At 73.0% G+C, this 230686-nt stretch carries 187 protein-coding genes and 1 pseudogene (1 of these 188 cut by a window edge); 97 read left to right on the top strand and 91 right to left on the bottom strand.

The genetic code is table 11. The features are described 5' to 3' along the window. From ABEE00_RS21570 to ABEE00_RS21550, 5 genes are all read left to right on the top strand, one after another. On the top strand, positions 1–4780 hold the 3' portion of the coding sequence (locus tag ABEE00_RS21570; protein ID WP_345747246.1) for an amino acid adenylation domain-containing protein. Its footprint begins 1160 nt before the window's first position; 4780 of the gene's 5940 nt are visible here — the last part of the coding sequence; its start codon lies off the left edge, out of view; it ends in the stop codon at positions 4778–4780. A 473-nt stretch (positions 4781–5253) separates the two neighbouring features. Beyond that, positions 5254–7143 (top strand): AfsR/SARP family transcriptional regulator, encoded by a 1890-nt coding sequence (locus tag ABEE00_RS21565; protein ID WP_345747245.1) that lies wholly within the window; start codon positions 5254–5256, stop codon positions 7141–7143. A gap of 336 nt (positions 7144–7479) precedes the next feature. Next, positions 7480–8157 (top strand): TetR/AcrR family transcriptional regulator, encoded by a 678-nt coding sequence (locus tag ABEE00_RS21560; RefSeq protein ID WP_345747244.1) that lies wholly within the window; start codon positions 7480–7482, stop codon positions 8155–8157. Beyond that, on the top strand, positions 8154–8825 hold the full coding sequence (locus ABEE00_RS21555; RefSeq protein ID WP_345747243.1) for a VC0807 family protein: 672 nt from the start codon (positions 8154–8156) through the stop codon (positions 8823–8825). Before ABEE00_RS21560 ends, ABEE00_RS21555 begins: the two co-directional genes overlap by 4 nt. A gap of 278 nt (positions 8826–9103) precedes the next feature. Continuing rightward, positions 9104–11122, top strand: coding sequence for a hypothetical protein (locus ABEE00_RS21550; RefSeq protein WP_345747242.1), 2019 nt, complete (start codon positions 9104–9106; stop codon positions 11120–11122). 392 nt (positions 11123–11514) lie between these two features. On the opposite strand, the gene ABEE00_RS21545 is transcribed toward ABEE00_RS21550, so the two are convergent. Further along, the gene (locus tag ABEE00_RS21545; protein WP_345747241.1) at positions 11515–13194 is read right to left on the bottom strand and encodes a translation initiation factor 2; all 1680 of its coding nucleotides are present in this window, start codon (positions 13192–13194) and stop codon (positions 11515–11517) included. Positions 13195–13970: 776 nt separating this feature from the next. Here ABEE00_RS21545 and ABEE00_RS21540 point away from each other — a divergent pair. Then, a complete protein-coding gene (locus tag ABEE00_RS21540; RefSeq protein WP_345747240.1) occupies positions 13971–14411 on the top strand; it encodes a hypothetical protein in 441 nt (146 codons plus the stop codon). Positions 14412–14439: 28 nt separating this feature from the next. Here ABEE00_RS21540 and ABEE00_RS21535 read toward each other — a convergent pair whose 3' ends face one another. Beyond that, complete coding sequence (locus tag ABEE00_RS21535) at positions 14440–14667, bottom strand: MbtH family protein (RefSeq protein WP_345747239.1); 228 nt, start codon at positions 14665–14667, stop codon at positions 14440–14442. Between the two features lie 426 nt (positions 14668–15093). Here ABEE00_RS21535 and ABEE00_RS21530 point away from each other — a divergent pair, with 426 nt between their 5' ends. From ABEE00_RS21530 to ABEE00_RS21500, 7 genes are all read left to right on the top strand, one after another. Continuing rightward, positions 15094–27558, top strand: a complete 12465-nt coding sequence (locus ABEE00_RS21530; RefSeq protein ID WP_345747238.1) for an amino acid adenylation domain-containing protein — start codon at positions 15094–15096, stop codon at positions 27556–27558. Further along, positions 27555–29525, top strand: a complete 1971-nt coding sequence (locus ABEE00_RS21525) for a class I adenylate-forming enzyme family protein (RefSeq protein WP_345747237.1) — start codon at positions 27555–27557, stop codon at positions 29523–29525. The genes ABEE00_RS21530 and ABEE00_RS21525 overlap by 4 nt, the downstream gene beginning before the upstream one ends. Beyond that, positions 29522–30289, top strand: a complete 768-nt coding sequence (locus ABEE00_RS21520) for a hypothetical protein (protein WP_345747236.1) — start codon at positions 29522–29524, stop codon at positions 30287–30289. Before ABEE00_RS21525 ends, ABEE00_RS21520 begins: the two co-directional genes overlap by 4 nt. A gap of 196 nt (positions 30290–30485) precedes the next feature. Further along, positions 30486–30704, top strand: a complete 219-nt coding sequence (locus ABEE00_RS21515) for an EF-hand domain-containing protein (RefSeq protein WP_345747235.1) — start codon at positions 30486–30488, stop codon at positions 30702–30704. Between the two features lie 112 nt (positions 30705–30816). Next, the gene (locus tag ABEE00_RS21510) at positions 30817–31473 is read left to right on the top strand and encodes a C39 family peptidase (RefSeq protein ID WP_345747234.1); all 657 of its coding nucleotides are present in this window, start codon (positions 30817–30819) and stop codon (positions 31471–31473) included. Positions 31474–31805: 332 nt separating this feature from the next. Then, on the top strand, positions 31806–31994 hold the full coding sequence (locus ABEE00_RS21505) for a hypothetical protein (protein ID WP_345747233.1): 189 nt from the start codon (positions 31806–31808) through the stop codon (positions 31992–31994). A gap of 97 nt (positions 31995–32091) precedes the next feature. Next, positions 32092–32493, top strand: a complete 402-nt coding sequence (locus ABEE00_RS21500) for a RidA family protein (protein WP_345747232.1) — start codon at positions 32092–32094, stop codon at positions 32491–32493. Between the two features lie 220 nt (positions 32494–32713). On the opposite strand, the gene ABEE00_RS21495 is transcribed toward ABEE00_RS21500, so the two are convergent. Beyond that, positions 32714–33271, bottom strand: coding sequence for a COG4315 family predicted lipoprotein (locus ABEE00_RS21495; RefSeq protein WP_345747231.1), 558 nt, complete (start codon positions 33269–33271; stop codon positions 32714–32716). A gap of 245 nt (positions 33272–33516) precedes the next feature. Between ABEE00_RS21495 and ABEE00_RS21490 the strand changes: the two genes are divergently transcribed. Continuing rightward, a complete protein-coding gene (locus tag ABEE00_RS21490) occupies positions 33517–34899 on the top strand; it encodes an alkaline phosphatase (protein WP_345747230.1) in 1383 nt (460 codons plus the stop codon). Between the two features lie 236 nt (positions 34900–35135). Then, positions 35136–35462: a sensor histidine kinase gene (locus ABEE00_RS21485; protein WP_451918634.1), complete on the top strand. Its 327-nt coding sequence runs from the start codon at positions 35136–35138 to the stop codon at positions 35460–35462. 1 nt (position 35463) lies between these two features. Here ABEE00_RS21485 and ABEE00_RS21480 read toward each other — a convergent pair whose 3' ends face one another. Beyond that, on the bottom strand, positions 35464–36420 hold the full coding sequence (locus ABEE00_RS21480) for an abortive phage infection protein (protein ID WP_451918633.1): 957 nt from the start codon (positions 36418–36420) through the stop codon (positions 35464–35466). Between the two features lie 486 nt (positions 36421–36906). Continuing rightward, positions 36907–37755: an NsdA family TPR-like regulatory protein gene (locus ABEE00_RS21475; protein WP_345747227.1), complete on the bottom strand. Its 849-nt coding sequence runs from the start codon at positions 37753–37755 to the stop codon at positions 36907–36909. A 1254-nt stretch (positions 37756–39009) separates the two neighbouring features. Here ABEE00_RS21475 and ABEE00_RS21470 point away from each other — a divergent pair. The 8 genes from ABEE00_RS21470 to gdhA all read left to right on the top strand — a co-directional run bounded on the left by ABEE00_RS21470 (position 39010) and on the right by gdhA (position 48693). Then, entirely contained in the window at positions 39010–40266 is a 1257-nt protein-coding gene (locus tag ABEE00_RS21470) for an ACP S-malonyltransferase (RefSeq protein WP_345747226.1), read from the top strand. 8 nt (positions 40267–40274) lie between these two features. Next, positions 40275–42308: an acyl-CoA dehydrogenase family protein gene (locus ABEE00_RS21465; protein ID WP_345747225.1), complete on the top strand. Its 2034-nt coding sequence runs from the start codon at positions 40275–40277 to the stop codon at positions 42306–42308. Next, on the top strand, positions 42308–43519 hold the full coding sequence (locus ABEE00_RS21460; RefSeq protein ID WP_345747224.1) for a 3-oxoacyl-ACP synthase III family protein: 1212 nt from the start codon (positions 42308–42310) through the stop codon (positions 43517–43519). The genes ABEE00_RS21465 and ABEE00_RS21460 overlap by 1 nt, the downstream gene beginning before the upstream one ends. Beyond that, positions 43516–44361, top strand: coding sequence for an SDR family NAD(P)-dependent oxidoreductase (locus tag ABEE00_RS21455; RefSeq protein ID WP_345747223.1), 846 nt, complete (start codon positions 43516–43518; stop codon positions 44359–44361). The genes ABEE00_RS21460 and ABEE00_RS21455 overlap by 4 nt, the downstream gene beginning before the upstream one ends. A 233-nt stretch (positions 44362–44594) precedes the next feature. Next, entirely contained in the window at positions 44595–45767 is a 1173-nt protein-coding gene (locus tag ABEE00_RS21450) for a beta-ketoacyl-ACP synthase III (protein ID WP_345747222.1), read from the top strand. Further along, positions 45731–46012: an acyl carrier protein gene (locus ABEE00_RS21445; RefSeq protein ID WP_345747221.1), complete on the top strand. Its 282-nt coding sequence runs from the start codon at positions 45731–45733 to the stop codon at positions 46010–46012. The genes ABEE00_RS21450 and ABEE00_RS21445 overlap by 37 nt, the downstream gene beginning before the upstream one ends. Next, positions 46009–47259, top strand: coding sequence for a beta-ketoacyl-[acyl-carrier-protein] synthase family protein (locus ABEE00_RS21440; RefSeq protein WP_345747220.1), 1251 nt, complete (start codon positions 46009–46011; stop codon positions 47257–47259). Before ABEE00_RS21445 ends, ABEE00_RS21440 begins: the two co-directional genes overlap by 4 nt. Before the next feature lie 84 nt (positions 47260–47343). Next, on the top strand, positions 47344–48693 hold the full coding sequence (gdhA, locus tag ABEE00_RS21435; RefSeq protein WP_345747219.1) for an NADP-specific glutamate dehydrogenase: 1350 nt from the start codon (positions 47344–47346) through the stop codon (positions 48691–48693). A gap of 9 nt (positions 48694–48702) precedes the next feature. Here the strand turns inward: gdhA and ABEE00_RS21430 are convergent, their stop codons facing one another. Continuing rightward, positions 48703–49197: a DUF1707 SHOCT-like domain-containing protein gene (locus tag ABEE00_RS21430; protein WP_345747218.1), complete on the bottom strand. Its 495-nt coding sequence runs from the start codon at positions 49195–49197 to the stop codon at positions 48703–48705. Positions 49198–49325: 128 nt separating this feature from the next. On the opposite strand from ABEE00_RS21430, the gene ABEE00_RS21425 reads away from it, so the two are divergent. Then, the gene (locus tag ABEE00_RS21425) at positions 49326–49913 is read left to right on the top strand and encodes a TetR/AcrR family transcriptional regulator (RefSeq protein ID WP_345747217.1); all 588 of its coding nucleotides are present in this window, start codon (positions 49326–49328) and stop codon (positions 49911–49913) included. Positions 49914–49944: 31 nt separating this feature from the next. Here ABEE00_RS21425 and ABEE00_RS21420 read toward each other — a convergent pair whose 3' ends face one another. Then, positions 49945–50790, bottom strand: a complete 846-nt coding sequence (locus ABEE00_RS21420) for an SDR family NAD(P)-dependent oxidoreductase (protein WP_345747216.1) — start codon at positions 50788–50790, stop codon at positions 49945–49947. 184 nt (positions 50791–50974) lie between these two features. After that, positions 50975–53164, bottom strand: a complete 2190-nt coding sequence (gene kdpB / locus ABEE00_RS21415; RefSeq protein WP_345747215.1) for a potassium-transporting ATPase subunit KdpB — start codon at positions 53162–53164, stop codon at positions 50975–50977. 390 nt (positions 53165–53554) lie between these two features. On the opposite strand from kdpB (ABEE00_RS21415), the gene ABEE00_RS21410 reads away from it, so the two are divergent. Then, complete coding sequence (locus ABEE00_RS21410) at positions 53555–53644, top strand: K(+)-transporting ATPase subunit F (RefSeq protein ID WP_345747214.1); 90 nt, start codon at positions 53555–53557, stop codon at positions 53642–53644. A gap of 265 nt (positions 53645–53909) precedes the next feature. Continuing rightward, positions 53910–55826 (top strand): APC family permease, encoded by a 1917-nt coding sequence (locus tag ABEE00_RS21405; protein ID WP_345747213.1) that lies wholly within the window; start codon positions 53910–53912, stop codon positions 55824–55826. A 106-nt stretch (positions 55827–55932) separates the two neighbouring features. Here ABEE00_RS21405 and ABEE00_RS21400 read toward each other — a convergent pair whose 3' ends face one another. Beyond that, complete coding sequence (locus ABEE00_RS21400) at positions 55933–56868, bottom strand: RNA polymerase sigma-70 factor (RefSeq protein ID WP_451918632.1); 936 nt, start codon at positions 56866–56868, stop codon at positions 55933–55935. A gap of 232 nt (positions 56869–57100) precedes the next feature. Between ABEE00_RS21400 and ABEE00_RS21395 the strand changes: the two genes are divergently transcribed. From ABEE00_RS21395 to ABEE00_RS21365, 7 genes are all read left to right on the top strand, one after another. Further along, a complete protein-coding gene (locus ABEE00_RS21395; RefSeq protein WP_345747212.1) occupies positions 57101–57580 on the top strand; it encodes a carboxymuconolactone decarboxylase family protein in 480 nt (159 codons plus the stop codon). Between the two features lie 261 nt (positions 57581–57841). Further along, positions 57842–57931, top strand: coding sequence for a K(+)-transporting ATPase subunit F (gene kdpF, locus ABEE00_RS21390; RefSeq protein ID WP_345747211.1), 90 nt, complete (start codon positions 57842–57844; stop codon positions 57929–57931). A gap of 7 nt (positions 57932–57938) precedes the next feature. Further along, on the top strand, positions 57939–59603 hold the full coding sequence (kdpA, locus tag ABEE00_RS21385; protein ID WP_345747210.1) for a potassium-transporting ATPase subunit KdpA: 1665 nt from the start codon (positions 57939–57941) through the stop codon (positions 59601–59603). Further along, a complete protein-coding gene (gene kdpB, locus ABEE00_RS21380) occupies positions 59600–61738 on the top strand; it encodes a potassium-transporting ATPase subunit KdpB (protein WP_345747209.1) in 2139 nt (712 codons plus the stop codon). The genes kdpA and kdpB (ABEE00_RS21380) overlap by 4 nt, the downstream gene beginning before the upstream one ends. A gap of 5 nt (positions 61739–61743) precedes the next feature. Continuing rightward, complete coding sequence (locus ABEE00_RS21375; RefSeq protein ID WP_345747208.1) at positions 61744–62427, top strand: potassium-transporting ATPase subunit C; 684 nt, start codon at positions 61744–61746, stop codon at positions 62425–62427. Positions 62428–62608: 181 nt separating this feature from the next. Further along, complete coding sequence (locus ABEE00_RS21370) at positions 62609–63289, top strand: winged helix-turn-helix domain-containing protein (protein WP_345747207.1); 681 nt, start codon at positions 62609–62611, stop codon at positions 63287–63289. Between the two features lie 184 nt (positions 63290–63473). Beyond that, a complete protein-coding gene (locus tag ABEE00_RS21365) occupies positions 63474–64277 on the top strand; it encodes a GNAT family N-acetyltransferase (protein WP_345747206.1) in 804 nt (267 codons plus the stop codon). Between the two features lie 106 nt (positions 64278–64383). On the opposite strand, the gene ABEE00_RS21360 is transcribed toward ABEE00_RS21365, so the two are convergent. The 3 genes from ABEE00_RS21360 to ABEE00_RS21350 form a co-directional block, all read right to left on the bottom strand. Beyond that, positions 64384–64968: an Rv1733c family protein gene (locus ABEE00_RS21360; protein ID WP_345747205.1), complete on the bottom strand. Its 585-nt coding sequence runs from the start codon at positions 64966–64968 to the stop codon at positions 64384–64386. Between the two features lie 181 nt (positions 64969–65149). Then, positions 65150–65356 carry a hypothetical protein gene (locus tag ABEE00_RS21355; protein WP_345747204.1) on the bottom strand — a complete coding sequence of 69 codons (207 nt, stop codon included), beginning with the start codon at positions 65354–65356 and terminating at the stop codon, positions 65150–65152. A 217-nt stretch (positions 65357–65573) separates the two neighbouring features. Continuing rightward, positions 65574–67424: a chloride channel protein gene (locus tag ABEE00_RS21350; RefSeq protein WP_345747203.1), complete on the bottom strand. Its 1851-nt coding sequence runs from the start codon at positions 67422–67424 to the stop codon at positions 65574–65576. A 75-nt stretch (positions 67425–67499) separates the two neighbouring features. Here ABEE00_RS21350 and ABEE00_RS21345 point away from each other — a divergent pair, with 75 nt between their 5' ends. Beyond that, on the top strand, positions 67500–68120 hold the full coding sequence (locus ABEE00_RS21345) for a MarR family winged helix-turn-helix transcriptional regulator (RefSeq protein ID WP_345747202.1): 621 nt from the start codon (positions 67500–67502) through the stop codon (positions 68118–68120). Positions 68121–68143: 23 nt separating this feature from the next. Here ABEE00_RS21345 and ABEE00_RS21340 read toward each other — a convergent pair whose 3' ends face one another. Then, entirely contained in the window at positions 68144–68563 is a 420-nt protein-coding gene (locus ABEE00_RS21340) for a hypothetical protein (protein WP_345747201.1), read from the bottom strand. 280 nt (positions 68564–68843) lie between these two features. After that, positions 68844–70016, bottom strand: coding sequence for an epoxide hydrolase family protein (locus tag ABEE00_RS21335; RefSeq protein WP_345747200.1), 1173 nt, complete (start codon positions 70014–70016; stop codon positions 68844–68846). A 103-nt stretch (positions 70017–70119) separates the two neighbouring features. Between ABEE00_RS21335 and ABEE00_RS21330 the strand changes: the two genes are divergently transcribed. Both ABEE00_RS21330 and ABEE00_RS21325 read left to right on the top strand, forming a co-directional pair. After that, the gene (locus tag ABEE00_RS21330; protein ID WP_345747199.1) at positions 70120–70695 is read left to right on the top strand and encodes a CGNR zinc finger domain-containing protein; all 576 of its coding nucleotides are present in this window, start codon (positions 70120–70122) and stop codon (positions 70693–70695) included. A 118-nt stretch (positions 70696–70813) separates the two neighbouring features. Continuing rightward, the gene (locus ABEE00_RS21325; protein WP_345747198.1) at positions 70814–71383 is read left to right on the top strand and encodes a GNAT family N-acetyltransferase; all 570 of its coding nucleotides are present in this window, start codon (positions 70814–70816) and stop codon (positions 71381–71383) included. Between the two features lie 62 nt (positions 71384–71445). On the opposite strand, the gene ABEE00_RS21320 is transcribed toward ABEE00_RS21325, so the two are convergent. The 7 genes from ABEE00_RS21320 to ABEE00_RS21290 all read right to left on the bottom strand — a co-directional run bounded on the left by ABEE00_RS21320 (position 71446) and on the right by ABEE00_RS21290 (position 76486). Further along, complete coding sequence (locus ABEE00_RS21320) at positions 71446–71949, bottom strand: hypothetical protein (protein WP_345747197.1); 504 nt, start codon at positions 71947–71949, stop codon at positions 71446–71448. A 342-nt stretch (positions 71950–72291) separates the two neighbouring features. Continuing rightward, positions 72292–72948: a CBS domain-containing protein gene (locus tag ABEE00_RS21315; RefSeq protein ID WP_345747196.1), complete on the bottom strand. Its 657-nt coding sequence runs from the start codon at positions 72946–72948 to the stop codon at positions 72292–72294. 47 nt (positions 72949–72995) lie between these two features. Further along, positions 72996–73544 carry a ferredoxin reductase domain-containing protein gene (locus ABEE00_RS21310; RefSeq protein ID WP_345747195.1) on the bottom strand — a complete coding sequence of 183 codons (549 nt, stop codon included), beginning with the start codon at positions 73542–73544 and terminating at the stop codon, positions 72996–72998. Then, complete coding sequence (locus tag ABEE00_RS21305) at positions 73541–73999, bottom strand: cyclic nucleotide-binding domain-containing protein (RefSeq protein ID WP_345747194.1); 459 nt, start codon at positions 73997–73999, stop codon at positions 73541–73543. Before ABEE00_RS21305 ends, ABEE00_RS21310 begins: the two co-directional genes overlap by 4 nt. After that, positions 73996–74430 (bottom strand): hypothetical protein, encoded by a 435-nt coding sequence (locus ABEE00_RS21300; RefSeq protein ID WP_345747193.1) that lies wholly within the window; start codon positions 74428–74430, stop codon positions 73996–73998. Before ABEE00_RS21300 ends, ABEE00_RS21305 begins: the two co-directional genes overlap by 4 nt. Positions 74431–74751: 321 nt before the next feature. Further along, positions 74752–75525: a CBS domain-containing protein gene (locus tag ABEE00_RS21295; protein ID WP_345747192.1), complete on the bottom strand. Its 774-nt coding sequence runs from the start codon at positions 75523–75525 to the stop codon at positions 74752–74754. 445 nt (positions 75526–75970) lie between these two features. Continuing rightward, positions 75971–76486, bottom strand: a complete 516-nt coding sequence (locus ABEE00_RS21290; RefSeq protein WP_345747191.1) for a hydrogenase maturation protease — start codon at positions 76484–76486, stop codon at positions 75971–75973. Between the two features lie 430 nt (positions 76487–76916). Between ABEE00_RS21290 and ABEE00_RS21285 the strand changes: the two genes are divergently transcribed. From ABEE00_RS21285 to ABEE00_RS21270, 4 genes are all read left to right on the top strand, one after another. Then, on the top strand, positions 76917–77837 hold the full coding sequence (locus ABEE00_RS21285) for a universal stress protein (RefSeq protein ID WP_345747190.1): 921 nt from the start codon (positions 76917–76919) through the stop codon (positions 77835–77837). A 38-nt stretch (positions 77838–77875) separates the two neighbouring features. Then, positions 77876–78742, top strand: a complete 867-nt coding sequence (locus tag ABEE00_RS21280) for a universal stress protein (protein ID WP_345747189.1) — start codon at positions 77876–77878, stop codon at positions 78740–78742. Between the two features lie 189 nt (positions 78743–78931). Beyond that, on the top strand, positions 78932–79222 hold the full coding sequence (locus ABEE00_RS21275) for a hypothetical protein (protein WP_345747188.1): 291 nt from the start codon (positions 78932–78934) through the stop codon (positions 79220–79222). A 208-nt stretch (positions 79223–79430) separates the two neighbouring features. Continuing rightward, the gene (locus ABEE00_RS21270; RefSeq protein ID WP_345747187.1) at positions 79431–80141 is read left to right on the top strand and encodes an alpha/beta fold hydrolase; all 711 of its coding nucleotides are present in this window, start codon (positions 79431–79433) and stop codon (positions 80139–80141) included. 9 nt (positions 80142–80150) lie between these two features. On the opposite strand, the gene ABEE00_RS21265 is transcribed toward ABEE00_RS21270, so the two are convergent. Then, positions 80151–80504, bottom strand: coding sequence for a flavodoxin domain-containing protein (locus ABEE00_RS21265; protein WP_345747186.1), 354 nt, complete (start codon positions 80502–80504; stop codon positions 80151–80153). 292 nt (positions 80505–80796) lie between these two features. Here ABEE00_RS21265 and ABEE00_RS21260 point away from each other — a divergent pair, with 292 nt between their 5' ends. Further along, positions 80797–81216: a PLAT/LH2 domain-containing protein gene (locus ABEE00_RS21260; protein WP_345747185.1), complete on the top strand. Its 420-nt coding sequence runs from the start codon at positions 80797–80799 to the stop codon at positions 81214–81216. Between the two features lie 470 nt (positions 81217–81686). Here ABEE00_RS21260 and ABEE00_RS21255 read toward each other — a convergent pair whose 3' ends face one another. The 4 genes from ABEE00_RS21255 to aac(3) form a co-directional block, all read right to left on the bottom strand. Then, the gene (locus tag ABEE00_RS21255) at positions 81687–82190 is read right to left on the bottom strand and encodes an FhaA domain-containing protein (RefSeq protein ID WP_345747184.1); all 504 of its coding nucleotides are present in this window, start codon (positions 82188–82190) and stop codon (positions 81687–81689) included. 32 nt (positions 82191–82222) lie between these two features. Continuing rightward, entirely contained in the window at positions 82223–83065 is an 843-nt protein-coding gene (locus ABEE00_RS21250; RefSeq protein WP_345747183.1) for an IclR family transcriptional regulator, read from the bottom strand. Between the two features lie 91 nt (positions 83066–83156). After that, a complete protein-coding gene (locus ABEE00_RS21245) occupies positions 83157–85040 on the bottom strand; it encodes a carboxypeptidase regulatory-like domain-containing protein (protein ID WP_345747182.1) in 1884 nt (627 codons plus the stop codon). Between the two features lie 190 nt (positions 85041–85230). Continuing rightward, positions 85231–86100 (bottom strand): aminoglycoside 3-N-acetyltransferase, encoded by an 870-nt coding sequence (gene aac(3) / locus ABEE00_RS21240; protein ID WP_345747291.1) that lies wholly within the window; start codon positions 86098–86100, stop codon positions 85231–85233. A gap of 223 nt (positions 86101–86323) precedes the next feature. Between aac(3) and ABEE00_RS21235 the strand changes: the two genes are divergently transcribed. Next, positions 86324–86953 carry a DUF1345 domain-containing protein gene (locus ABEE00_RS21235; RefSeq protein ID WP_345747181.1) on the top strand — a complete coding sequence of 210 codons (630 nt, stop codon included), beginning with the start codon at positions 86324–86326 and terminating at the stop codon, positions 86951–86953. A 63-nt stretch (positions 86954–87016) separates the two neighbouring features. On the opposite strand, the gene ABEE00_RS21230 is transcribed toward ABEE00_RS21235, so the two are convergent. After that, positions 87017–87679 carry a response regulator transcription factor gene (locus tag ABEE00_RS21230; protein WP_345747180.1) on the bottom strand — a complete coding sequence of 221 codons (663 nt, stop codon included), beginning with the start codon at positions 87677–87679 and terminating at the stop codon, positions 87017–87019. Next, positions 87676–89010 carry a sensor histidine kinase gene (locus tag ABEE00_RS21225; protein WP_345747179.1) on the bottom strand — a complete coding sequence of 445 codons (1335 nt, stop codon included), beginning with the start codon at positions 89008–89010 and terminating at the stop codon, positions 87676–87678. Before ABEE00_RS21225 ends, ABEE00_RS21230 begins: the two co-directional genes overlap by 4 nt. 132 nt (positions 89011–89142) lie before the next feature. Between ABEE00_RS21225 and ABEE00_RS21220 the strand changes: the two genes are divergently transcribed. From ABEE00_RS21220 to ABEE00_RS21205, 4 genes are all read left to right on the top strand, one after another. Then, positions 89143–90051 (top strand): ATP-binding cassette domain-containing protein, encoded by a 909-nt coding sequence (locus ABEE00_RS21220; RefSeq protein WP_345747178.1) that lies wholly within the window; start codon positions 89143–89145, stop codon positions 90049–90051. Beyond that, entirely contained in the window at positions 90048–90857 is an 810-nt protein-coding gene (locus ABEE00_RS21215) for an ABC transporter permease (RefSeq protein ID WP_345747177.1), read from the top strand. The genes ABEE00_RS21220 and ABEE00_RS21215 overlap by 4 nt, the downstream gene beginning before the upstream one ends. Before the next feature lie 159 nt (positions 90858–91016). Continuing rightward, the gene (locus ABEE00_RS21210) at positions 91017–92576 is read left to right on the top strand and encodes a GMC family oxidoreductase (protein ID WP_345747176.1); all 1560 of its coding nucleotides are present in this window, start codon (positions 91017–91019) and stop codon (positions 92574–92576) included. 110 nt (positions 92577–92686) lie between these two features. Further along, entirely contained in the window at positions 92687–93496 is an 810-nt protein-coding gene (locus tag ABEE00_RS21205) for a 2OG-Fe(II) oxygenase (RefSeq protein ID WP_345747175.1), read from the top strand. Here ABEE00_RS21205 and ABEE00_RS21200 read toward each other — a convergent pair. The 4 genes from ABEE00_RS21200 to ABEE00_RS21185 form a co-directional block, all read right to left on the bottom strand. Further along, positions 93486–94109 (bottom strand): HutD/Ves family protein, encoded by a 624-nt coding sequence (locus tag ABEE00_RS21200; protein ID WP_345747174.1) that lies wholly within the window; start codon positions 94107–94109, stop codon positions 93486–93488. The genes ABEE00_RS21205 and ABEE00_RS21200 overlap by 11 nt on opposite strands. A 252-nt stretch (positions 94110–94361) precedes the next feature. After that, positions 94362–95840: an FG-GAP and VCBS repeat-containing protein gene (locus tag ABEE00_RS21195; protein WP_345747173.1), complete on the bottom strand. Its 1479-nt coding sequence runs from the start codon at positions 95838–95840 to the stop codon at positions 94362–94364. A gap of 185 nt (positions 95841–96025) precedes the next feature. Beyond that, a complete protein-coding gene (locus tag ABEE00_RS21190) occupies positions 96026–97984 on the bottom strand; it encodes a protein kinase domain-containing protein (protein ID WP_345747172.1) in 1959 nt (652 codons plus the stop codon). Between the two features lie 425 nt (positions 97985–98409). Continuing rightward, complete coding sequence (locus ABEE00_RS21185; protein ID WP_345747171.1) at positions 98410–98988, bottom strand: hypothetical protein; 579 nt, start codon at positions 98986–98988, stop codon at positions 98410–98412. A gap of 300 nt (positions 98989–99288) precedes the next feature. On the opposite strand from ABEE00_RS21185, the gene ABEE00_RS21180 reads away from it, so the two are divergent. Beyond that, positions 99289–99648 (top strand): ArsR/SmtB family transcription factor, encoded by a 360-nt coding sequence (locus ABEE00_RS21180; protein ID WP_345747170.1) that lies wholly within the window; start codon positions 99289–99291, stop codon positions 99646–99648. Positions 99649–99688: 40 nt separating this feature from the next. Here ABEE00_RS21180 and ABEE00_RS21175 read toward each other — a convergent pair whose 3' ends face one another. The 4 genes from ABEE00_RS21175 to ABEE00_RS21160 all read right to left on the bottom strand — a co-directional run bounded on the left by ABEE00_RS21175 (position 99689) and on the right by ABEE00_RS21160 (position 102609). Continuing rightward, entirely contained in the window at positions 99689–100774 is a 1086-nt protein-coding gene (locus tag ABEE00_RS21175) for an ArsO family NAD(P)H-dependent flavin-containing monooxygenase (RefSeq protein WP_345747169.1), read from the bottom strand. 130 nt (positions 100775–100904) lie between these two features. Further along, complete coding sequence (gene arsB, locus ABEE00_RS21170; protein ID WP_345747168.1) at positions 100905–102053, bottom strand: ACR3 family arsenite efflux transporter; 1149 nt, start codon at positions 102051–102053, stop codon at positions 100905–100907. Next, entirely contained in the window at positions 102053–102385 is a 333-nt protein-coding gene (locus tag ABEE00_RS21165; protein WP_345747167.1) for an ArsR/SmtB family transcription factor, read from the bottom strand. The genes arsB and ABEE00_RS21165 overlap by 1 nt, the downstream gene beginning before the upstream one ends. A gap of 17 nt (positions 102386–102402) precedes the next feature. Continuing rightward, positions 102403–102609 (bottom strand): nuclear transport factor 2-like protein, encoded by a 207-nt coding sequence (locus ABEE00_RS21160; protein WP_345747166.1) that lies wholly within the window; start codon positions 102607–102609, stop codon positions 102403–102405. A gap of 340 nt (positions 102610–102949) precedes the next feature. On the opposite strand from ABEE00_RS21160, the gene rho reads away from it, so the two are divergent. Beyond that, positions 102950–104272, top strand: coding sequence for a transcription termination factor Rho (rho, locus tag ABEE00_RS21155; RefSeq protein WP_451918638.1), 1323 nt, complete (start codon positions 102950–102952; stop codon positions 104270–104272). 8 nt (positions 104273–104280) lie between these two features. Here rho and ABEE00_RS21150 read toward each other — a convergent pair whose 3' ends face one another. From ABEE00_RS21150 to ABEE00_RS21095, 12 genes are all read right to left on the bottom strand, one after another. Then, on the bottom strand, positions 104281–106191 hold the full coding sequence (locus ABEE00_RS21150; protein WP_345747290.1) for an ABC transporter ATP-binding protein: 1911 nt from the start codon (positions 106189–106191) through the stop codon (positions 104281–104283). A gap of 92 nt (positions 106192–106283) precedes the next feature. Beyond that, entirely contained in the window at positions 106284–107432 is a 1149-nt protein-coding gene (locus ABEE00_RS21145; protein ID WP_345747164.1) for an NUDIX hydrolase, read from the bottom strand. A gap of 43 nt (positions 107433–107475) precedes the next feature. Further along, the gene (locus ABEE00_RS21140; protein WP_345747163.1) at positions 107476–107928 is read right to left on the bottom strand and encodes an NUDIX domain-containing protein; all 453 of its coding nucleotides are present in this window, start codon (positions 107926–107928) and stop codon (positions 107476–107478) included. Then, positions 107925–108398, bottom strand: coding sequence for an NUDIX hydrolase (locus ABEE00_RS21135; RefSeq protein ID WP_345747162.1), 474 nt, complete (start codon positions 108396–108398; stop codon positions 107925–107927). The genes ABEE00_RS21140 and ABEE00_RS21135 overlap by 4 nt, the downstream gene beginning before the upstream one ends. Positions 108399–108675: 277 nt before the next feature. Continuing rightward, positions 108676–109551, bottom strand: a complete 876-nt coding sequence (locus ABEE00_RS21130) for a LysR family transcriptional regulator (RefSeq protein WP_345747161.1) — start codon at positions 109549–109551, stop codon at positions 108676–108678. A gap of 171 nt (positions 109552–109722) precedes the next feature. Continuing rightward, a complete protein-coding gene (locus ABEE00_RS21125; RefSeq protein ID WP_345747160.1) occupies positions 109723–110472 on the bottom strand; it encodes an SDR family oxidoreductase in 750 nt (249 codons plus the stop codon). A gap of 122 nt (positions 110473–110594) precedes the next feature. Next, complete coding sequence (locus ABEE00_RS21120; RefSeq protein ID WP_345747159.1) at positions 110595–111158, bottom strand: cysteine hydrolase family protein; 564 nt, start codon at positions 111156–111158, stop codon at positions 110595–110597. Positions 111159–111234: 76 nt separating this feature from the next. Continuing rightward, complete coding sequence (locus ABEE00_RS21115; protein ID WP_345747158.1) at positions 111235–112686, bottom strand: MFS transporter; 1452 nt, start codon at positions 112684–112686, stop codon at positions 111235–111237. Positions 112687–112732: 46 nt separating this feature from the next. Further along, positions 112733–113197, bottom strand: a complete 465-nt coding sequence (locus ABEE00_RS21110) for a MarR family winged helix-turn-helix transcriptional regulator (RefSeq protein ID WP_345747157.1) — start codon at positions 113195–113197, stop codon at positions 112733–112735. A 189-nt stretch (positions 113198–113386) separates the two neighbouring features. Then, positions 113387–114604, bottom strand: coding sequence for a GDSL-type esterase/lipase family protein (locus ABEE00_RS21105; RefSeq protein ID WP_345747156.1), 1218 nt, complete (start codon positions 114602–114604; stop codon positions 113387–113389). Between the two features lie 45 nt (positions 114605–114649). Then, positions 114650–115219: a TetR/AcrR family transcriptional regulator gene (locus ABEE00_RS21100; RefSeq protein WP_345747155.1), complete on the bottom strand. Its 570-nt coding sequence runs from the start codon at positions 115217–115219 to the stop codon at positions 114650–114652. Between the two features lie 282 nt (positions 115220–115501). After that, positions 115502–116314, bottom strand: coding sequence for a thioesterase family protein (locus tag ABEE00_RS21095; protein WP_345747154.1), 813 nt, complete (start codon positions 116312–116314; stop codon positions 115502–115504). 84 nt (positions 116315–116398) lie between these two features. Between ABEE00_RS21095 and ABEE00_RS21090 the strand changes: the two are divergent. Both ABEE00_RS21090 and ABEE00_RS21085 read left to right on the top strand, forming a co-directional pair. Then, positions 116399–116827 (top strand): annotated as a pseudogene (locus ABEE00_RS21090) (alcohol dehydrogenase catalytic domain-containing protein); the annotation flags it as partial. Positions 116828–117140: 313 nt separating this feature from the next. Beyond that, positions 117141–117476, top strand: a complete 336-nt coding sequence (locus ABEE00_RS21085; RefSeq protein ID WP_345747153.1) for a hypothetical protein — start codon at positions 117141–117143, stop codon at positions 117474–117476. A gap of 25 nt (positions 117477–117501) precedes the next feature. Here the strand turns inward: ABEE00_RS21085 and ABEE00_RS21080 are convergent, their stop codons facing one another. Continuing rightward, positions 117502–118404, bottom strand: a complete 903-nt coding sequence (locus tag ABEE00_RS21080) for a LysR family transcriptional regulator (protein ID WP_345747152.1) — start codon at positions 118402–118404, stop codon at positions 117502–117504. A gap of 74 nt (positions 118405–118478) precedes the next feature. Between ABEE00_RS21080 and ABEE00_RS21075 the strand changes: the two genes are divergently transcribed. After that, complete coding sequence (locus ABEE00_RS21075; RefSeq protein WP_345747151.1) at positions 118479–119915, top strand: MFS transporter; 1437 nt, start codon at positions 118479–118481, stop codon at positions 119913–119915. Between the two features lie 11 nt (positions 119916–119926). Here the strand turns inward: ABEE00_RS21075 and ABEE00_RS21070 are convergent, their stop codons facing one another. The 8 genes from ABEE00_RS21070 to ABEE00_RS21035 form a co-directional block, all read right to left on the bottom strand. Beyond that, positions 119927–120952, bottom strand: coding sequence for a TIGR03842 family LLM class F420-dependent oxidoreductase (locus tag ABEE00_RS21070; RefSeq protein ID WP_345747150.1), 1026 nt, complete (start codon positions 120950–120952; stop codon positions 119927–119929). 46 nt (positions 120953–120998) lie between these two features. Then, positions 120999–122405, bottom strand: a complete 1407-nt coding sequence (gene hydA, locus ABEE00_RS21065; RefSeq protein WP_345747149.1) for a dihydropyrimidinase — start codon at positions 122403–122405, stop codon at positions 120999–121001. Positions 122406–122427: 22 nt separating this feature from the next. Continuing rightward, positions 122428–123270, bottom strand: a complete 843-nt coding sequence (locus tag ABEE00_RS21060) for a nitrilase-related carbon-nitrogen hydrolase (RefSeq protein WP_345747148.1) — start codon at positions 123268–123270, stop codon at positions 122428–122430. A 170-nt stretch (positions 123271–123440) separates the two neighbouring features. Next, positions 123441–124994: a PucR family transcriptional regulator gene (locus ABEE00_RS21055; RefSeq protein WP_345747147.1), complete on the bottom strand. Its 1554-nt coding sequence runs from the start codon at positions 124992–124994 to the stop codon at positions 123441–123443. Between the two features lie 665 nt (positions 124995–125659). After that, positions 125660–126430, bottom strand: coding sequence for a respiratory nitrate reductase subunit gamma (narI, locus tag ABEE00_RS21050; RefSeq protein WP_345747146.1), 771 nt, complete (start codon positions 126428–126430; stop codon positions 125660–125662). Continuing rightward, a complete protein-coding gene (narJ, locus tag ABEE00_RS21045; protein ID WP_345747145.1) occupies positions 126427–127074 on the bottom strand; it encodes a nitrate reductase molybdenum cofactor assembly chaperone in 648 nt (215 codons plus the stop codon). The genes narI and narJ overlap by 4 nt, the downstream gene beginning before the upstream one ends. Next, entirely contained in the window at positions 127071–128699 is a 1629-nt protein-coding gene (narH, locus tag ABEE00_RS21040; protein WP_345747144.1) for a nitrate reductase subunit beta, read from the bottom strand. Before narH ends, narJ begins: the two co-directional genes overlap by 4 nt. Further along, a complete protein-coding gene (locus ABEE00_RS21035) occupies positions 128699–132415 on the bottom strand; it encodes a nitrate reductase subunit alpha (RefSeq protein WP_345747143.1) in 3717 nt (1238 codons plus the stop codon). The genes narH and ABEE00_RS21035 overlap by 1 nt, the downstream gene beginning before the upstream one ends. Before the next feature lie 656 nt (positions 132416–133071). Here ABEE00_RS21035 and ABEE00_RS21030 point away from each other — a divergent pair. Together ABEE00_RS21030 and ABEE00_RS21025 are read left to right on the top strand one after the other, a co-directional pair. After that, positions 133072–134289, top strand: a complete 1218-nt coding sequence (locus ABEE00_RS21030; RefSeq protein ID WP_345747142.1) for an HD domain-containing protein — start codon at positions 133072–133074, stop codon at positions 134287–134289. Next, positions 134274–134990 carry a GNAT family N-acetyltransferase gene (locus ABEE00_RS21025; RefSeq protein WP_345747141.1) on the top strand — a complete coding sequence of 239 codons (717 nt, stop codon included), beginning with the start codon at positions 134274–134276 and terminating at the stop codon, positions 134988–134990. Before ABEE00_RS21030 ends, ABEE00_RS21025 begins: the two co-directional genes overlap by 16 nt. 66 nt (positions 134991–135056) lie before the next feature. On the opposite strand, the gene ABEE00_RS21020 is transcribed toward ABEE00_RS21025, so the two are convergent. After that, positions 135057–135593, bottom strand: coding sequence for a DUF1648 domain-containing protein (locus ABEE00_RS21020; RefSeq protein WP_345747140.1), 537 nt, complete (start codon positions 135591–135593; stop codon positions 135057–135059). 17 nt (positions 135594–135610) lie between these two features. Beyond that, positions 135611–136186 carry a TetR/AcrR family transcriptional regulator gene (locus ABEE00_RS21015; protein WP_345747139.1) on the bottom strand — a complete coding sequence of 192 codons (576 nt, stop codon included), beginning with the start codon at positions 136184–136186 and terminating at the stop codon, positions 135611–135613. A 102-nt stretch (positions 136187–136288) separates the two neighbouring features. On the opposite strand from ABEE00_RS21015, the gene ABEE00_RS21010 reads away from it, so the two are divergent. After that, positions 136289–136693: a nuclear transport factor 2 family protein gene (locus ABEE00_RS21010; RefSeq protein WP_345747138.1), complete on the top strand. Its 405-nt coding sequence runs from the start codon at positions 136289–136291 to the stop codon at positions 136691–136693. 37 nt (positions 136694–136730) lie between these two features. Continuing rightward, positions 136731–137192 carry a PPOX class F420-dependent oxidoreductase gene (locus ABEE00_RS21005; protein WP_345747137.1) on the top strand — a complete coding sequence of 154 codons (462 nt, stop codon included), beginning with the start codon at positions 136731–136733 and terminating at the stop codon, positions 137190–137192. Positions 137193–137202: 10 nt separating this feature from the next. Here the strand turns inward: ABEE00_RS21005 and ABEE00_RS21000 are convergent, their stop codons facing one another. The 5 genes from ABEE00_RS21000 to ABEE00_RS20980 all read right to left on the bottom strand — a co-directional run bounded on the left by ABEE00_RS21000 (position 137203) and on the right by ABEE00_RS20980 (position 142556). Next, complete coding sequence (locus tag ABEE00_RS21000; protein ID WP_345747136.1) at positions 137203–138012, bottom strand: SDR family NAD(P)-dependent oxidoreductase; 810 nt, start codon at positions 138010–138012, stop codon at positions 137203–137205. Positions 138013–138088: 76 nt separating this feature from the next. Then, on the bottom strand, positions 138089–139300 hold the full coding sequence (locus tag ABEE00_RS20995; RefSeq protein WP_345747135.1) for an exo-alpha-sialidase: 1212 nt from the start codon (positions 139298–139300) through the stop codon (positions 138089–138091). Between the two features lie 71 nt (positions 139301–139371). Continuing rightward, positions 139372–140289 carry a carbohydrate ABC transporter permease gene (locus tag ABEE00_RS20990; protein ID WP_345747134.1) on the bottom strand — a complete coding sequence of 306 codons (918 nt, stop codon included), beginning with the start codon at positions 140287–140289 and terminating at the stop codon, positions 139372–139374. A 2-nt stretch (positions 140290–140291) separates the two neighbouring features. Next, positions 140292–141206, bottom strand: coding sequence for a carbohydrate ABC transporter permease (locus ABEE00_RS20985; protein WP_345747133.1), 915 nt, complete (start codon positions 141204–141206; stop codon positions 140292–140294). A gap of 102 nt (positions 141207–141308) precedes the next feature. Beyond that, on the bottom strand, positions 141309–142556 hold the full coding sequence (locus ABEE00_RS20980; protein ID WP_345747132.1) for an extracellular solute-binding protein: 1248 nt from the start codon (positions 142554–142556) through the stop codon (positions 141309–141311). A 632-nt stretch (positions 142557–143188) separates the two neighbouring features. Between ABEE00_RS20980 and ABEE00_RS20975 the strand changes: the two genes are divergently transcribed. Together ABEE00_RS20975 and ABEE00_RS20970 are read left to right on the top strand one after the other, a co-directional pair. After that, a complete protein-coding gene (locus ABEE00_RS20975; RefSeq protein WP_345747289.1) occupies positions 143189–144487 on the top strand; it encodes a radical SAM protein in 1299 nt (432 codons plus the stop codon). 125 nt (positions 144488–144612) lie between these two features. Then, a complete protein-coding gene (locus tag ABEE00_RS20970) occupies positions 144613–146238 on the top strand; it encodes a PucR family transcriptional regulator (protein WP_345747131.1) in 1626 nt (541 codons plus the stop codon). 60 nt (positions 146239–146298) lie between these two features. Here the strand turns inward: ABEE00_RS20970 and ABEE00_RS20965 are convergent, their stop codons facing one another. Continuing rightward, positions 146299–147552, bottom strand: a complete 1254-nt coding sequence (locus tag ABEE00_RS20965; protein ID WP_345747130.1) for a serine hydrolase domain-containing protein — start codon at positions 147550–147552, stop codon at positions 146299–146301. Between the two features lie 434 nt (positions 147553–147986). Here ABEE00_RS20965 and ABEE00_RS35840 point away from each other — a divergent pair, with 434 nt between their 5' ends. The 5 genes from ABEE00_RS35840 (at position 147987) to ABEE00_RS20940 (ending at position 153161) form a co-directional block, all read left to right on the top strand. Next, a complete protein-coding gene (locus tag ABEE00_RS35840) occupies positions 147987–148145 on the top strand; it encodes a hypothetical protein (RefSeq protein WP_451918631.1) in 159 nt (52 codons plus the stop codon). Between the two features lie 163 nt (positions 148146–148308). After that, on the top strand, positions 148309–149034 hold the full coding sequence (locus ABEE00_RS20955) for a GntR family transcriptional regulator (RefSeq protein ID WP_345747129.1): 726 nt from the start codon (positions 148309–148311) through the stop codon (positions 149032–149034). Positions 149035–149094: 60 nt separating this feature from the next. Further along, positions 149095–150345 carry an N-methyl-L-tryptophan oxidase gene (gene solA, locus ABEE00_RS20950; RefSeq protein WP_345747128.1) on the top strand — a complete coding sequence of 417 codons (1251 nt, stop codon included), beginning with the start codon at positions 149095–149097 and terminating at the stop codon, positions 150343–150345. Between the two features lie 66 nt (positions 150346–150411). Then, a complete protein-coding gene (locus ABEE00_RS20945) occupies positions 150412–151953 on the top strand; it encodes a sodium:solute symporter family protein (protein WP_345747127.1) in 1542 nt (513 codons plus the stop codon). Then, the gene (locus tag ABEE00_RS20940; protein WP_345747126.1) at positions 151950–153161 is read left to right on the top strand and encodes an NAD(P)/FAD-dependent oxidoreductase; all 1212 of its coding nucleotides are present in this window, start codon (positions 151950–151952) and stop codon (positions 153159–153161) included. Before ABEE00_RS20945 ends, ABEE00_RS20940 begins: the two co-directional genes overlap by 4 nt. Positions 153162–153463: 302 nt before the next feature. Here the strand turns inward: ABEE00_RS20940 and ABEE00_RS20935 are convergent, their stop codons facing one another. Further along, a complete protein-coding gene (locus tag ABEE00_RS20935) occupies positions 153464–155563 on the bottom strand; it encodes an ATP-binding protein (RefSeq protein WP_345747125.1) in 2100 nt (699 codons plus the stop codon). Positions 155564–155814: 251 nt separating this feature from the next. On the opposite strand from ABEE00_RS20935, the gene ABEE00_RS20930 reads away from it, so the two are divergent. Continuing rightward, positions 155815–157122 carry a PP2C family protein-serine/threonine phosphatase gene (locus ABEE00_RS20930; RefSeq protein WP_345747124.1) on the top strand — a complete coding sequence of 436 codons (1308 nt, stop codon included), beginning with the start codon at positions 155815–155817 and terminating at the stop codon, positions 157120–157122. A gap of 48 nt (positions 157123–157170) precedes the next feature. Here the strand turns inward: ABEE00_RS20930 and ABEE00_RS20925 are convergent, their stop codons facing one another. After that, a complete protein-coding gene (locus ABEE00_RS20925; RefSeq protein ID WP_345747123.1) occupies positions 157171–158556 on the bottom strand; it encodes a sugar porter family MFS transporter in 1386 nt (461 codons plus the stop codon). A 315-nt stretch (positions 158557–158871) separates the two neighbouring features. Between ABEE00_RS20925 and ABEE00_RS20920 the strand changes: the two genes are divergently transcribed. The 5 genes from ABEE00_RS20920 to ABEE00_RS20900 all read left to right on the top strand — a co-directional run bounded on the left by ABEE00_RS20920 (position 158872) and on the right by ABEE00_RS20900 (position 163064). Continuing rightward, entirely contained in the window at positions 158872–159579 is a 708-nt protein-coding gene (locus ABEE00_RS20920) for a GntR family transcriptional regulator (protein ID WP_345747122.1), read from the top strand. Further along, positions 159576–160577, top strand: coding sequence for an ROK family protein (locus tag ABEE00_RS20915; protein WP_345747121.1), 1002 nt, complete (start codon positions 159576–159578; stop codon positions 160575–160577). The genes ABEE00_RS20920 and ABEE00_RS20915 overlap by 4 nt, the downstream gene beginning before the upstream one ends. Positions 160578–160644: 67 nt before the next feature. Continuing rightward, the gene (locus ABEE00_RS20910; RefSeq protein WP_345747120.1) at positions 160645–161325 is read left to right on the top strand and encodes an N-acetylmannosamine-6-phosphate 2-epimerase; all 681 of its coding nucleotides are present in this window, start codon (positions 160645–160647) and stop codon (positions 161323–161325) included. A 104-nt stretch (positions 161326–161429) separates the two neighbouring features. Beyond that, on the top strand, positions 161430–161996 hold the full coding sequence (locus tag ABEE00_RS20905; RefSeq protein WP_345747119.1) for a hypothetical protein: 567 nt from the start codon (positions 161430–161432) through the stop codon (positions 161994–161996). Positions 161997–162263: 267 nt separating this feature from the next. Further along, a complete protein-coding gene (locus tag ABEE00_RS20900) occupies positions 162264–163064 on the top strand; it encodes a hypothetical protein (RefSeq protein ID WP_345747118.1) in 801 nt (266 codons plus the stop codon). A 59-nt stretch (positions 163065–163123) separates the two neighbouring features. Here ABEE00_RS20900 and ABEE00_RS20895 read toward each other — a convergent pair whose 3' ends face one another. The 5 genes from ABEE00_RS20895 to ABEE00_RS20875 all read right to left on the bottom strand — a co-directional run bounded on the left by ABEE00_RS20895 (position 163124) and on the right by ABEE00_RS20875 (position 170323). Beyond that, on the bottom strand, positions 163124–164512 hold the full coding sequence (locus ABEE00_RS20895) for a UbiD family decarboxylase (protein ID WP_345747117.1): 1389 nt from the start codon (positions 164510–164512) through the stop codon (positions 163124–163126). A gap of 137 nt (positions 164513–164649) precedes the next feature. Beyond that, positions 164650–165549 (bottom strand): amidohydrolase family protein, encoded by a 900-nt coding sequence (locus ABEE00_RS20890; RefSeq protein ID WP_345747116.1) that lies wholly within the window; start codon positions 165547–165549, stop codon positions 164650–164652. 84 nt (positions 165550–165633) lie between these two features. Next, positions 165634–167943: a molybdopterin cofactor-binding domain-containing protein gene (locus ABEE00_RS20885; protein WP_451918630.1), complete on the bottom strand. Its 2310-nt coding sequence runs from the start codon at positions 167941–167943 to the stop codon at positions 165634–165636. 81 nt (positions 167944–168024) lie between these two features. Beyond that, the gene (locus tag ABEE00_RS20880) at positions 168025–168744 is read right to left on the bottom strand and encodes a GntR family transcriptional regulator (RefSeq protein ID WP_345747115.1); all 720 of its coding nucleotides are present in this window, start codon (positions 168742–168744) and stop codon (positions 168025–168027) included. Positions 168745–168853: 109 nt separating this feature from the next. Further along, the gene (locus ABEE00_RS20875) at positions 168854–170323 is read right to left on the bottom strand and encodes a nucleobase:cation symporter-2 family protein (protein ID WP_345747114.1); all 1470 of its coding nucleotides are present in this window, start codon (positions 170321–170323) and stop codon (positions 168854–168856) included. Between the two features lie 300 nt (positions 170324–170623). Between ABEE00_RS20875 and ABEE00_RS20870 the strand changes: the two genes are divergently transcribed. Continuing rightward, entirely contained in the window at positions 170624–172159 is a 1536-nt protein-coding gene (locus ABEE00_RS20870; protein WP_345747113.1) for an amidohydrolase family protein, read from the top strand. Beyond that, positions 172156–173208, top strand: a complete 1053-nt coding sequence (locus tag ABEE00_RS20865; RefSeq protein WP_345747112.1) for a CobW family GTP-binding protein — start codon at positions 172156–172158, stop codon at positions 173206–173208. The genes ABEE00_RS20870 and ABEE00_RS20865 overlap by 4 nt, the downstream gene beginning before the upstream one ends. 39 nt (positions 173209–173247) lie before the next feature. Here ABEE00_RS20865 and ABEE00_RS20860 read toward each other — a convergent pair whose 3' ends face one another. Together ABEE00_RS20860 and ABEE00_RS20855 are read right to left on the bottom strand one after the other, a co-directional pair. Next, positions 173248–174006: a DUF1707 SHOCT-like domain-containing protein gene (locus tag ABEE00_RS20860; protein WP_345747111.1), complete on the bottom strand. Its 759-nt coding sequence runs from the start codon at positions 174004–174006 to the stop codon at positions 173248–173250. 104 nt (positions 174007–174110) lie between these two features. After that, complete coding sequence (locus tag ABEE00_RS20855; protein WP_345747110.1) at positions 174111–175019, bottom strand: AMP-binding protein; 909 nt, start codon at positions 175017–175019, stop codon at positions 174111–174113. Between the two features lie 317 nt (positions 175020–175336). Here ABEE00_RS20855 and ABEE00_RS20850 point away from each other — a divergent pair, with 317 nt between their 5' ends. The 4 genes from ABEE00_RS20850 to ABEE00_RS20835 all read left to right on the top strand — a co-directional run bounded on the left by ABEE00_RS20850 (position 175337) and on the right by ABEE00_RS20835 (position 183667). After that, positions 175337–176572 (top strand): PucR family transcriptional regulator, encoded by a 1236-nt coding sequence (locus ABEE00_RS20850; RefSeq protein WP_345747109.1) that lies wholly within the window; start codon positions 175337–175339, stop codon positions 176570–176572. A gap of 83 nt (positions 176573–176655) precedes the next feature. Beyond that, positions 176656–177591 carry an amidohydrolase family protein gene (locus tag ABEE00_RS20845; protein ID WP_345747108.1) on the top strand — a complete coding sequence of 312 codons (936 nt, stop codon included), beginning with the start codon at positions 176656–176658 and terminating at the stop codon, positions 177589–177591. A gap of 125 nt (positions 177592–177716) precedes the next feature. After that, positions 177717–178730: an ABC transporter substrate-binding protein gene (locus tag ABEE00_RS20840; RefSeq protein ID WP_345747107.1), complete on the top strand. Its 1014-nt coding sequence runs from the start codon at positions 177717–177719 to the stop codon at positions 178728–178730. A 233-nt stretch (positions 178731–178963) separates the two neighbouring features. Next, positions 178964–183667: a DUF7927 domain-containing protein gene (locus ABEE00_RS20835; RefSeq protein WP_345747106.1), complete on the top strand. Its 4704-nt coding sequence runs from the start codon at positions 178964–178966 to the stop codon at positions 183665–183667. 45 nt (positions 183668–183712) lie between these two features. Here ABEE00_RS20835 and ABEE00_RS20830 read toward each other — a convergent pair whose 3' ends face one another. After that, positions 183713–184081 (bottom strand): DUF6463 family protein, encoded by a 369-nt coding sequence (locus ABEE00_RS20830; protein WP_345747105.1) that lies wholly within the window; start codon positions 184079–184081, stop codon positions 183713–183715. 51 nt (positions 184082–184132) lie between these two features. Then, positions 184133–185047 (bottom strand): alpha/beta fold hydrolase, encoded by a 915-nt coding sequence (locus ABEE00_RS20825; RefSeq protein WP_345747104.1) that lies wholly within the window; start codon positions 185045–185047, stop codon positions 184133–184135. Positions 185048–185211: 164 nt separating this feature from the next. Between ABEE00_RS20825 and ABEE00_RS20820 the strand changes: the two genes are divergently transcribed. The 8 genes from ABEE00_RS20820 to ABEE00_RS20785 all read left to right on the top strand — a co-directional run bounded on the left by ABEE00_RS20820 (position 185212) and on the right by ABEE00_RS20785 (position 194956). Beyond that, positions 185212–187494: a hypothetical protein gene (locus ABEE00_RS20820; protein WP_345747103.1), complete on the top strand. Its 2283-nt coding sequence runs from the start codon at positions 185212–185214 to the stop codon at positions 187492–187494. 5 nt (positions 187495–187499) lie between these two features. After that, positions 187500–189107 carry an ABC transporter substrate-binding protein gene (locus ABEE00_RS20815; protein WP_345747102.1) on the top strand — a complete coding sequence of 536 codons (1608 nt, stop codon included), beginning with the start codon at positions 187500–187502 and terminating at the stop codon, positions 189105–189107. A 17-nt stretch (positions 189108–189124) separates the two neighbouring features. Further along, positions 189125–190726, top strand: a complete 1602-nt coding sequence (locus ABEE00_RS20810) for an ABC transporter substrate-binding protein (protein WP_345747101.1) — start codon at positions 189125–189127, stop codon at positions 190724–190726. Next, positions 190701–191819 carry an ABC transporter permease gene (locus ABEE00_RS20805; protein ID WP_345747100.1) on the top strand — a complete coding sequence of 373 codons (1119 nt, stop codon included), beginning with the start codon at positions 190701–190703 and terminating at the stop codon, positions 191817–191819. Before ABEE00_RS20810 ends, ABEE00_RS20805 begins: the two co-directional genes overlap by 26 nt. Before the next feature lie 49 nt (positions 191820–191868). Next, on the top strand, positions 191869–192744 hold the full coding sequence (locus tag ABEE00_RS20800; RefSeq protein ID WP_345747099.1) for an ABC transporter permease: 876 nt from the start codon (positions 191869–191871) through the stop codon (positions 192742–192744). After that, positions 192741–193595, top strand: a complete 855-nt coding sequence (locus ABEE00_RS20795) for an ABC transporter ATP-binding protein (protein WP_345747098.1) — start codon at positions 192741–192743, stop codon at positions 193593–193595. The genes ABEE00_RS20800 and ABEE00_RS20795 overlap by 4 nt, the downstream gene beginning before the upstream one ends. After that, complete coding sequence (locus tag ABEE00_RS20790; RefSeq protein WP_345747097.1) at positions 193592–194545, top strand: ABC transporter ATP-binding protein; 954 nt, start codon at positions 193592–193594, stop codon at positions 194543–194545. Before ABEE00_RS20795 ends, ABEE00_RS20790 begins: the two co-directional genes overlap by 4 nt. Before the next feature lie 219 nt (positions 194546–194764). Next, on the top strand, positions 194765–194956 hold the full coding sequence (locus ABEE00_RS20785) for a hypothetical protein (RefSeq protein WP_345747096.1): 192 nt from the start codon (positions 194765–194767) through the stop codon (positions 194954–194956). Between the two features lie 106 nt (positions 194957–195062). Here ABEE00_RS20785 and ABEE00_RS20780 read toward each other — a convergent pair whose 3' ends face one another. Then, the gene (locus tag ABEE00_RS20780; protein ID WP_345747095.1) at positions 195063–196436 is read right to left on the bottom strand and encodes an MFS transporter; all 1374 of its coding nucleotides are present in this window, start codon (positions 196434–196436) and stop codon (positions 195063–195065) included. A gap of 40 nt (positions 196437–196476) precedes the next feature. Next, complete coding sequence (hisD, locus tag ABEE00_RS20775; RefSeq protein ID WP_345747094.1) at positions 196477–197814, bottom strand: histidinol dehydrogenase; 1338 nt, start codon at positions 197812–197814, stop codon at positions 196477–196479. A gap of 146 nt (positions 197815–197960) precedes the next feature. On the opposite strand from hisD, the gene ABEE00_RS20770 reads away from it, so the two are divergent. Then, positions 197961–198956, top strand: a complete 996-nt coding sequence (locus ABEE00_RS20770; RefSeq protein WP_345747093.1) for a LacI family DNA-binding transcriptional regulator — start codon at positions 197961–197963, stop codon at positions 198954–198956. A gap of 89 nt (positions 198957–199045) precedes the next feature. Here the strand turns inward: ABEE00_RS20770 and ABEE00_RS20765 are convergent, their stop codons facing one another. Both ABEE00_RS20765 and ABEE00_RS20760 read right to left on the bottom strand, forming a co-directional pair. Next, the gene (locus ABEE00_RS20765; RefSeq protein WP_345747092.1) at positions 199046–199930 is read right to left on the bottom strand and encodes a geranyl diphosphate 2-C-methyltransferase; all 885 of its coding nucleotides are present in this window, start codon (positions 199928–199930) and stop codon (positions 199046–199048) included. 15 nt (positions 199931–199945) lie between these two features. Continuing rightward, on the bottom strand, positions 199946–201280 hold the full coding sequence (locus ABEE00_RS20760; protein WP_345747091.1) for a family 2 encapsulin nanocompartment cargo protein terpene cyclase: 1335 nt from the start codon (positions 201278–201280) through the stop codon (positions 199946–199948). Positions 201281–201877: 597 nt separating this feature from the next. On the opposite strand from ABEE00_RS20760, the gene ABEE00_RS20755 reads away from it, so the two are divergent. The 6 genes from ABEE00_RS20755 (at position 201878) to gad (ending at position 208134) form a co-directional block, all read left to right on the top strand. Next, positions 201878–202831 carry a hypothetical protein gene (locus ABEE00_RS20755; RefSeq protein ID WP_345747090.1) on the top strand — a complete coding sequence of 318 codons (954 nt, stop codon included), beginning with the start codon at positions 201878–201880 and terminating at the stop codon, positions 202829–202831. Positions 202832–203085: 254 nt separating this feature from the next. Further along, on the top strand, positions 203086–203802 hold the full coding sequence (locus ABEE00_RS20750) for a M24 family metallopeptidase (RefSeq protein WP_345747287.1): 717 nt from the start codon (positions 203086–203088) through the stop codon (positions 203800–203802). A gap of 123 nt (positions 203803–203925) precedes the next feature. Further along, on the top strand, positions 203926–204930 hold the full coding sequence (locus tag ABEE00_RS20745; protein WP_345747089.1) for an LLM class flavin-dependent oxidoreductase: 1005 nt from the start codon (positions 203926–203928) through the stop codon (positions 204928–204930). 84 nt (positions 204931–205014) lie between these two features. Continuing rightward, a complete protein-coding gene (locus tag ABEE00_RS20740; protein ID WP_345747088.1) occupies positions 205015–206040 on the top strand; it encodes a helix-turn-helix domain-containing protein in 1026 nt (341 codons plus the stop codon). Between the two features lie 134 nt (positions 206041–206174). Further along, entirely contained in the window at positions 206175–206582 is a 408-nt protein-coding gene (locus ABEE00_RS20735; protein WP_345747286.1) for a hypothetical protein, read from the top strand. A gap of 166 nt (positions 206583–206748) precedes the next feature. After that, a complete protein-coding gene (gad, locus tag ABEE00_RS20730) occupies positions 206749–208134 on the top strand; it encodes a glutamate decarboxylase (protein ID WP_345747087.1) in 1386 nt (461 codons plus the stop codon). Positions 208135–208191: 57 nt separating this feature from the next. Here the strand turns inward: gad and ABEE00_RS20725 are convergent, their stop codons facing one another. From ABEE00_RS20725 to ABEE00_RS20715, 3 genes are all read right to left on the bottom strand, one after another. Then, positions 208192–208623 carry a hypothetical protein gene (locus ABEE00_RS20725; protein ID WP_345747086.1) on the bottom strand — a complete coding sequence of 144 codons (432 nt, stop codon included), beginning with the start codon at positions 208621–208623 and terminating at the stop codon, positions 208192–208194. Positions 208624–208892: 269 nt separating this feature from the next. After that, positions 208893–209693 carry an AraC family transcriptional regulator gene (locus ABEE00_RS20720; protein WP_345747085.1) on the bottom strand — a complete coding sequence of 267 codons (801 nt, stop codon included), beginning with the start codon at positions 209691–209693 and terminating at the stop codon, positions 208893–208895. 245 nt (positions 209694–209938) lie between these two features. Next, a complete protein-coding gene (locus ABEE00_RS20715; protein ID WP_345747084.1) occupies positions 209939–211759 on the bottom strand; it encodes a glycoside hydrolase family 2 TIM barrel-domain containing protein in 1821 nt (606 codons plus the stop codon). A 195-nt stretch (positions 211760–211954) separates the two neighbouring features. On the opposite strand from ABEE00_RS20715, the gene ABEE00_RS20710 reads away from it, so the two are divergent. Further along, positions 211955–213010 carry a LacI family DNA-binding transcriptional regulator gene (locus tag ABEE00_RS20710; protein ID WP_345747083.1) on the top strand — a complete coding sequence of 352 codons (1056 nt, stop codon included), beginning with the start codon at positions 211955–211957 and terminating at the stop codon, positions 213008–213010. Positions 213011–213078: 68 nt separating this feature from the next. On the opposite strand, the gene ABEE00_RS20705 is transcribed toward ABEE00_RS20710, so the two are convergent. After that, positions 213079–213519, bottom strand: coding sequence for a GNAT family N-acetyltransferase (locus tag ABEE00_RS20705; protein ID WP_474775252.1), 441 nt, complete (start codon positions 213517–213519; stop codon positions 213079–213081). 178 nt (positions 213520–213697) lie between these two features. Between ABEE00_RS20705 and ABEE00_RS20700 the strand changes: the two genes are divergently transcribed. Together ABEE00_RS20700 and ABEE00_RS20695 are read left to right on the top strand one after the other, a co-directional pair. Continuing rightward, on the top strand, positions 213698–214186 hold the full coding sequence (locus ABEE00_RS20700) for an SRPBCC family protein (RefSeq protein ID WP_345747081.1): 489 nt from the start codon (positions 213698–213700) through the stop codon (positions 214184–214186). A gap of 315 nt (positions 214187–214501) precedes the next feature. Beyond that, on the top strand, positions 214502–216775 hold the full coding sequence (locus ABEE00_RS20695; protein WP_345747080.1) for a penicillin acylase family protein: 2274 nt from the start codon (positions 214502–214504) through the stop codon (positions 216773–216775). Positions 216776–217142: 367 nt separating this feature from the next. Here ABEE00_RS20695 and ABEE00_RS20690 read toward each other — a convergent pair whose 3' ends face one another. From ABEE00_RS20690 to ABEE00_RS20675, 4 genes are all read right to left on the bottom strand, one after another. Then, on the bottom strand, positions 217143–218099 hold the full coding sequence (locus ABEE00_RS20690; protein WP_345747079.1) for an alpha/beta hydrolase: 957 nt from the start codon (positions 218097–218099) through the stop codon (positions 217143–217145). Between the two features lie 54 nt (positions 218100–218153). Then, complete coding sequence (locus tag ABEE00_RS20685; protein WP_345747078.1) at positions 218154–218900, bottom strand: class I SAM-dependent methyltransferase; 747 nt, start codon at positions 218898–218900, stop codon at positions 218154–218156. Positions 218901–218937: 37 nt separating this feature from the next. Then, complete coding sequence (locus tag ABEE00_RS20680; RefSeq protein WP_345747077.1) at positions 218938–219522, bottom strand: Rv1733c family protein; 585 nt, start codon at positions 219520–219522, stop codon at positions 218938–218940. 280 nt (positions 219523–219802) lie between these two features. Continuing rightward, a complete protein-coding gene (locus ABEE00_RS20675) occupies positions 219803–221167 on the bottom strand; it encodes a hypothetical protein (RefSeq protein ID WP_345747076.1) in 1365 nt (454 codons plus the stop codon). Between the two features lie 561 nt (positions 221168–221728). On the opposite strand from ABEE00_RS20675, the gene ABEE00_RS20670 reads away from it, so the two are divergent. The 3 genes from ABEE00_RS20670 to ABEE00_RS20660 all read left to right on the top strand — a co-directional run bounded on the left by ABEE00_RS20670 (position 221729) and on the right by ABEE00_RS20660 (position 224868). Next, positions 221729–222853, top strand: a complete 1125-nt coding sequence (locus tag ABEE00_RS20670) for a terpene synthase family protein (protein ID WP_345747075.1) — start codon at positions 221729–221731, stop codon at positions 222851–222853. Next, a complete protein-coding gene (locus ABEE00_RS20665) occupies positions 222850–224283 on the top strand; it encodes a cytochrome P450 (RefSeq protein ID WP_345747074.1) in 1434 nt (477 codons plus the stop codon). Before ABEE00_RS20670 ends, ABEE00_RS20665 begins: the two co-directional genes overlap by 4 nt. Before the next feature lie 168 nt (positions 224284–224451). After that, positions 224452–224868 (top strand): nuclear transport factor 2 family protein, encoded by a 417-nt coding sequence (locus ABEE00_RS20660; protein WP_345747073.1) that lies wholly within the window; start codon positions 224452–224454, stop codon positions 224866–224868. Between the two features lie 33 nt (positions 224869–224901). Here ABEE00_RS20660 and ABEE00_RS20655 read toward each other — a convergent pair whose 3' ends face one another. After that, positions 224902–225507 (bottom strand): GPP34 family phosphoprotein, encoded by a 606-nt coding sequence (locus ABEE00_RS20655; RefSeq protein WP_345747072.1) that lies wholly within the window; start codon positions 225505–225507, stop codon positions 224902–224904. A gap of 386 nt (positions 225508–225893) precedes the next feature. Between ABEE00_RS20655 and ABEE00_RS20650 the strand changes: the two genes are divergently transcribed. Continuing rightward, the gene (locus ABEE00_RS20650) at positions 225894–226925 is read left to right on the top strand and encodes an NAD(P)H-dependent flavin oxidoreductase (protein WP_345747071.1); all 1032 of its coding nucleotides are present in this window, start codon (positions 225894–225896) and stop codon (positions 226923–226925) included. Here the strand turns inward: ABEE00_RS20650 and ABEE00_RS20645 are convergent. Continuing rightward, positions 226920–228452 (bottom strand): CoA transferase, encoded by a 1533-nt coding sequence (locus ABEE00_RS20645; protein WP_345747070.1) that lies wholly within the window; start codon positions 228450–228452, stop codon positions 226920–226922. The two genes, ABEE00_RS20650 and ABEE00_RS20645, sit on opposite strands and share 6 nt — an antisense overlap. A 51-nt stretch (positions 228453–228503) precedes the next feature. After that, positions 228504–229316, bottom strand: coding sequence for an acrylyl-CoA reductase family protein (locus ABEE00_RS20640; RefSeq protein WP_345747069.1), 813 nt, complete (start codon positions 229314–229316; stop codon positions 228504–228506). 382 nt (positions 229317–229698) lie between these two features. Between ABEE00_RS20640 and ABEE00_RS20635 the strand changes: the two genes are divergently transcribed. Further along, positions 229699–230544 (top strand): LysR family transcriptional regulator, encoded by an 846-nt coding sequence (locus ABEE00_RS20635; protein ID WP_345747068.1) that lies wholly within the window; start codon positions 229699–229701, stop codon positions 230542–230544. Positions 230545–230686 lie beyond the last annotated feature (142 nt).

Raw genomic sequence — 230686 nt, 5'->3', positions numbered from 1 at the left:
CGAGGACCTGTCCTTCGCGGTCTACGACCGCAACGACGGCAGCGGCCTGCGCTTCGACCTCGACGGCAACCCCGCGCACTACACCCGCGCCGACCTGGGCCGCTACCAGGAGCGCTTCACCCGCTTCCTGCGCGCGGCCGTCGCCGGGCCCGACCGCCCGCTGCGCGAGTTCGCGCTGCCCTCGCCCGAGGAGCTGCACCGCGTCCTGGTCGAGTGGAACCGCACGCAGTACCCGGCCGACACCCTCGCCGCCCGCTTCGAGGCGCAGGCTGCGGCCACCCCGGACGCCGTCGCCGTCGTCGAGGGCGAACGCGAGCTGACCTACCGTCAGCTCAACGCCGGGGCCAACCGCCTCGCGCACCGCCTCGCACGCCGCATGGAAGCGGCCGGCGTGACCGGCGAGAGCGCGGTCGGCGTCCTGCTGGAGCGCTCCAGCGCCGTGCTGGTGGCCACCCTCGCCATCCTCAAGGCCGGCGGACACTACGTACCCCTGCACGCGGGCTATCCGGCGGAGCGCATGAAGTGGGTGCTCGGCGACGCCGGAGCCGCCCTCCTGATCACCGACCGCCCGGACGACGAGCTGCACTTCCTCGACCCCGAGGACGTCGTACGGGTCCCCGCACCCGGCGAGGAGAGCGACCCCGGAAACCTCCGACGGGAGGTGTACGGAGAGCAGTTGGCGTACGTCATCTACACCTCGGGATCCACCGGCACCCCCAAGGGCGTGGCCGTGGCACAGCGCGACGTGGTCGCCTTCGCCGCCGACCGGCGCTGGCGCGACGGCGCGCACGAGCGGCTGCTCATGCACTCCCCGCACGCCTTCGACGCCTCCGTCTACGAGATGTGGGTGCCGCTGCTCAACGGCGGCCGGGTGGTCGTCGCCCCGCCGTCGGCGCTCGACGCGGCGTCCCTGCGCGACCTGGTCCGCCGCCACGGGGTGACCAGCACCTTCCTGACCGCGGCCCTGTTCAACCTGATCGCCGCCGAGGACCCGGCCGCCTACCGCGGCATGCGGGCCGTCATCGCCGGCGGCGAGGCGCTCTCCCCGGCCGTGCTGCGCCGGGTGCGCGCCGCCTGCCCGCGGCTGACGCTGCTCAACGGCTACGGGCCCACCGAGACGACCACCTTCGCCGCGCTGTTCTCCTTCGAGGAACAGATCGACGACCTGCCGCCCATCGGCTCCCCGATGGACAACTCGCGGGTGTACGTGCTCGACGACCAGCTCCAGCCGGTCCCCGCGGGCACCGAGGGCGAGCTGTACGTCGCGGGTGACGGGCTCGCACGGGGCTATGCGGGCCGCGGCGGGCTGACCGCCGAGCGCTTCGTGCCCTGCCCCTTCTGGCCGGGGCGGCGCATGTACCGCACCGGCGACACGGCGCGCTGGCGTGCCGACGGCGTGCTGGAGTACCTGGGGCGCGCCGACGACCAGGTGAAGGTACGCGGCTTCCGCATCGAGCCCGGCGAGGTGGAGTCGGCGCTGACCGGCTGCGCCGGGGTCTCGCAGGCCGTCGTCGTGGCCCGCGAGGACCGTCCCGGCGTCAAGCGCCTGGTGGGCTATGTGGTCCCGGAGGCGGGCGCGTCCCTGGACATGGCCGCCGTACGCGAAGAACTCGCCGCCGCCGTGCCGGAGTTCATGGTCCCGGCCGTCCTCGTGCCGCTGGAGGCGGTGCCGCTGACGCCGAACGGCAAGGTGGACCGCGCGGCCCTGCCCGAGCCCGACGTGGCGGCCGGCGAGGGGCGCGAGGCGGCGACCGCCGTGGAGGAGGTCTTCGTCTCCGCCATCGCGCGGGTGCTCGGCCTGGAGCACGTCAGCGCCGACGAGAGCTTCTTCGACCTGGGCGGCGACAGCATCCTGGCGCTGCGCGTGGTCGCCCTGGCCCGCGACGAGGGCTGGGCGATCGGCGCGCGGGACGTGTTCCGGCAGCGCACCGCCGAGGGCCTGGCCCGGGTGGCGCGCCCGCTGGACGGCAAGGACGCCGCCGAGGACCGCACCGAGGCGCTGGGCGTCGCCCCGCTCACCCCGGTCGCCCTCGGACTGGCCGAACGCGCGCGGGAGTTCGGCGCCTTCCACCAGACGGTGCTGGTCGAACTCCCCGTACACCTCGACGACGAGGCACTGCGCACCGCGCTCCAGGCCGTACTCGACCAGCACGACCTCCTCAGGGCCCGCCTCGCGCGGGACGAAGAGGGCACCCCGTGGTTCGACACCCCGCCGCCCGGCGCCGTCGACGCCGGCCCGCTGCTGCGCGACGTCGACCTGGGCGGACTGCTCCAGCCGGAGTGGCCCGTCGCGCTGGCCGAGGCCGGCACGGCGGCCGCCGGCAGGCTCGACCCGGAGCGCGGCATCAACGTGCAGGCCGTACGCGTCACCGGCCGGCACCGGCAGCCCGACCAACTCCTGCTGTGCATCCACCACCTGGTGGTCGACGGAGTGTCGTGGCGGGTGCTGCTGCCCGAGCTGTCGGCCGCCGCGCACGCAGCGGTCGAGGGACGCAGGCCCCACCTCGCCCCCGTACCCGTCTCGTACCGCACCTGGGCCAAGGCCGAGGCCGAGCGGGCCGCCTCCGGCGCCTACCGGCACGAGCTGGAGCACTGGACCCGCATCCTGGACGTGGCCGAACCCCTGCTGGGCGGGCGCCCGTTGGACCCCGCGCGCGACCTGTACAGCACGGCCAGGCACACCCGCGTGGCGGTGCCGGGGCAGCTCACCGAGGCGCTGCTGCGCCTGTCGGCCGCCTTCCACGCCGGGGTGGACGACCTGATGCTGACCGCACTGGCCCGCGCCGTCGCCACCTGGCGTACGCGGCACGGGCAGCAGGACGCGCCGGTGCTGGTCGACCTGGAGGGACACGGCCGCGACACCGCCACGGACCTCGACCTCTCGCGCACCGTGGGGTGGTTCACCAGCATCCACCCCGTACGGCTGACGGGGACCGGCGAAAGCGTGTCCTCCGCCGTCAAGCAGGTCAAGGAGGAGCTGCGGGAGGCGCCGCACGACGGCACCGGCTTCGGCATGCTGCGCCGCTACGACCCGGTGGGCCGGGACCGGCTGACCGGGGCGCCGCGCCCGCAGGTGCTGTTCAACTACCTGGGCCGGGTCACCGGCGGCGTGGGCGAGGGCTGGCTGCAGGTGCGCGCCACCGACGTGCTGCCGCACGGCGCCGACCCGCGGATGCCGCTCACGCACGCGCTGGAGATCAACGCCGAGCAGCGGCGCACCGCGGCAGGCCCCGAACTCCAGGCGCTGTGGACCACCCCCGAGGGCGTGTTCACCGAGGACGAGGTCGAGGAGCTCAAGCAGCTCTGGCTGCGTGAACTGGAGCAGGTCGCCGACCTGGACCGGCGGCCGGACGCCGGCGGGCGCACCCCGTCCGACCTGCCCCTGGTCGCCCTCGGGCAGGCGGAGATCGAGCGCCTGGAGGCCCGGGTGCCCGGCTTGCAGGACATCCTCCCGGTCACCGCGCTCCAGGAGGGCTTCCTCTTCCACGCGCTGGAAGCGGGGGAGGACGGGGTGGACGTCTACACCTGCCAGGTCCGCATGGACTTCGCAGGACCGCTGGACGTCGCGGCCCTGCGCACCGCGGGCGAGCACCTCCTCGCCCGCCACACCGGACTGCGTACGGGATTCCACACCGACTCGGGACGCGCTGTGCAAGTGGTGCACGGCGCGGTCGAGTTGCCGTTCTCGCTGGTCGACGTCTCGGACCTGGAAGGGGAGCGGGCCGAGGAGCAGGCCGAGCGCACCGCCCAGCAGGAGCGGGTACGACGCTTCGACCTGAGCAGCCCGCCGCTGCTGCGCATGACCCTGGTGCGCTTCGGGCCCGACCGCCACCGGCTGCTGCTGACGGCGCATCACATCGTGTGGGACGGCTGGTCCACGCCGATCGTGGTCGGCGAGCTGTTCACGCTCTGGTCGGACGCCAGCGGGAGCCAGCTGCCCCGCCCCGTACCGCACAGGAACCACCTGGAGTGGCTGGCGGAGTACGACGTGAGCGCGGCCGAGGCGGCCTGGGGCCGCGAACTGCGCGGCCTGGAGGGGCCCCTGCTCATCGCCCCCGAGGCGCGGAACCTGCCCGCGGTGCTGCACGTCCGCATCCCGGGCGAGCTCCAGGCGTCGGAGATGCGCGCGCTGAACGAGCGCATACGCCCGCACGGCATCACCTTCAACACGGCGCTGGCGTTCGTGTGGGGCCTGGTGCTCAGCCGCGCGACGGGGCGCGAGGACATCGTGTTCGGCACCAGCGTCTCCGGGCGCCCGGCCGAACTGCCCAGCATGGAGCGCATGGTGGGGCTGTTCACCAACACGGTGCCGGTCCGCGTGCGCCTCGGGGCCGGGGACTCGCTGCTGGACACCCTGCGCGCCCTCCAGAGCGCCCAGTCGGAACTGCTGGACCATCAGCACCTGGGCCTGGGCCGCATCCAGCGGCTGGCCGGCACAGACCAGCTCTTCGACACCACCACGATGCTGGTGAACTACCCGCTCGACCTGGAGGCGCTCTCCGGCGGCCTGGCGGAGACCCGCCTCACGGGAATCGACGTGCTCGACGCGACGCACTATCCGCTGCGCCTGGTGGCGGTGCCGCAGACCGACGGGTCGCTGGAACTCCGGCTCGGATACCGCCCCGACGTCCTCGGCCGCGAAGAGGCGCAGAAGTACCTCGACCGCAGCCTCACCGTCCTGCGCGCCCTCACCGGCGATCTCGAAGTGCCGGTGCACAGCATCGATTTGATGGAGCAGGAGGAGAAGGCGACTCTGCTCAGCCAGTGGGGCGGATACTGACGCTGCGTACGCGGTTGATTCCGGAATGCACCCGGGGTGGAGCGATTCCGCTCCACCCCGCACGGAAAGATCATAGAAAACTCGGTTCTGTGAAGTTTGCATGAGTTTTCTGCTAGGGTGACCGGCGCATCGGGTGTACCGGTGCGCTGAGAAATCTTTCCGCGGCAGCGACCGCGCCCCACGGGGATCGAGGGCGGGTGCGCAGGGTCCGCGGCAGCACAAAAGTTCATAACTAGGGGGCGAACCATGTCATGTGCACTGATTCCTCTGAGGTCGACGCGACCACTCTTCCGCTGTTCCGCGTCCACCTGAATGCGGCCGCACCGTTCCGTTTTCCGGCCCCGTCTTCCTCAGTTTCCCGTTCCCGCCGGGCATTCGACTTTCACCGTCGTCCGGCTCCAGTGCTTGGTACGCCAGAACCTTCCGTCATGAATATTGAAACAGCTGCCATAGAATTCCGTCTTCTCGGACCCGTGACGGCGCAGCGACGGGAATCGGAAGTCCCGCTTTCCGGTTCGAAGATCCGCACCGTGCTGGCCCAGCTCCTGCTCGCGCGCGGCCGGGTGGTCTCCGACTCCCGCCTCAGCGAGATGCTGTGGGGCCACACCCCGCCGTCCACCCTCAACTCCCAGATCTACACGTACGTATCCCGGCTCAGGAAACACCTGGGCCCCGAGGTGGACATCGCCCGCCAAGGCCCCGGGTACGTGCTCGACGCGCCCTCCAGCCGCGTCGACGTCTTCGAATTCGAGCGCCTCACCGCGCTCGGCCAGCGGGCCCTGGGCCAGTGCGACTACGCCTCGGCCAGCCGCTATCTCGGCGAGGGCATCGCGCTGTGGCAGGGCGAGCCGCTGGAGTACGCCACCGAGCACCTCCAGGACGTCGAGGTGCCGCGCCTGGAGGCCGCCCGCCTCACGGCGCTGGAGCACCGCATCGAGGCCGACCTCGCGCTCGGCCGCCACCACCAGATCTGCGCCGAACTCGTCGGCCTGGTCGCCCGCTTCCCGCTGCACGAGAGGCTGCGCGCGCAGCTCATCACCACGCTGTACCGGTGCGGCCGGCAGTCGGAGGCGGTGCGGGCCTACCACGACGGCCGCACCGCGCTCGCCGAGCAGATGGGCGTCGACCCGGGACCCGAACTCCGCGCAGCGTACGAGGCGATGCTGCGCGGCGAGATGGGCGAGGAGGCCGGTGCCAGGGAGCCCGCCATGGCTCCCAACACCCTCCCGCCGGACACCGTCCCCTTCACCGGCCGCACCCGCGAACTCACCGCCCTGACGGCCATGCTGCTTCCGCGGCGCGCGCGGGACGAGCGAGGCGAGCAGGACGGACGGGGCGAGCGGGACGGACGGGGCGACGCGGCCTGGGAGGACGCCCCGGAGCACGCTTCGGAGTCCGCGTCGGGGCCCGCCTTCGCGCAGCCCGCCCGCGCCCTGGTCACCGGCATGACAGGGAGCGGCAAGTCCTGCCTTGCCGTCCACGCCGCGCACATCGTCGCGCCGCACTATGCGGACGGCCAGTTGCACGCCGACCTGACGCACCCCGACGGGCGCGCCAAGACCCCCAGCGAGGTCCTGGTCCGACTGCTGCGCACCCTGGGTGAGCCCAGAGTCTCCACGGACCACGCCGGATTCTCCGCGCTGGCCGAGGACACGGAGGAGCTGGTGCGCCTGTACCGCACCCGTACGGCCGGCAAGCGCCTGTTCCTCCTGCTGGACAACGCCGTCGGCGACGCGCAGCTCGGCCCGCTGCTGCCCAGCGGCCGCGGCTCGGCCGTCCTGATCACCAGCCGTACGCGGCTCACCTCCGTCACCCTCGCGCACACCCTCGTGCTGGAGCCGATGTCCGAGGAGGAGTCCCTCCGGTTACTCGAGGCCACAGCGGGCCCTCAGCGGGTGCGCGCCGAGCACGAGATGGCCAGGACCGTGGTGCGCCAGTGCGCCGGACTGCCGCTGGCCCTGCGGATCGCCGGCGCCCGGCTGGCCTCGCGCCCGCACTGGCCCGTCGCCGAGCTCGCCCACCGCCTCGCCGACCCCGGCCGCCGCCTGGAGGAGCTGCGCCTCGGCGACCTGGACGTGATCGAAGCGCTGAACGCCGCGCTGGCGCACCTCCCGCTCCGTACCCGCAAGGTCTTCCCCTGGTTATCCATGCTGGGCGGCGACCCCTTCACCGCGTCGGCGGCCGGCGCGGCGCTGGGCCTTCCCGAGCTCCAGGCGGAACGGGCGCTGGAGGATCTGGTCGACGCCTCCTTCATGACCACGACACCCACACTCTGCGGCACGCCGAAGTACCAGTTCCCGCCGCTGATCCTCCTGTTCGCCGAGGCACTGCCGAACGGGGGCAAGCAGCTCCAGGCGGCGTGAGAGGGCGTCACGGCTCTGGGTCGCTCCACCACCGGTTCCAGCGAGGCCTGCATGCTCGCCGGGCCCGCCCTCAAGCGCCGCTGGGAGCAGCGGCGCGGGTCGGCGGGCCGGGGTGTCGGGCGCGCTCATCGCGCCGTTCGTCGACCCCGACCTGCCTCGCGCCGTACGGCCCGGCGCGGGGAGCGCTTCCACCGGTACACGGAGCACCCCCTCGACGCCGGCGTCGGCGACTTCCGCGACCGCGGGGGCTGCTCGCCCGGGCCGTGCCGGCCTGGCGGGCAACTGGCGTGCGGGCGGGCGGGTTTGGGGATTACTCGACCGAGGAATGAATTACTCATGCGAGTAACAGGGGGAGCGAACACGGCCGGCGGGGCCTCCGGCGGAACTCCAGGAGGGGCCTCCGGTGGCGGCCCGCGCCGGTCGCTCGCCGCCAGTGCGCGGCGGGCGCAGATCGTGGAGGCGGCCATCGAGACCCTGGCCGAGAGCGGCCACGGGCAGACGACGTTCGCGCGGATCAGGAAGCGGGCGGAGATCTCCAGCACCCGGCTGATCTCCTACCACTTCGGCACCAAGGGGGAGTTGATGGACGCCGTAATGGAAGAGGTGGGGCTGCGCGCGTACCGCGCGATCTCGCAGCGCGTCGCGGGCGAGACGTCGTCGCTCGGGGCGCTCACGGCCCGGCTCGGGGCGCAGTTGGAGTGGGCCGCCCGCAACCCGTCCTCGGTGCGGGCGATGACCGAGATCTGCCTGAACGAGCGGGACGCGGACGGCGTACTGCGCTACGGCGCGGAGGCCACGGCGCACGCGAACGTCGAGGGCCTGGAACCGATCCTGCGGGCCGGCCAGGAGAGCGGCGAATTCCGCGCGTTCGACACGCGGCTGATGGCGCTGACGCTGAAGTCCGCTGTCGACGCGGCGATCGTCCGCATGGCGCGCCCGCCGCGTCTGACCCTGGAGCAGGGCGTCAGCGAACTGACGGAACTGGCCCGGCTCGCCACACGGAGGGAGCCGTGACCGCCCGCGCCCGCCGCCCCCGCCGCCCGCTGCTCCAGTTGATATGGGACGTGGGTGCGCCGATCGCCCTCTTCTACGTGCTGCGCGGGCTCGGCGCGAGTGCGTTCGCCGCGCTGCTGGCCGGTGCGGTGCTGCCCGTGCTGACCGCGGGCGCGTGCTGGCTGCGCGACCGCCGGCTGGAGGGGATGGCGGCGTTCATGGCGGGCGTGATGCTGCTGGGGATGCTGGTCTCGCTGATCGGCGGAGGAGCCAGGTTCATGCTGGCCAGGGACGGTTGGGTGACGGCCGTGGCCGGGTTGTGCTTCCTGGGCTCGGTGTGGACGGCGCGCCCGTTGGCGTACCTGGGCGCGCGCCCGCTGCTGGAGGGCCGCTTCCGCTCCGACGGCACGCCGTGGGAGACCCTGTGGGAGAACGAACCGTCCTTCCGCCGCATATGGCGCGTCTCCACGGCGATCTGGGGCGCCGCCTTACTGGCCGACGCCGCGGCGCGCATCGTGATCGCCTACACGCTCCCGATCGACGCGGCCCCCGCCGTCGCCGGCCTGCTCTGGCCGGTCACGCTGCTTCTGCTCCAGTTCGTGAACGGGGTCTACTACCGGGTGGCGGGTCTGTGGGGGATCACGTCGGGGTGTGGGCGGAGGGCGGGGGCGGTTTCTTCGGCTGCGTAGGGGTGCGGGTGCCGGGGTCGGAGTGGGCGCGGGTGTGGGGGACTGCGCTCGCGTTCCGTCGCGAACGGGGTGGCTTCATGGGGCGCAGGAGTACGTAGGCCGACGTACCGGCGACGAAGGCGAGCCGGTCCCACCACGGCTGACCGCGTTGTCGCGTTGTCGCCGCCCAGCCAACGCAGCGGTGCGCTCTCGGTCGGACACGGGGCGGGCCGAGGCCCTAGAGTGCATGATCGTCTGGCAGGGTGTTCAGGGCGCTGCCGAGGGTCGAGGGGGCTGTTGTGAGGGTCGAACTTCCGCCGGAGCCGGTGCACTTCGTCAACCGCGACGACGAGCAGGAGCGCGCCTTCAGTGCCGTGACGGGCTGGCGGAACCGTTCCCGCCCGCTGATCCTCGCGCTGAGCGGCCCGGGAGGCCTGGGCAAGACGGAACTGGCCGTGCTGCTCGCCCGCACCCTGGGCGAAAACCACCCCTTCTCCGACGGCGTACTCAGCGTCGACCTCGACGACTTCCGCGCCGACGGCGTGCTCGACCCCGGCGACGTACTCTCCCACCTGCTGACCTCCCTCGACGTGGAGCCGGACCAGGTGCAGGCCCAATACGCGGCCCGCTGCGGCCAGTTCTGGAACCGCACCCGCGACGCCAAGCTCATCCTCCTGCTGGACAACGCGCGCTACGGCTCGGAGATCGTTCCCCTGCTCCCGGCCTCGGGCGCCGGCGTGGTGATCGTCACGAGCCACGGCCCGCTCCGCGACCTCGAGGCCGGCGCCGCGGTGGACCTGCCCCTTCCGCCCCTGGACGAGCAGGCCGCGACCGAGCTGCTGGAACTGATCGTCCGCGACCGCCGGCTGGCCGCAGACCCCGAGGCGGCGCGGGCGGTGATCCGCTTGTGCGACGGATTGCCCGCAGCGCTGCACGTGGCCGGGCGGTGGGTGCGCACGCACCGGCTGCGCCCGCTGTCCCGCCTCCTCGCCGACCTCACAGCGGAGTTGGAGGAGCAGGGCGTGCCCGACGTGGAGCACCTGTGGGACACGGTCTACGCCGATATGTCCCCCACGGCCGCGTTCCTGTACCGGCTGCTGGCGCACCACCCCGGCGAGTCCTTCACGGTCGACTCCGCCGTCGCGCTGTCCGGGCTGACCCCGGAGGACTGCCAGGACGCCCTGGACGAACTGGACCGCGCCGGCTTCCTCGACCTGCGCCGGATGGCGCGGACGGAGGCCGGGCAGATGCGGCTGCTCGGGCCGCTGCGGGCCCACGCGCTGCGCCGGTCGCGCCGGGAGACGGCGGAGGAGGAGGTGGGCGAGGCGCAGGAGAGGGTGGTGCGGTGGTTCGTGCGGCAGGCGCAGTTGGCCGACCGGTACGCGGCGGGGCGCCGGCTCACCGTCGTGGACCTCTTCGACCCCGTACCCGAGGTGCCGGACGTTGCGCTGCAGGCCCCGGAGGCGGCCGCCGGCGACGCGGACCGCGCCGAACGTGCCGTCCGCGCCGCGCGCTGGCTGGATGAGGAACGGCATGTGCTGTTCGCGTGCTCGCGCCTCGCGCACGGCCGCGGGATGGACGCCGCGACCGTGGCCCTGTCCGAGGCGGTGTGGACGCACGCCCTGGACCACCCCCACCAGTCCGAAGCCGTCGAGGTCTTCCGGCGCGCCGTGGACGCGGCGGTCCGGCACGGAGGGAACGCCGGCTGGCTCGTACGTACGCGATGCCAACTGGCGCGTCCGCTCTGGGAGTCGGGCGACCTGGCGGGCGCTCAGGAGCAGATCGACGCCGCGCTCTCGGCCCTCGACCTGCTCGGGGATTCCGAACGGGACCGCAAACTCGCCGCGTCCGCGCTCGAACACCGCGGCATGCTCCGCGGTGTACGGGGCGAATGGGACGCCGCACTGGCCGACTTCGCCGCGTCCCGCGACAAGCACCGGCAGATCCCGAATCCGTACGGCGTCCTGCTCCAGACCTACCGCATGGGCGAGGCGACCGCGAAGACCGGCGACCTCGAGGGCGCGCGATGCTTGCTGGCCGAGGCCCACGCCGGTTTCGCCGCCCAGCAGCGCGAGAGGCTGACGGGCCGCTCGGCGTTCCTCCTGGCCGGGGTCCTGCACCGCCTGGGCCGCGCTGGCGAGGCCCGCGAGCTGTATGAACAGTCCCTCAGCCGGGCCGAGACCCGCCGCGCGGGCTCCGAAATCGCCCGGGTCCACGAGGCGTTGGCCGAACTGGACGCGGCTGAGGGGTACGCGGAGGCAGCGGAGGGGCACCGGGCGGCGGCCCGCGCGTTTCGGGAGCGGAACGGGCTGGCCTAGGCGGGACGCGCGGCCCCAAGTCCGTCGCGCTTTGCTTCTGCTGGCGTCCCGTCCCGCCTCCGGCGGGTGGGTGATGCTCGGGGGCTGAGCCAGCCCGCGTTTTCCGGGAGCGGCACGGGCTGTTCCAGGTGTGCTGCGCCAGATGGTTTGCGCGGCCTCTGGCACAGCGATCTTTCTTCTGGCCGGCCACGTGGGCCGTCCCGGGCGGGCGAAGTTGGGGACTGAGCTCGCCGGGGCGCACGCGTGCTCGCCGATCCGGATGCGGCGGCGGAGCACCGTGCGGGGGCCCGTGAATTCTGCGGTCGTCGGCGTTCCTGGTTGGTGTCCCGTCCCGGGTGGGTGCGCGGGTCGGGAACTGTGCTTGTCCGGCGGTGGCCGTTTTGGGCGCGGAGCTAGATGGTCTGTGCGGCCTCCGTGGCCGTGGCTGGGCGGAGCTCGACGCGGAAGCGGCGGGCTCCTACGAGGCAGTGGAGGGTCGTTTCGCCGGGCGGTATGGGTAGTTGGGCGTGTATCGCGGACAGGGCAATCGCGGGGTCGATGTGGAGCGTCTGGCCTGCCTCGTACAGGGGCTCGGGCTCGGCTGCGTACGGCTGGTCGTGGGCGCGTAGTCGGACCAGGCAGCGGCCGTCCGGCAGCAGGGCCGCTGCTGTGCCGCAGGCGGGGTAGGCGGCCAGGGCGTGGCGGGTCCAGGCGTCGGCGGTCCAGGACGCGTTCACGGGGGCGGTGGATGGCGGGAGCGGGCGGCGGTACAACAGGCCCGCGGAACGGGCCAGTTGCTCGGCCGCTGCCCCGTGTTCCACCGCCAGGTGATGGCCGGGCGGGCCGAGGCCGGCCGGACGCCGGGTGACCCGGAGGCCGTTCGCGTCGGCCGATACCTCGACGTCGAACGCGGCGGGCACGCGAGGAGCGGGGGCGGGCGAGGGCAGCGGCCGGGGCGTGGCGCTGGTCGCGGGCGGCGTGAGGTCGAGCAGCGCGTACACCTCCGCGCGCAGCCGTTCCACCGCATCGCCCGCGGGCGCGAACGCGGCCCGCGCCGCGGTGTGCGCGGGGCCGCGCCGGTACGCCCCCAGCGCGTCGAGGATGTCCTCGGCGCGCTCCAACCGCGGTACGTGGTCGAGGAGTACGCCCATCGGGCTGCCGGGGATCAGTTCGTCGCCGCCCTCGTAGACGCTCACGACGGGGCGGTCGCCGTCGGCGGCGCAGTAGTACAGGGCGGCCGAACCATGGTCCGTGACCAGCGCGTCCGCGGCGACCAGAACGGAGGCCCACTCCTCGTACGCGTCCGGCAGGACCATGCCCGCGTCGAGGGCCGGCGCCAGGCGTTCGTTCAGCTCGTGCGTACCCAGCAGGCTGCGCTCGTTGGGGTGGATGACCAGGGCCAACTGATATTCCTCGGAGGGGAGGCGCGCGGCGAGTCGGGCCGGGAGTCCGGGGCGGCGGCGGATGAGGGACTCGGGGCCCCAGGTGGAGGCCAGGACCAGCAGCTTGCGGGCGCCGGTGCCCAGCGCGGCACGGTAGCGGTCGCGCAGGGAGGCGGAGGCCAGGACGCGTTCCAGGGTGAGGTCGCCCACGACCTGTGCGCGCCGGGCGGCCCGCGGGTCCGCGGCGGCGAGCCTGGCGATCTGCTCGGGGTGGGCGAGGGCGTGCAGCGCTGCGGGGGCTGCGCGGGCTCGGGGCTGGTCTTGCCGCAGGTACGCGGGGTCCAGCCCGGAGGCCGAGTCCGCCGAACCTTCGCTGGGGATCGCCTTGTTGAACCCCGCGCCGTGCGGGATGAGGACGCGCGGGCCGCGCAGCAGATGCAGGTCGCCCTTCGGGCTTGCGGTGATGACCAGGTCATGCGAGCGCGCGCACGCCTCGTCCCATGGCACCGTACGGCCGCCGAGCGCGTCGATCGCGGCGAAGGCGTCGACCCCGAAGTCCGAGCCGGGTACGAGCGTGAAGCGCCGACTGATCCTGGCGTCCCCGGCGAAGACGGGGAGAACGTCGAGCAGCCGGTACAGCGCAACAGCGGACCGCGCCGCGAACAGGACAGTTCGGTGGGCGCGGGCTTCTTGGGGCTGGGCGCGGGTCACCGGGGGCTCGCCGCTGGGTGGTGACGGTGGTTGCCTGTCGCTGCGGGGTGCTCGCCGCGGGGCGTCGGCTGCTGGTTGCCCGTCGGTGGCCGCCGGTCGCTGGCCGCTGGCTGATTCCGCCGGTCACCGCCGACTGCTGGCTGCGGGCCGCCGCTGGTCGTCGGTGCGCTGTTCGCCGGTCGCTCGCCGGCGGCCGTTCGGCGCTGGTCGCCGACTGCTGGTTGCTCGCTGCCAGTAGGTGCCGCTGGCCATTCGTCGCTGGTCGCCGGCCGGCCGCTGCCGAACGTCGCCTTCTCAGAGCTTGCTGCTGCCTGCCGGCTGCCGGTCGCTCGATGCTGCTGGCCGCTGGCGGTTCGCCGCTGCTGGTTGCTGGAAGCTGGCTGCCGCTTGCCGCTTGCCGCTTGCCGCTTGCCGCTTGCCGCTTGCCGCTTGCCGCTTGCCGCTTGCCGCTTGCCGCTTGCCGCTTGCCGCTTGCCGCTTGCCGCTTGCCGCTCGCCGCTCGCCGCTCGCCGCTCGCCGCTCGCCGCTCGCCGCTCGCCGCTCGCCGCTCGCCGCTCGCCGCTCGCCGCTCGCCGCTCGCCGCTCGTAAGGGTCCAGTTTACTGGGTGGCGGTGGGCCGGGGTGGTGTTTTCGCAGGTCGGGGGTGGGGTATCCGCGGCGTCGGGCGACATGGGGCGATCGTATCGCGCGCCCCGTGAGGGGACCGCAGAGTGATCCGTGACGCATGTACGGAAAAGAAGGCGCGGCGTACCGGGCGTGATCGCGAGGATGGCCGCATGAATGACTGGGCAACCGCTCTGATCGCGGCGGGATCGGCGATCGCGGGCAGCGTCGTGACCGGCTGGTACACCCGCAGCGCGGGCTTCCGGCAGGCCGCAGCCGCACGTCACGCGGGCGACCGCCAGGCGGATGCCGTACTCGAATCGGTGCGCATGACCCTGCGCGCGGAAGCGGACCAGCGCGCGCTCGCCCTTCGCCGGCAGACGTACGCGGACTTCCTCGCCGCTGCGGAGGCGAAGATCCGCCGTGGGCAGGCCGACGACGACGTGGCGCTTCAACGCGCGCTCGGCGGCGTACTCCTGGAGGGCCCGGCGGAGGCCACCGCCGCGGCGCAGCACCTCGTCGACTGCCTGCGGCGGCACAAGAAGCCGGACGAGCTCAAGGACGCCAAGCTGGCGTTCGTCGAGGTGGCGCAGGAGTGCTGCCGGGCCGAGTGACCACCGGAGCAAGCGCCAGCCGCGCAGGTCAGACCTTGTCCGCAGCCCCCTCCATGGCCGCGATGAGGCTCGTGGGGCGCATGTCGGTCCAGTTGGCCTCGATGTAGGCGAGTGCCGCTTCGCGGTCGGTCGCGGCGAGGGCCGTGTGCCAGCCGTCCGGTATCTCGGCGAACGCGGGCCACAGGGCGTGCTGCCCCTCGTCGTTGGTGAGGACCAGATAGGTGCCGTCAGGGTCCTCGAAGGGGTTGGTGCTCATCCGGTCGCTCCTTCTCGGAGGGCTGGGCGAAGGTGCCGTACGTGGTGTCCTGCGTGCCGTACGTGCCGTACGCGGTGAAGTCCCGCACTCCGGGCGCGCGTCGGCGGACGCAGGCGGGCCTGCCGAGGCTCCGGCTGTGACAGAACGGGCTGCCCCGTACACCACCCCGTACATGGCTGCCGCTTTACCTTAGAGCAGACCCCCAGTCGCTGTCACCGGCGCATTTGCGCAGGTGTGCGCCGTGGTGAGCTAGCTCATATTGCCGTATCTTTACTTCGTCATTGCCTACCGTGTTTCGATGGGGCGGTCCGCTTCCCGATCAACCCGGTCACCTCAGAACCGTCGACGGCAGTCGTCGGCCGCGCGCCGACACGACCTGTGGGGATGCTCATTCTCGTGCCCGAACTGCCCGAAAACTCCCCCCAATTGCCCCTTTCCGATGCGCAGCTCGGTGTGTGGCTCGCCGAGCGTTCCGGGCTCGCCGCCCCCGGCGCCTACCAGTGGGCCGAGTACCTCGTGCTGGAAGGCGACATCGACACCGCCCTCCTGGCCGACGCCGTCACCAGAGCCGCGGCCGACTGCGAAGCGATCAATGTCCGCGTAACGGAACCGATGAAGACCACGGAGTCGACGGGCCCAACGGAGTCGACGGGCCCAACGGAACCGACGGGCCCAACGGAACCGACGGGCCCGACGGAACCGACGGGAGCAACGGAGTCAGCAGGATCGGCGGAAACCGACTCCGACCGGGCCACGGCGGCAGCCCATTCCGCGCCGGTGCAGCGCCCCGCCCCGGACCTCGCGCACACCGCCCAAGTGATCGACCTGCGGCACACATCGGACCCCGAAGCGGCCGCCATGCGGTGGATGCACGACAGCATGGCCGAGGCCAGGGGCGACGGCGCGGGATCGCTGTTCCTGGGGGCCGTGCTCCGCGTCGCCGACGAGCGCGCGATGGTCTTCCACCGCGCGCATCACCTCGCGCTCGACGGCGCGGGAATGGCGCTGTTCGCGGAGCGCGTCGCGGAGGTCTACAGCAGCCTGTACGAGGGGCGTGCCGTGCCCGCCAGTGGCTGGAGCGGCCTGCGTACGCTGATCGACGCCGAGGCCGCGTACCGGGAAGGCGGCGAGCGGGCGGAAGACCGCGACTGGTGGCGTGAACGCATGGCCGGGCGGCCCGACTTCCTCAGCCTCGGGAGCCGGCCGGCGCCGGCGGCGGCCCGTTCGCTGCGCCTGACCAGGGTGCTGGACTCCGAGGATTTCGCCGTGCTGCGGGACGGCGCGCGGCGGCTCGGGCACCGGTGGACCCGGCTGCTCACGGCGGCGACGGCGGTCTGCCTGCACGCGGTGACCGGCCACCGCGACGTCGTACTCAGCCTGCCGGTGGCGGGGCGCGCGCCCGAACTCGCCCGTACGGTGCCCGCGATGTCGGCCAACGTCGTCCCGCTGCGGCTGCGCGCCGACCCGGCGTCCACCGCCGGCGAGCTGCTCGACCAGGTCGCGGAGGAGCTGCGCGAGGTGCGCGGCCACCAGCGCTATCGCGGCGAGCAGCTGCGGCGCGACCTCGGATATCCCGAGGACGGCCGGAAGTTCTTCGGCCCCGTGCTCAACATCCAGCGCTTCGACCGGCCGCTGCGCTTCGGCCCGGCGACCGCGACCGTGCACAACCTCCAGGCGCCGCCGTCGGAGGACCTGTCGATCGTCGCGTACGACAGGGGCGACGGCGTCCTCCGCCTCGACTTCGACGCCAACCCGGCGAATTACGACGAGGACGTGCTGCGGGACATCGCCGACCGCTTCCTCCATGTGCTGTGGCAGGTGGCGGAGGCCGACCGGGACACGCCCCTGGCGCGGATCGCGGCGACCACCGCCGAGGAGCGCGCGGCCAACTGCGCGCAGGGCACCGGCGGCGAGACTGCGGCCGCACCCACCGATACGGCGGTGGGCCGCTTCGCCGCCCAAGTGCGCCGCGTACCCGACGCGTTCGCGGTGCGCTCGGCCGAGACGGGCGAGCGGCTGACCTACCGCGAACTGGACGCGCGCAGCGCGGCGCTGGCCGCCGAGCTGGCCGCGGCCGGGGCGGGGCCCGAGCGGACGGTCGCGCTGCTGCTGGAGCGGTCGGTGGACCTCGTCGTCGCGGCGCTCGCGGTGGTCAGGGCGGGCGCCGCGTACGTCCCGCTGCAGCGCGACGACGCGCTCGCACGGCAATTGACGGTGCTCTCCGACGCCGGGGCGCGGCTGCTGGTGACCGAGCCGCGTACGGAAGAGGACGAGATCGTCGCGCGGGCGGGCGAGAGCGGCGTGCGGCGGTTGGACGTACGGGGGAGGGGAGCGGGCGTACGGGCGGGGGATGGTGGGGAGCCGCGGGTCGGGCCTGGCGCGCTGGCGTGCGTGATGTTCACCTCGGGCTCCACTGGCGGGCCCAAGGGCGTCGCGATCACCCAGGGCGATCTCGCCGCGCTGGCGGCCGACCGGTGGTGGGGCGAAGGGGGCGCGGAGCGGGTGCTGCTGCACTCGCCGCACGCCTTCGACGCGTTCAACCTGGAAGTGTGGGTGCCCCTGCTCACCGGCGGCGAGGTCGTCGTCGCCGCGCCGGGACACCTGGAGCCGGCTGCGCTGTCCCGGGTCGTCGCCGCCACCGGCATCACCGGACTGTGGCTGACCGCGGGGCTGTTCAACGTGATCGCAGCGGAGGAGCCGGGGTGCCTGGCCGGGGTGCGGCAGGTGTGGACCGGCGGCGATGTGGTGTCGCCCGGGGCGGTGCGTGCGGTGCGCGCCGCGCTGCCCGACCTCACGGTGGTCAACGGGTACGGGCCCACGGAGACGACCGTTTTCGCGACGCGTTCGGCGGTGCGGGACGCGGGTGCCGGGGCCGCTTCGGTCCCGATCGGCGGGCCGTTGGACGGCAAGCGTGTGCTGGTCCTCGACGACGCGCTGCGGCCGGTGCCGCCGGGTGTGGTGGGGGAGGTGTACGTCGGCGGCGTGGGCGTCGCGCGCGGTTACCTCGGGCGGCCGGTGGCGACCGCCGAACGTTTCGTGCCCGACCCCTGGGGGCCGCCGGGTTCCCGCGCGTACCGCACGGGCGACCTGGCCCGCTGGAACGCCGACGGGGAGCTGGAGTTCGCCGGCCGCGCCGACGGCCAGGTCAAGCTGCGCGGCTTCCGCATCGAAACGGGCGAGATCGACGCCGCGCTGCTGGCCGAGCCCGGTGTACGGCAGGCCGCGACCGTATTGCGCGAGGACGGGAGCCGCCCCGGCGTGCGGCAGTTGGTCTCGTACGTGGCCGTGGCGGGCGGCGACACGGCGCGGCTGCTGGACGCCGTGGCGGAGCGGCTGCCCCCGTACATGGTGCCGTCGGCCGTGGTCGCGGTGGAGCGGCTGCCCCTGACACGCAACGGGAAGCTGGACCGGGCGGCGTTGCCCTCGGCGGAAGCCGGGGCGGAGGCCGCGGTACCCGCGGAGGGTGCCGCGTCGCCCCGTACGTCTACCGAGGAACGGTTGGCCGAGCTGTTCCGTGACGTGCTCGGGCTGCCGCAAGTTCCCTTTGACCAGGACTTCTTCCGGCTCGGTGGGGACAGCATCAAGGCGATCCAGTTGGCCGGGGCGGCGCAGCGGGCCGGGCTGGGGGTCAGCACGTTGGACGTGTTCCGCACCCCGACTGTTTCCGGGCTCGCGGAGGGGGTGGCGTCGGGGTCTGCGTCAGGGTCCGTGTCGGGGGCCGCCTCAGGGGCCGCTCAGGGGCAGCGGATCGTGCTGGGCGACGGCGGGCCCGGTGCCGGCGCCGGTGCCGGCGGCCTGGGCTCGGACGATGGGGACCCCACCGCCCCCCTGACGCCGATCATGCACTGGCTGCGCGAACGCGGCGGCCCCCTCGACGACTTCGTGCAGTCCCTGACCGTTCGTACCCCCGTCGGCATGACCGAGGCGCAGGTGCGCGCGGTCGTGCAGGCGTTGGTCGATCACCACGAGATGCTGCGGCTGTGCGTGACGACCGTGGGCACCCTGTGGAGCCTGGAAGTGCTGCCCAGCGTGACGGTCGAGCTGAACCCCGCGGACACGGCGCTCGCCCCCGAGCGCGGGCGCATGGTGCACGCCGCCTGGGCGGATCACGGGCCCGGGGAGCCGGGCGAGTTGACGCTCACGGTGCACCACCTCAGCGTGGACGGCGTCTCCTGGCGGATCCTGCACGACGATCTCCGCGCGGCCTGGGAGGCCGTACGCCGGGGTGAGGTCCCGCGGTTGCAGCCGACCGGGACCTCCTTCCGGCAGTGGGCGAAGGCGCTGGTGCAGTACGCGCACCACCCGTCCGTGCTCGCCGACTTCCCCCGGTGGCGGGAGACGCCCGAGGACCCGCCCGTCGCGGACCGCGCCCTCGACGGCGCGGTGGACACCGAGGAGACCCGGGCCCGGCATTCCGTCGAGCTGCCCAGCGAACTGACCTCGCGCCTGGTCACCGACGCGACGGCGGCCTTCGACTGTTCTGTGCAGGACCTGCTGACCACCGCGTTCGCGCTGGCGGCGGCCGACTGGCGGGAGGGCCCCGAGGCGCTGCTGGTGGACCTGGAGGGGCACGGGCGCGAGGAGTTCGCCGCGGGCGTGGACCTGTCCCGCACGGTGGGCTGGTTCACCACGCTGTGCCCGGCGGTGCTGGACCCCGGCTGTTCCTGGGCGGAGGCGCGTACGGATCCGACGGCACTGGACGGCGCGGTGGCCACGGTGCGCGCGCGCCTGCGGGGCGCGGCACGCGAGGGCCTTTCTTATGGCCTGCTGCGCCACCTCAACCCACAGACCGCCCCGGCTCTGGCGGGCCGCCCCGCACCGCAGTTCGCCTTCAACTACCTGGGGCGCTTCGAGGTCGGGGGTGGGGGTGCGTGGGCGGTGTGCGCGGATGGAGGTGCGGGGGCTGCGGGGGTCGGGGCGTCCGCCGGTGACGGTTCTGCGGAGTCTGGTGGTTCTGCGACCGCCGGCGGCCACGCGGCTGCGGGCGGCTTCGCGTCTGGTGACGAATCCGCGCCCGCCGGCGGCTCCGCGACCAGCGACGGATCCGCGACCGACGGCGGCCCCGCGGCCAACGACGGCATGGCGATGAGCCACGTCGTGGAGCTGGACGCGGTGGTCGCTGAGCACCCCGACGGCCCCCGGCTGGTGGCGCACTGGTCCTGGGCTGGGCGGCTCCTGGAGGAGGAACGGGTCGTTGAGTTGGGGCGCAGGTGGTTCGAGGTGTTGGAGGCGCTGGTGCGGCGGGCGCGCGGCCGTACGCGGGGTGAGCTGCCGCTGCCGCCCCTGGCGCAGGGGCTGCTGTTCCACTCCCTGTACGACCACGACGGCGCCGACCCGTACCTCGTCCAGTTCGTCTTCGAGCTCGACGGCGCGCTGGACACGGCCGCGCTGCGCGAGGCGCTCCAGCGCCTGCTGCGGCGCCACCCCCACCTCTCGGCCGCCGTACGGCACGGCCCCTCGGGGCGGCCCGTGCAGACGGTCGTCCCGGACGCGCCCGTGGAGTGGCGGGAGATGCCGGCGCCCGACGACCTGGAGCGCTTCCTCGACGCCGACCGCGGGCGGCGCTTCGACCTCGCCGATCCGCCGCTCGTACGCGCCGCCGTGCTGCACCGCGGCGCGGACCGGCACCTCTTCGTACTGACGACGCATCACCTGCTGCTGGACGGCTGGTCCATGCCGATCCTGATCAGGGAGCTGTTCTCGCTCTACGCGGGGCGGGCGCTGCCGCCGGCCACGCCGTACCGCGACTTCCTGGACTGGCTCGCCACCCGTGACGCGCGCGCGGACGAGGCCGCCTGGCGCGCGCTGCTGTCCTCGGTGGACGGACCGACGCTGGTCGGCGGAGCAGGCGGCGGCGGTCCCGGCGCGGGAGGCGCGGCCCGCAACCGGCTGACCGGCGAGCTGGACGAGGCGGTCAGCGCGCGGGTGGAGGCCGTGGCGCGCGAGTACGGACTGACCGCGAACGTGATCGTGCAACTGGCCTGGGCCGCCCTGCTCGGCGCGCAGACCGGGCGCGAGGACGTGGTGTTCGGCACGACGGTCTCCGGCAGGCCGGCCGAGCTGCCCGGCGCCGAGGACATCGTCGGGCTGTTGATCAACACCATTCCGGTGCGGGTACGCCTGGACCCCCGCCGCACGGTCGCCGACACCCTCGCCGACCTGCGGGCCCAGCAGCTCTCCATGCTCGGCCACCAGCACGCCGACCTGTCCCGGCTGCGGGCCGTCGCCGGGCACGCCGAACTGTTCGACACGGTCGTGGTGTTCGAGAACTACCCGATCGACGAGGACGCCCTGCGCGACCTCGTACCCGGCCTCGAACTGCGGGACGTGCAGGGGCGCGACGGCACGCACTACCCGCTCACGCTGATCGCCGTGCCCGGCGGCCGGATGCGGTTCCGCCTCGACCACAGCACCGACCTCTTCGAGGAGGCGGAGGCGCGGCGCCTCCTCGACCGGCTGGGCGCGCTGCTGGAACGGATCACCGCCGATCCGGAAGCGATCCTGGGACGGCTCGACCTGCTGCTGAACGATGAGCGGGAGGAGCCGACGGAGGAGCTGGCGGAGGCCGTGGCGGGCCTCGAACGGGCCCCCGAACCGGCCGCGCCGCCTGCGGTGACCGCGCCGCTCACGCTGCCCGCGCTCTTCGAGGACCAGGTGCGGCAGCACCCGACCGCACTGGCCCTGACCTGCGGAGACGTCACCCTCTCGTACGGGGAGCTCAACGCGCGCGCCAACCGCCTCGCGCGGCTCCTCGTCGCCCGCGGGGCCGGACCCGAACGCCTGGTGGCGCTGGTCCTGGAGCGCTCAACGGACCTCGTGGTGGCGGTGCTGGCCGTGCTGAAGTCGGGGGCCGGCTACCTGCCGCTGGACCCGGGCCACCCCGAGGAGCGGATACGGCAGGTGCTGGAGGCCGCCGATCCGGCGCTCGTCGTGACGGGCGCTCGGCTCGCGGCGCCCCTGCCGCAGATCGTGCTCGCGGACGCCGAATCCGGAGTGGGGACCGGTCAGGCCACCGATCCGGCCGCCGCGTACGCCTTCGACGACGCCGCCGCGTACGCCTCCGACGATCTCGGCGTGCAGGTGCACCCCGACGGTCTCGCGTACGTCATCTACACCTCGGGTTCCACCGGCGAGCCCAAGGGCGTCATGGTCTCCCACCGCAACGTCGTACGGCTGCTGGCGACGACCGACGCGCACTTCGGCTTCGGCGGGGACGACGTGCACACGCTGTTCCACTCGTACGCCTTCGACGTCTCGGTGTGGGAGCTGTGGGCGGCGCTGGGGCGCGGGGGACGGCTGGTCGTGGTGCCGGACGACGTCGCCAGGTCGCCGCGTGACTTCCTGCGGCTGCTCGCGCGGGAGCGGGTCACCACGCTGAGCCAGACCCCCTCGGCGTTCTACCAACTCCTCGGCGCCGAGGCGGAGTTGGCGGAAGCGGCGGAAACGGCCGGGCAGGGTGCGGAGGTGCTGCCCGCGCTGCGGCGCGTGGTGTTCGCCGGCGAGGCGCTGGAGCTCTCCCGCGTCCGCTCCTGGCACGGCCCGGGCCGGCCGCTGCTGGTCAACATGTACGGCATCACCGAGACCACCGTGCACTCCACCCACGCCGAGCTGCGCGATCCGGGGGAGACCGCGGGCGTGATCGGCCGCGCGCTGCCCGACCTGCGGATTCACGTGCTGGATCACGCGCTGCGGCCGGTTCCGCCCGGCTGCCCCGGCGAGATCTACGTGAGCGGCCCCGGCGTCACCCGCGGCTATCTGGGCCGCCCCGGCCTCACCGCGAGCCGCTACGTCCCCGACCCGTTCGGTCCGCCGGGCACCCGCATGTACCGCTCGGGCGACCTGGCACGGCGGCGCCCCGACGGCACGCTGGAGTACCTGGGGCGCGCCGATCAGCAGGTGAAGATCCGCGGATATCGGATCGAGCCGGGGGAGATCGAGCGCGTACTGGAGCGGCATCCGGCCGTGCGGCGCGCGGTGGTCCTCGCGGACCGCGACGCGGACGGCGACGGCGGACGGCTGCTCTGTTACGTCGTGGGCGCGGGGGAGTCGGGGGAGTTGGGGGATTCGGGGGAGTCCGGAGAGCCCCGCGAGTCCGGTGAGTCCGAAGAGGTCCGCGAGTCCGAAGAGGCCCGCGAGTCCGGTGAGTCCGGCGCAGGGGAGGCCGGGGAGCCCGCCGCGCCGTCCCCCTCCACCCTGCGCGAGTACGCCCGCTCCGTGCTGCCCGCGCACATGGTGCCCGCCTTCATCCTGCCGGTCGGGGAGATCCCGTTGACCGGCAACGGGAAGCTGGACCGTGCGGCGCTGCCGCCGCCCGAGGCGGCGCTGCCGGCCGGCCGGGCGCCCGCGAACGCGCGCGAGAGCCTGCTGTGCGCGCTGTTCGCCGAGACGCTCGGGATACCCGAAGTCGGCGCCGAGGACAGCTTCTTCGACCTGGGCGGGCACTCGCTGCTGGCCACCCGCCTGATCAACCGGGTACGGACGGAATGGGGCTGCGAGCTCAGCATCCGCACCCTCTTCGACACCCCCGTCGTCGCCGATCTGGCGCGGCACCTGCCGGAACCCGAAGGCGGCGCATCGCGCGCCGCCGCACCCGCGGAGACCGCTCAACTCACGGCCTGCGCACGGCGGCCGGAGCGCATCCCGCTGTCTCCCGCGCAGCGCAGGTTGTGGTTCTTCAGCCGCCTCGCCGGGCCGAACTCGGTCTACAACATGTCCTTCGCCACCCGGTTCAGCGGGCCCCTGTCGGCGGGGGCGCTGCGCGCGGCTCTCGGCGACGTGATGCACCGGCACGAGAGCCTGCGTACCACCGTCACCGACATCGACGGCGAGCCCCACCAGGACATCCACGACACGCGAGAGGTGCCCTTCGAGGTGGTGGCCACCTCGGAGACCGAGCTGCCGGGGCTGCTCGCCGACGCCGGGACGCACGTCTTCGACCTGAGCGCCGAACCGCCCGTGCGCGCCGTGCTGTACGAGACCGCGCCGGAGCGCCACGTCCTGCTCGTCCTGCTGCACCACATCGCCGCCGACGGCTGGTCGCTGTCGCCGCTGGCCCGCGACCTGTCCACCGCCTACCGGGCGCGCTGCGAGGGCGCGGCGCCGGAGTGGGAACGGCACCCCGTGCAGTACGCGGACTACGCGCTCTGGCAGGGGCGTCTCGATCTGGACGCCGAGCTCTCGTACTGGACCAGGACGCTGCGCGGGGCACCGGAGTCGCTGCCGCTGCCCTTCGACCGCGCCAGGCCGCCGGTGTCGGCGCACCGCGGGGAGACCGTCGACTTCACCCTCGACGCCGAACTGCACGCGCGGCTGGGTGAGGTGGCGCGTTCGTCCCGCACCAGCGTGTTCATGGTGGTGCACGCCGCGATCGCGGTGCTGCTCTCGCGGCTCGGCGCCGGAGAGGACGTCCCCATCGGTACGCCGGTGGCCGGGCGGCACGACGAGGCGCTGCACGAGACGGTCGGCTGCTTCGTCAACACGGTGGTGCTGCGTACGGATGTGAGCGGGGCGCCCACGTTCAGCGAGGTGCTGGAGCGGGTGCGCGCGACCGACCTGGACGCGTTCGCTCATCAGCACGTGCCGTTCGAGCAGGTCGTCGAGGCGGTGAACCCGCCGCGCTCGCTCTCGGCGCACCCTCTGTTCCAGGTGATGCTGGCCTTTCAGGACACGCCGCCGGCACGGTTCGACCTGCCAGGGCTGCACGCCGAACCGGTCACCGCGCACAGCGGCGCCTCCCGCATGGACCTGCTGTGGAGCCTGCGCCCGCACCACACGGAGCAGGGCGCCGAGGCCGGCATCGAGGGCGAACTGGAATACGACACCGAACTGTTCACCCCCGCCTCGGCCCGCCTCCTGATCACCCGCCTCCACAAGCTGTTGGACGCCGCGACGACCGCCCCGGACCGCCCCGTCACCGACCTGCCGCTCCTCGTACGAGGCGAGAGGGAACGGCTCACGCAGCGCTGGAACGCGACCGCGCGTCGGGTGGGTGGGGTGCCCGGGGTTACCGGGGGCGCGTTCTCCGCGGCGGCGCAGGTGGAGCGCACGTCGGATACGCCTGCTCTCCAGCACGGGACCGCCGGGACCGCCGCGACGGCTGGGGCTGTTGACGCCACGGGGCACGCCGCGGCTGCCGGGACGGCTGGGGCTGTTGACGCCACGGGGCACGCCGCGGCTGCCGGGACGGCTGGAGCTGTTGACGCCGCGGGGCAGGGCGTGCCCGCCGGGACGGCTGGAGTTGTTGACGCCGCCGGGCACGCAGGGACGTCCGGGCTCGCCGACACCGCCGACCCTGCCGCGACCACCGCGTACGGACTCTTCGCGGCACAGGCGGAGCGCACGCCGGACGCACCGGCGCTCTACTGCGGGATCGCCGAGACCGCCGCGACACCCGCGCCCCCCAACACCCCCGCCCCCACCACCCTCACCTACCGCGCCCTCTCAGCCCGAGCCGCCCACATCGCCGCCCAGCTCAGCGCGCGCGGCGCCGGACCCGGAAGCCTCGTCGCGGTGCAACTGGCGCGTGACGCCGACCTCCCTGCCACCCTGCTCGCCGTCCAGGCGGTCGGTGCCGCCTATCTGCCCCTCGACCCCGCGCTGCCGCCGGAGCGGACCGCCGCGCTGCTCGCCGACGCGCGGCCGCAGTTGGTCGTGCGGCATGACGGCGGGCTCACCGTCGGCGCCGGTGCGGACGAACCCGCGCGGGTGCCGGAGGACACGGCGTACGTGACCTACACCTCGGGCTCCACCGGGCGGCCCAAGGGCGTGATCGTGCCGCACAGCGCGCTGGTCAACCTCCTCCTCGCCCTGCGCGAGCAGGTGGACGTCGGCGCGCGGGACCGGGTGCTGGCCGCCGCGCCTGCGGGCTTCGACATGTCGCAGCCGGAGCTGTATCTGCCGCTGATCACCGGCGGCGCGATGGTCCTCGCCGACCGCGACACGCTCCGTGACCCCGAGGAGCTCTCGGCGCTGCTCGAGGACCGCCGGGTCACCGTCATGCAGGCGACCCCCTCGCTCTGGCAGGCGCTCACCAGGCGCGACCCGCAGCAACTGCGCCGCATCCGCGCCGTCATCGGCGGCGAGGCGGTCCCCACCGACCTGGCCGCCCAGCTCAGCGCCCGCACCCGTTCGCTGCTGGCCTGCTACGGACCGACCGAGACGACGGTCTGGTCCACCACGCACCCGGTCGCCCAGGAGACCCCGGTCGCCCCGGGCACCCCGCCCGACCGCGCCGAGAGCGCCACCGTGCCCCTCGGCCGCCCCCTGTGGAACACCCGCTGCTACGTACTCGACGCCCGGCTGCAGCCGGTGCCGCCGGGCGTGCGGGGCGAGTTGTACGTGGCAGGAGCGGGCGTGGCCACGGGCTACCTCCACCAACCGGGGCTGACCGCGACCCGTTTCGTCCCCGACCCCTTCGGCCCGGCGGGGCAGCGGATGTACCGCACGGGCGACCTCGCGTCGTGGAGCGCGGACGGGGAGCTGCGCTTCCACGGCCGTACCGACGACCAGGTCAAGATCCGCGGCCACCGCATCGAACTCGGCGAGATCGAGGCCGCGTTGACGCGGCACGAGGGCGTCCAGGCGGCCGCCGTAGCCGTGCACGAGCGCGGCCCCGACGACCGGCGCCTGGTCGGCTACGTCACCCCGGAGGACGCCGACCTGGCCTCGGTGAGCGCGCACCTGACCAGGCAACTCCCGGACTACATGGTGCCCGTACGGCTGCTGGCCCTCGACCGCCTGCCGCTCAGCGTCAACGGGAAGCTGCTGCGTGACCGGCTGCCCGAGCCCGACTGGGCCGCGCCGGGGTCCCCGGACGCGGCGGGTTCCCCGTACGACGCGCCGCCGCCGGAGAGCGTCCGCGAGCAGGTGATGTGCGAGCTGTTCGCCGAGGTGCTGGACCTGCCCCGGGTCGGCCCCCGCGACAACTTCTTCGAACGGGGCGGCCACTCCCTCCTCGCCGCGCGCCTGACCGAGCGGGTCCGCACGGTCCTCGGCGGCGAACCGGCCCTCCGAAACGTCTTCGAAGCGGCCACGCCCGCGGCCCTCACCCGCCTGCTGGACGAGGCCGCGCGGACCCCCGCGCCGACGACGTCCACGCCGATGACCGCGGAGGCACACCTCGTACCCCTCCGCCCCGGCGGACCGGCCGACCCCGTCTTCTGCGTCCACTCGCTCAGCGGCCTGAGCTGGGTGTACGCGGGCCTGCTGCGGCACATCGACCCCGAGCACCCCGTCCACGGCATCCAGGCGGCGGACCCCGGGGGAGCGGCGGATCCGCCCCAGTCGGTGGAGGCCATGGCCGAGCACTACATCGGCCTGCTCCGCTCGGTGCGCCCGCACGGCCCGTACCACCTGGTCGGCTGGTCCTTCGGCGGACTCGTCGCGCACGCCATGGCGGTACGCCTCCACGAACTCGGCGAGCCCGCCGGAGCCCTGCTCCTGGCGGACACGGTGACCGCCGCCGACGCCGGACCCGCGCAGCCCCTCGTGGACGAACGCGTCTTCCGGCTGCTGCTCACGGCGGCCGGCATCGACGACAGCCGGTTCGGCGCGGACGAGCTCGACTTCGCGACCGTGTCCGCGCTGCTGCACCGCGAGGGAAGCGTGTTCGCGCACTTCACCAAGGACGACGTCGAACGCGTCATCCAGGTCTCGCGCCACAACGACCGCCTCCTGCGCGCCTACAGCCCACCCCGCTACCCGGGCGACGTCACCTTCATCGAGGCCGCGGACGCCCCCGTCGGGCCCCCGCACCACGAGCTGTGGCGCCCCCACGTCGGCGGCCAACTGACCGTCGGCCACAGCACGGCCGCGCACCTGCGCATGATGCAGCCGCAGTACGTGGACGACGTCGGAGTCCAGCTCCGCGACCTGCTCAGGAGGCGGCGTTGAACAGCCCCGGCACCGACACCCGCCGCACGGGGACGACCCCCGAGGCCGGCGCCCTCGCCCAACTGCCGTCCCGCTCACGGGTGATGATCCGGCTGCCCAACGGGCAGGCCCTGGCCGACGTCCTGCTCACCTGCTTCGACCTGGGCCTCGTCGCCGTACCCCTGCCACCGCGTACCAGCGAGTCCTCGGTCGCCCCGCTCGCCGAACGCGTCTCGGCCGCGGCCGTGGTGGACGCCGGGGGACTGCGCCGTACGGGGCTGCCCGACCGCCACACGGCGCCGGACGACCTCGCGTTCATCATGTTCACCTCCGGCTCCACCGGGCCGCAGAAGGGCGTGATGCTCGGGCGCCGGGCCGCGGTGGGCAACGCGGCCAAGACCGCCGAGCTGCACGGCATGGCGCCGGACCGCCCGCACGGCACGTGCCTGCCGCTCTACCACTGCAACGCGCTGATGATGTCGCTGCTCGGCACGCATCTCACCGGTACGCCGCTGGTATTGCGGGACACCTTCGACCCGAACGGGTACTTCGCCGCGCTGGACGCGGCGGGAGCCAGGACGGCCTCCATCGTTCCCGCGCTGCTCGCCGACCTGGTGGAGGCGGGACCCGCGTGGCCGGAGGGCCTGGAGTATCTGATCACCGCCGCCGCGCCGCTGACCAGCGATCTCGCCCGCCGCTTCCACCGCCGCTACGGCCCGCGCCTGCGGCAGGGCTACGGGCTGACCGAGGCCGTCAACTTCAGCTTCACCATGCCGCGGCTCGACGACGCGGAGTTCCGCAGCCACTACCTGGACCGGACACCGCCCGTCGGCGCACCGCTGCCCGGCACCGAACTGCGGCTGGAATCCGGGGAGGTGTGGATCAGGACCCCGGACATGATGGCCGGCTACTGGCAGGACGGCGACACCACCGCCGCCACGCTCACCGAGGACGGCTGGCTGCGCACCGGCGACCTCGGCGAGCTGCGGGACGGCCTGCTGGTGCTGCGCGGGCGCGCCGGTGAGCGCATCAACCGGGGCGGCGAGAAGCACTATCCGCTCGACATCGAGGGCGGGTGGCGCGACGCGGGCCTCACCGGCCGCTTCGCCGCGGTCGCGGTGGACGAGCCCGCGCTGGGCCAGGACGTCGGGCTCATCGCCACGGACCAGCACCTCGACGACGTACGGGAGCTGCACCGGCGGGCCCAACTGCGGCCCGCGGCCATCCAGTTCGGCGGCTTCCGGGCGACCTCCACCGGGAAACCCCAGCGCAAGGCGATGAGCCGGGACCTCGCCGCGCGCCGGGTGGCGCCCGCGCGCTACGAACGGCTGCTGCGCCACGCCGCGGCCACCGCGCACGACCTGCTGCGCGCGGGAGCCGAGGACGGCCGCCTGCACGCACTGGCCGCGCAGGCCGGTGACCAGCCACAACGGCCGCAGGGGCGGTACGAGGCGCAGGGGACCGATGACGAACCTGTGCTCGGCGCCCTCGACTTCCTGCGGGAGCACTGGCACAGCGAGGGCCGTGCGGAGGCGGCGTACGGCGTGGACGAGGAGGCCCAGGCGGAGCTTGCCCGGGCCAAGGCGCGCTGGCGCAGCACGCTGCTGGCCTCGTGGCCCCTGTCCGTGCACGCGGAACTCGCAGCGGAGGTGGCGGCCCGGCATGGATACGAGGGCCCGCCCCTGCCGTTCGGCGCAGAGACCCGCTTCGGTGACGGCGCGTTCCTCGTACTCCCGCACGGGCCCGCCGCCGACGGCCCCGCCTGGCCGCTGGGGCTGCTCCTGGACTTCCTCGGCAGCTCGACTCCCGACGAACCCACCGCCGTTGGTGCGACCGACCGCTGGCGGTGGCTGGCGCGGCCGCGCGGGCGCGGATTCTCCGCCACGGGCTGCTCGGTGCTGCGCGCCGGGCGCCACGACCTGGGCGGAGTGCTGTGGGCACGACAGCAGGATGCCGGACCGAACACGCACACAGGAGCGACTGCATGACCCGAAGCACCGCGGCGGCCGAGCGGATGAAGCAGACCCCGGACCACGAGGACGAGATCCTCGACGTCCGGGGGCACCGCGACCCGGACCGCAACCGGCTGACCCCGGTGGTGAAGCTGCCTCCCGAGGCCGCGCTCGCCGTGGTCGAGGCGCTGGCCGGGCTGGTACGCGCACAGCACCGCGAGGAGGAGGCGCGCCCGACCCCCGACGGCCACCTCAAGCAGGCCCAGGAGTTCGAGGAGGGGGACGTGTTCATGCTGGAACCGCCCTTCGAGGGCTTCTTCGCCGACCGCTATCTGATGGACTTCTACGACACGACCGAGCGCGACATCTGCTCGCGGATGCACCTGCACACCGGGCTGCGGTTCGTACGGATGATGACCGGGCCAGGCACCACCATCCGGGTCTCCAGCCTGTCGCCGATCACCGTGCGGCCCGCTGTCGGTTGGGCGGGGCCGCTCAGGGCGTTCACCGACGCGCTGCCGGGCACCCCCACGGGTGTCGACCGCGACCGGCACAACGTGATCGTGCCGCCCAACTCCTGGGTGGACATGCAGATACCGCGCGGTGTGTCCCACCAGTTCAACGCGGTGGGGCCGAACGCGGTGATCGACTCCGTGCACCCCGAGGAGTCCATCGAGACCCTGCGCGAGGGGATGTCGGGGTACCGGATGATGGCCCAGACGATCTTCCTGGCCAAGGACAAGAGCCCGGCGGCGACCTGCGCCGATCCGGTGGCCGCTGAGTACGGGTCGGGCCGTTGACGCGGTGCCTTTCGGGCATGGGTCGGGCCGTTGACCGGGCTGCCTCCGGACCGTGCCGCCGTGCTGCCTCGCAGGGGTTCCCGGTGTGCCCGACTGCGCGTGGGGCGGCTTCACTTGGGCCCCGGTGGCCGTCGGTGCGCCGTGTGGCGGCGGATAGCCTGGGGGCGCAAGGTACGGACGCAGAAGGGCAGAGCACATGGCGGACATCATGGAGACTGCGGCGCGCAAGGTCTTCGACAGCTACGACCTCGACGGCGACGGCCTGGTCACCGCGGACGAGTACCGCCAGGTGGTCGCGGAGCTGGAGGGCTCCGAGATCACCCAGTCGGCCGCCCAGGAGCTGATCGACTCGCTCGACGCCGACGGCGACCGCCGGATGTCCTTCGAGGAGTTCTGGACGGCCATGAACCGTTGACGGCGCGGTCCCGCACCGCACCCCGCAGGGCCCGCACCTACGCGTTGAGTGCGGGCCCTGCGGCATGTGCACTGGCGGGCCCTGCTGTGCCGCCGCGTTAGGCTTCGCGCCCATGGGCAACGCGAACTCCGCTGTGCAATCCGTGCATTCGGTCCCCTATTACGCCCAGTGGGCTTCCGCCCCTCTCGTGGAGGACATTGTGACCGGCCGCATTTCGGCCGGCGATGATCCTGCCTGGGCCGATTACGGTGCCGCCGACCCGCAGGAATACGCGTGGTGGTCATGGCGGCTGTGCGGCGTCGCCTGCCTCCGCATGGCCCTGGAACACTTCGGGCACACGGCCCCCGCACCCATGGAACTCGCGGCCGAATGCGTCGACGCCGGCGCGTACGTACGGGACGGCGACGGGCTCCGGGGGCTGATCTACGCGCCGTTCGCCTCCTGGGTCGAGGCTCGCTTCGGCCTGGCCGCCGAGGTCAGGACCCACCTCCCCGCCGAGGAGATCCCCGGCATCCTCGCCGGGGGCAGGCTCGCGATGCTGTCGGTCCATCCGTCGATTCGACACCCGGAATCCGAACCTCCGCGGACCGGCGGGCATTTGGTGCTCGCCGTAGGTGCCACAGAGGATGTTCTGGTGCTGCACAACCCTTCCGGTTACCACGGTGTCTCCCAGGAATACGCGCGTGTTCCATGGGACCGCTTCGGCAAGTTCTCCGCGGAGAGGGGAGTCGTCCTCGGGGCCGACCGGACCGGGTCGAACGCACTGTGACGATCAAGAACGGCGGCCGTCGTGCGAGGCGAAAACTGTAGCCTGCCGCCATTTTCAGGCTTGACATGGTGGAGTTCCGCGCTGTTCTATGACTTTCCGCAAGGGGGCAGGATGGCAAACGGGGGACGGTTGGCCATGTCCGCCGTCGGACGGAATTCACCATTCCGTCGAGGGGTGGATGGCATGCTCGGATCCACGCTTCACGGAGAGGCAACTCCCGTATCCGGCCACGCAATTCCCCGAAATCGCCGAGTCTGCTGACGCATTCCGCCGGAGTCTTCGCTTCCTGAGCGAGGAGTGGACTGCCGACATGTCCGAGGGGTGGAGAAGCCTTGAACGTCACCTCGCCGGCGTTATCGCGCTTCCCTGTCGTACGGGTCCCGGCACGGGTCGAGCAGGTCCGCGATGCGCCGGCGGCCCGCCCGCCGCTCGTGGGAACGGAGCCGCTGAACAGCATGGAGCAGGCGCCCCACCTGACCACCTGGCCGGACGTCCACCGCCCCGAACTCCGCCTCGGCTGACGGCCTTTCCGCTCAGGTCGGCACTCGTCACCGACGGCGGTCGCCGCCGGCCGATTCGGCGGCACAGCAATGTCCGATTCACAAGAGAGGTCACTCCGTGGCACACACGATCGTCAATCCGGACGGTTTGCACGACCCGGGCCCGTTCGGCTACAGCCACACCGCCAGCGTCCCCGCCGGTACGGAGCTGGTGTTCGTCTCCGGCCAGTACGGCTCGGGCCCTGACGGCATGGTCGTCTCGAAGGACTTCAACGAGCAGGTGCAGCAGGCGTTCAGGAATCTGGCCACGGCTCTCGAGGCACACGGCCTCGGTCTCGCCGACGTCGTCCAATTACGGACGTACGTGGTCGACCCCGACTTCGACAAGCTCGGGGCGATCGGGCAGGCCGTGGCGAGCGGCGGAGCGGAGAAGCCGCCGACGCAGACCGTCATAGGGGTCGCCGGGCTGGCCATGCCCGACATCCTCTTCGAGGTCGAAGCGGTCGCCACGCGGTCCTGACGCCTGCCGCACGTCTAGCCGCCGCGCATGGCGCCGCCGCCCGCGTACGAGGGGGTTCCTCCCGGACGCGGGCGGCGACGCCGGCCCCCAATGCGGCGGCCCGCGATGACAGACACCACCGAACCGCGCCGCCAGCACCGCGAGATCGTCGCGGGCCGCCCGTCGCCGGCGCCGGTCACCAGCCCCCTCCCGCCAACCACCCATCACGCGCCATCCCTCCTCAGTCCCCCGCCTTCGCGCCCGTCGCGTTGAGGACGTACCACTCGGCGCCGAACTGGTTCAGTTCCTGGCCGTTGGTGTCGCCGGGCTTTGTGTCGCCCGCGTAGAGGTAGAGCGGGTGCTTGTTGTAGGTGACCTCGGTTGAGCCGTCGGAGCGTTTGGACGTGCCGAGCAGTGCGGTGTTCACGCCCTTGCCCGCCACGGGCTTGCCGGTGGTGGTCAGCGGGGGCCAGGCGCTCGCGCAACTGCCCGCGCAGGTGGACTTCGCCGTCTTGTCGGCCTCGAAGAGGTAGAGCGTGCGGCCCTTGGCGTCCACGAGGATCTTGCCGAACTTGCTGGAGCCGAGCGCGACGGTCGTCGCCCCCACCTCGCCGTTGCCGCCGGTACCCCCGGTGCCGTACGAGCCCCCCGTACCGTACGAGCCTGTCGTGCTCTGACTCGCCGAAGAGGGCGTCGAGGACGGCTTCTTGCTGCCGCCGTCGGTGCCGGAACAGCCGCTGAGGCCGATGGCCAGCAGGGTGGCGATGACCCCCGCGGTCACCGTGGCTGAGCGCTTCATCGGGTGCCTCCGATGTGTCGATCGGGCTGTGGGCCGTGCTGCAAGGCAATACGGAAACAGTCGCTCCGCCGCTCAGCCGGGGGCCGCGGGCCGGTTTCCCGCGCCGGCTCGACATGTTCAGGACGTAAGGGAAGGTACCGGGCGTCACCTCTGGTTCAGATGGCGATGATGTGGTCGGCCAGTCCGGGCCGCCTGCCACCGCGTGTACGCCGCCCGGCATCCGTTGTCGCAGCGAGGAGAACCACATGTCACCCAGACCCTTACGCCGTACCCGCATGGCGGTGGCCGTCGTGGCTGCCGCCGGTGCCGCGGCCGTCGCGGTCCCGTACGCAGCCGGCGCGTTCGCCCAGGGCGCGCAGCAGACGCGGGAGCAGGCGCGGCAGGCGGTGCAGGGCGGGAGGGCGAAGAACGTCATCCTGCTCATCGGCGACGGCATGGGGGACTCCGAGATCACCCTGGCCCGCAACTACACCGTGGGCGCCGCGGGGCGGCTGAACATGGACAGGTTCCCGATGACCGGCGCGTACACGACGTACGCGGTGCACGCCGACGGCACCCCCGACTACGTCACCGACTCGGCCGCCAGCGGCACCGGGTGGGCGACGGGCCACAAGACCGTGAACGGCCGGATCTCCAAGAGCCCGGACACCGACAGGGCGCTGCCCACGATGCTGGAGCTGGCCCGCAAGAAGGGGTACGCGACCGGCAACGTCACCACCGCCGAACTCACCGACGCCACGCCCGCCGTGCAGGCCGCGCACGTCACCGACCGCAGTTGCCAGGGCCCGGCCGACATGGCGAAGTGCCCGGCCGACACGATCGGCAAGGGCGGCCCCGGGTCCATCGCCGAACAGAGCGTCAACCACAAGGTGGACGTCATGCTGGGCGGAGGCAGGCAGCGCTTCGACCAGAAGATCGGCGAAGGCCCGTACAAGGGGCTGACGGTGACCGAGCAAGCGCGGAAGCTGGGCTATCAACTCGCCACCGACGACGCGGGGTTGAAGGCCGTCAAGGACGTGAGGGGCAAGCCGCTGCTCGGGCTGTTCGCGCCCGGCAACGTGCCCACCGAGTGGACCGGCAAGACGGCGGCGGTCGGCGGCACGGACCCGCAGCGCTGCGTCACCTCCAACCCGAAGCGGCCCGCCGGCACGCCCGCGCTCGCCGGGCAGGCGGAGAAGGCGATCAAGCTGCTGGAGCGCAAGCAGGCCGGCAAGAAGCGGGGCTTCTTCCTGCAGATCGAGGGCGCCTCGATCGACAAGCAGGACCACGCGGCCGACCCGTGCGGCCAGATCGGCGAGACCGCGGCCTTCGACCGCGCGGTGCGGGTGGCCCGCTCGTACGCGGCCAAGCACCCCGACACCCTCGTCGTCACCACCGCCGACCACGGGCACACCAGTCAGATCGTGCCGCTGGAGGCCAAGCCCCCGGGCCAGTCCTCGACGCTGGTCACGGACGAGGGCCAGCAGATGAAGGTCAACTACTCGACCAACACGCCGGGCCAGTCCCAGGAGCACACCGGGACCGAGGTACGCATCGCGGCCCAGGGCCCGCAGGCGTACCGCGTCCTGGGCGTCACGGACCAGACGGACCTCTTCACGACGGTCAGCGAGGCCTTGCGCCTGCGCTGAGTCCGAGGCCGAGCCTGAGGCTGAGTCGGCTGAGCTGGGCGGGGCGGCCGTCGCGCCGTCCCGCCCGCGTCGGCGCGCGCTCGGGGCTGTTGCTGGGCGGGGTGATCTGCGCGGTGTGCGCGGGCGTCGGATGGGTGGCCACCGCGCCGGGACGCCGTACGCCGGTGCCGGAGCCCGCCGCCGCCCCGGAGCCGCGCGCCACCGCGGGACGGACGTGAAGGGGCGGCGGTGAACGGGTGGCCGGGAGCGGGAGCCGGGCGGGGGCGTTCGGCGGCCGCGTCCATGTCGAACTCCACGTGAGGGACCAGGGCCCCGGCATGAGCGAGGCCCAGCGCCGGAACGCCTGCGACCGCTTCTGGCGCGCCCCCGGCGCCCCCGCGGGCGGCAGCGGCCTCGGCCTGGCGATCGCCCAGCAGCTCGCCCGGGCCGGCACCGGGGACATCGGGCTGCGGCCCGCGCCGGGTGGCGGGCTCGACGCGGTGGTCAGCCTGGGGTACGCGCGTACGAGTGCCGTTGCCGTGTCGGTGGGTGGTGGTGGGGCCGGGGCCCCTTGCCAGCTCTGACTCAGCGGATGGCTCGGCCCTCTGGTGTGCGGGCGGCCGCGTGCGCGTATCGGCTGGCCAGAGCGTGGAACGCCTGCTTCGGCTCCCAGCGCCAGGGGGATGCGGGGTCTCCCGGGGTGTCCTGGACTGTCTTCACGAGGCCGTAGTTGACCATGTCGAGGTCGTGCAGGGGATCGCCGGGCCAGTGCGGCGCCTCGGGGGTGATGAACTCGAAGGCGTACGCCGCGTGCAGCCCCGTCGCTTCGAAGGCGTCGTACACGGCGGTGAGGTAGTCGGCCTGTGTCCGCTCGCTGCGGACCAGCCGCTCGGTGATTTCGGGCGGCTGCTTGGTGTAGTCGACCGTACGCCAGCCCATTCCGCCCTTCGCGGGGGCGCCCTTGAACGTGCACGTGCCGAATTCCGCTATGGTCACGGGCTTTTGGAAACGGAGATAGCGGCGGAGTTCGCGTACGTAATCCCGGCGGCGGGAATGCGCGGAGTAATAGTCGATGCCGACGATGTCGAACAGGTCCCAGTCGACGTCCTCGTCCTGGGCCGCGGCGTAGCTCAGCGGCCCGCGGAAGACCGACCTTCCGACCTTCGCGGAGCGCGCGGTGAAGGCAGCGAGCTCGCGCGCCATGTGCGCGGCGTCGAAGTGCCCGCTGGTGAGGTTGTCCACGCGTTCCACGGCGTCGTCCCCGGGCACGATGCCCGGCACGAAGAGGAAGAACTCGCATCCGACGGCGAGTTCGACCCGCGCGCCCTGGCGGCGCAGTTCCTCGGCGTGCCGGCCGGTCTCCGCGAGGTGGTCGAGGATCTCGTGCGGCGGGCGGTCGCCGAGGGTCGGCTCGATGCGCAGCGTCAGCCCGTGTTCCGCGGCCTCGTCGGCGGTGGCGGTCAGCCGCTCGACACCGTCGCCGGTGACCTTGAGGGCGTTGGCGTGCAGGCCCTTCTTGATCGCCCGGACGTGCTCGCGCATGCGGGCCGCGTTCCACGCGGTGGCGGGGGTTTCCCCGGCGCCTACCGTGTAGCACGCGCCTCGGTACCGCACTCCGGGCCGGGCCGTACCTTTCGCCGCGGCGGGGTGGTGTGTGCTGAGCGCACCCGTGAGCCCGAGGGCCGCTGCTCCGGCCGCCCCGGCCAGGAACGACTTCCGGCTGATGCCTCCGACGGGGGATTCCTTGCTGTGCATGGCGCGCCTCCTGTGGTCTCGCGGCCGGCGGGCCGCCCCGGACGGTCCCGTGGAGCGAACGTACGAGCGCCGCGCTGCTCCCCGCGTCCGACCAAGGGCTGTCCTCCGTCATCCGCGAGTCGGCGATTCGCCCCGCGCCTCGATCCCGAAGTCGAGCGGACGGGTACGGCCGGACGCCGGACCGAAGTGTCGCGCTGGGCGTCCGCGAGCCCTTACCTAACGTGCCGGGGAGAAAGTCCGTGTGTCCGGCCCGGCGGTGACTAGGGGTGTGCGTCATGTTCCGTTGCCCGTCGGGCCGTTGCGGGTTCTTCTGCGGTAGGTGCGGGTGCGGTGTTGGAGGTCTCGGATCATGTGGTGGGCCGTGAGGGAGTCCAGGCCGGAGAGCAGGGGGCGGGCCTTGTGGAGGTGGGCGGTGGCCTCCTCCGCGCGGCCGGCGTTGAGGAGTACGGCGGCGATGCGGCCGTGGGTGAGGGCGCGGCCCCTTCGGTCGGCGTACGCGCGGGCGTCCAGCGAACGTTGCCAGGCCCGCAGCGCCGCCGTTTCGTCGCCGAGCGCGTGCAGTACCTCGCCGGTCTGGAAGTCCAGCGCCGCGCGCGGGTAGGAGCCGAAGGGGCCCTCGCCCTCCTCCGCGCTCTCGACGGTGTGCTCCGCCGCCGAGAGCGCCCGTAGCGCGCCCCGCCGTTCCGCGCAGGACGCGCGTGCCACCGCGAGTTGGGCGAGGACGAAGGCCCGTTCGGGGCCAGCGGAGTCGGGGACGGTACGGGTGGCCGTCTCGGCGGTACGGAGTGCCTGGCGGTGCCGCCCGAGCCGCCCGGCGTGGGTGCTCAGCATCCGTAGTACCACCGCCTGCGCCGCCGCTTCTCCGGACTCCTCGGCCAGGCGTTCCGCGAGGGCGAAGTGGTCCTGGGCGCAGGCGTGTTCGCGGCCGTCGGCGTCCATGCGGGCCAGCAGCAGGGCCAGCCGCGACGCCTCCACCAGCAGGGCCGTGCGCTCGGCCGGAGTGGAGGCGCGCCGGAGCCAGGCGACGGTGTCGTCCGCCAGGTAGCGGGTGAGGGCGCCGGAGGCGCGTCCGCCACCGTGCGCGTCCAGGGAGGCCGCGAAGAAGGCCGTCGCGCTTTGCATGGTGGCGCGCTCCACGCTTCCGGCGGAGGCCGGTTCGGGGGAGGGCGGTTGAGGGGAGGCCGGTTGCGCGGAGGGTGGTCGTGCGGAGGTCGGTTGTGCGGCGGGCGGTCCCGGGGTTGCCGTCCCCGGGTGCGCCGGTCTCGTGGGCGCCGCTCCCGCCGCTGACGCGGGTCCCGCCGCCTCCCTCCCTGCGCCTGCGTCCGCGTCCGCGACCGCGCCGCCCGGCCCCGCGGACGAGGGCCCGCGCTGCTCGGGCACTTTCGGCGGCGGCACAGGGTCCGATGCGATGCCGGGCGCGGCGTCTGCCGTCGCGCCCGGTGCGGTGCCTGACCCGGCGTCTGCCGCCACGTCCGCCGCGCTGTCCGACGCAGTGCCGCACCCGGCACCCGACGCCGTGTCCGGCGCGGCGTCCGACCCGCTCCCCACCCCCCTCCCCGAACCGAGCAACGCATGCAACTGCCGCAACGGATCCGCATGTTCGCCCGCCCCTTCCTCCGCCGTCAGACCCGTCATGGCGGGCGTGACCAGGCGCCCCAGGCGGCGGGACAGTACCTCGGACACGAGCTGCGGCACCGGGGGCCTCGGTCGCGTACCGCTCAGCCAGTGGGCCACCGCGGTGCGGTCGTAATGGAGGCGGATGCCGGACTGCGCGCCGAGGCGGTTCACGGCGTGCGCGAGCGCGGCCTGGGTGAGGCCGGCCTCCACCAGGAGCCTGCGCAGTCGCTGGTTGTCAGAACGCGTCGGCGCCACGGGCAGCACCTCCGGATTCCCGGGGCCGGCGGAGGAAAACGCGGGGGAGCTGGAGCCGTACGTGAGCCGGGAAGGGCAGCCGCATAGCTAGTGAATGCGGTCCTGGAGCGTTATCCAAACGCTTTCCCGGCGCTGTGCGCGTGAAGTCCGTGAAAAAGGCGAAACCGCCTGCGCACCCGTGCGCCCGCCGGTACGCCGTCGTGAGCCGGTGCGCGCGGCATTGGAGACCGGAAACCGTCTGCCCCGTAAGCCTATTACGGGTTGCGGGCCAGACGGCCAGACGGTTTCCCCTGACCGCATGCCGTGCGCCGCACGTCGCATGCCACACGCCGCATGCCGTATAGCGCATACCCCGCGACTTTCACGGGTTTCAACAGGGCGTTGCCGTCAGCGCTTTCCAGCGCTCGGTTCCTGTTGCTTGTCTGGATTTCCGGAGACGGCTCCGGACGGTTCCCTTACGCCCTGCGACGTGCGGCAACGCTGCCGTACCCGAGGAGTTCCCCCATGAGTGTGCTGTTGAATTCGCTTTCCCCGCCCGGGGACAAGCATGGCGCCACGACCGTCCACGTCTTTCCGGGGCAGGGCGACTTCGCGCTCAGCCCGCTGGTACGCGGCGTACGGACGCAGCCGCTGGTGCGCGCGGCGGTGGAGGAGGTCTTCGACGAGATCGACGCGGCGGGCGCGGAGTACGGGGTGCCGCCGCTGGGGCGCGCGCTGCTCAGCCCGTACCCGCCCAGCGGCCGCGACCTGGCCGAAGGTCCCGTCGGCCGGCCCCAACTCGCCCTGTTCGGCGCGTCGGTCGCGGTGCACCGTGCGCTGAGCGCGGCGGGGCGCGCGCCGCACCGCGTACTGGGCGTGAGCTTCGGCGAGATCGCGGCGTGCACCGCGGGCGGGATCCTGCGGATCGCGGACGGCGCGCGTGCGGCCTGCGAACTCGCCCGCTGCCTTGCCCCCTGCGCCGGCGGTATGACCCTGCTGGGTGCGGGTGAGGCGGAGGCGCGTGCGCTGCTGCGTGGGTGCGGCCCCCACGGACTGGCCCTGGCCTGCGTGAACGCCCCGGACGAGACGGTGCTGAGCGGTCCGCTCGCCGATCTGGAACGGGTCGAGGCGCTGGCACGGGGGCAGGACCTGGCGACGCAGCGCCTGCGGCTGCCGTTCCTCTCCCACCACCCCTCGCTGACGCGGGAGGCGGACCGCTTCGCCGCCGCGCTGCGCGGGCTGCCGGTCGAGCCGGCCGCGCTGCCCGTGCACTCCGCCGTGCTGGGGCGGGCGTACGAGCCGGATGAGGACGTACCGCGCCGGCTCGCCGCCTGCCTGACCCATCCCGTACATCTGCCTCGTGCGCTGCGCGGCGTCGTACGCGCGCCGTACACGCAACTGCTGGAGGCCGGCACGGGCTGGTCCCTCACCCGCTGCGCCCGCCGCTCCCTCCCCACCGAACCCGCCGCGGCCCACGCCCCCTTGTCCGACCCGGACTTCCCGTGGAACAGGCCACGCCGAGGCAAACACGCCGCGCGGCCGCGCAGCGGGAGCGTGCGCGATGCGGGGCCGTACGAGGCGAACACGTCCGAGGCGGACCGGCCCGCCGCGGGCCCTCGCACCGCGAGCGCGTGCGATGCGAGCCCGTACGAAGCGAACAGGCTCGACGCGGAAGGGACCACCGCGGACCGGCCCACCACGGACCGCCCCGCCGCCACCCCACGTACCGCGACCCCCACAGCCCCGCCCACCCCCACCACCCGCCCGGACGGTGCCGCGTGAGCGGCGCGGTGGCCGCTCCCTGTGCCGAGGCGCGGCGGGAGTTCGACGGGATCCTGCATGATCCGCACACCCGTGACGCGCGGCGGCGGCTGCTGGCCGTGCTCGGTGAGATGGGCGAGCGGCCCGTACCCGCGTCGGGGCACAACGCCCGCGCGCACCGCGACCTGCGCAGGCTCGCCCAAGTCGTCGGCCCCGTACGGCGGATGGCCCGCGGTCCGCGCCTGCTGGCAGCCATGAGCGAGGGTCTGGCGGTCGCTGACCCGCCGCTCTACATGACCGCGCTCAACCACTACGTACTGTGCCTGGGCTCGGTGCTCGCCCTCTGCCCCGACCCGGCGCGACTGGCCGGCGAGCTGGAGGCGCTGGAGTCGGCGCGGGTGAAGGGCTCGTACCTGGTGACCGAGGTGGGCGAGGCGGGCAGCCACCTCCAGCCGCGTACGACGGCCGAATTCGACGCGGAGCGCGGCGAGTTCGTGCTGCGGACGCCGGACAACGGGGCGGCGAAGTTCTCCAGCGTGGGCGCGCCGGGCATCGCGCAGGCGGGTGTGGTGTGCGCACGGCTGCGGCACGCGGGCGCCGACTGCGGCGTCTTCTCCTTCCTGGTCGACCTCAGCGACGCGCACGGGCCGGCGCCCGGCGTGCACATCTCCGGGCCGCTGACGGCGCCCGACCTCCCGCTGGAGTACGCGCTGGTGCGCTTCTCCGGGGTGCGTCTGCCGTACGAGCGGTGGCTGAGCGACGGCGCGGAGTTCGACGCTGACGGCGAGTTCCACGATCCGCTCGGCTCGGCCCAGGCGCGGTTGCAGCGCACCCTCTGCGCTGGTCAGGCCCTGTGGGGCACGCTGCCCTCGGCGCTGGCGGCCATGGCGCGCGGCTGCGCTTCCCAGGCGCTGCGGCACTCCGCGCACCGGTGCAGCGGCGGCGGCCCCTCGCCCGGTGCGGCGGTGCTCGCGCACAGGCCGCAGCAGCACGCGCTGTTGGGGGCGCTGGCCGAGGCGTTCGCGCTGACCTGCGCGGGCAACGCGGCGCGTGAGGGGTGGCTGCGCGCGGTGCGCACGCGGGCCCCGTACGCGCCCGCAGAGGAGAGTGCCGCGCCGCGTGCGGCCTTCGCGCCGTGGTCGGCGGTGGACGGCGCGCTGCCCGTCTACAAGGCGCTCGCGGCGGAGGGCACCGCGCGCGTGGCGGCCGAGTGCCAGCAGCGCAGCGGCCTGGGTGGCTACCTCGGGGTGAACCGGCTGCCCGGTTACCGGGGCTTCGCGCACGCCTTCCGCACCGCGGGCGGCGACGACCGGCTGATCCTGCTGGACGCGGGGCGCGCGCTGGCCGAGCACGACGGGGGCCCGGGGCCGGGGGCCTCGGGGTACGGCGCTTCCGGGCACGGGGCTTCGGGGTACGGCGCTTCCGGGCACGGCGTGTACTCGGGCGCTCCGGGGCCGCTCGGCACCCCGCAGTGGTGGCCGGCCGTGGCGGCGCTGCGCGAGCGGACGCTGACCGCGCGGCTGCGCGAGGCGCTGCGCGAACGCGAGGAGTGCGGCACCCGCGGCCTCGACCTGTGGAACCCGCTGCTGGAGCAGGCGCGCGAACTCGGCGAGGCACACGCCGAACGCCTGGCGGCCGACGCCGTGCACCACACCCTCGCCGCCGTACGCGCGCCCGAACTGCGCACCGCGCTGGAGCCGTTGGCCGCGCTGTACGGGGTCGCGCGGGCACGGGCGCTCGCCGGCGGGCTGCAGACGGCCGGCGTCCTCACGCCCGGTACGGCGCGTTCGCTGCCCACGGTCATGGACGGCCTGTGCGATCTGGTGCTGCCGCACCTGCCCTGGCTGGAGGAGGCCATGGCCGCGCCGCCGCAGCTCGGACGCCCGCCGCTGGGCGACGCCCCGTACGGGGACGCCCTCGCCGACTCCCTCGACTGGCCGGGCGGCGGCGATCGGCCGGGCGGCGGCGACCAGTCAGGCAGCGGCGACCGGCCGGGCATCGATGATCAGCCGCGCAGCGGCGAGCGGCCGTCCGTCAGCAATCGGCAGCACAGGAGCACCTGATGAGCACATCGCACACCGCGCCGCGTACGCCTCGTACGCAGCGTTCGCCTCGTACGCCCCGCCGCATCGGCGTGCTGGGCATGGGCACCTACGTGCCCGCGCGCCGCCGTGGGAACGCGGAGGTCGCCAGCGCCCTGGACGTCAGCCCCGAGTGGATCGCGGAGCGCACCGGCGTACGCGGCCGGCACGTGGCCGCCGCGGACGAGGCCGCCTCCGATCTGGCCGCGGCGGCGGTACGTTCGGCCGCTGCGGCCGCCGGCGTGGACCCGGACCACCTGGACGTACTGGTGCTGGCCACGTCCACGCCCGACGAACTCGGGCCCTCCACAGCCTGCCGCGTACAGGCGCTGGTCGGCGCGCGCAACGCCACCGCGCTGGATGTGAGCGCGGCGTGCTCGGGCTGGCTGTTCGCGGCGCGGGTGGCGTGCGACTGGCTGCGCGCGGATGTGCGGGCGCGGTACGCCGCGGTGGTGGGGGTGGAGGCGTACTCCAAGTTCCTCGACCCGCATGACCGGGGCACCGCGACGCTGTTCGCCGACGGGGCGGCCGCGGCCGTGCTCGGTCCGGTGCGGGAGGGCGAAGGATTCGGGGACTTCCATCTCGGCTCCGACGGGACGATGGCGCACCACGTGCTCATCCCGGCGGGCGGCAGCCGCGCCCCCGCCTGCGCCGGAACGCTGCGGGACGGGCGGCACCGCATCCACATGGACGGCCGCGCGGTACGGGACTTCATCGCCGAGGTCTTCCCGCGGATGCTCCAGCAGGCCCTCGTACGCGAGGACTTGGCACTCTCGGACATCGACGCCTTCGTCACCCACCAGCCCAACCCGGTCCTGCTGCGCGGCATCGGCCGCGACCTGGGCATCCCCGCCGAGCGCCAGATCATCATCGGCGACGAGGTAGGCAACATCGGCGCGGCCTCGGCCCCCTACGCCCTGGCCACAGCAGCAGCCCGCGGCGTCCTGCACCCCGGCGCCCGCGTCTTCCTCGCCACCTTCGGCGCGGGCGTGACCTGGGGGAACACGCTTCTGACGTGGACGGGGGCGCCGGCGATCCGGGTGAGGCCGGCCGACACCCGGGCCGAGCCCGCCGATGAGCGTGACGGTCACAGTCCCGCGTGCCCAGACCGCGCCGGACCGCAACAGGGCTCAGCCGCGCCCTCCCTGTCTCCCGCAACCATCAAGGCCGTTCAGAACAGGAGCACCCCATGAACACTCTCGAACCCTTTCGGCTCGATGGCGCCAAGGCCCTTGTCACCGGGGCCTCCCGTGGGATCGGGCGGGCCGTTGCCGTGGCTCTTGCCGAGGCGGGGGCCGATCTTGCGCTCAGTGCCCGCAGCAACGAGGCGCTCAAGTCGACGGCCGATCTGGTGGCCAGGGCCGGGCGGCGGGCCGTGTTGTTGGCTGCCGACTTCAGCGAACCAGAGGCCGCCGGTACTGCGGTGGACCGGGCCGGCGAGGCGTTGGGTGGGCTGGACATCGTGGTGCACAACGCGGGGGTGCTTCCCGTGCGGCCGGACGGTACGCCTGACTTGGCGCCGTTGCAGGACTCCGCGCAGGAGGACTGGGACGCGGTGGTGACCGTCAACCTCAACGCCAGTGCGGCGCTGTGCCGGCGCGCTCACGCCCACCTGCGTTCCTCGCCGCGCGCCTCGTTGCTGCTGATGTCCTCGGCCTCGGCGGTGATGGGTACGCCCAGGATGGAGGCGTACGCGGCCTCCAAGGCGGGGCAGCTCTCCCTCGCGCGCAGCCTCGCGGTGGGCTGGGCGCGCGAGGGCATCCGCGTCAACGCCCTGTGCGCGGGCTGGACCCGCACCGACATGACCGAGTACGCCCACCGCACCGCCCCGCTCTCGGACTGGCTCATGGCGCATGTGCCGATGGGCCGCTGGGCGGAACCGGAAGAGGTCGCGCACACGGCGCTCTTCCTCTCCTCAACCGCCGCCGCGTACCTGACGGGCCAGCAAGTGCTGCTGGACGGCGGCCTGTCGGTGCCGGACGGGGGACTGGCCGGGATCCCGAAGCCCGCGCCCCCGTTCGCGGCGGGCGGATGAGGGCCGGGGGCGGACGGGCGTGCCCGAGCACCCGGCGCCTGCATGCCGGAGCAACCCGGCGTCTGCGTGCCCGAGCGCCCGGCCGCCCGCGTGCGCGAGCGACCCGACCGCCGGCCCCAACTCCCGTACGCCGCAGCCCTATCCCGTACGACACACCCCGCCCCCACACCCCCGTACGCCACACCCACCCGCCGTACCCCGTACGCCCCCACCCCGAAGCGAGGAAAGCGCGCATGAGTGAGAGCACGCCCGCGGCCGTCATCTGCGGCATCGGTGCCTGTCTGCCGCCGAGGGTGGTGAGCAACGAGGAGGTCGTGCGGCGCGGGGTGCTGGAGACCACGGACGCGTGGATCCGCACCCGTACCGGCGTGGCCGAGCGGCGGCGGGCCGCGGCGGGCGTCAGCACCGGCGATCTGGCGGCGGCCGCCGGACGGGCGGCGCTGGCCTCGGCCGGCACGGAGCACGCCGACCTGCTGCTGCTCGCCACGACCACGCCCGACCGGCGCTGTCCGGCGACGGCGCCCGAGGTCGCGTACCGGCTCGGGCTCGGCCATGTACCCGCGTTCGACCTGGCGGCGGTGTGCTCGGGCTTCCTGTACGGGCTGGCCACCGCCGACGCACTGCTGCGCGCCGGGGTGTGCAGCCGGCCGCTGGTGATCGGGGCCGAGACGTACTCGACCATCGTCGACCCGCTCGACCGGGACACCGCCGCGGTCTTCGGCGACGGCGCGGGCGCCACGCTGCTGCGCCCGGGGAGGAGCGGCGAACCCGGCGCCGTACGCGCCGCGCACCTCGGCTCGGACGGTTCGGGCGGCGACCTCATCTCCATCGCGGCGGGCGGTTCCCGCAGGCCGGACACCACGCCCAGGCTCTGCCGCGAGGTGCGCTACTTCCGGATGCGGGGGAGGGAGGTGTACCGGCACGCGGTGCGGCGCATGACGGAGTCCTCGGCGACCGTGCTCGGGCACGCCGGCTGGTCCTCCGACAGCGTGCGCGCCTTCATCGGGCACCAGGCCAACCAGCGCATCCTCGACGCGGTCGCGCAGCGGCTGGCCATCGCGCCGCAGCACTGCTTCGGCAACATCCGGGACGTCGGCAACACCGCTGCCGCCTCCATCCCGCTGGCCCTCGCCGGTACGGCCGCGCGCGGAGCCGTACGGCCGGGCGCGCGCACCCTGCTGACCGCCTTCGGCGGCGGCCTCACCTGGGCCTCGGTCGCCGCGAACTGGCCCGGGGCCGCACCGCATCACCGCCCGCCCGAGCCCCGCGAAGCCTCGGCGGACACCGACCGCCGCACGGCCGACTCCACCTCTCGTACGACCGACCGCTCCGCACCTCGTCACAGCACCCGCAACAGGAAGGCACCCCCATGGAATCCGTCCGCGACCACCTGGCCGGCGTCCTGACCGAGAAGTTCGAGGTCGCTCCGGAACGCCTGACCCCCGACGCGACCCTCGCCGGCCTCGAACTGGACTCGCTCGCCGTCGTCGAGCTCTTCCTCACGCTCCAGGAGCACTGGCGCGTACCCCTGGACGAGAACGAGGAGGGCGCATCCGAGCTGTCCCTGCGGGAGATCGCGGCGCTCGTGGAGGCGCGGTGCGACGGCTCCCGCACGGGCGGTCCCGCACCGGGAGCGGAGGGCCCGCGATGACGGCCCCCGCACCCCGGGGCGCCGGCCCCCTCGCTGTCACCGGCATCGGCCTGGTCACCCCCGGCGGGGTCGGCGCGAAGGAGACCTGGGCGCGGGTGTGTTCGGGCACGCCGACGGCCGCAGGCGACCCCGAACTGGCCGAGCTCCCCGTGGACTTCTCCTGCCGCGTACCGGGCTTCGACCCGCGCGTCCACGCGGGCGGCGCGCAGCCCTGGCGGAACGACCGCTTCACACAGCTCGCCCTGGCCGCTGCCCACGAGGCGGTGTCAGGCGCCGGTCTGGACCCGGCGGCGTGGGACGCGAGCCGGGTGGCGGTGGTACTCGGATCCGCTGCGGGCGGCGTGGGGACGTACGAGGCCCAGCACCGCACCCTGCTGTCCTCGGGGCCGGGCGCGGTGTCCCCGCTCACGCTGCCCGGCTTCCTGCCCAACATGGCCGCCGGGCGGCTGGCGATCGACCTGCGCGCACAGGGCCCCGTCGCGCACACCGCGACCGCCTGCGCCTCGGGGGCCACGGCCGTGATCACCGCCGCGCTCCTGCTGGACAGCGGCGCCTGCGACATCGCCGTCGCGGGCGGGGCGGACGCCATGGTGACCCGCACCTGCGCGACGGCCTTCGCGCGCATGGGGGCGCTGTCGCGCGGCACCGGCGACCCGGCGTGCGCTTCCCGGCCCTTCGACGCCGGCCGCGACGGCTTCGTACTCGCCGAGGGCGCGGGCGTCCTGGTGCTGGAGCGCGCCGCGCACGCGGCGGCACGCGGGGCCCGCGCGCACGCGGTGCTCGCCGGGCACGGTTCCTCGGCCGACGCCTACCACCCCGTCGCGCCGCACCCGCGCGGCGAGGGGCTGCGCCGGGCGCTGCACCAGGCGCTGGCCTCGGCGGACGCCGCGCCGCACGAGGTGGACCACGTCAATGCGCACGGCACGGGCACCCCGCTCAACGACAAGGCCGAAGCGGCCGTGCTGCGCGAGGAACTGGGCGCCGGGCCGCCCTCGGTGACCTCGGCCAAGGGCGTGCTGGGGCACACCATGGGCGCGGCCGGAGCCGTGGAGGCCGCGCTCACCGCCCTCAGCGCAGCACACCAACTGGCCCCGCCCACCGCCAACTTCCGCACCCCGGACGCCGACACGGCCGGCATCGACGTGGTACGCGGCGAGCCCCGCGACCACGGCATCCGCCTCGCCCTCAGCAACTCCTGCGGTTTCGGCGGCCACAACACGGTGCTGGCTTTCCGGCCGGCGGGCTGAACGCCCAACCGGCCCGCGGGCCGCGCCGTTCGCCCCACTTCCACGCCCCGCGCCCTCACCCCACGCAACGACAAGGAGACCGGTATGCCTCCCTCCCGCCTGAACGCGCTGTACGAGGAGACCGTGCGGCGCAATCCCGGCGAGCCCGAGTTCCACCAGGCCGTACGCGAAGTGCTCGGTTCCCTGGCGCCGCTGCTCGCCGCCCGGCCCGAACTCGCCGAACCCGGGCTGCTGGAGCGACTCGCCGAGCCCGAGCGGCAGATCGTCTTCCGGGTGCCCTGGCAGGACGACACGGGTGCCGTCCGCGTCGGCCGGGGCTTCCGGGTGGAGTTCAACGGCGCGCTCGGCCCGTACAAGGGCGGTCTGCGCTTCCACCCCTCGGTGGGTCTGGGGACCGTCAAGTTCCTCGGCTTCGAGCAGACCTTCAAGAACGCGCTGACAGGGCTCGCGCTCGGCGGCGCCAAGGGCGGCAGCGACTTCGACCCGCGCGGGCGCTCCGCGGGCGAGGTCATGCGCTTCTGCCAGTCCTTCATGACCGAACTGCACCGGCACGTGGGCGAGCACACCGACGTGCCCGCGGGCGACACCGGCGTGGGCGAGCGCGAGATCGGCTACCTCTTCGGCCACTACCGCCGCATCACCAACCGCTGGGAGCCGGGCGTGCTGACCGGCAAGGGCCGCGGCTGGGGCGGTTCGGCGGTACGGGCCGAGGCCACCGGGTACGGCACGGTGCTCTTCACCGCGGAGATGCTGCGCCGGCGCGGCCGCGACCTGGAGGGACGTCGGGTGGCGGTCTCGGGGTCGGGGAACGTGGCCCTGTACGCGATCGAGAAGGCCCAGGCCCTGGGCGCGCACGCGGTGACGGCCTCCGACTCGGGAGGCTACGTGGTCGACGAGAAGGGCATCGACCTCTCCCTCCTCCAGCAGGTCAAGCAGGTGGAGCGGGGGCGGGTCGCCGACTACGCCCGGCGGCGCGGCAGTTCGTCCCGGTACGTGGCCGGGGGTGAGGGGCGCGTGTGGGAGGTGCCGGCCGACGTGGCCCTGCCGTGCGCCACGCAGAACGAGGTGACGGCCGACGACGCTGCCACCCTCGTGCGCAACGGCGTCCAAGCGGTGGCCGAGGGCGCCAACATGCCCGTCACGCCGCAGGCCGTACGCCTCTTCCGCGAGGCCGACGTCGCCTTCGGTCCCGGAAAGGCGGCGAACGCCGGGGGAGTGGCCACCAGCGCCCTGGAGATGCAGCAGAACGCGGCCCGCACGTCATGGCCCTTTCCGTACGTGGAACGGAAACTCACCGAGATCATGCACGCCGTCCACGAAACGTGCCTGAGCACGGCCGAACTCCACGGCGCCCCGGGCGACTACGCCACCGGCGCGAACATCGCCGGCGTCGAGAGGGTCGCCGACGCGGTGCTGGAGCAGGGGGTGGTGTGAGGCGGCGCCTCACTTCTCCGTGTCCCGCTTCTCCGTTTCCCGTGTCTCCGTGCCCCCTTTCTCCGTGTCCTCCTTCTCCGTACCCCGTGGCCACACCGCGATCGCGACGAGCACCGCGGCCCAGACGGCGAGGGGAGTCAGGGGCCAGTAGAAGGTGAGCTCTCCCTTGGCGACGCAGCGCGCGCCCCAGATCGCGGAGAGGACGACGACTCCTCCGAGCCAGTACCGCCACTCGTCGAGCCACTCCCGCAGGTCCTTGCGGTCCTGCTCGCGGGCGCTGGGCCGGGGAGCGGGCAGGTCGGCGGTGAGCTCCTCCAGCTTTCCTCGCGTACGGGCCTCCAGCGTCCCGCGGGAACGCTCCGCGTGCTCCTGGGAGTCGAGTCGCCCCTGGCTCAGGGCGGCGGACAGCACCGCGAGGGCGGCGTCCCTGTCCTGGTCGGATACGCGCTGGGTGGATATGCGCTGGTCGGGCCTGCGCTGGCCGGGGTCGTGACGAGCGTCCACGACGGGCTCCTCCTGGTGCGGCGCCCGCGGCGCGAGCCCCGGGCGGCGAGCAATGGGAATACGACTGTATCCTAAAACCGAGGGCGGGGGAGACTGGACATTCGACGCAGACGGAAGCGGGAGCGCCCATGCCCAAGACGGTGGACCGGGACGAGCAGCGCCGGCAGATCGGCGCGGCGCTGCTGGACCTGGCGGCCGAGCACGGCCTGGACGAGGTGAGCGTCCGCACGGTGGCCGCGCGCAGCGGACGCTCCCTCGGGGCGGTCCAGAAGTACTTCCGCTCCAAGGACGACATGCTCACCTTCGCCGCCGAGCTGGCGGGCGAGCGCGCCGAGGAGCGGATGGCGGCCGTGGACCCGGAGCTGCCGCTGCGCGGCGCCCTGCGCGACCTGGTCCTCGCCACGCTGCCGGTGGACGCCGCGCGCCGCGCCGAGGCCGCGGCCCAACTCGCCTTCGCCACCCGCGCGGCGCACCACCCGGCGCTCGCCGCCGTGCGGCGCCGCGTCGACCAGGAGGTGAGGACCGCGCTCGCCGACTGGCTGTCCGCCGCGGGCCACACCGGCGCCGCGCACTCCCGCACCCGCGGCCTGGCCCTCGCCGACGCCGTGATCGCGCTCGCCGACGGCTTCGCGCTGCGGTTGCTGTACGCCCCCGACGAGCAGGAGGACCTGCTGCGCGCCCTGGACCACGCGCTGGACTCCCTGGTCGGCGACTGAACCGCCGCCGGCCCAGGCGGCGGGCGGCGGTTCAGGCTGCGGGTGCCACGAGGGTGTCGGCGAGTTTCGTGAGGCGCTTGACCATGCGCGCCGCCGTTGCGCCCTGCGCCGGCTCCACGCAGCGGTCGCACTCGTAGTAGGCGCCGTTGACGATCTCGGTGGCCGGGTCGCACAGCCGTGCCACATGCGCGGCGCCCTGCGCGGGGGTGCTGCCCCGGTGCGCGTACAGCGGCAGCAGCGCGGTGTCGCACACGCCCGGGTGCACCGAGACGGCGGTCACCCGCGGGTCGGCTGCGAAGACCGTGAGGGCGAGCTGGGACTGGGCGTACGAGGCGATGCGCGAGTAGCGGCGCGCGCGGTTCGGGTCGTCCCACTGGATCGAGGCGGTGCGGTGCAGCGAGGAGGAGACGTTGACGACGCGCCCGCCCGGTTCGCTGGTCAGGGCCTCCTCCAGCAGGCAGGTGAGCAGGTAGTGGGCGAGGAAGTTGACCTGGAAGGTCACCTCGTTGCCGTCGTCGGTCACGGTGTGCCGCTCCGGCGCGGCCATCGCCGCGTTGTTCACCAGCACGTCCAGGTGCGGGTGTTCGGTCCGTACGCGGTGTGCCAGCAGCTCCACCTCCTCGAACCGGGTGAAGTCGGCGGAGAACGCGCACAGCCGCTCGCCCTGGATGCCGTCAGGGCCGCTCCTGAGCGTGGAGACGGCGGCCCGCGCGTCCTCGGGGGTGCGGCCGTGCACCAGCACCGTGGCGCCGCGCTGGGCGAGTTGGCGCGCGGTCTGGTACCCGATGCCGGTGGTGGCGCCGGTCACCAGCACGGTGCGGCCCGAGAGCGAGGCGGGGGAGGGGGACGGGGCGGCGGACAGGGGCGAAGTGGACATGATTCCTTCCGGTGTTCCGGTGGTGGAGTGATACGGGAGAGACGCCGCGTACGTCTGGTGCGCGTCATATGCCCTGTACGTTTCGTACGCTGCGTGCGCGCCGGAGCCAAGACGCGCGGGCCGTTCTTGCCGGGCCCCTGACGGCACCTTGGCGCGGCCCTGACGGCCTTGCAGGAACGGCGGCTCACCCCAACCCCGGCACCCCGCTCACCACCAGGTCGATGAGCTTGATGCCGAGGAAGGGGAGGACCAGTCCGCCCAGGCCGAAGACGGCGAGGTTGCGGCGCAGGAGGGCGTGCGCCGACGAGGGCGCGTAGCGCACGCCGCGCAGGGCGAGCGGGATCAGGCACACGATGATCAGCGCGTTGAAGATGATCGCTGAGGTGATCGCCGACGTGGGGCTGTGCAGGCCCATCACGTTCAGGGAGCGCAGGCCCGGATAGGCGCCGGCGAACATCGCCGGGATGATCGCGAAGTACTTCGCCACGTCGTTGGTGATGGAGAAGGTCGTCAACGCGCCGCGCGTGATCAGGAGTTGCTTGCCGATCTCCACGATCTCGATGAGCTTGGTGGGGTTGGAGTCGAGGTCCACCATGTTCCCGGCCTCCTTGGCGGCCGAGGTGCCGGTGTTCATCGCGACGCCGACGTCGGCCTGGGCGAGGGCCGGGGCGTCGTTCGTACCGTCGCCCGTCATGGCCACCAGCCTTCCGCCCGCCTGTTCCCGCTGGAGCAGGGCGAGTTTGTCCTCGGGGGTGGCCTCGGCGAGGAAGTCGTCCACGCCCGCCTCCTCCGCGATGGCCTTCGCCGTCAGCGGGTTGTCACCGGTGATCATCACGGTGCGGATGCCCATCGCCCGCAGCTCGGCGAAGCGTTCGGCGATGCCCTCCTTGACCACGTCCTTGAGGTGCACGAGACCCAGCGCGCGCGGCCCCTCGGCGTCGTGCACCGCCACCAGCAGGGGAGTGCCGCCCGACGCGGCGACGGCGTTCGCGTACAGCCGTGCCTCGGGCGGTACGCGGCCGTGCCGGTCCTCCACCCAGGCGATCACCTGCGCCGCCGCACCCTTGCGCACCTGGATCCCGCTGCCGTCGCTCCAGCGCAGGTTCACCCCGCTCATCCGCGTACGGGCGCTGAACTCCACGAACTGCGCGTGCTCCAGCTCCCCGGGCGCCGGCTCGCGCAGCCCGAAGCGCTCCTTGGCCAGCACCACCACGGACCGGCCCTCGGGGGTCTCGTCGGACAGCGAGGCGAGCTGCGCGGCGTCGGCGAGGGGCAGTTCGCCGACGCCGGGCAGCGGTACGAAGGCGGAGGCGAGGCGGTTGCCGAGGGTGATGGTGCCGGTCTTGTCGAGCAGCAGGGTGTCGACGTTGCCCGCAGCCTCCACCGCACGGCCCGACAGCGCGATCACGTTGCGCTGCACGAGGCGGTCCATGCCCGCGATGCCGATCGCCGAGAGCAACGCGCCGATGGTCGTGGGGATCAGCGTCACCAGCAGGGCGACCAGCACGGTGGTGGACTGCGGCGCGCCCGCGTACTCAGCGAAGGGCTGCACGCTCACGACCACCAGCACGAAGACGAGAGTGAGCGCGGCGAGCAGGATGTTCAGGGCGATCTCGTTCGGGGTCTTCTGCCGGGCCGCGCCCTCCACCAGCGCGATCATCCGGTCCAGGAAGCTGCCGCCGGGGCGCGAGGTCACCCGCACCACGAGGTGGTCGGAGAGCACCGTCGTACCGCCGACCACGCCGCTGCGGTCGTCGCCCGACTCGCGGACGACGGGCGCCGATTCGCCGGTGACGGCCGACTCGTCCACCGCCGCCACGCCGTCCACGACCTCGCCGTCCGCGGGGATCACCTCGCCGGGGCCGACCAGCACCACGTCGAACGGCTGGAGTTCGGCTGCCCGGGCGCGCTCGGTCTCGGCGGTGCGCGGCTCGGTCCCCACGTGCCAGTGCTTCAGGCGCCGCGCGACGGTGCCCTTGCGCGTGCGGCGCAGCGACTCGGCCTGAGCGCGCCCGCGCCCCTCGGCGACCGCCTCCGCGAGGTTGGCGAAGATCACCGTCAGCCACAGCCACACGCCGACCACCCAGGTGAACACGGTCGGGTGCAGGAGCGCCGAGAGCGTCGTGAGCGCCGCTCCCACCGCCACCACGAACAGCACGGGGGTGCGCACCAGCGCCCGCGGCCGCAGCTTGTGCAGCGCCTCGGGGAAGGACCGTACGAGCTGTACGGGGTCGAAGAAGCCTCCCGGTGCGCGGCGCCGGTGACTGCCGCGGGGCGGTTTGCCGCCGGCACGTCGGTCGGTGGCAGGCCGGCCGGTGGCCGGGGAGCCGGTACGGGGGTCGCGTGGGGAGGCGCCTGGGGCTTGGGTGAGCATCAGCAGACCTTCTGGAGGGCCGGCTCCGCCGCGGGACGTCGGGGCGGCGGGCGGCGGGGAGCGGAATGTGACGCAAGCTTCCGCCGCCGCGCTCCGCCAGGCGGCCGCCTCAACGCGGCTCTGTCGCGGCTCTGACAGTTCCTTGGCGTGGCGGCTTCGGGGCACCGTGACGAGCGGGCGTACGGAGGCGCCGGCCCCCGCGCCAACGCCGCGTCAGCGATCCGGCGTTCCGCGTCAGGGAGGCGTCAGAAGTGGGTGCCGTCGGCGGTACACGGCCGCAAGCGGCGGCAGATTGAGCGGGAAGGCGGTGGCGCGATGCCTCCTCACCGCCGTCGCCACCGCCTTCACCGCCACCGTCTCGTCGTCGCTGCCTGAGGGAGCTGACCGCACATGACCGTCGAGCGCATCGTCGGGATCGTCATCGCCGCCTGCCTGATCGGCTACCTCGTACTGGCCCGCCGCTACCCCGAGAAGTTCTGAGCGCCGCCGGGAGCGGTACACCGCACGCGAAGGGCCCGGAGACAGCACGGCTGGCTCCGGGCCCTTCGCGTGGTGGTGCGGCCGTCGACGGCGCACGCAACAGGTCCGTGCGTCGGGCCGGGCATCAGCGTCGCGTGAAGAACGCCCCGCTCCGCGCGAAGAAGGCGCAAGGGCCGTACGGGAAGGGCGAGGGACTGGCGCAACGTGTGGCTGCCGCACCACATCCGTTCCCGGTGCGGAAGGCACCGCGAAGGAGTCCCGTTCCATGTCCGTTCCGACCACCCGGGCCGCCACCGACTCCGCCTCCGGGGCCGGAGAACCGCCCGATTCCCGGGAGTCCGGCACCCGCGAACCCGGCGCCACGCGGCCCGACGCCCCCGGCACCCCGGACCCCGGCGACCGCCACCGCCTCACCGCCCTCACCGGGCTCGCCGCGCTCTCGCTCGACGCGATGGCCTCCGTCGCGTACGGGCCCGAGGCGATCGTGCTGGTGCTGGCCGCCGCCGGGGCGCGCGGGCTCGGCTTCACGCTGCCCGTCACGCTCGCGATCGCCGCGCTGCTGGCCGTGCTGGTCGCCTCGTACCGCCAGGTCATCGCCGCCTTCCCGGACGGCGGCGGCAGTTACGCCGTCGCCAAGGCGCACCTCGGCCGCCGTACGAGCCTGGTGGCCGCCGCATCCCTGGTGCTGGACTACGTGCTCAACGTGGCCGTGGCGGTCACCGCCGGAGTCGCCGCGCTGACCTCCGCCGTCCCCGAGCTGTACGGGCAGCGGCTGTGGCTCTGCCTCGCGGTGCTCGTGCTGATCACCGGCGTGAACCTGCGCGGCATCGCCGACTCGGCGCGGCTCTTCGTCCTCCCCACCGCCGTCTTCGTCGCCTCGATCCTCGCGCTGATCGTGGCGGGGCTGCTGCGGGACGGCCCTGCCAGCACCGAGGCCGCCGCGGGGCACGCCTCCGTACTCGCCGGAAACGCCACGACCGTGGGCGCCCTGCTGCTGCTCAGGGCCTTCGCCTCGGGATGCTCGGCGCTCACCGGGGTCGAGGCGATCGCGAACGCGGTGCCCGCCTTCCGCGCACCGCGTGCCCGCCGCGCGCAGCGCGCCGAGGTCGCGCTCGGCGCCGTACTGGCCGTGATGCTGACCGGGCTCGCCGTGCTGATCTCCCGCTTCGGCCTCCAGCCGGTGGAGGGCGTCACCGTCCTCGCGCAGCTCGCGGATGCCTCCCTCGGGCACGGACTGGGCTTCTACGTGGTCCAGTTCGCGACCATGGTGCTGCTGGCGCTCTCCGCGAACACCTCGTTCGGCGGGCTCCCGGTCCTGCTCAAGCTGCTGGCCGGGGACAACTGCCTGCCGCACGTCTTCGCCCTCAAGGCCGACCGCCAGGTGCACCGGCACGGCGTCCTGGCCCTGGCCGCCGTCTCGGCGGCGCTGCTGGTCTTCTCCGGCGGCGACACCAACACGCTGGTGCCGCTCTTCGCCATCGGCGTCTTCGTCGGCTTCACGCTCGCGCAGGCCGGCATGGTCGTGCACTGGTACGGGGTACGCGGACCCAAGTGGCGCGGCAAGGCGGCGCTGAACGGGCTGGGAGCCGTGCTCACCGGTGTGGCGGCGATCGTGGTGACGGCCACCAAGTTCCACGACGGCGCCTGGCTGATCGTCATCGCGCTGCCGGTGATCGTGCTCGTCTTCGAGACCGTGCGCCGCGCCTACACGCGCATCGGCGAGGGCCTCGGCCTGGGCCGGATACCCGAACTCCCGCGCCGCGAGCGCTCCCTGGTCATCGTGCCCGTCGCCGCGCTCTCGCGGCTCACCAGCGAGGCGCTGACGGCCGCCGCCTCGCTGGGCGGCGAGGTGCGCGCGGTGACCGTCTGCCCGCCGGACGCCGAGGACCGTACGCGGACCGAGGCACTGGAACGGGACTGGGCCCTGTGGAACCCGGGCGTCCCCCTCACCCGCATCCCTGCCGGCCACCGCGCGTTGGGCAGGACCGTAGCGGCCCACGTACGCGAACTGGCGGCGGCCGACCCCGGCGTACGCGTGACAGTCCTGATCCCCGAGATCGACCCGCCCCGGGTATGGCAACGCATCTTGCAGAACCAGCGCGGCGCCTTGGTGGCCCACGCAGTACGCCGAGACACATCTGCCGCAATCTGCCGCTTCCGCCTCCCCCTCCCGCCCACCTAGGTGTGGGCGTGCGTTCCGCTAGGGGCGGAACGGGCGGGCACACCGGAACCGCCAGCCGCGAGGCCCACCCCACCCCGCACCCAACGCATGCGCTCGCAGCGGTCGTTCACGACACTGCACCCCGCACCCCGCCCCACACACCCCGCCGCTTCACCCCCGCAAGCTTCGCCGGATTCCGCACCGCATAGAGCCCCGTGACAACCCCACCCTCGACCCGCACAGCCAACACCGCATCGACCTCCCCACCCACCCGAAGAATCAACGCCGGCCCCCCGTTCACCTGCGCAGCCTCCACCGCCATCACATCCCCGATCCGCCCCAGCACACCGACCACCTGAGCAGCCCCCACAACAGGCTTCAGCGCAGCCCGTACAACCCCGCCCCCATCCGTCAGCAGCACGACATCCGGCGCGAGGATCTCGAGGAGCCGCTGCACATCCCCCGTCTCGACCGCCCGTTGAAAGGCCGCGACGGCTTGCCGCGTCTCGGCGGCCGAGGCGGCGATCCGCGGCCGCCGGGCCGCGACATGGGCCCGCGCCCGGTGCGCGATCTGCCGCGCGGCGGCCGGGCTCTTGCCGACGGCCTCGGCGATCTCGTCGTACCCGAGCGCGAACACCTCGCGCAGCACGAACACAGCGCGCTCGGCCGGCGCAAGGGTCTCCAGCACCAGCAGCATCGCCATCGAGACGCTGTCCGCCAGCTCGACGTCCTCGGCCACGTCGGGCGCGGTCAACAGCGGTTCGGGCAGCCAGGGGCCGACGTAGGACTCCCTGCGCCGGCCGAGCGCGCGAAGCTGCGTCAGCGCCTGCCGCGTGGTGATCCTGACCAGGTAGGCGCGCTGGTCACGCACGGTGCCGGGGTCCACGCGAGCCCACCGCAGCCAGGTCTCCTGCAGCACGTCCTCGGCGTCGGCGGCCGAGCCGAGCATCTCGTAGGCGACGCTGAACAGCAGGTTGCGGTGGGCGACGAACGCCCGGGTGACGCCGTCCATGACGTCGCCCTTCCCCTCGCTCGTCCCCTCGCCCGTGGTGCGGTCGTCCATCGTCGGCTCCTGTCCGCTCGCCCGTACGGCGCCTCGTACGTCCCGTACCGCGCCGTACAACGGACGCCGCGTACGGCCGCTTTGTGACACCGACGGTGGTGACGCACGCCACATCGCCGTGCCGTCACACGGAGCGGCCCGTCGGCATCTTGTGTTCGTCCGGCGCGGCTGCACGCAGCACTCACCCTCGCGAGCCGCGCGACATACACGAATCACGAGTGAGGACGACGTCATGGAACCTCGGTTCAACCTCTTCGAGAGCCCGACCGCCGCGAAGGTCGCCAAGCGCTTCTACAACACCTCGCTGGCGCTGGAGGGTTCGGCGCTGCCGAAGTCCGTGCAGGAACTGGTCTCGCTGCGGGTCGGCCAGCTCAACGGCTGCGGCCTCTGCGTCGACGCGCACACCAAGGAGGCCGCGGCCGCCGGCGAATCCGCGCTCCGCCTCCACCTGGTGGCCGCCTGGCGGCACACCACCGTGTTCACCGAGGCGGAGCGCGCCGCGCTGGCGCTCACCGAGGAGGGCACCAGGCTCGGCGACCACGGCGTGTCCGACGAGACCTGGGCGCGGGTGCGCGAGCACTTCGACGACGACCAGGTCGGCGCGCTGGTCTGCCTGGTCGCCCTCGTCAACGCGGCCACCAGGATGAACGTGATCGTGCACAACCTCGGGGGCGCGTACGAGCCCGGGATGTTCGCCGCGGCGACGAACTGACCGGCACACGGGGGCCGGCGACCGGGTGCTGTGGCCGAAGGGCGCAACGGACGCAACGGACGTCAGGGAGTCGTCAAGGCCGCACCCCGGGGCATCAGGGACGTATCAAGGGCGCGTTCGGGAGCGTCGGCCGGCTGTTTCCTCAAGGAGTCAACCGACCTACGTCTCCCGGGGGTTCGCGATGGCCGATCTGGCCTTCGTCGTCGCCACCATCGCCGTGTTCGCGCTGGTGGCTCTCGTCGCCAAGGGGGTCACGAAGCTGTGACCGCCGAGAACGTCATCGGCCTCGTGGTGGCCCTGGCCCTGCTGGGGTACCTGATCGCCGCCCTCGTGTTCCCCGAGAGGTTCTGATCCCGACATGAGTCCGTTCCTTGCCGGGGTCCTGCAACTCCTCGCCCTGATCGGAGCCCTGGCGCTGTGCCACCGTCCCCTCGGCGACTACATGGCGCGGGTGTACGGCTCGGCCAGACACCTGCGCGCCGAGAAGTGGATCTACAAGGCCGTCGGCGCCGACCCCGACGCGCAGATGCGCTGGCCCGCCTACCTGCGCGGGGTGCTCGCCTTCTCCTTCGCCTGCGTGCTGCTGCTGTACGCGATGCAGCGCCTGCAGGGCAGCCTGCCCGGGTCGCTGGGCTTCTCCTCCATCGACCCGGACCAGGCGTTCAACACCGCCGCCTCCTTCGTCTCCAACACCAACTGGCAGTCGTACTCCGGCGAACAGGCCATGGGCCACGTCGTGCAGACGGCCGGCCTGGCGGTGCAGAACTTCGTGTCCGCCGCCGTCGGCATGGCCGTCGCCATCGCCCTCGTACGGGGCTTCGCGCGCTCGCGCTCCGGCGAACTGGGCAACTTCTGGGCCGACCTGGTGCGCGGCACCTTCCGCATCCTCCTGCCCATCGCGGTGATCGGCGCGATCGTCCTGGTGGCCTGCGGCGCCCTCCAGAACTTCGCCGGCATCCACGAGGTCGGGCGGTTCATGGGCGGCACGCAGCAGACCAACGGCGGCGCCGTGGCCTCGCAGGAGGTCATCAAGGAGCTGGGCACCAACGGCGGCGGTTACTTCAACGCCAACTCGGCCCACCCCTTCGAGAACCCGAACGCCTTCACCAACCTCTTCGAGATCTTCCTGATCCTGCTCATTCCCTTCTCGCTGACCCGCACCTTCGGCGTACTGGTCGGCAGCGTGAAGCAGGGCTACGCGATCCTCGCCACGATGGTCACCATCTGGCTGGGCTTCGTCCTGCTGATGTGGGCCACCGAATTCGCCCACCACGGGCCCGCGCTGGAGCTCGCGGGCGGCTCGATGGAAGGCAAGGAGACCCGCTTCGGCGTCGGCGCCTCCTCGATCTTCGCGGTGTCCACCACCCTCACCTCGACCGGCGCGGTGGACTCCTTCCACTCCTCCTATACGGGGCTGGGCGGCGGCATCACCCTGCTCGGCATGATGCTCGGCGAGATCGCGCCGGGCGGCGTGGGCTCGGGCCTGTACGGGATGCTGGTGATGGCGATCATCGCGGTGTTCATCGCGGGCCTGATGGTGGGCCGCACGCCCGAGTACCTGGGCAAGAAGATCGGCACCCGCGAGATCAAGCTCGCGGCCTGCTACATCCTCATCACCCCCGCGCTGGTGCTGTGCTTCACCGCGGCCGCCATGGCGCTGCCCACACCGGCCCACTCGATGACCAACTCCGGCGCGCACGGTTTCTCCGAGGTGCTGTACGCCTATACCTCGGGCTCCAACAACAACGGCTCCGCCTTCGCCGGACTCAACGCCGACACCCAGTGGTTCAACACCACGATCGGGCTCGCCATGCTGCTGGGCCGCTTCCTGCCCATGGTGTTCCTGCTCGCGCTGGCCGGTTCCCTCGCCGAGCAGAAGCCGGTCCCCGCGACCGCGGGCACGCTGCGTACGGAGAAACCGCTGTTCGCCGGGATGCTCGTCGGCACGATCGTGATCATCACCGGGCTGACGTTCTTCCCCGCGCTCGCGCTGGGGCCGCTCGCCGAGGGGCTGGCCTCATGACCACCGACACACGGAAACACGAGGAACACGAGGGCGCCATGTCCACCGTCACTCCGACCCGGGCGCCCCACCAGGACGCACCGAGCGGCAACCACCCCGAGGGACGCGTCGGCGCGGGGATCTTCCAACCCCGCCAGTTGCTCCAGTCCCTGCCGGACGCGTTCCGCAAGCTGCATCCGCGCACCATGGCGAAGTCGCCGGTCATGTTCGTGGTCGAGATCGGCTCCGTCCTCACCACGGCCTTCGCCTGCGCCGACCCGGGCGACTGGTTCGGCTGGGTGATCACCGCGTGGCTGTGGCTGACGGTGCTGTTCGCCAACCTGGCGGAGGCCGTCGCGGAGGGCCGTGGGAAGGCGCAGGCGGACACGCTGCGCAAGGCGAAGACCGACAGCGTGGCCCGCAAGCTGGTGGACGGCGAGGAACACCGCGTACCCGGCACCGAGTTGTCCATCGGAGATCTGGTGGTCTGCGAGGCCGGCGATGTCATCCCCGGCGACGGCGACGTCGTCGAGGGCGTGGCCTCGGTGGACGAGTCGGCGATCACGGGCGAATCGGCGCCGGTGATCCGGGAGTCGGGCGGTGACCGCTCGGCGGTGACCGGCGGCACCAAGGTCCTCTCTGACCGGATCGTCGTGCGGATCACGACCAGGCCGGGCGAGACCTTCATCGACCGCATGATCGGCCTGGTGGAGGGTGCAGCGCGCCAGAAGACGCCCAACGAGGTGGCGCTGAACATCCTGCTCGCCTCGCTCACCATCATCTTCCTGATGGCGGTCGTCACGCTCCAGCCCTTCGCGGTGTACGCGGGCGCCCGCCAGACGATGGTCGTGCTGGTGGCCCTGCTGGTCTGCCTCATTCCGACCACCATCGGCGCCCTGCTGTCCGCGATCGGCATCGCGGGCATGGACCGCCTCGTGCAGCGCAACGTGCTCGCGATGTCCGGCCGCGCGGTGGAAGCGGCGGGCGATGTGTCCACGCTCCTGCTGGACAAGACCGGCACGATCACGCTGGGCAACCGCCAGGCCGCCGAGTTCGTGTCCGTACGAGGTGTCACGGCCGCCGAGGTCGCGGACGCCGCGCAGCTCTCCTCCCTGGCCGACGAGACCCCCGAGGGGCGGTCCGTCGTCGTCCTGGCCAAGGAGGAGTACGGCCTCCGGGAGCGGAACGAGGGCGAGCTGGAGGGCGCCGAGTGGGTGCCCTTCACCGCGCAGACCCGCATGTCCGGTGTGGACGTGGACGGGGTCAAGGTCCGCAAGGGCGCGGCCGGTTCGGTGATCACCTGGGTGCGGGAGCAGGGCGGCGAGGTCGCCGAGGACGCCGACGGGCTGGCCAACGCGATCTCCGAGGCGGGCGGTACGCCGTTGCTGGTGGCCCGCGAGGACGACCGGGGAGCCCGCGTCCTGGGCGTCATCCACCTCAAGGACGTGGTCAAGGAGGGCATGCGCGAACGCTTCGCCGAGCTGCGCAAGATGGGCATCAAGACCGTGATGATCACCGGCGACAACCCGCTGACGGCGCGCGCCATCGCCGATGAGGCGGGCGTGGACGACTTCCTCGCCGAGGCCACGCCCGAGGACAAGATGGCCCTCATCCGCAGCGAACAGGCGGGCGGAAAGCTCGTGGCCATGACCGGCGACGGCACCAACGACGCCCCGGCCCTCGCGCAGGCGGATGTGGGTGTCGCGATGAACACCGGGACCTCGGCCGCCAAGGAGGCCGGGAACATGGTGGACCTGGACTCCAACCCCACCAAGCTGATCGAGATCGTGGAGATCGGCAAGCAACTGCTCATCACCCGCGGCGCGTTGACGACCTTCTCCATCGCCAATGACGTGGCGAAGTACTTCGCGATCATCCCGGCGATGTTCGCGGTGGCCTACCCGGGGCTGGACAAGCTCAACATCATGCACCTGGCCTCGCCGCAGTCCGCGATCCTCGCGGCCGTCATCTTCAACGCGCTGATCATCGTGGCCCTGGTGCCGCTCGCCCTGCGCGGGGTGCGCTACCGGCCGCTGAGCGCCGACAAGATGCTGCGCCGGAATCTCGGGCTGTACGGATTCGGCGGGCTGATCGCGCCGTTCCTCGGCATCAAGCTCATCGACCTGCTCCTGTCCCTCGTCCCTGGCATCGGGTGACCCTCATGAACACATCCATGGCCAACGCCGCCCGGCTGCTGGGCGCCGGCTTCCGGGCCATCCTCGTCCTCACCGTGCTGACCGGGGTCCTCTACCCGCTGCTGGTCACCGGCGTCGCCCAGGGCCTCTTCTCCCATCAGGCGAACGGTTCCGAGATCAAGGCCGACGGCAGGAGCGCCGGCTCCGAACTCATCGGCCAGCGCTACGACCTGCCGCTGAAGAGGGGGCAGAAGACGGCGGAACCCGACCTGCGGTGGTTCCAGCCGCGCCCGTCGGACGGCCTGGGCAGCAACCGGGAGAACGGCGTCAACACCCGGTACGACCTGCAGGTCTCCGGAGCCACCAACCTCTCGGCCGACAACAGGGAGCTGATCAGGGCGGTCAGGGAGGCCAAGGCCGCGGTGATCGAGGACAACTCCACGCCCGGCCACAAGGTCAGGCCGCAGGACGTGCCGCCCGACGCCGTCACCTCCTCGGGGTCGGGGCTCGACCCGCACATCTCCCCGCAGTACGCGCGCTTGCAGGCCCACCGCGTCGCCGAGCGCAACCACCTGAGCACCGCCGTGGTGGACAGGCTGATCGCGCGGCACACCGACGGACGGCTGCTGGGCTTCATGGGCGAGCCGCGGGTCAACGTCCTCCAACTCAACCTGGCCCTCAGGGAGGTCAGGGCAGGGGACCGGGGCTGACCGTGCGGACAGGGCTCCTCGACGGCGGACCGGGGCGCGGCGCGCGAGCTCCGGTCCACCGGTGTGCGTACGTCGCGGGCCGCCTTCGCGCGCACCGGAGCCCGCGGGCGCCGGCCCGCCTCAGCCGCGTACCCCCTCCGTACCGGCTCGTCCGCACCCCTCACCGCAGGAAGGCGTTCCGATGACCCGCGTGCTCGTGGTCGCGCACGAACCGCAGCTCGTCCGCTCCCTGGAGGCGGGCCTGACCTCCCGCAACTACGGGGTCGACACGGCGCACGAGGAGGACGCGGCGCTGCGGCTCGTGGCGGCGCGCGACCCGGACGCCGTCCTGCTGGACCTGTGCCTCGGCGGCGTACACGAACTCGCCCTGCTGCGGGCCCTGCGCGGCCGCACCCCCGCGCCGCTCCTCGCCATCTCCGCGCGCCACGAGCCGGAGGAGCTGGCCGAGGTGCTGGACGCGGGCGCCGACGACCACCTGGCCCGCAGCTTCAGCATGGTCGAACTCCTCGCCAGGCTGCGGGCCGCGATGCGGCGCTGCGCGCCCGTGGTGGCCGGGCGCCCGGCCACGGTCACGACCGACGCGTTCACGGTCGACCTGGCCGCCCGCAAGATCCACCGCGGCGGCCGCCCCGTACGCCTCACCCCGACCGAATGGCATGTGCTGGAGGCCCTGCTGCGCACCCCAGGACTGCTGGTCAGCAGGCAGCAGCTTCTGGAGGAGGTGTGGGGGAGCGGCCACCACGACAAGACCAACTACCTGCGCGTCTACATGGCCCAACTCCGCCACAAACTGGAGCGGGACCCCGCACATCCCCGCCATCTGATCACCGAGCCGGGGATGGGGTATCGGTTCGAGTTGTGAGTGGTGGGGTGTGACCGGCGGACCGCGGGCGTCATGCGTACGTCTCGCGTGGCCGGATCCGGCGGCGCTGTGCGCAGGGCCTGGGACAGTGGCCCTGGGAACTGAGGCTCTGGGGCAGGGCGTGTGCATAAGGCGTGATCGGTGCAACGGGGCCTGCCTCACCGACCGTTGAGAGGGTGCGGCTATGGGACATGCGGATTCCGTCGAGTCGATGGAGCAGCTTGCCGTGGCGTGGCGGGCCATGGTGCTCGACCGTGACCCGGACGCGGATGTGCGGGAGCTTCCGGGGATCGCCATGCGCTGGGCCGACGTACGGTTCGCCTTCTGGAACTGCCTCACGCTGACCGAGGACGGCGCGGACGCGGCGCTCCTGGAGCAGCGACTGCATCAGGCGGCGGACATCATGCGCGCGAAGAAGTACCCGGGGTTCCTCTGGCTCTTCGAAGACCTCCTCGACGAGGAGGCCCGCGCCGCGCTGGGCCCGGCGGCCGAACGGGCGGGGCTCGCCCACGCCTTCTCCGGCGCCGGAATGGCGGGCGACCTGCTGCCCCTGCCCGAACCCTCCCACCCCGAGCTGACGTTCGCGCGCGTGACCACGGACGAACAGCTCCAGGCGTTCGCGGACATCAACTCGCGCGCGTACGGGTTCGCGTTGGAGGACGGCCGGGACGGGCTCGTGGGCTCCGCCCTGTGGAAAGGCGGGCAGGTGCATGCCTATCTGGGCGTGCGGGACGACGGTACGCCGGTGACCTGCGCCGCGACGGTGGAGGCCGTGGGCCGCCTGTTCGCGATGTTCGTCGCCACGGACCCGGAGTGGGAACGCAGGGGGTACGCGGAGGCGGTCACGCGCAAGGCGTTGTACGAGGGCGCCCACGCCACGGGCCTGACCCGCGCGACTCTGCACGCGACCGCCGCCGGAGCCCCGGTCTACCCGCGCATCGGCTTCGTACCGAACACCCCGATCCACTTCTACGGCCTGCCGGACTGAGGCCGGCCGCGGCGCAGTTGCACGTCACGTGCGCGGAGTGGTCCTCCGTGCGCTGGGCGCGTGCGGCGGGCCGTTGCTGACCGCTTCGGCGATTCGCGGCCCGGCGTCAGATGTGCCGATGCCCCCACCGCGGACCGACCACGGCCCACTCCCGTTCCCACGCCTCCAGCCTTACGCGATCGAGGGAACGGCGCAGTGCCCAGCGCACCGTCGACAGCAGGACCGCGGCCGCGGTGGTGCCGATCAGGCCGCCTGTGATGGCGGCGTCCCGTACGTCCTGCGGCGACAGCGGGGGTGCCGCCGGGCGGTCCTCGCGGGTGAGCCACACCGGTACCGAGGTGCCCTTGGTGTGGTCGGGCGCGACCTGTACGTCGCCCGTGTGGGGCCGACCGTCGGCGCCCCTCCACCGCGCGCGGGCCGTCATGGCGTCGACCGTCCCGTCGCCCTGCCCCAGCGAGGACTTGGGGGAGTCCTCGAGCAGTACGCCGGTCACGCGGTGGCGTTCGTGCAGCTCGACGTGCCGGGTACCGTTCCGTACCTCGTACGCGAGGAGGCCCGTGGCCGCGCCCGCCGCCGGAGCGCCGAGTACGAGGGCGAGCCCCATCAGCAGCCCCAGCCAGGCGTCCCGCACATCCACGCGCCGCCGCAACGGACTCCGCCGCCACCGCCACCTCCACCCGGTCCCGCGCATGAGGCCCCTCCCTTCTCCCTTCTCCAAGTTCCTCGCGCGAAGCGCCTGGCAGCAGGGGCCGGGCGGCCGTCGCGGAGGGGCGGTACGGGGCAGCGGCGGGGCTGTTGGGCCTCGTAGGCACCCGTACGTTCGTCCCCGCGCGGGTCGTACGGGGAATCGCGCGGTGCCTGGCGTGGCCGCATCACCCAACGCTCGTCGCCCTCGTGCTGATCGCGCTGGCCGTGGCGCAACTGCTGCCGCACAGGCCGGGCCGCAGGACCCGGCGCGCGGCGGTCACGCTGACGCGGAACGCGCGCACCATGCTGACCACGTGGATCCTGGTGGTCGTGCCGCTGGTGGTGGTGAACCTGGCGTACGGGCTGTGGAAGCTCCCCCTGTTCCTCGCCACGGATGTCCGCTCCCTCACGACCCAGGCGCAGTCCCTCGTACGCGGAGTCGAGGCGGGCGCCGTAGGGACCTCGGCCGTCGGCCTCCTCGGCCTGGTCCTGCTCGTCTTCCCGCTGGTCGGGCTGGGCTTCCTGGTGTTGAGGTCGTGCCGCGCGCTGTTGCGGCGGGTGCGGCCCAGGGATGCGGAAGAGCGTCCCGGGCCGCGGCAGGGCGTCGGGTCATGCCGCTGTTCCGGTCGCGGGCACCGGGGGTGCGTGCAGGAGGTGCAGCACGCCCCGGTGGGTGATCCAGCCGACGATGCGCGCCCGGTCGTGGTCGAGTACCGGAACCCCGGCGCCGGGGGCGGTGACCAGCGCGTGCAGGGCTCCCGACAGGGGCATGTCGGCGGTGACGTGCGGGGGCGGGGCCGCCAAGTCGCCCGCGCTCGTGGGCGGTTGGCCGTCGGGGCCCGGGGCGTCGGCGAGGGCCTGGGCCACGGTGCGGGAGGTGAGCGTGCCCAGGTAGCGGTCGTCGGCGTCCAGGACGGGCAGCACGCCGTGCGGGGACAGGCTCAGCCGCCGGGCGGCCTCGGCCAACGGGGCCCGCGCGCGCAGGGGTTCGGGCGGCTCCTCCATGGTGTCGCCCACCGTGCGGCCGCCGAGCTTCGCGGCGGAAGCGGAAGCAGGGGCGGGCGCGCGCAGGTCGATGCCGCGGCGGCGCAGCTTGAGCGTGTAGATGGTGTCGCGGGAGAGCAGGCGGCTGGTGAGGGTGGCGGTCACGATCGCCAGCATCATGGGCAGGATGATCGAGTACTGCCCGGTGAGCTCGAAGAGGATCACCACGGCCGTGATCGGCGCGCGGGACGAGCCGGCGAAGACCGCACCCATGCCGACCAGCGCGTACGCACCGGCCGCCCCGGCGCTGCCCGGCAGCAGCGCGTGCGTGCCGATCCCGTACGCGGCCCCCAGCATCGCGCCGATGAACAGGCTCGGCGCGAACACGCCGCCCGAACCGCCGATCCCGATCGTCAGGCTGGTCGCGAGGATCTTGCCCGCGATGAGCAGGAGGAGGAAGAGGGCGGTGTAGTCGCCCTCGGTGGCCTTCTCCAGTACGGGGTAGCCGACGCCGTACATCTGCGGCAGCGCGAGCAGCAGCAGCCCCAGCAGGATTCCGCCGGCGGCGGGGCGCAGCCATTCGGGGCCGCGCCAGGCCCAGTCGCAGGCGTCCTCGATCCAGTACAGGACGCGGGTGAAGCCGACGCCGAGCGCGCCGGCGGCGATGCCGAGCAGCGCGAACAGCGGGTACTGCACGAGGTGGTCGACGTGGAAGGGCGGCAGGGTGAGGAAGGCGGTGTCGCCGAAGGCGGCCCGGCCGATCACGCTGGCGGCGACGCTCGCGAGCACCACGGCGCCGAACGCCTCGACGGCGAAGCTGTCGAGGATGAGCTCCATGGCGAAGAACACCCCGGCCAGCGGGGCGTTGAAGGTCGCGGCGATCCCGCCGGCCGCGCCGCAGGCCACCAGCAGCCGCATGCGTCCCTCGGCCACCTTGGCCACCCGGCCCAGGGACGAGCCGAGCGCGGAACCGATCTGCACGATCGGCCCCTCGCGGCCCACGGAACCGCCCGAGCCGATGCACAGCGCCGAGGCCAGCGCCTTGACGACGGACACGCTGGGCTTGATCCGCCCGCCGCGCTGGGCGACCGCGAGCATCACCTCGGGTACGCCGTGTCCGCGCGCCTCCTTGGCGAAGCGGTCCACCAGCGGGCCGTAGAGCAGTCCGCCGACGACGGGTGCGAGGACGACGAAGGAGATGCCCAGCCAGGGCAGGTGGGGGTGCGGCGCGTGTCCGGCCCCCGCGTAGTCGGCGTGCCCGGAGAAGAGCCGCGTACAGGTCTCGATCAGCCAGCGGAAGGCGATCGAACCGAGGCCGGCACCGGCCCCGATGAGGAGCGCCAGTACGGCCAGGCCCCACCAGTCCTCGCGCAGTCCGGCGAGCAGTCTCCCCGGCCCTGGCCGGGGCGGCAGTGCGCGGTCCGGCGGGTCGGCGGCGGGTTGTGCGGCGGTACTGGCGGGCTCCGTACGGGGCATGGGAACTTCCTTTCGCGCTCCCTTGCATTATGCAAAGATTGTCAAGGGGGTGCGGGGGCGGGGTACAAAGGAGCGATGAGCGAGCATGCGGGGCCCGGGCGGGACACGGAGCGCGTCGGCGCAGGTGACGTCGACGCGAGCGCCGTCGATGCGGACGCCGTGGCCGGGAAAGATGTCGATGCGGAGGACGTCGATGCGGAGGACGTCGACGCGGTGACCGGCGCCGTCCTCACCGCGTCCCGGCTGCTGGTCGCGGTCTCCGCCCGTTCGCTCGCCGCGGTGCAGGACCGGGTGACGCTGCCCCAGTTCCGGCTGCTGGTGGTGCTCTCGCAGCGTGAGCACGCCAAGCTCACCGAGCTGGCCGGGCTGCTCGGGGTCAACCCCTCGACCGCGATGCGGATGATGTCCAGGCTCACCGCGGCCGGCCTCACCGACCAGCAGGTCAACCCCGGCAACCGGCGCGAGCGGCTGCTGCGCCTCACCGACGCGGGCCGCCGCATCGTGGAGGAGGTCACCGCCCGGCGCCGGGCGGAGATCGCCGCGGTGGTCGAGCGCATGCCGGCGGCGCAGCGCGGCGCGCTCGTCGGGGCGCTGACCGCCTTCTCCGAGGCGGGCGGCGAGATGCCGGCGCCGGGCGACGGGCGCGATCTGTATCCGCTGGGGTGGGACGACCCGGCCACGCAGCAGGCCGACTGAGACGCTTGCCGTACGTGGGGCTCCTACTGCTCCTTGAGGTACACCGTGCGGCCGCTGTCGTCCGCGAGCCACAGGCGCTTGTCGCCGCCCAGCAGGGGCACGTTGCCGTAACCGAGGTCGCCCGAACCGGGGTTGACGGCCACGGTGACGTTCTCCAGGCACCAGGTGTCCCGGGGGTCGCGCGGGCCGAAGCGTACGTAGACGGGGAAGTGCGCCAGGTCGCCGGTGCTCAGCGGCGGCGTGCGGGGGTCGTTGCCCGCCGGGTTGAGCGCGTTGGAGCCCGCGCCGAGGACGAAGGTGCGGGTCATGCCGCGCGCGAAGTCGTCCACCCCGCTCTCCAGCGTGAACTCGCGCCCGCAGATGCCCAGATGCACGCCGCCGTGCGTGTCGGCGCCCTCTCTGTCCGCCGTGGACACGGTGGCCGTGATGGTGGTGATGCGCACGGCGCGCCCCCTTCCCGGCTGCGGTGTTACGCCGCCTCGATCCGTGGCCCGTGGCCCGTGGTCCCTGCTCCGTGGTCCGTGGGGGAGAGCGAAGGTGCCGTCCCGTCTCCAGTACAGCGCGCCGGGGGTGCGGGCAGGTGGGTCGACCGGCCGTATCGTGGGGCCGTTCGGGCACTCCGCGGTGCGCCTCATGCGCGGGTGCGTCTGCGGTGGAGCAGTACGGCGGCGAGGCGGGGCAGGAGGCGACCGGGTGCGGGCGCCCGACGGTGCCCGGCGGTGTTCACCGATGCGCGGCCAGCACTGCCGCGAGGCCCTCCCGCAGATCGCTGACGAAGAACTCGGGGACCTCCAGCGAGGGGAAGTGCCCTCCGGCTTCGGGCTCGCGCCATCGGACGATCTGCCGGTACCGCTCCCGCGCCCAGGGGCGCGGGCACTTCTCGACGTCGCGGGGATACATGGTGAGCGCCGACGGGACGTCGACCCGGAGCTCGGGGTCGAGCGCGTTGTGGCTCTCGTAGTAGATGCGGGCCGCCGACGCGCCGGTCCGCGTCAGCCAGTACAGGGTGACGTTGTCCAGGACGCGGTCCATGGACATCCTCTCGAACGGGCTGTCCTCGGTGTCCGACCACTCGGCGAACTTGTCGAGGATCCAGGCGAGAAGGCCGACCGGCGAGTCGACCAGCGCATAGCCGGTGGTCTGCGGCCGGGACGCCTGCTGTTTCGCGTACGCGGCACGGCGTGCCCAGAAGTCGCGGGTGTCCTCGGCCCACCGGCGCTCCTCCGCGGTCAGCCCGTCGGTCGTCAGCCCGGGCGGCCCCTCAGCGAACGTCGTGTGGATGCCGAGGACGTGCGCCGGGAACCTGCCGCCGAGAACGGTGGTGATGTTGCCGCCCCAGTCGCCGCCGTGGGCCGCGAACCTGTCGTAGCCGAGCCGTCCCATCAGCTCCACCCATGCGGCCGCGGTCTTCTCGGTGCCCCAGCCGGTGGTGGCCGGCCTGTCGCTGTAGCCGAAGCCCGGCAGCGAGGGGACGACGACGTGGAACGCGGGTGCCTCCTCATCCGCCGGATCCGCCAACTCGTCCACCGCGTCGATGAACCGGACGACGCTGTCCGGCCAGCCGTGCGTCAGGAGCAGGGGAGTGGCGTCCTCGCGCGGGGACCGGCGGTGCAGGAAGTGGATCCCCAGGCCGTCGATGGCGGTGCGGAACTGGCCGGTTCGGTTGAGGCGCTCTTCGAAGGGGCGCCAGTCGTAGCCGGTGCGCCAGTGGTCCACGACCTCGACGAGGTCGGCGAGGGGTACGCCCTGATCCCACCGGCGAGGGCCGGGCCCGGCGCCACGGACCGTCTCGGCCTCCGGCAGCCGCGCGGCGGCCAGTCGTACGCGCAGGTCGTCGAGGTCGGCGTCCGTCGCGCGGGCTTCAAAGGCTTGCACGTCGCTGAACTGACGGGGCATGAGGCCTCCTGGCCGTCGTGGTACCGGCCACGACCCATCGCGAACCGGCTAAGACGGTTCTAGCAGTTCTCCGGGTCACCCGGCAACCGGCTAAGGTGGTTCCATGCGTGCTGGATTCCCCGAGTTCCGCCTCGGCAACGTGCTGGCGACGAGCTTCACGGCGACCCTGACGGAGCGTCATGGCGAGCCGGTGGAGCGCATTCCCACGCCGGGCCGGCTCGCCGACTGGCTGGAGGTGCAGGGCCTCGCCGTGGACTCCTGCACCGCGGCCCAGCTCGACCTCGCCCGGGAGCTGCGGGAGTCGATCCACGCCGCCGCGACGGCGGCCGCGGTCCGGGACGCTCTTCCCGCGTCCGCCGTCCGCGTCATCAACGACCGCAGCGTCGAGGGGCGGGCGGCGGCGGTCCTGACGCCCGAGGGCGAGCGGCGCTGGCGGCTCGGGCCGACGTCGTGCGTGGAGGACGCCCTCAGCGTGATCGCGGCGGACGCCGTCAGCATCATCGCGGGCGAGAGGGCCGGAAAGCTGGCCCTGTGCGCGTCACCTACCTGCCGGGCCGCCTTCTTCGACACCAGCCAGAGCCACACCCGCAAGTGGTGCGACATGAACACCTGCGGAAACCGCCAGAAGAAGGCCCGCTTCCAGGCCAACCACCGCAAGAGTCCCGGGTCGGCGAAGTGAGGCCGCACACCCGAACGCGTCACGTGGTGCGCCCGGGCCTCCACCGCGTACGCGAGCCCGACGCTCCCGCGGCAACCACGCGACCGTGACCGCACCTTGAGCCGCTGGGGGAGGCTGCATGACTGTCGTGCTGACGGAGGCCGGGGCGGAGGGCGGCCTCGCGCTGCGGCTGAGACCGTGGCGGGCGGAGGACGCGCCGTCCCTCGCCGCCGCGCACCGGGACCCGCTCCTGCGGCGGTGGCTGACCGCTCCCCTCGATAGCGAGGCGGCCGCGCGGCGCTGGGTGGCGGAGCAGGCCGAGGCGTGGGCCACCGGCTCGCGCTTCAGTTTCGCGGTGGTGGAGTGGCAGGAGGGCGGTGGCTGCGGCAGCCCCGTGGGGCATGTCGTGGTCAAGCGGGCCGGCCCCGCGTCACGCTGCGCGGAGGTCGGGTACTGGACCTCCTCCCACGTCCGGGGCCGCGGCATCGCTCCCCGCGCCCTCGACGCCGTGGCGCGCTGGGCCTTGACGGCGCGTCGGGCGCAGGAGGGTCAGGCGCCGCTGGAACGCCTGGAGCTCCTGCACGCGGTGGACAACCGCGCCTCGTGCCGCGTAGCGCACAAGAGCGGATTCGCCCTCGACCGCGAAGTGCCGCCCCAGCCACCGGAGTTCCCCACGAGCGGGCACCTGCACGTGAGGAGCCGCGCCTGAGCGCCTTGGCGTACGGGGCCGGGCTCGGGGCGCACGAGCCGAGGCGAACGCCGACGCCCCCTTCACGGCTCCGGCCACGCCACCCGGCAGTCCAGCCGCGTATGCCCGTCCGGCGAACGGTGCAGGAGCAGGGCGTCGTGGATGTCGGCCGCTCCCGGGTCGTCGCCGCGTAACGGGGACGTACGGGGCAGGAGTTGGCGGCGGTGGGCGCCGGCGGGTGGGGCGACGGGGAGCCAGTCGGGTACGGGGTCGGTCGGCCGGCCCTGGTAGTCGGTGATCGTCACCTGCACCCCGTACGGCGTGGACCTCACCAGCAGGCGGTAGGCGTCCATGCTGCTGTGCCCGCCCATGAAGTGCGCCGCGGTGCGGGCCGCGTCCGCCAGGTGCCGCACCATCGGCTCGGGCAGCCCGCAGCAGGACAGGACGGCGTGGGTCATCTCGCCCGCCCAGTTGTGGGCGCCGGGGGCACGGGTGACGTGCAGGGTCAGGGACAGGTGCGGCCGCGCCGCGGCACCGGCGCGCGGCGCGCCGCGCACGGGGGCGTTCACTTCGATGGCATGTCCCATGCGGGCCTCCACCCCCGTTGCTGCCGTGCGGGTGCCGGGGTCTGGGGCGCGCCGCCTCCGTACGAACTGCTGCGCACAGTAGCCGCGCGCCTCCGCGCCGTCCCGGGGTGCGCGGCAACACCCGCTCAGAATGCGCATGTTGGAGGAGGAATCGGGGTCTGCGGCGTCGCTTGTCGGCAGGTGCGGGGGAGGAGTGCGCCGAGGCCGCCCCCGGTGAGGGCGTGCAGCGTGTGCGGGTCGCCGCCCAGCCGCCCGCAGCGCCGGCAGGTCGCGCTCCGAACCGGGCCCTTGCGCCATGCGGACGCCCGTCGGATCGCCTGCTTGGCGAGGTGCTTCACGCGCTCACGTGCCCTCCCCCTGGGTGTCGGTCAGGCGGCAGTCCACCGCGACGACGCCCTCGATGCCGCGTATCAGCCGCTCGGCGAGCGGGATGAAGGAGGCGTCGCGTACGGCGCCGGTGACGGTGACCACGCCCTCGGCGACGGTGATGCCCAGCGGGTCGAGGGTGCCGGGGAAGAGGAGGTGGAGGTGTTCCTGCACCTCGTGGGCGAGTTCGTCGTCGCCGCGCAGGAAGACCTTGAGCAGGTCGCTGCGGCTCACGATGCCCTCCAGCGCCCCCACGTCGTTGACGACCGGCAGCCGCTTGACCCCCTGGCGGGCCATGATCCGGGCGGCCTCGGGCAGCGGCGAGTCGGCGTGTACGCAGATGGCGGGCGCCGTCATCAGTTCCCCCGCGGTCATGCCGCCCGCCTTGCCCAGGGCGGCGAGGCGGCGTCCTGCCTCTGTCCGGTCCGGTTCGCGGTCGTGGAACTCCTCCTTGTGCAGGAGGTCGGCCTCGGAGACGACGCCGATGACGCGGCCGTCACCCGCCAGTACGGGGAGAGCGCTGGTCCTCCACTGCTCCATGGTCCGCACGATCTCCTTGAAGGCGGCGTGCCGGCCCACGGCGATGACGGTGTGCGTCATGACATCGCTGACGGTGTGCGGAGTGTGTTCCATCGGGCCCTCCTCGGGCGGCACTTCTCGTCTGCGGGTGGTCTCGGCTCTCACGTGCGCTCGACCGTGAGGGTGGGGGAGTGGGTGGTGGAGCAGGAGATGCGGGTCGCCCGCTCGGCGGACATGGCTGGCAACGTCGCGTCGGTGGACCGGTGTTGGGCGTCGAGTGCCGACTGCCCGGTGTCGGTACGGGTCCTCAGGCTGATGCCGCCGGCGAGGGCCAGCAGGACGCGGCCCGCTGCTCCGTTCAGCCCCCAGTCGGTGCCGAAGGGGCCGCGCAGCCCCACGACATCCCCGCCGCGCACCCCGCACAGCACGCGGGAGACGGCGCCCGCGCCGCGCGCCGTGTGGAACCCGCCGAGGCCCGCGATGCCGGACACGGGCACCGGGGTCTCGCCGATGCCGAACGCGTACGCCATGGCGAACTGCCCCGGCGTGAAGGGCGGAAGCGCCTCGGCCACGGGCTCCAGGTGGAAGGCGACGGTGTCGGCGCGCTCCTGGCGTGACCTCAGGAGGCAGTACGGGAGGAGGGGTAACGCGGCACCGGCCACCGGGTGTTGGGCGGCGGGCCCTGTAGCCGGGGCCGCGGCGCGGGTCATGTCGCCGGTCCGCTGCCGTACGGCCCGTACAGGTCGAGCAGTCGCATGCGGGTGGCCTTCAGACGCTGGGCGACGACCTCGGCCACGTACCGCGTGACCGCCGCGTCCAGCCCCGGGTCCTCGCGCATGAGCGCCCGTACGACCGTCGCGTCGAACTCGTACGCGCGCACCTCCGTGACCGCCCTCGCGCCCAAGTGCCAGGTGTACGGCGGGAAGAGCCAGGACCAGCCGAGCAGGTCGCCGTGGCTGAGCGTCTCGACCACGGGGGCGCGGCGGCCCGGTACGTGGGAGTCGAGGGCGACCGTGCCGCTGCGCAGGACCCAGAAGCGCTGGGCCCGGTGGCTCTCGGCGAAGATGCGGGTGCCCGCGGGGAAGGTCACCTCGCGGGCGGCCCGCATCAACTGCTGGGCCCGGTGGGACGGGAGTTCGGACAGCAACGCCGAGGTGTGGCTCATGGGGGCTCCTCGCTGTGTGGGTTCTCCGAGTTCTGTGGGCACTCCGTGTGCAGGGCCCACGTCTGCTTGGTGATGTCGCTGTGCAGATACGAGAAGGCCCGGTCGAAGCAGGAGTTCCAGCGCCGTCGGCGCTCGGCGTGGTCCCCGGTCGGGTTCCAGCGTTCGGCCTCCGGGCTCGCGCCCCTCAGTGCGCGTGGGCTCACCGGCGGCACGGAGTGGCCCATGTGCGCGGCGGCCTCGGCGACGGTTGCCTCGGCGGCGCGCGAGGTGCCGGTGTCGGTGGGCCGTTGGGGGAGGGCGGTGAGTACGTCTGCGCCTTTCGCGCTTCCGCTGCGTACGAGGAGGCGGTGCTCGGTGAGTGCGAGGCCGAATTCGGAGCCCGGGCCGGCGTCCGTACCGGCTCCCGCACCGGGCCCCGTGCCCATCGACACGCAGAAGCACGTGGCCCCGGGCGCGCTGCACTCCACGGCTGCCGGGAACGCCCCCCCTCCGGCGTTCCCGGCAGCCGTCGTCCGCGTACCGGCCCCCTCCCGGCACCCGGTCCTGCTCCACGCCCCAGCCGTAGGGCAGTCGGTCCGCCGACTCCAGGTCGGCCAGTACGACGGCGCCGTCCCGGTCGGTCTCGGTACGGCCGCGCGCCGCGGGCTCCCGCACGAGGGCTTCGATGCCGCTCGTTTCGAGTACGGCCTGATGGGCCGCGGCGTCCGCCATCGCTGTCCCTCCCGGGATGGCGCCTCGTCCACGTCCTGCGCTCACATCTTGCGGAGCCAGTCCTCGGCGAGGCCGCGCATGGCCTGTTCGGTGGGCTGGAGGTGGCTGTCGTCGAGGCGGTAGGTGAGCTTGTCGACCACGGAGACGACGCCGTCGATGCGTTCGCACATGCGCACCGCGATGGGGATCTCGCTGCGCCGCTCCACCTGCCCCTCCAGGGTCACCACGCCCTCGTGGACGGTGACGGCGAGTGAGGTGCGGGTGAGCCACAGGGTGCGGATCAATACCTCGTTGACGACCTCGGCGCGGATCTCCGCGTCCCGCCGCAGGAACACCCGCAGCAGGTCGTGGCGGGTCACGATGCCGACCAGTCGGCCCTCGTCGTCGACCACCGGCAGCCGCTCCACGCTGTGTTCGGCCATCACGCGCGCCGCCTCCGTCACGCTCTGCGAGGGGCGAACGGTTACCGGCGGAGCGGACATCAGCTGACCGGCCGTGGTCGCGCGGGACTTGGCGCTCTCGCGGCGGCGGGCCCGGCGGGAGAGACGCCGGCGTACCGTGCGCCCACGCCAGAACGTCCTCGTGACGCCCCGTGTGGCCTTCCGCTCCCGCTCCTGCCGCTTCTCCTGCGCCGCCTGCCGCTCCATCAGGTCGGTCTCGGAGATCACGCCGACCACGCGCCGCGCGTCGTCGACCACGGGCAGGCCGCTGATGCGGTTGACCGCGAGCAGCTCCGCGACCTGCTTGAAGGGTGCTTCGCGGCCGACGTGCACCACATCGGCGGTCATGACGTTCTGGATCGTGCGGTGCTTCATGGCCTGTCCCTCCTCGACGGAGCGTGCGCGGGCGGGCCTGGCCGTCCGCCCCTTCGGCCTCGACGTCAGCGTGCGGCGCGGGGGCGGCGTACAGCAGGGGCCGTACGGTGCCCGCCACCGGCCCGTCCGGCTCTCAACGGGCCCGAAGGTCCCGCGCAGCCCCTCGCCGGCTCCCCGTCGCCCGGCCGCCAGCACACCGCGCGTCGCAGCCTGCCGAAGTCGGCGGTGTCCATACGCAGTTCGTGCACCTCGTGCACCTCGGCGACGGCCGCTGACGCCCGGGCACATGGCTGCTCGCCTCTCCTCTGCACCGCGTCGGCGATGTCGATGCGTACGGCCTCGCGGGCGTCGGTTCCGGTGCGTGCGCGCTCTCGGCCGTCGGCTTCGGCGCGTACGCCCTCACGGTCGTCGCGGGTGGTGGTATGCGGCGAACCGTCCGGGGTGGTCAGCCGTCGGTGCCGGGCGAGGGCTGGCGGGGTGCGCGTTCGCGGTGGCGGGTGATCTCCTCCTCCACGCGGTGCGCCAGGAGTGGAACCGTGGCGGCGACGGGGGCGGAGAGGCCGGGGCCCATGGTGTTGTCGGCGACCTCGACGGCGTACACGATCAGCCGGTCGGGCAACCGGCCCAGCGCGCGGGAGAGTTCGACGGCCTCGCCGAGACCGTGGGCGTTGGCCTCGTGCGGCAGGTGGAGTTGAGCGCTGTCGGCCTCCAGGCGGTGGAGGCGTCCGGGTACGCCGGGGTGCGCGTGGGCGGCGTCGATCACCACCGCCAGTTCGGCCGCCTCCCAGAGCGAGATGAGGCACGCGGGGTCGCCGTCGCACACCGCGAGGGTGGTCCCCGGCGGGTACGGCCGCTGCCTGGCCCGCTCCTCCAGCCGCCCGATCACGGCCCAGCCGACCCCGTCGTCGTGCCGGAACTCGTTGCCGACACCGATCACAGCGATGCGCGAGGGATACCCCATGCCCCCTCCTTCCCCAGGGCGTGTCTTGCGGGTCGGTCCGGATGAGGCCGCGGCGTCCGGTGCGGGGCCCCGCGAGGCGGGGCATCGCCCCCGTACTGGTTCCGCCCGGATGGTCCGACGACGCCGCGAGCCGCCCGCACCAGAGACCGCGCCCCGGGCCGACCCGCATGACACACCCCGGCCCTGCGCCCACCCTCCCGAACACCGCCGACCGCCGAGCAGGGCCGAACGGTCCCGCGCCGGGGGCCGATTGCCTCTGGCGGAGGAGTGCCGCCGAGCACCCGCGGTGCCGCGGGGCGAAGGCCGCATGGCCCCCAGCCAGGGCCGGTCGCCTCTCGCGGGTGGTGCGGCCGCGGTGTGACGGTGCGGGAAGGCGAGTAGGCCAGTCGTGGCCGGGCGAAGTCGGCCCGGGTGAGATGGGGTGGGGATCATGGAGGGGCTGCCGGTCGTCGTGGGCGTGGACGGTTCGGACTCCGCGCTGCTCGCGGTGGATTGGGCGGTGGACGAGTCCATCCGGCGCTCCGTCCCGCTGCGGCTGGTGTTCGCCTCGTTGTGGGAGCGGTACGAGGGCCTGCTGCCCTCCTTGAGCACCGCCCGCCCCACAGGTCAGGCCCTGGCCGAGCACATCGTGGCCACCGCCGCCGAACGCGCGCGCCGCCGCGCCCCGGAGGCAGATGCGGAGGCCAAGGTCGGTACGGAGATCGTCCACGAGGAGCCGGCCGCCGCCCTGCGCGCCGCGGGCCGCAACGCCTCGGTCCTGGTCACCGGGGCCCGGGGCCGTGGCCAGATCGCCGGCCTGCTGCTCGGTTCGGTGAGCCTCGCGCTGGCGGCCACGGCCGACTGCCCGGTCGTCGTCGTACGGGGCGAAGAGGCGGCGGTCAGGGGCGAGTTCCGCCGCGTGACCCTCGCCGTGGGGGAGGCCGCCGCCGTGGGGGAGCCCGCGGTGGGGGAGTTGGAGGAGGGCGCGCCCGTACGGTTCGCCTTCGCGGAGGCGGCGGCGCGCGGCGCCGAGCTGCACGCCGTACGGGCCTGGCGCTGCCCCGCTCACGAGATGGTCGACCACCCGCTGCTGGCCGGCGAACCCGCCGCCGCGCACCGGGAACGGGCGCGGAACACGGTGGACAACGCTCTGCGGGCGCCCGCCGCGCGCCACCCCGAAGTCGCCGTACGCCGCGAAGCGTTGGAGGGTCCGGCGCGCAAGGTCCTCCTCGACGCCGCCGCCGAGGCCGACCTGCTGGTGGTCGGAGCACACCGCCGGCAGGGCCACCTCGGACTCCAGCTCGGCACCGTCACCCACACGCTGCTGCACCACGCGCCCTGCCCGGTCGCGGTCGTACCGGAACACATCTGAGCCGAGCCCGCCCCCCCCAACTCTCACTGGAGCGCGACATGAACCGAAGCGTCGTCGCAGGTGTCAACGGCTCTCCCGAAAGCCTCGCCGCGGCCGAGTGGGCCGCGGGGGAGGCGGCGCGGCGCCGTGCGCGGCTGTGGCTGCTGTACGCAGAGGAGTCGCTGTCCGAGGGCGCGCGGATGGCCCTGCTGCCGGAGATCGACGCGCCCAGGCGCCGTGCGCGCGGCGCCCTGCGGGAGGTACGCCGCACCATCGCCGAACGGCACCGGGACCTGATCGTCGAGGCCCACGAGATCACCCAGGACCCGCGCGACGCGCTCCAAGCGGCCTCCAAGGAGGCCGAGGTGGTGGTGCTGGGCTCCTCGGGGATGGGCGCCGTGGCCGGTTACCTGATGGGCTCCGTCGGCCTGGCCACCGTGGCCCACGCGCACTGTCCGGTGGTCCTCGTACGCGCCGGTGAATCCGCGAGGGAGGCGGGCGCCGCCGTCGTACTCGGCATCGACGTGCGCACCTCCTGCGACCCGGTCATCGACTTCGCCTTCGACGCAGCGTCCCGCCGCGCGGCCCCGCTGCACGTGGTATACGCCTGGAAGCTCCCGGAATGGTACGGATACGCCCCCGGCCTCCCACCCCAAGGCGAACTCCCCAACCCGGCAGAGGAGTCGATGCGCGCACTCGCCTCCACCCTCGCGCCGTGGCGCACCAAGTGGCCGTCGGTACAGGTCACCGAGGCGGTGGTGACGGGGAGGGCGGGGCACGAGGTGGTGCAGGCCGCGCAGGACGCCGCACTGCTGGTCGTGGGCCGCCGGGTCCGCCATCCCTCTGTGGGGGCGGCTGTGGGGGCGGTTGCGCATGCGGTGTTGCATCATGCGCGGTGTCCGGTGGGGGTTGTGCCGCATGAGTGAGGGGGCGCCCCGCACGCCCCGATGCTCCTCTCCGTACGCTCAGGCGCACCACCACGGCGGTGACGCCGACTCGGCCCCCGCGTACGCAGCACCCGCGTAGCCCCGGCGTCGAACGGGCCGACCGGCCCCTCGGCTGCCGGCAGTGCGCGGCGCACCATGCTGAAGAAGGTGCGTGGAGGGGGAGTTGGCATGACGACGGTTCCCTGGCGCCGGTCGCGCAGGCCGGTGTCCGCTCCCTTGGAAGTGTGGTGCGCGCGGCGGAGCGTGGGCGTGGAGGCGGTGCTGCGGCTGCCGAGCGTACGGGTACTGGTGGTCGAGGACGCGTGCGCCCGCATCGCGTACCAGGCCTGGCGCAGGCGCCGGCCGCCCCGCTGGCGCGCGGTGGCCCACCGCCGCTGGGCCGCGGAGGCGCAGCAGATGGCGGCGAAGGCGGCGAGGGTACGCGCGCTCGCCGAGGAGTGCCTCGACGGCGCCGACTGAGCGGTTGCGGCGCGTGTGGCGGTTACGCGTACGGCGTACGGCCGGGCGAGCGCAGCCCCGTCGTCCCTGCTCACACCCATGATCCGGCGCCGGCGGCGCAGGGGCCTCCGCCGTACCCCGTACCGGACGACCTCCCCACGAAGGCGACTGCCGCTACCGTGGCCCGAACGGCAGCCGGCAGCCGGTGGGCGGCGGAGGGGGAGTGTTGATGAGGGTCGTGTTCGTGCACGGGGCGTGCGTACGGGACGGTTCGTGGTGGTGGCACCGCACCGCCGAACTGCTCCGCGAACGCGGGGTGTCGAGCGTCGCGCCCGCGCTGCCGAGCTGCGGCGAGACGGGCCTGACCGTGGACGCGAGCGGCCCCGGGCTGCCCGAGGACGTCGCGGCGGTGCGCGAGACGCTGCTGGCGGGCGACGGGCCGACCGTCGTGGTCGCCCACAGTTACGGGGGCATCGTGACGGCGGAGGCGGCCGCGGGCACCGGTTCCGTACGCCACCTGGTCCTGATCAGCAGCTATCTGCCCGAAGTGGGGCAGAGCCTGTCGGAGTTCGGGGCGGAGGGGCCCGCCCCGTTCCTCGACGTCGACGCGGAGGCCGGAACCATCGGAGTGCGGCCCGAACTGCTCGCCGACACCTTCCTGCACGACTGCGAGCCGGAGATCCAGGCACAGGCGCGGAACCACTTGGCCCGGCAGAGCGTGTCCGTGACCGGCCGGCCCGTGCGGGCCGCCGCGTGGCAGCAGGTGCCCTCGACGTACGTGGTCTGCGCCCGGGACCGCGGCACCCCGCCGCACCTCCAACGCGAGTACGCCCGCCGAGCCGACGACGTCATAGAACTCGACACCGGCCACCACCCGTTCCTGTCCCGGCCCGGGCTGGTCGCGGACGTGCTCCTGCGCCTGGACGGCTTCGCGGCATGACGTACGAGGTCAAGCCGGGTCTCCACGCCGCGCGGGGAGGAACTCGGGGATCTGGCGCGGCTCGGTGGCCAGCCGTCCGAAGCGGTCCGCGACGATACGGCTCAGCCCGACGCTGAAGAGCCACACCGGGTGCTGGGCCAGTACCGCGCCGTTGCTCCGTACGAAGTCGGCCGCCTCTGGCAGCCACGCGCCGTTGTGCACCGCGCTGCCCAGAACGAAGGCGCGGTATCCCGATGGCTCCAACTCCACGTTGAGCGGGCGTGCTTCCACGCTCAGCCCGCTGGCGGCGAGGCGCGCGGCGATGCGTTCGGCGACCCCGCGCGTGGAACCGTGCGCGCTGGCGAATCCGACCAGAACCTCCATGCGGCCCCCCTTCCTGAGCCCCGCCCCGGGCCGTTCCAGCTCGCCGGAATGTTCAGAATCGGCACACCCCGTACCCCCGGCAAGGACGTAAAGCTGCCAACGCCAGAAAGCCACGGAAAGGGCCGGTCGGCCTTTCTCTTTGCCCCGCCGGGCCCCTGCTGCGGCCGCGCCGGGCCGTCAAAGCTGAGGCACCTGAGTACGCGCCGCGGAGGGACGGGGCGGGGACGGGGACGGCTCAGGCACGGGGGCGGGGCGAGGGCCCGCCCCCATCCGAGAGAGGGGGAAAGGCAGCATGCACATCGACACCATCAAGGTCGCCGTCACCACGGCCGACCGCGCCGGCGCCAGCACCGACGGGAACGTCAGCATCGGCATCTGCGGACGCGAATTCCGGCTGGACACCAGCGGGGACGACTTCCGTCAGGGGCAGGCGCAGACGTTCGTGCTGGGCGACGGTTCGAACAACCTCAACCCTCCGGGCAACGACCCGCGCAAGCCGCAGCTCGACACCGGGGAACTCGCTGCGTTCCCCGTCTACGTGCACTTCAGCCCGGTCGACGCGAAGGACAACTGGTGCCTGGAGGACATCTCCATCACCGTCAATCCCGGCGCCCAGGAGATCAAGTACGGGAACCCGCAGATCCTCGGCGGTGACAAGTACCTGTGGCTGGCCCTGGACGGCGGCCAGACGCTGTATCTGAAGAAGCAGTAGCGGTAGCAACAACGGTAGTCGCCGACCGCCGACCGCCGACCGCCGACCGCCGACCGCCGACCGCCGACCGCCGAGTGCCGAGGGGAGTTGCCGCGCTTCCCTCTCCGCCCCGTCCCGTGCCCCCGAGGCGCGGGACGGGGCTCTTCCGGCGGCGTACGCGTACGAGGCGGGCACCGCACCGGGGCGGGCCATGACCTCCACTGCACCCCCTGCACCGGTGACGCCGGATCACGCGGCCACCTACCTGGTGCGTTCCGCACGCACCGCACCGTCGCTGCACAACAGCCAGCCGTGGCGGTTCGTCTACCGCGCCGGAACGCTGGAGCTGTACGCCGACGCCGCGCGCCACCCGCGGCGCGCCGACCCGAGGGGCGGGAGCTGCTCCTGGGGGTGGTGCCGCGCTGTTCAACGTACGGCTGGCCATGCGGCACCTGGGCTTCGCGCCGAAGGTACGGATGTGCCGGGCCCGTTCAGGCTTCTCCCTTCGCCTCGTACGGGCCGCCCGTGCCGCTCAGTTGGGGCATGGCGCGGGTGAGGTCGTCGTTGCAGGTGACGGGTGGGGCGGCGGCGATGTGGCTGCGGATGCGGTAGCGCGGGTGGTCCTCGCCGGCGGGCGTGTGCAGGTCGACGGTGACCGGGCCGGCGAAGATGTAGTGCTGCTCGGCGGCGTACCGCCGTACCTCGCGCGCCAATCGCGCCGTCAACTCGGCCTCATGCCGCAGGAGTTGGTCCCTGCTGCCGTCGGGCAGCTCCAGGACGAAGTGGTTGGGCACCAGGATGCGGCCCCGTCCCAGGATCATGGCGTGCTGCTCGCATTCGCGGTGCAGCACCGTCAGGAGCTCCATGGGGCGCGCCCGGGGGCGGCGCACCAGGGCCCATACGGCGGCGGTCCAGCGTTCCATGGTGTGTTCGATCGTGCCGATCATTCGCATCACGGGCGACTGCCCGGGCTCGCGGGGGCCATGTTCGCCCATTGGGGTTGTGTAGGGGGCTGGGTGACGCCCCCTCAACTCCCGCCGCGCGTGCCGCCGGACGCGCCGCCGGAAGCGTTGCCCGACGCGCCACCGGACGCCCCGCCCGAGGCGTTGCCCGGCGCCCCGCCCGCCAGGCCGAAGCGCCGCCCCGCCGCCTCCAGCAAGGACACGTACTCCGACTCCTTCGCGCGGTGCAGCGGCGCCGTGACGGACAGGGCCGCGATGACGGTGCCCGTCGCTCCGTACAGCGGCACGGCGACGCTCACGAAGCCCACCCGCGCCTGCTCGCGCTCCACGACGTACCCCTGTTCCCGCGCGCGGGACACCTCGGCGCGCAAGGCGCTGGGCGTACTCACCGTGTACGGGGTGATGCGCTCCAGGGGTTCCGCCAGGACCTCCTCCAGCAGCGCCTCCGGCCCGAAGGCGAGGAACACCTTTCCGGTCGCCGGTCCGTGCAGCGGCATGCGGCCGGCGAACCGCGAGGGCCAGGCGACCTGCCCGTGGCCGAACACCTTCTCCAGATACAGGACTTCGCGGCCGTCGGGGATGGAGAGGTGGATGGTCTCGCGCGTCGCCTGGTAGAGGTCCTGCATGTACGGGCGTGCGGCGTCCCGCAGGATGCGCTGGCGCGGTACGCGCTGCCCCAGCTCGAACAGCCGGAGCCCGAGCCCGTACTCCGTACCCCGGCGCTCCAGCACGCCCCATTCCAGCAGCTCATGGGCCAGCCGGTGGACGGTCGTCTTCGCGAGGCCCGAGCGGCGGGCGATCTCCGAGAGGCTCAGGTGTTCGTCGTCGGGCGCGAAGGACTCGAGGAGCGCCTGCACCTTGTTCAGGACGCTGCCCGCGTCGGGGCGCCGCGCTTCCGTACGCTCCACCTGTCCGCCTCGCCTCCGTGCCGCCGCGTGCCGTCCCCGCGTCATGCTCCCGCACACGCCGCGTCCCGGTCGCGGCCCCGCGCCGCGGGGGTCAGTCCGCGTACCGCAAGTCCGCGTACCGCAAGTCCGCGTACCGCAGTACGAGGTCGACGTCGCCGCACGTCCCGTCGGCCGTGAACCGTGCCGTCGCCGGCGGATAGCCGCTCGCCACCAGGGTGTAGTCCGCCGCTGCCAGGCCGGTGAAGGCGTACGCGCCGTCGCTGCCGGTGGTGTGCGCGGCGACGATGTCGCCCGCGCGGTCCAGCAGCGAGACCCGGGCACCGGCCAGGGGCGTGCCGCCCTGGGCGCGTATCACGCCGCGCACGCGGGCGGCGGGCCGCAGCCGCGTGTCCTGGCGGGTGACGTCGCCGCCGACGGTGATGCGTACGGCGGCGGGCCGGCAGCCCTCCGCGCTGGTCGTCAGCGTGCAGTCGCCGGGCGGCAGCGGAACGAGCCGATACCCGCCGTCTTCACCGGTGGTGGCCGAGCCGACGACCTCCCCGCGCCGATCCGTGGCGACGACGAGCGCGCCGGTGAGAGGCGCTTCACCGCAGCGCACGGTCCCGGACACCCCGCCGGGGTGGGGCAGTACGAGATCGACAACACGTGATCCCCCGGATGCGGCGACGCTCCGGGGCTGATACCCGCTAGCGGCCCCGACCAGGATCAGGCGCGCCTGCTCGCCAGCCGGCACGCCGAGAACGTACGCTCCGTCGCCGCCGACGACGGCCCGCCCCAACTGACGCCCCGAGGAGCCGACGAGCGTGACCACGGCCCCTGCGACGGGCGCCCCGCCGGGGTCCAGTACCCGCCCGCGAATGTCGGCCGCGGAGGGGACTGCGCCGCTGCCGACGGCACCATCCCGTACGACCGCATCCCGTACGACAGCCCCCACCGCCCCAGGCCCGCCACCCCGCCGCACTCCTGCCGCCACACGCAACACCAGCAGCGACACGAGGACGCCCACCGCCGTCTCCACCACGCGGTCGGTGAGCAGTGGGCGCAGGGGCTGGGGTGCTGCCAGGTAGCTGGTCAGGAGAGCTGTGGGGGTGATGCCTATGACGGCTATGCCGTAGTGGCGGGCTATGAAGAGTTCCGCCAGGAGCATGGCGGCTACGGAGGCGAGCCACAGGACCCACGCGGACGGTTCGCCGACGAGCACCAGGTACGTCACCGTGATCCCCACCAGCGTGCCCGCGAAGCGCAGCGCCCCGCGGGCCGCCTGCGCCGCCGCGGTCGCTCCCGCCAGCGGGATCGTCGCCGCCACCCCCGCCCACGACGGATGGCCGAAGCCCGCCCAGCCGGCCAGCGCGGTCGCCAGGAACGGGCCCGCCGTGTAGCAGACGGTCTCGCGGACCGCGCCAGGTGTACGCCACAGCGCCCGGTACGTAGTGGGCACCCGCTCCCCACGCTCCCGCGGATCCTCGGGCAGCAGGCGCCCCGCCTGCCCGACGGCCACGCCCAGCGCGGCCGAACCGGCGGTCACCCCCAGCGCGGGCACCAGATCGGCCGCGGTCACCGGCATCGAGGAGGTCGCCCCGGCCGCGAAGACCAGGAAGACCGAGGGTGCCGGAGCCCAGCCGTGCCGCTTGGCCAGCAGCAGCCCCGTACCGGAGACGAAGAGCAGCAGTGCCGCGGTCGCCAGGGCGCCGGGCCGGGCGATGCCGACCGCCGTGCCGAGCACGGCGGTCACGATCAGCGCGGCACCGACGCCGGCCTGCGTATCCAGGCGGGCGCGCCAGGTGGAGTGCCGGCCGTAGACGGCCACGAAGCACCCGAAGCACGCGTAACCGATCCACTCCGGCCGCCCGGCCGCGAGAAGCCACGCCACGGGGAGCGCGATGCCGGCCGCGGCCCGCAACGCACCCCAGTGCGCCGTGGCGTGCGGGCGCACGGTGACCAACTCCCGCCAGAAGTGGGCAGGTTGCGACGTCATGGGTCCTTCCGGTGGGGCGGCGGGGCATCCGCGTACGTACGGGATGCGGGCCCTTGGTACCACCGGGCGACGGCCCACCGGGGCATCCGCCGTTCCGCTCAGCGGAACGCCATGACGCACATCACCCCAGGCCGGAGGCCGTACGGCCGCTCAGCGGGCAGCGCTTGACGAGGCGCGCCGGATGTCCAGGTCATTGCCCCGCTTCTGCTCCCGGCGCGCCCAGCTTCTCCTCGATCCACCGGACCCCGAACCGTACGACGTCCGCCGCGTCGAACAGGTGGCTCTCCGCCGCGCCCACCGTGCCCCGCGTGCCGATGCCGGCGGCCAGCGCCGCCTCGGCGATGACGGTGAACGGCCATGCGTGCGCGGGTACGGCGGGGGAGTAGTCGAAGGCCGCGTCCTCGGTGTCGATGTCGCGGAAGCGCCGCCACACCCGCCGGCCCGCGACGGTGATGGGCTGCTCGTACGCGACGAACCGCTTCCCCGGCGCCTGTGCCAGCGCCTCGGCGTGGTGGAGGAGCGTGAGCGAGTCGAGGGGCGCCCCGAGCAGCAGCACGCGCCCGCCCGCCTGCACCAGCCGGGCCAGTGGGCTGCCCGGACCGTGCGGGTGGTCCCAGGGGTGGTCTTCCATCAGCTCCCCGGCCCGAGCGCCGAGTGCGGCGAAGCTGGCGTCGGGATGCCTGCTGCGTACGGCGCCCGGCCAGCGGCGCAGTGCCTCGGGGAGGCGGCCGTTGTTGTGGTCGGCCTCGCTCAGCAGGGGGTCGAAGGCGGGGTGGTGGGCGCGGAGTTCGTCCTGCCACGCCTGGGGCCAGGAGGTGAAGTCGTACGGGGGCGCGTCGTTCCAGCCGCAGGTCACCATCAGGGTGCCGCCGTCGCCCACGGCGTCCCGCAGCCCCTCGATGACGGTCTGCGGCCCGCCCGCGACGTAGCCGAGCGCCGACATCCGCGTGTGGAACATGACCACATCGCCCTCACCTACCCCCAACGCCCGCACGCCCCGCGCCACCCGCTCCCGCGTGACCGGCCCTCCGGAGCGCTCCAGCAGCTTCTGCTCGTCCAGGTCCATGGGGTGAACGTAGTGGGGTGGGGCGGGGATTGGCCTGGGGATTTCCGGTGGGTTCGGTGGGTGCGGCGGTTTCGGCGGTTGGGGGCGCGCCGGGGCCGGTGTCGCGGCGCGGGGGCGCGGCGCTCCTACGATCAGTCGGGCCCGGGCCCTCCATGGGCCCCGCCCCCAAGAGAGGTTCGCCTTGCACCGCTGGCTTTCCGAACGACGGCGAGGAGCCGTGAGTCTGACCGTCGCGGCGTGCGCGGCGGTGGTACTGGCTCCCGACAGCGTGGTGCGGATCTCGGCGGCCGACGTGGGCGTGCTGGTGCTCTCCGCCTACCTGCTGCCCTACCTCGTCCTCACCCTGGCGGCCTTCCTGACCACCACGCCCGAGCGCGTCCGCACCTGGGCGCGCCGCGAGGCGCGCGGCACGCTCATGCAGCGCTACGTGTTCGGGACGGCCCCCGGCCCGGGGGCCTCGCTCTTCATCGCGGCCGCCGCGCTGGTCGTGGCCGTGGTGTGGCTCCCCGGCCACCTCGGCAGCGCCTTCTCCCCGCTTCCCCGCACGCTGCTGGCGCTCGCGCTGGTCGTGCTGGCGTGGATCTGCGTGGCGGTGGCGTTCGCGGTGACCTTCCAGGCGGACAACCTCGTCGAGGACGAAGGAGCGCTCGACTTCCCGGGAGCCGCGCGCGCGGCCTGGGCGGACTACGTCTACTTCGCCCTGTCCGTGATGACGACGTTCGGCGTCACCGACGTGACGGTCACCTCCCGCGCCATGCGCCGCACCGTGGCCGCCAACACGATCATCGCCTTCGTCTTCAACACGGTCACGGTGGCGAGCTTGGTGACGGCGCTGGGAGGGGCGTAGTCCTTCCCAGCACCGCGCTCAGGCCAAGTGCCGGGCCGCGACGACGCGTTCGGCCGCCCCGCGCTACCCCCGCCCCACACCCACCAGCCCGGCCTCGTACGCGAGGATCACGAGCTGCACTCGGTCGCGGGCGTCGAGCTTGGTGAGGAGGCGGGTCACGTATGTCTTCGCGGTGGCGGCGCTGATGCACAGGGATCCGGCGATCTCGGTGTTGGTCCGGCCGGTGGCGATGAGGGTGAGGACCTCACGTTCGCGGGCGGTGATGCCCTCGATGCGGCGCGGTGGTGCCGGAGCGGAGGGCGGTCGCGCGGCGAACTCGGAGATCAGGCGGCGGGTCACCCCGGGCGCGATGAGGCCGTCGCCCGCGGCGACGACGCGGACGGCGGCGAGGATGTCGTCCAGGGCCATGTCCTTGACGAGGAAGCCCGAGGCACCGGCGCGCAGGGCGCCGTAGACGTACTCGTCGTCGTCGAAGGTGGTGAGCATCAGTACGCGGGCACCGCTCGGGCCTGCGGTGATGCGCCTGGTGGCCTCGATGCCGTCGGTGCCGGGCATGCGGATGTCCATGACGACCACGTCGGGGGCCAGTCGCTCGGCGAGCGCGGCGGCCTCGGCGCCGTCGCCCGCCTCGCCTACGAGGTCCAGGTCGGGGGCGTCGGCGAGGACCATCTGCAGGGCGGCGCGTACCAGCGGCTGGTCGTCGGCGACCACCACGCGGACGGTCACGGCGCCGCCACCTCCCGCAGATCACGGTGCGCGGGTCGCGGCAGCGGGAGCCGGGCCGCCACGCGGAAGCCCCCTCCGGGCCGCGGCCCCGCGCTGAACTCGCCGTGCAGCAGCGCGACTCGCTCCCGCATACCGGCGAGGCCGTAGCCGTAGTCGGTGGCAGAGGGCGCCGACCCCGTACCGCGGCCGTCGTCGGTGATGTCCAGCGCGAGTTCCCGCTCGCGGTAGTCGACGCGCACCAGGCAGGAGCGCGCCTCGGCGTGCCGGAGCACGTTGGTGACCGACTCCTGGACGATGCGGTACGCGGCGAGGTCCAGGTCCGGTGGGAGGGACCGGCGTTCGCCCTTCCACTCCACGGCCACCCGTACACCCGCGGCCGTGGTGGCAGCGGCCAGCCGGTCGAGCTGCCCGAGCCCGGGCGCCTCATGCAGCGGCGCCTCCACCGAACCCGCGCCGACCGAACCCGCGCCGACCGAACCCGCGCCGACCGAACCCGCGCCGACCGAGCCCGCCCCCGCCGAACCCGAGCCCGCCTCCGCCTCCCGCAACGCCCCCAGCATCCGCCGCAGGCCCGACAGCGTCTCCCGGCTCGCGTTCTCCACCTCGCCGAGTGCTTCGCGTGCCTGCTGCGGCCGGCTGTCGATGACGCGGCGCGCCGCACCGGCCTGCAACGCGACGATGCCGAGGGTGTGCGCGACGACGTCGTGCAGCTCGCGCGCGATGCGCAGCCGCTCGTCCGTCACGGCCTGTACGGCGGCCTGGGCACTTGCCCGCCGGGCGTGGAGCCGTGACTGGCGCGCGGAGTTGCCGAGCAGCCAGGCGACCAACACCGTGAGCGCGACGGCCAGTTGACCCGCGGTGTTGATGGTTCCGCCGCCCGCGAGCCGTACCGCCAGGGGGATCGCCAGCACCCCGTACGCCATCCCCGCGGCGCAGACCGACACGCGGCGGCTCGCGGCGGCCGCGATGAAGTACAGGGCGACGTCCGGCGCGAGGAACTGCACCAGCGGGAACTGCGACGCCTGCCCGAGCAGCGAAGCCCCGGCGGCCGAGCCGAGCAGCAGCAGGGCGTACGCCGGCAGCGGCCGCCGCTCCAGCAGCCGGCACGCCGCCAGCACCAGGGCGGCGGCGCCCAGCAGAAGCGCCCAGCTCAGGAACGTCATGTCGAAGACGGGGACGATCTGGTCGTCGCGGACGGTGTCGCCCGGCAGGACGAAGAACTCGTCGAGGTACGCGAAGACCATCGCCCCGGCCCACACGAGCCCCGTCCAGCGGCCGGGTGAGAGGCGCTGGAGCAGCGGCGGCCGGCCTGCGTGCGCTGACGCTGACATGCCGCGAGCCTAGGGCGGCGGCGCCCCGGGGACATCGGCCCGCGGGCGTACAACCACGGCTGACAGCGGCGGCGCGCGGCTGTCCCCGGCGGGCCGATGTCCCGCGCGAGCCCGGCCGCCATCGTTGACGGCATGATCGAAGCCCGCGAACTCACCAAGAGGTACGGCGGGAAGACCGCCGTGGACACCCTGACCTTCACCGTCCGGCCCGGCCGCGTGACCGGGTTCCTCGGTCCGAACGGCGCCGGCAAGTCGACCACCCTGCGGCTCGCCCTGGGCCTGCACGAGCCGAGCTCCGGCACCGTCACCGTCGACGGCGTACGGTTCCGCGACCGCCCGCGCGGCCTGCGCCACGTCGGCGCCCTGCTCGACGCCCACGACGTGCACGGCGGCCGCACGGGCCGCGCCCACCTCGCCGCCCTGGCGCGCAGCAACCGCATCCCGCGCACCCGGGTCGACCAGGTGCTGGCCGAGGTCGGCCTCGCCGACTCCGCCCGGCGCCGCGTCGGCGGCTACTCGCTCGGCATGAAGCAGCGCCTCGGCATCGCGGGCGCCCTGCTCGGCGACCCGCCGGTGCTGCTCTTCGACGAGCCGCTGAACGGGCTCGACCCCGAGGGCGTGCAGTGGGTGCGCGTCCTGTTCCGGCGGCTGGCGGCCGAGGGCCGGACGGTGTTCGTCTCCAGCCACTTGATGTCGGAAATGGAGCACACCGCGGACGAACTCGTCGTCATCGGCCGCGGCACGCTCATCGCAGCCGAGAGCCTGGCGGACTTCGCCGCACGCGCCGGCGCCCCAGCCGTCACCCTGCGCACCCCCGAGGCCGCAGTGCTGACCCCGCTGCTGACGGCCGAGGGAGCGACCGTACGCGCCGAAGCGGGGCTGCTCACCGTCACCGGCCTGCCCGCCGCGCGGATCAGCGAGCTCGCCTTCCAGTACAAGGTGCGGCTGCACGAACTGACCACCCACCGGCCCTCGTTGGAGGAGGCGTTCATGGAACTCACCGCGGACAGCGTCGAGTACGTCGCGGGAGAAGCCCGGTGAACGCCGTGCGCTTCCGCGATCTGCTCGCCGCCGAGTGGCTGAAGACGTGGTCGCTGCGCTCGACCCCGTGGGCGTATCTGCTGACGGCGCTGGCCGTGATCGGCTTCAACGCGGGCGAGGCGTACGACACCTACCACTACTGGAACGAGGGGGAAGGCGGCAGCTCGGCGCGGCAGTTCGTCCGCGACGGCCTGCCGGTGCAGAACGCCTTCACCGGCAACGCGAGCCTGGTGTTCGCGCTCGCGACCGTCGCCATGGGGGTCGTCGCGGTCTCGGGCGAATACAGCACGGGCCAGATCCGCACGACCTTCACCGCGGTGCCCGCGCGCCGGCCGGTGCTCGCGGCGAAGCTCGCGGTGACGGCCGCGTCCATGACCGTGTTCGGCGCCGTGGTCGCGCTCGTCTCCTTCTACGTCACCCAGGCGTTCCTGGGCCTGCGGAACGTCGGCGTCCCCCTCGACCACCCCGGCGCCCTCCGCGCGGTGTGCGCCTCCGCGCTGCTCGCGCCCGTCTGCGCGCTGGTCGGCATGGGGATCGGCGCGGTGCTGCGGCACGCCGGGACCTCGATGGTCGCGGGCGTGGTGCTCCTGCTGCTGGGACCGCTCCTCTTCAGCGAGGACCACCACTGGTCGGCGCTGTTCAACCACACGTTCCCGATGAGCGCATGGGACCGCCTGACGCAGATCCCGTTCACCTCGGACACGCCTTTCCCGTGGACGACCGCCGGTGCCTGGATCGTGTACGCCGCGTGGGCGCTGGGCGCGGCGGTGGTGGCCGGAGCCGTCGTACAGCGCCGGGATCAGTAGCAGGGGGACGGGAGTCGGGGCGTGCGTGCCGTTGCGTACGAGGCCGCCCCCTATCGCCGGGCACCCGGCGTGCCCGATGCTGCTCGCGGTCGGCGCGCACACCTCTCGTTCGGCCATCTCCCGTTCGGCGCAGCGCTCTCTTCAACCAAAGGGGACGGAATGAGCAGCACGTACGACTACGTCATCGTCGGCGCCGGATCGGCGGGCTGCGTCCTGGCGGCACGGCTCTCGGAGGATCCCGACGTCAGGGTGGCGCTGATCGAGGCGGGCGGGCCCGACACCGCGCAGGAGATCCATGTGCCCGCGGCCTTCCCGCAGTTGTTCAAGTCCGGCCTCGACTGGGACCTGGACTCCGAGCCGGAACCGGGTCTGGGCGGGCGGCGCGCGTACCTCCCCCGGGGCAGGATGTTCGGCGGCTGCAGCTCCATGAACGCGATGATCTACATACGGGGCAACCGCGCCGACTACGACGGCTGGGCCGCCTCCGGGGCCACGGGCTGGTCGTACGCGGAGGTGCTGCCGTACTTCCGGCGCGCGGAGGACAACGAGCGAGGCGAGGACGCATTCCACGGCGCGGGCGGCCCGTTGACCGTCAGCGAGGGCAGGTCGGCGCATCCGCTCGCCGCGGCCTTCGTGCAGGCGGCTGAGCAGGCGGGACACAAGACGAACCCCGACTTCAACGGAGAGACGCAGTTCGGCGTCGGCCCCTACCAGCTCACCCAGCGCGACGGCATGCGCTGCAGCACGGCCGTCGCCTACCTGCACCCGGCCCTCGAACGCCCCAACCTCACCGTGCTGCCGGAGGTCCGCGCGCACCGCGTGGTCATCGAGGGCGGCGCGGCCAGGGGCGTGGAGGTGGAGCGGGCCGGCGCGGTCGAAGTCGTGCGCGCCGAACGCGAGGTGATCCTCTCCGCGGGCGCCTACGCGTCACCGAAGCTGCTCATGCTCTCCGGGATCGGCCCCGCCGCCGCGCTGTCCGCGCTCGGCATCGACGTCGTACGCGATCTGCCGGTCGGCCAGGGGCTGCAGGACCACTACATGACGCTGCTGAACTTCCGTACCGACGCCGAATCGCTGATGACCGCGGCGAGCCCGGACAACGCCGCGCTGCTCCAGAGCGAGGGGCGCGGCCCGCTGACCTCCAACATCGGGGAGACCGGCGGCTTCTTCGCCAGTCGCGAGGGGCTGGCAGCGCCGGACATCCAGTTCCACGCGGCGCCGGTTCTCTTCCACCAGGAGGGGCTCGGCCTCCCCACCGAGCACGGTTTCGCGTTCGGGCCGTGCGTGCTCGCTCCCACGAGCCGGGGCGCGGTGACGCTGCGTTCCCCGCGGCCCGACGCCGCGCCGCGCATCCTGCACAACTACCTGACGACGGACGAGGACCGGGAGTGCGCGATCGCCGGCGCCCGTCTCGCGCTGGAGATCGCGGAGCAGCGGGCGGTGGCCGACATCGCCACGGGCCCGTACGGCGACGCGCCCGCCTCCCGCTCCGACGCCGACCTGCTCGCGTGGGTGCGGCGCGCAGGGCAGACGCTCTACCACCCGACGTCGACCTGCGCGATGGGCGAGGTCGTGGACCCCGAGCTGCGCGTGTTCGACGTGCCGGGCCTGCGGGTCGTGGACGCCTCGGTGTTCCCGACGGTGCCGCGCGGCAACACCAACGCGCCCACGATCATGGCCGCGGAGAGGGCGGCGGAGTTTGTGGCCGGAGCGGCGTGAGGGGGCCGCGTAACGGGCCGTGTGAGGGGAGCCGTGTGATCCGCCGTTCCGGTTCCGGACGGCTGGAAGCGTGCTCTGTCTCCGGAGCCGTGGCCAACTAGCTTGCTGGCATGGCTGGTTACCTGAGAGACCCCGTGGAACAGGTGGAGATCAGTGATTTCTCGCCGCTCGTGAGGCGGCAGCCGGCGGAGGCGGTGGTGCCGGTTCCCGTCTGCCGTTTCGAGAACGCCCTGGGCGACCGGGCCGCCGAGGTGCTGCTGTCGTTCTGCTCGGAGGAACGGGACCGCTTCGGGCCGGCTCGGCTGAGGGACGGGGCGGGCGGCGGGCCCTCGGACGACTGCCGTTTCCGCATGCTGCCCGTACGCGGCGAAGCGCTCGGCCGCCACCTCGCCGGCTGCCTGCCCCGGGTACGGGAGGCACTCGGACTGTCGGCGGCCCTCACCCACGCGGACATGGCGCTGAACGCGTACGGGAACGGCGGGTACATCGGCCTGCACACCGACGCCTCGAAGGTGCCGGACCCGGCGCACTCGGTGTCGGCGGTCTACTTCCTGCACCGTCGCCCGCGCGCCTTCACGGGAGGGGAACTGCGGCTCTACGACACGGTGGTGAGCGACGGCCGCGCGCGGCGAGGCGGCACGTACCAGGTGGTGGAGCCGGTCCACGACACCCTGGTCTTCTTCCCCGCGACGGCGTTCCACGAGGTGATGCCCACCGCGTGCGCGTCGGGGGAGTTCGCCGACTCGCGCTTCACCTTGAACATGTGGGTGCTGGGCGGGCCGCCGCCCCGGGACGCCGACGCCGTGGCGCGCGATTCCAGTCGCGCCGTCCGGTGGATGGCGGAGGCGGCCGCGGGCGCGCGGCCCGCGGAGGCGAAGGGGGAGGCGGTGCCGCTGCCGCAGCTCGCGTTCACGGGGTGAGGGCGGGGGCCTCGGAGTCCGCCGGGGTCCCGACGTGCGCCCGGGCCACGGTCGCTTCGCGCAGGTCGAGTGCGCGCAGGTCGGGAGGGATGTCCGCGTCCGCTCGGTGCGGCGCCCTGGTCAGTACGGTGTCGAAGCGTTCGAGGCGCTGACCCTCGTACGAGACGTGGCCGTCGAGCACCACCAGGGCGACGGTACCGGCCGGGACCGACGGGCGCCCGTCTCCCCGTACGACGTCGAGGCCGCCCGGAGTGCCGCCGCGCACCATGAGGTTGAGGGCACGCGCCCGGCCTTCGAGGGCGCTCGTGGCCACCTCGGCGTCCCCGGCGAAGGACAGCACCTGGGTGTGCCGCAGGTCGTGCGCGGTCCCCTCCACGGTCAGGCGGAGTGGGCCCTCCGAGGCCAGCATCAGGTGGCGGTCCAGCCCGGGGAACGAGGAGAACGGCCCCGTCTCCTCGATGTCCGCGAGGCTCAGCCGCCACGCGGTCAGCTCCGGCGCGTCCGCTTCCGGCTCCCGGTGGATCTCCCGCGTCCAGCCGGCCCCGTTGGCCCAGCGCCGCGGCGCGAGAGCGGCCATCCGTACGACGGTCGGCTTCGGTGTCGGCGTGGGCATGTCGCGTGCGTCTCCTCTGGATCGGGCGTCCCGGCAGCGGCCGGGAACCGTAGCCACGGTACGCGTGCGCGCTTTCCCGAATTCCCCGGAGGGCATCGCCGCCGCACGCGAGCGGAATCCGGCACGGGAGTCCGCCCGCAAGGATGCCGGGAAAACCGGCTTCGAGCGGGCGGACATCACGCACCTCACCCTCGCGCCGGGGACGTACGGCGGTCTTCCTCAGGGAGAAGCGGCCCGGGAGCCGCACCCGCCTCAGCGGTCCTGGATCCCCCACAGCGGCGAAGGCGTCGAGTTCGCGAACTCCGCGCCGAAGGTGGCCCCCTGCGCCGGCGCTCCCACGTCGCCCGGCGCGAAGGAGATGCCCTTGGCGGTGTCGAGCCCGGACCCCGTACCGGGGAAGGCCCACACCGCGCCGGCGAAGTCGTTCTCGCCCGCGGCGGAGACGGCGAGGTCGGCGCGGCCGTTCTTGTCGAAGTCGAGCAGCCTGGTGTTGGTGCCGAACTCGTCGTTCGCCTCCGCCACTCCGGGCACGCCGGCGGTGTCCTGGCTGAACGCCTGCGCCCCCGTGCCGGTCAGCCCCTTAGCCGAGCCCTTGAGCAGCACGGTCGAACCGGCCTTCTTCTTGCTGCCGATGGCCTCGCCGGGTACGCCGACGGCCAGGTCGTCGCGGCCGTCGCCGGTCACGTCGCCCGCCGCGAGCGAGGCGCCGAACAGGTCGCCCTTCTCGTGCGCGCCCGGCACGCCCGGCGTGGCCTGCGTGAAGGTGGCGGTGCGCTTGCCGAGCCCGGAGGCGGTGCCGTACCGGACCTTCACCGTTCCCGCGTCGTCCCACGGGCCCTCGACGACGCCGCCGGGGGCGACGCGGTAGGCCAGGTCGCCGTGGCCGTCGCCGTCGAAGTCGCCGACGGTCGCGCCCAGTGCCTCGGGGGCGTCGTCGTTCTTCTTCGTCAGGCCCTTCTTGCCGCCGACGAAGAGCGCGCCGGGCCGCGAGCTCTCCTCCATCGCCCGCAGCACGACGACGTCGTCGGCCCCGTCGCCGGTGATGTCGCCCGCCGCGAGGCCGTACGTCTCCGAGTCGCCGTCGGAGAGGTCGACGGCCTGCCGGGAAGCGGGCTTGCCGTCGCGAGTGAACGGCCCGCGCAGGAGCTCGCCCTTGCCGGTGAAGCTGCCCTGGGCGACGAACAGGTCCTGCTTGCCGTCGCCGTCGAAGTCGCCGCCCACCGCGTCGCTGGCGTCCACGGTCCGCACCGCGCCCTTGCCGCTGAGGCCGCCGCCCTTGGCGCCCCACAGGATCACGTGCGCGCCGGCCGACTGCACCGCGAGGTCGGTCACGCCGTCGCCGTCGAGGTCGCGCGCGACCAGGCCGTCGCCGAACCGGTTGCCCGCCTTCGCCTCGCCGGGGACGCCGGGCGTGTTCTGGCTGATGACGGTACGGGTTGAGCGGTCCAGACCCTTGGCCGAGCCGTACACCACCGTGACGTAACCGGCCTTGCCCGAGCCCTCCGGCGCGGCTATGACGAGGTCGTTGTAGCCGTCGCCGTTGAAGTCCTCGCGGAGCCGCTGCTTCTTCGCCGGCTTCGCCGACGCGCCCGTGGCGGAGTGCGCGCTCTGCGCCTGCGCCGCGTCTCTCTCGTCCGGGGCGAGCGGCCCGGCGCCCGCCGTGGTCACGACGGCCCCGGCGATCACCGCGCCGACCCCCGCCGCGAGCGCACCCTTGGTGGCCTTACGCACACAACCTCCCATGATGGAACGTCAAGGAACGGAGCGTTGAACTCCGTACAACAAGATCGGACGCGCGAGGATCGCGATTGGTTGCTACACCGGTGTCGCAGTTGCGGGTCCCGGGCCCCCGACGACAGGTGCGGGCCCCGCGACAAGGCGGAGCCCGCACCGGCCCGGAAGGGGTGACCGCTCGCTCAGGCGGCCGCCGCCCTGATGCGCGCGTGCTGGTGGCGTGTGAGCCGCAGGACGACGAACATCGCGAGGAAGGCCGTGAGCAGCCCTGCCCCATGCGTGAGCAGCTCGCCCACCGCGTACGACTGTGCCGTGCTCGCCTCGGTCGCCTTGGCCCAGCGGATGCCGGCGGTGAACAAGAAGAGGTAGACGAGCCACACCAGCCACCACACGGTGTGCAGCGTCCGCGGCACCCGCGGCGTGCCGGGGCGCCGCTTCCCGCTCGGCGTGGTGGCGCTCGCCCGCCAGACGTCGTTGAGGATCTGCTTCGGCAGGACCAGGTTGGCGAACGGGATGAACCACGCCACCACCGCCATCATCGCCGGATACCGCATGCCGTTGGGCGCGAACGCCTCCGCGTTGAGCCGCATGCGCCGGAACCACGTGAGCCAGAGCAGTGCGACGGCGAAGAGCACCGGCCAGCCGCCGAGGTACAGCATCCCCACGACGCTGCGGAGCCCGCCGAAGCCGTGATCCTCCAGCTCCTCGTCCGGTTCGTAGTAGGTGATCAGGTGGTCCAGCTTCGTCAGCACGATGGCGTCGACCACCAGGAACGCGAGCAGCCACAGCATGAACACGACCAGCGCCGTGTTCAGCCCGATGGTGAGCCCCAGCGCGTTGCGCGCTTCCCGTACGGGGCCGCCTCTCTCCTTCTGCGCGGGAGCGCCGGTCGCCCGCTCTTCGTACGGGCCCGTCCCCGGCGGAGGGGTGCCGGACGGGCCGGTGGGTGGCGGGGTGCCGCCGGGGCCCGCCGGTCCGCCCGCGTACGGGGGGCCGTACGGGGGTGAGGCGAGCGGGCCGTACGGGCCGGGGCCGGGGGAGTGGTGCGGCGTGCTCTGCGGGGCGCCAGGCGGGGTCCCGTACGCCGGGCCCGTCAGCGACGGTGCCGGGCCGAACACGCCGCCGGCGCCGGGCTGTTCGCTCGCCCCGGGCTTTTCAGCGGGCGGGGCTTCGCGATGCGGGCCGCCGTCCGGGTCCTCCTTGTCCAGGAGCTGTACGGCGTGCCGCCCCAGCTCGGCGAACACCTCGCCGGGCAGCCACGCGCGGTTGTCGAGCGCGCCGTCCGTACGGGCCGCGAGGTCGTCCAGCGACGGCCGCGCCGCGGGCTCCTTGGCCAGGCAGGCGGTGACGATGTCCAGCAACTCGCCGTCCAGGCCGCCGAGATCCGGCTCCTCCTCGGCGATGCGGAAGAGCAGCGCGTGCATGCCGCTGTCGGCCGAGCCGAAGGGCATGCGCCCGGTCGCCGCGTACGCCAGGACGGCGCCGAGGCAGAACACGTCGCTCGCCCCGGTGACCCGCTCGCCCCGCACCTGCTCGGGCGACATGAAGCCGGGCGAGCCGACCAGGCCGCCGGTGCGGGTCAGCCCGCCGCCCGACTGCACCGTGGTGTCGAGCGCGCGGGCGATCCCGAAGTCGATGACGCGGGGGCCGTCGATGGTGATCAGTACGTTGGACGGCTTGAGGTCGCGGTGTACGAGGCCCGCGCCGTGCACCGCGCGCAGGGCCTGCGTGAGGCCGGATGCGAGGCCGAGCACGGAGGCGCGGGGGAGCGGGCCGTACTGCTTGTCGACCACCTCGGAGAGCGCGGGCCCCGCCACGTACCCGGTGGCCACCCAGGGCGTCGCCGCCTCGGTGTCGGCGTCCAGGACCGGGGCGGTCCACTCGGTGCGGGTGCCGGCTCCCTGCGGACCGTCGGAGGCGTGATCGGGGGAGCCGACGCGCCGGGCCGCGTTGATCTCCAGCGCGAACCGCTTGCGGAAGTCGTCCTGTTGGGCCAGCTCGGCGCGTACGACCTTCACCGCGACGGTGCGGCCGCGCTCCGAACGGGCCAGGTACACCCGGCCCATGCCTCCCTCGCCGAGGCGGCCCAGCAGGCGGTATCCGCCTATCCGGTCGGGATCCTCGGCGTTCAGCGGCTGCACGTGCGCATCTCTCCCCGTGTCGGTTCCGGGCCCTCGCCCTGCGGGTCTGTGGCTTGGCGGTCTGCGGTCTGCGGTCTGCGGTCGTTGGTCTTCTGTGTCTGCGTCTGCGGTTGGTCGGATCTACGGGTCCTGTGGGGCGGGCGTGGTGGCCCGCATCTCCTGGGACTACGGACGCGCGGGTCGCGGTTCTGCGTTGAGCGGGTTCGGCCTCTACAAGTTTGTCGACGCTGCCGCGCACGGCGGCGGCCGCGCCCCGCGACCTCGTGGATCTTCACACCGAGGATAGGGGGCGAGTACGGCGGTGTGGGCCGGGGGAGGCGGGCGCGGCGCCGCACTCGGCGAGTGTTAACGGCGCGCGGAGCCCGCTTTAACCCGCGGGCGGGGTGGGGTGGTTCGCCGGGGCCTCCGCGGTGGCGCGCGCGGGGTCAGCCCCTGCGGATGTAGTGGGCCAGGCGTGCGCGTGCGTCCTCCGCCGGGAGTCCGAGGGCGCGGCCGACCGCTTCCCATGAGGGCTGGTCGGCCTGTGCGTCGTGGGCCGCTTCCCTGGCGATGTGTCCTGTCGTACGTTCCAGCGCCGCCACTGCCTTCAGCGCGGCAAGGGGAGCCTGCCCGGCCAAGGTGCCGAGCTGCTGCTCCAGTTGGTCCAGGAGCTCTTGCAGGGGAGAGGGCAACGGGACGGTCTGCGCCTCGACTTCCTCGATGTGCCCTTCCCAGTCGCGCTCAGGGCCCGAGGTGTCGTGGTCGTACGCCCGGCGCCTGTCGATCCGGGACCAGTCGAGGGGGTGGGTCGGCGTGCCGCGCCAGCCGCAGGAGCACGCGCCGCGGAGGGCGGCGGCGCGCGGGGCGCCCAGCGTGCCGTCGTACACCCACCATTCGTCGGTCTCGTGGAAGTCGCTGCCGCTGCCCATGTCGAAGCACATCGGCTTGGGTTCGCTCCCGTCCCGCAGGACCGCCGCGGCCCTGCCGTCGTGAAACGCCCCGAACTCCTCGCTCTGCCACCCCATGTCGTCTCCTCGCCTACGGTCGGAACCCATGGTCGGAATCGGACAGGCGGCGCTGTCGGAGCACGCGCGGTCCCGGTTCCGAGAGTGCACGACGGGGAGCGCCGCGGGCGGCCGAATACGCGAAATGGCCCCGGAACGGCCCGTCCCGCATCCCGCGCCCTCCCTGCGTGACCACGGGGCAGGCCCGCGCGCCAAGGGTGGCGCCGGCCGCGAGGCCACTCGCGCAGGGGCGGCCTCCAACACCAGCGAGGGGTCACGGCGTTCAAAGCCCCCTGCTTCGACGCATGTCAACATAGGCGCATGTCGAACGAGGAGACAGTGCAGGTCGCGGGGCTGGGGAACGTGGAGCCCCGCTGGCCGCCGTTGGGCGAGGGGCCGTTGAGTGTCGAGGAGGCGGAAGGCGCGGCGGCCATGTTCAAGGCGTTGGGGGAACCGGTGCGGCTGCGGCTGTTCTCCCTCGTCGCCTCGCACCCCGGCGGTGAGGCGTGCGTGTGCGACATCTCCGACGTCGGCGTCTCGCAGCCCACCGTCAGCCACCACCTGAAGAAGCTGCGCGAGGCGGGCCTGCTGACCTCCGAACGGCGCGGCACGTGGGTGTACTACCGCGTCGCCCCCAGCGTCATGGCCACCATGGCGCAGCGCCTCTCCGCCCTGGGCTGAGCGCCGTCCGCCGAGCGCGTCCGCTGAGCGCCGTCCGCCCTCAGCCGAGCAGCCGCGCGATCTCCCGTACCGCCTCCTTCGCCGGACGGCCGACGCCGACGAGCGTGGCGGAAGCGAGGCCCGTCCAGTCGCCGTAGCCCAGCAGATGCAGGCGCGGCTCCCCGACGGCGCGCGTGCCCCGGGTGCGGATGCGGCCGCGAACATCGCGGAGCCGGAGCGGCGCGAGGTGGTCGAGCGCGGGCCGGAAGCCGGTGGCCCAGATGACGGCGTCGGCGTCCTGGCGTGAACCGTCAGGCCACACCGCCCCGTTGGCGTCCAGCCGCTCGAACATGTCCCTGCGCACGAGAAGCCCCCGGTCGCGCGCCTCGCGCACGGGCGGAACGGCGACGATGTCCCCGAGCGCGGCCACCCCGCCGGTGTCCGGGCGTCCGGCCTCCAGCGCGCGGCGGCGCGCGGCGGCCGCGTCGAACAGCGCCCGCCCGTCGATGTCGTCGGGCAGGTAGCGCGGCGGCCGGCGCGTGACCCAGGTGTGGCCGACGCCGTCGTACGAGGCGAGGTCGGCGGCGATCTGCGCGCCGGAGTTGCCGCCCCCGACCACCAGCACGTGCCGGCCGGCGAAGTCCTTGGGGGAGCGGTAGCCCACGGTGTGCAAGTGGCTCCCCGCGAAGGCGCGTTGGCCCGGCACGGCGGGAACGAACGGCCGCCACCACGTACCGGTCGCGCTCACCACCGTACGGGCGCGCCAGGCACCGGCGTCCGTCTCCACCCGCAGGCGCTCACCGTCGCGGTGCACGCCCCGCACGCGTACGGGACAGCGTACGGGCAGGTCGTAGCGCTGCTCGTAGTCCGCCAGGTAGTCGACGACGTGCGCGGCCCGCGGGTACGGCGCACCGCGCTGGGGCGGCATCGAGCGGCCCGGCAGCGAGGAGAATTCGGCCGGGGAGAACAGGTGCAGCGAGTCCCACATGTGCCGCCAGGCCCCGCCCGGCGAGTCCTGCGCGTCCAGCACGACGAAGTCGAGCTTGCGGCCGCGCGTGCGCTCCAGGCGGCGCAGGTGGTACGCGGCGGCGAGCCCGGCCTGCCCGCCGCCGATCACCACCACGTCCGCCGCGTTTGCACTGGTCATGCGCGCATCCCGGTGGCGCGGGGCGGAGGGTTGAACCGTACGCGTCGCACGTGGAGCACGTGCCGCACACCGGCAGCGGGCCCGTACGTCGTCCGGGCGCGGCGGTCCGGGCGGTGCATGGTCTCTCCGCTCAGCCGACGCCGTGTGCGCCCGCGCGCGACCGCGGCTGACCGGCGAACTTCCGCCGCCAGGCGAGCGATACGTACACCAGGCCCACCAGCACCGGGACCTCGATCAGCGGGCCGACGACGCCGGAGAGCGCCTGGCCGCTGGTGGCGCCGAAGGTGGCGATGGCGACGGCGATGGCGAGCTCGAAGTTGTTGCCGGCCGCGGTGAAGGCGAGGGTGGCGGTGCGGTCGTACGGGAGGCCGATGCCCTTGCCGAGGGCGAAGGTGCCCGCCCACATGACGGCGAAGTACACCAGCAGCGGCAGCGCGATGCGGGCCACGTCGAGCGGCTGCGAGGTGATCGTCTTCCCCTGCAGCGCGAAGAGGATCACGATCGTGAACAGCAGCCCGTACAGCCCGAAGGGGCCGATGCGGGGCAGGAAGCGGCTCTCGTAGCGCTCCCGTCCCATCGTCCGCTCGCCGAGGCGGCGGGTGAGGAAGCCGGCGAGGAGCGGTACGCCGAGGAAGACGATCACGTTGAGGGCGATGTGCCACACGGGCACGTCCAGGCCCTGTCCGTCGCCGAGGCCGAGCCACTGCGGCAGCAGGTCCAGGTAGAACCAGCCCAGCGCGCCGAAGGCGATGACCTGGAAGACCGAGTTGAGTGCGACGAGGACGGCGGCGGCCTCGCGGTCGCCGCAGGCCAGGTCGTTCCAGATGATCACCATGGCGATGCAGCGGGCGAGGCCGACGATGATGAGGCCGGTGCGGTACTCGGGCAGGTCCGGCAGGAAGATCCACGCCAGCGCGAACATCACGGCAGGGCCGACCAGCCAGTTGATCACCAGCGAGGAGGCCATCAGCCTCCTGTCGCCGGTGACGGTGTCGAGCTTGTCGTAGCGGACCTTGGCCAGGACCGGATACATCATGACCAGCAGGCCGAGCGCGATGGGCAGCGAGATGCCGCCGATCTCGACCTTGCTCAGCGCGCTGCCGAGGCCCGGTACGACGCGCCCCAGACCGAGGCCGAGGGCCATGGCGAGCAGGATCCACACGGCCAGGAAGCGGTCGAGGGTGGAGAGCTTGCCGACGACTCCGGACTCGGCCGCTGTCCCGGTTTCGGGCCCGGCCGCTGCGGTTCCGGGCGTGGGGTCGGTTTCGGTACGCGGCACTAGCAGGGCCTCTTCCGGTCGTTCTCGTACGTGGTGCGGGCGGCCTCGGCCAGCTCGGCGAAGGCGCCGGCCATCCCCTCGAGGACGTCGGGCCGCAGCGTGTAGTACGTGAACCGCCCGCACGGCGCGGTCTCCACCACCCCGGCCTCGCGCAGCACCCGCAGGTGGTTGGAGAGGTTGGTCTGCCGCGCGCCGGTCTCCTCCACCAGGTGCGTGGTGCACAGCGTCTCGCGCGCGAGCAGCGCCACGATCCGGAGCCGGAGCGGGTCGGCGAGCACCCGGAGCAGGTCGGCGTCGGGCGGGGACACCTCAGCTTTGGCTGACGTCAGCATGGGCTGATGCTTTCATGTCAGTGTCGGCCGATGCCAGCCGGGGGGGGGCAGCTCTTGTAGGCCTCCGAGACCGCGTACGTGTTCTCGAACATGCGGTAGCGGGGGATCAGACCGTTCTCGACCCGGATGTCGAAGGCGAAGTCGGTGACGATGTCGCGGCCGGTGGCTGCCTGATCGACTGCGTCGTTGGCCGCTTCGGTGTCGTGTCGCGTCATGACGATCACAACTGCGGCTGTGTGCTGGGCATGCCGGGAGCGAGGCCGCTCCACCGCCGCGTGTCGCCAGCGGGGTGCGCGTGGCTCGATCCGGCCGCGACCCGGCTGTGGGGCGGGCGAGGGTGTTACCGTTCCCATAGGCGCCTGCTTACGCCCGTCTCGGGCCGTGGCGCCGAGACCGCCTTCCTGGGCCTTCGTTCCGCCCCTTCTGAGGCAGCGGTCATCGATCATCCGTCATCGGCCCCGCGTGGCCGCGCATGACGCCGATCCCGTACGAGATCACGTACGACACCTCGTACGGACTCCCGTACGGCATCCCGTACGGAGCTGTCGCCGTCGCACCCGTCCCATGGACCGGCTGCCCGGCGATTCAGCGGTTCTCTCCGGCCGCGGGCGTTCGCCCGCCGCGCGGGGCGCTCGGACGAGACGCCCCGACGCCCCGGATTCCCTTCTCTCACCTGCACGTTCACTCTCCGAAAGGTCCTCCATGACCGACATCCTTGAGGCACCCGCCTCACCCGCCACCCCGGACCAGGCGCCGACGCGCGCCGCCCTCAGCGGCGTACTCGACATCGCCCGCGACGGACATGGACTGCTGCGCGGTGCCGGGCTGCTGCCGCACACCGGCGATGCGCGGGTGGCCGCGCCCCTGATCCGGCAACTCGGCCTGCGTACGGGCGACTTCGTCGAGGGAACCGGCGAGCGGCCCCGCGCGTTGACCCGTGCGGAACGGGTCAACGGCCGCGCGCCGCGGGAGCTGCGCCACCGCCCCCGCTTCCACGACCTCACGCCGCTGCATCCGCGGCAGCGCCTCCGGCTGGACGGCCCGGCGGGCGGCGCTGCGGGCGGAGTGGCGGCGCGCGTCGTGGAGTTGCTCGCGCCCGTCGGCAAGGGGCAGCGCGGGCTGATCGTCGCGCCGCCCAAGACCGGCAAGACGGTGCTGCTCCAGCAGCTCGCCGCCGCCGTCGCAGGCAACCACCCGGAGTGCCACCTGATGGTGGTGCTGTTGGACGAACGGCCCGAAGAGGTCACCGACATGCGGCGTTCGGTGCGCGGCGAGGTGTACGCCTCGACCTTCGACCGCACGCCGCAGGACCACACCGCCCTCGCCGCACTCGCGGTCGAGCGGGCGAAGCGGCTGGTCGAAGGGGGTGAGGACGTCGTGATCCTGCTGGACTCGCTCACCCGGCTGTGCCGTGCGCACAACAACGCCGCGTCCGGGAGCGGCCGTACGCTCAGCGGCGGGGTGGACGCCGCCGCGCTGCACGGGCCGAAGCGGCTGTTCGGGGCCGCGCGGCGCACCGAGGAGGCAGGCTCGCTGACCATCCTGGCCACCGCGCTGGTGGACACCGGTTCGCGCGCCGACGACTTCTACTTCGAGGAGCTGAAGAGCACCGGCAACATGGAGCTCCGCCTCGACCGCGCGCTCGCCGCCGAGCGGATCCACCCGGCGGTGGACATCGCCGGATCCGGCACCCGGCGCGAGGAACTCCTCACGCCGGCCGCCGAGTTGGCGACGCTGCGGGCGGTGCGGCGCGCGCTGCACGCGCGGGACGCCCGTACGGGGCTGACGACCCTGCTGGAGAAGGTCCGCGGGACGCCGGACAACGCGTCCTTCCTGCGCGCGATGCGCTCCACGGTGCCCGGCGTGCCCGGCGTGCCCGAGGCGTGAGGTCAGGCTCACGCTGGCTCTCCCTCCGCGTCCCCTTCGGCGCAGGTGGTGGTGGCGCCCGCCGCCGTGTGCGCCGGCCCCCGCGCGGTCTCCCGCGTGTGCTGGTACGTCCACAACTCGCGGAAGAGGCCGGGCGCTTGGGTCAGCTCCGCGAAGGTGCCCTGCTGCACCACGCGGCCCTTGTCCAGCACCACGATGCGGTCCGCGACGGCGACGTTGGTGAGCCGGTGGGTGATCAGCAGCACCGCGCGGTCGCCTGCCATCCTGCGCAGCCCCTGGAAGATCCTGTACTCGCCCAGCGGGTCCAGGTTGGCCGTCGGCTCGTCCAGCACCAGCAGCCCAGCGCTCCGGTGGAACGCCCTGGTGAGCGCGATGCGCTGCCACTGTCCCCCGGAGAGCTCCTGCCCGCCGAGCCAGTCCCGGGCCAGCACCGTGTCGAGCCCCGAACGCAGCCCCGCCACCACCTCGTCGGCCCCGCTGTCCGCGCAGGCCGCGCGCACCGCGTCGTCTCCGCGCTCGGCGGGCTGGCCCAGCGTGATGTTCTCGCGTGCGGTGAGCGGCCATCGCGCGTAGTCCTGCGGTACGAGCGCGACCTGCGACCACATCGCGCCCGGGTCCATCTCGCCCGTCGGCACGCCGTCCCAGGCCACCTTGCCCGCCGTGGGCAGATACAGGCCGCTGACCAGCTTGCCGAGGGTGGTCTTGCCCGAGCCGTTGTAGCCGACGAGCGCGACGACCTCGCCGCGGCGCACGGTGAAGGACACCCCGCGCAGGGCGTCGGCTGCGGCCTCCTCGTACCGGTACACCACATCGTCGACCGCGATCTCGCGCGGCGGCTCGGGGCGGTGCTCGCCGCGGCGCATGCGGTGGCCGCCCGCGTGCGCGAGGAAGTCGGACCAGTCGTCCATGTAGAGCCCGGTGCGCATGGTGCGTGCGCCGCCGGACACCAGGCCGCGCAGCGCCGTGCCCACCGCCTGGAGCGCGAACACCGCGGTGCCCGCGTGCCCCACCGAGATCCGCCCGGTGGCCAGCAGCCACACCACGGCCGCCCATACGAGCGCCGAGGCCAGGCCGCCGCAGGCCGAGCCGAGCAGCGACATGCGCGCGCCGGTGTCGGCCGCAGCGCGGTCGGCCGCGTTGATGCGGGCGGTCACGTGGCGGTAGCGCCCGACGAGGAAGCCCGCCATGGTGCCCGCGCGGATCTGGTCGGCCGCATAACGGTCGGAGACGTGCCAGCGCAGGATGTTCAGCAGCGTCTCGTCGCCGATGGTGCGGAGCTGCGCGAGATAGCGCACGCGCGCTGCGGCGATCTGCGCGAGCGCCTGCGGCAGGCTGGCAAGCGCCAGCAGCGGCAGGAGCACGGGGTGCACGCCGACCAGCACGGCGGCGCCGGCGACGAAGGACGCGGCCGAAGCGATCAGGTCCTGGCCCTGGTTGACCAGGTCCTGGACGGACTGGGCGCCGCGGTCGGCGGCCTCCCTGCGGTGGTTGAAGCCCGGCTCGTCGTACGCGGCGAGCTCCACCTCCGTCGCCACCCGCAACAGCCGCTGCTCGGCCTCGCGGGACATCTGCGGGCCCAGCCGCGAGGAGAGCCAGGCGACGGTGATGCCGAGCAACGCGCGTACCGCGGCGGCCGATCCGAGCATCAGCAGCGAGGGCCAGGCGGCGAGCATCCGCTGTGCGATGTCGCCGCCCGACAGCAGCGCGGTGAGCGTCCCGCTGACCGCCACCAGCCCCATCGCCTGCATGGCGCCCGCCGCGACCTGGCAGGTCAACAGCCCCACCGCGGCCCAGCGGTCCACCTGCCAGGCCAGCGCGACCGACCGGCGCACCAGCGAGGGCAGCCGCTTGGCCATGTCCACGAGCCGGATGCTCCGCCCCGCGGCGGCCTTGCGCCCCGTGGGGTCCGAAAACCGCAACTCCTCGCGCACGGGAGCCTCTTCGCCGGCGGAGGTGTCTTCCGGCCGCACTACTCTGCTGCCCGCTTCTTTCGTACGAGGACTTCGCCCCCTCACCACGTCATCCCCTCCCGCGGAACCTCCGCGACCGGGCCGTGCGGGGGCGTCGGGATGCCCCATTGGGTCCGGGCCAAATGGGCCGCCCGGGTCACCTGCCGGCCGGCGGAGTCTTCTGTGCGGAGGAGCTCGGCAGCCTGTGTGGGGGTGGCTAGCAGGCGTACGAAGGTGTCGCCCGTGGCGGGATCGGGGCGGGCGGGGCCGATGCGGGTGACGGCGGCGGTCAGGCGCATCCGGGCGCGGCCGTCGACCTCCTGCGCCCTGCCGGTCGGGTCGTGCAGCCAGCCCAACGGGAGGACGTCGGGGCCGAGTTCGGCGTTGGCCTCCTCGGCGACCTCGCGGCGCAGCGTGGCCTCCGGGCCCGCGTCCTCGTCCTCGACCGTGCCGCCCGGCAGCATCACCAGCCGCATGCGCGCCTCCGGGTGCCTCTGGAAGACCAGCAGCACCCGGCCGTCCGGCACGAACAGCCAGCCCCACGCCTGCGTGACCGGCAGTCCCTCCGGCACGGGCTCGCCGGGATGCCAGGACCACGCGGGGCCGGAATGCGGCCGTACGTGTACGTCGTGCAGGTCCAGCGGCGGCGGCGTACCCACGTGGCGCCCGGACTCCAGATAGACCGGGCCCGTGCCGCCCAGCCGCGCGCGCAGCGCCGCCAGCATCACGCGCGCGCTCAGCGGGGTGAGCAGTTCGGCGGCGCGCAGCGAGTCGCAGAAGGCGTACTCGGCGATCTCCCCGTCCGCGCAGCGCAGTCGGGCCGCGCGCCCGTCGCTCACGGTGCCGCCGTCGAAGACGGTCATCACGTCTCCGGGGAACCCCAGGTCGCGCAGGGGTTCGCGGTCCTCCACCGCGAACCAGCAGGTGACGAGCAACGCGGCGCGTTCAGGCGCCAGATGCAGTCCGGTCTCCTCATGCACCTCGCGGCGGCAGCCCTGCCAGGGGCTCTCGCCGGCCTCCACGCCGCCGCCCGGCAGCAGCCAGCGTCCGTCGGCGCGGTCGCCGGGCCGCACGATCAGCACGCGCCCCGCCGCGTCGGTGAGCAGCGCGGCGCTGCTCATCCAGACGGTGTGGCGCGATCGCACGTAGGCGGCGGGCGAGAGCGGGGGAGTGGTGGTGGGGGTCGGGGGCGGTACGGAGGGTGTGTCCACGGTGCGTCCTTCCCTGGGGCAGAGGTGTCTGGGGCGCGGCCGTCTACGGGGCCGCGTAGCCGTCGGTGGAGAGCAGTGCGCCGCGCACGAACTGGCCCAGCAGCGCCGCCGTGTAGGGCACGCAGTCCGCCGGCGGGTGCGCCGGGTCGGCCCACACCAGCGCGGCGTGCTTGTGCGGCTCGCGGTTGTAGGGCTCGCCGCGCCACCGCTGGGCGGTGAAGGCGACGCCGAGCCGCTGGCCGCCTTCGGGGCCGCGGTGGTCGATGAGGTGGCAGAACTCCAGGTCACGCGCGCGGATGCGGACCCCGGTCTCCTCGTACGCCTCGCGCAGCGCCCCCTCCTCGACGGTCTCCCCGGCCTCCAGGTGGCCGGAGGGCGGGGCCAGCAGGCCGCTCGCATACACCGCTCCGGCGCGGCGCAGCAGGAGCACCCGCCCGTCGTCCCGGTGCAGGAGCACGAAGAGGTCCACCACACGCGTATGCCGCCCGGTCGTCATGCGGGGCCCTCCCCGGTCTCCGGCCAGCCCATCTCGGTGTAGGACCAGCCCTGCGCGATGCCCTCCAGCGCGGCGCGCGCGTATCCGACGAGCGGGGAGGGCAGCGCGGTGCGCGGGTGCCAGCCCAACTCCCGGCACTTGTCCGGCTCGTTGTTGCGCGGCACGCCCTGCCACCCGTGGACGCGGAAGAAGAGCTGGAGGAGCGGGACCGGCTCCCCTGACGCCCCGGGCTCCAGGAGGTGCACCGTGTGCACCAGCTCCAGCGCGGGCGGGTCCAGGGTGAGCGCCAGCTCCTCGGCGGCCTCGCGTACGGCGCAGGCGCGGGCGCTCTCCGCGTGCTCCACGCGCCCTGCGGGCAGGTGCCAGGTGTCGGGGGCGAACACGGCGCGCGGACCGCGCCGTCCCAGCAGTACGTGCTGGTCGCGTTCGAATAGCAGATGGGCGCCGATGGCGGCGGCGGGCGATCGCACAACTCCTCCTCGTTGACCGGCAGTTCGGACGACTGCTCGGAAAACGACCCCCGTGGGAGGGACGACACGGGTGGAGAGGAGTGGATTATCGCGCGAAAGTTCGAGAGAAGGGTCAAGGCGGCGGCACCGCGCGGCCGCGCCCCGGCCGGCCGCTGTGCGAATCACCCGCCGGTGTCCCGCCACCCGATCCGGGGATTGCCCCCGCGGAGCCCGGGCGCCCCAACGGGTCTACTCCGTAAGGGAGTTGGTGTCGGAGGTCGGCCCCGCGCCGGTATGCCTATTCCGCTGCGGCGGCCAGGAACGCGTCGCGGCCCGGCGAGGTGGTGTGGGGTGCGTAGAGGGCGTGCAGGGGCGCCTGGAGGGGCGGGTCGAGGGCGAGTACGCGTACCCGGCCATCGGCTGCCGGCCCCTGCGGCGCGGTCACGAAGGCCGCGCGGCCCGTGCCGATGACCGCCGTGACGGGCGGCGTGCCCTGCAACGGGGTGCGCTCCACGCGGGGTTCGAAGCCCGCCGCGCGGCAGTGCTCGATGAGCAGGTCGGTGTAGCCCGAGCGCCCGGGCCGCCCCCACACCGTGAACTCCTCGTCGGCCAGCTCCGCAAGGGCCACCGACTCCCGCGCGGCCAGCGGGTGTCCGGCGTCCACCGCGACGCGCAGGGGCTGATGGCGTACGAGGGTGCGGACCAGCCCGTGCGGGGGTGCCATGCCCCGGCACAGGCCGATGTCCAGGTCACCGGCGAGCAGCGCCTCGGTCAGCTCGGCCGGATAGCGCTGGTTGACGTCGGTGGCCAGTCCGGGGTGCGCGGCGCTGGTCTCCCGCAGCAGCGCGATGACCTCCTCGCCGGTGACGGCCGGGGTGTGGCCGAGGCGCAGCACCTCGCTCTCGCCGCGCCCGATGCGCCGGGCGCGCCGCACCGCCGAGCGCGCGATGCCGTGCAGCACCCGCGCGTCCTCGACCAGCGCCTCGCCGGCCGGCAGCGGCCTGACCGCGCCGCCGCCGCGGTCCAGGAGCGGGACGCCGACCTCGCGTTCCAGCACCCGCAGGGAGGTGGAGAGCGCCTGCTGCGACAGGTGCAGCCGGGCGGCGGCGCGGGTCACGCTGCCCTCCTCGGCCACGGCCACGAGGTGCTCCAGCTTGTGCAGGTCGAGTCCCACCTCGGTGCTCCCTGGGGTGTGCTGTGGGGGTGTACGGGGGTGTGGGTGCGCGGTCGCTTCGTACGGGGGCGGTGGTCGGCCGGCGACGGCCATGGCTATGACGACGGTAAGGGGCCGCGCGGGGTGCGGTCCCGCGCGGCCCCTCACCGCCGTGCCGTTGCCGTGCCCCGCTCAGCGGGTGGTGTAGCCGCCGTTCGGGAACATGGTCTGCCCGGTGAACCACCAGCCGTCGGTGGCCAGGAAGGTGATCACCGGCACGATGTCCTCGATCTGCGTGAGCTGGTTGCCCAGCGCCTGCGACTTGTGGAACTCCACGCGCTCCGGCGTCTCCTGCGGGTAGAAGAACGGGGTGTCCATCGGCCCGGGCGCCACCACGTTCACCGAGATCCCGCGGTCGGCGAACTCCTTCGCCGCGGCCCGCGTGAAGTGCTCCAGCGGCGCCTTGCCGCCGGCGTACGTGGAGTAGCCGTCGGTGAAGGCCGCCAGCAGCGAGGTGCCCAGGCTGATGATGCGGCCGTTGTCGTTGAGCCGCCGCCCGGCCTCCTGGATGAAGAAGTACGCCGCCTTCGCGTTGATGCCGAACATGGCGTCGTACTCGTCCTCCGTGGTCTCCAGGATCGGCTTGCGCAGCACCATCCCGGTGGTGTTCACCGCGATGTCGGCGCCGCCGAAGGTGTCCACCGCGGTGTCGAAGAGCCGCCGCACGTCGGCCACCTTCGTGAGGTCGCCCTGTACGGAGACGGCCTGGCCGCCGGCTTCCTTGATCGCCTTCACCGTCTGCTCGGCCTCGTCGCCCGAGCTGTGGTGGTGCACCACGACCTTGGCCCCGGCCTCGGCCAGCGTACGGCTGAGGAGTCCGCCGAGGTTCTTCGCGCCGCCGCCGACGACGGCGACCTTGTCGCGCAGTGCGTTCTCGGTCATGTCACTCGCTCCTTGTCAGTGCTGGTGAGCGTCTTGATCACTTCCACTGACGAGGCTAAGCGGGCATTACGGACGGCGGCCAACAGAGAGTTTGGGTGTCACCACAAGCCCCGTGGATACCCTCAGATGGCCGGGGTCTCCAGGGCCTTCGCCCACTCGTCGATCGTGGTGACCTCGGCCCGCGCGGCGAAGGGCCTCCCCATGAGGACGCGGTGCACCTCGGGGTCCGGGTCGGCGCAGGCGTCCTCCAGGACGGTGATCCGGAAGTCCATGTCGGAGGCCTCGCACAGGGTGGACAGCACGACGCCGCTGGTCGCGATGCCCGTGAGCACCAGGTGGTCGATGCCCTTCGCGGCGAGCACCTGCCGCAGGTCGTTCCCGGCGAAGGCGCTGATCCGGTTCTTGCTGATCACCGGCTCACCGGGAAGCGGGGCCGCGTCGGCGTGGATGGCCGCCATGGGGTCGGAGTCGGTGAAGGCGTCGTCCGGGATCGCCGAGAACATCTTGTTGTTGGGGTGCACCTCCGGGTGCCCGGCGCGGAAGCCCACGGTGATGTGCACGACCGGGATGTCCGCCGCGCGGGCGGCGGCGAGCGCACCCGCGACGCGCTGCATGTAGGAGGGCCCGGCGATGCGCGACACCATGCTCTGCTGGAGGTCCATGGCGAGAAGAGCGGTGCTGGACATGGGGGTTGGATCCTTTCATGAGGGGGAGGGAAGGCCGGGCGCGCTCGTGGGGGAGGCGCGCCCTCGGTGAGGGTGGTCAGGTCGTATTCGGTGCCGCGTCCTCGGCGCCCACCCGGCGCAGCCCCCGGTCGAACACGGTCATCAGCAGGAACAGCACTCCGGCGCCGAGCATCACCCAGGCCAGCTCGTGCATGCCCGCCGTGTCGGCGCGCTCGGGGTACGCATAGGCGGTCGCGGCGGAGACGATCATCGAGCCCATGTAGGCGAAGGTGCGGAGCAGCCCGGAGGAGGAGCCCATGCGCGCGGGGTCGGCCTGGCGGTAGACCGAGTTCTGGAGCGCGAGGCTGTTGAGCCCCTGCGGCAGGCCGAAGAGCAGCGCGGTCGCCAGGAGCAGCCACACCGGGCTGTCGCCGTCCAGCAGGAAGAGCAGTACGCAGGCCACGACCTGGAACACCGCGCCGGCCACGAGCTTCCCGTACACGCCGGGCCGCCGCCCCGTGTAGGCGGAGACCCCGATCGCCGTGAGGAACAGCGGCACTTGGACCAGCCCCGCGCCGGAGGCGGAGAGCCCGCGCCCCTGCTGCACCCACTGGGTGAATCCGTACAGGACCGCGTACGAGACGACGTACGCCACCAGGCCGCGGGCGTAGGTGGCCAGCAGGGGGCGGTTGCCGCCGAGGAGGCGCAGGTCGAGGAAGGGTTCGGCGGCCCGCAGCTCGCGGCGTGCGAAGAGGGCTCCGGCGACGGCGGAGAGCGCGAGCAGGGCGAACGCGCCCGCGCCGGGATGCCGCAGGTCCATCAGGAACAGCAGCAGCGCGACCAGCATCACCGCGAACAGCGCCATGCCGGGCAGGTCGAGGCGGGCCGCGAGCCTGCCGCGTACGGACGGCATGCGCTCGGGCTTCGGCAGCCGGAGCGCGCCGAGCAGGAGCGCGACGGCGGCGAGCGGGATGTTCAGCGCGAAGGTCGTGCGCCAGCCGCCGAGGCCGATGAGCAGTCCGCCCAGCGAGGGGCCGATGACGGCGACGGTCTGGTTGGCGATGGCCAGCACGGTGAGGACGCCGCCGGGGTTCTTGGTCCCGGTCCTGTCGGCCTCGCCGCGCAGCAGGGCCATCGCGGCCGGATACCCCGCGCAGGTGCCGAAGCCGAGCACCACCCGCGCCGCCACCAGCACGCCGAGGCTCGGCGCGACCATGCCGAGCACGCCGGCGAGACCGACCAGCGAGGTGCCGATCAGGAAGAGGCGGCGCGGGCCGAAGAGGTCGATGAGCCGCCCGACGACGGGCTGCCCGAGCGCCGTCGCCAGATACAGTGCCGAGACGAGCCAGGCGGTCTGCGAGGGCGGGGCGCCGAACGCGGCGCCGATCGGTACGAGGGCGACGGCGATGACCGAGGAGTTCACCGGGTTGAGGACGGACCCCAGGATCATGGGCGGGACGAGCCGCCGGTCGAAGCGGGCCGCGCCGCCGCGCGGTATGCCGTCCTCCGCGGTGTCCGCGCCGCCGTCCTCGGAAGTGCTGCGGCTCATGTCAGGTGACCACCGCTCATCGCGTGACCGGCCCCTGTGCGCGTGCTCATCGCTCGACCAGCCGGTCCAGCACGGCCATCGCGTCCGCGACGCTCTGCCGCTCGTCCTCGGTGCAGTGCTCCTCCAGGGCGTGCGCCAGCCACGCGTACCGGGCCTGGCGGTCGCCCTCGGCGCGCTCGCGGCCCGCCTCGGTCAGGCTGACGAGCTGCCGCCGCCCGTCCTCCGGATCGGGGCTGCGCTCGACCAGCCCGAGGTCCTTGAGGCCGCGGACCGTGGTGGCCATCGACTGCGGCCGTACGCCTTCGAGCCCGGCGAGATCGCTGGCCGAGGAGGGGCCGTTCTTGGAGAGCCTGGCCAGCACGGACGCCTGCGAGAGCGTGATGTCCCCGGTCTGGTTCACGCTGCGCACGCGGCGGCGCAGGCGGCCGACGGTCACCTGGATCGCGCGCGCCGCGCGGACGGCGGAGGGGGAGACGTCCACGGGAGTCGCGGGCTCGGGAGCGCTGGGCATGCCCCCACGCTAAATTCGACAGTTTTGACTGTCCAGTTTGAACTGAACAGTTTTACTTGCGTTTGGCGGGCGCTTGGTGTGCTGGGTGCGCTTGGTGCGCTGGGCAGTCCTCGCCGGGACCCCGCCGAAGCTCCGCCGGTACGTGTGCGGGCTGACCCCGGCCAGGACCGCGACGGTGTGCACGGGGGCTCACGCCCCCGGCGCGGCAGCCGGCGCGAAGGGGCCGTCCTCGGCGAAGGCGAGGTCGGCGAAGCGTTCGCCGATGCGGTGGTGCGCGGCGGCGTCCGGGTGCAGGCCGTCGGGGAGCGGCAGTTCGGCGAAGTCGGCCTCGCCGTAGAGCGCGCGGCCGTCGAGGTAGTGGAGGTTCGGGTCCTCGGCCGCCCGCTTGCCGACGATGCGTTCCAGCTCGTCCCTGATGACGTTCAGGGTCAGCTTTCCCGCCGCCCGCTCGGCCGGATCTCCCATGGCCCGGAAGCGCAGTCGGCCCTCCGCCATGCCGCTGAAGTCCGGGGCGCAGGGGCCCGGGGTGTCCTCGTGGATGGGGCACAGGATGGGCGAGACCACCAGCAGGGGCGTGTCGGGGTGGCCCTCGCGGAGGGTGTCGAGGAAGCCGTGCACGGCGGGGGCGAACGCGCGCAGCCGCATCAGGTCGGCGTTCACGATGTTGATGCCGAGCTTGACGCTGATCAGGTCCGCCGGGGTGTCCCGCATCGCGCGGGCGGTGAACGGGTCGAGCAGCGCGCTGCCGCCGAAGCCGAGGTTGACCAGCTCCACGCCGCCGCGCCGCGCCGCGAGCGCGGGCCAGATCGTGGTCGGTCCCGCCGCGTCCGAACCGTGGCTGATCGAACTCCCGTGATGCAGCCACACCTTGCGCTCGGGCGCGGGGGAGGGCGTGACCGGCGCGTCCGTGCGCAGGGCGACGAGCTCGGTCGTCTCGTTGTGCGGGAGCCAGAGTTCGAGGTCCTTCACGCCCTCGGGCAGGCCGTCGAAGCGGAGGCCGCCCACGGGCCCCTGGGCGAGCTCGGCCGTGCCGGCCGTCATGTCGATCGTGAGGGTGCGGCCCCCTTCGACGGTGGCCTCGCCGAACGGGCTGCCGTCCACGAGCAGCACGTACACGCCGTCCGGGCGGGGCGGCGCGCCCACGTAGTCCCGCTTGGTGGGCAGCGTGTCCAGTTCGAGGACGGTGGCCTCGGTACGGAGGGCGAGCCGCACGCCCGAGGGCTGCGACTCGGCCATCGCCAGCTGCCCGTCCTCGCACTGGGCCCGCGCCCACGCGGGAAGCCGGTGCGGCAGCACGCCGTGCGCGGTGCGTTCCAGGTCGAGCGCGCCGCGGAAGAGGTCCGCCGTGAGGGGAGTGGTGGTCAACTCGCGGGTGTGTGCGGCGTGTTGGGTGTTCTCGCTGGTCATCGGGGAGTGCCTGTCTGTCGTTCGGGGGTGTGGGCGTACGGGGGCTCAGTGCGCGGGCCAGTTGCGCAGCAGCGCGTCGAGGGAGTCGAGGATGCGGGGCCAGGTCTCCTCGGAGTCCGGGGCGCTGTGACTGAACCCGCCCGCGAGCTCCAGGCTCACGTAGCCGTGGAAGGTGCTGCCGAGCAGGCGTACCGCGTGCGTCTGGTCCGGCTCCTCCAGGTCGTAGCCGCGCAGGATCGCGCGCGACATCTGGGCGTGCCGGACGCCTGCGCTGCGCGCGGCGGTCTCCGGGTCGAGCGGGAGGCGGGCGGCCGCGTACCGGCCTGGGTGCTCGCGCGCGTAGTCGCGGTAGACGTTCGCGAAGGCGGTCAGCGCGTCCTTGCCCGCGCGGCCTGCGACGGCCTCGGCGGCGCGCTCTGCCATCTCCTCCAGGGCGAGCAGCGCGATCCGGGTCTTGAGGTCGTGGGAGCTCTTGACGTGCGAATACAGGCTCGCGACCTTCACGTCGAACCGCCGGGCCAGCGCGGAGACGGTCACCTGCTCGAAGCCGACCTCGTCCGCGAGCTCGGCGCCGGCGCGGGTCAGCCGCTCCGCGCTGAGGCCTTTGGGTGCCATGTCGCCGCCTTGGGGGGCGTGTGGTTGCGTGCTCCTAAAGCGATTGTGCATCTGCCTAATACCTGTAGGCAAATGTGGGCATGGCTTAGCTGTGCTTCGACCGCCGGTCCATTGGGTGCGTGGTTGCTTTCCGCTGCGGCGGGATGTGGGTGTCTCCCCCTCCCACGAGCTGTGGGCAGTCGTTCCGCAGGGGCGGAACGGGTGGGCACAGCGGGCTTGCGCCCCGGGCTCCTGCGCAACCACGTACGCAACGGGGTCCGGGGCGCAGCCCCGACATTGGCGCTACCGCTGCTGCGGCCGCACCGTGAGCTGCTGCTCCGCGTAGCCCACCGGGCCGTGGACGTCGTGCAGGACCGTGCTCGTCACGCCCTGGCCCGTGGGGCCGAAGACCACCGTGGTGTCGAGGCCCGTCCACCCCGCCACCGGCTGCCGGTGGAAGTGCACGGTCAGGTCGACGTTCGGGAACATCCACTCCTGCGGCGAACGCCGCACCGCGATCCCGTTGGCGGTGTCCACGAGCGCGACGAACTCGGCGACAGGCCCGCTGACTTCGCCCTGCACGACGGACAGCGGGCTGGAGATCCACGCGGTCGTGCGCCCCGGCTGCGGCTCGCCGACGGGCCGTACGTCGATGGAGGCGATGTAGCCCCCGGACCACCGCTCGGAGAGATCCCAGCGCGGCAGCGACTCCGGCGCGGGCAGCGGCTCGGGCCCGCCGCCCGCCACCTCCGCCGTGTCCTGCGGCGCCAGCAGCCAGACGCGGGCGCGGACCACGGCGCGCCCGCCGATGTACGCGGTGGCCTCCAGCAGTTCGATCGTGCGCCCGGGCCGCAGGGTCTCCACGACGATGCGGGTCTCGTCCAGCGCGATCTGCCCCAGGATGTCGAAGCTCACGCGGCTGACCAGCAGCCGGGGGCCGTCCTGTGCGGCGAGGTGCCGGTCCACGGCGTGCAGGATCAGTCCGCCGAGCGGGCTGAAGTGCTGCTCGTCCGTGCGCCATGCGCCGCCGGCGTGGGCGGTCGGCTTGTAGACGCCCTCGTCCACGCGCTCGAAGTAGCCGGGAGCGGCCGCGTCCCGCGCTGCTGCCTCAGTCAAGGAAGATCCTTCCGTCCGGGGTGGTGGCCGGGTGTCTCCGGGTACGTCTTGCCACCATCATGCGGATGGTCTCAGCATCATCGGATGGTCTCGGCCGCGGTCCCCCACGGAGGCATGCGCATGATCGGTACCTGGCCCGGCGGCGCGATGCGGGCCGCCCGTTTCGCCGAGCCCGGCAGGGTGGAGTGCACACGGCTCCCCGTACCGGAGCCCGAGCCCGGCACTTTGCTGGTGCGCACGCGACAAGTGGGCATCTGCGGCACGGACTTGGAGATCCTGGAGGGCGCCTCGGCCCACGTACGGGAGGGCAGGACCCGCTTTCCGCACGTGTTCGGGCACGAGTGGTACGGGGAGGTCGTCGCGCTCGCGGAGGAGAACGGCACCGAGGCGCCCGCCGTCCCGGTCGGCACTCTCGTCGCGGGGCGGACCATGGTGCCCTGCGAGCGCTGCGCCGCATGTCAGCGCGGTCGGCGACGGCAGTGCGGCGCGATGCGCGAGACCGGCCTGTACGGGCTGCAAGGCGCGGCGGCCGACTACGTACGCGTGCCCGCCGGCGCCGTCACCGCGCTCCCTCCCGGACTGCCCGAACCTGCGGGCGCGTTGATCGAACCGGCCGTCACCGTGGTCGAGGCGTACGAGCGCGCCGGCCTCTCCTTCGACGACCGTGTCGCGGTCGTGGGCACAGGGACGATCGGGCTGCTCGCCGTGCAGTTCGCGCGTGCGTACGCCGCCGAGGTGCATGCCGCGGGAGTGGACGAGGCGGGGCTCGACCTGGCTCTGGAGTGCGGGGCGGCTGGGGCGTACCAGACCGAAGAGGCACCGAGTGGTGCCTACGACGTGGTTGTCGAGGCGTCCGGCGCCGCCTCCGCCGTCCCGCTCGCCGCCCGAATCGCCGCGCGCGGCGGCAAGGTCGCTGGTCGGCATCCCCGCCGAGCACGCCCCGCTGGACGCGGGCGACCTGGTCCTGCGCGGCGTGGACCTGCTCGGGATCCAGCACGGCCTGGACCACTACGCGCGCACCGCGGGGCTCTTCGGCGCGGGAGTCCTGGACGCGGCGCCGCTGGTGGCCGCGCGGTTCGGCCCGGACGCGGCGGCCGACGCCTTCGCGCTGCTCGGGGCGGGGCGGAAGGGGCCGCCGAAGATCCTGCTCGACTTCCGCTGAGCGGCGCCCCCTTCGCGAACGCGGTTCAGGAACACGACGGTTCCGGCGGCGCGTCCGGCGTGCGCTCGCGCAGCAGACGCAGAAACGCGCGGGCCGCCGGCGACGGCGTGGAGGCGCGCCACAGCGCCCGTACCGTACGCGCCGGAATCCCCGTCGTCGGCACGCTGCTCACCGTGGTCATCCGCGCGGCCGTCGCGGCGGAGACCAGACCGAGGCCGAGGCCGCGCGCGACGAGCTGTTCCAGGAGCGCCATGGTGTCCGCCTCGAAGGTCACCGTGCGGGTGGCACCGGCGGCGGCGAAGGCGGCGTCGTTGTGGCCGCGGATCCCGGAGCGCTGCGGCATGTCCACCATGTCCTCCTCGGCGAGGGTCGCGGGATCGACCCGTTCGGCCCCGGCCAGCCTGTGCCCGTGCGGAACGATCGCGACCAGCTCGTCGTGCGCCAGCACCTGCCCCTCCAGGCCGCGCGGCGGCGGCCCAGGACGGGAGTCGACGAACGCGATGTCGCAGGCGTGCTCCCGCACTTGCTGGAGGAGATCGCGTACGAGCCAGGCGCGCAGGGCCACGCGCACGGCCGGGTGCCGCTCGCGGTAGGCGGCGAGGAGGTCCGGCAGGTCCACGGCGGTGAGCGGCGTGATGGTGCCGATGACGAGGCTGCCGCGCACCTCGTCACTGCTGGCCAGGGCCTCGTCACGGGCCCGTTCCGCGGCGTCCAGCGCCTCGCGGGCCGGACCGAGGAACGCCTCGCCGGCCGCCGTCACCCGTACCCGGCGGCTGGTGCGCTCGAAGAGCCGGGTGCCCAACTCCTTCTCCAGCCGGGCGATCTGCTCGCTGAGCGCGGACTGCACGACGAAGCAGCGGTGCGCGGCGCGGGTGAAGCTGCCGGTCTCGGCGACGGCTATGGCGTAGGTGAGCTGGCGCAGTTCCATGGATCGATCGTGAACACCGATCGCTCGCATGGCAACAACCTGTTGGACCGATGGGAGAGGGCGGGAGCAGCATCGTGACGGGCCAAGTCCGGCGCGTACGGGCGCCGTCGACCGCCGTGCGCGGCTGGCCCGTTCCCTGCGCCTGGAAGGAAACCGCCGTGGACTCCTCCTCACCGAACGGCTCTCTGGCCACCTCCTCGACCGGCTCACCACCCGGCCCTGCGACCGCCTCTCCCTCAGGACCCGGCCGCGCCACCGTGCTGCTCATGTCCGTCGCCGTCGGCCTGTGCGTGGCGAGCAACTACTACGCGCAGCCCCTCCTCGACACCATCGCGCGCGACCTCCGTCTCTCCTCGGCAGCCGCCTCGCTGGTGGTGACGGTCGCGCAGGTCGGGTACGCGGTCGGGCTCGTGTTCGTGCTGCCGCTCGGCGACCTGCTGGAGCGCCGGCGCCTGATCTGCGGGCTCACCCTGGCCACCGCCGGGTCGTTGGCCCTCACGGCGTTCGCCTCGAACACGCCGCTGCTGCTGACCGGCACCGCGCTGACCGGCCTCCTGTCGGTGACCGCCCAGGTGCTGGTGCCCTTCGCCGCCGACCTGGCGGCCCCGGAGCGGCGCGGCCAGATCGTGGGAACGGTCATGAGCGGACTGGTCCTCGGCATGCTGCTGGCCCGCACCGCCTCGGGAGCCCTGGCCACGCTGGGCGGCTGGCGCACGGTGTACGGGGTCGCCGCGGTGGCCATGGTGGTGCTCACGCTGGCGCTGCGCCGCGCGCTGCCCCAGCACCGGGGCGCGGCCGCGCTGCGGTACCCGGGCCTGCTGCGTTCCACCGCCCGGCTGCTCGTGGAGGAACCGGTGCTGCGGGCCCGCGCGGCGCTCGGGCTCCTGGCCTTCGCCTGCTTCAGCGTGCTGTGGACCTCGCTGGCCTTCCTGCTGTCGGGGCCCGGTTACGGCTGGTCGGAGGGGGAGATCGGGCTGCTCGGCCTGGCCGGTGCGGCGGGAGCGGTCGCGGCGCAGGCGGGCGGCCGTCTCGCGGACCGCGGCCGCACCACGCTGACCACGGTCGTCAGCGCGGTGCTGCTGCTCGGCTCCTGGGCCCTGCTCCTGGCGGGCGCGCACCACCTGGCCGCGCTGCTCGCGGGGATCGTGCTGCTGGACCTCGCGCACCAGGGCGTGCACATCAGCAACCAGTCGCTGATCTACGCGCTGCGCCCCGAGGCACGGGGTCGGCTCACCTCCGCCTACATGACCTGCTACTTCACCGGCGGTGCCGTCGGTTCGGCGCTGGCCGGCGCGGTGTACGCGCGCGCCGGGTGGAGCGGGGTGTGCGCGCTGGGCGCCGTGCTGTCCGTCGCGCTGTGCCTGGTGTGGGCCGCCACCACGCCCGGGGTGCGCGCGTGGTGGCGGCGTCGCGTGGCGAGCAGCGAACTGTGGCCGGTCGCCGCTGCCGCGGTCACGGCCGGTGCGGTGCTCGCCGTCATCGCCGTCGCGCTGCGCGTGGCGATGAGCTGAGGAGCCCGGTGTCAGGACCCGTCCACCAGGGGGATGACCTCGCGCCCGTACGACTCGATCACGCTCTCCTTGGCGTCGTGCATCGCGTACACGGCGACCTGGTCCACGCCCAGCTCCCGCAGCGCGCGCAGCTTCTCGGCGTGCGCGGCGGGCGTGCCGATCAGGCAGAAGCGGTCCACGATCTCGTCGGGCACGAACGCGGTGTCGGGGTTTCCCGAGCGGCCGTGGTGCGCGTAGTCGTAGCCCTCGCGTGCCTTGATGTAGTCGGTCAGGTCCTGCGGGACCAGCGAGGTGTCCTGGCCGTACTTCTCCACCAGGTCCGCGACGTGGTTGCCGACCATCCCGCCGAACCAGCGGCACTGCTCGCGCGCGTGGGCCAGCGCCTCGGGGGAGTCGTCCTCGGTCACGTACGCCGGTGCCGCCACGCAGATCTTAACCTCGGAGGGGTCGCGGCCGGCGGCGGTGGCCGCGTCCCGTACGGCCTTGACCATCCACTCGGTCAGGAACGGGTCGGCGAGCTGGAGGATGAATCCGTCCGCCTCCTCGCCGGTCATCTTCAGCGCCTTCGGGCCGTAGGCGCCCATCCACACGGGGAGTTCGGCGCCCTCGCGGACCCACGGGAAGCGGACGACCGAGCCGCCGCCGAGGTCGGCCTCCTCGCCGCGGCCGAGCGCGCGGATGACCTTCATCGCCTCGCTGATCCGCGCGAGGGTGTTCGGCTTGCGCCCGGCCACGCGCATCGCGGAGTCGCCGCGGCCGATGCCGCACACGGTGCGGTTGCCGTACATGTCGTTCAGCGTCGCGAAGGTGGAGGCGGTGACCTCCCACGTACGTGTCGAGGGGTTGGTGACCATCGGGCCGACGACCAGGCGTTCCGTCTCCGCGAGGATGCGGCTGTAGATGACGAACGGCTCCTGCCACAGCACGCACGAGTCGAATGTCCACCCGTAGGTGAACCCGGCGTCCTCCGCGCGCTTCATCAGCTCCACCACGGCGGAGGCCGGCGGGTCGGTCTGCAGGACGAGTCCGAAGTCCATACATGGCTCCTTCATTGGGCTTGCGGCACTGTTCGGCGGGTGATGCTCAGCCGAGGTACTGACAGGTGTCGCGCGGCACGTAACTGCCGTGACCTGCGCGTCCCGTGAACTCGCGGCGGTCGATGACGGTTTCGCCACGCGAGAGGACGGTCTCGACCCGTCCGGTGATCCGCTTGCCCTCGTACGCGGAGTAGTCGACGTTCATGTGGTGGGTCTCGGCCGAGATGGTCTGCTCGGCGTGCGGGTCGTACAGGACCAGATCGGCGTCGGCGCCCGGCGCGATGGTGCCCTTCTTCGGGTAGAGGCCGAACATGCGGGCCGGGGTGGCGCAGGCGATCTCGATCCAGCGGCGGCGCGAGATGTGCCCGTCCACGACGCCCTGGTGGAGGAGGTCCATGCGGTTCTCCACGCCGGGCATGCCGTTGGGGATCTTGGAGAAGTCGTCCCGGCCGAGCTCCTTCTGGCCCGAGAAGCAGAACGGGCAGTGGTCGGTGGAGACCACCTGGAGATCGTTGGTACGCAGGCCGCGCCACAGCGCCGCCTGGTGCTCCTCGGGCCTGAGCGGCGTACTGCACACGTACTTCGCGCCCTCGAAGTCCGGCTCGGCGAGGTTGTCGGTGGAGAGGAAGAGGTACTGCGGGCAGGTCTCGCCGTACACCGGCAGCCCGTCGGCGCGCGCCCGCGTCAGCTCGGCCACCGCCTCCTGCGCCGACACGTGCACGACGTACAGCGGCGCGCCCGCCACCTGCGCGAGCTTGATCGCGCGATGCGTGGCCTCCGCTTCGAGGAGGGCCTTGCGCACCTGGCCGTGGTGCCGGGGGTCCGTTTCTCCTCGACTCAGGGCCTGTTCGACCAGCACGTCGATGGCGATGCCGTTCTCCGCGTGCATCATGATCAGGCCGCCGTTGTCGCCGGCCCGCTGCATCGCGCGCAGGATCTGCCCGTCGTCGCTGTAGAAGACGCCGGGGTACGCCATGAACTGCTTGAAGGACGTGACCCCCTCGTTGACCAGGAGGTCCATCTCCTTGAGCGTCTCCTCCCGCACATCGGAGACGATCATGTGGAACCCGTAGTCCACGGCGCAGTTGCCCTCGGCCTTCGCGTGCCAGGCGTCCAGGCCCTCGCGCAGCGTGTGTCCCTTGGACTGGATGGCGAAGTCCACGATCGTGGTCGTCCCGCCCCAGGCCGCGGCGCGGGTGCCGGTCTCGAAGGTGTCGGCCGCGAAGGTGCCGCCGAAGGGCATCTCCATGTGGGTGTGCGCGTCGATGCCGCCCGGGATGACGTACTTGCCGCGCGCGTCGATCACCTGTGCGTCGGCCCAGGAGGCGGCGACATCACTCCCGCTCGCGGCGAGCGCGGCGACGCGTCCGCCCTCCACCAGGACGTCGGCGTGCATCTCCTCGGCGGCGGTGACGACCAGGCCGCCGCGGACGACGGTACGGACGGAGCTCATGTCTCCTCCAGGGGACGGCGGTTCACGGGCGGGTCAGGGGGGTGTACGTGTGCGGGGCGCGGTCCCGGTAGAACTGCCACCGGTCGCGGACCTCGCGCAGCTTCGCCATGTCCAGGTCGCGCACGACCAGTTCGGGCTTCTGGTCGTCGGCGGTCCCGCCCACGTACTGCCCCTCCGGGTCCACGAAGTACGAGGTCCCGTAGAAGTCGTTGGGGCCGTGCTCCTCCACGCCGACGCGGTTGATGGCGCCCACGAAGTACTCGTTCGCGACGGCCGCGGCGGGCTGCTCCAGCTCCCACAGATAGCGCGAGAGGCCGCGGCTGGTCGCCGAGGGGTTGAAGACGATCTGCGCCCCTTCGAGGCCGAGCGCGCGCCAGCCCTCGGGGAAGTGGCGGTCGTAGCAGATGTACACGCCGATCTTGCCGACGGCGGTGTCGAAGACGGGCCAGCCGCCGTTCCCGGGGCGGAAGTAGAACTTCTCCCAGAAGCCCTCCACCTGCGGAAGGTGCGTCTTGCGGTACTTCCCCAGATAGCTGCCGTCCGCGTCGATCACCGCGGCGGTGTTGTAGAGGACGCCGGGCTGCTCCTCCTCGTACATGGGCAGGACGAGCACGATGCCGTGCTCGCGCGCGAGCTCCTGGAAGCGCCGCACGGTCGGCCCGTCCGGGATCGCCTCGGCGTACTCGTAGAACTTCGCGTCCTGCACCTGGCAGAAGTACGGGCCGTAGAACAGCTCCTGGAAGCACAGCACTTGGGCGCCGTCCGCGGCCGCGTCTCGCACGGCCTGCTCGTGCACCTTGATCATGGACTCCTTGTCCCCGGTCCAGGCGGTCTGGAACACGGCGGCGCGGATCACGGGACTCATCGGGACCTCCAGCGGTGCGGGGTGCTCGGTAGGCCCACGACCCTAGGAATCCGTGCGGGGGCGGCCGAGGTGCACGGTGTCACGGACGGGGCGGGGTGGCGTTGCACCGTGTCATGCGGGCGGCTGTGATGCGCGCCGGCCGTCATGCGTGCGGCAGGGTCGGAGGGGCCTCATGCGTGCTGGGCGTCGTGGGCGAGGAGCGCGATGTGGACGGACGCCGCCTGTTCGAAGTCGTCCAGGTCCACGCCGAGGAGCGATTCGATGGACTCCAGGCGGCGGTAGAGGGCCGGGCGGCTCATGTGGTGGAGCTGGGCCGTGCGGGACTTGTTGCGGCCGGTGGAGAGGTAGGTGCGCAGGGTCGGGAGCAGCCCCTCCGCCTCCGCCGAGTGCAGCAGCCCGTCCAACTCGCCCTCCGCGAAGGCCTGTACGCGCGGGTCGTCGCGCAGCAGCCGTACGAGGCCGCGCAGCCGTACGTCGCGGAGGCGGACCACCGCGGCATGGCCCGGCGGCGCGCCCGCGGTGGCGTCGGCGACGTGCAGGGCCTCGCGCAGCCCCTCGGGGACCTCGCGCCAGCCCGTACAGACGGGGCCTGCCGCGAGCACGGCGCGCTCGCCGGTCTCGGCGCGCAGGCGCTCGGCGAGGTGTCTGACCAGGGGGTCTGCCGCCTGGTCCCGGGGGAGGCTGAGGAGCAGGGCCGTGCGGCGGTCGGCGAGGTCGGCGACCAGTCCTGGCAGGTCCAGCAGGCGCAGTACGCGGTCGAGCCGGTCCGGGTCGCCGTCCCGCACGGCGAGCGGTACGAAGGTGCGGCGGTTGACGGGGAGGCCGGCGGCCCGGGCGCGGGGCAGCAGTTGGGCCGCCGGCACCGAGCCGGAGACCAGGTCGGCGAGCAGGCTGTGCGCCGACTGCTCCTCCCAGCTCGCGGCAGGGCCCGACAGGAGCCGGTGCAGCACGAGGGACTCGGCCGTGCGCTCGGCGAGCAGCCGCCCGGACTCCTCGTCGCCGCGGTAGCCGCACAGCACGACGGAGCCCCAGCGCTCACCGCGTCCGCCCAGGTCGGTGCGGATCCAGCCCTCGCCGTCGACGCCGCCAGGCTGGCGGGTGATGCGGTCCCAGTCGCGCAGCACGTCGTCCACGGCGGACCGTTCGCCGGCCGTGGCCAGTACGCGGTGCGCGAGGTTGGTGACGACGACCGGGCACGCGCTGTGCGCGGCCACCTCGTCCAGCAGGTGTTGCAGGGGAGCCCCGGCCGTGATCAGCCGGGTCAGCGCGGTGCGGATGCCCTCCGAGAGGCTGACCGCCGCGTACTTGCGCCGCACCAGCCGCGACTGCACCTCCTCGGTCAATTCCGCGAAGGGGAAGGGCCGGTGCAGCACGACCATCGGCAGTCCGTAGCGCTCGGCGGCCCGCCGCATGTGCTCGGGCGGCGCGGGGAAGGCCCGCCCCAGGCCCAGCACCAGGGCCGCCGCCTCGGCGCGGTGCAGCGAGCGGATGTACGCGGTCTGACTCCGTACGTCGTCGGCGAGCAGCACCCCCGTGGTGAGCACCATCTCGCCGCCGCTGAGCATCACGCCCACGTCTGCGGCCTCGGCGACATGGACCCAGCGGACGGGTCGGTCGAGCTGCTCCGCGGCGGCGACCACCTCGGGCTCGCCGGCCGCGATGCGCTCCAGCGCGAGTATCTGCCGTACGGAGAGGGTGTGTTCGGGCCCGGCGACAGCGGTCATCGGGGCCTCCTTCCCGCGGGCGCTTTCCGAGGGCTTCCCCGCATGAGGTCGGGGCGCGAGCCGTCCGCGGGCGCGCCGTGATCACCTTGCGTCCGCCTCAGCATGCCCCGCGAGGGGCGGTGGGCCAAGGCCCGTGCGAGGTCGCGGACCGCGCAGGGAGCCCCCGCTCTCCGGTGCGGCCCAGCTCGGAGTTCCGCTTTCGGGCGCGGTCCGCGCCGGCGGCTTTCCGGTGCGGCCCAGCCGGGAGTCCCGCTGTCGGACGCGGGCCACACCGGGGCCACCAGACGTGGCCGCCCGGACACCCGGACGGCCACGCGGGCCACGCGGCAGGCCCCGCCGCGAGCTCGCCGGCGCGACCCGGGGGCCGGGCTCTCCACCCTCGTACGGACCTCAGGCGTGGACGGCCCCGCGCCCCCTCCACCCCGCCGCGAGCAGCACGCATGTGCCCAGGGCCGCCGTGGCGCGGGACAGGATCCCCATGGCCATCACCGGCGAGAAGCAGGCGGGACGCGGCGGGTTCAGGCGGACGTCGAGGCGAAAGGGCGGGCGTCCGGTGCCGCCGCCGCGCGGCGCCGGGACCGCGGCCGACGCCCCCGGTTCCGCCGCCTCCCCGGGAGCCTCGGCCGCCTGCCCGCCGCCCGCACCGCCCCGCGGCGCGGGCCCGCTCACGGCTGCCCGACGCGGTCGGCCGCCGCGCGGTCGTCCGCCGAGCGCGCCGGACGGTAGGGCCCGGAGGGCCGCGCCGCGTCGGCGGGCCGCGCGCCGCGCGAGCGGTAGACGACGTACGGCCTGGCCAGGTACCCCAGCGGAGCGGTGAAGGCGTGCACCAGCCGGCTGAAGGGCCACAGCGCGAACAGGGCCATGCCCAGCAGCGCGTGCACCTGGTAGACCAGCGGCGCGTGGCTCATCGCGGGCACGTTCGGGTCCAGCGTGAACAGCGAGCGGAACCACACCGACACCCCGCGCCGGTAGTCGTACGGATGCGCCGCCAGGGTCGTGGCGGTCGCCGCGAGCCCGGCCAGCAGGGCCGCGGCCAGCAGCGGGTACACGGCGCGGTCGCTCCGGCTGGTGCGCTGCCGCACGGCCTTCACCCGCAGCCTCCGGTACAGCAGGACCGCCAGTCCTGCAGTGGTGGCCAGCCCGGCGAGGCCGCCCACGGCCAGCGCGTTGAGGTGGTACAGCCACTCGTGGATGTGCAAGTCCTCGGTCAGCGACTCGGGGATCAGCAGGCCCATAGCGTGCCCCGCGATCACGAGGAACACGCCGTAGTGGAAGAGCGGTCCGCCGATCCGCAGCAGCCTGCTCTCGTGCAACTGGCTGCTGCGGGTGGTGAATCCGAAGCGGTCGTAGCGGTAGCGCCAGGCGGTGCCGGCGATCAGCAGGACCAGGACGAGGTAGGGCAGCACGCCCCACAGGACGGTGTGGAGATAGGTCACCTGCGCTCCTCTTGCGCGTCCGGGGCGAGGGTGCTCGGCCCGCGCGCCGCGGTGGGTCGGGCGGGGAAGGCGTCCAGGCCGACGGTCTCGACGGGCGGCCCGGTACGGGCCAGGGCGCGGGCCTCCTCGCGCCCGGCAGGCGAGGGCCCCGGGAGGGTGGCGCACACGGCCCGCAGGATGTCGGCGTACGGCCCGTGGTGCTCCTCCAGCGCGTACCGCAGCAGCTCAACCCCTGCCCGGTGCTCGCTCAGCAGCCGCAGCCCCTCCTTCGGGGTGCGCGCGGCGAACTCCAGCATCACCGGCAGGAAGTCGGGCAGCTCCTCGCCGGCGGGCTGCCAGCCGTGCTGCCGGTAGAGGGACTTGAGGCGGGCCAGCGAGGCGCCGCGGCGGCGGGTGTCGCCGTCCGTGTAGTACGTCAGGTGCAGCGTGCGGCGGCGGCTGCGGTCGAAGGCGTGCACGTAGTCGGCGGCCAGCGCGAGCGTGTCCGTGCCGGTGACGCGCTCGCAGAAGCCCGTGAGCAGGGCGACCTCGGTGCCGGGCAGGCCGCGCAGCGCCTCGCGCACGGTGTGCAGCCGCTGCGGCCACTCGGGCCCCGGGTAGGAGAGGAGGAGGGAGGACGCCTGGTGGATGAGCGGCCGGTTCACGCCGTTCCGCCCTCCTCGGCCTGCTCGCGGGCGCCGGGGAAGAGGCCGGCCGGCTTGCCGCGGCCGTTCCAGTTCAGCAGGTTGACGCGGCCGCGCAGCGAGGTCCCCGCGTGCTCTGGCTCGGGGGGCGGGTCCGCCAGGCCGGGCAGCTCGGTGTGGAAGGAGTCGGCGTCGTACATCCCGGGGCCGCCCGCGCCGTCCAGGCTGCAGCCCTCGTTGAGGTCCTGCGGGGTGCCGCCGGTGTAGGCGGTGGGGATGACGTAGCGCTCCTCGTATTTCGCGAGGGCCAGCAGGCGGTACATGGCCTCGACGCCCTCGGTGTCCATGCCCACCCCGGCGGCGATGTTCGGGTCGCGCTCCTCGCCGAGGTTGACGCGGCGCATGTGCGCGCGCATCGCCGCCAGCCGGCACAGGGACTCCTCCACGGGGCCCGGGTCGCCCGCGGTGAAGAGCTGGGCGAGGTAGTCCACGGGGATGCGCAGCGAGTCGATCGCGGCGAACAGCTTCGCCGGGTCCTCCCCGTCGTGCCCGGTCGCGGTCAGCGACTCCACCACGGGCGAGAGCGGCGGCACGTACCAGACCATCGGCATGGTGCGGTACTCCGGGTGAAGGGGCAGCGCCACCTTGTACTCGCTGATCAGCGCGTGCACCGGGGACCTGCGTGCCGCGGTGACCCAGTCGTGCGGGATGCCCGACTCCTCGGCGGCGCGGGCCACTCCGGGGTCGTGCGGGTCGAGGAAGCAGCCGAGCTGGGCCTCGTACAGATCCTTCTCGTCGGGTACGGAGGCGGCCTCGCCGACCTTGTCCGCGTCGTAGAGGATCACCCCGAGATAGCGCAGCCGGCCCACGCAGGTCTCCGAGCACACGGTGGGCTCGCCCGCCTCGATGCGCGGGTAGCACAGCGTGCACTTCTCGGCCTTGCCGGTGGAGTGGTTGAAGTAGACCTTCTTGTACGGGCAGCCGCTCACGCACATCCGCCAGCCGCGGCAGCGGTCCTGGTCGACCAGCACGATGCCGTCCTCGACCCTCTTGTACATCGCGCCCGAGGGGCAGACGGCCACGCACGACGGGTTGAGGCAGTGCTCGCAGATCCGCGGCAGGTAGAACATGAACGCCTGCTCGTACTCCAGGCGCACCTGCTCGCTCATCTTCTGGAGCATGGGGTCCCGCGGCAGATGCTCGGTGCCGCCCAGGTCGTCGTCCCAGTTCGGGCCCCAGGTCACCGACGTGGGCCCGCCGTCGATCTGCGAGCGCGGGCGCGCGGTGGGCACGTCGTCGCCCAGCGGCGCGCTGGTCAGCATCTCGTAGTCGTAGGTCCACGGCTCGTAGTAGTCCTCCAGGGAGGGCAGTTCGGGGTTGGCGAACAGCCGGGCCAGCCGCCGTGCGCGCCCTCCGCTGCGCGGGACGAGGCGGCCGCGCTTGAGCTTCCAGCCGCCCTTCCACTTCTCCTGGTCCTCGTGCCCCCGCGGATAGCCCTGCCCGGGCCGGGTCTCGACGTTGTTGAACCAGACGTACTCGGTGCCGCTCCGGTTGGTCCACGTCTGCTTGCAGGTGACGGAACAGGTGTGGCAGCCGATGCACTTGTCGAGGTTCATGACCATGGCGATCTGCGCCATCACACGCATCAGTAACGGACCTCCTGGGAGCGGCGGCGGATGACGGTGACCGTGTCGCGCTGGTTTCCGGTGGGGCCGTAGTAGTTGGGCGCGAAGGAGAGCTGCGCGTGGCCCCCGACGAGATGGGTGGGCTTGATCAGCAGGCGGGTCAGCGCGTTGTGCACCCCGCCGCGCCGTCCCGTCGCCTGCGATGTGGGCACGTTCACCAGGCGTTCCTGCACGTGGTACATGAACACCGTGCCGGTGGGCATGCGGTGCGAGACGATCGCGCGGGCCACGACCACGCCGTTGGCGTTGACCGCCTCGATCCAGTCGTTGTCGGCCACTCCGATCTCCGCCGCGTCCGCCACGCTCATCCAGATGACCGGGCCGCCACGCGCCAGGGTCTGCATGAGCAGGTTCTCCTGGTACTCGGAGTGGATGGACCACTTCGAGTGCGGGGTCAGATAGCGCACGGTCACCTGGCGCCCGCCCCCGGGAGCCTCGGGCAGCTTCTCGCCGAGCGCGGCCAGGTTCAGCGGCGGGCGGTAGACGGGCAGTTGCTCGCCCAGCTCCGCGACCCAGTCGTGGTCGAGGTAGAAGTGCTGGCGCCCGGTGAGGGTGTGCCAGGGCTTGCGGTGCTCGGTGTTGATGGTGAACGGCGCGTACCGCCGCTCGGGCCCCTCCTTGCCCGACCACTCGAAGCTGGCCCCCACCTGCACGGGCCTGGCCTGCGTGTCGGAGAAGACGATCCGGCGCTCGGCCACCGAGGCCGCCAGCTCCTCAAGGCCCGCGCCGTCCCCGCACTGCTCGGCCAGCCGCTCGAAGCCCTCCGCCGCGAGGCGCCCGTTGGTGGTGCCGGAGAGCGCCAGGATCGCTTCGCACAGCTTGACGTCGGTGTCCAGCAACGGCCGTCCCTTGGCGGCCCCGTGGCTCGCGACGCCGCAGCGCTCGGCGAGCCAGCGCGCCTCGGGGCGCGGGTTCACCGTCAGGCCCTTGACGGTCATGCCCGCCTCCTCGGCGAGCGGCCCGAGCGAGGCGAGCTTGTCGGCGACGGCGGTGTAGTCCCGCTCCACGAGCGTGATCTGCGGCCCCGTCGGGCCCTGCGGCGGCGCCTCGCCCGGGGTGTCGTGCATGAGCGGGGTGGCGACAAGATCGACGGCGTCCTCCAGCCGCCCGCGGGCGAGTTCGCCGAGCTTCGCCGCGAGCCCGTGGAAGATCTCGAAGTCCGTACGGGCCTGCCACGGCGGATTGATGGCGGGCGAGAAGGCGTGCACGTAGGGGTGCATGTCGGTGCTGGAGAGGTCGTGCTTCTCGTACCAGGTGGCTGCCGGCAGCACCAGGTCGGCGAAGAGGGTGGTGGACGTCATCCGGAAGTCCAGCGCGAGCAGCAGGTCGAGCTTGCCGCGCGGCGCCTCGTCCCGCCAGGTCACCTCGCGGGGCCGGGACTCCGGCGGCGCCTCCTCGGCCGAGGCGTTGTCGTCGGCGCCCAGCAGATGGCGCAGGAAGTACTCGTTCCCCTTGGCCGAGGAGCCGATCAGGTTGGCTCGCCACACGGTCAGCACGCGCGGCCAGTTGGCCGGGTCGTCCGGGTCCCGTGCGGCGAAGTCCAGCCGCCCCGCGGCCTGTTCGCCGGCCACCCAGGCGCTGGGGTCTCCGCCCGCCTCGCGGGCGCGCCTCCCCAGCTCCAGCGGGTTCGCGCCGAAGGCGGGCGCCGAGGGCATCCAGCCCTGCCGCGCCGAACGGGCCACCAGGTCAGCGGTGTGCAGCCCGCGGAAGTCGCCGCGCGCGGTGGGCGAGCTGAGCGTGTCGGCCGCGAAGCCCTCGTACCGCCACTGCCCGGTGTGCAGATACCAGTACGGTGTGCCCGCCATCTGCCGCGAGGGGCGCACCCAGTCGGCGGCGGTGGCCATCTGCTGCCAGCCCGCGTAGGGGCGGACCTTCTCCTGGCCCACGTAGTGCGCCCAGCCGCCGCCGTTCACGCCCTGACAGCCCGTCAGCAACAGCAGCGACAGGAAAGAGCGGTAGATCGTGTCGGAGTGGAACCAGTGGTTGGTCCCGGCTCCCATCACGATCATGCAGCGGCCCCGCGACTGCTCGGCGGTGCGCGCGAACTCGCGGGCCGCGCGCACCACGGCCTGCGCGGGAACCGAGGTCAGGGACTCCTGCCAGGCCGGCGTGCAGGGCGTCGAGGCGTCCTCGTAGCCGGCGGGCCACTGCCCCTCCAGCCCCTCGCGGCCCACCCCGTACTGCGCGAGCAGCAGGTCGTAGACCGTCGTCACCAGCCGCCCGCCGACCCGGCGCACGGGCACCCCGCGCCGCACGGTCGCGTCTTCTCCGGCGGCCCCGGCGGCCCCGGCGGCCCCGCCGCCGGTCTCGGTCTCGAAGCGGGGGAGCAGTACGGAGGCCGACCCGGGCTCGCCGTCGCCGTCCCCGCTCCCGTACAGGCTGAGCAGCGGTTCGATGCCGTGCAGGTCCAGATTCCAGCGGCCCTCGTTCCGCTTGCCCCACCAGCGGTTGCCCAGCGTGCCGTTGGGCGCGGCCGGCTCGCCGGTGACCGTGTCCCACAGCACCGGCATCCAGCGCCGCGCCTCGGCTGCCGCGTCCTGCGCGAGCCCCGCGTCCTCCGCCGTCAGGAAGCGGCCCGGCACATAGCGGCCGTCCTCACGCTCCTCCAGCGACACCAGGAACGGCAGGTCGGTGAAGCGCCGCACGTAGTCCTGGAAGTAGGGCACCTGCCGGTCCACGAAGTTCTCGCGGAGGATCACATGACCCATCGCCATGGCAAGGGCGCCGTCGGTCCCGGGGTGCGGATGCAGCCACTCGTCGGCGAACTTGGTCGCGTCGGCGTAGTCGGGGGAGACCACCACGACCTTCTGGCCACGGTAGCGCGCCTCGGTCATCCAGTGCGCGTCCGGCGTCCGCGTGACCGGCACGTTCGAGCCCCACAGCATGAGGTACGCCGCATCCCACCAGTCCCCGGACTCCGGCACGTCGGTCTGGTCGCCGAAGGCCTGCGGAGAGGCCACGGGGAGATCCGCGTACCAGTCGTAGAAGGACAGCATCGGCGCGCCGATCAGCGAGTGGAAGCGGGCGCCCACCGCGTGCGAGGCCATCGACATCGCGGGAATCGGGGAGAAGCCCGCGATCCGGTCGGGGCCGTACTCGTCCACCGTGTGCACGTGCGCCGCCGCGGCGATTTCCAGCGCCTCGTCCCAGCCGACGCGCACCAGGCCGCCCTTGCCGCGCGCGCTCTGGTAGCGCCGCCGCTTGTCAGGGTCCCCCGTGACCTCCGCCCAGGCGGCGACCGGGTCGCCGAGCCGCTGCTTGGCCTCCCGGTACATCTCCACCAGGACGCCGCGCGCGTGCGGATAGCGCACCCGGGTCGGCGAGTACGTGTACCAGGAGAAGGACGCGCCGCGCGGGCAGCCCCGCGGCTCGTACTCCGGCCTGTCCGGGCCCACCGAGGGGTAGTCGGTCGCCTGGGTCTCCCAGGTGATCAGCCCGTCCTTGACGTACACCTGCCAGGAGCACGAGCCCGTGCAGTTCACCCCGTGCGTGGAGCGCACCACCTTGTCGTGCGCCCAGCGTTCCCGGTACGGCGCGTCGTTGACGGTCTGGTCGGTACGGAACACCGCACGCCGGTCCTCCGTGACCGGCGAACTCCGCAGCCACTGGCCCGCCCGCAGAAGGCGGTCGGCCGCCTCGTCGGCGGCCCGCTCCGCCTTCGCCCTGCCACGCCCCATGCAACCGGCTCCCCTCGGGACCGACCGCGCGGGGCGGACGCCCGGCGCGGTGTCTTGTACTCGGTGTTCACGCTCCACCCTCCGGCGGCGCGTCAGGGAGCCCTTTCTGGCCAATTGGCCGTGCTTAGAACGAATTTTTCTTGCACTTGGCAATCGTCGATACGACTGCCGGACCAGTCCATGAGCTGGGAAGGAGCACATCCCACCGGGTTGGCCCGGACCATTGGCAGGTCGGGCGGGGTGAGGGCGCGTTGAACACCGTGGCCGATCCCTTTCGTAAGGGGAAGGCGCGCGTTCCGGGTGCGCCCGTTGGCGGAGCACCGGATGCGCGCCAAACGCCGGAACGCCGTAAAAGGCGCGTGAACGCGGCGTCAACGTCCGGCTTAGGCAAAGGGATTGGCCTGTGGGGGCAAGGCGCCGGGGTGGCTGGTATCGAACGGCGATGGGCATATGCCGGATACGGGGCGGCCGGCCGCGCGGGCCCGTACCGTGCTGCCTTGCCGCGTCGGCAAGGTCGCGGGAGCCCTCGAACCGTGCCTCCCTGCCCCGGCCACGGCGTCGTCACCGGGCGAAATCCGCCGTCGTGTGCGGGTACGGTGCGGTCCGGCCGAAGCCGCGGCCGGACCCTGGGGACGTCAACGGAGGGAAGTCGGCGGATGAGGACGCAGCGCAGCGCGAGTGCTGGCACGGGAGTCCGGCCGGACGTCGACGCGGACGAGCCGCGCGGCGGTCCTGACGCAGGGGACGTACGCCCCGCCGTGGCCGATTCGCTCGGCGCGGGCGGCCGCTACCGCGACCCGCTGTGGCGCGTGTGTGTCGAACTCACCGAGCTGGAGCGGGAGTTGCTGCGCTGCTGGTGGGTGCGCCGCCTCGGATTCGTCGCGCACGCGGGCGCCGCCGCCATGTCCAGCACCCAGTCGTACTCGCGGCTCGAACACTCCCTGGGACTCCTCGCGCTCACCGCGCACTTCGCACCGGCCGACCGCCCGGCCCGCGCCGCAGCGCTGCTGCACGACGTGGGCCACCTGCCGCTGAGCCACACCTTCGAGGGCGTCGCCGGACTCGACCACCACGCGCTCGGCGCCGAGCGCGTCGCGGAACTCGGGCCGCTGCTGCGCCGGTACGGAGTGGACCCCGAGGAGGTGCTGGCCGTCGACGCGGGGGAGCGGCCATCGGTGCTGTCCGGCGGTCCCGGGGCGCTCAAGCTCGACCACCTGGACTCGCTCGTACGCAGCGGCCGCGCGCACGGCCGCACCGCCCAGCCGCCGCCGTACACCCTCGACCGCGTGCGCATCGCGGACGGGCGGGTGAGCACCGACGCGGACACCGGCGGCTACCTCGCCGGACTCGTCGCCGACGAGAACAGGTGGCTGTGCTCGCACACCAACGCCGTGCCCAACGGCGTCGTACGCCACCTGGCCGCCGTGCTGCTGCGCGACGCGACCGAGCGGCGCCGCGCCGAGCTCGCGGCGATGACCGACGACGAGTTCTGGGCCCTGCTCCTGAGCGAGCCCGCGACCGCCGAGCACACCCGGCTGCTGCGCCGCGACCCGGCGGCCTGGCGCGTCACCGACATCGCGCCGGGGTCGGGGCCGGCCGAGGAGTCCGTGGGCGCCGGGTGCTTCACGTACGAGAAGAAGCGGCTGTATCTCGACATGCCCCTGGTCGACGGCCGCCCGCTGGCGCCGGACCATCCCGCCTTCGGGCATCTGCCCGCGCTGCCGTGGAGGTGCCGCATCGAGGCTCCCGCAGGGATCGAGGCTCCGGCGCGCACCGAGGCTCCCGCACCGAGGGAATGTGGAGGCGGGAGTGCCTGTTGTGAGGTGCCGGGGCCGGCCGGCCCCCGCGCCGCCCGACCTTGGAGCACGCCCTGACCGCGCAGCCCGCACCGCACCCGTCGCCGCACCCGCTGGACAACCCCGCGCACTCCGCGCTGACCGGCCCCGACGCGCGCTTCGCCGAGCGCGCCGGACGGGTACTGCGGTACGACACCGAGGTCTCGCCCTGGTATGCGCTGCCCGACGACGCGGGGGAGCAGGACTGGCGTGACCTCGCGCGGCTGGCGGGGCCCGGCGCCTCGGTGATGTTCGCCGGGCCGCCCGCGCGGCCGCCGCGCGACTGGGAGGTCACCTTCGACCTGGCCGGGGTGCAGCTCGTGGACGAGGGCGCCGAGGCCGCGCACGACGAGGAGGCGGTACGGCTGGGCCCGGCCGACGTGCCGGAGATGCTGGAGCTCACGGGGCGCACCCGCCCCGGCCCGTTCCTGGAGCGCACCGTCGAACTCGGCGGCTACCTCGGCTTCCGCAGCGGCGGCGCGCTCGTGGCGATGGCGGGCGAGCGGATGCACCCGCCGGGCTGGACCGAGATCAGCGGGGTGTGCACCGACCCCGACTTCCGCGGCAAGGGCCTGGCGCGCCGCCTCATCCTGGCGGTCGCCGCGAACATCAGGGAGCGGGGCGAGACGCCGTTCCTGCACACCGGCCACGACAACCCCGCGATAGGGCTGTACGAGGCGCTCGGCTTCCGGCTCAGGGCGCGGCCCACGTTCATGGCGGCGCGGGTGCCGGGGGCCTGAGGCGGGTCAAGAGGGCACCGCTGTCCGCCAGTTGCGGACATTTGCGGTCGCCCGCGACCCCTGCGATCACTTGCGGTTGCGCAGCGCCACCACGAGTACGTGGGCGATGCCGAAGAGCAGCATCGCGAACGTGGTGGCCGTGAGCCACCACGGGACCTGCTGGCCGGGCGCCGTGTACCAGGTCGACGCGCCCCCGGCGAGGAACGCGACGCCGAAGCAGAGGTTCATCACCAGCAGGGAACGCGCGATGCGCCGTGCCGCGACCCGGCTGGCGGGCCTGTTGACCAGGGAAGAGGCCGTGGAGGCCGGGCCGTGCAGAGCGAACGGCGCGCCGCCGCGCGCGGCCAGCTCGTCGCGCGGCGTCAGCCGCAGCGACAACTCCGCGCTCCCGGCCATCACGAGCGTGAGCCCCGCGTAGAGGAAGACCATCACGAAGGCGCTGCCGACCGACCTGTCCGTCCAGGCGTCCACGCCGGTGAGGCCGAAGTGCCCGGGTATCCGGTCCGGCAGCCGTGGATAGCGCACCGCGCCCCAGGCGGCCATCGCGGCGAGCAGCCCGAAGCTGGGCAGCAGCCACAGCCGGAAGGGGTGGGAGAAGACCATGCCCCAATGATCCACGGTCAGTCGAGCAGCCTGCGGGCGAGGTCGGCCTGCGCGGCGCGCAGCGTCTCCGGCGTCTCGCCCGACGCCAGCAACTCGTCGATGAGGTCGGGTCGGAGGGCGCCGAGCAGGATGTGCGCCGCGTATCCCGGGTCGGCCTCCGGGGCGCCGGTGGACGAGGTGCCGGTCGGCGAGGTGTCCGCTGCCGCGCGCTCGATGAGGTCGCGCAGCGTGTGGTGCATCCACCGGTAGTGGTCCGCCTGGAGCAGGCCGCCCGCCGTGACCTCCCTGGCCTGGATGAGCGGGCGGTTGTCCAGCTTGAAGGTGAGCGCCGCGTCCATGATCCCGAGGATCCGCTCGCGCGGCGGGGTGTCGGGACCGAGGGGCGCGGGCCCCGTCTCGATGGCCTCGCGCAGCGCCCCCATCCGCATGGCGAACAGGGCGTCCAGCAGCTTGTCCCGGCTGCCGAAGGCGCGGAAGAGCGTCCCCTTGCCGATTCCGGCCGCGGCGGCGATGGCGTCCATCGAGACCGCGTCCGAGGCGCCGGCCTCGGCGAACAGCGCGTCGGCCGCCTCCAGCACGCGGGTACGGGGCACGGGCGGGCGGCCGCGGCGCCCTTCGCTTTTTTCGGACCCACGGTCCGGAATGGTGTTACGGTTATTCGGACTCATGGTCCGTAATCTACAGGAGGGCTCCCCATGGCTGCCTTGACGACTTCCGCGAACGGTCTTCCCGCATGGTTCGCGCGGGCTTTGGACTCCTTGTCCGAGGGCGACGTCGACGGCTGGGTGCAGGTGTACGCGCCCGATGCCGTCCACGAGTTCCCCTTCGCCGCCGAGGGCGAGGTGCGCCGCCTGGAGGGCCGCGAGGCGATCGCCGCCTACCTGGCCCGGCTGCCCGAGCACATCCGCTTCGGGTACTTCAGCGACATCCGCGTACGTGAGGCGGGCGACGAACTCATCGTCGAGGCTCAGGGGCACCACCACCGGCTGCCCGAGGACGTCCCGTTCGACCTCGACTACGTGTGGTTCGTGACCGTACGGGACGGCCGTGTCGCCCACCTCCGCGACTACATGGGCCCGCCGCGGCCCGCCGCCGCGTGAACCCGCCCCCGCTGCCCGTACCCCGGAAGGAGACGACATGCCCGGCCGCACCATGCCCCACGAGGAGCTCGTGGAGTTCCTGACCGCGCAGCCTGCGCGCACGGCGAAGCTGGCCACCGTGCGCGAGGACGGGAGGCCGCATGTGGCCCCGGTCTGGTTCAACCTGGACCGCGCGGCGGCCACCCCCGAATCGCCGCTCGGCGACATCGTGTTCACCACGCCGGCCGCTTCGGTGAAGGGGCGGGCGCTGCGCCGCGAGGCCCGCGCCGCCCTGTGCGTGGACGACGACCGTCTGCCGTACTCGTACGTCAGCATCGAGGGCGAGGCCGCCCTCAGCCAGGACCCCGACGAGGTGCTCCACTGGGCCATGGCCGGCGCTCGCCGCTACATGCCGGCCGACCGCGCCGAGGAGACCGCACGAGGCATCGCGGGCCTGGGCGCCATGGCGGTACGCATCCGCCCGACCCACATCGTGGCCCTGGCCGAGCTGGCGGACTAGCGCCGGCCTCTCAACCCCGCGCCCGCACGCTGAAGTTGAAGGGCACCGTGCCCGCGTCGACGGCCGTCGTGCCGCCGTCGACAGTGAGCACGGCGCCGTTCACGTACGAGGCGGCGGGGGAGAGCAGCCACGCGATGGCCTCGGCGACCTCGTGCGGCTCGCCGGGGTGGCCGGCGGGTACGAGGCGGGTGGCCTCCTCGTACCCGTCCTCCGCCGTCCCGTCGCCCAGTCCCGCCTCCTGCGCGAAGCGCGTCATGCGCCGGTCGGCCATCTCGCTGTGCACCCACCCCGGGCACACGATGTTGGAGCGCAGTCCTTGGTGGCCGTAGTCCACGGCGAGGGAGCGGCAGAGCTGGAGCAGGGCCGCCTTGGAGGTGCCGTACGCGGCGCTGTTCGCGCCGTTGCGCAGCGCGGCCACGGACGCGACTCCGACCACGGAGCCGCGCGACTCCAACAGGTGGGGGAGCGCGGCGCGTTGGAGGAGGAAGGGGCCGGTGACATTGGTACGCATCACCGTCTCCCAGTCCTCGTCCGAGAGGTCGCCGACGGCCCCGCCGCGCGCGGTCCCCGCGTTGAGCACCAGCCCGTCCAGCCGCCCGAACGCGCCGACGGCTGTACGTACGAGGTCCGCCACGGCCTCCGGGTCGCCCGCGTCGGAGGGGTGGGCCAGGGCCCCGGTCTCGGCGGCGATCTCCCGCAGCGGCTCGGGCCGCCGCCCGGAGACGACAACCCGGTGCCCGGCCCCGCACAACTGCCGCACGACGGCGGCCCCGATCCCCGACCCGCCACCGGTGACAAGCACAACCCGCTGATCCACCACGATCCCCACCTCCGCAAGCCGACACCGCCATGAGGACCCGACCCTCACAGACGGGTCGGCCGCGGGGGAAGAGCGATCACGTCAAACGGTGCGAGCGCGCGGCGCTCGCCGCCCCCGTGGCGAAGTACGCCCTGCACACGCCCCCGTCCCAATCCGTGGCGATCTCCAGCAGGCGGTTGCCCTCTGCGGAAGGGAGCAGTGCCGAGCTGTAGTTGGGGCAGTAGTCGACCGTGGGGGAGGTGACTGTCACCGGGGCCGGGATCTCTTGCCATGTCCCCGTGCCGCCCCGGGAGTTGGTCCACACCGTGCGGCCGCTGTCCGGCGCGCGGGTGCCGTCGCGTTCGTGGAGGACCTGGCCGATCAGGTAGAGGCGGCCGTCGGGGTTGCCGGGCTCGGGGGACCACGCGAGGTTCGGGGCGTGCTTGAAGTAGCGGCCGTCCGCGGTCTCCGGGCGGAAGCCCAGGTGGGCGGGGTCGCCCCAGTTCCAGCCGTCGGCGGATGTGCGGTAGTGGACGACGCAGGCGTACTGGCCGGAGGGCGCGCAGATCTCGTACGACATCACGTACGGGCCGGTGCCGAGGCGGCGTACGACGGCCATGCCCGGGCGGTCGGAGGCGAGCCTGCTGGCGATCGTGTCGTGGTGTCCTGTCCAGGTGCGGCCGTCGGAGGTGCGCGCGGCCACCAGTTTCTGGCTGTGCGCGGGGTCGGTCTCGTCGGAGTAGTGGGCGACGAGGCGGCCCGAGGTGTCGAGGGAGAACTCCGGTTCCCACAGGCCGCGGGTGTTGGGCGCGGTGGCGATCGTGGAGAGGTAACTCCAGGTGCGACCCACGTCGTTGCTCTTGAAGACGCGGAGGGTCATGCGCCGGTCAGGGGTGTCCTGGCCGACCGATGCGGCCCAGAGCAGCGTGCCGGCGGGCAAGGGGCCGATGGCGCGGGGGAGTTCGTACAGGGTCGCGCAGCACAGCCCCTTGCCGGCTGCGGCCTGCGGATCGCGCACGATGCCGACCTCGCGGAACGACGCGCCCTGATCGGTGCTCTCGTGGATCGCGCCGAGCCCGTCCTTGCCGGAGAAGGTGACGACGGAGGCCAGGACGCGACCGTTCGCGGCCCCGTTGTGCGCGAGACGGATCGCGCGGGGATAGAGCGCGGTGCCGTCGCGCAGCGGCGCACGGGCCGCCGCGTGCGCTGTGACCGCTGCGCCCGCTGAGTCCGCGTGAGCACTGCCGGGCTGCGCGCCCAAGACCCCCGCGACCAGCGCGAACAGGGCGGAAAGCGCCGCACAGAGCAAGAAGCGGGGGCCTAAACGCGTGCTGGGTCTGGGTGTCATGGGAGGTCCCATCGGGGTAGTAGGGGCAACTGCTACTTCAAGCCCGTCCCCGCTATCCCCTCCACGATCCTGCGCTGGAAGAGGAGGAAGACGGCGAGGAGGGGGATCGCGCCCAGCACGGCGGAGGCCATGAGCTGCGCGTACGGGACGCCGAAGACGTCCTGGACCGAGGTGAGGCCCACGGGGAGGGTCATCATCTCCGGGTCGGTGACGACCAGCAGCGGCCACAGGAAGTTGTTCCAGACGCCGACGAACACGAAGATCGTGACGGCCGAGAGCGCGGGCCGCGACACGGGCAGGACGATCTGCCAGTACGTGCGCAGCCACCCCGCACCGTCGGCCCGCGCCGCGTCGATCAGCTCGGGCGGCAGCCCGTCGAAGAACTGCTTGAAGACGAAGACGGCGATGACATTGGGCACTTGGGGCAGCACGACGCCCCAGTACGTGTTGAGCAGCCCGGCCGACTCCAGGGCCAGGAACTGGGGGATCATCAGCACCTGACCCGGAATCATGAGCCCCGCCAGCAGCAGACCGAAGGCCGCGCGCCGGAACCGGAAGCGGGCCTGGGAGAGCGCGAAGGCCGCCAGGGACGCGGTGATCACGGTCAGCACCGTGGTGAGCGTCGCGGTGAGGAAGCTGTTGGCGTACCAGTACGGCAGCTTGCCCGCGTCGAGGATCTCCCCGTACGCGGCGAGCGTGGGATGCGCGGTGAACCAGCCCGTCGGGTTGGTCACCACCTCCTGAGCGGGCCGTATGGACGTGGCGAACGCCCAGGCCAGCGGCACCAGCCAGAGCAGCGCGAAGGCGAGCAGGGCGCCGAGCGCGACACGGTTGAACAGCCGCTCGGCGTCGTACCTGAGGCGGGGGCGACGAGGGGTACGGGGCGGCGCGGACCCCTCGGAGTCGTGGTCGGGCCGGGCGTACGCGGCGGTGGTGGAGGTCGCGGTCACGGTCAGCGCTCCTTCTCGGCCCGGCGGACGACGGCGAACCAGACGAGCGACACCACCAGGATCACCACGAACAACAGCAGCGAGACCGTCGAGGCGTAGCCGATGCGGCCCTCGACGAAGCCGGTGTCGTAGATGAGCTGGAGCGAGGGGCGCGTGCTGCCGTCGGGGCCGCCGTTGGTCATCATGTAGATCTGGTCGAACACCTTGAGCGACGCGATCACTTGGAGGACCGTGACCAGGGTCGTGGTGCGGCCCAGCATGGGGACGATCACGTGCCGGACGCGCTGCCACGGTCCCGTGCCGTCCAGCGCCGCGGCCTCGTGCACCTCGCGGGGGATGTCCTGGAGCCCGGCGAGGTAGAGCACGAAGTTGAAGCCGAGGGTCCACCACACGGTGGCGGCGGCGATGGAGAGCATCGCCCAGTCCGGGTCGCCGAGCCAGGAGGGGGCGGGATCGGCGCCGAGCCGCTTGGCCACGTCCTGCGCGAGCCCCACCTCGTCCGCGTACACGAACATGAAGATGAGCGAGACCACCGCCGAGGGCAGTACGAACGGGGCGAAGAACGCGAGCCGGAAGAACCACCGCCCGCGCGCGAAGCGGTCGGCGAGGATCGCGAGCGCCAGGGACAACAGCACGAGTGGAACGGTCGTCAGGACCGTGAACCACAGCGTGTTCTTGAGCGTGCGCCAGAACTCGGAATCACCCAGCACCGCCGCGTAGTTGGACAGCCCGGCCCACTCGCCGAGCCCGTCCCTGAACAGGCTGGTGTCGAAGAATCCCGCGACGCCCGTGTAGAGCAGCGGTCCGATCAGGAACAGCGCATAGAAGAGGCCGAAGGGCAGCAGCATGCCCGGACCCGCCCAGCGGTCGCGTGCGCGGACGGACGGGTGCGGTGCGGTCGTGGCGATCGTGGCCATGCGACGGCCTTTCGTTCCGGGCGTGTGGTTCCGGGCGTACGAGGCGGTGTACGAGGCGGTGTACGAGGTCGCGCAAGCGGCGAGGGGGTTGAGGGGTGGGGGTCACACCGGCGCCGGCTGGGCGGCGAGTTCGCGCAGCTCGGCGCGGATGCGCGCGGCGCCCGCCGAGGGGCTGGAGGCGCCGGTGAAGACCGAGCTCACGGCGTCGCCGACGACGATCTGGAGCGAGCTGCCCGCGCCTCCGTACCAGGCGGCCGGCTCGTACGCGGCGCCGTCGGCCGCGGCCGCGTAGTGGGACTGGGGCACCAGCGAGCGGTAGGCGTGGGAGCGCTGGGTGGGCAGCCAGGCGGGGATGTGACCGCCCTCGGCCCACAGGCGGCTGTCGTGCAGCATCGCGGCGGCGAACTCCAGCGAGGCGTCGAGCCGCCGGGCCCGCGCCGAGGGCGCCTTGGGCAGCACCAGCGCGTGCGAGTCGGCGGCGCAGGCGTACGGCGCCTCCTTGAAGACGCGCGGCAGGGGCCGCACGTCGAACTTCACCTTGGCGTCCCGCACCGCGAGCACCTGCCACACGCCGTCCAGGAGGAAGCCCGCCCTGCCCGTGTTGAGCAGGGTGATCGCGCCGCCCGCACCGTCGGCGCCGGTGGGCACGACCTTCTCGCGGGCCAGCCGGCGGATGTAGGCGAGCGTTTCGGCCGCCGCCTCCGTGTCGACGACGACCCTGCGGCCCCGGTCGGCCACCAGGTCGCCGCCGCCGAGCTGCCGGTAGAAGGACCAGAAGAGCCGGAACTGCGTGGCCGGATCCTTCACCGAGGCCACCGAGCAGCCCCAGGCCCCGGTCACCTCCTTGACCGCCTTGAGCGCGTCCAGGAACGCGTCGGGACCGTCCAGATCGGGCAGATCGCCCTTCCGGTCGAGGAGTCCGGCCTTGTCGGCGAGGTCGGTGCGGACGTAGAGGGCGAAGGGGTGGGTGTCCAGCGGTACGGCGTACAGCGCGCCGTCCACGTGCGCCTTCTCCCAGGGCCGCCGGTCGAACTTCGCGCGGCTCAGCCCGTGGCGTTCCAGCTCCGCCGGGTCGAGCTCGGTGAGCAGGCCCGCCTGCGCGAGGGTCGGCACCCGCGACAGATGCGCCACGGCCACCTGGGGAGGGCGGCCGCCCAGCGTCGCGAGGGAGAGCTTGGTGTAGTACGGATTGCCCCACACGAAGGTCGCCGACTTCAGCTCCGTCTCGCGGTGCCGGGCGCGGTACGCCGCCTCCATGGCCCGCATCCGCTCGCCGTCGCCGCCGGTGAACGGGTTCCAGAAGTTCAGCCGCGACGGAGCGGGCGGGGCCCCGGTGAACCCCTGCGCCACGGTGCTCCCGCACCCGCCGAGCACCGCCGTGGAGGCCCCGGCGGCACCCAACGCCAGCGTGCCGCGGAGCAGTCCGCGCCGGGAGGGGCGAGAGGAGGGGCCCGAGCTCTGAGACGGTCCGGAACGTGCTGGCTGATCCCGCATGAGGGACGTCCTTCCACGGCAGGGTGGTGCAACGTGGGAATCCGGAGACACCCGTGCGTGGCAGCGCCCCGTGACTTCGGAGATACAACGTTGTACGCAGGGGGCGGCCGAGCGTCAACACCTGTGCGGGTACGGGGAGTTCGCGGGCGGTGCGTGTGCGGGTGTGCGCGGGCCTGGGTGATGTGCGGGCCGGGGGCTCGCGGGAGGGGTCCGGCCGTGATCGCGGCGGTGTGCCCTGGCTCACCTCGTACGCCGATGCCGCGTGCCGGGACCCTCAGGGGCTCAAAGACCCGACCGGTGTTCGGCCGCTCAGGGCGCGGGAGTACCGTCGGGTATGTCCGGGGCCGCGAAGTGAGGAGCCTGATCACACAATGCCGTCAGAGTCGACACCTCTGCCGATGCCGACCCTGCTGCCGTCCAAGCAGGGTCCGTCCCCCCAGCAGGATCTGCAGGGGCACCCGAATCGGACCGCACTGGTCGAGGACCTGATGCAGCGCTTCCCGCACATCCCCCGGGAGGCGGTGATCAAGGAGGATCTGCTGCGGGGCGGGATCGCCTTCGACGACTCGGCGCTGAGCGAGACCACCGACGAGGCGACGGGCGAGGTCAAGCCGAAGTCGTACTTCATCTTCTCCTTCGACCACCGCACCCTGCCCGAGCTGGGCGAGGCCGCGCTGCGCCGGCCGCCCGAGGAGATCGTGCTGACCGGCGGGCCGTACGAGCTGCGGCGCACCGTGGTCTCGGTGCGGGTCAATCCGGACTCGCCCTACCGCGTGCGCGCGGGCGAGGACGGCGCGCTCGGGCTCTACCTGGACGAGCGGAAGATCTCGGACGTCGGCCTGCCGCCGATGCCGGATTACTACCGCCACACGCTCTCCAACGGGAAGTCCGTGATGGAGGTCGCCCCCACCATCCAGTGGGGCTACCTGATCTACCTGACCGCCTTCCGGGTCTGCCAGTACTTCGGCGCCAAGGAGGAGTGCCAGTACTGCGACATCAACCACAACTGGCGCCAGCACAAGGCGGCCGGGCGCCCGTACACCGGCGTCAAGCCCGTCGAGGAGGTGCTGGAGGCGCTCCAGATCATCTCCGACCACGACAACCTCGGCGCCTCCCGGGCCTACACCCTCACCGGCGGCTCGATCACCTCGAAGGTGCAGGGCAAGGACGAGGCCGACTTCTACGGCATGTACGCCAAGGCCATCGAGGAGCGCTTCCCCGGCCGCTGGACCGGCAAGGTCGTCGCGCAGGCGCTGCCCAAGGAGGACGTGCAGCGCTTCCACGACTACGGCATCCGCATCTACCACCCCAACTACGAGGTGTGGGACAAGAAGCTCTTCGAGCAGTACTGCCCCGGCAAGGAGCGCTACGTCGGCCGCGAGGAGTGGCACCGCCGCATCCTCGACTCGGCCGAGGTGTTCGGGCCGCGCAACGTGATCCCCAACTTCGTGGCCGGCATCGAGATGGCGGCCCCGTACGGCTTCGACACCGTGGACGAGGCGATCACCTCCACCACCGAGGGCCTGGACTACTTCATGTCCCGCGGCATCACCCCGCGGTTCACCACCTGGTGCCCGGAGCCGACCACGCCGCTGGGCAAGCGCAACCCGCTGGGCGCGCCGCTGGAGTACCACATCCGGCTGCTGGACGCCTACCGCTCCGCGATGCAGCGGCACGGCCTCTCCTCGCCCCCCGGCTACGGCCCCGCGGGCGCGGGCCGCGCGGTCTTCTCGGTCAGCTCCTTCATGGACACGCTGCCCACCGAGGAGGGCGCTCCGCTCGCCTAGATCCCGGGAGCAGGGGCGGCGGAGTGACCTGCGCCACGCCGCCGCCCCCGCTGAAACCCCGCCTCCGGCGACGCCGTCTCGTATCCGGGACGGCGTTGTCTTCGTGTGGGGAGGGCATTCCTGTGGTGAGTGCAGGCACGGACATCCGTACGCTCGGCTCCCTGATGCGCGCCGTGGGCGACCAGGACCTGCGGCTGCACACCGCGCCCGCCGGGCTCGGCACGCCGGTCACCGAGGCGCTGCTGTACGACGCCGGCGCGCCGGTGCCGCACGCGCCCGGCGCCCTGCTGCTCGCGGTCGGGGTGCGCGCGGCCGAGGCGGGCCCGGTGGTACGGGCGGCGGCCGACGGCGGGATGGCCGGGGTCGTGGTGCGCGGCGCCGACGGACCGGCGGCCGAGGCGGAGGCGTACGGGGTGGCGCTGCTCGCGCTCGGCGAGGAGGCGTCCTGGCACCAGGTGCACCTGATGCTGGCCTCGGCGCTGGAGGTCGCGCCCTCCCTGCCGGGCGGCGGCCCCGGGGACCTGTTCGCGCTGGCCGACGCGATCGCGGCGGCGACCGGAGGGGCCACCTCCGTCGAGGACCCGCGCCAGCGCATCCTGGCGTACTCCACCGTTCCGGGGCAGCGGCTGGATGAGGACCGCAAGCAGGGCATCCTTGGGCTCCAGGTGCCCGACAGCGTGCAGAACGCGGAGCAGGTGCGGCGGGTGTTCGGCTCGTCGGCGCCGGTGCGGCTGCCCCCGCTCACCCCGGAGGACCTGCCGCGGCTGGCCGTCGCCGTGCGGGCAGGGGGCGAGACGCTGGGCTCGATATGGCTGGTCGACGACGGCAAGCTGGCGCCGGACGCCGAGGAGACCCTGGCGCAGGGCGCGTCCACGGCGGCGCTGCTCCTGCTGCGCGCCCGCGCGGCCCGCGAACTGCGCCACGAGCTGAGCCACCGTCAGAACGCCGGTCTCGTGCGGCGGCTCCTGGAGGGCTCGGCCGACGCGGCGACGGCGGGGCACCGGCTGGGGCTGGGAGCGGTGCGGGTGGCGGCGTTCGCGTTGGGAGCGGCGGAGGAGGCGCCGGACTCCGCGTGCGTTCCGGATGCCGAACGCACCGCGCTGCGGCTGCTGGATGTGGTGCGGCTCCAGTGCGAGACGCAGTACGGGCGGCAGGCGTGCGCGCTGCTGGACGGCGTGGTGTACGCGCTGCTGCCCGCGCCCGCTTCGGGGCCCGTGCCCGCGCCCGCTTCGGGGCCGGATGACGGGAAGTGCGACCGGCACCGGCGGCTCGCGGAGGACATCGTGCGCCGGGCAGGGAGGTCGCTGCGCGCACCCGTACGGGCCGGGCTCGGCGACGTGGTGCAGGGGCTCGGCTCCGTACCGGAATCCCGCGCGGACGCCGACGCGGTCCTGCGGCTGCTCGACGACGCGCGTCCGGTGGCCGCGGTCGGGGAGCTGCGGGCCCGGGTGACCCTGCTGCGGCTGGCCGAGCTGATGGGGGATCGGGGCGAGTTGGGGGAGGGCGCCTGGCGGCGGGTGCTGGCGGCGGACGCCGAGCAGGGGACCGAGTACGCGCGCACGCTGGTGAGCTGGTTCGACGCGGGCTGTGACGTGCCGGCCGCGGCCAGGGCGCTCTCCGTACACCCCAACACCTGCCGCTACCGGCTCAGGCAGGCGGGCCGCCAGCTCGGGATCGACCTGGCCGATCCGGACGAACGGCTGGTGCTGTGGTTGCAGTTGAGGGTGCTGGCCGGGCTCGGGCCGCGGTAGGGATGTTGTGCAGCTCGGCTGTTGTGCGGCCCGGGCCCGGCGCGTGGGTCGGCGGTCCCCTCAGCGGAGGTCGTGGAGGAGGCGGGTGAGGATGGTGTCCACCTTCTTCTCCTTGAAGTCCTCCGAGCCGATCAGCAGCGTGGCGGTCCTGCTGCCGTCGTCGGTGACGGCGTTCCGCAGCTTGTGCCCGGTCTCCATGAAGCCGCTGTGGCCCCAGGTGACCTCGCCGGGCGCGTGTTCATAGCGCTCGACGCCCAGGCCGTAGCGCCCGCCGGGCTCCTCGGGGTCGCGGACGGTCTTCTTCATCTCGGCGAGCTGGGCCGGTGCCAGCAGCTTCCCGGACATCAGCGCGGTCCAGAAGGTCGATATGTCGGGTCCGTTGGAGACCAGCGCGCCCGAGGCGTCGGCGCCCGAGACGTTCCACTCGGTCCAGTCGCGCAGCTTTCCCGAGCGCTTCACGTAGCTGTGCAGGGCTGGGGCGGGAAGCGAGGTCCTGTCGCCGGGCCATGAGGTGTGGCGCAGTCCGAGGGGCCGGACGATCCGCCGGTCGATCTCGGTGCCGATGCGGTGGCCCGTGACCCTGCCGACGATGAGGCCGAGCAGGTTGTAGTTGGTGTTGGAGTACGAGAAGCGGTGCCGGGGGCCGTGGTCGGCCGGCGGCACCGCGAGGGCCTGCTTGACCGTCGTCAGCGGGTCGGTGTGGTCCCAGCGGTGTGCGGTCTCGTTCTCCCAGTACGGCGCCTCCAGGTAGTCGGGCAGCCCGCTGGTGTGCTGGAGGAGCTGACGGATCGTGATCTTCCGCCCGTCGTAGTGCCGGGTGCGGACGAGCCCCGGCAGGTGGCGGTCCACGGTGTCGTCGAGCCGCAGCTTCCCCTCGCCGACGAGCTGGAGTACGACCGTGGCCGTCCACGTCTTGGTGTTGCTGGCGATGCGGCTGTGCTCCCGGCCCGTGACCTCGCGCCCGCTCTTGAGGTCCGCGCGCCCGACACCGCTGGTCAGCAGGCCGCAGCGCGGACTCTTGACCGTCACGCTGATCCCCGAGGCCCCGACGCCGCGCAGTTGCTCGAGCGCGCGCTGGAAGGGCTTGGTGTCGCAGCGCTTCGTGGGGGAGGTGTACGGGGGCGAGGTGGGCGCCGCGTGGGGGGCCGGCGAAGTGTCGTAGCCGGCTGTCGTGTTCGGGGCGGCCGTCGCGGCGGGGGCCGTCGTCAGGGAGGCGGTGAGCGCCAGGGCGAGCAGGGCGCCGGTCCTCCGCAGCGTGCTGGGGGAGCCGGGGGCAGTGGGGGTGGCCTTCCGCAGGCTTGCTGGAATCTCCATGCGCTACACCGTCGGACGCGCGGCGACGCCGCGCTTGCCGCGCCAGGACAGAGATCCCGGGGGCGGTTTGTGCGCGCGGCCAACGGGCCGCTCTCCCGCCCCTCGCGGACGCCGCCCGCGCCTGGAAGGCTCGGCCTCCCTGGCAGGTCAGGCTCCCTGGCACGGCGCGCGGCACACCCTGAACGGCACACCCGGAACGCCGCACCGCAGGAGCGCACCCGACGACGGAGGACTCCCGATGGCCCAGCCCCGCAACCCCGAGCCGCACCGGCACCGGGAGGTCGCCCGCTCCTTGGGGTGGTCGCGGGGACGGCCTGGCACTGGATCGACCCCGAGGCGGGTCAGGCGAAGGCAGCCGAAGCCCTGCTGCCAGGCGGCGTGTTGGCGGTGTTCGGGCACGCCTTCCCGACACCCGCGACGCGTGGCTGGAACAGGTGCCCACGCAGGGCGGCTTCACGCGCCTGACGGCCGACCGGATGGACGGGGTGCTGGACGGGATCGGCGCCGCGGTCGACGCGCTGGGCGGCGCCTTCACCCTGCGGTACGCCACGGTCGCGGTGGCCGCCGTGCGTACGGGCGCGGCCCGGGGGTAGCGCCAGGAAAGGCGCGTGACCTGCCCCGGCGGGAGCGGGGCGACGGAACCGGCCCCGTGGGGGCGGGCGTTGAGGGAGGGAGTCGCGGGAAGGGAAGCCGTTCACGAGTATTGACCGGTCAATTGGAGAATGGTTCTATCAAAGGGAGGTTGGTTCACCAGACATGGCCGTACCCAAGTACCAGCGGATCCGGGCCGCGATCGAGGCCCGGATCCACGCGGGCGAGCTGCCGCCGGGCGCTCGGGTTCCCACCGAGGCCGAGCTGCAGGAGGAGCACCGGGTCAGCCGCGCCACAGCGCAGCGCGTCCTGGACGAGCTCGCCCGCGCGGGCCTGGTGGTGCGCTATCGGCGACGGGGCACCTTCGTCGCCGACACCGCACGCCAGGAGAACCTGCTGCGCTTCGTCAACCCGCAACAGACCGGGCCCGAAGTGCACGGCCCGCATGCCGTTCTGTCCGCCCGGGTCCTGCCCGCGGGCGACGCAGGCGTCGCCCTCCCGGGGCTCGACCCCGAGACCCCCGTCAACGAACTCCGCCGCGTCAAGTACGACGAGGAGGGCGAGCCGCTGGCCGTCGAGCTGACGGCCGTGCCCTTCTCCCTCGCGCCCCGCCTGCTGGCCGAGGACCTCGAACAGCTCACCGTCCTGCACCACTTCCACCGCACCGGCGTCCCCGTCAGCACCTCGCGCATGTACGTGGAGCCCCTCGTACTCGACGAGGAGACGGCCGGTCCGCTGCGCACGCCCGAGGGCACACCCGTGCTCAGGCTGCGGCGGCTGACCCGGCTCGCGGACGGGCGGCTCGCCGAGGCCATGTGGCACATCATGCGCCCCGGGGTCACCGAGTTCTTCATCGAGCAGTCGGTGCTGGAAGTGCCGGACGGCCCCTGAGAGGCCGCCCGGTGCAGGCCAGTACGGCCCCGCCGGGCCTCTCAGAAGGGATGGTTCCGCATGAGCGAAGCCCGATCCGAAGCCGACGCCGAAACCGAGCGCCGCGCCACGTCCCGCACCGACTCCGACGCCCCGCGCGTCGCCGTGATCGGCACCGGAGTGATCGGCGCCATGACCGCCTGGCGCCTCGCGGTCCGCGGCGCGCGGGTGCTGGCCTTCGACGCCTACGGCCCAGGCCACGACCGCGGCGCCTCGGCGGGGGAGTCCCGCATCTTCCGCACCGCCTACAAGGAGGGCTCGGGCTACGTACCGCTGCTCCAGCGCGCGTACGGGCTCTGGCGCGGGCTCGAACAGGCCGCGGACCGCCCCCTGCTGACCCTCTGCGGCGGCCTCACCATCGGCCCCGCTGACCACCCCGATGTGCGCGCCGTACGCGGCAGCGCCGAGGAATACCTGCTGCGCCACGAGGTCCTGGACACCGCCGAGGCGCGCCGCCGCTACCCCCAGCACCGCCTGGAGGAGGGCGAGGTCGCCGTGCTCGACCCGCAGTCCGGGGTGCTGCGCCCCGAGCCCGCCGTGCAGGCCGCGCTCGCCATGGCCGAGCGGCACGGCGCGCGGCTCCTCCCGTACCGGCAGGTCACCGGGCTCGCCGAACGCGGCGACGGCGAGGGCTGGCGGATCACGGCCGGGGACACCGCCGGGGGCGGCGACGGGGGCGCCACTGGGGGCGGCGAGATGTACGACGTGGATCACGTCGTCATCTGCCCCGGCCCGTGGGCGAGTTCGTTCCCACTGCCGGACGGCGTGGCGCCGCTGCCGGTCGGGGCGCGGCGCATCGCGGCGCTGTGGTTCGCGGCGCGCGACGTCGGCGGGCACCGGCCCGAGCGGCTGCCGGTCGCGATCCGTCGCCATCACGCGGCGGGCTTCTCCTGCTTCCCGGTGCTCGACGGCACGGCCGTGAAGATCGTCCCGCACCATCTCGGCTGGCCCCCGATCGCCTCGCCCGAGGAGCTGCCGCGCAGCGTGGACACCGACTTCGTACGGGCGGCCTCCACCGCCGTCGCCGACCTGCTGCCGGGACTCGAGCCCCACCCGGTGCGCGTCGGGGTGTACGCGGAGGGCTTCACCGAGGACGAGCATCCCCTCGTCGGGCCGCTGCCGGGGGCCCGCAACGCGACCGTGCTCACCGGCTTCTCCGGGCACGGCTTCAAGCTCGCGCCGGTCTTCGGGGAGATCGCCGCCGACCTCGCCGTGTACGGCAAGACCGACACGGACCTCTCCTTCCTGGACCCGGCCCGCCTCACGGCCTGAGCGCGCCCCCGCGGCCCGAGCGCACCCCTTCCCCTTTTCTCCCCTCCCCCTCGCGGAGCGTGTCCCATGCCACACGTGTCGCCCCTGCCCTCCTCCGCCTCTCAACCACCCCTCCGTGCCTGGGAGTTGGCGGCCCAGGCCCCGCACTCGCCGCACCACTCCACCGCGCAGATCGCCGCCATCGTCGGCGCCGGACTGCTGATCATCGTCGCGGGCGCGCTGCTCTCGCTGTACTTCGGCCGCCGTGCCAAGGGCGCAGGCGACTGGCTCACCGCCTCCGAGTCGCTGCCGCTGATCGTGGTGGTGATCACCCAGTTCGCCACGGCGGCCGGCGGCGGCGTGCTCATCGCGCACGTCGGCATCGCCTACGCCTCGGGCTGGGCGGTCTTCGCGTACGAATTCTGCGTCGTCCTCGGCTTCTTCGGGCTCGCCCTGATCGCCCCCTGGCTGCGGCGGCAGGGCTTCGCGACCATCCCCGACGTGATCACCAAGCTGTTCGGGCACGGCCGTACGGTGGTGGCGCTGGCCGGACTGTGCGCGCTGGTCGTGCCGTTCGGCTGGCTGGCCACCCAGTTCGTCGCGTTCTCCAAGCTGTTCGGGCAGCTCACCGGGCTCTCCCCGGAGCCCCTGATCCTCGTCATCGCCGCCGCCTCGCTCATCTTCGTCCTGCCCGGCGGGCTGACCTCGGTCGCCTGGACCGATTTCGTCTTCGGCATCTTCAAGATCGTGATGTCCCTGGTGGTCGCCGGGTACGCGGTGCACGCGGCCGGCGGCTGGAGCGGCATCACCCGCTCCGTGCCCGACGGGCTCTGGCGTCCCGAGGGCGTGTTCGCGGCGGGCGGCGAGCAGACCTGGCTCTGGCTCGCCGCGATCCTGCCGGGCACGCTCACCAATCAGCTCTACTACCAGCGCCTCTTCGCCACCAAGAAGCTCGGCGACGCGCGCCGCGGCCTCGTCCTGAGCGGCTTCACGATCCTCATCGGGGGCGTGTACGCCGCGGCCATCGGCCTCTCCGTGCGCGCCCGCAACCCCGGCCTCGGCAACCCCGAGGAGGCGGCCGGCTGGCTCATCACCCAGCTCCCGCCCGTCCTGCTCGTCACCTACGGCGCGTTCCTCGTCGCCACGATCGTCTCCACCTCGGGCAGCGCGCTGCAGTCCGTGGTCACCAACCTCGTGCGCGACCTGTACGAGAGCGTCGCCGGGCGGCGCGCGGCGGACCGGCGACTGGTCTCGTACTCCCGGCTGTGCACGGTGGCCGTGACCGTCGTCGCCGCGGTGCTCGCGATCGCCTTCCCCAGCGCCCTGACCTGGCTCGTCGCCACGTACGCCTACTCGGCCGCCGCTCTCGCCGCGCCCGTCTTCCTCGGCTACCTGCTGCGCCGCCGCTTCCGCCTCACCCCGGCGGCCGCGCTGGCCACCATGTGCGCGGGCCTCGTCGGATGCGGCGCGGCCCAGATCGCCGACACGACCGTCCCGTACGCGGTCTACGGCATCGCCGCCTCCATCGTGGTCCTCCTCGCCTTCGCCGTCTGCGCGGGCCGCGCCAGGCCCGCGACCACGTCAGCAGAACCGGCCATCACCGAAAGGGAACGGAGCACTTCCGCATGACCACCCCCACCTCTGGCCCCACCGCAGGACCCTCCGTCGCCGTGATCGGAGGCGGTGTCCTCGGCACCGCCGTCGCGCGGTCCCTCGCGGTGCGCGGCGCGCGCGTGACCCTGTACGAGCGCACCAGGCTCGGCGCCGGCACCACCGGCACGACCTTCGCGTGGATCAACTCGCACTCCAAGAACCCGCGCAGCTACCACGACCTCAACATCGCGGGCATGGCCGAGCACCACGCGCTCCAGCGCGCGGCGGACGGGAGCGCGCCGCGCTGGTTCTTCCCCACGGGCAACCTGGAGTGGGCCGAGGACGACGCCGGGCGGGAGCGCCTGGACGAGGCGCTGGGCGAACTGTCCTCGCGCGGCTACCCGTTGCGCCGCATCACCCAGGACGAGGCCCGTACCCACGCCCCCGACCTGCGGATTCCCTCGGCGGTACGGGACATCGCGCTCTTCCCCGAGGAGGGGTACGTGCTGCCCGCCGCGCTGCTGGCCCGGCTGTGGGGCGAGGCGCGCGAGCACGGCGCCGAGCTGTGCTGCCCCGCGGAGGTGAGCGGGCTCGAACCGGCGGGCGGCGGCGTCCGGTTGACCCTTTCCGACGGGACGAGCGCGCACTTCGATCACGTGGTGACCGCGACCGGTCGCTGGACGGCGCACACCACGGCCCTCGCCGGTACGCCCGTACCGATGGCCGATCCCGACGAGGCCGGATCCGCGACGGTCGGCTTCCTCGCCTACACCGGGCCCGTGCCCACCCGGCTCGCCCCGGTCCTCACCACGCCCCGGCTCAACGTGCGCCCCGAGGGCGGCGGGCGCCTCGTCATCCAGGGCCTCGACCTCGACCCGCAGGCCGATCCCGGCGCGTCGTACGACCCCGGGGGACCGCTGGCGAAGGACCTGCTCGGCCGCCTCGCGGATCTGCTGCACGGTACGGAGGGAGCGTGGCTGGAGTCCCTGCGGGTGGGGCAACGCGCGCTGCCCGCCGACGGGTTGACGGTCGCGGGGCGCCTGCGGCCCGGGCTCCCGGTCTACACCGTGGCCACGCACAGCGGCATCACCCTCGGCCCACTGCTGGGCCGCCTCGTCGCGGAGGACGTGCTGACGGGGGACCGCGACCTGCTGCTGGAGGGTTTCGCACCGTCCCGGCTCACCTCGACGAGGGCGGAGGACCACGCGCCGCTGGAGAGGGCGCGATTCGCGGGGCAGCAGTGAGGGAGGCGCTGCGCGCCGCGCCGCCTCCCCCCACTTAGGTGTGGGCGTGCGTTCCGCTAGGGGCGGAACGGGCGGGCACACCGGAACCGCCAGCCGCGAGGCCCCCGTCCCCACGCACTCGACGTTCGCGCTCGCCGCGGGCGCCCGCGGGGCTGCGCCCCGAACCCCGTTGGGTGGGTGGTTGCGTGGGGGCCGGGGGCTGCGGTCCGGTTGTGCCCACCCGTTCCGCCCCAGCGGAACGAATGCCCACAACCTTGTGTGGGGGGGGAGAGAGCCCAGACGGGGCCCGGGGCGCGGCGCGGTCATTCCAGGCTCAGCACATACGCGACCCCGTCCGCGACGTCGCACTCGCGCCCCGCACGGTGCGCGGCCTCGTACGCGGCGTCGCCCAGGGCCTCGCGAAGGCGGAGCTCACGGGCCTTGCGTGCCGTGACGGAACCGGGGATGCCCGACTGCGCGCGGCCGATGGAGTTCCAGAGGCCGTCGGCGACGCCCAGCAGCCGCGCGGCCTGCGCGGGGTGGGTCGCGGCGCGGGCCGGAGCCAGCGTTTCCAGGATCATCGCGGCGCCGAGCGTGTCGTGCAGCCGCCATTTGAGGCGCAGCGCCCTGCCCCCGTACCGGATCGCCGCCACCGGATCGCCGGTGCCCAGGGCAGCGGTGGCCAGGCAGTACAGGGCGTAGGCGCGGCACCACTGCTCGCCCGCCTCCTCGCACTCGGCGCGCAGCAGGTCGGCGGTCGCGGCGAGCCGGGCGAAGTCCCCCAGGCCCAGGTGCGCGACCGTCAGCGAGCACAGCGCCATGAACCTGACCGGCGGCGAACCGGCGCCGAAGTCCGGCGAGCGCAGCGCCGCGTCCAGCAGCGCGACCGCCTCGTCGGACCGGCCGCCTGTCGCGTATCCCGCGCCCTTGAGCGTGGTCGCGCCCTCGGCCGCCGTCGGGTCGCCCAGCACCGCGGCGAGCCGGGCGCAGGCGTCGTCCATCGCCTCGACAGCCTCGCGGTCCCCCTGGGCGCACGCCAGGATCCCGCAGGCCCACTGCGCCCAGAACCGCTCGTGACCGTGATCGTCCTCCGACGCCCTGGCGAGTGCCCGGTCCAGATAGTGGCGGCCCTCGCGCTGGAACCCGTAACAGAACCAGAAGGACCACAGATTGCCTGCCATCTCCAGCGCGTAGCGCGGATCCGGGTCGGCGAGGCAGTTCTCCAGGGCGGCGCGCAGGTTGGCGTACTCGGCCGTGGCCCTGTCGCACCAGGCGACCTGCCGGCCGCCGGCCCAGTCCTGGTGCGCGGTGCGGGCCAGCAGGCGGTAGAAGTCGCGGTGGCGCTGGGCGAGTTCGTGGTCCTCGCCGAGCCCGCGCAGCCACTCGCGGCCGAAGTCGCGCACCGTGTCCAGCATCGAATACCGCATGCCGCGCTGCGCGTTGCCGCGTTGCAGCACCGACTTGTCCGCCAGCGAGGACAGCAGCCCCGGCACCTGGTCGCTGTCGAGCGGGCCGTCGGCGCACACCCAGGCGGCCGCCTCCTCCTCGAAGCCCCCGGAGAACACCGACAACCGCGCCCACAGCAGCCGCTCCAGCGGCGTGCACAGCTCGTGGCTCCAGCCGATCGTCGTCCGCAGCGCCCGGTGCCGCGGCTCGCCGCCGAGGACGGGCTCGTCCTGCGCGGTGAGCGTCTCGAAGCGGGTGTGCAGGAGTACGCAGAGCCGGTCGAGGGACATCTCCGAGAGCCGGGCCGCGGCCAGTTCGATGGCGAGCGGGATGCCCTCCAGGCGCGCGCAGATCTCGGCGACCACCGCGCCGTCGCGCTCGCCGGGTACGGACAGCGGCGCCGCGGCGGCGGCGCGGTCGGTGAAGAGCAGCTCGGCGGCGGCGGGCCCCTCGCCGCGCCGCCGGCCCGCACCGCCGACGGGGAGCGGGGGCACGGTGACCACACACTCCTCCGGTGTCCTGAGGGGGCAGCGGCTGGTGGTCAGGATGTGCACCCGGGGCGCCGTGGCCAGCAGCTTCGCGGCGAACTCGGCGCATCCGGCCGCGAGGTGTTCGCAGCAGTCCAGGATGAGTAACAGCCGCTTGTCGGCGAGCCATTCGGTCACCACCTCGTACGCCGACCTGGGCGACTGGTCCGCCAGCCGGAGCGCCTCGTACACGGCGAGGGGGAGCGAGGCCGCGCCCTTGAGCGGGGAGAGCTCCACCAGCCACACCCCGTCGGGGAAGGCGGCCGCCGACTCCGCGCCGACGCGCCGCGCCAGGCGGGTCTTGCCCACGCCGCCCATTCCGGTCAGCGTCACCAGCCGGGCGTCGAGCACCATGCCGGATGCGGCGCTGAGCACGGCCCGGCGCCCGATGAAACTCGTCGCCTCTGAGGGCAGATTGCCCGCCCTCCGGACCCGCCGCGAACTGTCCATGCGCCGTTCTCCCCACTCGTGCCCTGGCCGCCGTTCGCCGCCCGCCGCCGAGTCTTTCCCGCCGGAGGGGCGCCGCCCCCGGGATGCCATGACCTGCCCGGATCTTCCCTCTCCGTGCTCAGACCCCTTCAGCGCGCCGACACACATGGCCAACTGACGTCTGAATCCGATCAACTACTCCCGGTCACGGGGGCCTTGGGCCATGCTGTGCTCTTTGCTGCCACCGCGCGCAGGGACGGAAGGGGCTGCTCATGGCCGTCGGCAGAGGGTGGCGGGGTACGAGCGCGCGCGGCTGGTGGCGGCGCGGCCCGATGGCCTGGGCGCTGGGCGCCACCGTGGCGGCAGCGGCGCTCGGCGCGTCGGCCGACGGCCGGTCACCGGCCCTCGGCGCGCTGCTCATCGGCCCCGTCCTGGCCGGCTCCCGGCTGGACGCGCGCCGCACCGCCTCGGTCGCCGCCTGCTCGCTGCTGCTCGCGCTGGGCTTGGGCGGCCTGGGCGTGGGCGGTTCGGGCGCGGGCGGCGTACGGCACCTCGTGACCGATCCCGGATTCGCCACGGAGTTCCTGGCGCTGGCTGCCGGCGGCGGGATCGCGGTGCGCAACGCGGCGCGGAATACCGCCAGGGAGGCCGAGTTGGCCCAGGCGCTGCGCGTGGCCCGCGCGTCCCAGGAGGCGATCCTGCGCCCGGTGTCCACGCAGATCGGCGGCGTGAAGGTGTGCACCCGGCACCACTGCCCGGTGCCGGGCGCCTCGGTGGGCGGCGACCTGTACGACGTCGTGCACACCCCTTACGGCACGCGGCTGCTCGTCGGCGACGTACGCGGCCACAGCCTGGACTCGCTGGCGACCACGGCGACGGCCATACGGGCCTTCCGCGACCTCGCCTATCTCACGCCCCGCCTCGCCGATCTGACCCGGGCGCTGGACGCGCGGATCGCTCCGTCCCTGGGGCCCGAGGACTTCGTGACCGCCGTGCTCGCCGAGTTCGCGCCCGGCGAGGTGCGCCTCGTGAACTGCGGGCACCCCGCGCCCCTGCGCGCGGGCAGGCAGCTCAAGCTGCTGCAACCCCCGGAGGTCTCGCCGCCGTTGGGCCTGCATCCGACGCCCCGGCCGCACCGCGTCTATCTGGAGTCCGGCGATCTGCTGCTCTTCTACACCGACGGCCTGAGCGACGCGCGGGACGCCACCGGCGCCGGGTTCCCCCTGCTCGAACGGGTCGGCGACGCACTGGGCGCGCCCACACCGGCCGACGCGCTGGACGCCCTGCACGGCATGGCGGCCGCGCACACCGGCGGCCCGCTGGCCGACGACCTCGCCCTCGTACTCTGCGAGCCGGCGGGCGTGGGCGCGGACTCGCCCGCGCCCGGGCCGCCTCCGCCGACGGCTCCCCTGCCGGAGGGGCCTCAGCGGGACGTCTCCTCGTTGGACGTCCCCTCCATCGAACTGCCCTCGCCGAGGCTGCCGTCGGCGGAGCGGAGGACTTCGGCGGAGCGACGGACTTCGGCGCAGCGGTGGAACGGGACCGGGGCGCCCGGCGCCGCGGGGCCCGCGTTCCCCTGAGGCCCGCGATCCCCCAGGGGCCGGCAACCAACCAGCGGCCGGCCCCCGTTACCCCCGGCCCGCCCGCAGCCCCTGTTCGATCTCCTCCAGGGAGCGGCCCTTCGTCTCCGGGATGCAGCGCAGGGTGAAGAGCACCAGCAGCGCGCAGATGCCCGCGTACAGCCAGAACGTGGCGGACACGCCCAGCGCCTGGAGCAGCGAGAGGAAGGTGAGGGAGACGAGGAAGTTCATGGTCCAGTTCGCCGCGAGGCTCACACTCATCGCCGTTCCGCGCACCTGCGTGGGGTACAGCTCCGCAGGGACGATGAAGATCACCACGCACAGCGCAGCGGCGGCAGCGGCGATGTAGGCGGCGACGCAGGCCACCGCGAGATAGCCGGCCTGCCCGCCGTGGCCGCCGGCGACCGAGGCGAGGCCCGCGAGCGAGAGCGCCATCACCGCGGCGCCGCCCGCCAGCAGCGGCTTGCGGCCCACGCGGTCCACCAGCGCCATGCCGACCAGCGTGAAGAGCACGTTGACGAGCCCGACGCCGACCGTGGCCAGGGTCGCGCCTGCGGTGCCGATCCCGGCGCGCTCGAAGATCGTGGGCGCGTAGTAGATCACCGTGTTGATGCCGCTGGCCTGCCCCAGGATCTGGAGCCCGACGCCCGCCACCAACGCGGGCCGCAGCCAGCGGTGCCGCAGCGCGGAGAGCGTGGCGCGGCGCGGCGCCTCGCCGGTCTCGCGCAGCGCGGCCAGCTCCTCCGCCGGATCGGCGCCGGGGCGCAGCCGCGCCAGCACCCGCAGGGCCTCCTCCTCGCGCCCCTTGCCGGCGAGCCAGCGCGGGGTCTCGGGCAGCAGGGCCATGCCGCCGAACAGCACGAGCGAGGGCAGCACGGCGAGCGCGAACATCGCCCGCCAGTTGCCCGAGCCGCTGAACGCGTACCCGGCGGCGTACGCCCCCACGATGCCGATGGTGATGAGGAGTTGGTTGACCGAGACCAGGCGGCCGCGCAGGTGCGGGGGAGCGGTCTCGGCGATGAAGACCGGCACGAGCGAGGAGGCCGCGCCCACCGCGAGCCCCAGCACCACGCGGGCGCCGGTGAGCGTCGCCGCGTTCGGCGCGAGCGCCGCGATCACCGAGCCGGCGCCGAACACCGCGGCGGCCGCCATGATCAGTCGCCGCCGCCCGAAGCGGTCCGCCAGCGGGCCCGCGCCGAAGGCGCCGATCATGGCGCCGACCAGCAGCGCGGAGACCACCACCCCGGAGGTGAACGGGGTCAGCCCGAAGTCCTCCGTCAGATGCGGCAGGGCGCCGGCGATCACGCCCGTGTCGTACCCGAAGAGGAAGCCGCCCACCGCGGCGGCCACCGTGATCCCGTACACGACGGGCGGTGTCCTGCGGGCGGCGGCTGAGGGCTGACCCGGCTCCGGTGCGCGGGTGGTGGGCTTCATGTGCGGGCTCTTTTCGTGAGCGGTGTGCTGCTGTTGCCTGATGGTGCTGCGCCAAATTGGTTCGATCCAATTCGGCGAGTGCTCGCCACTGTGGCGCAGGCGCGTAGCTTTGCCAAGGGGTACGGAGTCACCGATTCCGGCGCCGTGCTCTGCGGCTACGTCTGGTGCGTCGCCGCTCTCCGTGTGTGCTCGCGGGGTCGTACGGGCTGGCCCGTGGCGCGGAGTGATGGTTGCTCGGCCGCACATTGGTACGTACCCTGTGAGCTCATCGGCGAAAGCGCCGACAGTGCAGAGCAGCAGCGAGAGGCAGGGCGCATGGCGAGCCGCAAGCACGATCAGGTGCGGGAGCGCCTGGAGCAGGAGTGCGCAGCCGCCCTGCCGCACAGCCCGCTGCCCACCGAACGCGAGCTCGCCGAGCGGTACGGGGTCAGCCGCTCCACCATCCGCCAGGCGCTCTCCGCGCTGCACGACGCGGGGCGGATCTACCGCGTGCAGGGCGCCGGCACCTTCACCGCCGACACGGCGATCGCCAAGAGCCTGTCGCTGACCTCGTTCAGCGAGGACATGGCCGAGCGGCGGCTCACCCCGAGCAGCCGCGTCCTCGCCGCCGAGCTGTGTCCGGCGGGCGCGGACACCGGGGCGCGGCTGCGGATCAGCCCCGGGGACGAGGTCGTGCACCTGCGGCGGCTGCGGCTGGCCGACGGGGCGCCGATGTGCGTGGAGAGCGTGCGGCTGCCTGCCGCGCGCTTCCCCGGGCTGCTCGACCACGACCTCGACGGTTCGCTGTACCGGCTGCTGAGCGAGGAGTACGGGGCGGTGCTCGCGCGCGCCGAGCAGACCATCCGCGCCACCGTCCTCGACCCCGGCGCGGCCGGACTTCTCGACGTGGCCCCGCATTCGCCCGCGCTGGAGGTGGACCGCACAGGCCTCGACGACCGCGACCGGCCCACCGAGCACACCCTGAGCACCTACCGCGCCGACCGCTACGAGATCCGCTTCACCGCGCGGAGGGAGCAGGCATGACGGGGCGACAGGGTGTGGCGGGCCGAGAGGGTGTGGCGGTCCGAGCCGCGGCAGGGCCCAACGGGTCGCCCCTCACCGGCCGTTGGGCGCTGGGCGCCGATGTCGGGGGCACGAAGATCGCCACCGGGCTCGTCGGCCCCGACGGGTCGGTGCATGCCCCGCACACCGTTCCGACACCGGCCCGCGAGGGCGCCGCCGCGATCCTGGACGCCGTCGCCGGGGCGCTGAGGCCCGCGCTGGACGCCGTACCCGAGGGGGTCACCCCGTACGGGCTCGGGCTGGGCACCGGCGGGGTCGTGGACCACGCGGCCGGCCGCATCGTGTCGGCCACCTCGCTGCTCGCCGGATGGGCGGGCGTGCCCGCTGCGCGGGAGCTGGAGCGGCGGCTCGGGCTGCCCGTGCGGGTCGACAACGACGCCCGCGCCCTGGCACTCGGCGAGCTGCACTTCGGCGCGGCGCGAGGGCGCGACTCGGTGCTGTTCGCCGCCGTGGGCACGGGGATCGGTGGTGCGCTGGTGCTCCAAGGGGAGCTGCTGCGCGGGGAGTTCCCGTGCGCGGGCGAGATAGGCCACCTGCCCGTGGCCCTCGCGGCGGCCGAAGGTGCCGAGTGCAGCTGCGGCCGTACGGGGCATCTGGAGGCGGTCGCGGCCGGGCCCGGCATGACCCGCACCTACGCGCGCCGCGGCGGGGCGCCTGCGCCGGACCTCCGCGCCGTCGTGGAGCGCGCACACGCCGGGGACGCGCTCGCCCGGCAGGTGGTCACCGAGGGCGCGGCCTGCCTCGGTGGCGCGCTCGGAGGGCTGGTCAACGCGCTCGGCGTGGGCGCCGTGGTGATCGGCGGCGGCGTGCCCGGCATCGGGCCGCTCTACTGGGACGCGCTCGAACCGGCCCTGCGCGCCGAGCTGTTGCCCGCCTGCGCCGACGTGGCCGTCCTGCCCGCGCGGCTCGGCAGCGGCGCGGCGGTCGCGGGAGCGGCGGCACTGTGGGCCACGCCCTGACCTCGCACCGCTGTATCTCGTACCTCGTATCCGACACCCCCACCACGACGAAGGACACGGAACCCCCATGCAGCACAAGGAACTCGACCGGATACGCGGCGGGCTCGTCGTCTCCTGCCAGGCCGCCCCCGGCACCCCGCTCGAAGGGCCGCGGCACATGGCCGCGATGGCGCGGGCCGCGGTCGAGGGCGGGGCGGTGGGCATCCGCGCCGAGGGCATCGAGGACGTACGGGCCATCCGCGAGGCGCTTCCCCGCCCCCTTCCCCTGATCGGTCTGTGGAAGGTGGGCCGCGAGGGCGTCTACATCACCCCGACCGCCGAACACGCCCTCGCCGTACGGGAGGCGGGCGCGGACATCGTCGCCGTGGACGCCACGGACCGGCCGCGCCCTGACGGCGGGAGCTTCGCGGACACCGTGCGCGCGGTGCACCAGGCGGGAGGGCTGGTGATGGCCGACGTGTCCACGCTGGAGGAGGGGCTGCGGGCCGCCGAGGACGGCGCGGACGTGGTGGGCACGACCCTCTCCGGCTACACGGGCGGCACGGCTGCCCCCTCAGGCCCCGACGAGCCCCTGGTGACCGGCCTCGCCGCCCGCCTGGAGATCCCCCTCATCGCCGAGGGGCGCATCCACACCCCCGCGCAGGCCCGCACGATGCTGGAGCGCGGCGCCTGGTCGGTGGTGGTCGGCACCGCGATCACGGCGCCGACGTGGATCACCGGGACCTTCGCGGAGGCGATGGAGGGCTGACGGCGGGTGGCTCAGGCCGGACGGGGAGGGATGTTGCTCTGCCGTCATGCAGCGAGTTCACTGAGGAAACGAGGGTCTGCGGAACTCAGTGAACCGGGGCCGCCATGTCGTCGTTCCAGCCACCGCGTTGGGCCAAGCCCGCTCCGCTCGGCTACGGACAGGCCGCCGACGCGGCGCACTTCGTGGCCGCGCCCCTGCTGGCCTCGGCGGGCGTCGCCCTGATCGGGGTGATCGGAGCCGACGGAGGCCGGTTCCGCTGGCCGGGCGCCACCATGCTGGCCCTCTCGCTCGCGGTGCTGGCCCTGGTGGGCAGCGTCCAGTACGGCTTTCACGCGCGGGCGCTGCTCTACTCGGTCGCCGACCTCGAAGCGTGGTGGGGCACGGAGGACCTGGGAGACCGCCAGGAGGCCCTGCGCAGTCGGCAGCACCGGGACTACGGGCTCTGGAAGTCCACCATCGACAAGGCCGTGAGCACATACAACACCGGGGTGGCCCTGCTGGGCGCGGGCGTGAGCCTGTGCGTGGCACCCGGGCCCGGCACCTCGGCGCCGGACGCGGTGCTGCGGTGGGTGGCCTGCGCGGTGGTGGGGACGGGCGCGCTCGCCGAATTCCTCTGGGCGCTGTCCGCGCGGTACCCATGGCTCTGGTTTCGCCGCGGAGCTCGAAACTGACATACCTCTGACTGCTGATGAGGTGCGACGATGACTCTACGTTTCGGCGGGGCACGGTACCAATTCCAGTGTCCTGTATGTCATTTCTCTCTGGCGGGCCGAAAGGACCGCCAGATCGAGGTTCGGATTCAGGAAGCGGCGGGGCTTCACGACCAAGGTTGTCCCGGCAGGAGTATGGATCCCGTGCGGCTGCAGAAGATGACCGCCGAGCAGGTCCGCGCCGCTCTGGAACCCCCGGCGCAGTGAACGACGGAGTGTGGCATGTGCATGGATCACTGTCCCGCGCTGCGTGAAGCCGAGCCCGACTCCGTCCCCGTGCTGGAGGTGCTGGAGCTGCGCGGTGTGCTGCACGCGCGCTGCGGTGAAACGGGGCAGCCGGCGGCGGAACTGCTGCACCGCCTCCTCGCGACCCGCAGGTTCGAGGGGTTCGACGGGCGGCACCTCTACTGGGGAGCGCTGGAGCGTCTGTATGAGCCGGCCACGAATTCCCAGCTCATCTTCGTTCCCTTTTCCGGGGGCGGGCTGCACGCTGACACGTGTGTCAGCGCTGCCAGAGCGTTCATCCTGCTGTGGAGCTGCCCCGCCGAATATCTCCGGCTGGTCGAACGCCTCACGGCACCGGAGAACGGGTTCGCCATCCGGCGCCGGTACACCGCCCCGGATTTCGAGGCGCAACGGGACTGGCTTTCCGGTGCTTTCCCGTTCGTGCAGATCGGCTCCTCCGCACTGTGGATATGGATCTGCGCTGACGCGGCGGCTCCGGAGCGCGCCCTCGCGGAGCATGAGGGGCGCCGCTGGCGTGAGTACGACTTCGGCGCACGGGAGTGGAAGAACTCCCGGCTGCTCGTCGATGTCATGGTGCAGTCGGCCCTGACCAACTACGCGCTGCGGGGGAGGTACGACAGCGTCTCCGACTGCCACAGGGACACCGAGGAGCAAGGCGTCGCATTCGGCTCTCCCGGCTATGAGGCACTGGACCGGTACGTCAGCAGCGTGCCGCGCGAATTGGTCAGGCAGGTCGAGCAGGTGCACCGGCTCGCCCGCCCGATGCTGGTGGATGTCGGATGAGGGGCCCGGCGCACGCCGGGGTCCGCACGCGGTGAGGGGGCCGCGCCTCGCGCGTGAGCTCACCCCGCCCCGAGCACCCGTCGCGCCGCCTCCCTGCTCCGTTCCGCCACCACGATGCGGGAGCCCTCGAAATCCGGGGCGCGGGTCGCGTCCACGGCCATGCGGGATGTGGTGCCGTCGGGGGTGGAGGACGGGTCCAGGGGGCTGCCCGGGAGGCCGTCCACGAGGAACACGTCGCGGTGCGGCTGCATGTGGGTGGCCGTCGCCCAGAGGACCTGCGCGTCGTCGGTCACGTCGACGTCCTCGTCCACGGCGATGACCGTCTTGAGGTACGGGTCCCAGCCCAGCAGCCCCAGCATGACCTGGCGGGCCTGGCCAGGGCGCCCGGGGCGCAGCGCCACGTACGCGTGGAAGTGGGTGCCGGATGTGGGGTAGTGCAGGGCCGCGACCTGCGGAAAGCGCTCCTTGAGCTGCTGGGCCATCTCCGATTCGCGGGGTATGCGGGCGAGGTTGAGGTGCTCGGCGGTGTTGCCGCCCACGATGTCGAGCAGCATCGCGTCGCGCCGCCGCAGGACCGTCTGGACGGTGAGGAGGGTGTGGGTGGAGCGGTCCGAGGAGTAACCCGAGAACTCGCCGAACGGCCCCTCCTCCGCATGCCCCGCCGGATCGATGTAGCCCTCCAGGACGATCTCGGCGCCGGCCGGTACGCGGATGCCGTGTACGGGGGTGCGTACGGCGTCCAGGGGTTCGCCCAACAGCCCGCCCGCGATGTCCCGTTCATCGGTCGCGGGCCCCACCCGCGCCGACGCCGCGAGCAGGAACAGCGGATGGGCGCCGATCACCATGGCCACCGGCAGCCTCTCGCCCCTGTCGGCCGCGAGCTGGAGGAGCTGCCACAGATGGCCCCGTGAATGCAGGCTGGTCGCCAGCTCGTTGCGGCTGTGCACCATGGCCCGGTGGTAACTGAGGTTGCCGGAGCGCCCTTGCGCGTACGAGGGAGCCTCGACGGCGATGATGCCGCTGGTCACATAGGGCGCGCGGTCCGAGGCGAAGTGCTGGATGCGGGGGAGGGCCTCCAGATCCACGGCGTCGTCGCGGGTGACCTCCTCCAGCACGGGGCCCTCCTCCACGACACGGGGCGGGACGGCGCGCGCGGCCGCGGCCTGGTACGCGTCGTGCAGCCCCGCCGCGTCCGTACCCAGCAGGCTGGCCACCCGGCGGCGTGAGGCGAAGACATTGGTGACCAGCGGCGTGCCGGCGAGGCCCGCGACCTCGGGGCACAGCAGCAGCTCGTCCCGCCCGCGCGCGGCCAGTTCGAGGGCCAGCGCCGCGACGTCCTCGCCGTGGATGCGCTCCCCGACCCTGAGGACGTCCTCGGGGTGCCGGGCGGTGTAGGCGTCGAGGAAGCCGCGGAGGTCCTGGGAACGGGTCTCGTCGCTGGGCGGCATGGCGAACTCCCCTCCTGAGCAGCGGAATTGCGGGGCTGGGACCCTGCGCGGGCCCCAGCCCCTGCCCTCGTACGACGGCGCGCTGCCCCCGTACGGCGGCGTGCTCGTCACGCGCGCGCCGGCGCCTCCGCGCTCGCCTACGTGTCCTTCAACCGGAGCTGCGCCTCGGCCTCATCGCGCGGCGGCGGGGTGGGCTTCAACCCGAGCAGCTTGGCCATGTTGTTGCCGAGGTAGCCCTCCAGGTCGTCCTCGGAGAGGTTCATGCCCTGCGGCGGCGGGTCGCACAGGACCTCCAGCTCGCGTGCCCACATGCCAGGTTCGTTGGGCGGCGAGTCGGTGCCGAAGACCATCTGGTGCTTCTCCATCTGCTGCGCGAACTCCACGATCCGCGACTGGAGCAGCCACCCGGACTCGCCGTACACGTTCGGGCTGTCGAGGATCATGTAGAGGGCCTCGAAGCAGTACACGCCGCCGGTCTGCACCCCGAAGTGCGCCAGGATGAAATTGACGTTCGGGAACTCCCGGATGATCGGGTAGAACTGCGTGGGGATCGAGTACGGGCCGTCGCCGGTGTGGATCAGCACGATCACGCCCAGCTCGTCGCACACCCGCAGTACAGGACGCAGCCAGTCCAGCGCCCTGTCGGGGCGGTAGGCGTGCATGTTGGCGTGGAGCTTGAGCATCTTGTAGCCGTACTCCTTGACGTGGAACTCCAGCTCCTTCGCGCCGTTCTCGGGCCCGAAGCGCGGGTTGTACATGAAGTTCCCGACGAAGCGGTCCGGGTACGTCGTCACCAGCTCGGTGATGTACGCCATGTAGTCGCGGATGCCCTCGCGCCCCGTGCGCATCCCCTCCTGCCACACGGTGTTGCCGGGCGGCGGCATGATGCAGCCGACGTCGATGCGGCGGGACTTGCCGTTGATCACGTACGGCTTGTCCATCATCTCCAGCATGCGCTCGCCGTTGAAGGGCTCACCGGAGTGCCGCCAGGCCAGGTCGACGGTGTTGGTGGGGTGCAGGTGCGTGTCGATGATCATGTGCTGTCCCCTTCTTGGATATCGCTTCCTGGGTCTCGCTTCCTGGGTCGCGTTCCGTCAGTGGGGAACCCGGAAGGGCCCGCCTCACCTCCCTCCGGCGATGTCGTCGGGGCGCACCCCTGCGATGTCGTCAGGGCGCACCGGCACCCTGGCCAGCTCCAACCCCGTCGCGTCGCGCAGCGCGTTGGCGATGGCCGGCGTGGAGGACAGGGTCGGCGGCTCGCCCACGCCGTTCAGCCCGTAGGGGGAGTCGGGGTGGGGGAGTTCGAGCAGGTCGACGGGCATGGCGGGCACGTCGGCGACCGTCGGGATGAGGTAGTCGGTGAACGAGGGATTGCGCACCCGCCCCTCGGCGACCCGCAGTTCCTCCATGACCGCGAGCCCGAGGCCCTGGGCGTTGCCGCCCTCGATCTGCCCCTCCACCGCGAGCGGGTTCATGGCCTTGCCCACGTCCTGCGCCGTGGCCAGCTCGACCACCTTGACCAGGCCGAGTTCGGTGTCGACCTCGACCACGGCGCGGTGCGCGGCGAGCGCGAAGGCGATGTGCGCGTCGCCCTGCCCGCGCTCCGGATCGACGGGCTGCGTGGGGCGGTGCGCGTACTCGTACTCCGCCTCCAACGGGCCGTGCTCCCACAGGAGTTCGGCCATGGGCCCGTCCCCCAGGGCGGTCAGTTTTTCCCGTACGGCCTTGCACGCGCCCTGTACGGCGCCGCCGCTCATCCACGTGATGCGGGAGGCGGAGGAGGAGCCGGCGTCCCCGGCCGCGGTGTCGGCGGGGAGCACCACCACGCGCTGCACGCCCAGTTCGGTGCGGGCGATCTGCGCCTGCACGGTGACGATGCCCTGGCCGCACTCGGCGGCCGCGGTGTGGATCTCCACCAGTGGCTCGTCACCCACCAGGGACAGCCGCACCCGCGCCCGCGAGCGGTCGTCGACGCCGCCGGAGAAGCCGATGGCCTTCACGCCGATGGCATAGCCGACGCCCCGTACGACGGACTCGCCGTGGGTGGTGTTGTTGAGGCCGCCCGGCAGGTCGAAGGGGTTGCTGCCCGGATCGGCAGCGGGCGGCAGGGGCCGGTCGCGCAGGCGGCGCAGCAGCTCGGCGGCCGGCGCGGGGCCGTCGACGGCCTGGCCCGTGGGCAGCACGGTGCCGGTGTTCAGCGCGTTGCGCAGCCGCAACTCCAGCGGGTCGAGGCCCAGTTCGCGGGCCAGCCTGTCGAGGTTGGACTCGACGCCGTAACAGGACTGGACGGCCCCGAAGCCGCGCATCGCGCCGCAGGGCGGGTTGTTGGTGAACACCGAGAAGCCGTCGATCTCGGCGTGCGGCACCTCGTAGGCGCCGGCGGCGAAATAGGAGCCGTTGGCGATCACGACCTGCGAGGTCGAGGTGTAGGCGCCGCCGTCGAAGAGCAGCCGCGCCTTCACGTAGACGAGTTCACCGGCCGCGGTCGCGCCGTGCTCGAACCACATCTTCGCCGGATGCCGGTGTACGTGGCCGAAGAAGGACTCCTCGCGGTGGTAGCTCATCTTCACCGGGCGCCCCGTGCGCAGCGCGAGCAGCGCGGCGTGGATCTGCACCGACACGTCCTCCCGCCCGCCGAAGGCGCCGCCCACGCCGGCGAGGGTCAGCCGCACCTTCTCCGGGGGCAGGCCGAGCGCCGCGACCATCTGCCGGTGGTCGTCGTGCAGCCACTGGGTGGAGACGAAGACGTCGACGCCGCCGTCCTCGGCCGGTATCGCGAGCCCGGATTCGGGTCCCAGGAACGCCTGGTCCTGCATGCCGACCTCGTACACCCCGGACGCCGTCACCTCGGCCAGCTTCTCGGCGCGGGCCATGTCGCCGTGCCGGATGCGGACATGGCGTACGACGTTGCCGCTGCGCCCGTCCACGCGCTCGGCGTGCACCAGCGGGCCCGCGCCCCTGACGGCCTCCTCGGGGTCGGTGAGCGCGGGCAGCTCCTCGTACTCCACGTCGATCAGGTCGAGGGCGCGGCGCGCCGTCTCGGGGTGGTCGGCGGCGACCAGGGCCACCGGTTCGCCCTGGTAGCGGACCCGGTCGGCGGCGAGCACCGGCTGATCGGCGACCTTCATCCCGTACAGCGGTCGGCCCGGCACATCGCGGTGGGTGAGGACGGCGACCACCCCGGGGAGCGCCAGCGCGCGGGCGGTGCCGAGGCGCAGGATGCGCGCCGAGGGGTGGGGGCTGCGCAGGGTGGCGCCCCACACCATGCCGTCCCACTGCATGTCGGAGGAGTAGGCGAAGGCGCCCCGCACCTTGAGCGTGCCGTCGGGGCGCAGCGCGTCGCTGCCCACGCCGTCGGTGATGGCGGAGGGCTCCCGGGTCCCGGTGGCGGTGGTAGCGGTGTCGGTGGCGGGACTGGCGGCGGTGCTCACGTGCGGTCACTTCCCTTCGGGGTGGCGCATATTGCATGCAGCACGCTCAGGCCCGGGCGCGAGGCCGGGTGCGGGGTGCCCCTAGGTGACGGGGCGGACCCGGCCGCCGCGGCCCGCTTCCTCCGGGCCCGGCGCCACCGCCTGGGCCAGCCGCACCCGCAGCCGCCGCACGTGCTCGCGCGCGGCCTGCTCGGCGGCGTCGGGGTCGCCGGTCGTCATCGCCTCGAAGATGCGCCGGTGCTCCTCCACCGCCAGCCGCGCGGCCTCGGGGCTGCGCCACAGCGAGTGCAGCGCCAGATGCGCCTTGCCGGTGATGTTGCCGAGCGCGTCCGAGAGGTGGGTGTTGCCGGCGACCTCGCGGATCAGCCGGTGATAGGCCATGTCCATCTCGGTGTGCCGCTGCTCGTCGTACCCGGAGGACATCAACTCCTCGTGCTCCTCCAGCAGTCCGCGCAGCTCGGCGACCTTCGTGGCGTCCAGCCGCTCGGTCGCCAGCCGGGCGGCCAGCCCCTCCATGACCTCCCGCACCGCGTAGAGCTGCCGTACGTCGTCGAGGTCGACGGTCGCGACGACCGCCCCGCGGTGCGGGGTGTGGGTGGCCAGGCCGTCGTGGATCAGCCGCTGCACGGCCTCCCGTACGGGGCTGCGGCTGATGCCCATCTGGGTGGCCAGCGCGGGCACCGACAGGGCGTCGCCAGGTCGCAGGCGGTTGGCGAGCACGGCGCCCTTCATCTCCTCGTACGCCCGCTCCGCCAGCAGGCTGCCGCCCGCGATGGGATTGACGGCCCTCTCACTCGACATGGTCTGTCTCCGGTTTCTCCTGCTGTCGTCCCTCGCTGCTCCGAGGTTGCTGAGCATGTTGCATGTAATCTCGGAAGCCGGTCAATACCCGGGAGAGACCAACGCTCGTCTAAGGCAGGGGAGTTGGAGCCTCCGCTTCGTTCCGCGCCGCGGTGCGGTCCGCCGAATCCGGCGTATGCGCGGCCTCACTTTCGCCCTCGTCTCCTCCTCCCGCGCCCCTCCCCGGCATGCGCAACCGATGGAAGAAGAGGTTGAGCAGGAAGGCCGAGAGCGTGCCCAGGATGATGCCGCTCTCGAAGATCGCGGGGAGCTGCTTGCCCGGCATGTGCTCGGCGAACTGCGGATACGCCGTGGGCAGGAAGCCGATGCCGATGCTGGCCGCGACCAGCACCGTGTTGCGCTGGTCGCCCAGGTCGGCCTGGCGCAGGATCTGCACCCCCACCACCGCGATGGTCCCGAACAGCACGAGCGTCGCGCCGCCCAGCACCGAGGCGGGCACCGCGGCGATCACCGCTCCCACCTTGGGCATCAGCCCGAGCAGGAGCATCAGCGCCCCGGCCGCCGCCACGACCCAGCGGCTCTTCACGCGGGTCAGCCGCAGCAGGCCGATGTTCTGCGAATACACCGTGGTGGGGAAGGAGTTGAGGAAACCCGCCGCCACCGTCGCGAGCCCGTCGGCGCGCAGTGCCCGCACCACCTGGCGGCCGTCGACCTCCCGCTCCACGATCCGGCCCACGGCGAAGAACTGGCCGATGCTCTCGATCGCGATGATCAGCATCACGAGCAGCACGGACAGCACCGCCATGGTGTCCCACCGCGGCGTCCCGTAGTGCAGCGGCGCGGCCACCCCGACCCAGTCGGCGCCCGGGATCCCGGAGAAGTCCGTGTACCCGCCGAGCACCGCCACCACCGTGCCCGCGCCCAGGCCGATGCAGATGGCGACGGTCGCCAGGAAGCCGCGCGAGACCTTGTGCAGCAGCACGATGACCGCCAACGTCACGGCGGCCAGCCCGAGATGGACCGGCGTCGCGAAGTCCCTGGCCTGCTCGTCGCCGCCGCCGACCTGCCGTGCGGCCACGGCCAGCAGCGTGATGCCGACGACGAGCACGATGGTGCCGGTGACGACGGGCGGGAAGTAGCGCATCAGCCGGCTGAAGAGCGGCGCGATCACGAAGGTGGCGGCCCCGGCGGCGATCACCGCGCCGAACACCGTGGGCAGCCCGGCCCGCGCGCCGCCCGCCGCGAGCCCGACCGAGATGAGCGAGGGCACGGCCGTGGTGGACATGCCCTGCACGACGGGCAGCCTGATGCCGATCCCCGGGAGCCCCACCGACTGGATGAGGGTGGCGATGCCGCAGGCCAGCAGCGAGGCGTTGATCATCGCGGCGATGTCGGCGCCCTTCAGGCCGATGCCCTGCGCCACCAGCAGCGGCATCACCACGGCGCCGGCGTAGAAGGCGAGCACGTGCTGAAACCCGTACAGCACCAGCCGCCACAGCGAGGGCACCTCGTCGACGGCGTCCCGGCTCCGCGCGGTGGGCGGCGGCCGGTCGGAGCGGTCTTTGCGCAGGTGGAGCATGCGAGTTCCTCTCTCCACCGCCGGGGCGGTGGGCGTCCCTGCCGCGCCATGCACATTGCGTGCAACATAAAGGCCAGCCCACCGCTGTCAAGGCGGTGGGGAATTCCTGCTTTCTCACGGGGTGCTGACCAGGCGTCATGCCATCGGAGGCCACGCGTCCGCACCTTCAATGCCCGCTGTACGGAGCCTAGTTCGGCGATGTTCCGGGTGTTGACACTGCTCGTTGCCGCCGCATTACATGTTTTGGGCAGCGAGACGGCCGCGCCAGTGGTGACGGGTCGTCACAAGCGAAGGAGCGGCATGTCTGCCAGGTCAGCTACGCCCAACACGCCTGCTACGGAAGCCCCGTCCTGCGACCTGCTCGTCACCGGGGGAGCGGTCGTCACCGTCGACGGCCGGCACACCCTCCACCGCCCCGGCGCCGTGGCCGTCACCGGCAACCGGATCGTCGCGGTCGGCCCGGCGCACGAGCTCGCGCACTGGCGCGCCCGCGAAGTCGTCGACTGTACGGGGTGTGCCGTGCTCCCCGGCTTCGTGGACGGCCACACCCACCTCTACCAGGCGCTGGCGCGCGGGCTCGGCGAAGGCATGTCCATCGTGCCGTGGCTGTGCGAGTTCATGTGGCCCTACTCCATCGCCATGACCGGCCGGGACGCGGTGGCCGGTGCGCGGCTCGCGGCCGCCGAGGCGCTGCGCGCGGGCATCACCACGGTGATCGACAACCACTACGCGCCCTCCGACCTGGACACCACCCTCGCCGTGGCCGGGGTGATCGAGGAAGCAGGGCTGCGCGGGGCCGTGGCGCGCGGCATCGTGGGGCAGCCCACCGAGCTGGCGGCCCGGCGCGGCCAGCCCAAGGAGCTCTTCCGGTACTCAGCCGCCGAGGAGCTGGAGATCACCCGGGAGGCCGTGCGCGCCCGGCCGCCGGGTTCGACGGTGGAGGTCTGGCCCGCGCCGCTCAACCTCACTTACGTGGAACAGGATCTGGTGCGCGCGAGCGTCGAGCTGGCCGCCGAGCTCGGCACCCGCTGGCACACCCACTGCTGCGAGAGCAGCGAGGACCCGCGCGGCTACACCGAGACCTACGGCGTACGGCCCGTCCAATGGCTCGCGCAGCAGGGCCTGTTGGACGCGCGAGCCACCCTGGCCCACGGCGTATGGCTGTCCGACGAGGAGATCGACCAGGTGGCGGAGTCCCACGCGGGCATCGCGCACAACCCGTCCTCGAACGCGTACCTCGCCTCCGGCACGATCCGCCTGCGCGAACTCCGCGACCGCGGCGTGCCCTTGGCGCTCGGCACCGACGGTCCCGGCTGCGGGCACCGGCAGGACATGTTCGAGTGCATGAAGCAGGCCGTGTACGCGCAGCGCCTGCGCACCCTAGACCCGACCGTCGTACGGGCACGCGAGGCACTCGAACTCGCCACCCGCGAGGGCGCGCGGCACGCCGGGATCGACGCGGGGGTCCTGGAGCCCGGACGCCTCGCCGACGTGATCGTCGTGGACCTCCAGAAGCCCCATCTGCGGCCGCTGCACGACCTGGAGAGCACCCTCGTGTACGCGGCCAGGCCCTCCGACGTCCTGACAACGATCGTCGACGGACGGGTGGTGCAACGAGGCGGCCGCTGCCTGTACGTGGACGAGGGGGCCGCCGCTGAGGAGGCCCAGCACCGGTCGGAGGAGCTGCTCGCGCGTGCCGGGATCGCGCGGCCCCTCGACGGGGAGAGGGCGGCCGATGAGCCCCGGATGCCGCGTACGACCCGGACACCGCGTACGCCGGACAGCACCACCGCACCCACCGCCACGCCCCGTTCCCCCGCAGGAGGACACCGATGAACAGCAGCGAGCAGACCGCGGCGAGCGACCGGGCCTCCGTGGGTGAGAAGACGCCGGTGACCGTGCTGACCGGTTTCCTCGGAGCCGGCAAGACCACGCTGGTCAACCACATCCTCACCGCCGAGCACGGCCGGCGGATCGCGGTGATCGAGAACGAGTTCGGCGACGTGCCCATCGACGACGCGCTGGTCGTCAGCAGCGACGAGGAGATCTTCGAGATGTCCAACGGCTGCTGCCTGTGCTGCACGGCCCGTACGGATCTGATCGACATCCTCCGCAGGCTGCGCGAACGCGACCGCGTGGACCGTGTGCTGATCGAGACCAGCGGCATGGCCGACCCCAATCCCGTCGCCCAGACCTTCTTCGTGGACGAGGAGATCGCCGCGCACTACACGCTCGACGCGATCGTCACGCTCGTCGACGCGCAGAACATCGGCCGCCACCTCGGCGCGTACCCGGGGACCGGTCAGGACGCGGCCCCGGGCGACGGCGTCGGCCATCACGTGATCGACCAGATCGCCGCGGCCGACCGCATCGTGCTGAACAAGACCGACCTCGTGGACGCGGCCCGGGTACGCGAGACCGAGGCCAGGCTGCGGCGCATCAACGCCACGGCGGGCCTGGTCACCTCCAGCTACGCCGAGCTGGACCTGACCTCCGTGCTCGGCATCGGCGCCTTCGACCTCTCGCACACGATGGCCGTCGACCCCGGCTGGCTGGAGGACCGTGAGCACCGGCACGACCCCGGCGTCACCGCGATCAGCATCGCGCTCGAAGAGCCCTTGGAGCGCGCCGCTTTGGAGGGCTGGCTCGCGCGGCTGACCGAGCGCAGGGGCGATGACCTGTACCGGATCAAGGGCATCCTCGCGCTCGACGACCACCCCCGCCGCTTCGTCCTCCAGGGAGTGCACCGCCTGTACGAGCTGCGGCCCGCCTCCTCCTGGGGCCGCGAGCCGCGCCACGGCAAGCTCGTGCTCATCGGCCGCGACCTGGACGAGGAGGAGCTGAGGAGGGGGCTGCGCGACTGCACGGCACGGCAGCCGGTGTAGCCAAGGCCCGGGAGGCGAAGGGCAGGTCGGAATGGAAGTTCAGCTTCCGCGCGGCAAGGAACCCGTGCCCCCGCCCCCGCCGACCGGCCTGCGCAGCAGCCACTGCGCGAAGCTCCGGCGCGGCGGCCGCACCACCACGCGCCCGTACTCCTTCGTCCCCGCGAGCTCCACCCGCAGCGTGACCGGGGTGCCGGGAGCGGCCGGCACCCTGCGGTGCTTGACCTTGCTGTACTGCAGCCGCAGCTCGTCCACGTCCACCACGATGTCGGGCCGCGTGATCAGCGTGAGGGTCTTGCCCTCCATCTCCATGTCGATGCGGAGGGTGTCCTGTGTGATCACGGCCTCGGTGAAGTCGAGCGTCACGTCGCAGTACTCCAGCGTGAGTTCCATGCGCCGCGGCACCACCCACCGGCCCACCCGCTCGACCGCGCTGTACTGCTGGTCGATGCGCACGACCTCCTTCGCCGCCGCGCCGCCGGCCTCGTACGCGAGGGCCGTCCCGGCGGCAGGGGGCAGGTCGGCGGTGAGCGCCGCGAGTTCGCCGAGGGTACGGGCCGAGAGCGCGGTCTCCAGGCGTTCCTCCAGCTCGGCGGCCGTCAGCCGGCCGTCGCCCGCGGCGACCCGCAGCACGTCCACCACCCGGTCCCGGTCCGCGTGGGAGGCACGCAACGGGGGCGGGGAGCCGTCGCCGGCGGGAGCGTCGGAGGGCTGCCCGGAGAGCTGTCCTGCGGGCTCTCCTGCGGGCTCCCCGGAGGAGTTCCCGGTGGACTTTCCCGTGGGCGGTATCTCTCCCGGCATGCTTCCGTCCCTGGTCCTGTCGAAGGTCTGCGCGCGCCGCCACCGGGCGGCACGACGAGAAGTCCCACGCTATAGCGCGACAGGCCAACTCGGGGCGGATGGGCTCAGAGCCCGCGGCCCCCGCCGAGCATGAGCCCCGGCGGCCCCGGCCGGGGGTGACGGGGGAGCGGCTGGGGACGGGAGAGGGGCAGCACGTGGGGGAGTTCGGGCGCGGGCAGCGGGCCCGAGCCCATTCCCGTACCCGCGCGGTCCGGGCCCCTCCCACGCGCGACCGCGACCGTACGAGGCGTAGCCCCGCCCCCACCCGCAGCGTCCGCGGCGGACGCCCGCGCCACCGGCAGGCACGCGCCGGAGAGGAGCACCGCGTTGAGCCCGTCGGTGCGGGAGTCGGGGGAGAAGACCGGCGTGCTGCCCCCGGCGCGGTCGGCGGCGCCTTCCCGCATCAGCGCCCGCGCCGTATCCGCGGCGCTCGTGCGCAGCGCGCCGTGGCTGAGGGTGACGCCGCTGGGCCCGCTCCTCCCCGTACCCGGGCCGGAGCCCGCGTCGTCCCGCTCGACGGGGCAGATCAGCACCGCCGGATCGTCGTCGGCGCGCCGCACCACGGCGGACTGCTGGGGCCAGAAGGCCAGTTGGGCGAGGAAGTCGGGGCCGACGGGCAGGAACGCGGCGGCGCCGCGCCGCTCCGCCTCCCCGTCGGCCGCGCGCCGCGCACCGGGGGCGGTGAGGATGAGCCGGGCGCCGTGGGTGATGCTGCGCGGCCGGGAGTACGCCTGCACCACGACGGCGCCGGCGCGCAGCACCCCGAAGTAGAGGACGGGGAAGGCGGGGACGCGGGGCAGCCGCAAGCCCACCCTGTCGCCGGGGCGCACGCCGTGCGCGAGCAGCCCGCCGGCCACCCGGGCGCTGAGCTCGTCCAGTTCGGCGTAGGTCAGCACGGTGCCGTGCACCCGTACCGCCGGTCGCTGCGGGGCGCGCCTGGCGGCTTCCACCAGGGCAGTGGCGAGGTTGCTCACGTCGAATTCGCTTTCCTGCGCGCTGTCTTGACTCACGGGCCGGCCCGGGCCCGGCGCCGGCTCGCGGTTCGGTCCTGAGCCGGCCTGACGCGCGGTCCGGTCCGGGCCTGCCTGACTCGTGGTTCAGTCCGGTCCAGCTCGGTCCCGTCCGCTGCGGCCCGGTCCTGTCCCACCGTGGCGATCCTGACGGCAGGGAGCGGCCGCGCACCATGTGTGCACCGACAGGGACTTCTGTAGCGGCCGACAACATCCCGTACGGCTCGGCGAATTCGGGCATTGAGCGAATTCGGGGAGGGGCGCTGGCTTATGGTCGGCCCGTGCACGCCTCAGCTCCCCGCCCAGACGCCCAGGTGTCAGCCCTGGCCGTGACGCTGCTCGGCCGGATCGACTCCATAGCCGCGGCGATGGCCCAGCAGACGTACGAAAACATCGAGTTCTACCGGACCATGGTCGTCGGCCCGGAGGATCTCCAGGCCTCCATGCGCCACAACGTCGGCTACATATTGGAGTATCTGGCCGATCCGGCCTCCTCCTCGCTCGACCTGTCGGGCCCCACCACGACCGGCCGGAAGCGCGCGCTGCAGAACGCACCGCTGCCGGAGATCCTGCGCGCGTACCGGGTGAACTTCCGCTACCTCTGGGACCACCTCCTCGCCGAGGCCAGGAAGGCGGGCGGCGGCGCCCCCACCGCCCTGCTGGAGGCCGCGACCCATATCTGGGAGCTCTCGGACGCGTACTCCTCGGCCCTCACCGACGCCTATCGCGAGACCCTCGCCGAGCGGATGGTGGAGACCGACCGGCGCCGATCGGCCCTGGTCGCCGAGCTGATCGACGGCCCCTCGGCGAACAGCGAGACCGTGTGGGAGGTCGCGCGGATGCTCGACTTCCCCTTCCAGGGCACGTTCCTGGTCGTCACCGCCGAGAGCGTCAGCGCGGGCGATCCGCCGCTGCCGGGACTCGACGGGCGGCTGCGCGCGCTGGACGTCGGCTCCGCCTGGCGGGCCCAGCCGGGGTCCGAGACGGGCGTGCTGGCCTGCCCGCGCCGGCGCCCCGTGGAGCGGATCGTCGACGCCGTACGGGAGGTGGCGACGGGCCGCGTGGGCGTGAGCCCGGTGTACGAGCGTCTTGACCAGACCGTACGCGCGCTGCGGTACGCACACGTCGCGCTGGAGTCGCTGAGCCCCGGCAGCAAGGAGGTGCGCCAGCTCGACGACACCCCGCTGACAGAGCTGGTGATGAACAACCTGGAGACCACGCAGCGCGCCGTGCACCGCATCCTCGGCGGCGTACTCTCGCTGCCCGAGGACGACCGCACCACGCTGCTGGCCACCGCGCGCGCGTGGCTGGAGGCGCACGGTTCGGCGACCGAGGCGGGGCGCGCGCTCTACTGCCACCAGAACACCGTGCGCTACCGCATGCACCGCCTGGAGAAGTTCCTGCGCGGGCCGCTGGACGATCCGAAGATCGTCGCCGAGCTCTCCACCGCGCTCGACGCGGTGGGCACCTTCCCCACCCTGCTGGAGCACGGCCCCCTCGCGCCGCACACGCCCTGACCGGGCCCCCTGACCGAGACCTTCGTCTCGCGTCGGCGAAGGGGAGTGGACCGGCCGCGGCACCGGGTACGAGGGTGGGCGCCATGGACGATCACCGCAGGGCACCCGCAGGGTCCGCCGAATCCGCCGTTCCGTCGACCACGTCTTCCGAAGCGGAGGAGGTACGCCGCTTCTGGGGCCGCCTCGGGCTGCCCGGGCTGGTGGACGTCCATACGCACTTCATGCCCGAGCGCGTCCTGCACAAGGTCTGGGAATATTTCGACGCGAACGGCCCGCTGATCGGCGGCCTGGAGTGGCCGATCACCTACCGCGCCGGCGAGGCCGAACGCACCGCGCTGCTCCGCGACTTCGGCGTGCTCGCCTTCACCTCGATGCTCTATCCGCACAAGCCGGGCATGGCGCGCTGGCTGAACGGCTGGTCGGCCGAGTTCGCCGCCCGCACCCCCGACTGCCTGCACACCGCCACCCTCTACCCCGAGCCCGACACCGAGGCGTACGTCCGCGAGGCCGTCGAGGCGGGCGCGCGGGTCTTCAAGTCCCATGTGCAGGTGGGCGATTACGACCCGGCCGACCCGCTCCTCGACCCCGCGTGGGGCCTGCTCGCCGAGGCCGGGGTCCCCGTGGTGATCCACTGCGGCTCGGGCCCGGCACCCGGGAAGCACACGGGCCCAGGACCGATCGCGTGCGTGCTGGCGCGCCATCCCCGGCTGCGGCTGGTCGTCGCGCATGTGGGGATGCCCGAGTACGCGGACTTCCTGGGCCTCGCCGAGCGGTACGGGGAGGTGCGGCTGGACACGACGATGGCGTTCACGGACTTCACCGAGGAGTTCATGCCCTTCCCCCGCGAGGAGCTGCCCCGGCTCGCCGGCCTGGGCGACCGCGTCCTGCTCGGCACCGACTACCCCAACATCCCCTATCCGTACGTGCATCAGCTCCACGCGCTGGAGCGGCTGGACCTCGGCGAGGACTGGCTGCGCGCGGTGTGCCACGACAACGGGGCGAAGCTGTTCGGACTCTGAGGGGGCGGGGCGGGGGTCCGGCGGCGTGGCGGTCACCTCGGCGGTCCGGCGGTCACCTCTTTCGGGGTAGGTTAGCCTTACCTAAGTTGACCTGCCGTGGAAGCTGCCGTGAAAAGAGGTACGCCGTGACATCGCCGACCCCTGCTCCCTCCCGGCGCCGGCTGCTGAGCGCGGGCGGCGCGCTCGGGTTCGGCGCGCTGCTCACCGCATGCGGGGGCTCGGGTTCCGCCCAGTCCTCCGGCGGGAGCTGGGAGTTCACCGACGACCGGGGGCGCACCGCGCGCAGCGAGGGCCGCCCCGAGCGCATCGTCGCGTACATCAGCTCGGCCGCCGCGCTGTACGACTACGGCATCACCTGCGACGGGATCTTCGGCCCGAGCAAGCAGGTCAAGGGCAGACCCGGCGCCCAGTCCGGCGACCTGGACACCTCAGGGATCACCAGCCTGGGCACCGCGTTCGGCGAGTTCGACATCGAGCGCTATGCGAAACTCCGGCCGCAGCTCCTGGTCAGCAACATGATCCCGCCGCCCAAGCTCTGGTATGTGCCGGACGGCGGCGCCAAGCGGATCTCCGCGCTCGCGCCCAGCGTCGGCATCAAGGCCGCGTACACCTCCCTCCGCACTCCGCTGCGGAGGTACGACGAACTCGCCCGCGCCCTCGGCGCCGACATGCGCGCGAAGAAGGTCACCGAGGCCAAGGAGCGCTTCGCGAAGGCAGAACGCACGCTGCGCGAGGCCGCGCGCAAGGCGGGCGGGCTGCGCGTGATGGCGATGTCCGGCGATTTCGACAACATGTACGTCGCCAACCCCGGCCCCTCCGCCGATCTGAGTTACTTCAAGAGCCTCGGCGTGCATTTCATCGAGGGGAAGACGGGCAAGGAGGGCCCCTTCTGGGAGTACGTGAGCTGGGAGAACGCGGACAAGTACGAGGCCGACCTGCTGATGCTCGACAATCGCGAGGGTGCCTTCACGCGCGAGCAGTTCGCCGAGAAGCCGGTGTGGAAGAACCTGCGCGCGGTACAGGAAGACCAGGTCATACCGTGGGCCACGGAGGAGCGCTACAGCTATCGCGGGTATGCGCCGGTGGTGGAACGGCTCGCCGCGGCGCTCACGAAATCACGCAAGCTGCACCGGGGTTGATCCGGATCCGGCGCCGGAACTGGACTCGGGACGCGCCTCGGAATTCCTTCATGCTCTTTTCGTACAGAGGGAGCGCCTGGAGTTTTCCGCGTGCCTCTTACGGGTGAGAACGCGCGCCGACTTGTGGCGGACACTTGTTTCCCTTTTCTCATTCTGAGCCTATGCAGGGTATTCCACCTGCTTGAAGGCTCGGAGGGACTGTGCGGCGGGAAGTTCGGTGGCAAGCGAAGCGCGTGACGGCCCAGGTGCTGGCTCTGGTGCTCATGGTGCCCGCCCTGGTGGTGGCCGGATCGGGGCAGGCGGCCGCCGAGTCCTGGCCGGTGGAGGGCGAGCGGACGCCGTCGTCCTTCGGGTGCGACAGCCTCTACTACAGCAACTACCGCTCCGGAATGCAGTTCCAGGACGACGCTGCCGGTGACGCCTCCATCGACAACACGGTCATCACCAAGCGGAAGGGCGGCACGCCGCCGGATTACTGGTCCTCCAGCATGGCGTTGGGGAAGGACCCGGACTCCGGAAAGCCGGCTGCTTTCTACGCCGATTACAGATCCTCGAATCCCAAGCTCTACAAGCATGTGTCGGGCACCGACGAGGTGACCGACGAAATCGCCGGAGGGGAGCAGCGGAATCTCCCCGCGGGCGTCGACTGGGGCGGCCTGACGGCCGATCCGCAGCGCGGGATGCTGTACGGGGCGCAGAACGGCGGCGCGCCGAAGCTGTTCGCGATGAATCTCGCCACCGGGGAGACCACGGTGTGGTCCCGGGGCGACAACCTGAAGCCGGAACCTGCCGGTGATGCGGTGTTCGACGGGGGCACGATGGTGCCCGACATGTTCGTGGACAGCGACGGCGGTGCGTATTACGGCATCACCTCCGGCGGGGCCACGTACATCTACCGCCTCGACCCGAGCACCGGCACCACGACCCGGGTGGTGAAGGTGGAGGGCCCCGGATCCTCCAACGGCTTCAGCAATTACGGGATGGCGTACCACAACGGGTCGATTTACCTCGGCGCCTATTGGGGCGCGCTGTACAAGGTGGATCCGCGCACCGGCCAGTCCGTCCAGGTGGCCGGCGGCAACGCACAGGACAACCAGAAGGGCCGCATTCAGTCGGAGTACGGCGGCGGTTGGCCGATCACCGACCTGGCGAGCTGCGACATCGCGGAGAACCTGACCGAGAACATCAAGGTCCGGAAGTCCGCCACCCCCGCGAACGCCAAGCCGGGCGACACGGTGCGCTACACGGTGAACGTGACCAACGAGGGCACGGGTCCCGCCACGGGTGTGGCGGTCGAGGACGACCTCTCCGGCGTCCTGGACGACGCCACGTACAACAACGACGCGACAGCGAAGACTGCCGGGAGTGACGCCCCGACTCAGCCGAGCTATGACGCGGCCGCGAAGAAGCTGACCTGGAACGGCGATATCGCCGCCGGCGAGAAGGTGACCCTGACCTACTCGGTAAAGGTCGGCGAACCCCCGGGCGGCGACAAGAAGTTGCGCAACACCGTGACGTCGGAGGGCAGCAATTGCTCCGCGGGCTCGCAGGACCCGGTCTGCTCGGACGAGGTGCCGCTCGCCCTGCTCCAGGTGAAGAAGTCGGCGTCCCCGAGCGACCCGAAGCCGGGCGACAAGGTCACTTACACGGTCACGGCGCGCAATGAGGGCTCGGCGACGTGGAAGGGCGCGCGGCTCACTGACGACCTGTCGGGGACCCTGGACGATGCCACGTACAACAACGATGCGGCGGCGAAGAGCGGCGGGAGTGATACCCCGACGCAGCCGAGTTATGACGCCAGCGCGAAGAAGCTGAGCTGGAGCGGCGATATCAGGGCCGGTGAGACGGTGACGCTCACCTATTCCGTGAAGGTGGGTGAACCTCCGGGTGGGGACAAGAGGTTGCGGAATTCGGTCGTCGCAGAGGGCAGCAATTGCGCTGCGGGCTCCCGCGATCCTGACCCGGACTGTTCCACGGACGAGAAGCTCGGTGCGCTGAGCATCAAGAAGAGCGCCACCCCGGCGGAGGCCAAGCCCGGTGACACGGTCGCCTACCGCATCACCGCCGAGAACACCGGCACCGGCGACCTGCGGGGCGTCACGCTCAGCGACGATCTGCGGCAGGTGCTGGACGACGCCGACTACCAGGGCGACGCCAGGGCCGAGTTCGGCGGCAGTGAAGCGGCGACGCGGCCCGCGTACGACGCCGACGGGCAGAAGCTCACGTGGACCGGGGACATCGCCGCGGGCCAGACCCTCACCCTGACCTACACGGTGCGCGTGAAGAACCCGCCCACCGGCGACAACGCGATGCGCAACACCGTGACCGGGCCCGGGAGCTCCAACTGCGCCGCCGGTTCCACGGATGCGGACTGCTCCAGCGAGACGCACATCAGCGCGCTGGACATCAAGAAGACCTCCTCGCCGGGCAAGGCCAAGCCGGGGGACAAGGTCACGTACACGGTGACCGTGCGCAACAAGGGCAAGGCCGCATACAGCGGCGCCTCCTTCACCGACGACCTCGGCGGCACGTTGGACGACGCGCGCTTCAACGACGACGCGCGGGCCAGTTCCGGCAGCGCCGCGTACGACGCCGGGGCGCGGCGCCTGTCGTGGCGGGGCGATGTGCCCGCGGGGGAGACGGTCACGGTCACGTATTCCGTCACCGTCGGCAAGCCGCCCCAGGGCGACGGCCGCCTCAAGAACGGCGTGACCGGCACCGAGGACACCGACTGCCCCGCCGGCGACACCGGGCGCGACCCCGACTGCAGTACCGAAACCCCCATTGCGCGGCTGGAGTTGAAGAAGACCGCCAGCCCGCACAGCGCGAAGCCGGGGCAGAAGGTCACCTACACGGTGACCGCCACGAATCCCGGGACGGCGACGTACGAGGGTGCCGCGTTCAGCGACGACCTGTCGGAGGTGCTGGACGACGCCGAGTACAACGGGGACGTCGGAGCCTCGGCCGGTACGGCCGACTACTCGCGCCCCCGGGTGAGCTGGCGGCACGACCTGCCCGCCGGGGCCTCCGCGACGATCACGTACTCGGTCACCGTCAAGGGCGCGAGCGGTTCGGGCGACGGCCAGTTGAAGAACGCCGTGACCGGGCCGCCGGACTCCACGTGCCCGCCGGGCGGGGGCAGCGGGGAGTGCGGCGAGACCGTGCCGGTCGCCGCGATCAGCATCAAGAAGCTCTCGTCCCCGAAGCGCCCTCAGCCCGGCGACAAGGTCAACTACACCGTCCAGGTCGTGAACAACGGCAAGGCCGCCTACACCGGCGCCTCCTTCACCGACGACCTGAGCGGAGTGCTGGACGACGCGGCGTACGACGGGGACGCGAGGGCGACGGCGGGCGCGGTCGACTACCGGGCGCCGAAGCTGACGTGGCGGGGCGACGTACCGGCCGGGGAGACGGTCAACGTCACCTACTCCGTCACCGTCGACGACCCGCCGGCTGGAGACAAGCGGCTGAAGAACGCCGTGACCAGCGACGATGACGACAACTGCGGGGGCGGGAGCGGCGAGGACGGCGAGGATTCCGTCTGCTACACCGACACCCCGCTCCCCGCCCTCAAGATCACCAAGACCGGCAGCCCCCGCGAATTCCGCGCGGGCGACCGCGTGGAGTACCGCATCACCGTCGAGAACACGGGAGAGGGCGGCTACGAGAACGCGTCCTTCACCGACGACCTCAGCGGTGTGCTGGACGACGCCACGTACAACGGGGACGCCAAGGCCGACAGGGGCGAGGTGGACTACGCCGCACCCCGGCTGACCTGGCGGGGCGACCTGGACCCCGGTGAGAGGGCCACCGTCACGTACTCCGTGAAGGTCACCGACGCCGGCGACCGGCACCTGGGCAACCGGGTCACCGGCGAGGGCTCCAACTGCGCCGCGGACTCGAAGGATCCGGACTGCCGCGAGGACCTGCCCTCGCCCCATCTGGAGATCGCCAAGAGCGCGCGGCCCGAGCGGACCGAGCCGGGCGGGACCGTCCACTACACGGTGACCGTCCGCAACGCCGGGGACAGCACCTACCGGAACGCGACCTACCGCGACGACCTCAGCGGAGTGCTGGACGACGCCTCGTACAACGGCGACGCGCGCGCCGACCGCGGCACCGTCGCCTACGGCGCACCCGCGCTGACCTGGAACGGAGACCTCGGCGCTGGCGAGAAGGCGACCGTTGCCTACAGCGTCACGGTGGGCGATCCGCCGGGCGGTGACCAGGTGCTCGGCAACAGCGTGACCAGCACCTCGCGCACCAACTGCCCGCTGCCGATGGGCGGACGGGCCGCGCGCCGGGCCGACGCGGTGGACCCGCGCTGCTCGACCGAGACCCCCGTCGAGACCCAGGAGGGCACCGCCGGACAGGAGCTCACGCTCGTCAAGCGGTCGGCCCCCGGGCCCACCGTCGCGCCGGGCCAGAAGGTCACGTACACCGTCACCGCCACCAACACCGGCGAGACCGACTACGACGACGCGACCTTCACCGACGACCTCGGCTCCGTACTGCGGCACGCCGCCTACGACGGCGACGCCACCGCCGACCGCGGCACCGTCGCCCGCCGCGGCGACACCCTCGTCTGGAACGGGAGGCTGGCCGCAGGCCAGCGTGTCACCCTCACCTACTCGGTGACCGTCGACCCCGACGCGCCCTCCGGCGCCACGCTGCGCAACGCGGTGGTCTCCCGCACGCCGGGCAGCACGTGCACGGAGCCCAAGGACAACGACCGCTGCGGTACGACCACGACAGTCACCGGCACCACACCGCCCCCCACCGCACCGCCCCACCCGCACGGCCAGGACGACGGCGACAGCGGATGGCTACCCGACACCGGCCTGTCGGCCGAACTGCTGGGCGGCGCGGCCTCCGTGCTGCTGGCCCTGGGTCTCGGCCTGTACGCGGTGCGGCGGAACCGCGATGGGCAGGGGTGACGTCGTGCCAGCTCAGCCCGCCGCGCCGGTAAGGCGGACGCCGTGTCAGCTCGGGCGTCGTGCGCGTGACCTGTAGAGGAGTACGCCGCCGATGGCCACCAGCGAGGGGAATCCGCTCTTGGGCATCGCGGCGGTGCCCGCCGTGCCGATGGCGGTGAGGACGGCGCCTGCGGAGCGCTGGGCCGCGAGGTCCCCGTGCCGTTCGGCGGAGCGCAGCAGGCGGCCGCCGAGCCACAGCGCGGGCGCGGCGGCCACGAACCAGAAGGCGGCGGCCCGGTCGCCGCGCTCGGGCACCGAGTCGACCAGCCCTCCGCGCGCCATGTCGGCGAACACGTCCCGGTAGACGACGGCGCCGAGGGCCCCGTGCGCGAGCCCGACGACCTGGAGCCAGCGTCCCGCTGAGTATCGCGTCATGCGCCCGATCGTACGGAGGCGTGACGTGGGGCGGTATCGGGCCGATGCGCCCTATGCGCCGAGCGCTCCGCGGACGAACTCCCGCAGATGCGCGCGCACTTCGGCGGGCCGCTCCCGCCAGGGCTCGTGCCCCGCGCCCTCGACCCGTACGAGGGGGACGCCGAGCCTGCGGGCCAGCGAGGCGAGCGCCGAGACGGGGCGCGGATCCTCGCAGCCGGCCAGGAGTTCCGTGCGCGCGGGGCGGCGGGCGCGCAGTGCGGCGAGGTGCGCGTCGAGGGGGTCCAGGCCGGACGCCTCGCCGAGCTCGCGGTTCATGGCCCAGTTCACCGGGCGGCGACGGCGCGCGCCCCGCGCCGCCCAGCGCCGGCCCCGTACGGGCTCGGCGTGGTCGGTGAACCAGGACAGCGTGAGCAGTTCGGCCTCCGTGCGGTGCGGCAGCTCCTTCAGCGCGCCGAGCCTCGCCCGCTGCGCCCCGGACATCCGGCGGTCCCGCTCCGCCGCGTACCGGGCATGCCAGTCGCCGGTGAACGGCCCGCACATCAGCAGCATCGCGGCGACCCGCTCCGGGTGCGCGAAGCAGAAGCGGCTCGCCAGGTCGGCCCCGTAGGAGTGCCCGACCAGGACGGCCGCGGGCGCCTCCCACGCGTCGAGCAGCCGGGCGAGGTCGGCGACGTGCCGCGCGAGGGAGTGGCGGCCGTGCCAGCGCGACCGGCCCGTGCCGCGCTGGTCGTAACGGAAGACGGGTGCCAAGTCGGCGGCCATGGGCGCGAGTTCGCCCAGGTAGTCGGGCAGCCCTGGACCGCCGTGGAGCAGCACCACCGGGGGCCGGGCAGCGGTGTCGCCCAGGGCCGTCCAGTGCAGACGCGCCCCGTCGGACATCGCCGCGCGGCCCCGCGTCTCCGGCAGGGTCGCCGGGCGCGCCGTCGAGGACAGCCCGTGACCCGCCGTGATGCCCCGATCGCACACCCGCGCACCCCTCCAGCCGCTCTTCAGCACAGTGATGATGACTCGTCAACTCATGTACACAGAAGTCGATTCAGGACGCAGGATGGGTTCGTGTCCCGTGTTCCACTAGCCTGCCCTGGCGCACCGGTCACCGGTTCGGCCGTTCTCGGGCGGAAGAGCACTCCATGGGGGAGCCCGTGTGTGAAGACCTGGGGTTCGAGAAACTGCTCGGCGAGGAGGGCTTCTTCGCCTGCCTGCTGGGCCGTTCGCCCTCGGGCAGCGGACGGGACCCGCTGTACGGCCCCGACCTGCCGGTGGTCCTGCTCACCGGCGGCCCGGGAATGGGCAAGGGCCGCCTGCTCCGCTGCGTGCAGGACCGATTCGCCACCAAGGTCCCGGCGATCTACCTGGACTGCGCCTGGGAGGGGTACGCGGACCGCGCCGCACCCGAGCCCGACGCGCGCTCGGAGACCACCGAGGCGCTGGTCGAGGTGGCCAGGCGGCTGTGCACCTGGCAGGGCACGGGCGGCTCCTTCGCCTTCCCCCGCTTCTTCACCGGCCTGGCGATGGTGGCCACCGGCGTCTCCGAGGGGACCCCGGAGGCGGTCGCCACGGAGGTGGAACGGTACGAGGAACTGGCGCAGAAACAGCGCGTGCTGGGCGTCGGCTCCGGCGGCTTCTGGCAGGGCGTGCTGCGCGGCGCCACCCGCAACCTGGTGACCACGCTCTCCTCCCAGCACCTCGACCCGTACTCGGCCGCGGTGAGCAACGCGCTGCTGGAGGTGCTCTTCGAGCGCCTCGCCCCGCGCGGCCGCGCCGAACTGGAGCGGATCTACGGCGCGTACGCGGGCGCCGCCGGACAGCCGCGGCACGGGCTGCGCAACCTCGCCGCCGACTTCAAGGAGGGCGGGGCTGAACGGGAGGTGGCGGAGGGCTTCCTGTTCCGCGCGCTGCGCGAGGACCTGGAGTCCGCGTACGCCTCGGCCTCCGGCTGGCTGCGCAGGGTCGGCCGTCCCGCGCTGCTGCTGGACCACGCCGAGAAGCCGCTGGGCGAGCGGCTGCTGCGCGCCGTGCTCAGCGACCGCAGGGCCGCGCGTCAGGACCGCGTGGTGATCGTCGGCACGGCCCGCAGGGCGGACGGCGGCGCGTTCCTGCACGGCGGGCTGCCGGCGCAGGAGGTGACCGGGCCCGCGGAGTTCCGGCCAGCCGACGGGGGACCGCCCGCCTGGTCGCGGAGCGCGGGCGAGGGCTCGGACCAGGCGCCGCTGGCCGACGGCGTGCTGCTGTTGCGGATGCCCTTCCTCAACGGGGATCAGCTGCGTGCGGAGACCGAGCGCCGCCAGGCCCGCGCCGAGCCGGAGGGCGGGACCAACCGGCGCCGCATCGACGCCGCCGTGGCCCGGCTGAGCGGCGGGCGCCCGCACACGGTGCAGCGGCTGGCCGCCGCCGCTGCCGCCTTCCGCATGCCCGCCGACGCCAACGACCGCGACCTGCTGGAGGCCCCGCTGCGGCTGCCGGGTGAGGGCGTCGCCGAACAGCCCGTACTGGACACGCTGTTGCAGGAACTGGTCATGGATCAGCTCCCGGTGGACCTGCCGGGTGAGCACCGCGCGCACTGGCTCGACCTGCTCACCCACCTGTCGGTCGCGCACGACGAGGAGTGTGCCGGGGTGCTGCTGCGCCACCACCAGGAGGGCCATGTGCACAAGTTGACGGCGCATCAGGTCGCCAAGCTGCTGACCGACACCGGGTGGCCGCGCTGCGAACGGCACTTCATCGGCGACTTCGGGCTGCGCCAGATGCTGGTGCACCGGCTCTACGGACTGCGGCCCGAGGGCGCCGCCTGGTACGCCGACCACCATCTGCTGCGCGACTACTACGCGGTGCGCGCCGCGGTGGACGAGGCCGCGCCGGAGTGGGCCGAGCACGAGGCGGCCGACGTGGGCGCGGGGCGCAGGAGCGGCGCGGCCGGTGACCCAGCCGGCAGGGACGGCGGGGGCGAAGAGGCCGCCGGCGATGAGGCGTTCCGCTCGGTCGTCGCGCACCGCATGAACCACCACCTGGTCTCGGGCGGCGCCGAGGAGGTGGTCGACCACCTCGCCGAGACCCTCCCGGGGCGGCCGCGCGCGTGGTGCGCCGAGCTGCTGGAGATCGCCCAGGCCCCGTACCCCGGCGGCGCCGACGCGCGCCGCGAGCGCGCGCAGGGGCTGGTGGCGGCCGAGGGGCCCGCGCTGCGCCGCACCGTCGACCAGCTCCTGCACGCGGTGTGGCTGTGCGAGGAGCGGACCAGGCCCACGGGGAGGGAGACCGCGCGGACGCTGGCCAAGCTGCTGGACCTGCTCTCGATCATGGAGTTCGAGGGCGCGGGCCAGCTCAGCAGGACGGCCGGCGACTGGAGCGCTCTGGCGGAGAACGAGCAGCCGCTGCTGCGCTGTACCTGCACGGAACAGCTGGGGCGAAGGAGATAACGGGGATGCCCAAGTGGAAGAAGATGCTCTACGCACTGCTGAGCGCGGCCGTCGTCGCGGGCTGCGTATGGCTGCTCAGCGCCCTGCTCCAGAAGCCCGACACCTGCGCCGACGGCGTCGAGAAGCAGGACGACGGCCAGTGCGTCGGGGTCAACGGCTCCGGCTACGACTTCGGCACCCCGGAGATCAGGCCCGTCGCCGACGCGATCGCCGAGGAGAACCAGCGGATCGCCGGCCAGCCGCACGTGACCGTCGCGGTGATGATGCCGCTCCAGTCCAAGCCGGGCTCTGCCCTGAGCCGCCAGATACGCAGCGACCTCCAGGGCGCCTACCTGGGGCAGCGGCAGGCCAACGGCGGTGAGGGCGAGCCGCCCAAGATCCGGCTCGTGCTGGCCAACCCCGGCAAGGACTACGGGCGGCAGGAGCAGGTGGTGGGCACCCTGCTGAAGATGGCCGACTCCTCCGAGGACCGGCTGCGCGCGGTCACCGGCTTCAACCTGAGCCTGGACGCGACCGAGAAGGCGGTGAAGCGGCTGACCGAGAACAGGGTCGCGGTGCTCGCCTCCCGGATCAGCGGAGACCGGATCGCGAACGAGGAGAGCGCGGACGGCCAGGCGCGGCAGCGCTTCCCGGGGCTGGCCCGCATCATCCCGGCCAACCATGACGCGGCCCAGGCGCTCGCCCAGTTCAACGGCGACCAGAAGCGGCAGAACAAGCGGACCGTGCTGGTCTACGACAAGCGCGAGGACAGCTACAGCCAGTCGCTCGCGAAGGCGTTCAGCGGCATCGAGGAGACGGGGCCCGCCGGGCCCGCCGCGATGCCCTTCGAGTCGCCCGGCATCGACGACAAGGGCTCGACGGGCAATCAGTTCACCCAGATCGCCAACAACATCTGCGACTCGAAGGCCGACATCATCTACTTCGCCGGCCGTTCCCTGCACCTGCGGATCCTCGCGCTCAAGCTCGCCCAGATGAACTGCGGCAGCCGGACCTACACCCTGGTCAGCGGCTCTGACGCCGCCTCGCTCCGGCAGGACATGAGCGAGGCGAACTGGGAGCAGCTCCGCGGCCCCGACGGCAAGCCGAAGGTGACCGTGCAGTACGCGGCTCCGGCGCACCCGGACGCCTGGCGCACCGAACTGGCCAAGCACGCCCAGCGGTCCGGCGGAAAGAAGGGGGAAGAGGGGCCGCGGTATCTCACCGAGCCCAAGGCCGCCCTCGACGCCCTCCAGAAGGAGATCGACGACCTGGAGGGGAAGGGCGTGAAGCTCGGTTCGGAGCCGAACCTGGAGGACTCGCGCACGATGCTGGTCTACGACGGCATGGTCACCATCGGCCGCGCGCTGCACCAGGCGCAGAAGGGCGACGAGTCGAAAGTGCCGGACCGCAGGGACGTGGGCGGCCAGTGGAACCTGCTCCAGTCCCGCCACCGCGTCCAGGGCACCAGCGGCCTCATCTGCCTGACCAGCGGCGGCAATCCGTACGACAAACCGGTCGCCGTGGTGGAGCTGGACCCCGGGCACGGCGGCGCAGGACGGCTGAAGTTCGCCGGGCTCGGCTGGCCCACCGGGAGCCCGCAGCCCGACCACTGCGTGATCCCCAGCGGAAAGTAGCGACGGAGGAGACCTGCATGACCAGACCGCGCACCGGATTCCCCACGACGGCGCGTGCGTTCGCGATGACCGCCGGCTTAGGGCTCCTGCTGGGCGCCTGCTCGGGCGGCGGGCCCGTCTCGGGCTCGCCCGGCGGGGGCAGCACGCTGGTGATCGACACCTCGTTCAACCTCAAGACCGCCGACCCGGCGCGGGAGTTCGAGCCGACCGGGCACCTCGTGGACAAGGCGCTGTACGAGACGCTGCTGACCTACAAGGGCGGCGACGTGAGCAAGCCGGTGCCGGGGCTGGCCTCCTCGTACGAGCAGTCCGAGGACGGGAAGCGGCTCACGCTGCACCTGCGCGACGGGGCGAAGTTCTCCGACGGCAGCCCTGTGACCACCGAGGACGTGGTGTTCTCCCTCAAGCGGGTCAGCGCGCTCAAGGGCAACCCGGCGTTCCTGCTCGACGGCGTGGACGTGGCACGCAAGGACGCCTCCACCGTCGTCCTGACCAGCGAGAAGCCCAACCCGGCTCTGCCGTCCGTGCTCCCCAACCCGGCGCTCGGCATCGTGAACGCGAAGAAGGTGAAGGCGTACGGGGGCTCGGCGGAGGCGGGGAAGGCGGACACCGCGGAGCGGCACCTCAACGGCACGTCGGAGGGCTCGGGCCCGTACAGGCTCGCCGCCTTCGACACCACCAGCCAGGTCGTGCTGGAGAAGAACCCGAAGTACACCGGCCCCCAGCGGCCCGCGTACCAGAAGGTCGTGCTCCGCAACGTCAAAGCGCCCACGCAGCGGCTCAACGTGCAGCGCGGCGACAGCCAGATCGCGCTGGACCTCAACTCCGACCAGGTCAAGGGCCTGCGGGGCGGGCTCAAGCTGGTCCAGGGGCCGTCCTCGAACGTGATCTTCCTGCTGCTCAACAGGGATTCGCGGGTCAGCAAGGCCACGTCGGAGGAGAAGTTCGCGGAGGCGGTGCGCAAGGGGCTCGACTACCGGAGCCTGCGCGGGCTCGCTGGCTCCGGCTCCGTCCAGGCCGCCGGGATCATCCCGAGGAGCATCCCCGGCGCGCTGCCCGCGTCCGGCGCGGCCGAGCGCGATGTCACCGGCGCGGCGGCGGCGTTGAGGGACAGCGGGCTCAAGAAGCCCACGGTGACGCTCGGTTACGCCAGCGACATGACCATCGACGGACTCTCGCTCCAGTCCCTGGCGGAGCGGATCCAGGCGCAGCTCAAGGAGGTCGGCATCACCGTCAAGCTGGAGCCCGCCTCGACCGCGACGGAGATGGCCAAGTACCGCGGAGGGAAGGAGCAGATGGGCCTCTGGTACTGGGGCCCGGACTACCCGCATGCCAACGACTACCTGAGCTTCCTCCCCGGCGCGACGGTCGGGAAGCGCGCCGGCTGGAAGGCCGACGGCGACCCCGCGCTCTCCCGGCTCGGCGACAAGGCGGCCGTGACGATGGACGACGCGGCGCGCGAGAAGCAGTACGCGCAGATCCAGAAGCGGCTCAACACCCACGGCCCCTTCGTCCCGCTCATCCAGCCCAGCCGGAACACGGTCCACGCACCCACCGTCACCGGCGTCGCCTACAACCCGGTGTGGACGCTCGATGTCGCCGCGGTCGGGGCGAAGTGACCCGGTGAGAAGAAGCGACCCGCTGAGAAGAAGCGACTCCGCGAAAGGCGGTGGCGGGCGGCCGCTCGCCCGCCACCCCCTGGCGCGCTACCTCCTGCAACGCACGGGCGTGGCCGCGCTCCTGGCGCTCGGCGTGACCCTGGTGACCTTCGTGCTCACCAACGTCGTGCCGGGCGACCCGGCCGCGGCCAACCTCGGCCAGAGCGCGGTCGAGGACCCCTCCATCGTGGCCAGATTCCGCCACGAGCACGGACTCGACCAGCCGCTGCCCGCGCAGTACGCGCACTACCTCGGCAACCTCTTCCAAGGCGACCTCGGCGAATCCCAGCAGAGCCACCGGCCCGTGCTCACGGACCTCTCGCAGGCCGTCCCCGCGACGCTGGAGCTGGCCGGCGCCGCGATCGTCGTCTCGCTCGCCGCCGGCGTCCTCTTCGGCGTGGTCGCCGCGCTGCGCCGGGACCGCTTCACCGACCAACTGCTGCGCGTGGTCAGCCTGCTGGGCGTCTCGGTGCCGACCTTCTGGCTGGCCCTGCTCGCCTTCTACGTCTTCTTCTACCAGCTCGGCATCGCCCCCGGCAGCGGCCGCCTCGCGCCGGGAATGAGCGCTCCGCCGCACGTCACGGGGCTGTTCACGGTCGACGCCGCGCTGGCCGGGCAGTGGGCGGTGTTCCGGAGCGCCGTGGGCCATCTGCTCCTTCCGGCGCTGGTGCTCACCGCGTACACCGTCGGCCTGCTCACCCGCTTCACCCGCTCCGCCGTCCTGGAGGTGCTGAGCCAGGACTACATCCGCGCGGCCCGCGCCAAGGGCCTGCCGGGGCGCACGGTGCTGGTGCAGTACGTGCTGCGGGCCGCGCTCGTGCCCGTCGTCACGGTCGCCGGGCTGGCCTTCGGCACGCTGCTCTCGGGCACCGTGCTGGTCGAGTCGATCTTCGCCTGGCCCGGCCTGGGCGCGTACGCCTACAAGAGCACCACCACCCTCGACCTGCCCGCGGTCATGGGCGTCGGCCTGGTCGTCGCCCTCGTCTACCTGACCGTCAACCTCGCCGTCGACGTCCTGTACGGCGTGATCGATCCGAGGGTGAGGGTGCGATGAGGGGGAGGGCTTCCGTGAGGGTTTCTGCGAGGGGGAGGGCGGGGGCGCGATGAGCCTGTTCCGCTTCCGGCTCCTCAAGCGGCTGCCTCCCGCCTGGCGCAGGCCGCTCGCCGTGACCGGCGCCGTGGTCGGCGCGCTGTGGCTGGTCATCGCCCTCGCGGCCCCGCTGCTCGCCCCGTACAGCCCGCTCGCGCAGGAGCTCCCGCGGCTGGCCGGGCCGGGCGCCGGACACTGGCTGGGCACCGACGAGCTGGGCCGCGACCTGCTGAGCCGGGTGCTGTACGGGGCCCGCGTGTCCATTCCCCTAGCGCTGCTCCTGGTCACGCTGTCCCTGCTAGTCGGCGGGGTGCTCGGTGCCTGCGCGGGGTACTTCGGGCGGTGGGTGGACGAGACCGTGATGCGGGTGGCCGACCTCGTTTTCGCGTTCCCGACCGTGATCCTGGCCATGGTCGTCGCCGCCGCGCTCGGCGCGAGCCTGCGCAACGCGGTGCTCGCCGTGCTCGTCGTCGCCTGGCCCTCGTACGCGCGCGTCACCCGCGGCCTCGTGCTGGGCCTGCGGTCGCGTGAATTCGTGCTGAGCGGGCGGCTGCTGGGGTTCTCCGCGTGGCGGTCGCTGCGCGTGGACGTGCTGCCGAACGTGCTCGGGCCGCTGCTCGTGCTCGCCACGCTCGACATCGGCACCGCGACGCTGCTGCTGTCCGGCCTCTCCTTCCTGGGGCTCGGCGCCAAGCCGCCGACGGCGGAGTGGGGCGCGATGGTGGCGGCCGGGACCCAGCAGTTCGACATGTGGTGGATCGGGGTCTTCCCCGGCCTCGCGATCCTCACCGTCGTCCTCGCCTTCAACTTCCTCGGCGACGCGCTGCGCGACGCCCTCGACCCCGCGACGGCCCAGACCCTCGGCGCGCAGAAGGAGCGGGCGGCGTGAGGCGGCCGGAGAGGGACGAGGGGTACGCGGGCGCTGACGTGTCCGGTGGCGGTGAGGGCGACGGCGTGCTGGAGATCGCCGGGCTCACGCTCGATCTGCCCGCGCGCGTCGGCGGGTTCCGGCGCGTGCTGCACGGCGTCGACCTCCCGCTGCGGCGCGGGCGCATCCACGGGCTGGCGGGGGAGAGCGGCTCGGGCAAGACCATGACCGGGCTGGCCGTCCTGGGCCTGCTGCCCGAGGGCGCCCGCACCGGCGGCGAGATCCTGCTCGACGGCACCGATCTGCTGAGCCTGCCGCCCCGGCGGATCGCGGCGCTGCGCGGTCGCGTAGTGAGCATGGTCTTCCAGGATCCGGCCACGTCCCTGCACCCGATGCTCAGCATCGGACACCAGCTCACGGACCACGTACGCCACCACAGGAAGCTGAGCCGGAAGGCCGCGCGGGACCGGGCCGTCGAACTGCTCCGGCAGGTCCGCATCCCGGAGCCCGAGGCGGCGCTGCGGAGCTATCCGCACCAGTTCTCCGGCGGTATGCGCCAGCGCATCGCCCTCGCCATCGCGCTGGCCTGCGAACCGAGCGTGCTGATCGCCGACGAGCCGACCACCGCGCTCGACGTCACCGTGCAGGCCGGGGTGCTGCGCCTGCTGCGCGGCCTGTGCGACGAACTCGGCCTCGCCGTCCTCCTCGTCACCCACGACCTCGGCGTGATGTCCGCCGTCGCCGACACCGTGAGCGTGCTGCGGGACGGCCGCGTGGTGGAGAGCGGGCCGCGCGCCGAGGTGCTGACCGTGCCACGGCACGCGTACACCCGCGAGCTCCTGGACGCGCTCCCCGGAAGGAACACCGGATGACCCCCCACGAACGGCCGCTCCCGCTCCTTTCCGTCGACGGTCTTGTGGTCCACCACCGGCGACCGGGCGCGCCGCCGGTCCGCGCCGTGTCCGGGGCCGGCCTCCAGGTACGGGCCGGTGAAGTGCTCGGTCTGGTGGGCGAGTCGGGCTGCGGAAAGTCGACACTGGCGCGCGCGGTGTGCGGACTCACGGCGCCGGTCTCGGGGAGCGTCACCTTCGACGGCACGCCGGTGCGTCCGCTGCGTGCGCGTCGCCGTGACCTCGGGCTGACCGCTGTGCAGATGGTGTTCCAGGACCCGTACGGTTCGCTCAACCCGCGCCGCAGGGTGGGCGCGCAGCTCGCCGACGGCCTGCGTACGGCGGCGGCGCGCGGCGTGGCGGACGCGGGGGATCCGTGCGAACTCCTGGGACGCGTCGGGCTTCCCGCGAGCGCGGCGCGCCGCTATCCGCACGAGTTCTCCGGCGGGCAGCGGCAGCGCATCGCCCTCGCGCGCGCCCTCGCCGCGCGGCCCCGGCTGCTCATCGCCGACGAGCCGATCTCCGCGCTGGACGCCTCGGCCCAGCTCGACGTGGCCGCGCTGATGCGGAACCTGGCCCTCGAATCGGGTGCAGGGCTGCTCTTCATCAGCCACGACCTGTCGGTGGTACGGCTCATCGCGGACCGTGTCGCGGTGATGTACCTCGGCCGGATCGTGGAGACGGGGGACACGGCCGCGCTCTGGTCCGGCCCCCGGCACCCGTACACCCGCGCCCTGCTGGACGCCGTCCCGCACCCCGACGGCGCAGGCACCCTCCCCACCGAACTCCCCGGCGACGTCCCCGACCCCGCAGCCCCGCCCACGGGCTGCGCCTTCCACCCACGCTGCCCCCGGGCCTTCGAGGGCTGCGACACGGAGGAACCGGAGCTGGGGGAGGAGGGGGTGGCGTGTCGGTTGTATTCGGGGGCGTGAGGGCCCCTCGCGCCGGACAGGCCCCCCGACCTCGGTGATCACCGCGTGCTCGTACGACGTACCCGTACGGCTCACCCGTAAGACGGGGCCGCACAGCGACGAGGCGAGAGGGCCCTGCACCGACCCCCACTCACCCCAACGCAGTGCGTCAAGGTGTCAGAGGGGGCGCCGGCGTGGAGAGGTGGAGGGAAAGTGATGGCCCACGACGGGAGAACCCCCATGCGTATCCGCACCGTAGCCGCGACCGTCCTCCTGGCGATCGGCGCAGCCCTGGCCACCGCCACCACGGCGTCGGCGTCCGACGACCCCCAGAACCTGACCCCGCGTGAGCAGGCGGGCCTGGAGGCGGCGACGACGGTGGTCAGCTCGCTCCTCGGCGGGGGCGGAGGCGGTGCCCCGGCCGGCAACTGACGCCGCGCGCCGCGCCTCCCGTGACGCGTGAGGCGTATCCGCGACTGCGGGCCGCCCCGGGGTGAGCTCCCCGGGGCGGCCCGCGATCCCCTCGTACCCCGGCCCCTCAGGCGGTCGTCGCGCTCTCCGCACCGACCGCCGCGGCAGCGGGCTCGGGCCGGCCCTCCAGGCGCCGCCGGTACGTCTCCGGCGCCAGGCTCATCGCCACGGCGGCGACCACGGCGCCCCCAGCGATCATCGCCGCGACGCTCATCGCGACGTGCGAGGTCTCCAGGAGGGAGGCGGCGATCAGCGGGGTGAAGCCGCCGAGGAGCACGGATCCCGCCTGGTAGCCGATGGACATGCCGCTGTAGCGGACGCGCGGGGTGAACAGCTCCGCGTAGAAGGCGGACAGCGGCGCGTAGACCGCGCCGTGCGGGATGCCCAGCATGATCACCAGCGCGACCGTGACCAGCAGCGGGCTGCGGGTGTCCAGCAGCCAGAAGAACGGCACCGCGTACAGGGCCATGAAGACCGCGCCGAAGAGGAAGACCGGCTTCCGCCCCAGCCGGTCGGAGAGCGCGCCCCACAGCGGCAGGACCGCGATGTTCACGGCGGCGGCGATGAGTTCGGCGGTGAGCCCGGACTGCTGGTCCATGCCGAGGTGCCCGGTGAGATAGGCCAGCACGAAGGTGGAGATCAGGTAGTAGTTGCCGCCCTCGGCGAAGCGCACGCCGAAGGCGATCAGGATCTCCTTGCCGTGCGTGCGCACCGCCTCGATCAGCGGCATCCTGGCCACTCCCGACTCCTCGGTGACCTCCTTGAAGGAGTCGGACTCGGTGAGCCTGTAGCGCATGTAGAAGCCGAAGGCCGCCAGCACGATGCTGACCAGGAACGGCAACCGCCAGCCCCAGGCCATCAGTTGGGCCTCGGGCAGCAGCGAGACCAGGCTGAACGCGCCGGTCCCCAGCAGCAGTCCGGCCGAGACGCCCGTCTGCGGCCACGCGCCGTAGAGGCCGCGGCGCCCCGGCGGCGCGTGTTCCACGGCGAGCAGCGCGGCCCCGCCCCACTCGCCGCCGACCGCGAGCCCCTGGAAGATCCGCAGGACGAGCAGCAGCACCGGTGCCCAGATGCCGATCTGGGCGAAGGTCGGCAGCACGCCGATGAGCGTCGTGGCGATGCCCATCACGGTGAGCGTGACCACCATCGTGGCCTTGCGTCCCAGCTTGTCGCCGAAGTGCCCGGCGATCAGCCCGCCCAGCGGTCTGGCGATGAACCCGACGGCGAAGGTCGCGAACGAGGCCAGCGTCCCGGTGGCCGGACTGACGTTGCTGAAGAAGAGCTTGTCGAACAGCAGCGCGGCCGCCGTGCCGTACACGGTGAAGTCGTACCACTCGATGACGCTGCCGATGGTGCTGGACGTGAGCGTGCGGGCGGGGGACGGGGCGGGCGCGCCACCCGCCCCCGGGTCCTGCGGGGTCTCCTTGGCGGTGACCGACATGTGCGCCTCCTTGCGCTGGCCGGTGGGGCGGTGCGGGTGGTCAGCGCGCGGCGGACGAGTCCTCGCGGGTGACGGAGCCTTCGGGCGCCCAAGTCAGCGGCGCGTCGGCGTACTTGGCCGCGCGCACATCGCCCGAGCGCGCGTGCCCCTCGAAGAGCTCGACCCGCGCGGCGCGCCCGCACACCTCGCCGAGCTCGGCGCTGGAGGCGGGGTTCGTGACCTCCTGGTAGGTCACGGTCTTGAGGTACTTGCCGACCCAGAGCCCGCCCGTGTAGCGGGCCGCGCCGCGGGTGGGGAGCACGTGGTTGGTGCCGATGACCTTGTCCCCGTACGAGACGCAGGTGCCCTCGCCGAGGAAGAGCGCGCCGTAGTTGCGCATCTTGTCCAGCGCCTCGCGCGGCTGCCGGGTGAGGATCTGCACGTGCTCGCTGGCGTACTCGTCGGCCAGCGCGTACGCCGCGTCCAAGTCGTCCACCACGTGCACCTGGCCGTGGTCGCGCCAGGCGGGCTCGGCGTTGTCGCGGGTGGGCATGCCGGGCAGCAGCTTCTCGATCTGCTCGATCACCTGCCGGCCCAGGTCCTCGGAGGTGGTGATCAGCACGGCGGGCGAGTCGGGCCCGTGCTCGGCCTGGCTGAGCAGGTCGACGGCGGTGACGAAGGGGTCGGCGTGCTCGTCGGCGACGACGAGGATCTCGGTCGGCCCCGCGAACAGGTCGATGCCGATCTCCCCGTACAGCTGCCGCTTGGCCTCGGCGACGAAGGCGTTGCCGGGCCCGGCGAGCATGTCCACGCGGCCCATCGACTCGGTGCCCAGCGCCATGCTGACCACGGCCTGCACGCCGCCGAGCAGGTGGATCTCGTCGGCGCCCGCGAGGTGCATGGCGGCGACGGTGGCCTCGGGGACCTCGCCGCGGATGGGCGGGGTGCAGGCGACCACGCGCGGGACGCCGGCGGTCTTCGCGGTGAGGATGGTCATGTGCGCCGAGGCGAGCAGCGGGTAGCGGCCGCCCGGCACATAGGCGCCGGCCGCCGAGACCGGCAGGTGCTTCTGGCCGAGGTGCACGCCGGGCAGCGTCTCCACCTCGAACTCCCGCATGCTGGCGAGCTGCTGCTCGGCGAAGTGCCGCACCTGCCGCTGCACGAAGCGGATGTCCTCGAGGACCTGCTCCGGTACGCGGGAGACGATCTCCTCGATGCGCTCGGGGGAGAGCCGGAAGCTGTCGGGCTGCCAGCCGTCGAAGCGGCCCGAGTAGTCGCGGACCGCGGCGTCCCCGCGCTCGCGGACGTCCTCGATGATCGCCGCGACCTTCTCCCTGACGTCGGCGCGCGCGGCCGAGGCGGCGGCGGATCCGGTGGCGGACTTGAGGGTGAGCGACATGTTCTGCTCCCTGCATGTGTACGTATTCATGGCGCGGCACGAACACTAGACCCGCTAGTGTGTATACGTAAACACCCTGTTTCCCGCAGGGTGCGTCACCGCTTGTCCGCGCAGCTCAGACCCGTACCGTCACCTTGGAGGACCGCATGGTCACCAGCCGCGACGTCGCCCGGCTCGCCGGGGTCTCGCAGGCGACCGTCTCCCGCGTGCTGCAGGGGAGCAGCAGCGTCTCCGAGGGGACGGCGGAACGGGTGCGGGCCGCGATGCAGGAGACCGGCTACCGCCCGCACGCGGCGGCGCGCACCATGCGCACCAGCAGGACGGCCACCGTCGGCGTCGTCGTCTCCGACATCACCAACCCCTTCTATCCCCAACTCCTGGAAGCCGTCGCCGAGTCGCTGGAGCGGGCGGGGCAGCGCATGGTGCTGTGGAACGCAGCGGGCAGCGGGCAGGAGGGCGCGCTCGCCGCGATGCAGGAACGCACCGTGGACGGGCTGATCTTCACCGCCGCGACCGACGAGCTGCCGGCGGGGGCCGACGCCGCCGGCCCCGTCGTCCTTCTCCACCGCGGCCTGGAGAATTCCCCGTACGACCAGGTCACCACCGACAACGTGCAGGGCGGACGGCTGGTCGCGGACTACCTGGCGGGGACCGGGCACCGCCGCATCGGCTACCTCGCGGGCCCGCCCAGGCCCAGCACCTCGCGGGACCGCGAGCGCGGTTTCACCGACCGGCTGGGCGAACACGGCCTGCCCCTGGACCCGCGCCTCACCGCGTACGGCGGCTTCGACCACGGCACGGCGCGCGCCGCGATGCGCGAACTGCTGTCACTGCCCGAGCCGCCGACTGCCGTCTTCTGCGCCAACGACCTCACCGCGCTGGGCGCGCTGGACGCCGCGGTCTCCCTGGGTCGCCGCGTGCCGGAGGACGTATGGGTGATCGGTTACGACGACATCGCGATGGCCTCATGGGACTCCTTCGCCCTGACCACGGTCCGCCAGCCGACGGTCGAGATGTCGAGAGCGGCGGTCCGCCTGCTGCTGGAACGCATGGAGAACCCTCAACTGCCCCCGAGGTCCGAGACGTTCCCGAGCGAGCTGGTGGTCCGGGGGAGCTCGGCGTACGTGGAGCTGGGTGGCTGAGCAGGTCTGCTTCAAGGGCGCGCGGGGGCGCGCCGAAAGGGGCGGACCCGCGGTGTTGCGGGATCCGCCCCTCGTGCGCGTGCTGGGGGTCAGACGCGGTCGGCCGCGATCAGGAGGTACTGGAAGGAGCCGTCCTTGTAGGAGTTGATGAACGCCTCCTCGATGCCGGTGACCAGGGAGGAGGTCGCGCGCAGCTCCCAGTACGGGAGGGTCGCGGCTGTCAGGTCGACGACGGCCGCCGGGACGAGGCGGTTGTCGGCCATCGCGCGCAGGTACTCCCGGCGGGAGTGGATGTTGCACTCGAAGTGCGCGTTGATCTGGGACACGTACTTGGAGGGCTGCCCGTACCGCGGGTTCCAGCAGCCGGTGATGGTCACGTAGCGGCCGCCCACGGCGAGCACCCGGGAGTGCTCGGCGAACAGGTCGTGCAGGTCGACGTACATGGTCGACTCGTTGTTCCACGAGGCCGCCGCCTGCCCCGTCTCGAACGGCATGTCGAGCATGTTGCAGACGTGGGCCTGCACATGGTCCTCGATGCCGAGCTCCTTCGCGCGCCCGTTGGCGAAGTCGGCCTGCTTGGTGGAGAGCGTGACGCCCTCGACCGAGCAGCCGAAGCGCTGGTGCGCCATGACCATCGAACCGCCGCGCCCGCAGCCCGCGTCCACCAGCGTGTCGTCGTGCCCGATGGAGCCGACGTGGTCGAGGAGCACCTGGGTCTGCGCCGACTCCAGGCGGTGGAGCTCGGCGATCAGCCGTTGTTCGTAGTCGCTGTCGTGGCTGTCCCCGAGAGCCGCGTGGTCGACCTCGCCGACACCGTAGTGGTGGTGGTAGAGCCCGTCGACGTCGCCGAGGCGGAGGTTCACCGGCCTGGCCTCCTGGTCCCAGTAGCGGGCGATGTCGCTCTGGTAGGGCGACGCCGGAGCCGGGACGAACGCGGAGGGAGACTTGACGTTGGTGAACGGAGTGCTTGCCAAGGAAGGGGTCCTTTCTTACAGGAAATCAGGCAGGCTGTACCGGTAGGTATTGGTCTGGTGCCAGTAGTGGTTGCCGTCGACCCACGCGGCCACCCCGCGCAGGAAGCGCAGCACGGTGGGGACCGGGAAGGCGGCCGCCAGCGCGGCGGCCTCGTCCTCGAAGCGGTGCATCAGCTCGTTGTGCACCTCGATGCCCTTGAGGTAGGCGTCCCGCTCGGAGAGGCCCTCCCGCTCGGCCAGCACCACGGGCAGGTTGAGGTGCAGGCCGGGGCTCTTGAGCTCCTTGGTGTAGGAGTAGAGGTCGTTGACGATCGTGGTCGCGTTGCTCGCCAGCGCGATCACGCGCTGCATGGCGGGGCGCGCGTGCAGGTCCGCCTGGAGCTCGTAGCCCCCGCAGGTGTCGGTGATGGTCGGACAGGGGCGGAAGTTGTTGAACTGGCGCATCGCCAGGTACTCCCACACCTCCGGCACCGCCTCCTCCTGCGCCCACGCGGCCTCGGCGAGATAGCCCAGGTGCAGCCGCGCCATGTCGTGCCGGTAGCGGTCGGCCTGCGAGGCGGTGGCGTACTGCAGGAAGTAGTCCATCGCGGACCGGTAGGCGCGCCGGGGCGCGTCCGACTCCAGGGACTCCAGCCACGGCGGCTCGTACTCCCGCGTGGTGTGGAAGGGGTCGAGCGCCGTGTGCGCCAGCAGCAGCCGGCTGCCGAGGCCGATGGGGGAGCCGCCGTGGTCCTCGCAGTAGCAGTCGTCCACCGCGTTCTCGGCGACCATCAGCCGCGCCGCGAGCATCAGGTGGTCCACGCTGGGCGCGTCGGGATGGCAGGCGACCATGTAGCGCCCGACGGCGAAGCCGTCGAACTGGTCCTCCCACTCCGGCGGATAGGCCCGCACCTCGTGCACCGCCCACGCCTTGATCCGGCTGTCCACCTCCGCGACCCGCACCGGGTCGGGCTCGGCGATGGGGTGGTAGTAGAGCCCCGGGATCGGGTGGCCCTGCCCGGCCGTCGTGCCGGCCGCGGGCTCCTCGCATGTCCCGGGCTCCGCGCATGCGGCGGTCTCGTCGCGCGCCCCGGACTCCTGGAGCCCGGCCGCGTCGGGGGCCGCTTCCGCGGGAGGCGCCGGCGCCTCGGGGGACGCCGCTTCCGCGCGGGACGCCGGATACAGCCCCGCCGTGCCCAGCCCGGTGGGCCCGCGCAGAAGGCGCTCCAGTACGGGCCCCGACTGCCGCACCACGGCCGCGCCCTCCTCCTCTTCCGGGAGGGATCTCGCGGCCGGCGCGTCCGGCGCCGGGAGGGGTACGGAGGGCGGTCCCGGCAGGGTGGGCGCAGGGGGAGGCCCCGCTTCGGACATCCGTGGCTCCTTGCTGGTGTGGGTGGGTCTTCCCTGCCCGTTCCTGCGGTCCGAGGGCGAAGGGGAAAGAGTGGGGTGAATCCATAGGAAGCCGTGCAGTTCGCTGGCCACAGTACGACCGGTAACCCCGCCAACGCCCCATGGGACAAGCGGAGTTACCTCGATGCGGCGTTCTTGGCCCGCACCGGGTTTATCTCAACGAGCAATGTCATCAAGACAGTTGGGATCACTCCGTGTTTGCTGCTCAGCACGAGGCGAACCGGGCCGCTCCGGCCACAGCCGAGCCCCGCAGCCCCGAAGACCACCCCGCGTCGCGCCGCGCGCCCCCGCCCGCGGGGTTCCGGGGCGAAAGGAATCTGCCAGACGTACGGGTGAGAGGTTCCGAACGTGTGGGCGAGCCGCGTACGCGAAGCTGTGGGGCGGGGTCGCCCCGTACCGGCGTCCGCTCTCCCGTACCGCGTCCGTGCGTCGCGAACTGCCCAGGTCACGCAGCGGTGCATGTAGTGCTATGCGTGCCATTTGGTACGGAAGACCGCAGAAGCGGAAAGATCCAGTCGGGGTTCTTCGTACGGGCGTTCCTCTTTTAGGCTCTGCGGCATGCCGCTCTTCCGATCCCGCCGTGGTCAGCGACCTCGGATCGCGCCTGAGCTCGACGACGACGCGCTCGCCAAGGTGCTCAAGGTGCTCGACGCCCCGCCGGCGCCGGGCCTCATCGAGCTCCACATCGCACAGGTGCAGCGCGCCCTGGACGAGCCGGGCAAGGACTGGGACCGGCGCTCGCACCGGCTGTCCGTGCTGGCCGAGCGCACGGGCGACACGCACCTGCCGCAGGCGTGGGTCTCCCGCGCCCCGCGCACCGCCGACGCGCTGCTGCTCAAGGCGCAGGTGGATCTGCGGCACGGCCAGCGGGGCGGCGCCCTGGCCGACCCGCAGGCCACCATCGGGCTGTGCCACCGCGTCGCCGAGCTGCACCCCGACGACCCGGCGCCCTGGGTGGTGCTGCTCGGGGCGCTGCGTCTGATGCGGCGGCCCTCCCAGGAGGTCTTCCCGGTGTGGGAGGAGATCATGGCCCGCGACACCTGGAACCGCGAGGCCTTCCTGCACATGACCGGCTACCTCGCGGCCGAGGAGTGCGGCTCGCACATGCAGCTCCTCGACTTCGTCGACGCCGCACGCGCGCGCATGCCCGCCGACGCGCCCGCGATCGGCGCGGAGCTGGTCTCGGTCGTACGGCGCCAGCACAGGTCGGCCGCGAGCGGCTCCGGCGACCTCGCCGATTCGCTCATGGCGCGCGAGCAGTGGGCGCACCCGCCGGTGTCCACCCTTCTGGAGCGGGCGCACCAGGAGTGGACGCGGCCCGGGTTCCTGCGCCACGCGGCGGCGCTGGCCGACCTGAACCTGCTGGCGTACGCGCTGATCCAGGCCGACAGGCTCACCGCGGCGGCCGACGCGTTCCAGGCCATCGGCACGACCGTGACCGCCTGGCCGTGGCGCCTGGACGGCGACCCGCTGGAGCGCTTCCAGCTCTGGAGGGAGCGCGCACTGCGCTGAATCCCCTGGTCAGGCGCTTCGAGGCCCCGCTGTCAGAGGCGCTGGGTAGGGTCGGAGCATCCGCCGTCCCCCGTAAAGCGGCATCTGCCAGGGCAGGGGCGTGTGGTGAGCGGCAGGCCGGGGGAGGAGTGGGTGGTCAGGGTCGCGGATGCGGCGGAAGTCCGCCCCGCGGAAGGGCGCGTACGAGACGAGCACGAGCGTGTACGGGACGAGTGCCGGCGCGTACGGGCGCGGGGCACGACCGGAAGATGGGGATGTTTCGCGTGACGGCCACGGCGTCGGATGCGGAGGAGGCCCGGCGGGTCGCGGGTCTGGTGGAGGCGCAGGAGAAGGCGGTCGCGCTGTTCGCCGAGGTGGAGGCGCGCGGCCTGGTGGCGCCAGGCGTGGGCGAGCGCGAGGCCAGCGACCGCGTGCGTGACCTGGCCAACGAGATGTTCGGCACCACCAAGCACTGGCACAAGCGGATCATCCGCTCCGGCCCCAACACCCTCTATCCGTACCGGGAGAATCCGCCGGACCGGACCATCGCCGAGGACGACGTCGCCTTCGCCGACTTCGGCCCGATCTTCGAGCAGTACGAGGCGGACTTCGGCCGCACCTACGTCTTCGGCGGCGACCCGCACAAGCTCCGGCTGCTGCGGGACCTGCCGGGCCTCTTCGACGCGGGGCGCGCCGCCTTCGCCGCCGACCCGCTGATCACGGGGCGGCGGCTGCACGCCGAGATGGCGCGTCTGGCGGCCGAGGCGGGCTGGAGCCTGGGGACCTGGCACACCGGCCACCTGGTGGGCGAGTTCCCGCACGAGACGAACGAGGGCGCCGAGACGGAGTCGTACATCGCGCCGGACAACGACACCCCCATGCGCCGCACCGACCGCAAGGGGCAGACCTGCCACTGGATCCTAGAGGTCCATCTCGTGGACCGCGCACGGGGGTTCGGCGGCTTCTACGAGCAACTGCTGGACCTGGCCTGAACGGCACGGGAGGCCGACGGCACACGCCGCCGCCCTAGGGCCGGTGCGGGGGCGCGTATGTCTTGTTGTCTCTACCCCCGCCTGATATCCACGCTCGAAATCATCAACGCGTGGGGGTGTTCGGTGGCGAGTTCAGTGCTCCGCTTCAACCAGGCTGCTCCCGGCCTGGAGCGGGAAGACGTGGCCGCGCGCTACCGCGCGACGGTCGAGATGGCCGCCTTCGCCGACGAGGCCGGCCTCGACATGGTGACCCTGGAGGAGCACCACGGCGCCGACAACGGCTGGAGCCCCGCGCCGCTGGCGACCGCCGGCGCCGTGCTCGGCGCGAGCCGCCGGATCGCGGTCATGGTCAGCGCGCTGATCACCCCGCTCTACGATCCGCTGCGCCTCGCGGAGGAGACGGCGGTGCTCGACCACATCGGGCGCGGCCGGCTGAGCCTGGTGGCGGGCATCGGGTACCGGCCCGAGGAGTACGAGATGTTCGACCGCGAGTGGAAGCGCCGCGGCCGCCTCCAGGACGAGGTGCTGGAGACCCTCCTCGCGGCGTGGACCGGCGAGCCCTTCACCTATCGCGGCCGCACCGTGCGCGTGACCCCGCCGCCCTACACGCGGCCGCACCCTCCGCTGCTGGTCGGCGGCACCTCGATGGCCGCCGTGCGCCGCGCCGTACGCCTGCGGCTGCCGTTCTTCTCCGCCGACCACCTCCCCGAACTGGCCGATTCCTACAACGCGCTGGCCGCCGAGGAGGGCTTCGAGGGCGGCTTCGCGCTGCTGCCGCCGAGCAGTTCGCAGTTCGTGTTCTGCACCGAGGACCCGGACCGCGCGTGGGCCGAACACGGCGAGCACTTCCTCCACGAGGCCCGCACCTATTCCGGCTGGCAGCGCCCCGAGATCAGTTCGGCCGCCGCCTCGCACGCCAACGAGACCGTCGACCAGCTCCGCGCCGAGGGCGTCTACCGCTGCCTGACCCCGGAGGAGTGCGTGGCCGAGGCGCGCGAGCAGGGCCCGCTCGGCGCCCTGATCCTGCACCCGCTGTGCGGCGGGCTGCCGATCGAGGCGGGCTGGAGCAGCCTGCAGTTGTACGCGGACCGGGTGCTGCCGCGGTTGAAGGAGACGGCGGCGGCGTAGGTCTCTTCTCGCGGGCGAGTTCCGGGCTGCCGAGTTGCCGAGCCGCTTGAGTCTCCAGCGGCTGGAAGGTCCAGGATCTCGTTCATGGACGACGAACGAGCCTCTGTGGGACCTGTCGAACGGCCAAGTGCGGCGCCCGGTCTGCTCACGATCGGTCAGCTCGCGCGCCGTACCGGTCTCCCGGTGCGCACCCTGCGCTTCTGGTCGGACGAGGGGGCGGTGCCGCCGGTGGCGCGCTCCGCCGGCGGTTACCGGCTGTACGACGCCGATTCCTTGGCCCGCGCCGAACTGGTCCGCACGTTGCGGGAGTTGGGCCTCGGGCTGGAGGACGTGTGCCGGGTGCTGAGCGGCCGGGCCACGGTCGCCGGGGTCGCCGACGCGCACGTGGCCGCGCTCGACGCGCGCATCCGCTCGCTCAAGGTGAGCCGGGCCGTTCTGTCCACCGTGGCGAAACGTGGCTCGACCGCTGAGGAGACGGCGCTGATGAACAGGCTGGCGCGGCTGTCCGCCGCCGAACGCGAGCAGATCGTCGAGGAGTTCAAGGAGGAGGTGTTCGGCGGCCTCGACATGGAGACCCGGCTGCGGGAGCGCATCCGCGGCCTCACCATCGACCTGCCGGACGACCCCGCGCCGGACCAGGTCGACGCCTGGATCGAACTGGCCGAACTGGTGCAGGACCCCGGCTTCCGCGCCAGGCTGCGCGCCTGGCTGGAGCTCAACACGCCCACGCCGGAGCGGCCGCGCCCGCCCGGAGCCTCCATCTGGTGGGCCCGCAGGATCGTGCACGCCGCCGCCGAGGCGCGAACGCGCGGCGTGGAGCCCGAGGCCCCGGAGGCGGCCGCGCTCCTCGCCGAGCTCTTTCCGGGCGCCGAGTCCGAGACCGAATCGCGCGCCGGATCCGACGGCCGCGCCGACTCCGGTACCGCCGCCTCCGCCCACCTGCCCGCCGTACTCCGCAGCCTCCAGTCCGGCCTGGACGCGGACGCCGAGCGCTATCGCCGCCTCGCCTCCCGCGTACGAGGCCGGGCCCCGGCCCCCGACGCCACCCCCGACCTGGAGTGGCTGGCACGCGCGCTGCGCGCGGCGACGGGGAATGTCAGTGGCGGGTGAGACGATCCGAACTCGGGATCGCAGCGAAGGCGGAGACGGGGGCGGACGCGTATGCGTATGCGGATGCGGAGGCGAGGTGGCGGCCGATGGAGCCGGCGGACGGCATGGCGGTGGACGGTGTGGCGGCGGACGAGATGGGGGAGAGCGCGGCGGCGGGTGAGGAGCTCGCATACGTACGGTTCGAGTCGCCGCACCGGAATTCCCGCGGCACCTTCACCGGCGTGTTCGGCCTGGTCAACAGGCTGGCTAAGGAGGGGCGGCTCTCCGAGGAGCAGGAGCGCTTCCGACGCGTCAACAACGACTGGTACGACGCCGCGTACACCGACCCCTCCACCGTGGACCCGGACGTCTACGACGAGGAGACCAACCCCGGTGCGGCGGCCTGGTTCAAGCCGACCGCCACCCACCTCCTCGAACGCGTCCCGGGCTATCTGGAGATCCTGCGCGCGCACGGCGTCGAGTGCCGGATGGTGCGCTCGGCCGACCCCGGGCGCCTGGTGTACGAGGACGAGGTGCAGGTGGTCGTCGTGCCGCGTACGTGACCCGGGCGCGCGGGCATGGCCGGAAGTGCACGCGCGACCGCCCCCGCCCGCCCCGGTACGACGCGGCGGCTCGCCCGCGGGCGGCCCTGCGGTCACCATGAGGGGCGAAGCCACCACGGCGCGCCCGCCCGGGGGCGAGCCGTAGCGTCGAACAAGGGATCGACCCATGGCCCTGCACCCCGTGAACCGCGAAGCGGCAGCGAGCCCCTTCGAGGACGTCTACGCGCTGCCGGTCAGCGAACAGGCCCTGCCCAAGCACCGGATGCCCGAACGGGTCTCCGAGGCGCGCGCCGTCCGCGCGCTCATCCACGACGAACTCGCCCTGGACGGCAACGCCTCGCAGAACCTGGCGACGTTCTGCACCACCTGGGCGGAGCCCGAGGTGCACGCCCTGATGGACGAGTGCCTGGACAAGAACATGATCGACAAGGACGAGTACCCGCAGACGGCGGAGATCGAGAACCGCTGCGTGCACATCCTCGCCGACCTGTGGAACTCGCCCGAGGAGAAGACCACCCTCGGCTGCTCCACCACGGGGTCCAGCGAGGCGTGCATGCTCGGCGGGCTCGCCCTCAAATGGCGCTGGCGGCAGCGCCGCCAGGAGCGCGGCGAGTCCACCGATCGGCCGAATCTGGTGTGCGGCCCGGTGCAGGTGTGCTGGGAGAAGTTCGCCCGCTATTTCGATGTGGAACTGCGTCAAGTCCCGCTGGAGAAGGACGCGTTGGGAATGTGTCCCCAACAACTGCGCGATTACGTCGACGAGAACACCATCGGTGTCGTCGGCATCCTCGGCGTCACCTTCACCTGCGTGTACGAGCCGATCGCCGAGATCTGCGCGGAACTCGACCGCATTCAGGAGGAGAAGGGGCTCGACATCCCCGTGCACGTGGACGCGGCCAGCGGCGGATTCCTCGCGCCGTTCCTCGACCCGGCGCTCGTATGGGACTTCCGGCTGCCGCGCGTCGCCTCCATCAATGCCTCGGGCCACAAATACGGAATGGCCCCGCTCGGTGTCGGCTGGGTGGTGTGGCGCTCGGCCGAACTGCTCCCGGAAGACCTCGTGTTCCGCGTCGACTACCTCGGCGGCGACCTGCCCACCTTCGCTCTGAATTTCTCCCGTCCCGGGGGAGAGGTCGTCGCTCAGTACTACAACTTTCTGCGCCTGGGCCGCGAGGGATATACGAAGGTGTACGCGGCGGCCGCCAGGACCGCGCAGGCGCTGGCCGAACGGGTCGGCCGAATGGGCCCGTTCACTGTTCTCCACGACGGAAGGGGTGCGCTGCCCGCCGTCTCGTGGCGGCTGACCGAACCGATCGGCGCCGGATTCACCCTCTACGACCTCACCGACCAATTGCGGCGCCGCGGCTGGCAGGTCCCCGCTTATCCGCTGCCGGCCGACCGCGGCGACACCGTGGTCCAGCGGGTCCTCGTACGGCACGGCACCGGCTACGACAAGATCTCCCTCCTGATCCGCGACATGGAGACGGCGGTGGAACACCTGCAGAACGGAGGGGCGGGGCACGCGTCGGCGCAGCCGAGTTTCCACCACTGAAAAGGGAGGGGCCCGGCAGCCGGGCCCCTCCGTCAGGCGGACGGTCTCAGGCGGACGTCACTTCGCCTGCGCGTACGTATTCACCTTGGTGGCCTTGAAGCGGTGCTTGTCTCCGGGCTTGAAGGAGAAATTCTTCTTCGAGCCCTTCTTGCACACGTACTTCGAGGTGTCGGTGTCCTTGATCTTGCCCTTCTTGTACCAGACGGTCACGACCCGGACGCAGCCCTTCTTGCTGGAGATCTTCTTCAGCGCGCCCTTGACTCCCTTGGTGTTGTGCTGCTTGAACACGATGCTGACGTCGTCGCGGGCCTTCGGCTTCGTCTCCGAATGCCGGCTCTGCTGGCCCTGCTGAGCCTGCCGGCTCTGCTGCGTCTGCTGCGCTTGCGGCGCGGGCTGCGCGACGCTTTCGGCGGCCGCGGGGCCCGCGGTGCCGAGCAGCACGATTCCGGCCGTGGCCATGCCGACGGCGGCCTTCTTTCCTGCGATCATGACGGTTCTCCCTTGGTCTCGTGTACTGACCGGCGCCATCCGGTCCGCTCGGTCAGGCGGGCCGGCGTGGGGCATTCGGCTCGGACCGGGGTTTCGCCGTAACGCACATTCCCCCGTATCCCCCCGTCGCGAAGAACACTTCGCGTCAAGCGACGTCAGAACATTTCCGCTTACGGAAACCCGCCCTCGTGAGGCGGCTGCTCCACACCATGCGCGAGGGGCACCGGTGAAGTCCTTAGCAGCGAGTGCACGGGACTTGGCGATGCGGCTCAGGCCGTGTGGCCGAGCGCCTCGCGCCGGTATGCGCTGGGCGGCATTCCGTACCGGGCGCGGAAGGCCCGCGTGAAGTCAGCGGCCTGCGGATACCCCCACCGCGCGGCGATCTGGTGGATCGCATGGTGGCTCAGCGCCGGATCGGCGACCTCACGGCGTGCCCGTTCCAGGCGCTGCTCGCGTATCCAGGCGGCCACCGTGGTGTCCTCCGCGCGGAAGAGGCGGTGTAGCTGGCTGAGCGAGATGTGGTGCGCTGCGGCGACGGCGCCGGGCGTGAGCTGCGGGTCGGCGAGGTGCCGCTGGATGAAGGAGCGGATGCGCAGGGTGAGCGTGCGCCGCCGGCGCTCCGGAGCGAGCGCGCTCCCGGCGCCGAGCTCGTGCGCGCAGAGCGCCGAGAGCAGGTCCAGCAGGACGTTTCCGAGCCGCGGGCCCTCGGAGGGGTGGAAGGACTCGGTGTCCGTCGTGATGCGGGTGAGGAACTGCGCCACCAGGGCGCCGAACCCCTCCTGCCCCGAAATCCGGCGCCCGAGCAGGTCGTTGAGCTCCTCGCCGTCCACGTTCAGCATGCGCCTGGGGACCTCGACCCCCACCCCCTGTACCGGCCCCTCGCCCTTCAGTGCCAGGCAGTCGTACGTGTGCGAGGAGTCGACCACGTACAGGTCGCCGGGCCCGTGCGGGGTCCCAGCGCCGGACTGGTCGACCACCACGGTCCCGCGCGGGACGAACGTCAGGTGGAACAGCCCGGGATCGGACTGCCGGGTCGGCTGCGGCGTCCGACAGAGCCGCAGAGGCGGCATCGTCGCAGGCCATACGTGTACGGCGCCGAGTTCCAGCGTCCCGCCCGTAATGCGCTGCCCCGTGCGCGTCTGACACATACTCATCAAACCCCCCGTTTGGATTGAGCATGACAGTCTTCGTGCATGAAGTGCCCATTGTGAGCAGAGGCAACTTTGCTGCAACAGCGCGATTTGCGCCGTACGAGCACTACCGCCGACGCCGTACGCGCGTACCGCCCCTCGACCGCCCCCGGTCGCCCAGCCGTCTACCGTCCGGCGCGGCCGAGGATGCGTCGCAGCTCAGCGATCGGAAGCTTGGGTTTCCGGTCCGCGTCGAGGAGGCCGTTGGTCTCCTGTTCGGTGTCGGTGAACTGGGTGTAGCAGAAGCCGGCGAGCCCCGAGTCCCGCGCGGCGCCGACCAGTTCGGTGAGGCGTGCGGCGAACTCCTCGGGCGTGGCCACGGTGCCGTAGCCGTGCCACTCCTCGCCCTCGCGGGGTTCGAAGGTCGTGCCGCCGAATTCGCTGAGGACGACCGGCTGCCCCTGGTGCGCGGCCCCGTGCAGCAGCAACCGCCGCGCGGCGGGCCACGGTTCGGGCAGCTCACCGCGGCGCACGGCGTCGGCTCCGTACCGCTCGCGCAGCGTGGCGCCCTCCTGCGCGTAGTCGTGCACGCCCCAGATGTCGGCGGCGGAGATCTCCCAGCCGTCGTTGGAGACGGCGGGGCGCGTCGGGTCGAGGGACTTGGTGAGGTGGTAGAGCGAGTCCATGAGGTGCCGCTGAGCCGGCACGCTGCCCGGATTCGGCACCGCCCACGACTCGTTGACCGGCACCCACGCGACGATCGAGGGGTGGCTGAGGTCGCGCGCGACCGCCTCCCGCCACTGCGCCGTCAGCCGCTCGACGGTGTGCGGGCCGAAGGCGTAAGCGGAGGGCATCTCCTCCCAGAGCATCAGCCCGAGCCGGTCCGCCCAGTACAGGAACCGGGGGTCCTCGATCTTCTGGTGGATGCGCAGGCCGTTGAGCCCCAGCTCCTTGGCCAGCTCCACGTCACGGCGCAACTCCTCCGCCGATGCGGCCAGATGGGAGCCCGGCCAGTAGCCCTGCTGGAGTGCGAAGCGCAGGAAGCAGGGCTTGTGGTTGAGCAGGAACACCCCGTCCGACCAGCCGATATCCCGCAGGCCGAGATAGGAGGACACCCGGTCCATGGCTCCCGAGTCCTCGGTGACGGTGACCTCCGCGTCCACCAGATTCGGGCGCTCCGGACTCCACAGCAGCCCGTCCAGGTCCTGGGCGTGCCGCAGTGCCGGTACGGAGATCTCGAACGAGGTCTCCCGCGCCTCACCCCGTACGGTCTGCTCCGCCAGCACGCGCCCCTCGACGGCGAGGCGCACCCGCACCTCGAACGGCGCCCGGGGCCAGGCGTTGAGCCGCAGATCGCAGCGGACCCGCGCGTGTGCCACATCGGGCAGCCAGTCCAGGCGCTCGACGTACCGCTCCGGCACCTCCTCCAGCCACACCGGCTGCCAGATCCCGGTCGTGCGGTGGTACCAGATCGCGTGCGGAGCGGCCTTCCAGTCCTGCTTGCCCCGCGGCTGCGTGGGGTCGAGCGGCTGGTCCTCGGCGCGTACGACGAGGGTGTGCTCCCCCTCGCGCCGCGATGCCCCGTCCGGTGCCGCCCCGTTCCGCAGTACGTCGGTGACGTCGCAGGTGAAGCCGGTGTGCCCGCCCTCGTGGCGGCCCACGGAATGCCCGTCCACCCAGACCTCGGCGCTGTGGTCGACGGCGCCGAAGTGCAGCAGCAGCCGACGACCCGGCGGGGGAGGGGAGGCCGTCAGGGTGCGCCGGTACCAGACGACGGGATGGAATCCGCGCTCCCGAAGGCCGGAGGCCGCCGACTCGGGCGGGTAGGGGACGCGCACGGTATGGACGTACGGGGAGGTCGTGGCGGGGTCCATCCAGCGCGCGTGACGGCCGGTGTCCTCGTCGTCGTAGGCCAAGGACCACGGGCCGCTCAGGTCCCGCCAGTCGGCGTCGCGCACGAGTTGGGGCCGGGGGTGTCCCTCTGCGTCCAGGAAGGAGCACGGCATGGGCCGCACCTCTCTCGTCGTAGGGCGGGATGCTTCGATTGGATGGTGCAGCTTTACAACGTTGTAATTGATCGCTGTGCCGAGGGTCAACCCGGCCGAGGCGTCCGCGGCGATAGGCTGCGGCGCGGGCGCCGCGAGGTGGGTGGTGCGCGAACGCGCCCGGGAGGCAAGCCGATTGGGGAGTGAGGGCCGCCGGTGTCAGCAGTGAGACTCAAGGACGTGGCCGACCGCGCCGGAGTGTCCGTCAAGACCGTGTCCAACGTTGTGCGGGAGCTTCCCGGCGTCTCCTCCGCCACCCGTGAGAGCGTGCTGCGGGCCGTCGAGGAGCTCGGCTACCGGCCCAACTCCACCGCGCGCGGCCTGCGTACGGGCCGCAGCGGGCTGATCGCGCTCGCAGTCCCCGACCTGGCCGTTCCCTACTTCGCCGAACTCGCCCAGCACGTACGCCTGGAGGCCGCGCGCGTCGGCCTCACTCTGCTGGCCGAGGAGACCAGCGGGTCCCCGGAGGAGGAGCGCCGGCTGGCAGCCGGGCTGGGCTCGTCCATGCTGGACGGCGTCATCCTCTCCCCGCTGCGCGTCGAACCCGCCGAACTCGCCGAGATCACCGAGGACTTCCCGCTCGTGCTGCTGGGCGAGCGCAGCTATGCGCACACCGAGGTGCGCGCCGACCATGTGCTGATCGACAACGTGGCCGCTGCCCGCGAGGCGACCGCGCACCTCGCCTCGCTGGGGCGCACCAGGATCGCTGCCATCGGCGCACAGCAGCCCGCGCCCGCCACCAGCCGGCAGCGCCTGGAGGGCTTCCAGCTCGCGCTGCACGACGCGGGCCTCACCTACGATCCGCGGCTGACCGCGACGGTGCCGGAGTTCGACCGCGCGAGCGGCCTCGCCGCCGTACGCCGGCTGCTCGAACTCCCTCCCGAACTCCGCCCCGACGCCGCCTTCTGCTTCAGCGACCTGCTGGCCGTCGGCGCGCAACGCGGGTTGTACGAGGCGGGGCTGCGCGCTCCCGACGACATCGCGCTGGCCGGCGTCGACGGCTCCGAGGAGGCGCTCTACAGCACGCCCTCGCTCACCACCGTCGTCCCCGACAAGGGCGTGCTGGCCGCACAGGCGGTGAAGGCGCTCGCGGCACGCATCTCGGCGAAGGCCAGCCCTCCGTACGCGGTGCACATCGCGCCGCACCGGCTGGAGGTGCGGGAGTCGACCAGCGGGGTGCGCGAGGCGATCGGGGGTGGGGACGGCGGCTGACGTCCCGCTTCGGCCGACTTCCGTTCGCTGCGGGGGGCTGTGAGGCTCTGCTTTTCAACGTTTACCGGCTATGCGTCGCCGATCGTGTACCGGTACACCTCCGTTTCGCGGGGTCGGAATCCGAGGCGCTGGTAGAGCCTGTTCGCCGCCTGTCGCTCGGGGTTCGAGGTGAGGTCCACGGTGTGGGCGCCCGCGCGTTCGGCCAGGCGCAGGGCCTCCTCGGTCAGCGCGGCGCCGACGCCGTGGCCTCTCGCGGCGCGGTCGACCACCACATCCTCGATGCGGGCCCGCAGCCCTGTCGGCACGGGGAATATCACCAGCGTCAGCGTCCCGACGATCTCCCCGTCGACTCGGGCCGCCAGCACGGTGTTCGCATCGCAGGCGAGGAGCCGGGCCAGCGCCTCGTGGTCCAGCGGCGGCTTCGCACCCGACAGTTGAGGAAGCAGCCGGGCGAACGCGGCGACCAGCTCGCCGTCCGCCTCGCCGACCCTCTCGATCTCCACACTCATGTCGGCGACCCTACCGAGCACCTCTGACAATCGCGCTGACCAGGAGTTCTGCCCCGCGTCCTGATTTCTCCCGCACCGCCGATGAGTTACGCGCCGCCGTCCCGTCTGCATGTCGTGCGGGGCCCCGCCCCCGCGCCCGCATGCGATCCGATCCGACCCGAGAAGGAGCGTGTACGCCGTGGACCAGGAGAAGGTGTGCGCCAACCGGACACTCCCCGTGCCCGTGGAAAGGGTGTTCGCGCTGCTCGCCGACCCGAAGACGCATTCCGCGATCGACGGCACCGGCTGGGTGCAGGCCCCCGTCGACGACGCGCCGCTGACCGAGCCGGGCCAGATCTTCCGGATGAACATGTACCACCCCAACCATCCCGACGGGGATTACCAGGTGGCCAACAAGGTGCATGTGCTCGACCCGCCGCACGCGATCGGCTGGATGACCGGGCAGCGGAAGAGCGACGGCCACCTGGAGTTCGGCGGCTGGACCTGGCGCTACGACCTCGCGCCGCGCGGGCCGTACGAGACGGAGGTCGTGCTCACCTACGACTGGTCGGAGGTGCAGCAGTACGTGCGCGAGTACCTCCAGTTCCCTCCGTTCGAGGTCGATCACCTCGACAATTCGCTGCGCCACCTGGCCGAACTCGCCACGCCGCCGCCCCAACAGGTCTAGGGGAGGGGCGGGTTGGGAGCCCCGGCCGAGCAGGAGGCGTAAGCGGATGACCGTCGTCCGCGGTCTTGTGGAACGTTCACTCCCACGTTAGAACTCGGTCAGTCGATCAACGTGGAGGTTCCCATGGACGGCGGCCCGATACGGCTCTCCCGACGACGAGCACTGGCGACCGCCGCGACCGCCGCGGCGGGCCTCGCGGGGGCGGGGGCGCTGGGGAACGGATCGGCTAGCGCGGCTGGCGCGACGCCGGGTGGCGGGCGGGGCGCCGAGGCTGGCGCGGATGCGAGCGCTTCCCCGGTTCCGCAGAGCTTCCGCGTGCGCGGCCTGCGCGAACCCGTGGAACTGATCGAGGACCGCTACGGCGTACCGCACCTTTACGCACGCAATGAGGACGACGTCTTCCTCGCGCAGGGATTCAACGCCGCCCGCGAACGCCTCTTCCAGATCGACCTCTGGCGACGCCGGGGTCTGGGTCGGCTCGCGGAAGTGCTCGGCCCGGACTACGTACAACAGGACCGCGCCACCCGGCTGTTCCTCTATCGCGGCGACATGGAAGCGGAATGGGCGCGCTATTCCGAGGACGCCCGGGATATCGCGGGCCGCTTCACCGCGGGGATCAACGCGTACATCGACTGGCTCGGCGAGAATCCCGGGCAGCTCCCCGAGGAATTCGGCCTCCTCGGTTACCGGCCGGCCCGCTGGCAGCCGGAGGACGTGGTCCGCATCCGCAGCCACGGGCTGACCCGCAATCTCACCAGCGAGGTAACGCGCGCCCGCGTCGCCGACGCCGCCGGGGTGGAGGCCGACCTCGTACGGCAGGGGCTGGAGCCGGACCATGAAACGGTCGTGCCGGACGGTTTCGATCCGGGCGCGCTGCCCAAGGACGTGCTCAAGGTCTTCGAGCTGGCCACCCAGGAGGTCGAGTTCACGAAGGGCCAGGTCCGCGCGGCCGCCGTGCGCGATCCCGCGACCGAGGGCAGCAACAACTGGGTGATCAGCGGGCAGCGTACGGCCACCGGGCGTCCGCTCCTGGCCAATGATCCGCACCGGGCCTACTCCGCGCCCTCGCTGCGCTACCTCGCGCACCTCTCGGCGCCCGGGCTCGACGTCATCGGCGCAGGTGAGCCCGCATTGCCCGGCATCTCCATCGGGCACAACGGCACGGTCGCCTTCGGCCTGACGATCTTCCCGATCGACCAGGAGGACCTGTACGTCTACGAGCTGGACCCCGCCGACCACGGCCGCTACCGGTACGGAGGCGGCTGGGAGCCCATGAAGGTGCTGCGGGAGAAGGTCGCGGTGCGCGGGGAGGCGGAACGCGCCGTCGAGCTGGCCTTCACCCGGCACGGGCCGGTGATCCATGTCGATGAGGAGCGCCATCGTGCGTACGCGGTGCGCACCGCGTGGCTCGAACCGGGGATGGCGCCGTATTTCGGCAGCGTCGCCTATATGCGGGCGCGCAACTTCCGCGAATTCACCGAGGCCATGCGGAATTGGGGTGCGCCGACCGAGAACCAGGTGTACGCCGATACGCACGGCAACATCGGCTGGGTGCCGGGCGGGCTGGCGCCGAAGCGCACCGGTTACGACGGCCTGCTGCCTGTGCCGGGCGACGGCCGGTATGAATGGGACGGCTTCCATTCCGGCGACGACCTGCCGCGGCAGCTCAACCCGGAGAGCGGCTTCTTCGCGACGGCGAACCAGTTCAACCTGCCGCCGGAGTACCGGGACATGGGGCTCGGCTACGAGTGGACCAACCCCTTCAGGCACCAGCGGATCGTGGAGGTGCTTTCGCGGCAGCGCCGCCACACGATCGCCGACTCCAAGGCGTTGCAGAACGATCAATTGTCCATTCCGGCTCGTCGTTTGACCGCTCTTCTCTCCGGGCTGGACAGCCGGGACCCCGAGCTGCGGCGCGCGATACGGATGCTCCGCGACTGGGACGGGGTGGAGTCGGCCGGGTCTGGGGCGGCGGCGCTGTGCGAGGTGTGGCTGTCCAAGCACCTGGGGCCGGGATTCGTACGGGCCGCCGTGCCGAAGGCGGCCGAGCTCATCGAGGAGGCCGACACCCTCGTTCTGCTCAACGAGCTGGAGAAGCCGGGGCGTTGGCTGCGGGACGAGGCGGCGCGCGACCGCCTGCTGCTGGACACCCTGCGTTCGGCGCGTGCGGAGGTGGGCGAGCGGTCGGGACGCGGTGAGGCGTCGTGGCAGTGGGGGAAGCTGCACCACAGTTACTTCGCCCACCCGGCGTCGGGGGCGTTCGACGCGGGTGAGCGGGCCCGCTTCGACGTCGGCCCGCTGCCGCGCGGCGGCTCCCCCGACACGGTCAATCAGTCGTCGTACCGCACAAGTGACTTCCGCGAGACGAACGGTCCGTCGTTCCGCATGATCCTCGACGTGGGCGAGTGGGACTCCTCGGTCGCGGTGAACACCCCGGGCCAGTCCGGCGACCCGTCCAGCCCCCACTACCGCGACCTGGCAGAACCGTGGCGTACGGGCGAGTACTTCCCTCTCGCGTACAGCCCCGAGGCGGTGGAGCGGGTCGCGGAGCGGAGGGTGATGTTGGTGCCGGGGGATGCGGGGCGCTGAGGTCGAGGCGTTTGGCGACGATCTGATCTCGCCGGTCATCGGCCCTTGTTGCGCCCGGCCGAAAGGCGCCTCGCGGTGCGGGCGGTTGAGGCGGTGGGCGGTCGGCGCGCGTTCTGCCCGTCGTGGGTCAGCAGGTCACGGCGTTGTTAGCCGTCCCCCAAGGCCGCCGTGGGCGAACTCGGTAATGGGGCTTGGCACTTGGAGCCCGGGCGTCTGAGTTCGAGTGCGTCGCATTGGAGCCAGGCGTGCCCCGCGTACAGGAGTGCTCGGCGACCTACGAGAAGGCGCGGGGAGCTTGAGGTGGCCAGCGAATTCAACCCGAGCGCGCGGGCGTTGGATCGGGCGCTGGCTCGGGCTGCCGAGGTGCTCAGGCGTGCGGGGCGCAGGTCCCCAGCACGTTGCTCAGAAAGGTCGTGGCCTGGTCGATGGCCGCCTGGGTCGCGCGGGCCGGGCGTAGGGCGTTGCGGATGGTGAAGTCGTGGACCACGCCGCGGTAGCGGGTCGCGGTGGTCGGTACGCCGGCGCGGTGGAGCTTGGCGGCGTACTCCTCGCCCTCGTCGCGCAGCACGTCCGCCTCGGCGGTGATCACGAGTGCCGGGGGCAGCCCGGCGAGGTGGCCGGTGGTCGCGCGCAGGGGCGCGGCGGTGATTTCCGCGCGCTGCGCGGGGTCGGGGGCGTACTGGTCCCAATACCACCGCATCGCTTCCCGGCGCAGAAAGGGACCGTCGGCGAATTGCCGATAAGAGGCGGTGTCGAAGTCCGTGCCGGTGACGGGGCAGATCAGGAGCTGCCCGGCGAGGCGGATATCGCGGTCGGCCTTGGTCGCCAGAGTGAGCGCGGCGGCGATATTGCCTCCGGCCGAATCACCGGCCACGGCCATGCGCGCCGGGTCCAGCCCCAGACCCGCTCCGTGTTTCACGAGCCATCGGGCCGCCGCGTACGTCTCCTCCAGCGCGACGGGATAGCGGGATTCGGGCGCGAGGCTGTAGTCGACGAAGGCCACGGCGGCTCTCGTTCCGTGCGCCACTTCACGGGCGATGCGGTCGTGCGTACGGTGGCTGCCGGCCACCCAGCCACCGCCGTGCAGGTAGAGAACCACCGGCAGCGGGCCGTGGGCCGGGCTCGGGCGGAAGAGAGTGAGGGGCGCTTCCGTTTGCGGATTCCGGAGGTGTTGTCTGGTGGTGCCCGGCACCTCGATGTGCGGTATCTGTCTGGCTTCCAGAGCCTTGCGCGCCTCGGACAGGCTCATTTGGAAGAGGGAACGGCGGCCGGCGATGCTATCGAGATAGGTCTGCACGACCGGTTCGAAAACGACCTTGTCCATCAGCGAATGGTAGCGAGCGTGGCACATTCGACCCCGTATCGCAGCATTCCTGTGTCACGGCTTGAGTGCCCGGAAATACAGGAACCTCGGCGCCGTCGTCAGCCGCTTGAATGCCTCCGGGTCCACGTCCTCGCACTCGGCGAGCGGCATCGGCTCCACGAGCTGGTCGACAGCGAAACCGGACTCGCGCAGCGCGGCGAACGACCAGCTCAGCGGGCGGCGGTAGAAGCGCACGCGGTGGGCCCGGTCGCCGATGGTCCACTCGTCGGTGAGCAGTTCGGTGACGAAGTAGTCGGAACGGTCGAACCAGTGCCAGTCCTCGCCGGGATGGTGGACGGAGATCACGAGCGCGCCGCCCGGGCGCAGCACGCGCCGCAGCTCCCCGAGGGGCGGGCCCCAGTCCTCGAGGTAGTGCAGCACCAGCGAAGCGGTCACGAGGTCGAAGGAGCCGTCGGGGAGGAAGTCGAGCGGATCTGCCAGGTCCGCTTGATGAAACCGGGCGGGACCGTCGGCACTGTGACCGCAGCGTTCCCGGGCGAGCCGGGCCATCACCGGGCTGCGGTCGATTCCGGTGACGTGGGCCCCGCGTTCGAGGAGGAGTTCTGCGAGGTGGCCGGCCGCGCACCCCACGTCGAGTACGCGCTTGCCCGCCACCTCCCCGGCCAGGGAGAGGAGCGCCGGGCGGTCGTAGTGGGTGTTGTAGACATTCGACGTCGCGTGCTCCGCGTAATCGTCACCGAGCGCGTCATATTGATCCGGCCCCACTGCGTACTCCCCCTCGACGGACTGGAACATGAACATCCAGTCCAGCACAGGGTGAGGGCCGGCGGAGGGCCCGTCAGGTGTGCCGGTGCCTCCATTGCGGACCCACCACGGCCCACTCGCGCTCCCACGCCTCCAGCCGTGCCCGGTCGAGCGAACGGCGCGCCGCCCAGCGGACGGTGAGCAGCGCCGTCGCTGCCGCTGCCGTGGCGGCGATGCCCGTGGTGACCGCCGCGTCGCGCACGGTCTGCGGGGTGAGCGGGGGCTCCGTCGGCCGGCCGTCGCGGGTGAGCCAGACCGGGACCCGGGCGCCCTTGGCGCGGTCGGGCGGCACGCGTACGTCGCCCGTGTGCACCCTCCCGTCGGCGCCCCTCCACCGCGTACGGGCTGTGGGATCGTCGACCGCGCCGTCGGCTTCGCGCAGCGAGGTGTCGGGCACGCTCTCCAGCAGTACGCCGGTCACCCGGTGGCGTTCGTGCAGCTCGACGTGGCGGGCCTGGCTCTTGGCCTCGTACATGAGCAGCCCGGTGGCCGCGCCGGCCGCCGGAGCGCCGAGTACGAGGGCGAGCCCGATCAGCAGTCCCAGCCAGGCGTCCCGCACGTCCCAGCGGCGCCGCAGCGGGCTGCGCCGCCAGCGCCACCGCCATCCGGTACCGCGCATGAGGACCCTCCCTTCTCCTCACCACGCTGCCTTCATGATGCACCCGGCGTCGGGGTCCAACGGCCGTTCCGGAAGGGCGGGTTCGGGCAGGTCGGAGCGTGTTCGCCGGTGTGCGGAATCCGGTTCGCGAACGGCGGATTCTGACCGGGGGAGGGCCGACGGTGGTCACCCCGGCGGCGTGGCCGACGGCGCCCGCCACCTGCTGCCCAGCTCCTGGTGCCGGTGGCTCGTGCGGGAGCGGGGAGCCTCGGCGTGAGCGCTCCCGCACGAGGTCTGTGTCCTAGCCGGGCTCCTCCGTGTGCGTGGCGTACTTCGACCGGGACAGAAGCTCGGGGATGACGTCGTACCGGTGCACGTACTCGCGCCACATCAGGGCCGCCTCGGCCGTGTGGTCGACGCAGGCGGTGTAGCCGCGGCAGGTGTCGGGGGAGAGGAGCCGTTCCAGTGCGGCCGTGTCGAGGTCCGCGCCCGACAGGCTCGCGTCGGGCTCGGCCAGGGGCGCGTGCGCGTCGCCGCCCATCGCCTCGCGCGCCTTCGCGACCGCCTCGGCGTCCCAGGTACGGGAGCGGCGCGGGGGATCTGGTGGCAGCTCGGTGGCGTGGCGCAGCGACGTGAGCGTCATGACGGTCCAGCTGTCGAAGCAGTGGCGTACGGCAGGCGGCAGGGCGGTGGAGCAGGTCAGATAGCTGAGGTAGTCCGCGAGCTGACGTACCGTCACGCCCTCCCTGAGCAGCATGGAGCAGGAGTTGAAGTCGTCGCCGGACTTGGTCTCGTCGTGGGCGATCTGCCACATGTCGTGGGCCAGCGCCGTGGCGATCTTCCACTCGTCGAGCCGCGGGTCGGCCGAGAGCCCCGCGTAGAAGGCGTTGCGGGCGACCTGGACGTCCGAACCGGCGTCCACGGCGCGCATCGCCAGCCTGTCGGGCAGCGGTATCACCGCGGGGTCGTGGTAGCCGCAGGTCAGCCGGGTGGCCATGTTGGACACCAAGTTGCCCAGGTCGGGCACCCACTGCTGCTCGACGGCGCCCGGCACGTCGAGGTGCGGGGAGAGGTGGTCGAGGACGACCCGGGTCAGGCGCCCGACCTCCGCGGCGCAGTCGGTGCCCGCGTAGCGCTGGTCGACCAGGGCGGTGATCGGCCAGAAGTGCATGGTCGCGATGATCACGTCGACAGGGACCTCGGCGCTGTGGCAGTGCGCGGCGAAGCGGCAGGCCGATTCGCAGGCGCCGGAGACGGTCTCGCGCGCCACCCGCCACATCTGCGCGTCGCCGCGTCCGCCGCCGAGGGCGCAGGGGCGGTCTGGCGGATCGGTGCGGTAGCCGTGGCCGCTGACCTGGCGCAGATACGGAGGGACCCAGCGCAGCATGCGGTCGTCGGTGCGGGCCGCGGCACGTGCGGCGAGGGCGCCGACCACGCCGACCAGCGGGTCGTCTGTGACCAGCGTGCCGTCGTGTACCTTGCGTGCCCGCCGCCGCCACTCGCCCCCGGCGTCCGAGCGGTCGAGCGCTTCGGCGATCTCGTCGGTGAGCAGGTAGTCCACGGGTTCCGCCAGCGCCACGGCGGCCTGGAACGGGCGGAGGCCGGCGTCCGCGATGCGCCGCGGGTGGTCGTAGAGGCTGAGGAGGTCCAGCTGGTGTAAGGCCATGTGCGTCTCCGTCGGGGAGGGAGGGGAGGATGTGGCGCCGGAAGTGCGGTGAGCAGCACGGACGGTGGGAGGAGTACGGGGCGCCGGATGCCCGTACAGTCGACTCGCGGGCCACGCCCTGAACAACCCTCGGCCCACGGCGCATCAGCGCACGGCCCGTACCCGGGGCATCGCGGCGTACGCGCGCGGAGAACCCCACGGCGCCACATCGCGGCGCACGCGCCAGCGCCCGGAAAGAAGCACAGCCGGGTCGGTGCGCGGCCGACTTCAGCGATACGCCCTAGCCGTCCGGGTGAACGCTTGGGTTAATCAAGCCTCGCAGCCAGGGTGCGCCTGGTGAGACTCCGTGGGAAGGCGAGGCGACTTGATGACAGGACATTTATGGAAGCCGGCATCCGACCGGGAATTCGCTGTGCGTGATCAGGAATCCCCGGTGTCCGAGCGGGAGTTGGCGCCCGCCCGGACGTACATCGTCGGCCGCACCATGAATTCGACGGAGGCGTGCATATCATGACGCCTTCACGGAGTTCCGTTTCCGCGCCGGGGCCCACGCTTCCCGCCGTGTTCTGCCCGATCCCCCCGGCGATCAACCCCTGCGCCGCGGCCGTCCACGAACGGGCCGTCGACTGGCTCGGCCGGCAGGGGCTGGGGCGGACGGGCAGGGACCGCTCGGCGGTCCTCGACAGCCGCGGCGCCGACTGGGTATCGCGGCTCGTTCCGCACGGCAGTCCCGACCGGGTGCTCCTGATGGCCAAGTGGGTCTACTGGGGCTTCCTCTTCGACGACCACCGCTGCGACGCCGAGCCGTACGGCAGCGATCTCGCCCGCTTCGTCGAGCTGGCCTCGCGGCTCATCCAGGACCTCGCGCGCCCCGCGCGCGCCGCCCGTACCGGCGGGCGGGCAGGTCGGGGCGATCCGTACGCCGCCGCGCTGCGCACCCTGCTGTCCGACCTGTGCGCCCACGCCACACCGGCCCAGCGGCGGCGCTGGATCGACGGCAACAGGTGCTGGCTCGACGGCGTCGTGTGGCAGAACTCCTACTCCCAGCGCGGCACCGTCGCGCCGGTCGACGACTTCCTCGCCTTCCGCCGCGCGACCACGGGACTGCCCGTGGTGATGGCGATGTTCGACCTGGCCGACGGCGACGAACTGACCGACACCCTCCTGCAGGACCCCGGCGTCGCGGCGCTGACGGAGATGGCCCGCCTGATCATCGGGATCGACAACGACCTCCAGTCGTACGGCAAGGAGATGTGCCTGGAGGAGGTGGACCAGAACGTCCTCACCGTGCTCGCCGCCCGCAGGGGGAACGCGGCGCCCGACGAGGCGCTGCCCGAGGCCGTGCTGCTGCGCGACCAGATCATGGCCGCCTTCCTGGACCTGGCCGCCCGCGTCACGGCCGACGCGCCCCACCCGGCGCTGCGCCGCTACGTCGACAACCTCGGGCACGCGATCCGCGGCAACCTCGACTGGGGCCTGGCCGTGCCCCGTTACCTCAAGGCGCCGGGCTGGCACGACCGTACGCAGCGGATCACCACGGCCCCGCCGACGCCGTTGACGCCCGCCGGGCTGGCGGAACTGCCCTCGATCGCATGGTGGTGGGGCCAGCTCGCCGCCCTGCCCGCGCCGCGGCAGGGCACGGTCCCGACGGCCTGCGAACGGTCGGGGAGGGTGATGCCGGTATGAGGACGACCGGTGACGCGGTCCGGCACGGCGGCAGTGGGAGTGGACGCAAGGGCAACGGCGGCAAGGGCGGGGGCAGCAACGGCGCCAAGGGCAGCAAGGGCATGGGCAGCATCCCCCTCGCGGCCGGGTCCTTGCCCCTCGTGGGGCACACGCTGGGGATCCTGCGGTCGCCGCTGGACTTCCTGTCGTCGCTGCCGGCTCAGGGAGACCTCGTACGCGTGCGGGTCGGCCCGCTCACGGCGGTCGTCGTGTGTGATCCCGCGCTGACCCGTATGGTCCTGCTCGACGACGCCACGTACGACCGGGGCGGGCCCTTCTACGACCGGGTGCGGGAGAGCATGGGCGAGTCCGGCCTGGGCACCTGCCTGCACGAACGGCACCGCAGGCTGCGGCGGTTGATGCAGCCCGCCTTCCACACCTCGCGGCTGCCCGGTTACGCGGCGGCCATGACCGCCTCCGTCGCCGAGCGCATCGGCGAGTGGCGGGACGGCCAGGCGCTGGACGTCACCGCCGAGACGCACGCCATCGCGGTGCACACGCTCACCCGCACCATGGTGGCCACCGCGCTGACCCCGCAGCAGATCGGCTCGGTCGTGGACGACGTCACGGCGGTCATCCTCGGCATGACGCGCCGCATGGTCGTCCCCGCGCCGCTGGACAGGCTCCCCAGCCCGGGCAACCGCCGCTACTGGCAGGCCATGGGCAGGCTCCGGCGCACCTTCGGCGGGATCATCGCCGAGCGGCGGGCCGACGGCGGCGACCGCGGGGACCTCCTCTCCGCGCTGCTGGACGCCCGCGACCCCGAGAGCGGCCGGCACGCCTTCTCCGACGCCGAGGTCATGGACCAGATCATGACGCTCTTCCTGGCGGGCTCGGCGACCACGGCCAACGGCCTCACCAACGCCCTCTACCTCCTCACCCAGGACCCCGGGCTCGAAGCGAAGCTGCACGCGGAGGTCGACGAGGTGCTGGGCGGAGGCGTGGCCGCGCTGGAACACCTGCCGCGGCTCGCCGTCACCCGCCGCATCGTCACCGAGATCCTGCGCGCCTACCCGCCCGCGTGGCTGCTGACCAGGGTGGTGGCGGCCGACACGACGCTCGGGGGACACCCCGTACCGGCGGGGGCCACTGTCGTCTTCTCCCCGTACGTCATCCACCGGCGCGGCGATCTGTACCCGGAGCCCTGCCGCTTCGACCCCGACCGGTGGGCGGAGGCCAAGCCGCCGCGCGACGCCTTCTTCCCCTACGGAGCGGGCGCCCGGAAATGCGTGGGCGACCAATTCGGGGAGATGGAGACCGCGTTGACGCTCGCCTCCATCGCGTCGCGCTGGCTGCTGCGCCCGCCTCCGGGCTACCGCGCCCGGCCCTCGCTCGGCGCGACCCTCGGCCTGCGCAAGCTGACCATGACGGCGTCGCTGAGGGGGTGCTGAGGGGAGGGAGGAGGGAGGAGGAGGGGAGCCGAACGGGGCACGGAGCGCAGTGGCGAGCCCCCTCCTCGCCGAGTGACACCTCCCCGCCCGCGCCTCGGCCCCGTACCTCTGTCCCCGTACCCCTGTCCCCGTTCTCCGTCCGGGGCCTCGTCCTCGTACGCTCTCCGCATGATCGAAGACCGTGCCGAGATCCAGGATCTGAACAGCCGTTACGCGGTCGCCTTCGACGGCGGGCGGCTCGACGAGGCCGTCGAGTGCTGGGCGGAGGACGGGGTGCTGGACGAGACCGAGACCGGGTTCGGGCTGTTCGAAGGCCGCGACGCGATCCGGGCCTTCTTCCGCGACACCCTGATGGCGAACTCAGCGCACGTGATCCACATGATGTTCAACCACCTGATCACCCGCATCGACGGCGACCACGGCGAGGGCAGTGTCCACTGCCAGGTCGAGGTGGTGAAGACCGACGGCGGCTATGCGCGCGCACACGTCAAATACACAGATCGCTACGTCCGGGACGGCGGCGGCTGGAGATTCGCCAGCCGCGTCGTCACGTCCGCCTTCCCCCACCAGGCGCTCACGACCTGACACTCCGGGTCCGCCGTCCCGGCGGCTCCCGTGTCAGTAACCCCTCCAGACGTTGTCGAAGGCGGCCTGCTCTATCGCCCGGCGCTGTCGCACGGCCTCCAGCTCCAGCACCGCGTCGTCGACGGCGGCGAGCACGGTGGCGACGGGGCCCTCGGCGACGCCCAGGGTGTCCTCCGCGGGCTTGCCGCGCGGTCCGGCGGCGGTCACCAGCGCGGCCAGCACGGGCTCGCCCGACCGGTGGCGCTCGGCCGCGCGGCGGCGGGCGGGGGAGTCGGGCGGGGCCGTCCTGCGTATGCGGGAGGGGAGCCTGTGGTGGCGTTGCCGGGGGATCCGGGGCTCGTCCTCCAGGGCCGCCAGATAGGTGGAGGGCAGGCCGCGGCCGCGGCGCCACAGCCATTCCTCGACCGATTCGTGCGGGAGTTGACGGGAGAGCGCCGAGGCGGCCTCGTCCAGCAGGCGGTCGGGCAGGCTCATCGGGTCGCCCGGCACGATGGCGTCGCCGTCCAGCGTGGCGGCTCCCGCGTCGAGGAGGTCGATCAGCTCGGCGCCGGCGAGGGCGAGCGCGAGGTCGCCGGCTTCCCCCGAGCCGCCAGGGCCCGCGTCGAGGGCGGTGAAGACGAGATCCCACGGTGTGGTCATCGGGACTCCCTGCGAGAAGGTCCCCGGCCGCGGCCGGGGAGGCGAAGCATCCGCCACGTGGGCACAACGCCGGGCGTGGGAACGGGAGTTCCGCACTTTCGCGACCGACGCCGAACCGACCCCGAAAGGGTGAGAAAGGCGGTCCCGAGGGGCGTCGCGCGTCCACCGGCCCTACGGCGAAACGCCCCGCCCGGCCACGGCGCGCGGACGGCGGCACTGCATTGCGTACGCCGGGCATTTCGTACGCCGCTCCGTGTTCCCGAGCACAAGCCGTGCTCCCGCGCACAGACAGCCGTCCAACGACCCACCGCGGCCTTTGACTTGCCCTCGACCGCTGCCTACCTTCCCCTCGTACTCGCTGCCCGGTCACCGGGAGGAGCGGCGTCATGAGCGTGCTGTCCACGAGGTTCACCGAGAGGTTCGCCGTCGCGCACCCCTTCGCCTGCGCCGGAATGGCCTTCGCGGGCGGGACCCCCGATCTGGCGGCCGCCGTCAGCGGCGCGGGCGGCGTCGGCGCGGTGGGGGCCGCGCTCCTGCCGGCCGAGGGGCTGCGGGAGATCATCCGCGCCGTACGGGAGAGGGTCGGGGACGCCCCGTTCGGCATCAACCTGATCACGTACTTCGACACCGCGGAGCCGGTACGGGTCTGCGCCGAGGAACGTGTGCCGATCGTCTCCTTCCACTGGGGCCACCCGCCCGCCGACCAGCTCGAACGGCTGCACCAGGCAGGGATCTCGGTGTGGGAGCAGGTCGGCGGCGCCGAGGCGGCAGGGATCGCCGTGGACGACGGGGCCGAGGTCGTCATCGCCCAGGGCTGGGAGGCCGGCGGCCACAACTACGGCGGCCTGCCCGCCATGGTCGGCGTCCCCGCCGTGGTGGACGCCGTGGGCGACCGCGCACAGGTGCTCGCCGCGGGCGGCATCACCGACGGACAGCAGGTCGCCGCGGCTTTGTGCCTGGGAGCCGACGGCGTATGGGTGGGTACGCGGCTGCTCGCCTCGCCCGAGGCGCAGGTGCACCCCGAGCACCACGGCCGGCTGCTGCGCGCGCGGGGCGAGGACACCGTGCGCTCGGCGGTGTTCGGGCGCGAGTGGCCGGAGTTCAACCCGATGCGCGTGCAGCGCAACCGCGTGGTGGCGGAGTGGAACGACCGGCTCGACGAGATCCCCGCGCCCGGCGACGCGCGCGAACGGATCGGCACCCTCTCCTTCCAGGGCGAGGAGACCGTGCTGCGGAAGTTCGGCGTGCTGCCGCCGTTGCCTGGCACCGAGGCCGACTGGGAGGAGACCCCGTGGCTGATGGGCCAGGGCGTCGGCCTCGTACGCGAGGTGAAGCCGGCTGCGGAGATCGTCGGGGAGATGATGCGGGAGGCGGAGCGGACGCTGGCGCGGGTACGGGGCGAGGGCGCCGGTTCATGACGCTGACGGCCGTGCGTGGTGAACCTCCCTTCCGCGCAGGGGAGTCGGCAGCCACTCCGCGCGTGCACTGCCGAGCCGGGGAGTCGTACGGGGCCAGCGCGGCGGGGTCTCGCTCATGCGGATGACGGGGCCGAGGCTCTTGAGGTCGCCGTACGCCGTGCCCTCGTCCGTGACCGCATAGCGCGCGAACTCCTCGGCGCTCAACCGCCCCGGCGCCCCGGCGAAGTCCCCGATGAGGCCCTGGCGTTGCAGGAGCATGGACGACTGGCAGAGCGAGACCTGCACGTGGTACGAGCCGCCCTCGCGTGCGCGCTTTGCGAGCGCGAGCATGGCCCCGTACCCGCCGAGGAATCCGGTGAGGAAGTCGCAGAGGTAGACCGGCGTGAGCTGCGGGCGGCCGCCGTTCGCCGCCTCGCCCTGGAGGACGCACGCCCCGGTCACCGCCTGCGCGACCTGGTCCCAGCCCGCGCGGTCGCCGAACGGGCCGCCCGCACCGAAGCAGTTGACGCTCACGTACACCATGCCCGGGCGCAGTCCGGCGAGGTCGTCGGGGCCGAAGCCGTGCGCGGCCATGCGGTGCGGGCGGTATCCCTCGATGAAGACGTCGCTGTCCGCGGCCAGCGCGCGCAGGCGGGCCGCCTCCTCGGGGTCGGTGTAGTCGAGGTACGTGCTGCGCTTGCCGTGGCTGGTGTCCCGGACGAAGGGCGGCACCTGGGGCAGGTGCGGCGCGGTCACCATGAGGACGTCGGCGCCGTGTTCGGCCAGGCTGAGCGCGGCCGTGGGGCCCGCGAGGATCCGGGTCAGGTCGAGGACGCGGACCCCGGACAGCGGCTCCGCGCCGTGCTCCCCGCCGGGCAGGGGTTCGGGCGGGGCGTCGCCGAGCTTGGTGATCTCCACGACGGGGCGCGCGGCGAGGTGGGCGCCGTGCGGGTGTGCGCGCCATTCCTCCGGCGTACGTACGGTCCCGCCGCACGCCCCCGCCGCGGCGACGGCGTCCTCCAGGTCGTCGGCGCGCCACCTGCGCACGGCGTCCCGCACCGAGGCGGGCGTGGGCTCGCAGCGCAGGACGTCCAGCACCCGGCGTTCGAGGTGCGGAAGGTTGAAGTGCGGCAGGAACCAGCGGCCGTCGGCGGTCGGCCACGGCTGGGTGAGCGCGACCATGTGCGCGACGTCGGGCGACAGGGGCGCGGGCCGGTATGCGCCGTCTCCCTCCCGTACGAGGGTCATGTCCTCGCCGCCGAGGGCGGTCGCCGCCGCGGCGCGCACGTCCACCGCGAGGCGCTGGCGGCGGCCCGTGCGCGCCTCCCACAGGTCGTTGGCCGCGACGGCGCGGGCCGCCAGCGCGTCGGCGAGCGTCCCGCCGATGCGGAACGGCGAGGCGAACAGCGGGTCGGAGCCGGTGAGTTCCACCTCGCCCGCGTCCGGTGGCGGCCCGTCCCGCAGCGCCATGAGGTCGTCGAACGCGTTCGGCGTGCTGGGTGTGTCGCTCATGCCAGTGCTGCTCATCCCCGTGTCCGTGCTGCTCATCTCCGTACTCCTCTCCGGCGTTCTCGGTCCGGCGTTCTCCATCCGGTGCTCTCAGTCCTGCTGGGCGGCGTCGACCACGATGCGGCCCGTGCCGTTCCCCGCGAGGAGGCCGGCCGCGGCCTCCTGGGCCTCCTCGAGCGGGACGACGCGGGTGAGGGAGTCGAGGAGCGCCGGGTCGAGGTGGCGCGCGAGGCACTGCCAGGCCGCTTCGCGGCGGTCGATGGGTGTGCGGACCGAATCGATTCCCACAAGAGAGATGCCGCGCAGGATGAACGGCAGGACACTGCCGGGGAATTCGGCGCCTCCCGCGAGCCCGCAGACGGTGGCGGTGCCCGAGTGCCGGAGGCCGGCCAGTGCGCCGGAGAGCACGTCGCCTCCGACCGCGTCGATCACTCCGGCCCAGCGCTGTGTGGCCAACGGCCTGCCGGGCGCGGTCAGTTCGGTGCGGTCGAGTACGCGGGCGGCGCCCAGCGCCGTGAGGCGTTCGCCGAGTGCTTCGGGGCGGCCGGTGGCGGCTGTCACCTCGTACCCCGCTCCGGCGAGCAGCGCGACGGCGATCGAGCCGACGCCGCCGCCGGCGCCGGTGACCAGCACGGGACCGTTCCCGGGGGCCGCGTCGTGGCGTTCGAGCGCGAGGAGGCCGAGCGCCGCGGTGAACCCCGCGGTGCCGATCGCCGCCGCCTGCCGCGGGCCGAAGGCTTCGGGAACCCGTACGAGATCGTCGCCGTTGACCGCGGTGAACTCCGCGAGCCCGCCGTGCAGTTCCTCGCCTAGCCCCGCCCCGTCGAGGGTGACCACATCGCCCTCCCGCCACCGCGGGTGCCGGGACGCGACGACCTCGCCGGTCACGTCGATGCCGGCCACGAGGGGGTGTCGGCGCACCACGCCGGGGGCGGCCCCGCAGGGCGAGGGCGTCCTTGTAGTTGATGCTGGAGTAGCGCACCCGCACGGTGGTGTCGAGATCGTCCAGCAGCGTGGTGTCGAGCTGTTCGAGCTGCGCGCGCGGCCCGTCCGGAGTGTCCCGCACGATCCATCCCTTGAACGACGTCATCGCGTCATCCGTCCTTTCCTGACCGGTGTTCTTGCTGCTGCCACGGTGAGAACTGCTGCCACGGGAATTGCTGCCGCAATTCCCGCCGGGGCTGATCGCGCCTTGATATGCACCGTAGGAAGCGGGAATCCGCGGGGGAAATGCCTGTCGATGCGCCCCCATGCCTCGTGTGCATGGCTCGGTAGGCTGCGTGCCATGGATATGGAGCTGCGGCATCTGCGCGCTTTCGTGGCGGTGGGGACGCTGCGTACGTTCACGGCGGCAAGCCGCGAACTGCTGATCACGCAGCCCGCTTTGACCCGTACGATCCAGCAGCTCGAGGCGTCGGTCGGTACGCGGCTGCTGGAGCGCACCCCGCACGGGGCCGAACCCACCGAAGCGGGCGCCGCATTGCTGGAGCGCCTTCGCGGCGTACTGCACGACCTGGACTCGGCGCTCGCCGCCGCCGGCGGGCACGCGGGGCTGCGGATCGGCTTCCAGTGGGCGCTGCCCGATCCGTGGACCAGCGAGCTGCTGGACGCGTTCGAAACCGCGACCGGCGCGCGGGCGACCCTCATCCGGCGCGACGACATCGTGACGGCCCTGCACGCGGGCGACGTCGACGCCGCACTCGTACGCGGCGAGGTGCACGCTTCCGGCATCGCCGGCTCACCGCTGTTCGAAGAGGAACGGCTCGCGGCCGTCGCCGCGGGGTCGGATCTCGCGGCCGCCGGCGCGCTCGACTGGGCCGAGCTGTCCGCGCACCCGCTGATCGTCAACACCGTCAGCGGGGCGACGGGTCCGGAGGACTGGCCGGAGGGGGAGCGGCCCGCGCGGGTCGTCGAGTGCGGCAGCTACGACGAGTGGCTGGCCCTCATCGCCGCCGGCCGGGGCGTCGGCTCCACCACGACCTCGGCGGCCCGCGCCCACACCCACGCCCGCGTCGCCCACCTGCCCTTGCGGGGCGCGCCGCGCGTGACGCTCCGCCTGCTGTGGCCGTCCCGCCGCGCGAACGACCCGCTGCTGCGCCGCCTCGGAGAGCTCGCGCACTCGCCGGCGTGATGTACGTGGGGGCGGTACGGGGGCGAGCGCTCGGTCCGTACGTACACGCCGCGCAGCGCCACCACCCGCTCAGCGCAGCTTGCGCAGGTAGGGGTCGCGGTGGGCGCGGGGCATGAGGCGTACGCGGGCGTCCAGGGCCAGC

The organism is Streptomyces odontomachicola, from assembly GCF_039605595.1.
Taxonomy (GTDB): domain Bacteria; phylum Actinomycetota; class Actinomycetes; order Streptomycetales; family Streptomycetaceae; genus Streptomyces.
The sequence above is the reverse complement of the archived record's forward strand: the minus strand, read 5'-3'. Positions and strand labels throughout refer to the sequence as shown.

Bases quoted from the DNA above. Each gene is read 5' to 3' on its own strand.
- ABEE00_RS21560 (WP_345747244.1), top strand. From the start codon at position 7,480: ATGCGAGTAACAGGGGGAGCGAACACGGCCGGCGGGGCCTCCGGCGGA.
- ABEE00_RS21540 (WP_345747240.1), top strand. From the start codon at position 13,971: ATGAATGACTGGGCAACCGCTCTGATCGCGGCGGGATCGGCGATCGCG.
- ABEE00_RS21535 (WP_345747239.1), bottom strand. From the start codon at position 14,667: ATGAGCACCAACCCCTTCGAGGACCCTGACGGCACCTATCTGGTCCTC.
- ABEE00_RS21520 (WP_345747236.1), top strand. From the start codon at position 29,522: ATGACCCGAAGCACCGCGGCGGCCGAGCGGATGAAGCAGACCCCGGAC.
- ABEE00_RS21515 (WP_345747235.1), top strand. From the start codon at position 30,486: ATGGCGGACATCATGGAGACTGCGGCGCGCAAGGTCTTCGACAGCTAC.
- ABEE00_RS21510 (WP_345747234.1), top strand. From the start codon at position 30,817: ATGGGCAACGCGAACTCCGCTGTGCAATCCGTGCATTCGGTCCCCTAT.
- ABEE00_RS21495 (WP_345747231.1), bottom strand. From the start codon at position 33,271: ATGAAGCGCTCAGCCACGGTGACCGCGGGGGTCATCGCCACCCTGCTG.
- ABEE00_RS21490 (WP_345747230.1), top strand. From the start codon at position 33,517: ATGTCACCCAGACCCTTACGCCGTACCCGCATGGCGGTGGCCGTCGTG.
- ABEE00_RS21480 (WP_451918633.1), bottom strand. From the start codon at position 36,420: ATGCGCGAGCACGTCCGGGCGATCAAGAAGGGCCTGCACGCCAACGCC.
- ABEE00_RS21475 (WP_345747227.1), bottom strand. From the start codon at position 37,755: ATGCAAAGCGCGACGGCCTTCTTCGCGGCCTCCCTGGACGCGCACGGT.
- ABEE00_RS21470 (WP_345747226.1), top strand. From the start codon at position 39,010: ATGAGTGTGCTGTTGAATTCGCTTTCCCCGCCCGGGGACAAGCATGGC.
- ABEE00_RS21460 (WP_345747224.1), top strand. From the start codon at position 42,308: ATGAGCACATCGCACACCGCGCCGCGTACGCCTCGTACGCAGCGTTCG.
- ABEE00_RS21455 (WP_345747223.1), top strand. From the start codon at position 43,516: ATGAACACTCTCGAACCCTTTCGGCTCGATGGCGCCAAGGCCCTTGTC.
- ABEE00_RS21450 (WP_345747222.1), top strand. From the start codon at position 44,595: ATGAGTGAGAGCACGCCCGCGGCCGTCATCTGCGGCATCGGTGCCTGT.
- ABEE00_RS21445 (WP_345747221.1), top strand. From the start codon at position 45,731: ATGGAATCCGTCCGCGACCACCTGGCCGGCGTCCTGACCGAGAAGTTC.
- ABEE00_RS21440 (WP_345747220.1), top strand. From the start codon at position 46,009: ATGACGGCCCCCGCACCCCGGGGCGCCGGCCCCCTCGCTGTCACCGGC.
- gdhA (WP_345747219.1), top strand. From the start codon at position 47,344: ATGCCTCCCTCCCGCCTGAACGCGCTGTACGAGGAGACCGTGCGGCGC.
- ABEE00_RS21425 (WP_345747217.1), top strand. From the start codon at position 49,326: ATGCCCAAGACGGTGGACCGGGACGAGCAGCGCCGGCAGATCGGCGCG.
- ABEE00_RS21420 (WP_345747216.1), bottom strand. From the start codon at position 50,790: ATGTCCACTTCGCCCCTGTCCGCCGCCCCGTCCCCCTCCCCCGCCTCG.
- kdpB (WP_345747215.1), bottom strand. From the start codon at position 53,164: ATGCTCACCCAAGCCCCAGGCGCCTCCCCACGCGACCCCCGTACCGGC.
- ABEE00_RS21410 (WP_345747214.1), top strand. From the start codon at position 53,555: ATGACCGTCGAGCGCATCGTCGGGATCGTCATCGCCGCCTGCCTGATC.
- ABEE00_RS21405 (WP_345747213.1), top strand. From the start codon at position 53,910: ATGTCCGTTCCGACCACCCGGGCCGCCACCGACTCCGCCTCCGGGGCC.
- ABEE00_RS21400 (WP_451918632.1), bottom strand. From the start codon at position 56,868: ATGGACGACCGCACCACGGGCGAGGGGACGAGCGAGGGGAAGGGCGAC.
- ABEE00_RS21395 (WP_345747212.1), top strand. From the start codon at position 57,101: ATGGAACCTCGGTTCAACCTCTTCGAGAGCCCGACCGCCGCGAAGGTC.
- kdpA (WP_345747210.1), top strand. From the start codon at position 57,939: ATGAGTCCGTTCCTTGCCGGGGTCCTGCAACTCCTCGCCCTGATCGGA.
- kdpB (WP_345747209.1), top strand. From the start codon at position 59,600: ATGACCACCGACACACGGAAACACGAGGAACACGAGGGCGCCATGTCC.
- ABEE00_RS21375 (WP_345747208.1), top strand. From the start codon at position 61,744: ATGAACACATCCATGGCCAACGCCGCCCGGCTGCTGGGCGCCGGCTTC.
- ABEE00_RS21370 (WP_345747207.1), top strand. From the start codon at position 62,609: ATGACCCGCGTGCTCGTGGTCGCGCACGAACCGCAGCTCGTCCGCTCC.
- ABEE00_RS21365 (WP_345747206.1), top strand. From the start codon at position 63,474: ATGGGACATGCGGATTCCGTCGAGTCGATGGAGCAGCTTGCCGTGGCG.
- ABEE00_RS21360 (WP_345747205.1), bottom strand. From the start codon at position 64,968: ATGCGCGGGACCGGGTGGAGGTGGCGGTGGCGGCGGAGTCCGTTGCGG.
- ABEE00_RS21350 (WP_345747203.1), bottom strand. From the start codon at position 67,424: ATGCCCCGTACGGAGCCCGCCAGTACCGCCGCACAACCCGCCGCCGAC.
- ABEE00_RS21345 (WP_345747202.1), top strand. From the start codon at position 67,500: ATGAGCGAGCATGCGGGGCCCGGGCGGGACACGGAGCGCGTCGGCGCA.
- ABEE00_RS21335 (WP_345747200.1), bottom strand. From the start codon at position 70,016: ATGCCCCGTCAGTTCAGCGACGTGCAAGCCTTTGAAGCCCGCGCGACG.
- ABEE00_RS21330 (WP_345747199.1), top strand. From the start codon at position 70,120: ATGCGTGCTGGATTCCCCGAGTTCCGCCTCGGCAACGTGCTGGCGACG.
- ABEE00_RS21325 (WP_345747198.1), top strand. From the start codon at position 70,814: ATGACTGTCGTGCTGACGGAGGCCGGGGCGGAGGGCGGCCTCGCGCTG.
- ABEE00_RS21320 (WP_345747197.1), bottom strand. From the start codon at position 71,949: ATGGGACATGCCATCGAAGTGAACGCCCCCGTGCGCGGCGCGCCGCGC.
- ABEE00_RS21315 (WP_345747196.1), bottom strand. From the start codon at position 72,948: ATGGAACACACTCCGCACACCGTCAGCGATGTCATGACGCACACCGTC.
- ABEE00_RS21310 (WP_345747195.1), bottom strand. From the start codon at position 73,544: ATGACCCGCGCCGCGGCCCCGGCTACAGGGCCCGCCGCCCAACACCCG.
- ABEE00_RS21305 (WP_345747194.1), bottom strand. From the start codon at position 73,999: ATGAGCCACACCTCGGCGTTGCTGTCCGAACTCCCGTCCCACCGGGCC.
- ABEE00_RS21295 (WP_345747192.1), bottom strand. From the start codon at position 75,525: ATGAAGCACCGCACGATCCAGAACGTCATGACCGCCGATGTGGTGCAC.
- ABEE00_RS21290 (WP_345747191.1), bottom strand. From the start codon at position 76,486: ATGGGGTATCCCTCGCGCATCGCTGTGATCGGTGTCGGCAACGAGTTC.
- ABEE00_RS21285 (WP_345747190.1), top strand. From the start codon at position 76,917: ATGGAGGGGCTGCCGGTCGTCGTGGGCGTGGACGGTTCGGACTCCGCG.
- ABEE00_RS21280 (WP_345747189.1), top strand. From the start codon at position 77,876: ATGAACCGAAGCGTCGTCGCAGGTGTCAACGGCTCTCCCGAAAGCCTC.
- ABEE00_RS21275 (WP_345747188.1), top strand. From the start codon at position 78,932: ATGACGACGGTTCCCTGGCGCCGGTCGCGCAGGCCGGTGTCCGCTCCC.
- ABEE00_RS21270 (WP_345747187.1), top strand. From the start codon at position 79,431: ATGAGGGTCGTGTTCGTGCACGGGGCGTGCGTACGGGACGGTTCGTGG.
- ABEE00_RS21265 (WP_345747186.1), bottom strand. From the start codon at position 80,504: ATGGAGGTTCTGGTCGGATTCGCCAGCGCGCACGGTTCCACGCGCGGG.
- ABEE00_RS21260 (WP_345747185.1), top strand. From the start codon at position 80,797: ATGCACATCGACACCATCAAGGTCGCCGTCACCACGGCCGACCGCGCC.
- ABEE00_RS21255 (WP_345747184.1), bottom strand. From the start codon at position 82,190: ATGGGCGAACATGGCCCCCGCGAGCCCGGGCAGTCGCCCGTGATGCGA.
- ABEE00_RS21245 (WP_345747182.1), bottom strand. From the start codon at position 85,040: ATGACGTCGCAACCTGCCCACTTCTGGCGGGAGTTGGTCACCGTGCGC.
- ABEE00_RS21225 (WP_345747179.1), bottom strand. From the start codon at position 89,010: ATGTCAGCGTCAGCGCACGCAGGCCGGCCGCCGCTGCTCCAGCGCCTC.
- ABEE00_RS21220 (WP_345747178.1), top strand. From the start codon at position 89,143: ATGATCGAAGCCCGCGAACTCACCAAGAGGTACGGCGGGAAGACCGCC.
- ABEE00_RS21210 (WP_345747176.1), top strand. From the start codon at position 91,017: ATGAGCAGCACGTACGACTACGTCATCGTCGGCGCCGGATCGGCGGGC.
- ABEE00_RS21205 (WP_345747175.1), top strand. From the start codon at position 92,687: ATGGCTGGTTACCTGAGAGACCCCGTGGAACAGGTGGAGATCAGTGAT.
- ABEE00_RS21200 (WP_345747174.1), bottom strand. From the start codon at position 94,109: ATGCCCACGCCGACACCGAAGCCGACCGTCGTACGGATGGCCGCTCTC.
- ABEE00_RS21185 (WP_345747171.1), bottom strand. From the start codon at position 98,988: ATGGGGTGGCAGAGCGAGGAGTTCGGGGCGTTTCACGACGGCAGGGCC.
- ABEE00_RS21180 (WP_345747170.1), top strand. From the start codon at position 99,289: ATGTCGAACGAGGAGACAGTGCAGGTCGCGGGGCTGGGGAACGTGGAG.
- ABEE00_RS21175 (WP_345747169.1), bottom strand. From the start codon at position 100,774: ATGACCAGTGCAAACGCGGCGGACGTGGTGGTGATCGGCGGCGGGCAG.
- ABEE00_RS21165 (WP_345747167.1), bottom strand. From the start codon at position 102,385: ATGCTGACGTCAGCCAAAGCTGAGGTGTCCCCGCCCGACGCCGACCTG.
- rho (WP_451918638.1), top strand. From the start codon at position 102,950: ATGGACCGGCTGCCCGGCGATTCAGCGGTTCTCTCCGGCCGCGGGCGT.
- ABEE00_RS21140 (WP_345747163.1), bottom strand. From the start codon at position 107,928: ATGACGACCGGGCGGCATACGCGTGTGGTGGACCTCTTCGTGCTCCTG.
- ABEE00_RS21125 (WP_345747160.1), bottom strand. From the start codon at position 110,472: ATGACCGAGAACGCACTGCGCGACAAGGTCGCCGTCGTCGGCGGCGGC.
- ABEE00_RS21120 (WP_345747159.1), bottom strand. From the start codon at position 111,158: ATGTCCAGCACCGCTCTTCTCGCCATGGACCTCCAGCAGAGCATGGTG.
- ABEE00_RS21115 (WP_345747158.1), bottom strand. From the start codon at position 112,686: ATGAGCCGCAGCACTTCCGAGGACGGCGGCGCGGACACCGCGGAGGAC.
- ABEE00_RS21110 (WP_345747157.1), bottom strand. From the start codon at position 113,197: ATGCCCAGCGCTCCCGAGCCCGCGACTCCCGTGGACGTCTCCCCCTCC.
- ABEE00_RS21105 (WP_345747156.1), bottom strand. From the start codon at position 114,604: ATGACCAGCGAGAACACCCAACACGCCGCACACACCCGCGAGTTGACC.
- ABEE00_RS21100 (WP_345747155.1), bottom strand. From the start codon at position 115,219: ATGGCACCCAAAGGCCTCAGCGCGGAGCGGCTGACCCGCGCCGGCGCC.
- ABEE00_RS21080 (WP_345747152.1), bottom strand. From the start codon at position 118,404: ATGGAACTGCGCCAGCTCACCTACGCCATAGCCGTCGCCGAGACCGGC.
- ABEE00_RS21070 (WP_345747150.1), bottom strand. From the start codon at position 120,952: ATGGACTTCGGACTCGTCCTGCAGACCGACCCGCCGGCCTCCGCCGTG.
- hydA (WP_345747149.1), bottom strand. From the start codon at position 122,405: ATGAGCTCCGTCCGTACCGTCGTCCGCGGCGGCCTGGTCGTCACCGCC.
- ABEE00_RS21060 (WP_345747148.1), bottom strand. From the start codon at position 123,270: ATGAGTCCCGTGATCCGCGCCGCCGTGTTCCAGACCGCCTGGACCGGG.
- ABEE00_RS21055 (WP_345747147.1), bottom strand. From the start codon at position 124,994: ATGACCGCTGTCGCCGGGCCCGAACACACCCTCTCCGTACGGCAGATA.
- narH (WP_345747144.1), bottom strand. From the start codon at position 128,699: ATGCGTGTGATGGCGCAGATCGCCATGGTCATGAACCTCGACAAGTGC.
- ABEE00_RS21035 (WP_345747143.1), bottom strand. From the start codon at position 132,415: ATGGGGCGTGGCAGGGCGAAGGCGGAGCGGGCCGCCGACGAGGCGGCC.
- ABEE00_RS21030 (WP_345747142.1), top strand. From the start codon at position 133,072: ATGAGGACGCAGCGCAGCGCGAGTGCTGGCACGGGAGTCCGGCCGGAC.
- ABEE00_RS21020 (WP_345747140.1), bottom strand. From the start codon at position 135,593: ATGGTCTTCTCCCACCCCTTCCGGCTGTGGCTGCTGCCCAGCTTCGGG.
- ABEE00_RS21010 (WP_345747138.1), top strand. From the start codon at position 136,289: ATGGCTGCCTTGACGACTTCCGCGAACGGTCTTCCCGCATGGTTCGCG.
- ABEE00_RS21005 (WP_345747137.1), top strand. From the start codon at position 136,731: ATGCCCGGCCGCACCATGCCCCACGAGGAGCTCGTGGAGTTCCTGACC.
- ABEE00_RS20985 (WP_345747133.1), bottom strand. From the start codon at position 141,206: ATGGCCACGATCGCCACGACCGCACCGCACCCGTCCGTCCGCGCACGC.
- ABEE00_RS20975 (WP_345747289.1), top strand. From the start codon at position 143,189: ATGCAGCGCTTCCCGCACATCCCCCGGGAGGCGGTGATCAAGGAGGAT.
- ABEE00_RS20965 (WP_345747130.1), bottom strand. From the start codon at position 147,552: ATGGAGATTCCAGCAAGCCTGCGGAAGGCCACCCCCACTGCCCCCGGC.
- ABEE00_RS20955 (WP_345747129.1), top strand. From the start codon at position 148,309: ATGGCCGTACCCAAGTACCAGCGGATCCGGGCCGCGATCGAGGCCCGG.
- solA (WP_345747128.1), top strand. From the start codon at position 149,095: ATGAGCGAAGCCCGATCCGAAGCCGACGCCGAAACCGAGCGCCGCGCC.
- ABEE00_RS20945 (WP_345747127.1), top strand. From the start codon at position 150,412: ATGCCACACGTGTCGCCCCTGCCCTCCTCCGCCTCTCAACCACCCCTC.
- ABEE00_RS20940 (WP_345747126.1), top strand. From the start codon at position 151,950: ATGACCACCCCCACCTCTGGCCCCACCGCAGGACCCTCCGTCGCCGTG.
- ABEE00_RS20935 (WP_345747125.1), bottom strand. From the start codon at position 155,563: ATGGACAGTTCGCGGCGGGTCCGGAGGGCGGGCAATCTGCCCTCAGAG.
- ABEE00_RS20930 (WP_345747124.1), top strand. From the start codon at position 155,815: ATGGCCGTCGGCAGAGGGTGGCGGGGTACGAGCGCGCGCGGCTGGTGG.
- ABEE00_RS20925 (WP_345747123.1), bottom strand. From the start codon at position 158,556: ATGAAGCCCACCACCCGCGCACCGGAGCCGGGTCAGCCCTCAGCCGCC.
- ABEE00_RS20920 (WP_345747122.1), top strand. From the start codon at position 158,872: ATGGCGAGCCGCAAGCACGATCAGGTGCGGGAGCGCCTGGAGCAGGAG.
- ABEE00_RS20915 (WP_345747121.1), top strand. From the start codon at position 159,576: ATGACGGGGCGACAGGGTGTGGCGGGCCGAGAGGGTGTGGCGGTCCGA.
- ABEE00_RS20910 (WP_345747120.1), top strand. From the start codon at position 160,645: ATGCAGCACAAGGAACTCGACCGGATACGCGGCGGGCTCGTCGTCTCC.
- ABEE00_RS20905 (WP_345747119.1), top strand. From the start codon at position 161,430: ATGTCGTCGTTCCAGCCACCGCGTTGGGCCAAGCCCGCTCCGCTCGGC.
- ABEE00_RS20900 (WP_345747118.1), top strand. From the start codon at position 162,264: ATGGATCACTGTCCCGCGCTGCGTGAAGCCGAGCCCGACTCCGTCCCC.
- ABEE00_RS20895 (WP_345747117.1), bottom strand. From the start codon at position 164,512: ATGCCGCCCAGCGACGAGACCCGTTCCCAGGACCTCCGCGGCTTCCTC.
- ABEE00_RS20890 (WP_345747116.1), bottom strand. From the start codon at position 165,549: ATGATCATCGACACGCACCTGCACCCCACCAACACCGTCGACCTGGCC.
- ABEE00_RS20880 (WP_345747115.1), bottom strand. From the start codon at position 168,744: ATGTCGAGTGAGAGGGCCGTCAATCCCATCGCGGGCGGCAGCCTGCTG.
- ABEE00_RS20875 (WP_345747114.1), bottom strand. From the start codon at position 170,323: ATGCTCCACCTGCGCAAAGACCGCTCCGACCGGCCGCCGCCCACCGCG.
- ABEE00_RS20870 (WP_345747113.1), top strand. From the start codon at position 170,624: ATGTCTGCCAGGTCAGCTACGCCCAACACGCCTGCTACGGAAGCCCCG.
- ABEE00_RS20865 (WP_345747112.1), top strand. From the start codon at position 172,156: ATGAACAGCAGCGAGCAGACCGCGGCGAGCGACCGGGCCTCCGTGGGT.
- ABEE00_RS20860 (WP_345747111.1), bottom strand. From the start codon at position 174,006: ATGCCGGGAGAGATACCGCCCACGGGAAAGTCCACCGGGAACTCCTCC.
- ABEE00_RS20845 (WP_345747108.1), top strand. From the start codon at position 176,656: ATGGACGATCACCGCAGGGCACCCGCAGGGTCCGCCGAATCCGCCGTT.
- ABEE00_RS20830 (WP_345747105.1), bottom strand. From the start codon at position 184,081: ATGACGCGATACTCAGCGGGACGCTGGCTCCAGGTCGTCGGGCTCGCG.
- ABEE00_RS20820 (WP_345747103.1), top strand. From the start codon at position 185,212: ATGGGGGAGCCCGTGTGTGAAGACCTGGGGTTCGAGAAACTGCTCGGC.
- ABEE00_RS20815 (WP_345747102.1), top strand. From the start codon at position 187,500: ATGCCCAAGTGGAAGAAGATGCTCTACGCACTGCTGAGCGCGGCCGTC.
- ABEE00_RS20810 (WP_345747101.1), top strand. From the start codon at position 189,125: ATGACCAGACCGCGCACCGGATTCCCCACGACGGCGCGTGCGTTCGCG.
- ABEE00_RS20805 (WP_345747100.1), top strand. From the start codon at position 190,701: ATGTCGCCGCGGTCGGGGCGAAGTGACCCGGTGAGAAGAAGCGACCCG.
- ABEE00_RS20800 (WP_345747099.1), top strand. From the start codon at position 191,869: ATGAGCCTGTTCCGCTTCCGGCTCCTCAAGCGGCTGCCTCCCGCCTGG.
- ABEE00_RS20790 (WP_345747097.1), top strand. From the start codon at position 193,592: ATGACCCCCCACGAACGGCCGCTCCCGCTCCTTTCCGTCGACGGTCTT.
- ABEE00_RS20785 (WP_345747096.1), top strand. From the start codon at position 194,765: ATGCGTATCCGCACCGTAGCCGCGACCGTCCTCCTGGCGATCGGCGCA.
- ABEE00_RS20780 (WP_345747095.1), bottom strand. From the start codon at position 196,436: ATGTCGGTCACCGCCAAGGAGACCCCGCAGGACCCGGGGGCGGGTGGC.
- hisD (WP_345747094.1), bottom strand. From the start codon at position 197,814: ATGTCGCTCACCCTCAAGTCCGCCACCGGATCCGCCGCCGCCTCGGCC.
- ABEE00_RS20770 (WP_345747093.1), top strand. From the start codon at position 197,961: ATGGTCACCAGCCGCGACGTCGCCCGGCTCGCCGGGGTCTCGCAGGCG.
- ABEE00_RS20760 (WP_345747091.1), bottom strand. From the start codon at position 201,280: ATGTCCGAAGCGGGGCCTCCCCCTGCGCCCACCCTGCCGGGACCGCCC.
- ABEE00_RS20755 (WP_345747090.1), top strand. From the start codon at position 201,878: ATGCCGCTCTTCCGATCCCGCCGTGGTCAGCGACCTCGGATCGCGCCT.
- ABEE00_RS20750 (WP_345747287.1), top strand. From the start codon at position 203,086: ATGTTTCGCGTGACGGCCACGGCGTCGGATGCGGAGGAGGCCCGGCGG.
- ABEE00_RS20740 (WP_345747088.1), top strand. From the start codon at position 205,015: ATGGACGACGAACGAGCCTCTGTGGGACCTGTCGAACGGCCAAGTGCG.
- ABEE00_RS20735 (WP_345747286.1), top strand. From the start codon at position 206,175: ATGGGGGAGAGCGCGGCGGCGGGTGAGGAGCTCGCATACGTACGGTTC.
- gad (WP_345747087.1), top strand. From the start codon at position 206,749: ATGGCCCTGCACCCCGTGAACCGCGAAGCGGCAGCGAGCCCCTTCGAG.
- ABEE00_RS20725 (WP_345747086.1), bottom strand. From the start codon at position 208,623: ATGATCGCAGGAAAGAAGGCCGCCGTCGGCATGGCCACGGCCGGAATC.
- ABEE00_RS20720 (WP_345747085.1), bottom strand. From the start codon at position 209,693: ATGCCGCCTCTGCGGCTCTGTCGGACGCCGCAGCCGACCCGGCAGTCC.
- ABEE00_RS20715 (WP_345747084.1), bottom strand. From the start codon at position 211,759: ATGCCGTGCTCCTTCCTGGACGCAGAGGGACACCCCCGGCCCCAACTC.
- ABEE00_RS20705 (WP_474775252.1), bottom strand. From the start codon at position 213,519: ATGAGTGTGGAGATCGAGAGGGTCGGCGAGGCGGACGGCGAGCTGGTC.
- ABEE00_RS20690 (WP_345747079.1), bottom strand. From the start codon at position 218,099: ATGGACAAGGTCGTTTTCGAACCGGTCGTGCAGACCTATCTCGATAGC.
- ABEE00_RS20685 (WP_345747078.1), bottom strand. From the start codon at position 218,900: ATGTTCATGTTCCAGTCCGTCGAGGGGGAGTACGCAGTGGGGCCGGAT.
- ABEE00_RS20680 (WP_345747077.1), bottom strand. From the start codon at position 219,522: ATGCGCGGTACCGGATGGCGGTGGCGCTGGCGGCGCAGCCCGCTGCGG.
- ABEE00_RS20675 (WP_345747076.1), bottom strand. From the start codon at position 221,167: ATGGCCTTACACCAGCTGGACCTCCTCAGCCTCTACGACCACCCGCGG.
- ABEE00_RS20665 (WP_345747074.1), top strand. From the start codon at position 222,850: ATGAGGACGACCGGTGACGCGGTCCGGCACGGCGGCAGTGGGAGTGGA.
- ABEE00_RS20660 (WP_345747073.1), top strand. From the start codon at position 224,452: ATGATCGAAGACCGTGCCGAGATCCAGGATCTGAACAGCCGTTACGCG.
- ABEE00_RS20655 (WP_345747072.1), bottom strand. From the start codon at position 225,507: ATGACCACACCGTGGGATCTCGTCTTCACCGCCCTCGACGCGGGCCCT.
- ABEE00_RS20650 (WP_345747071.1), top strand. From the start codon at position 225,894: ATGAGCGTGCTGTCCACGAGGTTCACCGAGAGGTTCGCCGTCGCGCAC.
- ABEE00_RS20645 (WP_345747070.1), bottom strand. From the start codon at position 228,452: ATGAGCAGCACGGACACGGGGATGAGCAGCACTGGCATGAGCGACACA.
- ABEE00_RS20635 (WP_345747068.1), top strand. From the start codon at position 229,699: ATGGATATGGAGCTGCGGCATCTGCGCGCTTTCGTGGCGGTGGGGACG.